Origin of the sequence: Parabacteroides sp. HGS0025 (genome assembly GCF_000969845.1) — a bacterium.
In the GTDB taxonomy this organism is placed as follows: Bacteria; Bacteroidota; Bacteroidia; order Bacteroidales; family Tannerellaceae; genus Parabacteroides; species Parabacteroides gordonii.
The window spans coordinates 352,700-583,385 of record NZ_KQ033902.1 but is presented as its reverse complement, the minus strand read 5'-3'; the positions used below and the strand labels follow the sequence as shown (position 1 = coordinate 583,385).

Sequence of the window (230,686 nt, the reverse complement as noted above, 5' to 3'; positions counted from 1 at the left end):
TCTATCGCCCGCTAACCTGTCTTTCTCCGTGAAACGTTCACTGTGCGAATCATTCCAGGGAGAGTTACGGTTGTTATAACCATAGTTGGCAGTAAGTCCCAGGTTTCCGACCTTCAGCGAGACATATCCGCCACCGCCAAAGCTACCCAATGTACTCGCATTGGCACGAACCGTACCTGTATATCCCTGCATCGCATTCTTACTTGTGATAATATTGATGATACCACCCACACCTTCTGCATCATACTTTGATCCCGGGTCAGTGATCACCTCGATATTCTTGATCGAACTTGCCGGCATACTTTTCAGTACATCGGAAGCATTCTCACCACTCAACAGATTAGAAGGTTTACCGTTCATATATATTTTATAGTTGGAAGAACCTTTCAACTGGATTTTATCTTCACCGTCGACAGTAACCATCGGGACTTTGCGGAACATCTCCAATGCATTATTGGTCTTTGCTTCAGGGTCGTCGTCCAGACTATAGGTTATTTTATCGACCTCCACAGTCACCAACGGCTTTTGGGCAACAACAGTTACTTCATTCAGTTGCTGGGAGTCATCATTCATGAATAACTTACCCAAGTCAAGGCTCTTCTTGCCTTCAGACAAAGTAAAGCGTTTCACTGCAGGGACTTTACCCAACGATTGCATAGACATAACATACTTTCCGGGCTGTTTCAGTGTAGCAGTAAACTTTCCGTCATCATCACAAGCCAGCAGTTTGATCGCAGTCTGCGGAGCACTTGCCAGAGCGATACTGAGTGTGGCATAGGGAACTGTTTCATTAGACAGGGAATCGACCACCTGTCCCTTGATCGTGTAATCAGCGGCATTCTGGCTCTGCGCACACAAAGGCACAGCCATCATCAACACCAACAATAAGTAGAGCAGTTTTTCTTTCATCAAATTTAAAGAATTTAGAAGTTATCGATTGATACATTTATTTAATTACTTTCTTTATTTAGTGTAAATTCGTTGCAAAAGTAAAAGAATCTACGAACCGTTCGTATTTAGCAGGATTAAAGAAATGTAAAAGATGTATTTTGCTGTTTGATTAGATGAATTTCTTTTAAATTTGTAAGACTTACTATTAATAAATATGGATATGAGAAAGATTTCATTGATTTTAACCGCTTTATTATTTATCACCGCAATGAATGCACAGGAACTAAAAGTTATTAAGCTCAATGCTCCCGACAAAGCTCGCGGAACAGCTGTTATGAAAGCATTTTCCGACCGTCATTCCGACCGCGAATATGCTGCAAAAGAGATCAGTATGCAGGATCTTTCAGACTTATTGTGGGCTGCCAACGGCATTAACCGCACAGACGGCAAACGCACGGCTCCTTCCGCGCTGAACAAGCAGGATATAGATGTTTATGTAATCCTGAAAGACGGCGCTTACCTGTATGACGCCCAAGCACATGCCTTAAACCCTATTGCCAAAGGCGACCATCGCGCAGCGGTAGGCGGCGGACAGGATTTTGTGAAAGATGCACCGGTTTGCCTTGTTCTGGTATCCGACCTGTCTCGCTTCGGAAAGGTTTCCGACCAGACCAAACTGATGGCTGCTATGGACGCAGGCATTGTATCACAGAATATTAACCTGTGTTGTGCAGGCATAGGTCTTTCCACAGTTCCCCGGGCATCTATGGATCAAAGCGCACTTAAGAAGATTCTTAAGCTCTCCGACAGCCAGGTGCTACTGATGAATAATCCGGTAGGATATCCAAAATAAAGGCATTTGCACAATCCCGGTACGTTCATTATCTTTGCCGAAAATTTGACATAATGCCTACAATTTTTATCGCCCTCTTCAGCTGTTATCTGGCTGGGAATATCTATATATTTATCAGAGGGGCGCAGGCTCTTGTAGCCCAACCCTTTGGTGTAAAGGTGCTTCTGACGGTGTTATTCTGGAGCGGAGCTCTTTCGTTTTTGGTTAGTATGCTGGCGCGAAACGTCAAGTATCCGGACGTACTGGCTCATACGATCCATGAGATCGGGACAGGTTGGCTGGTCTTTACATTGTATATGACGCTCTCGTTGTTGGCGTTTGATGTTTTCAAACTTTTCAACGGGGGCTTCAAGTATGGGTTCTATATCTCTTTTTGGCTGACTCTCTGCCTGTTAAGCTATGGTTATTATCATTATCAACATCCCAATACAGAAGTTATCAACATAGTTATCAACAAGTCTGTCAACAATAATCAACAGGCGATGAAAGTAGTTTCTATCAGTGATATTCATCTGGGATATGGTACCAACAAGGCACAACTGAAGAAATATGTAAATATGATCAATGCCCAGCAGCCGGACTTGATCCTTATCGGTGGAGACTTGATCGACAATAGTGTAACTCCTCTTTATGCCGAGAATATGCAGGAAGAGTTATCTCAGCTGAAGGCACCACTGGGAATCTATATGGTTCCCGGTAACCACGAATACATCAGCGGGATAAAGAAAAGTGTCGATTTCATACAATCCACTCCTATACAGCTTTTGCGTGATACAGTTATCACATTGCCAAACGGACTGCAAATAGCCGGCCGTGACGACCGCCATAACCCCTCCCGCCTATCGCTTCAGGCTCTGGCGCAGAACATTGACCCGAACAAACCTGTTATTCTTTTAGATCATCAACCGTATGACCTGCAGGAGACAGAAAAGGCGGGTATCGACCTTCAGTTCAGCGGACATACACACCGCGGACAAATCTGGCCGATGAGTCTGGTGACAGACCGCCTGTTCGAGCAAAGTTACGGATACAAACAATGGGGCAACAGCCACATCTATGTATCTTCCGGACTATCGCTATGGGGCCCTCCTTTCCGTATCGGGACAAACAGTGAGATGGTGGTATTCAACATCGCGTTCAAGTAAGACAAGAGGATATGAAAGTCTTTATTCAATCGATTGTAGCACAATTGCTGCTGAACCCTTATATTTTCTGGCGGGGATATCAAGCAATACCGGCTAAGAAAAGCTGGCGCATTCCTTATACGTTGTTCTTCATCCTTGAACTGGCTATCTATTTCTTTGGTTTTATTTTCCGGAATAAGTTGCCGGACAATGTTATGACAACCATACAATATATCTGTAATACCTGGTATATTGCATCCATATATATCACCCTGTCCCTTCTCACTTTGGAAGTGATCCGGTTATCAAACCGTTTTTTTCATTGGTTTCCCTCGTGGCTCACCACCCATTGGAAGCAAACAAAGCTGACCTTATTCTTTATCATCCTGGCAGGGGTTACCGGATTGATGATAAAAGCTTACCTGACTGTTGTCCACCCGATTGTCAAAGAGGTGTACGTTACATTGCCTAAAGGTTCAAACCAGCGCGACAGCCTGACCATCGTGATGATGAGCGACCTGCATATCGGAGAAGTGATCGGTAAAAAACTGGTTCAACGCTATGTGGCAATGAGTAATGCACAGCATCCGGATATGGTATTGATGGTAGGAGATATCATGGATTATGAATCCCGTTTTGCTGAAAATGCACATATAGAAGAAGACCTGCAACAGTTGAAAGCGCCTCTGGGTGTCTATGTTGTCAACGGTAATCACGAATATCGTGCCAACCGCTTCGCCAAATACCGCTGGTTGAAAAAAACCGGAGCAACATTATTGGTCGACTCCGTGGTACAGCCCGACTCTTCTTTCTACCTGATCGGAAGAGATGATAATATCAACAAGAAACGCAAAGCCTTACATACTCTGATGGCCGATATCGACACAACCAAACCGATTATCGTCATGGATCATCAGCCCTGGTCGTTTGCCGAAATGGCAATGAACGGTGTAGATCTCGGACTCCACGGACATACCCATAACGGGCAGCTATGGCCTTATCCCCTGTTAATGAAGCTGATCTACGAATGCCCTTACGGCTATCATAAAAAAGGGCCGACCCAGTTTTATGTATCGTCTGGAATCGGTATAGCCGGCCCTCCTTACCGGGTCGGGACAGTATCGGAACTGGTGGTTTTACATATCAGGTTCAAGTAACCCTCACGTTTTTCCATAATATCCCGGATGAAGACATGTCAACAATAAACATATCCTCATCCGATCTTAATAAGTTTATTCTACCTTTTGATTGTTTGAGGTTTTACATTCCACCCTTTCACAATGAACTTGCCATTGGCAGGCAGGTTCTTTAAAGCAGTTTCTATAGTTACTTTCTTAGCCTCTCCCGGAAGTAAAGAAAAGAAATTATCACTATAAAAACTGGGCCTCACAGGCCTTCCATTTTGATCCAGATATTGTAACTGAATAAAGAAAGCTAGTGAAGAAGAAGGATTATGAATGTTCAACTCCATTGCTTGCCAGTCTCCTTTCTTTTTAATCCCGGACTTTACCTTAAGTGTTACTTCTTTCAGCTCCGCCAAACTCTCAAAACCAGATGTAGCCGGCCCTGTCAATGTTTTAGCCCCTTCATAATTATCTTTTGAACGCCAATAAAAATTATCCGATATGATCTTTCCCTTATCATCGTACAAGTGGAGCTTTATGAAATGCACCTGAGAGATATCTCCGGGAAAATCGATCGTAAAAAGATCATTAACGACACCATCCTCCGGCACATCGATTAGTTGAGTCTTTTCCCATACCTTTTTACTCTTTATATCATATACTTCAGCAGTCACTTTATACCCTTTAAATGAACGATAATAATCATTGTACACCGATACAGTATTCTTTAAATAATCAAACTGGACATGTAGCGGTTCCAGGGCATTTTGTGTATGATAAAGCGAAGCAGTCGGTTCCAGGGAATAATCCCACATACGGGCACAAACCTGACGAACCGGACAATTATGATACCAAAACAACAATCCCGAAGCGTAACGATCGCCATAATCGAACTTGTTATAGTTCCAGACTTCCCAAATAGATTTGGAATTAATTGCTCCTACAAATTGTCCCTTCGTTGCAAACTCTTCAATTGAAGAGGAAAGGCCATAGTTGTTAGTCAGCTCAGTATACATCGAGGTCATCAAATGAAAACCACCTCCGTCATGATAATCCCAAACCTCCTTATTGATAGGCCATAGATCTGCTTCATCCATTATTTCACGCAAAGTTTCGACTGTAGGAATTGTCGGAGCACCGTATTCCGGGTTGAAACCATCCACACGACTACCTCGCTCGGACGCTGTATTTTCATAATGTTGCATCGGATTGACCTGTTTATAAGGACTTCCATCGTGTACCCCGTCACACTCCGATTGCATCTGGTATCCTCTGGTTCCATCCAGTTTCATGATCAGGTCTTTCGCTCCCGGCATCTCGGTACTTTCATTTGAAGATACATAATAAGCTAACGACGGATGGTTCCGCAAGCGTTTAACCGTAGCCTCAACATTACTGAGATAGACATCGGTATCATGCGGATGCTTTGTGTCTCCGGTCATCCAAAATTCTTGCCATACCAGTAGCCCCATCTCATCACACAACTGAAAGAAGTAATCAGACTCAGCAATGCCACCTCCCCACATACGGATCATGTTTATACCCGATTGCTTGGTATAGCGCAGTTCCGCATAAGTTCGTTCATCCGAAGAACGAAGCATTGCTTCCGGTATCCAGTTTGTCCCCCGGATAAAGATCTTTTTCCCGTTGACATAAAACTGGCGGGATCGATCCGGTGTATTCTGATCGGAAGTTATTTCACGGATACCGAAACGAGTCTTTGTTTCATCAGACACTTTTCCGTCTACCGTAACAGTCAGTTTGAGTTCATACAGTTCCGGATTCCCTTTGAAAAGCGGCCACCACAAACGCGGATTATCAATAATGAGTTGCGGAAAGTCTTCCGGTGTAAAACAAACTTCTTTTGTTTCCCCCCTGAACAAATCCAACTCTTTACTGAATGTAATGTTCTCACCACAGATCTCTCCTTTAACAGTACACTTCACTGCTCTTTGTGTCGGATTTATTACCTCAACGCTTACCGTTTCTTTTGTTTGATTATAACCAGGTTTAGATAACTCCGATTTGATAAATGGATGACGAAGGACAGCTTTGTCCGTTGCGTAAAGGCAAAGATTCTTCCATATCCCCGTATTACGGTCGCGGATACCATCATTGAAAGTAAAGTCCCACCCTACACTCATCAGCATAGTTGTATTCAATCCTATATTACCATCACCACCATTATGGAACTCACCAGCGGCTCCCCATTGTTTAGGTTTGATAGTACCCGGCATGTCTACAGGATAGACCTTAATTGCCAGTGCATTCTTTTGACCGACACGAGCAAAATCTGTCATATCGATATAATCAGGTTTAAACATTCCTGACATATTACCCAACAAATACCCGTTTACCCATATTTCAGCACGATAATTGATACCATCGACCTGAAGCCAAATGATTTTACCTTTATAACTTTCAGGTACATCAAACTCCGTTCGAAACCAGTAAGTATAGAAATCTCGTCCTGCCTTAGCCAGATCCGGAATAATATTCCGATCCAGTTTGTTGTTCATTCCATAATAAGGTTCCGGATAAACTTTGTTGTAAACAAGTGAGTTCAGGACTGTCCCCGGAACGATAGCTGGCATCCATTGCTCGCTCTGATAGCCAGGTTGAGAGATTTTCTCTGCCGGTTCTTCGATTTCATCAGCTTTATACATTTGCCAGACAAAATTACCGTTATGTCCGGATTCCGAGTCCAGATATATTTTATCCGAATTACGGTAATAGTTAGGAGTCTGTGCCTGGATCAGGCAAAATGATAGAAATAAAAATATTCCAGTAATAATGTTCTTCATAATTCATTGTTTAGTTCGGGATCTGATCTCCGGGAGTTTTCTTTGCCGGATCATAAACAGCTACACCGACCTGAGAATCCGCACATCCGTAATAGAGAAACCATTTATTCTTAAAAAAGACCAAACCTTCGATGAAAACAGTTCCGTCTACATATTGCCCGCTCTTTTCAAACGAAGCCATCGGACGAAAGAAAGGGACATCTAAGCGTTGCAGGACTTTCATCGGTTCTCTGGCATCCGTCAGAATCTGACCAGCACAGTAAGCACCTGCCGTAAAGCGTTTATCACGTTTACTGTCGTTTGTCTGGTTTTTACCATTATAAAGCAATACAATGCCTTTATCAGTCATCACCGCAGGCGGCCCACATTCAGTCAAAGCACTATCGAAATATCGGTCGCGTGGTTTGATTACGGCTGCCAGTTCATTTTTATCATCCAGCACAGGTGTCCAGTTTACCAGATCCTCGGATGTAGCAGCGGCTACCATATGTTCTCCCCAGTACATGAAATATTTTCCATCTATTTTTGCAAGAACCTGTTTTCCCTTTTCTATCTTAGTTACCATCGAGCCTGATTTGCACGCCATATCTTTAAAACGCCCGTTATAAGCTTTAGCGAAAGCAGGGCCATGTTTTTCCCATTTGATCAAATCACGGGAAGTCGCAATACAAAGGCGTGGAACTTTTCGGTTCCATGATGTATATGCCATTACATATAAACCATCTTCAGTCATAGTTACCCGGGGATCTTCACATCCTCCCGGCCACTCATATTCCTTCATATTATCCTTATCCGGATACATTACAGGAGAACTTCGACGTTGCACATGGATGCCATCTTCCGATTCTGCCAGTCCGATACGTGAAGTCCGTTTCCCAATCCCTGTAGCTGAATTGTCTTCTGCACGGTAAAGAATACAGATTTTATCCCCTTTGACAGTTGCTGCCGGGTTAAAAACATCGCTTTCTTCCCATCCTATTGTCTTTCCCTGCATAGGACAATCAAATTTACTTGAAGGATCGGGCGTGATAATCGGATTAGCTTTCTCCGGTCTGACAAATCCACCTAAAGCCCAGTCGGGCAAAACATTTTGGCTATATCCTATAAAAGGTAAAACAGCCAGACTGATAAGTAAGATACTTTTTTTCATGTTCTAAAGAATTAAAGACACAGATATCTGATTCACCAAACAGATATCTGTGTCAGGTTATTTATTGTACAATAGTTTCAATGATAGTACTATAATTGATCACTCCCTCGGTTTTAGCACCAATGCGGACATATATTTTATTACCATTTCCCTGTATTTTGTACAGATTGTCTTTATAGTTTTTATCATTTTCCAAATCAAAAACTATAGTTCCTTCTTTCTCGTTGACAGTCTGCTTACCTGCCTGGTTCGCACTTCCGTTGTCAACCCCAGGAGCAAAGTTCCAGTATCCGTAAACTTCAGATACATCATAATTGCTGCTCGTCGGTATTACCCTGTATGTAACAGTAACTTTTTTACCCGCAACCTGGGCTGACGCACTGATTCTTGCAAAAGGGGTTGCTTTCAAATCCAGAGTTGTCTGTCCTTTTACCGTAACAAACTCTTCACATGGGGAAACAAACGGGCCGTTAACGACTATTTTATAATCACAGTTGAACAACTTTGAGTTTTCGTATGATCCGTCCATTTGGGCATAGAAATCGACAGACTGCGTAGCATCTGTATTTTGCTCGAACATATTAATAATGATACCCGTAGAACCCTGGACAGGTAGTGGGATCGGTTCGTTTGTTTCTGCATCCAGAATTTGTCCTTTGATACCTCCGTTAGGAGACTCATAATTATCCAAATCACTCAGACAGCTTGTCAAACAGAATGAGCAAATGACCATTAATAATAAACTTATCTTTTTCATATCAAATTTCTAAATTAGGTGATTAATTAGTAAAGCCCGGATTCTGAATAAGATTCGGATTTGAATTCATATCTTCCTGATTAATCTTTGTATAATAATTCTTTTCCAGGAAAATACGCAATTGTTTAGGAGAGTTGTAGCCTCTTTCAAATACATATTTACCATCACGAATATCATACCAAGGGTACAAGGCTGTTCCTCTGAACCCATTCAAGCCCCCCTTTGCCACATCCAGATGAGCTATCCTCCAACGTTTCATATCCCAGAAACGATGACCTTCAAAGGCCAATTCAACTCTACGTTCGTGACGTACTTTCTCCATATTAATACTAGCCAACAAAGCAATACCGGCACGTTCACGAATCTTATTGACAGCATCTAACGCCTCCGATGGTTTATTCAGCTCCATTGCAGCTTCTGCCAAATTTAGATAAATTTCTCCTAAGCGGAAAACAGGCCAAGGTGTTTCTGACTTACCCATATTCATATCGGTTAATGTCTCATCCCAAAATTTCTTCTGATAAAAACCGGTCTTGGACGCATCCCCAGCATCAGCACCGCCATCTTTACCTGATGTGCTATATGTTACTCCATTGACTTCAACCGTGTTACCTCCATCCGGTTGACTTGTTGCCTGATGTTTTTCATTATCAGAAACGATAATACCTCTTTTCCATTCAATTCTGGAACCTTGACAAGGAGATCCCGGTAAATACACAGATGCAAAAAGACGAGGATCTTTATTTGCAAAAACATCATAAGGATCATCAAAACGAAGTTGTTTCCTATTTTCCTCTAGCGCCAACGTACCTTCGGATCCGTCCACATAATCATAGGCTTCGATCATTTCCAAAGTCGGAGCAATACCACAGCCCCAGCCTCCGGCACGGTAAGAGAACGGGGCATTCCGTTTGTCCCAGTCATGCCCTTTACCTCCCGCTACATTGTATTGTTTCTGGAAAATATATTCTCCGTTATCTCCATTCCCTTTCAAGAATATATCGCAATAGTTCTGTGCTTTATTATCCGGTTTCTTATTATACAGTTCATAAAGTCCTGAAGATATTATCGTTTTCGATACATCATAAGAAACCTGAAAAAAACGATCGGCATCCGAAGAAGATATTCCAACAAGACCATCTAATTGGACGTTGCCATAACGTGCTATTGAACCTGCATATAATGCAGCACGGGAGCATAACGCTAACGCCACATACTTATTTGCCCGGTATTTAGCATCCGAATTTCTCGTATCAGGAAGCTCCAATGCAGCCTCCTGACATTCTTTAATAATAAAGTCATAAATTTCGACTTCTTTATTACGAGGCACCATCAATGCTTCCAGATTATTTGGGTCGTATTCCTGAGGTTCATTGATAAGAGGAACGCCACCATAACGTTTCACTAATGTGAAATAGTGCATGGCACGTAAAAAGCGGGATTCTGCCAGAAGTAGTTTCTTTTCTGAATCAGATAAAGCTGTCGCCTCCTCCAGTTGACTGATAAAATCGTTACAGTTTCGTATATTTTTATAACGATCAGAAAATTTCTGCTCGAACAAGGCATCTTCATACGTATAGGTTGCATTTCCATTATCGAAAAGAGGGTCTTTCTGGAATGAACCCTGTGCCTCGTCAGACATAGAAGAAGCATTTTGTAAACGCCACGCATCACGATACCAATAATTAAAATCTTCTACATTCAGTCCATCGTATAGATTAACCATCACACCATTGATCAGTTTAGGATCCTGCCAAACCTGTTCAGGTGTTATGATATCGAAGGATTCTTTTTCAAGATAATCGGAACAAGCCGTTGTACTCAATAAAAGCAGTCCACATCCAATATTTCTTATAATTGTAGTCTTCATCGTTTCTTATTTTTAGAATGTTAGGTTAACACCGAAATTAAATGTTTTCATTTGCGGATAATAGCGGAACATACCGTCTTTATTCTCCGGATCCATATACTGCATTATACCGGTGCGACTGGTTATCGTTGCTGTATTAAAGCTATTCACGTATATACGCAAATTCTCAATGCCAGCTCGTTGCATCCATCTTTTTGGGAAAGTATAACCTATCTCGACTGTTTTCAGACGTAAATAATTGGCTTTCTGTTTTGTCCAGGTATTGTTACCTGCATTTGCAGAGAAACCTGTCGGACGAAGTGCCGGCATATAACCCGGAATCCATTCACTTGACATATCTGAAGGATCTTCTCTATGCCAGCGGTCTAACCAAAGAGTTATACCATTACCTAGCCCCTGCTGAATAAACGGAGACATAAAGTCACCGCTCGTAAACACTTCATGCCCTGCTGCTCCCTGAAAGAAAAGAGTTATATCAAATCCCTTATATTCTCCGTAAAGATTCAAACCATAATACATACGAGGTGTATTTCCATGTCCGATAGGCTGGTCGTCTTTCCCGTCAATGATACCGTCGTTATTCCAGTCTTCAAACTTCAGATCACCCGGCATTAACGATTTATTACCATTGCTATCCTGAACCGGAGAATTCATGATCTCCTCCCAACTCTGAAACTGTCCGACCACTTTCTTACCCCATTGTATGTCCTTATAACGGTTATTACTGTTATTCCTCCAATCGTCATACATATTGGCAGACGCTGCACGTTCTACATGCTCATTATAAATACGGGTTGTGGAAAAATTCGCTTTTATATCATAAGTAAAATCTCCGATTTGCTTACGATGCCCTACTACAATTTCAAATCCCTGATTCTTATCGGAGTTCAGGTTTTCTACGGGAAGTTCCTGACCGAATGTTGTTGGTAATGTGAGCTGACGCTTTGTCAAAAGCCCTGTTCGTTTACGAACGAAATAATCAAACTCCACGCTGACCAAGCCAGATAAGGCTGAAGCTTCAAACCCGACATTAGTTGTCTTGGATTCATACCAGGTCAAAGCCAGGTTAGGCATTCCCCTGTCTTTAGCACCGTTTGTCACTCCTCCCGAACCCAGCACATAATTTCCTGATGGATATAAGTAACCTGTCAAATATTGGTAAGCTCTATATTTGCCATCTTTCTCATCATCATCTGTATATCCGGTAACTCCTTCATCTCCTACCTTACCATATGAACCTCTTATTTTGAAATTGTCAACCATCGGTAATGTTTCTTTAAAGAATGCTTCTTCAGATACACGCCATCCTAAAGAAACAGCAGGGAAAAATCCCCAGCGGTTATCCGGTGCAAACTTATACGAACCATCATAGCGGAAACTTACTTCTGCCAGATATCTGCTATCGTATGCATAGTTGACACGACCTACCAAACCCGCGTGAGCAGAAACACGTGCAGTTCCGCCATTGTTCATGTTCGTTTTATCACCGGCATCCATCTGATCGATAGCTCCAACCGTGAACTGGCGATAAGCTTTCAAAATATCAGTACGGTCATTATTGAATTCCCATAATACTAATGCACCTATATCATGTTTGCCAAATGTGTTTTTATAGTTCAATGATATCTGACCATTGGGTCTGAAGTAATTATCGTTTTGAGTTGTTAACTCCGAAATAGTATGGCTTCTCGATTTATTATATATATCCGCTGTTGCATCATAAGTATATTCATAATATTCTTTATACCATTTACGGCTATACAGATTATTATAATCGTAAGAAAATAAAGCTTTAGCAGACAATCCTTTTACCCAGGGTAACTCCCAGTTCAATGCTATGGAACCATTAAATTCACGGCGATCACGACGATCATAGCCAACATTGTCAATGTCCGATAAATGAATAGGATTTCCATTATCTCCCGGATTATTCCAATAATCAGGATTATCATTGGAATAAATGGGGAATATCGGCTTTGCCATTTGAATCGTACGGCTTAGAGGATCCGCTTCATAAGGTTTCATACGTGTATCCAAGCGTCCGCTTAATTGCAGGTCTACCGTAAAACCTTTTACAATTTCGGCACTGATATTGGAACGGACATTATACTTTTTATAATTAAATGCTTTCGACTTATAAATTCCCTCCTGATCCGTTAATCCTAAAGAAAAGAAATACTTTACCTTTTCCGCACCGCCGGAGACACTCAGATTATGATAAGTGGTCGGGGCAGTTTTACGGATTACCTCATCATACCAATCTGTTGTACCAATCCCTTGTCTGAAACGTTCCAGGTCTTCCTCCGAGTAAGGAGCTGCGATCCCGATATTCTGTTGGGCCTCATTATACAAAGTCGCATATTCATATCCGTCGTAATATTCCGGATAACGGGTTATATTCTGTATGCCGACATATCCATTATAATTGATCTTAGGTTTACCAATCTCTCCTTTTTTGGTCGTGACAAGAATAACGCCATTCGCTCCCTTGAAACCATATACTGCAGCCGAAGCATCCTTCAAAATACTGATTGATTCGATATCGTTTGCATCGATCTGTTTAAAATCACGTTCTACCCCATCTACAATTACCAGTGCATTACCGTAACCACGGATATCAATACTGGCATCATCATCTCCCGGCGCACCACTTCTTTGTACGGCGCGCAAACCCGGTAATTTACCTGCCAATGCATTACTTACATTAGGTGTTTTAACCGTAGCAATATCTTTTGACTGGAGAGAAGCGACCGACCCTGTTACCGATGCCCGCTTCTGGACACCATAGCCAACTACTACCACTTCTTCCAATGCTTCTGAATCTTCAGATAAGTTAATATTTAATACTGATAAGTTACCAACAGGAATTTCTTTCGTTGTAAAACCAATATAAGAAACCACCAATACCGGGTTCTTTTGTTGAAGGTTCAGGGTAAATTGTCCGTTTACATCCGATATGGTGCCGTTCGTCGTTCCCTTTTCCACGATGTTAGCACCTATAACCGGATCTCCGTTTTGATCAACAATATTACCTTTAACCGATCTGGTCTGTTGTTTTGTTTCCGTGACAGAAGCAGGTGAAAGGACGATATAAGTTCCCTCTATCTTAAAGGTTACACTGTTTCCCAACAAGTTCTGCAGCACGTCCTCCAATGATATATCATTGGCTTTAACGGATACTTTACGGTTAACATTTACGTTTTTATTATAAATGAACAACAAATTTGTCTGGCTTTCAATATCGTTCAATATATTTTCTAACCGGACATTACTTTTATCAAGGGTGATCCGTTTGTTCTGTGATTTCACCATTTCCGCCTGTAAACAGATGGCACTGGAAAAGAAGAACAAAAAGGTCATCTTCAAAATACGAGATACACTGAATTTTCTTTTCTTCATGTTTGTGATAGTTTAAGAATGATATTAGATTAATTATTTACACAGGGCCATACTTTTCCCTTATTTCGATTTTTAAATCATCTCATAGGCTATATAAATTAAATGTTATTGAATATGGATTTCCTCTCTGTTCTCCCTTTCAAATATGAAATGGGCGTCTTGTTGTAATGCTCTCAACACCTCTTCAATCCCATCGGAGATACGGAATTTTCCACTACATGCATAGTTATCGAGCCCGGGATTGTCGATAACTATACGGATACCATAATTCTTTTCCAGTTTCTTCATCAAAACATCGAACTTGATATCCTTAAATGTAATAATCCCGTCTTTCCAACTATAAGGACTGAAATCGGTGATGGGAGTGACAGTCAGTTTTCCATTATCCAGCCTGACTGCATTATTGGGTTCTAACACAACTGATTCATCTGATTGTAATTTGTCGGAAACTCTTACGCTACCCCGTAACAAGGCGGTCGAGAAATCATTTTCATCATAAGCTTCGACATTAAACTCAGTACCTAAAACTTCTACTTCACAGCGCCCGGTATTAACTATAAACTTCTTGTTTTCATCTCTGGCCACATCAAAAAAGGCTTCTCCTTTCAAATGTACTTCACGTCTGTCTCCATTAAATGAAACGGGATAAGAAAATTCAGAACGTGCATTCAACCAGAGATGGGTTCCGTCCGACAATGTTACTTCCACCCTTTGCCCGGCAGGGACTTTAATAGTATTAAAGGCAATATCCGATAAAGGTTCGTTTTTGACAAATATCGATATATTTTGCATCAGAAATAAAGTAACAATAGCAGCAGCAACACTTCCCACCCATTTCCAAAGAAAAGTAGGGCGTTTGCGAACACGCGAATCTAACCGGAAGTCATTAAACAGCAGAGCATCATAAAGAGCACGTTCCTTATAGAACATTTCTTTGTTCTCTTCACTGTCATTCACCCATCGACGGATCTGCGTCAGTTCTTTATCTGTCGCCTCCCCACTAAACATTTTATATAATAACTTCTGCTCCATTTTTTCCTGTTTCTATAATAAGGGCGAATGAAGGAGCAGATACCCTAAAGAAAAAATGTTTTTTTTAATTATAGAAGAAATCGAAGACAGAAAGTAAGGCTGGCAAATAGTCCTTTAAATCCTTACGCAAAGCGGTTAAAGCTTTGCTGATATGAAACTCAACACTTTTTACAGAAAGGTTCGTTTCCCGGGCTATCGTTTGATAGCTTTTCCCTTCATAACGGCTCATCATAAAGATACGACTTGATTTTTCAGGTAATTTATCTAATGTTTTTTTGATTAATTCCTGTACCTCTGCGCTGAATAAAGCTTCCGGTTCGCAAGCTTCCAGGCTGGATATGCGCATTTGAAGCTCCCATTCTTTATTGGAGAGTAAGTTTTCCGCTATATTGTTCCATGTACGTTCTCTCTGCAAATGATCCAGGCATTTATTCTTGATAATAATCAATATATATAAAGGAATATCTTTAACATCTTCCAGCCTGTCACGGTTTTCCCAATAGTACATCAGACTTTCAGCAACCAGATCTTCAGCAGTTTCATGGTTATAGGTATATGAATACGCGAACCGAATATAGCGTTCACGATGATTCATGAAAATATAATTGAATAGTTTTATATATGCTTTCTCATCCATGATATGCTTCTATTAGGTAAGTATTACACAGCCGGTTAACTGAATTAATAATTGAATTGTACTCTTTATTTTCAAAGTAGAACCCGGGCAAAGATAAACATATTTGAAAAAAATCTAAAGATAGCGCATAAAAAAACTCATGCAGTCGGATTCAAAATCAACAGCATGAGTTCTTTTATATACTTGTAGTATGGAGTTACCCTACAGTTTGATCAAACACATAAGCAATATTTCCACTTCCGGTAGACGACTTGGTGTTGTCTTCAGCCGGTTTACTGTCTCCTTTTTCCGGAGTACTCAATGTCTTATTATATAATTCCTGATCACCGAGGACTTCCAACGCTTTTTCAAGCACTTCGTCATCCTTCAGGCTTTCCAGCAATTCTCCTTTCTGGAAATAGTAGCGCTTTACGATCTCTGAAGCCATCAACTTCTTGATTTGCTCTTTATAAAGCTCGAAATCTCTGTCCAGGTTCGGAGTCAGGCGGGCTTCCAGGTCGTTGAAGATCGTTGAATCGCTGTTCATGTAGCCTTCAAACTTGGCTATCTCTTTCAGATTCTTCAGGACTTTTTCGCTCTGACGGTCGTAAGTGAAGTTCTTTTCTTTTGCATAGTTCTTGAATGCTTCGAAGTCTTCGTCAGATACAGTAAACTCTTCTACCGAAGGAATTGTCTTATGCTTCTGCGCCCAATTGGTAACAAAGTCAACCAACACAAAATCCGTAGCTAGGTAATACATCATCGTCGGCATTTCTTCCTCTTCTATTTCGAACTCAGGACGAACGCCTCCGCCGTCACGGACTGGGCGGCCTTTAGAGGTATAGAATACCGATGTCAGGCTGTCGGGAATGGCATCCACACTGCCGTCCGCTTTCCGGTGACTGTAGTCCATTTGCTGGATACAACGGCCGCTGGGAATATAATATTTACTCATCGTGATCTTCACACTTCCGTTGTAAGGCAATTCACGGGTAGACTGAACCAGCCCTTTACCAAACGAACGTTGTCCGACCAGTACGGCACGATCCATATCTTGCAACGAACCCGAAACGATCTCGGCAGCAGAGGCAGAGTTGCCATTGATCAGGACAGCCATCGGCATAATCGTATCCAGCGGTTCATTGGCCGTACGATAAGTACGATCCCATTGGCTGATCTTTCCTTTAGTTGAAACAACTTCCTTTCCTTTCGGAACAAACATGCTGACAATCTGTGTGGCACTTTCCAGCAGACCACCGCCGTTATTGCGCAAGTCGAGGATCAGCGATTTGATATGATGATTTTTCTTCAGGTCTTCGAAAGCATTCTTCACTTCCTGGGCACTCTTGTCAGTAAAACCTTTCAGGTAGATATAACCAACGCTATCGCCACGTACACCATAGTAAGTAACCTGGTCTACAAGTATTTGCTTACGGATAAGTTCCACTTCACGCGGTTTCTTTTCGTTCGGACGCTGTATCTTCAGTACCATTTTCGTATTGGGCACACCTTTCAACAGGTTGCTGACTTCGTCGGAAGATTTATTCGTTACATCCACCGTATCGATAGCCAGGATACGGTCGCCAGCCTGAAGTCCGGCCAATGCGGCAGGCATTCCTTCAAACGGTTCGATAATATAGACACCACCTTCCTGGCGTCCGCGGATATAAGAACCGATACCGCCATATTCGCCGGTAGTCATTATCTTCAACTTATCCATCTCCTGCTCCGGATAGTACTCGGTGTAAGGGTCAAGGCTACCAAGCATACTGTTGATGCCCCGGCGAACAGTCTTTTCCACATCGACAGAGTCTACGTAGAACATTTCAACTTCTTTTATCAGCGCATTGAAAATATCGAGGTTCTTACTCACCTCAAAGCGGTTATCTTTCTGAGCCTGTCCCGGCATAATACTCCCGAAGAGGAGCAGTAAACAAAACAAACCTATCAATCTTTCTCGTCGTATCTGCTTATACATAGAATATTTAGTTAATTAACGATGTAAATGTATGCATAAAACACATTTCAGGATAATATCGTATCTACTTTTAACTTTATTTGTTCCCATTTATCATCCGGGATCTGGGCACCGATCACATCTATTATATACCCGGCCAGAAGTGATCCGATAAGGGCTGATTGTTCCAAACCGGCACCGATAGACTGGCCATAGAGGAAGCCGGCTGCGAAATGATCGCCAGCCCCCGTTGTGTCGATGGGTTTACCTCCTTCTGCCGGAACAGCGATCACCTGTCCGTTGCTACCTACCAACGCTCCTTCTTTGCCCAGCGTAACCAAAGAGACTTCCACCATTCCGGAAAGCACTTTAACAGCTTCGTGAGCGGTCAGCCCGGTAAAGGCTTCGGCTTCGCTCTCGTTAGAGAAAAGAATATCCACATATTTAGGGATAATATCATCCAACAAGCCTTTGAAAGCATTGACGATATTAAAATTAGATAAATCGAGCGCTACTTTCAGACCCAGCTTCTTGGCTTTCTGCATCGTCGTACGAACCAGTTCCTCGTTTACTAAAAGATATCCTTCTATATAAATACAATCATATTGGCTAAGGATTTCTTCTTTTATCTCATCCGGTGTGATAGTCGGAGCCGGGCCGAGGAATGTTCCCATAGAACGCTCGCCATCTTTCGAGATCAGCACCGTACAGCTTCCTGAAATACCCGGTGTCTTTATAAAGTAAGGAGCCACACTGGCATCTTTCAGCGCCTGTTCATAGAATTCGCCCACCGAGTCGGTTCCAATTTTACCTATAAAACCGGTATTTGCACCCAGGCACGCCATTGCACGCATGGTGTTACAAACCGAACCTCCCGGCGCCTGGCTTCTCTCCAGACGTTCCTGTGTTTTACGGATAGCGATCATCTGTTCCTGGTTGATCATATCCATTGCACCCTTCTTTATACCGACTTCAGCCAATACTTCATCACTATCCAGTCGCAATAAAACATCCACCAAAGCATTTCCTAAGCCTATTGTATTCATTTTTTCAATTTTTTTCTGCAAAGATATTGCATATTTCAAAAAGAACCTCTACTTTTGCAGTGCAATTTCAGAAAGGGGTATACGAAAGCATACGGAAAACTTCTGAAAGATTGAAAATTCTTCCTTAGCTCAGTTGGTTAGAGCATCTGACTGTTAATCAGAGGGTCCTTGGTTCAAGTCCAAGAGGAAGAGCAGAAAAAGAGATACTTCATAGAGGTGTCTCTTTTTTTTGTGCCCGGTTTCCTTTCAGTTTCCTCCTTAGGAAATTGCAGTTTCTTCGGTAGGAAACTCCAGTTCCCCGCCTAAGAAATTATAGTTTCCTGCGGTAGAAACTGTAGTTTCCACAATAGAAAACTACGAGGAAACTGTAATCAACTGACAACTACCACAGTAAGCATAAAACAGAAATACAGGTAAGAGCTTCCTATAATTCGATATAAAAAGAAAGAGGCCTGACTAAAAAAGCCGGCCTCCTCACTGCAAATATTTACTTTGAAAGGGTTAAAATGAGATCGTGTCTGCCTGCTTCCAGTTCGATCACTTTATCTCCTTTTATATTGTCCGGTAGATAAAGGGTTGCCGTACTATTGGCCGGGACGATCACCTCATAATTAATCTTTCTCCTATCCCACTTCCATTTGGAAACGATCCGACCATAAGGGGATTCATGTTGTGCTTCGAAATGCTTCAGTTCTTTTACGAAGTTTGGACGCAACAGGATATGTTTAAAACCGGGTTGCTCAGGATCGGGGAAGATACCTCCCAAGCCTTTATAGAACCATCCGCCTATTTCCCCGAACATCATGTGATTGTCTGAAATATCGCGTTCGGCTTTCAAGTCCCAGTTCTCCAGTAAAGTCGTTGCTCCGTTGGCAATCCACCAGCCCCACGAGGGATAAGTATCTTGTGCGGCTACCTTATAGGCCGTTTCCGCATATCCGTTTTCGCTTAATGCGTTCAGGATTGCTTTGGCTCCCAAAACTCCGACATCAAGGTGAAATCCGGCTTCTTCCACTTTCTTTGCCAGATTTTGTGCAACTTTAGCAATCATATTGTCGGGAACTATTTTCCATTGTAAAGGAACACTTAATTCCGTCTGACTGCCGTTGGCATAAATGCCTGTTTCCTTATTCAGGTATTTATCGTTCACCGCATCCTTTATCTTCTCCGCCAATGCCGTGTAATAAGCCAGATCTTCCTGTTTGTTAAACAGCTTGGCTGCATTAGCCAAGATCCGGGTATCTACATAGAAATAGATGGAAGATGTCAGCTCCTTATTTGATTGGGACTTGACAGGCACCCAATCGCCACGCCCCCAGGTAGTCAGATGGTTCGGGCTTGTGCGGTCTACGTAATCGACATAACGCTTAATGCTTTCATAGCAGTCGGCCAACGGTTTGCTGTCACCATAAAAAATATATAGCTCCCAGGGGATAATTGCAATCGTACTTGTCCAGTCTAATCCGTTATCCGTGCCGTATCCCCATCCTCCAGTCGGGATAATATCAGGGAGAACGCCGTTGGGTTGTTGTTCGTCGCGATGGTCTGCCAGCCATTTCTCATAGACTGTAATACCATCATAATTATACAAAGCTGTTTCTATGGCAAAATGCCCGTCGCCTGTCCAACCGTTCTTTTCACGCTGCGGACAGTCGGTCGGATAGCCCATCAGGTTTGACAGATAAGCGTTATTGGTTGCCCACCAGAGTTTATCGACAAGTTCACTCGATGTATTGATATTCCCAACAGAAGGGACATCGCTGTGCATGAAGTAAGCAGTCAGGCTGTTTTGATTGAGTTCGATCGGCTTATCACTGGTTACTTCCACATAACGGAAACCTTTATAATTGAATTTTGCCATAAACTCATCCTTACCACCACTCAGGATCAATATATCTGTCTGGAAAGGATCTTTCACCTTATCTCCCCGGTAATAAACATCGATATTGGACATATCGATACGTCCATTATCAAAGAGCCGCTCTCCGTGCATGATCCTGACCTCTGTTCCTTCCTCTCCCGAAACATTTATCCGGGTTACTCCCGACATATTCTGTCCGAAATCGAATACATACGTCTTTTCATTTATCTTGTTGACTGATTTTGCGGGAATAGTCAGAACATTACGGATCGGACGGGCTTGCTGCGCTACAATGTTTTGGGAAGGGGCGCCCCTGTATCCCACTCCATTCCACTTAGAGTCATCAAAGTTCGGCATATTCCAGCCGGCCTGTTCAAGACGGGTGTCGTAATGCTCTCCGGTATAGATACTGTTGAAGATCAGTCCACCTGAAGAAGTTTTCCAACTAAGATCGGTAGGAATGGTTTCGACACTTCCATCGCTGTAAGTGATACGGAGATCCATACAGAATGCAGGCCGGTTACGCCAGGGAGCCCGGTCGAAATCCCACACGGCCTTCGATTGGTGGTTGTACCATCCGTTACCCAAAAGCACTCCTATGGCATTATCTCCGTTCCGGAGCTGGCCGGTTACATCGTAGGCGATATACAGATTACGTCTGTCGAAACGGGTGTACAACGGATCGAGGCGGTGATCACCAATCTTCTCTCCGTTGATATACAATTCGTATAGTCCAGCCGCAGCGATATAGGCGCGTGCCGATTTTATCGTTTTACCTGCAGCAAACTTCTTGCGAAAATAAGGGGCAGGCTGACAGTCTTTGTCTTTTCCGTCACCAATCCAGGCTCCTTGCCAGTTCTTTATGCTCATCATGCCTGTCTCAAAAGAATGGACGGACGAAACGACTTCCTTATCCAGCAAATCATCACTTATTACTTTCCAGTAATATTTCGTACAAGGCTCCAGTGGCTTCCCGGCATAGGTAACCAATATATTTTCGGAGATTATCTTTCCGGTGTCCCACATATCGGCAGTTCCGTCGGCCACCTGTATCGAGTCTTTGCCGACCAACACCCGGTATGCACGTTGCCGCGCCCCCTGCCTGCTATCTTCCATCTTCCACGAAAGACGGGGAGCGGGGTTATCTATTCCTATCGGATTTTCAAGATGGTCACTTTGCAGGCCGGTCAACCGGACGGCTGATTGCCCGTTTGCATCAGAAAAACTAAAGAACGTTGAAACACAAAATGTTAGTATCAGTCTTTTCATTCGTATGTTATTTTGTAAAACAAATATCGTTATTTATCAATCAAACAATACCGGTTGTTGTCTGAACAATAATACCTCCGTCTTGTTTATTAATCCAAAGTTCGGCATTCTACCAAAGAGATCTGCTATAAAAAATGATATTAGATATACTAAAAATGATATTTATCTCCGGATGAACCGAAACATATCCTGTTTCGCCTTCCTTCATAACAGAAATCTGAATATCAATAATTCAACCAGAGTTTGAAAGCCCCGATCTTTTCCCGGCTAACGATAATCTTATCTTTAAAAGGCGGAGACACTTTTACTATGACCTTCCCTAAAAAATAAGATTCTATCTTTTGAATAGATTGTACACTTACGATTGTTTGGCGGTTTGTCCTGAAAAAATGGTCGGGATCGAGCTGTTCGCAAAGTTTATCCAAAGACAGATCTATTATAAATTCACGGTTCTGGTGGGTTACGGCAAAAGTTACTTTATTTTCAGAATAGAAATAGGCTATATCATCTACCTGCAATGTGAATAACTTATCATCACCAGAAATAAGAAAGCGGGTTCTGTATTTCTTTGAAGGGCTGGTTATATTCTGTAATATTTCCAGAATTTCCCCTTGTTGGTTGAACTTTTTGAAATACCTGGCGGTCAGTTTCTCGAACTTCTCAAGTGTTTCAGCAAGTTGTTCCTTACCTATCGGCTTCAACAAATAATCTATGCTGTTTACTTTAAAGGCACGGACAGCATATTCATCATAGGCTGTCGTAAAAACGATCATACTCTCCGGTTTTACTCTTTCGATAAACGAAAACGAGACACCATCAGTTAACTGGATATCCAGAAACAAAATATCCGGATGCGGGTTGTTCTGAAACCATTTAACAGCTCCATCCACATTTCCCGGTAATATAAGTATCTCCCAATCCGGCCGTAGCTCCGTTAGCATCTTATTCAGCAAACGGGCTGCCGGAATCTCATCTTCAATAATTGCAGCTCTTATTTTATTCATTTAGCAAAGGTATTCTAACGGTAAAACACTTTGAGTCATTTTCTATTATTATATCCCGACCATTAATCAGTTTATAGCGGGTAGACAAATTACGAAGTCCCGTACCCGATTTTACAACACTCTGTTTAAGTCTTATCTTATTCTTTACCACCAGCATCTCGCCATCTTCAGTGGAACTCAAATAAATAGTCATCGGATTATCCGAATTGATCGTATTATGTTTGATCACATTCTCCGTCAACAACTGTAAGGTAAAAGAGGGTATTTTCTTTTCCTGCAAAGAGGGATCGATCCGATTGTCTACATGGATGCAATCACCTAACCTGACCTGGTGAAGAAATATAAATGATTTCAAAAAGGCCAGTTCCGAGTGAAGAGTCATTAACCCTTCCTGCTGGCTTTGTAGAATATACCGGTAAACATCCGACAAGCGTTGGGTAAACAAGACCGCATTTTGGGGATTATATTCTATCTCAGAAATCAACGTATTCAGATTATTGAACAGGAAGTGAGGATTTATCTGGTTCTGCAAAGCCGTATATTGCGCTTTTATAGCACTCTCTTCCAGTTTATTCGCTTTGTCATGGAGCATAATCAACTGCCTGTAAAAATTCGTAGTCATACTAAGACTGACAATCACCATTTCCACCAGCCATATCATCAAAAGAAGCCTTGTACCCGGTTTCCCTAAAGCAAAAGGGTATGGTACTTCCAGCAACATTTTTACAATAGACAGCATCAGATAGTTCATCAGATATAGCAGACCGGCAATCAAAATACAATTTATCAATAGCTGAAATCTACGTCTCATCAAAAACAGATAACTCTTCTTTTGCCATCTGTTGATCAGGATAAGACTGAAACCGATTACATTAAACACAAAAACGACCAGCAGGAATGCCCAAAAAGAGATCAGTATGTGCTGATGCTGAGGGGAAAAGTCTGAATAAAGTACCAGAAACAGGTAAGAAAAACAGGCAAGTCCCGAAAATAAAAAAGCATTAAACAACTGATTGTATTTGTTCTGCATAAGCCGATCGATTATAATTGCAAATGTAGAGTTTTATCACGTCAAAGAGGGTATCTGATATCACTTTTCAGATACCCTCTAAAAAAATAAATATATGTATCACCATGAACTATCAGAAACACAGACCAAGCCGAAAGCCCAGATTATTCTGTCCATCCATCGAATAAGTCAATAAATCGGTTTGGTTGGTTGCATAGCTGTAATAAAGTGCCACATGAAAACCGAATCGCTTATCCGGCACCGGATAAATGTTTACACCTAGTTCCGGTGAGACATAAAAGCCCCAGGGATTGGAGTAATAGCGGATTGAATTCATATAACAGGAGTTCTCTGCATACATTGCCCCCAGTTTAACTCCGGCATAAGGCCTGAAATACTCGTTATTACCGATCCGGTAAGAAGTGGAAAGACCAAAAGGTAGCTGGAATGCCGATTGTTGCTGATCGGTAGTCAATGATTCCGTCGGAGAGAGTTGTAAAGTCTGGCGTCCCACATACCTGTGATTGGTATGGAAATTCAGAAAAGCCCCTAATGACCAACGGGGAGCTACATAATAGCCTGCTTCAAAGTTCATTCCCCAACCACTGATCTTATCTGCAAAGTTCGCTCCCACCGGGGCATTCATCTGCCAGTCAATATTAAAATGAAGATTATCTTCTATCTGTTGCGCACTAGCTTTCAAGCAAAATACAGACAATGTCATCAACAATATTACACCTTTTCCAAATATATATTTCATTGCTTTCATGATCTTTCGCTTTTACTGTTTCTTAATATAAGGAGATTGTTCAAATGCCTGGTCGACCGCATTTAGCGTCAATTGCATGTCGATATGGGAACTGCCATATAAAAGACCGGAAGCATATGTATGCCAAATGACAGGCAAGTCTACTTTCTTATCTGGATCGACAGGCTTTCCTGTTAAATCGACCATTTCAGTAATCAGTGTCCCTGTATCATAACTATATGAAACAGGATAAGGATAATACCAGCCACTCCAGCCAAAGCCCCAAAAACCTGCTCCCCACCAATTATATCCAGGATATCCGACAGAGCCGATGATTTGTGTCGTTTGTTGTGCATACCCCAGTTGCAAACCGATATCTGCTTTCGTTTTATCATCTACCCGGGTGTATCCACGCCCGGTCATTTCATCGGCGACCCGGTTGATGATCTTTTGAGCATTTTCATCCTTCCAGTACTGGGAGTTCAATCCGCTACCGGCAACCAATATACTGTCGGGCAGATAAAATGAATTGAATTTGCCGAACTGAACGCTGTTATCATAATTTGTATAAACAGCGAAGTCACTATCCAGCTTATTCATATCAGGATCTTTTTCACAAGATGAGAAAAATGCCGTCACGGCTAAAGCAAATAATAATAACTTCTTCATATTCCTTTATTATTAAATCACAGAATTAATCAAACCTCTCATAACGAACGTCCTTTAAAGACATTCGATTTATTCATCGGTATCAGTTTACCTATTAAGGTGAAACGATTGGAATTAAAATTCGGTGAAATATCCACCCTTGCACTATTTGAACCTTCAGTCAGCATGATATCTATCTGGGCCGAAATACCGGTACCCATTACATTCATCGAGACAATTACATTTCCTTTCTTATCCGCTTTCGTTTTAAAATCAGAAACCTTTCCGTCCACAGTAATTCCTCCCAGGCCGTTCGGTCCGCTGACCGGAATGTTAAAAGCTACCTGTACCACTGCATTGTCATTATCCACCCCCACAAAATTCGTGTTAGATGATACAAAAGCATTGGTGCCCTCCTTGAATACCACCTGATCGGCTTCGAGAACAAAAGTCTTACTTTCGATCGCCTGTTTAGCCTCTTCAAATAATAAATTATCCAAAGCTTCCTGCGCAACTTTCTCTTCTTCGCGTGTAGTTCCCTTACGGGTTGTTTGTGCGGTACTATAACCTGCGCACATAAACGATGCTGCCAGAGCTAATAATAATGTGTGTCTCATCTTCCTAAAATTTTAATAGTCTTTAATTGCCTTATTATTAATACAGTCGTAAACTTATTTGATTTATGTAAAACAGATTCGATTTATTTTGCCGAACCGTAACTGGTATTTACTGAACTGTCGTTTTCCATAACTGAAACGAATGGTCCTTGTCTACAATAAAAAGGATTCTATCTACAAGAGAACCCCTTCCGTCTACAAATAAAAAAGCCCCCTTCCTACACAAGTATCTTCGCTGCATAATCATAAAACAAGACAGTTATGAACAAAAGAGACTTTTTATTATTCTTACTTCTTTCTTTATTATCAACATCCATTTGTGCTCAACAAAAGGGAAACACCCAGCCGGTTCAAAACATACGCGGAACAGTTATCGACCGGGCCTCCAGTCATCCGATGCCTGATGTAACGATCATGCTTTCAGATATGCCGGGCACAGGCACTACAACCGACGAGCGCGGACAATTCGTTTTGCCGGAGATCCCGGTAGGGCGGCATAACGTACAGGCTTCTTTTCTTGGATACGAACCTGGTATCTTCAGCGAAATACTGGTAACATCCGCGAAGGAAGTATATCTGGACATCTCACTGAAAGAAAACGTCAACGAATTAAGCGAAGTCGTTGTCCGCCCACAGATTAACAAGGAACAGCCTCTCAACAAAATGGCGGCTACCGGTGCCCGGATGCTTAGTGTGGAAGAAGCCAGCCGCTATGCCGGAGGACTGGATGACCCTGCCCGCCTGGTGAGTTCGTTTGCCGGAGTAGCAGCCAACCTGTCCAGCAACGGAATATCCATCCACGGGAATGCCCCGCACCTGCTGCAATGGAAAATGGAAGATGTGGAAATACCGAATCCGAATCACTTTGCCGATATATCCATACTGGGCGGCGGTATCTTATCATCACTCAGCAGCCAGGTTCTGGGTAATTCCGACTTCTTCACGGGTGCCTTTCCCTCCGAATACGGGAATGCCGTTTCCGGCGTATTCGACATGAAGCTGCGTAACGGGAACAACCGGAAAATGGAGAATACCTTTCAGGTAGGTATATTGGGGATAGATGTCGCTTCGGAGGGTCCTTTAAGCAAGAATCACCAGGCTTCCTATATCTTCAACTACCGCTATTCTACCACCGGACTTCTCAACAGCATTTATCCCGGCCTCGACATGGGCGGTACGCTTAATTATCAGGACCTGAATTTCAAATTCAACATTCCGACACGCAAAGCCGGTACTTTTGCCGTGTGGGGAACCAGCCTAATCGACAAATACGAAAATGATTTCGAGGATGATCCGCTGGAATGGGAACATACCCGGGATAATTTTCAGTCGACAGCCAAACAATATATGGCTGCCGGAGGGATAAGCCACCGGTACTTCTTTCCGAACAATGCGATGTTGAAAACAACTTTAGCAGCCACCTATTCCGGTATGAATGCGACAGAAGATGCCCATGCAGCCGATCACACCGTCACCCCATTCACCTATCAGAAGAACAACACGACGAACCTGATCCTGACATCTTCCTACAACCGAAAATTCAGTGCACGCCATACCAACCAGACAGGTTTCACCTATACCCGTTTGTTCTATAATATGCGTCTAAACCTGGCTCCTTTTGAAACGGCCCCGCTAAACACCCTCTCAAAAGGAAAAGGACAGACCGACCTGATCTCAGCCTACACCAGTTCCTCTTTCGGTATCACAGACCGGCTTTCTGTAAATGCCGGCTTGAACAGCCAGGTTCTGACGCTTAATAATAGTTGGACTCTCGAACCCCGGTTGGGAATTAAATGGGCGCCGACCACTAAGTCTTCGTTTGCCTTGGCATATGGCTTGCACAGCCGGATGGAAAAGATGGATGTCTACTTCGTCAATTCCAAAAGTACCGGAAAGGAATCCGTAAACAAAGACCTCGACTTTACCAAGGCTCACCACCTGATGCTGACATTCGGCTATAAATTATCCGACAATCTGCTTCTTAAAGTCGAACCTTATGCACAATTCCTGTACGACGTTCCGGTTATTGCAGACAGCTCCTATTCCGTATTGAACCGGAGAGAGTTTTATGTGGAAGAGGCTCTCATAAACAAAGGGAAAGGACGTAATATCGGGGTAGACATCACGCTGGAACAATATCTGAGCCGCGGATTCTATTACCTGGTTACAGCCTCTGTTTTCGATTCGAAATACAAAGGAGGAGACGGCGTCTGGCACAACACACGGTTTAACCGTCGGTTTATCCTCAACACATTGATCGGCAAAGAGTGGATGGTAGGTTCCAAAAGACAGAACATATTAAGTGCCAACGCCAAATTCACCCTGCAAGGAGGAGAGCGTTATTCTCCCCTCGACCATGCAGCAAGCCTGGCACATCCCGACAAAGAAGCACAATATGACGAAACACGGGCTTATTCCGAACAGTATCCGGTCATGTTTATCGCAAACTTTACGGTCAGCTACAAAATAAACAGAAAGAAAGTAGCACACGAGTTCGCCATCAAGGCATTGAATGTGACAGGGACGGAAGAATATTACGGTTATCACTACAATCTGAAAAGCGGTGTGATGGAACGGAACGGGAACAGCATTCCTATCAGCAATATCAGTTACAAACTAGAATTCTAACCGGTATGCAAACAGATACCAAATAAAATAGTAATTTCGGACAGTCTAAAGAGTAAGCCGCTGTATGGTCGACAACAAAATAAACAAACAAACTTTCTTATACCAGTTCCTAATTGAACCCAGATACAGGATAGCCCGTCATATTTTATTGCTCGCGGCTGTAACAGTTGTATCGCTCAACCAGAACGTCTATACCTTTGGGGCCAGACTAGAGCAACTGGGAAATCAGGTCTACCTGGCCGGGATATGTACCCTAATCTCCTATTTCATTGTAGGCTATCTGCACCTTTATCTGTTGGTTCCCAGGTTGCTGCTAAAGAAAAAGTATCTGGTCTATATCCTTTGCTCTTCCGTGTCCGTCTTATTGCTCATTTTACTACGATATGTACAGGAATACTGGATATTCACCTCATCCGGTATTCCTCCCGTTAGAGGTTCTTACTTTAATATGGTAAGCATCCTGGATAGTTTATCGGATTATATGCTGAACATGATCTGTATTACCGGTATATCCATGACTGTCCTGTTAAAACACTGGATGACAGAAAACCAGCGTGTAAACCAACTGGAAAGGAAACAGATACAATCGGAAGTGGATAACCTGAAAGAGCAGGTGAATCCCTCCCTGTTGTTCAACACGCTGAACCGCACAGGGGTACTATCCAAAAGCGAACCGCAAAAGGCTGCCGATATGGTGCTCAGGCTAAGCCAACTACTCCGCTATCAACTGTATGACGGGGCACGTGATAAAGTTCTGCTTAATTCCGAGATCAACTTCCAGACTCATTACCTGGCTCTGGAAAAGTTTTATTCGGACACTTTCGACTATCAGATCGTTTCCGACAAAGCATTGACAGGCGTCCTGATTCCCCCCCTGCTGCTTGTTCCGATCATCCAGTATGCCTTGAAAAGGACGGTGAAACAGGAAAAACGTCCTTCCATCCTGTTGCAAGCCGACCGGGAAGGAGAAGAGATACATATCACCTGCCGATTCGACGATCCGACAGAACCGGACATGAAAGAACTGGACAGCTTAAAGACCCGCCTCGAACTTCTTTATCCGGATAATTATTCCTTATCCGTCACGCAGGAAAAGACGACAGGTACAAGTACCATTACATTAAAAATGAATACACATGGCAACTAAGACAGACCATATAGTACCCGATTTTCTGCTAAGTCCTCAGAAAAGGGTTTACAGGCATCTCCTGCTGCAACTGATCGTCTTCTTTATTACGATCAATGTGTTCTGGGATACACCGGATGAACTGATTATCACCCCGCCCAGAATCCGCTCCTGGATCGGTTATTTCCTGATGATCGACATGCTTATCTATGTCAATGCCTATGTACTGGTACCGCGATTCCTGCTCAAAGGCCGGTTTCTCCGTTACCTGCTCAGTTCAACAACCCTGATCCTGTTATGTATCATCATACTCGGTACACTTCAAACCCTTTTCGAAGATACCCGGTTCGAAAGCATTCCGCCCAGTCCATCGGTGATGTGGTTAAATATCATTTCTTCGACAGTCTCCTGCGGATTATTGGTTGCCGCCTCATCCGCCCTCGTCCTTTTTAAACACTGGATCAGCAACAACCAGCGCATAGACGAACTGGAAGCCGCCACCCTGCAATCGGAACTGAAATTCCTGAAAAGCCAGATCAATCCGCATTTCCTTTTCAATATGCTAAACAACGTCTACGTATTGATTAAAAAAGGACGCGACGAAGCGGCAGAAGTTTTGTTCAAGTTGGAAGACCTGCTGCGTTACCAGCTTAACGACAGTTCGCAAGAAAAGATACAGCTCAGTTCGGATATTCATTTTATGAATGATTTCCTGAATCTGGAAAAGATACGCCGGGATAATTTCAACTATATCATATCGAAAGAAGGTGATATAAATAAGGTATGGCTTCCTCCGCTCCTGTTTATCCCTTTCGTTGAAAATGCAGTAAAGCATAATACGGACAGCGAAAATGCTTCGTTCGTATATCTTTCTTTCATCGTACAAGATAACCGGTTGCTATTCCGGTGCGAAAACTCCATACCGCTCCCTGAAGAGGAGGTAAAAGAGCCACGTATCGGTGGCCTGGGACTGAAGAATATCAAAAGGCGCCTGGAGTTATTATATCCCGGCCGTCACTCGCTGGAAATCATCGAATTGAAACAAAGTTACACCATTAATTTACAATTGGAACTATGAATTGCATAATCGTAGACGACGAACCGCTGGCCCGTGAAGCAGTGGAGATGCTGATAAATGAGACCGGACAACTGACGCTGGCCGGCTCTTTCAACAATGCCGCCTCAGCAGCCAAATTTATCCATGAGCACCCTGTCGACCTGATCTTTCTGGATATCCGCATGCCAAAGGTTAGCGGACTGGAATTCGCCCGTACCATCCCGAAAAGCACTTTGGTCATATTTACAACGGCCTATGCCGAATATGCCATCGACAGTTATGAAGTGGATGCCGTCGACTATCTGGTCAAACCGATCATTCCCGAAAGATTTCAGAAAGCGGTTGAAAAGGCAATGGCTTACCACGCCCTTCTGCTGACCGGAGAAAAGGAAAACATTGAAAATGTAGAAAGCGAATTTATGTTCGTCAAGTCCGAACGCCGTTTCTTCAAAGTAAACTTCAAAGACGTCCTCTTTATCGAAGGCTTAAAGGATTATGTGATCATACAACTTCCCGACCAGCGTATCATCACCAAGACCAGTATGAAAGCAATCCATGAATTGCTCCCTAAAATATTCCTGCGGGTAAACCGCTCGTACATAGTAAACACCCAGCAAATCGCCTCCTTCGACAACAACGACATCTACATCGACAAATACGAAATAGCCATCGGTAACAACTACCGGGATATCTTCTTCGACGAATTTGTATTATCTTTGCAGCATGGGAAAAAATAAGTTAGCAAAGTTTGACGATATGGCGGGTTATCCGCATGTTTTCCAGTATCCGTTTGCCGTTCTCCAGGAGAAAGGATTTGAGCTGAAAGGACACTGGCACAAGGAGTTTTTCAAGAATGATAACCCGATCGTACTCGAATTGGGTTGCGGTAAAGGTGAATATACGGTGGGACTGGCACGGCTCTTTCCGGACAAGAACTTCATCGGTGTAGACATCAAAGGCGCCCGTATGTGGACAGGAGCCAAAGACTCTATGGAGTCGGGTATGACAAATGTAGCCTTCTTGCGCACCAGTATCGAACTGATCTCCCATTTCTTCGCCCCCGGAGAAGTTGCTGAAATATGGATCACATTCCCCGACCCGCAAATGAAAAAGGTCAACAAACGACTGACTTCCACCCGCTTCATGAAGATGTACCGCGAAATACTGGCCGGAGATGGCATCATCCATCTGAAGACGGACAGTAACTTTATGTACACCTACACCTGCGAAATGGTGAAAGCCAACCATTACCCTGTCCTGTTCAGCAACGATGATCTTTATCACTCCGACCTGGCAGACAATATCTTGTCTATCAAGACATATTACGAACAGCAGTGGCTCGACCGCGGACTGAACATCAAATACATCAAATTTGTTTGTGAGGAAAGGGAAGAACTCATCGAACCGGACGTAGAGATCGAGCTCGACCCCTACCGGAGTTTCAACCGGAGCAAACGCAGTGCACTGGCTTCCGGCAAATAAGACAACCAATTATACAATTATATTATGGCTATATATCCTAAACTGATCATGGACGCACTCGCTAAAGTGCGTTACCCCGGAACAGGTAAAGACCTGGTAGAGATGGGCATGGTGGAAGACAACATACGGATCGAAGGCAATAAAGTAAGCTTCTCTCTCCTATTTGAGAAACCGAACGATCCGTTTATCAAATCGGTAGTAAAAGCTGCCGAAACGGCAATCCTTACTTATGTAGGCGAAGAGGTCGATATCAAAGGGAATATCGAAGTAGTAGCCCGTCAGGTAGCGCGTCCCGAACCGGACAAACTGCTTCCGCAGGTAAAAAATATCATCGCCGTATCTTCCGGTAAAGGGGGAGTAGGTAAAAGTACGGTTGCCGCTAACCTGGCAGTCGCTTTAGCCGGACTGGGTTACAAGGTAGGTCTGCTGGATGCCGACATCTTCGGCCCTTCGCAACCTAAGATGTTCAATGTGGAAGATGCCCGTCCTTATATGGAGGAGGTAGATGGCCGCGACCTGATACAACCCGCTGAGAATTATGGAGTGAAACTATTATCGATCGGCTTCTTTGTCAATAAGGAGGATGCTGTCCTGTGGCGCGGCGCTATGGCCAGCAACGCCCTGAAGCAGCTTATCGGTGACGCTAACTGGGGCGATCTCGATTACTTCCTGATCGACCTGCCACCGGGAACAAGCGATATCCACCTGACTCTGGTACAGACATTGGCTATCACAGGCGCTATCGTTGTCAGCACCCCGCAAGAGGTTGCACTGGCCGATGCCCGTAAAGGTATCAGCATGTTCACCGGAGAAAAGATAAACGTACCGGTATTGGGACTGGTTGAAAACATGGCCTGGTTCACTCCCGCCGAACTTCCGGAGAACAAATATTACCTGTTCGGAAAAGAAGGAGCCAAACGTCTGGCAGAAGAACTGAATATCCCCTTACTGGGTCAGATCCCTATCGTACAGAGCATTTGTGAAGGGGGCGACAATGGAACGCCTGTTGCCTTAAACCCGGAAACAATCACTGGCGCCGCTTTCCGCGAACTGGCAGAAAACGTAGTCGAACAAATCAACTACCGCAACGAAAACCAGGCACCTACGCAGCGTGTCCACGTTTCAAAACATTAAAAAAGAAAGAGCAGGGCTTCCAAAGGAATAACCCTGCTCCTCTTTTTTCCTGTACAGGAAATCAACCTCACCTATTCATCAAAAAGCAAATCTAACTCCGAATTGCACCGATGCACAGAGTGGCTGCTCTTTCCGGATCGTCTCAACCACACTCTTATCATCAAAATAATAGGCGATACCGGGTTCGGCATAGATACTGACGGGTTTAGAAATATCATATTGTACACCCAACGAAGCCAAAGCGGACAACTGCACCTTGTTCACATCAAGATCAGTCTTGCTTTTACGTTCCCGGACGTTATTCAGGTAATAATTGGTATTCAGGCTACCGTCCACACACATTTCGGCCATTCCTCCGGCAGAAGCATAAACCGACAAACGGTCTTTCTTCCACAAGGTATAATTCACTTTCAAAGGAATACCCAGGTAATGCAAACGTTGTTCCTGCGAATAGAAGTCCACTTCACCGGCCGAAAGTTCCGACGAGAGGAAGGTATAAACCAACCCGCTCTCCACCGATAACCGGTCGTTGATCTTCTTCTTCACCGTAAGCCCCGCCGAAAGAGGGAACTTATGCTTTATCTTCGTTCCCGTGGGCTTCTGATAGTTAGCCGCTGCGATCTGTTCAAACATGGAATAGTCACCCGGATCCCGGAAGTTCGACGCATTCGAAGCCACACTCTTCATGTAATCTTCAAAAGTTCCCGAACCCGGGTTATTATTCACACTTACATCCGAACGCGTTGCCGAACCATTCAACATCTGTAATCCTCCCGTAGCAGAAGAATGACGATCAAACATATTTCCGGCGTATAAACCGAATGTCCACCCTTTGCCGGACGAAGACTTCTTCTTCGGCAACGGCTCATAATTCCTCTCCGGAACATAGTCGTACTGACCGCTATGTTCCACAACCGAACGGCTGTTAGAATTATTTGCCACGACATCCCCTTCTCCCACCTCTGCATGGAAATAAGCAGAGATAGACATATAAATTTCCGACACCGTTTCAGTCAGTCCCGGTAATTCCGGTTCTTTCTTTTGCACGGTAGCCACCAGTTGTTTTGCTGCCGGTTGCGGTTTCACATCCTCCGCCGGAACAAAAGCCGGAGTAGGCATACCACTTCCTTGTTCAGCAGGAAGAACGATATCCGACAAGACCGGTTCCATCTCCTTATCTATCCCCATAAAGTAAAGAGACGAACCTAAAACCGCCAAAAAAGACACTGCTGCCGCCAACCAACGATAAGGGAAGCGACGGACCTGCGGAGTAGCAGAGAACGCTGCTTCGAGCTTTTCCCAACCATCCTCCGGCAACGGTAGCTGATAATCAATCTCCCGCATCCGGTATTCCTGTATTAATTTATCTTCCATTTTCATCTTCCGGCTTCTTTCTGAATGTAATCATTTACTTTCTTTACCAGCATTGCTTTTGCCCGACACAGTTGCGACGATGATGATCGTTCGTTTATATGTAAGAGCTCGGCAATCTCTTTATGACTTCGTTCTTCAAATGTATATAAGTTAAACACTGTACGGTAACCCGTCGGTAACTCCTGGACGAATTGCATCAGAACCGATGTTGGGATCTGTTCGATCTCCTCCGGCGGATCCTCTTCTGTTTCAGCAATCATATCAAGGGGGACTATTTGTTTGAGTACATCCTTCTTCCGAAGATACTCGAGTGCCGTATTCACAAAAATACGGCTCATCCACGCTTTTAGGCTCCCTTCCCCACGATACGTAAAACCGGAGCAGGATGAAAAGACTTTCAGAAATCCGTCATGCAACAGATCGTAAGCCACGTCCATACCTCCTGTATACCGGTAACAAATGCTTAACATTTGTTTGGCATAAGTATCGTAGAGTTCTTTACGGGCTGCATTCGCACCCCGCATACACTGCCTTATCAGTTCTTCTTCACCCATCAACGCCGCGCGTGTTTATTATGTAAATGTATTGACTGCGGAAATACTGCATGCGATTTTTATTTTTTTCTGCAAAGAACCGAAATAAAGTGCAGATTTCCTCTAAATGTTTCACCGAAAGTGCCTTCATCGCCTTCATTATGTCTTTGGCTATTAATTAACAACCGATCACAGATGAAGCCATTATACCCTTTTGCCTTCATAGTATCCTTCAGAAGAAATAGAAAAACTATAGACACGGGAAAATACCGATGCCAAAAGCTAAGGACTTAATTCACTACAACTAAGTCCTTAGCATAAGACTATTAAACATTTAGGTCTGCTATTTGATAAGTGAAAGGCTTATCATACAGAAAAGTAAGGCAAGCCTTACTTTTTCGTAATCTATACCTTACTTATTTGTAAAACAGGCCTTACTCTTATGAAATTAAGGAACAAAGAGATTAATAGTAATGACGTGAAGGCTTAGCTATCATGAGGAAAGGGCTTAGTGTTCGTTAGCTAATTGTTTTATCAGAAGGTGAAAATAGGGAGATATGATATGGATAATGGAGATCGACAAAGAATAATGAAGGCGTATGAAGGCTACATGAAAGCCAAAAGAGCAAATGCCTTCATCAGTATCCGGTTGTTTATCAAGGGACAAAGGACACGATGAAGGCATGAAGGCTAGTTCTGGGATTATCTCTTTACAGCGGGTGCCTGCGCAGGAAGGCAACCGTGCGGTGGATTTCGGTGTACATCACGATGTCGTCCTCTATAAAAGGAACTTCTTTGCGGAAGTCTTTCAGGAACTTTTCGAGGACAGGGGATGTTTTGGCCGGACGACGGAATTCTATTCCCTGAGCGGCATTCATCAACTCGATGGCCAGGATAAGATCGAGGTTATCCATGATCTTGAAGAGTTTGATCGCGGCATTCGCACCCATGCTGACGTGGTCTTCCTGTCCGTTGCTGGATACGATCGAGTCGCTGCTGGCGGCATAGCAGTACATTTTGTTCTGGCTCACCATGCTCGCGGCTGCATATTGCGGGATCATAAAACCGGAGTTCAGGCCGGGATTGGCAACAAGGAATTCGGGCAAGCCGCGAAGTCCCATGATCAGTTGAGCCACACGCCGTTCGGAGATATTACCCAGTTCGGCCAGGGCAATAGCCAGGAAATCGTACGAGATCGCCAAAGGCTGGCCGTGGAAGTTTCCGCCGGAGATGATCTTGTCCTCGTCCGGGAAAATGGTCGGGTTGTCTGTCACCGAGTTTATTTCGGTCAGCAGTACGCCGGAGACATAGTTGATAGCATCCTTCGTCGCCCCGTGTACCTGCGGGATACAGCGGAAGGAATAAGGATCCTGCACATGTTCCTTCTTGCGGTTGATCAACTCGCTTCCTTCAAGATATTCACGGAAAGCGGCACCCGTTTCTATCTGTCCCGGATGAGGACGTATCTGCTGGATGCAATCCATAAACGGATCGATACGCCCGTCGAACGCTTCCAGGGATAAGGCAGCAATCATATCAGCCCTTTTCGAAAGGCGGAAAGCGCGCATCAGGGCAAAGACACCGTTGGCGCTCATAAACTGCGTACCGTTCAGCAAGGCCAATCCCTCTTTACTCTTCAGGCGAACCGGTTTCCAGGCAAACTCATCCAGCACGCTGATCGCTTCGCGTTTCTTTCCTTTATAATAGACATCCCCTACACCGATAAGCGGGAGAAAGAGGTTTGCCAACGGAGCCAGGTCGCCGGAAGCACCCAGCGAGCCACGGTCGTAAACGATCGGCAAGACATCATTGTTGAAGAAATCGAGGATGCGCTGTACGGTAATGACCTGCACCCCACTATGCCCAAGCGATAAGGCATGCGCCTTCAGCAACATCATCAACCGGACAATAACAGGACTTACCTCGTCGCCTACGCTGCAGGCATGGCTTTTCACCAGGTTCTCCTGCAAGGTGCTGAGTTCGTCGGACGAGATATTCTTGTTACACAACGAGCCGAAGCCGGTCGTGATACCGTAAAGCGGCCCATCCTGCTGCTCGATCTTCCGGTCGAGGTAGTCGCGGCAGTTCTGGATACGGGCACGCACTTCGGGTGTCAGTTCGAGCTTCATATTCTGGGTAAGTATCTGCTCTATACTTTCGAAAGTAAGAGGCTCGGAACCTACATAATAGACATTACCCATAATCATAATATTGTTTTAACCCAATCAAGCAGCTTCGTTTCGATACGGATCGCTTCGGCTTCCAGAAAGTCGGCTTTCTCCTGCATCCGTTTCACAAATGCTTCATCCTTGATCGAGCCCAGGTTGATACGGACATTCAGCAAAGCACCCAATACACAGGTACGGGCAGCCATCATGGCGACACAGGCATCGGTAACGGCATTGCGGTTCCCCTTATGTGCCACATAGATAATCGTTTCCATCACCGAGGCCACCTCTTCGGCGACCTGCATGGGAACCAGGGCAGCCTCTTTGGTCGCATCCTGGATAGCTTGGCTACGTTCGGCGATCTGCTCTTCCGTCTCTTTCGGGAGTTTGAAGGCGGCAAACACACGGTCGTAGGCTTCACTATCGCGGTCGATGTCGCGGACAAGCCGTTCGCGGATAAGGGCGGCTTCGGTGGCGATCGTTTTCATCTGTCCTTCCACGTCGGCATATTTCTTTTTCCCGATCGTCAGGTTCGCCACCATTTCCGTCAATGAAGTAGCAATGGCTCCGTTCAGGGCGGAGATGCTTCCTCCGCCGGGAACAGGCGCGTTACTGGCTGTTTCGGCCAAAAATCCTTTTATTGTCAAGTCTACCAGCATAGTATAATTTATTTAAGGTGTTAAACAATGAATAACCTATTTCTCAGATCATATAGATAATACCGTCCTTGATGACCGTATCCACAATATTCATTCCCACATTGTAAGGCAGGAACTTATAAGACGGATACTTCAGCAAAACCAGGTCGGCTTTCTTTCCTACATCGATACTACCGATCTTACCCGCACGCCCCAAAGCGGCTGCCCCGTTTATAGTGAGTGCGGTAACAGCTTCTTCCACTGTCAGTTTCATCTTGATGCAGGCCAGAGCGAACAGCATCGGGATGGAACAGGAGAAACTGCTGCCGGGATTATAGTCGGAAGCCAGCGCTACGGCACAGCCGGCATCTATCATTTCACGCCCGCGGGCAAACGGTTCGTCCAGTGAAAAGGCGGTAAGCGGAAGCAAGGTAGCGATCACTCCGCTACGTGCCATTCGTCTTATTCCTTCGTCGGAAGCATGCAGGAGATGGTCGGCACTAACTACTTTCAGTTTAGCGGCCAGTTCGGCACCTCCCAGCGAGACGATCTCGTCGGCATGCATTTTCAGTTTGAAACGTTGGCTTCTGGCTGCACGGAGCAGGCGTTCGCTTTGTTTCAGGGAGAATACGCCTTGTTCGCAAAAGACGTCACAGAAAGTAACGGTTCTCTCCAACCGGAGTTCGGGCAGTACCTGCTCGATCATATAAGTGATATAGTCGTCCGTCTGATGGGTATATTCGGGTGGGGTGGCGTGAGCGCCGAGATAGGTGGAGACAACATCCACCGGATGCTCCTCGTTCAGGTCGGCCATGACGCGCAACTGCCGCAACTCCGTTTCGAAATCGAGACCATAACCGCTTTTCCCTTCTACGGTGGTGACGCCCATATCAAGCATTTCGTCCAGCCGTTCGTAACCGATGCCCCACAGTGTCTCGAAGTCGCATTCGCGGGTAGCGTTGACCGTGTTGACTATACCGCCGCCACGTTCCATGATCGACATATAACTGTCTCCTTTCTGCCGCCAGGAGAACTCTTCTTCCCGGTAACCACCGAATACAAAATGGGTATGACTGTCCACAAAGCCGGGCAACAACGCTCTGCCGGAGGCATCTATCTCCAGATATTCATCCACATCCACCTGCCGCAATATATCTTTCGTCCGTCCGACATGTGTGATTATACCGCCGGAAACGACTACCGCCCCGTCTTCAATAACATGCAGGTCGGACATTTCCGCCCCTCTTTTCGCTTCAAAACCGGAACAGGTTACGACCTGCGACGCATTTCTTATAAGTAATTTATCTCCTTTCATGTTTTATTCCATTATTCTTGCTTCCAGTACCTGATTCATTGTAAAGTTCTCCAATCCCAGATAATAAGAAGCTGTATCTATCAATGCTTCCATCGGAACAAGCCCGATTATCTCACTACCGACTACCGGCACCCCGTAGCGGCGTGCTTCTACTTTTACCAGCTCGAAAGCACGGTAGAGGGCGGTACGGGTATAGTCCGTCATATTTATGGAGACTTGCGTGATACCCCGTTCTTTCAGTTCCACCCCCATTGCCTTGCAATAACGCAAGCCGCCGCCTATGAAGCGTATCTTTTTCGCAATATCGCTGGCAATCTCCAGATTGGCCGTACCGAGATTCACGTTATAAGCCACCAGCGGCATACGGGCACCTACGGCAACTGTTCCGGCTGTCGGGTGACGTTCGGCCGGGCCAAAATCGGGTTGCCACTCCGGTAGCTTGATCTTCTCCGCCATTCCTTCGAACTCGCCTTTCCTGACAGCTGCCAGGTTTTCCCGGTGAGGAGCCGAAGCCGACTTTTCATACAGGAACACAGGCACATTGTACAATGCGGCAATCTGTTCGCCTACTTCTTTCGACAAGGCTATTGCTTCCTCCATCGTACATCCTTTGATCGGGATGAACGGCACGACATCGACCGCTCCCATTCGCGGATGCTGCCCGCTATGGCGGGTCAGGTCGATCAGCGCAACTGCCTGCCCTATGGCTTCCAGCAACGCGGCTTTCAAGGCTTCCGGCTCACCGACAACAGTTACCACCAGACGATTGTGATCTTCGTCATTACTATAATCTAACAGTTTTACTCCTTGTTTGGCTCTGAATGGCTCTATTATTTTTTCTATCTTTCCCAAGTCCCTTCCTTCGCTAAAATTGGGGACACATTCCATAATTTTACTCCAATTGCTCATAACTTCAGGTATTTAAAGAGGTCTTTATTATTTGATGTATCAATTCTTCCTCTGGAATATAAGGAAGTGTAATATGATACTGATCTTCATTATTCTGATTGAACACTTCGCAAGTCTCGATCGCATGCGGGTTGCGTGCCCATGAACGGCGCGCAACACCACCCATAACATCCCACAGCATGGCGGAACGTAAGATGTCGTCTACCCGCTCGCTTCCGTCGAGCACCATACCGAAACCGCCGTTTATGGCTTTGCCGATCCCTACGCCTCCTCCGTTATGAAGGGCGACCAGGCTCATGCCACGGGCTGCATTCCCGGCAAAGCATTGCACGGCCATATCCGCCATCACATTGCTACCGTCGTAAATGTTGGATGTCTCCCGGAAGGGCGAGTCTGTTCCGCTTACATCGTGGTGGTCGCGTCCCAGCATGACAGGGCCGATCTCACCCTCGCGTACCATCCGGTTAAAGCGGAGAGCGATCTTCAGCCGTCCTTCGGCATCCTGATACAGAATACGGGCTTGTGTGCCGACTACCAAACGGTTCTTTTCGGCATCGCGTATCCAGTTATAGTTATCCCGGTCTTGCCCGCGACGATCCGGATCGATGCAGTCCATCGCTGCATGGTCTGTCTTTATCAGGTCTTCGTGCTTACCGCTCAGGCATACCCAGCGGAAAGGGCCGTAGCCGTAATCGAACAATTCGGGGCCCATAATATCTTCTACGTAAGAAGGCCAGATAAAACCGTCTTTCTCGTCAATGCCGTTCCGGGATATTTCTTTCACTCCGGCATCGTAAATCGCTTTCATAAAAGAGTTTCCGTAATCAAAGAAGTAAGTACCGGCGGCAACCAGTTTCTTTATTATTTCATAATGCCGGCATAGAGAACGGTTCACCAAGGTGCAGAATGCATCATGATCACCCGACAGCAGGCGGGTTCGTTCTTCAAAAGAGATACCTACCGGACAATAGCCACCTTCGTAAGCGGCATGGCAGGAAGTCTGATCGCTCAACAGGTCGATATGAATGGATGCTTCCCCGGCATACTCCAACAGGTCGACAATGTTTCCGTGATAAGCGATTGAAACAGGTTCCCTGGCCGCCTGTGCTTCTTTTGCCAGACGGAAAGCTTCCGCTTTATCATCCGTAACCAACTGAACCCACCCTTGCGAACGTCGTGTCTCTATTCGGGACTGGTCTACTTCGGCAACAATACAGGCGGCTCCGGCTATAACCGCAGCTTTGGGTTGTGCACCACTCATGCCGCCCAGACCGGATGAAACAAACAAATGTCCCCGAAGATCTTTATCCTGCGGTATGCCCAGTTTCAGGCGTCCTGCATTCAGCAATGTATTGAATGTTCCGTGAACGATGCCTTGCGGGCCGATATACATCCACCCTCCGGCTGTCATCTGGCCGTAATTGGCCACTCCCATCTGTGCGGCAATATGCCAGTCTTTCTGGTTGTCGAACATTCCCACCATCATCGAGTTGGTTATGATCACCCGGGGAGCTTCCGGCTTCGAACGGAATAGTCCCAGCGGATGGCCCGACTCGATAACCAGGGTTTGCTCCTGTGTCATCACCTCCAGGTATTTCCTGATGAGCCGGTATTGCATCCAGTTCTGGCAAACCTGTCCGGTTTCACCGTAGGTTACCAGCTCATACGGATACAAGGCGATGTCGAAACACAGGTTATTATCTATCATCACCTGAAAGGCTTTCCCTTCCAGGCAGTTCCCTTTATATTCTTCAATGGGACGTGCTTTCAGGTCTCCTTCCGGACGGTAGCGGTACCCGTATATCCTTCCACGGGTCAACAGTTCGTCCATAAATTCGGGAGCAAGCGTTGCATGAAGTTCTTTGGGTACGTACCTTAAAGCATTTTTCAATGCCGTTTCGGTCTGCGCGGGCGTAAGCGTATAACCGCGATCAGGAGCGCGGCGGATACCGGCAACAAAAGATGGATATTCCGGCAATTGGCGATCAAGATGTATTTGCATAACTGATGACTTTTTATCTGTTACTTACAATCTGTCAGAAAAACATCGTATAAGTGGCCTACAAGGTAACTATTTCCTTACGTCCGAACAATTTCACTTATATGTTTAGAAGCATAATAAAAGCAAGAAAAAAGGCCGCCTCGTGATGAGGCAGCCTTTTTTATATCTTATGATCAGCTATTTTTACTTAGCTAATTCAGCTGCAGCTTTCTTATTGATCTTTCTCTTCTGCAATTCGTATGCGATCGGAGTAGCAATAAACAATGTTGCATAAGTACCCACAACGATACCCAACAGGATAGCGAACGTAAAGCTACGGATCGTGCTACCACCCAGGATAAAGATACACAGTACAACAACCAATGTCGTTAATGATGTATTGAATGTACGAGACAATGTTGAGTTCAAAGCATCATTGATCACCTGGTAACGGTCGCGCTTCGGATACAGACCGATCGTTTCACGGATACGGTCGAATACAACCACGGTATCATTGATAGAGTAACCGATAATCGTCAGGATAGCCGCGATAAATGTCTGGTCGACTTCCATTGAGAACGGTAACAGTTTCCATAATAATGTATAGAAAGAAATGATACACAATGTTGTTACTGCCACTGACGCAAATGCTCCTACGGAGAATGACCAGTCGCGGAAACGAAGCAGGATATAAGCAGCCATACAGAACATCGCGAAGATAACGGCCATGATAGCACTATTCTTGATGTCGTCAGCCATACTCGGCCCTACCTTCTGTGAACTCTGGATATAAGTTGTTGTAAACTGTTCCAGTGTTGTTCCCTGCGGAAGCAACGGTTTAACGCCTTCAAACAATAATGATTCGATTTCCTGGTCTACTGCAGGATCTGCATCATCGATCTTATAGTTCGTTGAAACACGAACCTGATCCGGAGTACCGATAGTGATAACGCTTACAGCACCGTCCAGTTGGGCATCCAACATATCACGAACTTCGTCAGTCTTCACATCCTGATCGAAACGAACGATATAGTTACGTCCACCGGTGAAGTCGATACCGTTGTTCAAACCGATCGTCATCATAGATACAGCTCCCAACAGGATGATAACAGCAGGAATAATATAACCTACCTTACGTGCACCTAGGAAGTTAATCTTCGGATTGGTCAACAGGTCTTTTGTGATTGAAGTTACAAACGTTACATTCTTCAGTTTATCTTTAGCCAGTAATGCTTCGTAAACGATACGAGTCAGGAAGACTGCAGTAAGGAAAGAAGCGAACAGACCGATGATCATCGTAGTTGCGAAACCACGGATAGGCCCTGTACCGAAGTAGAACAATACAACACCGGTAATGATAGATGTCAAGTTCGAGTCGAAGATAGCAGAGAACGCATTGCTGTAACCGTCGGCAATAGCCTTACCTAACGATTTTCCGGCACGAAGCTCTTCTTTCGTACGTTCATAGATCAACACGTTAGCATCCACCGCCATACCCAGCGTCAACACCATACCGGCGATACCCGGCAAAGTAAGTACAGCCTGGAAAGAAGCAAGGATACCCATTGTAAAGAAGATGTTCAACACCAGTGCACCGTCTGCAATCAGACCCGGGATAATTCCGTAGAATGCACACATATAAATCATCAACAGGATCAAAGCCAGTGCAAATGAGATAACACCTGAGCTGATAGCTTCCTGACCCAGTGACGGACCGACAACGTCTTCCTGTACGATATGTACTGAAGCAGCCATCTTACCTGATTTCAAGACGTTTGCTAAGTCCTTCGCTTCTTCCGGAGTGAAGTGACCTGTGATAGAAGAACGTCCACCGGTAATTTCGTCGTTTACGTTCGGAGCGGAATAAACCATATCATCCAAAACGATAGCGATAGACTTACCGATATTTTCTTTTGTCAAACGAGCCCATGCTTTAGCACCTTCTGCGTTCATGCTCATGCTAACCTGTTGTTCTGAACGACCAACCTGCTGAACGAAGTCAGCGTTAGCATCCGTTACTACGTCACCACCTAAAGCAGGTGAACCGTCACGGTTAGTAACCTTGATTGCATATAATTCGAAGTACTGTTCTTTTTCATCCATTGCCTTAACACCCCATTTCAAAGAGAGGTTACGAGGCAATACGTCTTTTACCTGTTTCATAGCCAGGTATTCGTTGATCTTAGGAATGTCTCTTACATTAGCCACACCCACAGAAGCACCACGGCCTAACTGACCGTTATACTGGTTGATCTGCAGCAAGGCAAACAACGGATGCTGTTTAGCAAACTCTTCCATTGACTGGTTTGCCTGCGCTTCCGGTTTATCCTGAGCGATCTTAGCCAACAAAGAGTCAGCTTCGTTTGTATTTTCACCTTCGGCAACGGCTGTTTCTGTTACAGTCGTATCATTGCCATCAGCAGATACACTTTCTGTTTCAGTAGCAACAGCTTCGTCGTTGTGTTCTTTCAGTACAGTAGCCAAAATGTTATCGGCAGCAACCAACTGCTGATAAATTTCCGGCAACTGGTAAGTTTCCCAGAACTCCAGGTTTGCACTACCCTGCAACAATTTACGAACACGTTCCGGCTCTTTCACACCCGGAAGTTCCACCAGGATACGACCTGCTGTTTCCAGACGCTGAATGTTCGGAGATACCACACCGAAACGGTCGATACGGGTACGCAATACGTTGAATGAATTATCGATAGCACTTTTCAACTCTTCTTTCAATACAGAAACAACCTGAGCATCTGTGCTCTGCGGAGTAATTTTATCTTTCAACTCAAAAGTACTGAATATGGCAGACAAACGTGCGCCACTGTCCAGGTTCTTGTACTCTTCTGCAAACAGATCGATAAAGTCTTTCTGACTGGTTGCCTGGCGAGCATAAGCCGCTGTTAAGGCTTTGTTGAAGTTCTCATCCTGATTATTGTTTGAAAGCGAACGGATTACGTCGGCCACATTCAATTCCAGAACGACGTTCATACCGCCTTTCAGGTCAAGTCCTAAACTAATTTCCATTTCACGGCACTGCTTGAGCGTATAGCCCAACCACACCTTTTGAGTAGATAATGAGTCTAAATAAAGACTCTCTTTCGACGGATCCCCCCCTGCATACTCAGCGGCTTTGTTGTTGTAGTATCTTGTTACAAATGAGAACGATAGATAGAACAAACATACAAGCGTAAGTAACACCGCGAAGACCCTTACAAATCCCTTGTTTTGCATTTGAATCTTGAGTTTATGTTATTACATTATTATTTTTCGTTTTTTCACAGGGTGCAAATATAGGCTTTTTTTCTTTGTCTTATAGTAATTAGAATAATTATTTGTCACACTCATAGTTAATTTCGAGTACAATTATATATCTTTGCCAGTAAAAAAACACAGAATTCACCATGAAACATCTCTTATTATTCCTTTTATTTATTCCTTCTCTGCTCATGGCGCAGGAGGATCAGAAGTATTTAGCCGGTGCCGTAACTGAAGATGACGGCAAAGTAGTATTTACCAAAGAGATAAGTATACCATCCCTTTCAAAGGATCAGATTTACGACATCATGTACTCGTGGGCACAGAAATACTTTAGTGAAGACGGACGCCGCCTGGTTTATTCCGATAAAGAGAAAGGCGATATTGCCGCTATCGGCGAAGAATATCTGGTATTCCAGAGCACAGCCCTGTCGCTTGACCGTACATTGATGAACTATCGCGTAACGATCGAATGCGAGAACAATGCCGCCATAATCAAGATGTCGGGCATTCGTTACGAATACAATGTCTCTTACCAGCGCGATCCGGAAAAGTACACGGCAGAAGAATGGATCACAGACAAATTTGCATTGAACAAGAAGAAAGACAAGTTGAACCGTGGCAATGGCAAGTTCCGTCGTAAAACCATCGATTTCGCAGACGATATGTTCAAGAGTGCCGATGCAGCCTTCGGTATCCAGCCGGCAGGCGTTGTCGCTCCTGCTTATGCAGTGGCTCCTGTACAGCAGCAAGCAGCTCCCGCAACAGTTCCCGCACAGCAGATAGCTAAAGCTCCCGTCAGCAACAACACCGAAGTATGCCAGGGACTTACCGCCTTTGAACCGGATAAAGTACCGTCTACCTTGCTGAATATGTTACCGGAAAGTAAGATGCAGGTTACTCCGGGCGACAATGATAAATTAGTGGAACATTATGCCACCTGGAAAGAGATGGGCAAAATGTTCGGAAAGAACATCGCTTCGATCTCCATCAGTCCGGACAGCGAAGTATACAAAGCAGTTAAAGATAACGACTTCTATACAATCTCTTTCTCCAAGAAAGATGATCCTGAAACCTGGTTTATGATCCAGTGTATCAAACAAGGGGAATCAACCGAAGGAACACAAAAGATCATTATCGGCGAAATTCTTAACGTATGGATCAGATAAGTATGAAGATGACGAAGAATATATTATTCCTGTTGTTACTGATGTGTCCCTTGCTCTCGATGGCACAGGGACACAAAGGTTCTGTAGAATCATGCGCTCCCATGAAAAACGGGAAAGTATGCTACAGTGATGAAGTCGATGCAGAAGGCATGAAAAAGGGTGAGTTGTTCAATGCCATCGACAAGTGGGCCAGAAAAACTTACGGAAAGGATGTATTCCTGTCGAGCGTTACGTCCAGCAAATCGAAAGGGACGATCAATATAAACTCGAAAGTCGAATTACTTCTGAACGATACGGATAAAACGATCGTTAAGTACAAAATGAGAATATACTGCCACGACGAGAAATACAATATCGAACTGTCAGATATTTCTTACCAGTACGATCCTATGAATGAAAAGAAATATAAGACCTATCCGGCAGAGAATGTTATAGCGAACAATGGCAAGTCAAACACCATTGCTGTCATTAAAGATCCTCTGTTATTCTGCAATGCAACTTTCTTCTTTGCTGAGAATTTATTCGGGGAAGTATTCGACGCGACACAGGAAGATTAAACACCGCGTCCTATATAATATAATGTAAGGAGATGCCGTAAAAGGTATCTCCTTTTTAGTTTTCCATTGTCAGATAACACCACAAAGGATAATGGTCTGAATAACGTATCTTATCGATGGTACAATTTATTGACTTCATATTCGAAGAATGCAGGATATTGTCTATACGGAATAAAAACATATTCTGATTATAGGTTACTCCCATTCCCCGGCCGGATTCGGCAAACGAGTCAACCAATGGCCCCTGGATAGTCCGATGGGCGTAAGAGATCGGCGTATCGTTAAAGTCGCCACAAACCAATACATAATCACCTTTGGCCTTTGCTATTTCGGCAGCCACGGCTTCAGCCTGTTTGGCTCTTATCTTGAAAGCGGGCCCCAGCTTCTGCTCCAAAGCACCTTTTATTCCATCAAAAGTATCCGTACTGATATTCTTGATAAAAGCCGTATACCGGCTGCGGTCTTCCATCGTCAGCTTAAACGACTCAAGATGGTTATTGATCAATGTCAGCTTCTTACCTTTCACATTCAGTTCATGCACGGAAGAACAGTTATAATCGCTTTTATAATCTACTCTCCGGGAGTTTGAAATAGGATACTTAGAAAAAACAGCAATCCCTGAGCTCAAATAGCCAGACGAATTAACCGAAATGACCGAACGATACGGATACATATCCAATGCCCGAAACAATTTATTCGGGGTCAGAAACTTATCCGATTTGCTGACTGCATACTCCTGCAAGCAAACAATATCGGCTCCTGAAGATGCAATATACTGTATAATCTTATTAGGCGAATCTTTCGTATGATCTTTATAGCCAAAACCCATCACATTATACGTCAGCACCTTCAGCACATTCTCTTTTGGAATATCTTTTGTCTGACTATGATAAGGGAAATACTTTTTCACCGGCCCCCAACAAAGAAGAAAGGCACTCAACCCGATCAACAGGAAACGCCACTCCCACAGGAATAACCAATAAATAATAAAACAAAGGTTCAGGACACACAGAATAGGGAAAGCCAGTCCCAAATAAGAAAAGACAAGAGCTGTATCGGGAGATACACGATCCGACCAGGCCGAAGCGATAAACAGCACAACGATCAGGACATTGGTCAAAACGAACAATGACTTGAATAATAGTTTTAGTGTTTTCAGGCCCTCACTCATTTTTTACTGGCATCAAATAATTGTCTTTTTTCATCTGCTGAAAGGCTTTCATATCCCGAACGTTTCAGTTTGTCCAGAATAGCATCCAGATCGGCTGACTCACGGTTTTTACGGGCATTATACTCGTAATCAGTTTCCGCACGTTTGTATGTCACCTTCATTTTAGGTTTCCTTTTACCCAGGTTTACTACCCAATCCAACAGACGGTTCATCGGAGCAGTCAGATCCTTTCCTTCCTTGATACGCATCGCGAACCAGATACCGAACAGGGCTCCGCCAATATGAGCGATATGACCTCCGGCATTATCGGAAGTGATAGCCAGCAAATCGATCACAAAAGTGAACAACGCCAGATAGATCAACTTGACACGCCCAATCAGGAACAGATTTATCTCAAGGTCTTTCCGGTAAAACGAGACTGCAAAAACGATAGCCATCACCGATGCGGATGCCCCCATCAGATAGCTGGAAGAGGCCACAGTCTGGAAATAAGGGAAAATGTTATATGCCAGCATAAACAAGACTGCCCCTGCAATCCCTCCCAACAGATATAACCCGCCCAGTTGCCGCTCGCTGAAGAAATTCAGGAACAGTCCGCCAAACCAGTACAACCACAACATATTAAAAAGAATATGCAGGAAGTCGAAATGAGTGAACATATAAGTAATAACCGTCCAGGGCCGATACAATAACAGTTCGGGCGACGAAGGCATCTGCAAATATTGCAAAAAGGATATTCCGGGAATATTGAAGAGCAAAAAGATCACTCCCATCAACCGGATCAGGATAAAAAGCCCTACATTTATATATATAAGCTTTGCCAGTATATTTCCTGCCCGGAATGTATTCTTCAGATTAGTAAAAATACTTTCCATTGTCTGCATCTTTCTTTTTCCAGTAGCGAACCATAAAATAACCAAACAGCATACCGCCTAAATGGGCAAAGTGTGCCACCGTGTCTCCTCCAAAACTGGATACACCCATAAATAGTTCAGCCAAACCGTAAAACACAACAAAATATTTAGCTTTTATAGGTATCGGAATAAACATCAGGAACAAAGGTACATTCGGGAATAACATGGCAAATGCCAACAAGATACCGAACACCGCTCCCGAAGCTCCGATCGTAACCATCATATTCAGCGACGGATCCATCTTCACCAGTTCGAAAAGCGTCAAACCGTTAGCGCTGGCAAAAGACTGAACCGAATACGCCCAAACCAATTCCTGCACAATACCGGCACCAATACCTGTCACCAGATAAAATGTAAGGAAACGTTTCGGCCCCCAAACATTTTCGAGAACACGTCCGAACATATACACCCCGAACATATTAAAGAAAACATGTCCGAAAGAGCGCGTATCGTGCATAAACATATAGGAAACAAACTGAAACGGATAAAAATCCTTCACACCCGGAAAGTGCAAACCTAAAATCTGCACCAGGTCGATCCCCATCTTCGGTAAAACCAGGCTGGCTACCCAGAAAAGGAGATTTATAATGATAAGGTTTTTTGTAACCGGCGGTATACTATTCAAGAACCCCGAGCTATTTTGATTCATCATATACATATCAATTTGCGGCAAAGGTAAATATATTTTGATTGTTTTTCCGCCAAATAGTACTAAAACATAGTAAATCAATAAAAAAAACAACGTTTTCCTTTGCAGAATATTAAAATAAAACTACATTTGACCCGACCTTTAGGCTATCACAATCATTGTTTAATATATTAATTATCAAACCATCATGAACAAAACAGATTTTATCTCAGCTGTATCGGCAAAAGCCGGTTTAAGCAAAACTGATGCAAAGAAAGCTGTCGATGCTTTCGTTGAAACAGTATCTCAGGAATTGAAGGCCGGTGGCAAAGTCGCTCTCTTAGGTTTCGGTTCTTTCTCTGTATCCGAAAAAGCAGCCCGTAAAGGTGTTAACCCGAAGACAAAACAACCCATTGAAATCGCAGCACGTAAAGCGGTTAAATTCAAAGCCGGTGCAGAATTAAACGATATGATTAAATAAGTAACGTCATATTTTACAATCGAAGAGGCTTTTCACCGGAGAAGTCTCTTTTCTGTCATACAAAAAATAATTCCAGAGAACATCACTGCCCCCTGGAACCCACACTAGTATTAATATTAAACTTACCTGATTAAACAGGTGAGTATCTTCATTACAAACAAAATATGATTACGGGACTTCGGTCCCGTTTCATTTATCACATTACAAAGATCCTGCTTTTCAGCCAATTAACAGCCTAAATTTGGTTCTGATACCACATCTAAGGTGCCTCCGAATACTCTATTTCAACCATTATTCGGCGACCTCTTGTGCTATTCGAAACTTACCGACCGCCATCTTCGTGCAGCTGCCGCATATCCCATATCGACGCAATACACGTTTCGAATTCCGCAACAACAGGACAGAATCACAACAACATGCCTGAATAAAAAAAGTTTCTACCTTATGAAACAGTTGTTTCACTAGGGAGAAACTTTTGTTTCATGCCGTTGAAACTATTGTTTCATCCGGAAGAAACTTTTTGAACGTTATCGAGGAAATGAGGTTATAATCCTCCTTCTGTCTGGAAATACCAGGTCCAACCGTTGATATTAATCTGCAAAGCCAACCAGGGATCATTATCTGCAAAGAAAAAGACGATCTTATATTCACTTTCACGGTCGAGATATTCCTGCGAAGTCATATTATGACCTTCGATCTTTGTCATTACCAGGAAATCAGTCAGGTTGATATTAAGCATTTTCCTGCCTGTAGCTTTCTCTGTCACCACAAAACGAGCTGCGCGGTTATTCAGAAACCGCATTGTATTCAGCTCGATAATTCCTGCCGCCAGATTCTTTTGTTCAATATGATAAGGGCGATAACTCAAATTATCATCTTTCAGTAAAGAGTTATCATGTGCCAGATAGCCATTCGATTCGATTATTTCATACGTATAGGCATTCACATCCACTCCCCACGAATCCTCATTGCTTCCCTGAAAAACAAACCGTACTTTGTTAGTATCTTTTATCAGGTTAATCACCTCCGTCTGATCCGTCGTCCCTGTAAAATCGACTTTATTAATTTCCCCATACCAAAGCGGTTCCAGTTCTTTATCGATAATAAGTGTTTCTTCACGTTTCAATTGTAGTTTCAAATCTTCAATAGAAGATACGCCGGTTTGTAATGAAGCTATATCATAAGAATCGTGTGCACCAGCCCAGGCCATAAACTGATATTCGCCAACAGGAAGCATGACACTCATCAGATAACTACCCGTACCAAGCGCACTCCCTTCTTCCGCTTGTTTGAACAGGAACTTACCGTCTTTATCAAATACATAAAGCTCCACTTTATCCACCTGCGAATGGAATGCGTCTGTAAATTCCATATTGTAATCGTACTTAAACTTAACAAATAGACGGCACTCCGGCAGATCTTCGTTAAAGCTATCGCATGCGGTCATTATCAGGGAGCCGATAAGGAGAATCCACATGGCAATATGACGTAATAGGTTTTTTAGCCTCATATCTTTTAGTTTTCTAATTGTTCTATATATAAAGGAAAAGAGCAATCTCTTTTCTCGTTATTTCCAAATCGGTGGACAGAACTGCCTGTTCCGTCAAAACATTAATCCCAAAGTTTTATCAAGTCTCCGGAAACTTCTTTGTTAAAAGTAAAGGGGCTGTGTCAAAAAGTATCTTTTCCCCGTGCTTAACACAGAGCGGAACACTTTTGACACACCCTCTTTTATATTAAAATGATCTCGAATTTATCATTAGGAATTATAAATCCACTTCTTGTCTATACCAGGTCCAAGGATTGATATCAATCTGTACAGAAATATAACTTTCATCTACCTCATCCGGCTTTTCTGGATCAGGCTCAGGAATAATCGGATAACCCGGAGTCTTTATATCCTTAATAGCAATGTCATATACGGAATTACGTACCACACCAAATTCACCATACATATTGTTTGTGTTATCCGTATCATTATCATGCTTAATCATAATAACATGATAACCTTCTCCACCTTCGTAATAAGATACATTTCCATAAGCGGCTGCTCCATATGCTATAACTCCAGCTTGATAGAATTCTGCTGCAATTTTCTTCGCTCCATCTTCCACTGAAGAATAAGTTGCATCAGAAATTTTAGCATCAAACTCAACTTTGGTAGGAAGAGTAACAGCAGCTACATTTTCGACATTATATTTTACTAAAGAATCAATGTAAGCACCAAATGAATTGGTAACTGAAGTTTGAAGGTAATTATCTGGGTCTTTATCCTTATATTTTGAAGTTAATTCCGCCTCAATGTACTTCTGAACCAATTTGTAAGAATAATACCCATTAGTACCAATCTGAATCCAGTCACTTCCTGATTTAACATTTCCTGAAGCATCCACATCGGCATCGCTATTGGCGTCTCCGTCGTAAGCTCCACCAGTATAATTATCTTTATTATCTGGAAGTTTCAATCCTTTAGGCTGACTTTCCACCTTCAACAAAACATGTGTAGTGTAGGCCTGGTAGTTATCAGCTGCTACCTGGGTATTTTCCAAACAATACAAAGCCGGCGTCTTAGAGGCATTAGGACCAGTAGAATCAGCTGTAGCATTCTGCCATGTCGGAGCCGTTGCATGCGTATAGTAATGATAATCTGCAATATAAGAAGCATCAGTGATAGCCGTACCTTTCTGTCCTGTATAGTTCGGGTCTTTTCTATAAGAACCGAATTTCCAGATATCAAACGGAGTGATACAACCACGCACAGTACCTTCCAACCATGTTTTATCTCTTTCAGACATCGGGTAGTATTTTCTATTCGTTACATTCAATGTCCACCCTACGGTATTAATATTCAGACTATTTCCCGGATAGTTGGTATCTGCAAACAAACGAACTTTTGCCGCAACACGATCTACGGAAACAGAATAATAGTTTGTTTCCGCTTCAGCTGCAGTTGCATAAGTAACCAAATCATCATCAACTACCGTAGTTGAATTACCAGATGTTGTAATTGTTGTCGGCTCTAATTTTCCTTTGGCATTTGTCATCATAAAGCTATTTTGACTTGAACCTCCAATAACCGAACTCACATCAGTGCCAATAATTGCCTGATTTACAGCAGTAAAATCACTAGCTGAAGCTACGTTTGCTTCAAAAGCTGCAGATGGATTTAATACAATCAAAAATGCTTTCGAAGTCTTATCCACCTTAAATGCTTTTGTAGGTTTTCCGACAGGCTGTCCCGGATCACCTATTTCTGCATCTCCGGTATCCCATGACACAACACTTACCAGATTAGGATTATTTGAATTAGCTACCGTAAGATGATCATCAAAGAAAATAGCCATTATCTTATCGACTTTTGTTTCTTCAGCCGTACCATTTTCCTGATCAGGATCATGCAAAGCCTTGGTAGTTCCCGCTGTCTGAATATTCAGCGAAACCCAGGCGTCTCCACCTGTATTACCACCGCCACCATCATCTCCACCATCCGGTAGACTTTCACTACACGATGCAAACATAAAGCCTGCCAGTGCACACATTAAAAAATACTTCTTTTTCATTTCACTCAAATTTAATTACTAATTTTTACTCATTTATTTATCTCATTTTCTCCTTTATCTCAGCAATATTCGCCTTTTTCTTCGCCAACTCATTCAGATTATCTTTGGCTGTTTCCAACCCTGAATCGGCGGCTGCTTTCAAATATTTTTCAGCCTGGTTATAATCTCCTTTCAACAAAGCGACTACACCCAGCGAATTGTTATATTCCGGTTCTTTTGAATTTACCTTATTCAGATAACGTTCGGCTGCAACCAGATCATTACGCAGGATAGCTGCTGCTGCCGCATTCATATTGGCTATCTCATTTTCCGGATACATCCGTACAGCCACTTCGAACACATCGACAAACTCCTGCGAACCGGCCGGATAACTATTGGCCACCATAAACATTTCGTTCAGGCTCAGGTTCTGCGGACGCGTTTTGATTACCTCCTTCGCTTCTTCCACATCAAAATTCTTTACATTAAAGTTTACTTTACAAACAGCAACACGCAGACGCGGATATACATTTCTCAGCAAAGACTGATAAGGCACTCCTCCACGAAGCTGCTTTAACTTTGCTTTTCTTTCTGTATCGACCGGATTATTCTCGATGATCGCCAGTATTTCGTTTTTATATTCTATATCACCGGCATTAAGCGCTTTCACCAAACCTTCCCAGTTCTCACCACCGAAGACAGTATGATACTGGCTACGTGAGAAATCGTAGCGGGACAACAGATAATCGCGCAATGCCACGGCACGCCCTTCGGACAAACGTTTATTGTTTGCCAGTGAGCCTTCGGGTGATGCGTAACCGATAATATCCAGATCTTTCACTTCGATACTCGGATCAAACTTCAGTTCGTCGATCATCGAACGGATCTTTGCCAATTCCTGCGGGTTGTTCATATACTCGGGACGGATATCCGTCTTGTTCACTTCGAAATCGAGGAAACTTTCCACCTGTATGTCACGCCGCTTGATCTCTTCCACCACCGGTTTAATAAAAGCCATATGAGGAATAATGACGTAGGGTTCCGGTATGTATTCAAGCGTTACCCTATCTACTACCGGTTCCATCTTCATCAATAACGTCTCGCCACACCCGCATTCATCCCGCTGCATATCCAGATGAGCGTCAGCCATCCACGATTCATAAGGAAGGATATAACGATACCGGATGGTTTCGTTTGTCGGTTTATTTACTTTCTTAACGATATAAGGTTGTTCATAACCAGCCTTCTCTGCCGCATTCATCAGTGAAAGCGAACGTTCGTAAACGCGGTATTCATCCCTCCCTTTCATTGTTACTTTAGGCAGATTACAACCTTTCTCCGTAGAAACCAACTGCGGGATCAAGTCCACTCCACGGGTTGATTTGACTTTTACGCCATTCAGGACAATATCCATATCTATATAAAGAGAGTCACCTACCTGTTCCAACCTTACGGGATTCACTGTAATATTTCCCTCATAAGAACGTGACTGTGCTTTTACCTGAAGAATATTCAGACAGATAAAAGCCAACAGGCATATAATGAATTGTATATTTCTTTTCATCATTCTGCTTTTATTTAATCAGATAAATAATAGACAAAGCCGCTTTCGTCGGACCGAAATAGTTCCGTCCCGTATCTTTCAGTTTGGAACCACATTCCGCACAAGGATATTTTTCATATTCTATACGAGCATATCCCAGACCGATAGAAGCTTCGATGCTCCATCGTTTTTTTAATATCCAGGAATGACCAACCGAAAGACCTCCTCCATACAAATGTCCCTGATAACGGTTCTTTTGCATGTTCTCACTAAAAATACCGGGTAATTTACCGACATTGAAATCGGCATAATGGGCATGCAGCCCGACAAACGTACGGTTGAAACTTTCGCAGAACCAGTAGCGAACTTCCGGTTGTATTCCCCAATGACGCAAACGTCTGCCGTTATCAGGTTTCCACGGATTATAGTTGACAGGAATATCTAATGTCCATTTACGGGCCAATCCAAACTCCACACCCAGGTTCATAGTCGTAGTGGCATCGTACAAAAGATTGCTTTTAAGCGCTATTTTCTGCGCTTTACTCTCGATGGCCAGACACCCGAGTATGAAAAATAGGAGTATAAATGCTCTTTTCATCTATAAGACTTTATATTTAACGGAATATGTATCCCAAAACTGGTTTTATGAATACTATTACATTGCCTGCCCAAATTGAAGCAGTTAATGATTTTAGCACTCATTATTATCTAAAAGAAAAAGGATTTTGATACTCATAGAGTTTTAGCGCGTTCTATTCAACACTAACTTTTCACCTAATTTAGATATAACCGCAATATCCGATAATAAGCGACCTCCCAAATAACACTCTTTCTTTCAGTCACAAAGATCGTTTTTCTCAAACAAATTACTATTCTATTGTTGTTTCTGATATTATGCGTTAACACTCACTATTACAACCTATAACAAATGGACGAATACTGGCGTTTGCGTTTTTCGAAACACTTGCCAGCCATCACGACTTTATTTGCAATTTATGAAAAAACAACATCGCGAAACTGTATGATTTGTAAATATTATCAACAAATAGGTAAACAATATATTCCTCTTTCGGGAAGACGGATTAAGGGCAAACAAACAGTTAATTCAAAAACCCCATACGCAGGTTTTTAGAAAATAATCACGTACCTTTGCACACAAAATAAAATCAGAATATTATATAGTAAGAATATGGTTATTGAACAGCAGATTACCGGTGCAATCATTGCCGGCATAAAAGAACTGTATGGAGCTGAAGTTTCAGTGAGCCAGATACAGTTGCAGAAAACAAAGAAAGAGTTTAAAGGACATCTTACCCTGGTTGTATTCCCATTTCTTCGTGCATCGAAGAAATCACCGGAACAAACGGCCCAGGAAATCGGCGAATACCTGCATAAGAACGAACCGGCTATCGCTGAATTCAATGTAATAAAAGGCTTCCTTAACCTGACTGTTGCCGGTCCTTGCTGGATCGATCTGTTGAATACAGTTAATGCACAGCCTTCTTACGGTATCATTCCGGTGACGGAACAGTCCCCGCTCGTTATGATCGAATATTCTTCTCCTAATACAAATAAACCGTTGCATTTAGGCCATGTTCGCAACAACCTGCTTGGTTATAGTCTGGCAGAGATCATGAAAGCAAACGGCAACAAGGTAGTAAAGACCAATATCGTAAACGACCGTGGTATCCATATCTGTAAATCCATGCTTGCCTGGCAGAAATGGGGTGAAGGCATTACTCCCGAATCATCCGGCAAGAAAGGCGACCACCTGATCGGCGACTTTTACGTCTTATTCGACAAACATTACAAACAGGAACTAAAAGAGCTGGAAGCCAAAGGCCTAACCAAAGAAGAAGCCGAAGCACAATCAACCTTGATGGCAGAAGCCCGCGAAATGCTTCGCAAATGGGAAGCCGGCGATGCAGAAGTACGCGCCCTGTGGGAAAAGATGAACAGTTGGGTATACGCAGGTTTCGATGAAACCTACAAAATGATGGGCGTAGACTTCGATAAGATTTACTACGAATCACAAACCTATCTGGAAGGAAAAGGCAAAGTGATGGAAGGACTTGAAAAAGGCATCTTCTACCGCCGCGAAGACGGTTCTGTCTGGGCCGACCTGACCAAAGACGGACTGGACGAGAAACTGCTGCTCCGTGCCGACGGTACTTCCGTATATATGACACAAGACATAGGTACAGCCAAACTTCGTTTCGACGATTTCCCAATCAATAAAATGATCTATGTAGTCGGTAACGAACAGAACTATCATTTCCAGGTATTATCTATCCTGCTCGATAAACTGGGCTTCGAATTCGGAAAGGGCCTGGTACACTTCTCTTACGGTATGGTCGAACTGCCGGAAGGAAAGATGAAGAGCCGCGAAGGAACTGTAGTCGATGCAGACGACCTGATGGACGAAATGATCAATACAGCTCACGAAATATCCCAGGAACTCGGCAAACTGGATGAAATGACAGAGGAAGAGGCAGCCAATATTTCCCGTATTGTCGGTCTGGGTTCTCTCAAATATTTCATACTGAAAGTCGATCCGCGTAAGAACATGACCTTCAACCCGAAAGAATCAATCGATTTCAATGGAAATACAGGCCCGTTCATTCAGTACACTTACGCCCGAATCTGTTCCGTTTTACGCAAAGCTGCCGAACAAGGCATTGTATTACCGGAACAACTGCCTGCCAATACTCCTATTTCTGAGAAAGAAGAAGGACTGGTACAGATGATTGCCGACTATGCCACTACGGTAAAAGAAGCAGGTAAAGAATATAGCCCGGCTTTCATTGCCAATTATATCTACGACCTGGTAAAAGAATACAACCAGTTCTATCACGACTTCTCTATCCTTCGTGAAGAGAATGCCGAGATCAAACAATTCCGCCTGGTATTATCTGCCAACGTTGCTAAGATTGTAAAATCAGGTATGTCGTTGCTGGGTATCGAAGTTCCTGAAAGAATGTAAGAACGAAAATATCACCTATAAAAAAAGGTTCCTGCTGATTAATTCAACAGGAACCTTTTTTATATATTGCATTTTCTATTATGCTTTCTTCTTTGTTGTCCGCTTTTTCGGTGTTGCCGGCTTCTCTGCCGCTTCAGCGATGATCTTCATACAATCTTCCAAAGTGAGTTTTTCCGGTTCGGTAACAGTCTTCGGTATCCGGTAATTAGCCTTTTTATAGGTAATATAAGGGCCATAACGACCATTCAGTATTTCCAGATCAGGATCTTCCTCAAACTTCTTCAGGAAGCGCTGTTCATCTTTCTTACGTTTCTCATCGATCAACACTATCGCTTCTCCTACTGTGATAGAAAGAGGATTCAAGTCTTTCGGGATAGAGATGAATTTACCGTCATGACGGATAAATGGCCCGAAACGGCCGACAGCCGCCACCATTTCTTTTCCTTCATATTCACCGATCGTGCGGGGAAGATCGAATAACTTCAAGGCTTCTTCCAATGTGATAGTCTCGATCGACTGTCCTTTCATCAAAGTCGCAAACTGAGGCTTCGGAGCTTCTTTGTCTTCAGTATGTGCCTGGCCGATCTGTACAACCGGACCATAACGACCGATCTTTACAAATACAGGGTTACCACTTTTCGGATCGATACCCAACTCACGTTCACCGACCTTATGTGCAGTCTTTAAAGCGGCTGTTTCTTCCACGATCGGATGGAACATCTTATAAAACTTGTCTATCGCTTTTGTCCAGATCATATCGCCTTCAGCCACAGCATCGAATTCTTTTTCAACACTGGCTGTAAAGTTATAATCCATTACAGACGGGAAGTATTCCATCAGGAAGTCGTTGACAACTGTACCGATATCCGTAGGCATCAACTTATTGCGGTCTGCCCCTACTACCTCTTTCTTTTCAGCATCTTTGATCTTTCCTTTAGCCAGTGTTACGACACTATATGTACGTTCCGTACCTTCCTTGTCACCTTTTACCACATATTCGCGATTCTGGATCGTCTGAATAGTCGGAGCATAAGTAGAAGGACGACCGATACCAAGTTCTTCCAGGCGGCGTACAAGGCTGGCTTCCGTATAACGCGGCGGACGCTGTGTGAAACGTTCCGTAGCCACGATATCATTCAATGTCAGCACTTCGTGCAGTTCTACAGGAGGCAACAAACCGTTTTCCTTATCCTGTTCTTTGTCGTTATCATCGTCGTAGCTTTCGCGATATACCTGAAGGAAACCGTCGAAGGTGATAACTTCACCCACCGCCACGAATTTTTCTTTCTTATTATTGATACAAACGGAGATTGTTGTACGTTCCAGTTCGGCATCAGCCATCTGAGACGCAATTGTCCGTTTACGGATCAGCTCATACAATTTCTTTTCCTGTGCGGAACCGCTTATCTCTACATTACTTATATAGGTAGGACGGATTGCCTCGTGCGCTTCCTGTGCTCCCTTACTCTTAGTATGGTACTGGCGGAACTTATGATACTTTTCTCCGTAGGTTTCCAGGATCGCTTCTTTGGCCGTTCCCAGAGCCAGGTCACTCAGGTTCACCGAGTCGGTACGCATATAGGTAATCAACCCTGATTCATACAGACGTTGTGCGATCATCATAGTCTGCGATACGGAATACCCCAGTTTACGGGCCGCTTCCTGTTGCAAAGTAGATGTCGTAAAAGGAGGTGCCGGTGATTTCTTAACAGGTTTCTTAGTGATCTCGTCAATAGTGAAAGAAGCGGCCTTACAGGATTCAAGGAACTCCATAACCTCTTTCTTATCTTTCAAACGCTTATTCAGTTCCGCTTTCAATATTGTTGTTCCGTCCGGAAGGATGAAATTGGCAATTACACGGTAAGCTGCTTCCGAAACGAAATCGTTGATCTCACGTTCGCGTTCAACAATCAGGCGGACAGCCACCGACTGTACACGACCGGCGGATAAAGCCGGCTTCACCTTCCTCCATAGAATGGGGGACAGCTCGAAACCCACGATACGGTCTAATACACGACGTGCCTGCTGAGCATTTACCAGATCGATGTTTATATCGCGCGGCGTTTCAATAGCGTGCAAAATGGCATTCTTGGTAATTTCGTGGAAGACAATACGTTTTGTATTTTCCGGCTTCAATCCCAAAACTTCGTACAGATGCCAGGATATAGCTTCTCCTTCACGGTCCTCATCGGATGCGAGCCATACCTGCTCGGCTGCTTTTGCTTCGGATTTTAATTCGGAAACCAGCTTCTTCTTATCAGCCGGAACCACATATTGAGGAGCATAATTGTTCTCAATATCTATACTAAAATCTTTTGTCTTCAAATCGCGGATGTGCCCGTAACTCGACATAACCTTAAAATCTTTTCCGAGGAACTTTTCAATGGTTTTTGCCTTGGCGGGTGACTCCACTATTACCAGATTCTTTTGCATAATCACTTTTCACTTTTTAGAAATCGAGTGCAAACATACACAAATAATTAACGTAACCGTATATCAGTAACAAAAAAACAGTTTTTTAAACCGTGATTATTATGTATGTAACCTCTTCAGAATTATCTTTGTCCACAAAATATCACATTATTTCAACATGGAAACAATCAGACAACTTATCAACGATAATAAAACAGACGAAGCATTGCGTTTGTTGAATGAGTACATTAAAAAAAACGCTTCAGACGATGAAGCGTTTTATCTGCGTGGAAATGTCTACCGCAAAATGGGAGATATCCGTCAGGCCCTGAACAACTATCTGACAGCTATGGAACTAAATCCGGATAGCCCGGCTCAGACAGCCTATAATGCTCAGATCAAAATATTAGATTTTTATAACAAAGATATGTTTAATCATTGATAACCTTACGCAAATCCTTCAACAACCGGATATCCGCGTCACGGATCTTACCGTCGCGTGCCGGAGGGCAGTTCAGAATAAGGATATTATCATTCTTTGTGCACTGACGGTATAAGCGGGCTAATTCATCGACCGGCTTATACTTCTTATCCGTGGTGTTATAGAACCAGCGTTCGCTGATACAGATAGTAGACTCCCAGGGCATATAATACTCTTTACCGTCATGTGTAAAAACCTTCGGATCATCATCTACCGGCAGATACGGGTCACCTAAGCGGAAGTCGCTCGGAAAATAACGGATCGGATAACCTGCTTGTTGATTTTCCGGCAATACAGGATGTGCATCCGGGTTATCCGGTAAACCGATGCTCCAGTTTATACCGACCTGGCAGTCAGGTTCTCTCGATTTGATTGTCTGGTAGATTTCTTTCACCGGCCAGCGATCGTTTTCTTTTTCCCATCCTCCATCGAACCAGAACTCTACGATATTGGTATAAGGCTGCACGATGCCGATCAACTCATCCAGTTGGCGCAACAGATATTTATTATATTCCGCATCCAGACTCCTGTCTTTCACATCGGCATTTACTTTCCTATCCCACAAGGAATAATACAATCCCAGGCCAATATCATATTTCTTACATGCTTTGGCAATTGCTTCTATTACATTCGTTTTGTTTCCGGAATTTGCTACATCATATTCTGTATATTTGCTGTCCCACAGACAGAATCCTTCATGATGTTTTGCAGTGAGGATCACATATTTCATACCAGCCTCCTTAGCGATCCTGATCCATTGATCCGCATCGACGGCGGTTGGCTGATAAGAAGAAGCCGGTTTCGAACCATCCGTCCATTCCTGATCATGAAAAGTATTGATCCCGAAATGAATGAACATACCGTATTTGCGGGCAATCTGTTTTTGCTGTGCCGGACTTGGCTGCGTGGAAGGTACCGGCAAGATCTGTTCTTGTCCCCAAAGGATTTGCAGAGACAAAGTTAAAAGTAGAAAGGTTACAATCGTTTTTTTCATGGTAGTAAATATTTATACCACAAAAATAGAGATTCTTTAAGAGCCGGATTATCCAAATTTCGCTCTAAAGTTTGCATAATCCGGCTTTAAATTATTTTAGAAACGCCAGCCTACGTTTAGCTGAAGTACACCGTTACGGCATGTTTCATCGATTTTTGTACCCAAAAGAGAAGAGAGCTTATCTTTATCGATCGTATTTGTCAAACCAATATTATAATTCAGAGAAACAAGGAAACCCATAGGCGACTGATATCCGGCTCCCAATACAATGGAGAAGTCAACGGTTTTAAATAAATCACTACCTTCACTTGTAGAAACAGAAGTTCCCGACTGAGACGCTTTTATCTTAGAAGAAACTTTAAATCCCAGCTGCGGGCCGGCAAAGAGATTAAATCCCTCATATACATATCCCTTAAATAAAACAGGTATATTCAGATAATCATTTTTCATTTTTATGGTAGCACCACTCTCTTTGTCTTTTGTACCCTGCATCGAATAGAATACTCCTGGTTCAATGGCCAAACGTTCAGTCATCATCACTTCACCAGCAACCCCAATATTCAGCCCCGGCTTCATACTTCCATCAGAGTTTGTTATATTGGCCATATTCAGACCAATCTTCGGGATAAAATGAAATTCTTGTGCACTTACCTGAAATGCAACGAAAAGAAGTAATAATAATAAGCTCTTTTTCATACTACATAATTGTTTTAGATATTAAACACAAAATACTATCTCAATAAACTTAAACGATTTTATTTCCGCAATGTCTGCTTTTACTCATAAACACAGACCAAAGATAAATACTTAAATTAAAATACAAAGATTTTCACTTATTATATTATCGGATTGTCGATAACCCGCTCCGGAAATAGCTCTTTCCGGTTTATTTCCAGAATCTTATTTCTATCCTTATCCAGTGTATATACTTTATCTTTTACCAGATATAAATCAAATGGAAGATGTAAAGTAGCAAGTTTCTTTCCATTAAAATCAATCAGATATTTAATTCCGAACTGGCTGATTAGAGAATAACCGTCCATATTTAGGCTAGTAAAATACAACTCGGTATTTCGATAAGTACGGATCACATTCATCTGTTCATCAACTTCAAATACATCATACTGGTTATTATAAACAAAACATGAAGCGGAATCGGATGGTACAACTTTTCTAAAAGAAGTACTATCCGGATCTATCAGATAAAAAGAATTGGATAAAAAGCCTTGCAACTTGCCATTAGCCTTCTCATCCCAGGGAGACACCTCAACCTCTGTACTATCGGTTAACTGACAGAAAGACATTCCATCATCGAACAGTAAATATAATGTATTTCTCAACTCTTTCAGACAAGCACCTTCAATCCGGTCTTTCTTTTTCGTCAGCTGCGTCAGATATATATTTTTGCCGGTATTCTTATCGAAGCTGGCAATGAAAGGCCTTCCAATATTGACTTCCATCATATCTCTTTCGTATGCAGAAGAAAAATCCCTTAAGTTTCCACGATACCCACTACCATAATTGATCATGTAAAGCCTATCATCATAGACAAACAGTTCCGAATGTGAAGTAAGATCCTCTGGAAGCGGATACCCCCACTTCATATTCAGTTGATCATCCAAGCAAAGCAATTGCGTACGGCTGGCAAAATAAAGCAGAGAATCCTCTCTCAACATATTCGAAGTCAGTTCCGCTACCGCATTTCCTCCGGTCGGCATCACCGACACTCCGGCCACAACCCCGGTCAATATACCTAAAGTCCCCAATGCCACTGCCCCACTATAATTAGTGGTTCCGGTTACCATCGGATAACTCTTTCCTGTCCCATCCTTTATATTCACCAGATGTATCCCGTCAGAAACGATCAGCCGGGTCGAGTCATTCACCCACCCATCGTAATTCCAACCATATGCATGAGGAACTTCCCGAGTCCACAAATGTTCCCCGGAGTTCATTTCATAACATTCCAGATTTTTTGTAACGCCATTTTTATAACTCAGGATTTTACCATTCTGATGATCCATCACATAAGGGAATATTTTCTTATTCCATCTTTCTTGTCCGGTTTGTAAATCCAGATAGAAACTCTTAACCCCTTTCGAATTAAAAAGAACTCCCTCAGGAAGGAAAACAAACTGGTCGCTCATGTAATTCATTTTCCTTCTCCACAATTCTTTTCCTTCCTGATAATTAAAGACCACCAACTCGCCTTTATTCTTATAAGATTTTCCGTTCGGGGTCAGATGTCCCAGTTGTACCATAAAAAAGGTAGCTGTAGTATCCATCTTATATTTCCTAACCCTGCCATCAAATTCAACGCCACGAGCTGTTAGCTCTTTCCCTTCCACCGTTTGTCCTATCACAATACTTTTCTCTTCTTGCGCATTCATAAAAGGACAAAACATCAACAAACAGACGAACAAATACAGAAACTGTCGCATAGTATAGCCATAGATTAAATTAGTAAACACTTGCTACTCCCCAATAAAGGGACAATAGTATTAACGCATACTTCCTGTTACTATTGCAGACAAGATGAGAATTAACACATACAAAAAACAAAACCGGAAGGGACTGCCTTCCGGTTTCTTTATTCTTAATAAGTAAGAAGTAGAAATAATTCTTACTTCAGCAAGCTACAAGGACAAAGGTTATCTTTTTCGATATCTTTGAAATAGTTATAAGTTCCGACTTTGATGTCAGCACAAGCAGCTTCGTCAGCAACGATAATACCTTTCGGGTGCATTTGCAAAGCTGTGATTGTCCACATCTGGTTAACAGCTCCCTCAACAGCCTGCTGCAAAGCGCGTGCTTTGTTATGGCCATTTACCATGATCAATACTTCTTTTGCATCCAGTACGGTACCAACGCCTACAGTTACAGAAGTCTTCGGCACTTTGTTTACATCGTTATCGAAGAAACGAGAGTTTGCGATGATCGTGTCTGTAGTCAGCGATTTTACCCGTGTGCGTGAAGACAAGGAAGAACCCGGTTCGTTGAATGCGATATGGCCGTCAGGGCCGATACCACCCAGGAACAAGTCTACACCACCTACCGCTTTCATCTTAGCTTCGTAAGCAGCACATTCAGCTTCCAGGTCGGGGGCGTTACCGTTCAGGATATTAACATTCTCCGGCTTGATGTCTACATGGCTGAAGAAGTTGTTCCACATGAACGAATGATAGCTTTCAGGATGATCTTTCGGCAATCCTACATATTCATCCATATTGAAAGTGATGATATTCTGGAAAGAGATAACCCCTTGTTTGTTCAGTTCGATCAGGTTCTTGTACATACCCAGAGGAGACGATCCCGTAGGCAATCCCAGTACAAAAGGTTTTTCTGCAGTCGGATTAGCTTTCTTAATCTTTGCAGCTACATAATTGGCAGCCCACTTTGAGAGTTGCTCGTAATCAGGTTCAATAATTAGTCTCATAACGTTTGTATTTTAAACAGGTTATTATATGTTTTTTAGTTTAGTAGCCATCGCTTCGCCCAAGGCCCAGCACTCTTCGTATTTATCGGCTTTCATTCCTTGCTTTTGTTCAACGGGGGCACCAACGGTTTCCCATTTCATCTTTTCACCGAAAGCAGTCAGGCGTTTAACAGCCGCTCCCGCCCAGGTAAAGGAACCGAAATAGCCATACAAGCGGTTTTTCACCTCGCGCATTTCGATCTTGCTCAACACCGCTTCCACTTCAGGGAACAGGCTGTTTGAATAAGTCGGGCTACCGATAATAAGACCTTTATATTTGAATACATCCTTCAGGATATACGATGCAGGACTCTTGCTGACATTATGTAATACGATATTCTTCACACCATGAGCCGATAATGACGAAGCGATCGCTTCCGCCATCTGTTCCGTATTGCCATACATACTGCCATAGATAACGACTACACCGTCTTCCCCTTCATAACGGCTCATACGATCGTAGATATCGATCGCTTTCTTTGCATACTTACGCCACACAGGGCCATGAGTAGAACAGATCGTATTGATCTCGAGCGCAGAAAGCTTCTGCAAAGCACGCTGTACCGGATTTCCGTATTTACCTACAATATTAGAATAATAACGGATCATCTCTTCCCAGAAATGATCAACATTCATTTCTTCATCGATCACGCCACCATCCAAGGTTCCGTATGTACCGAACGCATCAGCAGAGAATAACAGTTTATCTGTCGAGTCGTAAGTGACCATCACTTCAGGCCAGTGTACCATCGGAGCCATGTAGAAAGTCAGGTGGTGATGTCCGATATTCAGCGTATCGCCCTCTTTTACCTCATGAAGTCCGGTCGTGATGCCATGATATCCGTCCAGCATGCCGAAGGTCTGTTTGTTACCGACAATCTGCACATCCGGATATTGCTGGCGCAGTAGGCGGATGCTACCGGCATGATCGGGTTCCATATGGTTGACGATCAGGTAGTCGAGCGTACGGCCATCGAGCGCATCAGCTATTTTTTTCAAAAATATATCGGAGTAGCAAACATCCACTGTATCTATCAATACAGTTTTCTCATCTACAATCAAATACGAATTATAGGAAACACCATACGGTAAAGGCCACATATTTTCGAAGAGGGCCTTCTGACGGTCGTTTACTCCTACATAATATACTTTATCTGCTATTTCTTTTAATTTGTACATTACTTTATTTTTAATTCTTCGTAGTTATTGGGCTTTCTTGTCAAAGCTCTCCAGACAAACCAACAGCCCGCCAAAACAAATGGTATACTGAGCCACTGCCCCATATTCAATACCATATTATCCTCAAAAGCTTCCTGGTTATTCTTTAAGAACTCGATGAAGATACGCGAGCCGAATATACAGATCATAAAGACCCCGAATATAAGACCTTCACGCTTCCATTCTTTCTTTATAAAGTAAAGCCACATACAGATCGCGAACGTGACTAAATAACACAGTGCTTCATACAACTGGGTCGGATGACTGGGAACCGTAAAAATCGGCTCCGCCCCCATTTTCCAGGCATGCAGGTTCTCGATAAAACGAAATCCCCAGGGAAGATCGGTCGGATGACCGTAAATCTCATGGTTCATCAAATTACCTAAACGGATCATAGCCGCAACCAAACCGGTTGGGACAACCAGTTTATCAAATGTCCAAAGCATACTTTTGTGGGTGATGCGCTTGGAATAGAAATAAATGGCAATAACGATACCTAATGTACCGCCGTGGCTGGCTAATCCACCTTCCCATACTTTCAGTATTTCGATCGGATTGGCCAGATAATATCCGGGGTCGTAGAACAGGCAATGTCCTAAACGGGCTCCGATCACAGTACCCAGCATGGTGTAGATCAACAAAGAGTCGATCCATGCGGGAGGAAGTTTTTCATTTTTCCACATCCGGCTCACGATGGAATAACCAATCCAGAAACCGATTGCGAAAGCAAGTCCGTACCAGCGTATTTCGCGTGAACCTATGGAAAATATGGCGGGGTCAGCCGTCCAGGTAATAAAATCGAGCATATTTATTGTATTAAACAAGTCGTCTGATCAGGTCTTCTCTTTCTCCGCAGATCATATCGATCACCGGCAGTTCAATCATTGTATAAGCACCCGGTTGCTGTTTGAAGCTTGCACGGGCTACAGCTACAAGGATCTGGGCTGTAAGAGCCGGATTGTTGATCTTCATATCGAATTCAACCAACTGGTTCTGCGTTTTACCGGAAACACCTTTGCGAACCAGGTTCACACCGTGTCCCATATCCAGCAGGTTGTCTACACATTCCACCTGCATTACATGTGTTTCGTCATGTGCAAAATAATCATCAGCTTTGATAGCAGCAGCTACCTGCTTGAAATCGTAACCGTCTTTCACTTCGATATATACCATACGGCGGTGAACACCTGTACCCATCGGGATAGTCATTGACAACGCGGCTTTCACGCCTTCGATCGCTTTCACAGCAACCGTATGTCCCATACTCATACCCGGGCCGAAGTTTGTATAAGTAATACCTTTCGGAACCATTGCTTCCAGCAGGGCACGTACAACAGAGTCGCTTCCCGGATCCCATCCGGCAGAAATTACAGCTACTGTATTATGTGCTTTGGCTACGGCATCCAACGAACGGCGCAGGTCTACGATACCGCCGTGAATATCGAAGCTATCCACTGTATTGATACCTAATGCAAGAATTTCCTTTGCGTACGTTTCAACGCTGCGTGTAGGAGTTGCAAGGATGGCAACGTCTACTTTATCTAACTTTGTAATGCTGTCTGTTACAACATAAGCTTTCAATTCGTCCGGTACGTCATTCGGATTACGACGTACAACACCTGCCACTTCAAAATCAGAAGCAGCTTCCAGGGCCTCTAACACATACTTTCCAATGTTGCCATATCCAACGATGGCGGCTCTAATTTTCTTCATACTTTAGTTTTTACTTTTCAACCAACCGCAAAGTTAATTATAATTGCTGAAAATCCAGCCGTAGCTTATAAAGAAAAGTTATGAGGTCATAAACGAAGTAAAGCCGCCCCAACCAATTAGTTGGAACGGCTTACCTTTTTGTCTGTTTTTGCTCTTCACAGAGGTTGAACAGAAGAACTTTATTTCATTACTTTAGTATTAATACGACTGCTTGTTCACCCTCACGGGGTAATTAGTTGATTCTTGTCCGATATCACCGCGCAGTCAAATTTAAATTTATTGATTATAAATAGTTTCTATTATTTTACGATTGCTTTTACAGCTGCTTCACCTTCGATAGCTACTACAACTACACCAGCAGGAGCAGAGATGGTAGCGTTGTCGGAAGAAAGAACTGTGTTGGCGATTGTCTGACCAAGAACATTAGCGATTACTACTGTCTTGCCTTCAGCACCCTTGATTGTTACGATACCGCTACCGGCAATAACAGATACTTCAGAAGTACTGATACCATCGTTAGCTGTAGGAGCTGATGACTCAGCAGCCAGATTGAATTCCTCACCACGAGCTACACCTTCAGTAACAACCACTACACCATTGATAGTCTTCAGGTAACCATTGTTGTTTTCACGACGGTCTTTCTGATCTTTCACATTGATTGCAGAATTGTAATCTACATAGCGAGTCTGGATCTTGAATGCTCCGTTTTCGTCGTTAGCTGCGGCATTTACATAGCGGAATGCAAACTTAGCGATATTGAAATCGCGGCTGTTCAGGTCGATAACCGATTTTACTTTATTGAACTTTTGTCCTTCAGTCAGGTAAAGTTTGTCACCTGTACGGTATCCCCAAACAAATCCTAACTTAACATAAGTCTCATCAGCTTCCTTATCGTTAATGAATTTGTTAGCATGAATTTCGCCATACTTATTTGTATAAACAGCAGAGTCAATCATATTAACCAGGAAGCGACCATAAGTTGTATCCGGGTGAATAGTCGGGTGACCAGGAATATCACAAGGTTCTGCCGGAACATATTTCGGATTAACAACCAGCAGATACTGGTAACGGTTGTTATGACCACGATTCACATAAGCTGTATCAACCTGCAGACCGGGAGCCATATCCGTCAACTGAGCAATATTACCCAGGTTCAGGAATTCACCTTTTTCATACATTACATCATGATCGTTTTCTTCACGGAAGATACGAATAACATCACCTTGAGATTTCTTTACATATTCAGGAGCTTCTACTTTCTGGATATCAAACAAATCGTTAGAATTAATCTGAGTATAAGCACCTTCTACTTGAACTGCACCATTGCCTTCAGTTGTTGCACCATACAATTTGTTATTCAAATTCACAAAGTAATTTGCATTACCTTCTTCAGAACCAACAACACCCAGCAAATTAACTTTACCATCAGCTTTTTCTTTGATAACGAAGCGGAATACGCTATTCAATACACCTTCGCTGGCAACCTTTTCTGTTGAATGTTTTACATAGTTTTCAGAATTAGGCCAGCAAACCATTGACAAGATATCTTCTTTCTGAGGATATTCATAAGTCATATATTCACCATTAGCTGTATTCTGCAAAGCGTAAGCAACCATTGCTACAGTATCGTTGGATGCATAATATTTGCCATTCTTGTAATATTGAGGATGATTTACAATATATACAGAATCAGTTGCATATTTAAAGTAACCATCTTTGTCCATCTGACGAGCACGATCCATACGAACCAGCTTCCAGTTAGTAGCATTTTCTACGTCTTTGCTTAAACCTAACAGGTGACGACCTGCATGATTTTCTGTTACATAGTAATTAACATCGCTTGTAGAAGCTACAGCCAAACGATATTCTGTATCCAGAATTTCTTCGTCGCTATAATCTCTGTAACCATCCATCTGACGGGCATTCATATCAATATCAACCGGAGTGATAGACAAAGTATCACGGCCTGCACCATATTTACTGAAAGAAGTACCGTAGTTGTATTCAACTGCATACTTATTGTTACCCAAAGCAAACATACGAGCAACACTATAAGTAACTGTCGGATTTTCACGGTTTACAAACGTAAAGGCTACATCCTGATTTTCATCCAATTCCTGACCATCTTTCAACTCTTGAGCTGTCTTGTTACCGATATTAGTCATACGAACGAACCACTGTCCTTCCGGTTTGCTAGCCAGGAATTTAGCAACATCCATTGGCATAGCATTAGCTCCTGGACGATCCATACCCAAAACTTTACCGTTCAGAACTGCACTTGAATTGTTTTCAGTAGTATATTTAATTGATTCGTGATTTACGAATGAGATATTTACATAACGATCATTCAACGGATTATTGTCTTTATCGCTACCATGAACTAACGTCTTTTTCTGCAGAGCAGCGTAAACACCATTCTTCAATGTATTATTAACAGTCAGATAAGTCTTTCCATTTGCATTGAAAGTCACCAGATAGTTAGACTTGTTATTTTTGTCGATAACAGAAATCGATTTGATATCATTCAGCAAAGTTGCGTGAGTTACCTGGAATGTGTAAGCCAGATTACGCTTCTGTAATTCAGTTGCAGCATTACCATTGATATACTTATACATGTTGTCGGCAGATAAGATATCGAATTTGTAACCACCCTGATTTACATGGTTGCTGATACCGGCTTTCGACCATGTTTTGTCCTGATCCAATACTATGTAGAAACCATCACTTCTCTTGAATAAGTAAGAAGTTTCATTGCTTGTAGCTACTTTTAGATCATAATACAAATGTACACCTGAAACAGGATCTTTTATGTCTACAATCATCATCGGCACCAGATTGTAGTCAGCAAACGGATTACCTTCCAAATCATCTGTTCCATTTTCTGTATCTTTCAGTAACAAATCGAAGTACGTATTGTAAGCAGTCGTCAGTTCTCCGGCAGAGAAAGCCAAATCTCCAAGTTTGTAAAGACCGAAAACATTATCAGCATCTGTAGAACCTGAAGCCAGAGACAATGTTCCACCAACAACTAAATCCAAATAGTTCTTAGTTGTACCATCAGAGCCTAAACCATAAACAATAAAACCATTGTTATATGCATTCTCTGATTTAAATGAAGAAACTCCATCCACCTTTAGTGTTACACCTGCTTGGTTTTTGAAAGTATAGCCATTAACATTGTTTCCTGATACTTTCCAATAGGCATACTTATCAGGAGCAGTAGCTATAGCTACAGTTTGTGGTACCGTATTATCATTTTTCTGAGAAATATAATAAGCACCAACAGCACTCTTACTTGTCAGCAAATAATACTCATTAGAAATACTTTCTGCCAGACCATAAGTAATACCATCTACAGTAATAGAAGCAGCAGCTTCTGCAGAAGGAGTAACTTCAGCACGCTCCAATGTCAATTTAACATCTGTGGTAGCAGGAGTTTCTTTTAATTGGATAGCACCGGTGTTTGTTTGGATTAATTGTTCAAATTCGCCAGTAGCAGCTGTTGCACCAAAGAGACCTTCAACTGCGTTTTCTTCAAAGACTGTAGCATTACTAGTTGATGCATCTAATGCAAAAGCACCTGCAGCTACTTTCAGATAATTACTAGTCTGTGAAACTGACTCATAGTAACCATTGCCACCAGTAACTTTCCACTGAGCAGCTGTCGGATTAGCCGTCTTATAAGCTTCCAGTGTAGCATCATCTACCAATTCTACTTCTGTAGCACTTTTAGCAATCAACCATTTTCCGTTAAACTTCAAATGGGTAAGAGCTACATCTGCAACCTTTTCGGTAACGGCATAGAAGTAAAGAGGTGTACCTGATGCATCAAAGCCTACTGTAGTGGTAGCAGGAGTTCCATCACGTTTAATCTGTTGTGTACCATCAGACTTCAGAGAAATAATACCCGTAGCTGCATTATACGACCACTCAGTATTAGCAGAAGTAACCGTATTATAACGTGCTACAACTGCGTTATACTCCAAATAGTTGTTTGGTGCAAATACTAAATTGAAATCAGATTCAGTTCCAAGGAAAGACCATAAGTAGTCAGTTGTCGTAGCACCTGCAGCATTACTTGAGTTGTTTGTAAAAGCAGGAGCAGAAGAACTATTCATCAATTGATCCTTAGTATTAGTAGACAAAGTTGTCAATCCATCTTCGGCTACTACATACGTCCGCCCATTTACAGGATTGGAAACCTTCACCACCCCAGCTTCTACCGTGTAAGAGAAACCAGCAACCAGGAATGCCGCCAGTAGTGTAGAAATCTTTTTGTTCATAATTTAAAATTTAATATTAATAATAGTGTTACTTAAAAGCCTACCCATATCGATCACAAGTGTTGCCATTTGTTAAATGGCGAGCTAAAAGGATCGTTTTTTCTAGTCATTTAATTTTGGTCATGATCTGTTCGTAACTCGAAACGGGATTTTTGTACAGACTTTCGTATTCTATTGATAAGAAAGAAGATAGGAAGGGAAAGAATTTTATCGGTTTCTTTGGTGGTTTGAAAACTATGAGTAACTTTGCTGACGAATTAAAACGATCGTTTTTTCTAGCCACTCATTTTTTCAGCTCTACCTTTTGTTTTATATACCTTAAATGCGTTATTACACATCTTGTACCGGTTTTTTCTCTAGTTTCTATACACATATAATGTACGCGCACGTACATCTGTTAAAATAGAGTTAAACCACGGCCTTTTTTACCATTGCCCTAAATGCTTCATTAATTATTATTTCTATTTTAACATCCTTTCCATGTTTCGGGGTCACCTAAGTGATCTCTCAGGATAGCCACCTGACGGGGTGTATACATACGCTGGCCTTTTTTGTAACCCGCTTTCTTCAACTCCGTCAATAGGTCTTCATCACGATTGATCCATGAAGACAACTGCGAAGATGCCGATTTTGCTAATATTCCGGAAAAATACAGTATGGCCAGTTCTGTATGGCCGTATACTCGGTTCATAATTATGCTCATATGCTTATTTTTTATTTATTTGTTATGATTGATAAAACTGTTATGATCTGCAACGCCGCCGGATAAGAAGTACATATCGCTGCTTACCGACGCATATATTCCGAATTTGATTATTCTATACTCCATGAGTCTTTCTTTTTTTAAGTTGTTTTACACTTGAAGCACCGAAGGTTAACAGCACAGTACACAAGCAATGAAGATGTATCGATGTAAGGTTTACTGATTGATGTAAACAAAAAGGCCCGCCCACCGGATATTGCTATCCGGCAGTCGAGCCACCTTTTTCTGTTCTTTCACAAAGTTACTATTTGTTTCTTATTTCGCCTTAACGCTTTTCTTTTAGTATGTTAAAAAATATCAACAACCATACTAGTGTCATTTTGTCAAATAGAAAAACAGCTTGACATTTGAGTTAAAATAATATTATATGCATAATAATCATATTACATATTATGTATATAATACATATATTTGTATCAAAACATTTTGAATATGGAAACAACAGAATTTTTAAAACAAAGGAAGGCAGTTGATCTTCCGGTCGAAGTTGTTCGTAGTCTGGCTATGGCTGCTGCTGCAAAAGGTATTAGTTTGAAAAAGTATATGGAAAATATAATCTTAAAACAAGCAAATGCTATTGATGCGGCTTTGAACAACCCTAGTCCATCTGGAGACAATTATTTTTCTGACGCTCGTAATATCAAACGTATCCAACACTCCCGAGAAGAAGCAATGCAAGGGAAAATAACTACAGTCAGTGGAAAGGATGAATTATTCAAACTCCTGGAAAAGCTATGAGCTATGATTTAAGTTACACAGATGATGCAACAGAAGATATTCGTTTGTTAAAAAGGAATGAACCGTCTGCGTATAAGAAGTTGGTAAAGTTCTTGTAGAACTTATGGAGCATCCGGAAACAGGAACAGGAAAACCGGAGCAATTACGAGGTAATCTTTCTGGAATGTGGTCTCGCAGGATAACAGACAAACACCGTCTGGTATATGAAATTACGTGAAGACAGAATAGATGTACTTGTTGTTAATGCCTATGGTCATTACAACGACAAATAATAATTCTTGCATCTGGCCTGCTACCTACGAAATCCACATCCGTTAAAAATCATCTACTATTTCTTATCAAAGAAAGCATCGAACGCATGTCCTGAAGGTTGAAAATCGACCTGTTTAACGAACTCGCAGGATTCGCGCGCACCATGTTCGCGATCCATCGCGCTATCTTCCCATTCTACTGACAACGGCCCCTGGTAGTTGATATCATTCAGGGCACGGATAATTTCTTCGAAACAAATCCTACCACGTCCCATACTGCGGAAATTCCAATAGCGGCGGGAGTCTCCAAAGGTTGAGTGACCGCCGAATACGCCGATCTGCTTCGGGATATCGCTCCAGTAAACATCTTTCATGTGAACATGGAAAATACGGTCGGGGAACTGGTTGATAAAATCTACATAATCTACCCCCTGATACCCCATGTGGCTCGGATCGTAATTGAAACCGAACGCAGGATGGTTATTCAACGCATTCAACGCCTTACGGGCTGAATAGGTGTCGAAAGCGATTTCCGTAGGGTGCACTTCCAGACCGTAGCGAATACCCAGCTTCTGATATTCATCCATGATCGGGGTAATACGACGGGCGAAGTCGGCATAACCATCTTCAATCATCTGATCCGTTACTGGGGGGAACGAATAAAGCCATTGCCAGATAGGACTACCGGTAAACCCGGCAACCACATCGATACCTAAAGCTTTTGCGGCCCGGGCTGTCTGCACCATATATTCGGCTGCACGCTGGCGTACGCCTTCCGGTTCGCCGTCTCCCCAGATACAATCGGGAAGTACCGCTTTATGCCGTTGGTCGATGTTATCGCAAACCGCCTGGCTGATCAAATGGATCGAGATACAGAAAAGCTTCAGGTCATATTTAGCCAACAGTTCTTTTATACCGTCATAGTAAGCCTGATCCGTGCGACGAACATCCAGATGATTGGGCAAACCCAATTCCAATCCGTCATATCCGAAAGCTTTCGCTTTTTCACAAACTGTTTCCAGAGGTAAGTCACCCCATTGCAGGGTGCATAATGTTACAGGACGTGCCATTTTCTTTTAATTTTAAGGTTATTACATTGAGTCTGTTTTCTACAAAACTAGGAAAGTTCCCTACAAATCCATAAGTTATCTACTTAATATTTTTTAATTTCCAAAATAAGTATTTTCTTTGTGTAGATTTTATCATTAACAATTCCTTCACTATGAAAAAGAAAGACTTGTATGCATTAGCCTGCATATTCTGGTTTGCAGGTTGTAGTAGTCCGGCTTCGGACGAAATTGAAATTGTACAGAATTTATTTCCGGTACAATTTAGTGTTCAACTACAAAAGGAGGTGCTTCCCTTCTCCCCTACACGCAGTATGCCGCCTAACACGGTTCCCGAACCGGTTGTTCCCGGTGAAGATAATCCCGAAAAGGAACTGAGTGATTTATGTTCACATATAGAATATGTAGTATTCAAACAGGAGAATCCTCAGGAACCGATCCGACACCGTACATATAATATAGATTCCGGGGAAGATTTTGGTATTGTTTACGATACCCTAACGGCAGGAAACTATCAGGTTTGTTTTTTAGCTCACAGTTCAGAATATATTACCTTTTCAGAGAATATCCTGTCTTTCGATGAAGTATCAGACTCTTTCTATCATTCTGAAAATTTTATCGTCGAGCAAAATGAGGTAACTAATGAGTACATATCCCTGAAACGGATCATTGGCAAGATAGAATTCCGTGCGTCCGATCCGGTTCCAGACGATATCAAAACGTTCGAAATAACCGTCGACAACTATCCGGGATGTTTTAATATACAAACCGGGAAAGGGTTTATCTCCTCCGCTCCGTATCACTTGATCCATTCATTCACGGAAGAAGATAAATTGCAATCCGGCACCTCCCATTCATTCCTCTCTTTTGTTCCTGATGGAGATACCAAAATATCGGTAGTTCTTACTTCTACAGATATAAGTAACACAGTTATGCGCATGCGAACAGTCTCTGATATCCTCCCCGCTCCTAATAAAACAATCCGCTACACCGGAATTCTATATACGAGACCACAAACGGATGAACCGGATAACACATTCCAGTTAACGATTGGAGATAGCGGGAAATGGGATGCTACGGAAGACAAGGAGTTGCCGATAGAATAACTTATTACTCCATCCTTTCTCTTCCTTAATTAAATGTTATTGAAGGGGAAGGATGGCATTATTTAGAAAACAAAGGTTATATTTGTGCTATTATTAAATATAACCGTCATGAAAAAGACAAATATACTCAGTTTGATATTCCTGTTAACTATACTTTGCGGATTTAATAGTTGTGTAGACAAACCATTCGATCATATAGACGATCCGAAATATATTCTTTGCAATGGCGCCGGATGGTATGACGACTATTATGATGTTGACGGATTTTATTGCGAACAAAGACTTATTTTCCATTCCAATGGCAGAGGGGAAGAAAGAATCATACGTTATTTCAGCGATTACCCTGGTGATTTCAAAGAATTTAAATATAAATTCTATTGGGAATGGCATGATGATTACTTTGATTCTATTTATATGGAATATGACAATGGGGATTATATTTACTTTGACGACCTACATATATATTATGATGAATTATCCGGCTATTTAGGGGACGACTATGTAAGTTTCGAACCCTTTTAACCTTAAATAGTATCATCGAAGTTTAATTTTACGTCAAAATATATTATTCTACACACTTTCCAAAACTTATCTGAATCACGCTTGTTTTAATTCAAAAGAGAGCAAGAATCTTAAAGGGTAAACATTAGATTTTTAGAAGGTTATCAAAAAAGGGAGATTCTTCAGAGAGTTTTAACAATTAGTGAGTAAAAAGTACGATGAGAAGAGGATTATTGATAATATGCATTATTTATGCATTTGTCAGTGGTATAGCAGCACAAGTAAAAGAGAATAAGAACCATTTACCAGTTTTCGCTATCAAGACAAACGCATTATATTGGGCGACTACAACCCCGAACCTGGGGATTGAAATAGGACTATCCGATAAATTTACACTCGACCTGTCGGGAAATTACAATCCGTGGACATTTTCCGATAGCAGAAAGCTCAAACACTGGCTAGTTCAACCCGAACTACGCTACTGGACTTGCGAGCGGTTTAACGGACACTTTTTCGGACTTCATGCACATTATGCCGAATACAACATTGGCGGCATCAAGATGCTGGGGTTGAAAGACCACCGTTATCAAGGCAACCTCTATGGTGCCGGAGTTTCATACGGTTACCACTGGATACTAAGTAAACGGCTAAGTGTGGAAGCAACGATCGGTGTTGGCTATGCTTATCTGGATTATGATAAATATCCATGCGGTAAATGTGGTTCTAAAATCAAAGACGGCCACAGGAACTACTTCGGGCCAACCAAAGCAGGTTTAAGCCTCATCTACATCCTTAAATAGAAAGGAGATATCAAGAAATATATTCATAAAAATATACATATACTTTTATATGTACGGCCATTCTTATGCTTTGCCGGAGCAATAGAGACCACTAATGACAGGCAGGGAGGAAAGACTTCCACACAGAGTATCAATCATTAATTTCAAAAAAGTTATGAAAATCAAGAATTTATTTATAGCATTATTTGCAGCTTCCGCATTATTCGCTTGTAACGACGACGAATCACTCGTTCCGGATAATAATCAAGGGACAAAATCAATATCTGTATCACTGGCAGGAATATCGGGAGTAAAAACCAGAGCTACAGAAGCCGGAAACTTTCTCACCAAAGATACGATGAACGTAAACAGTGTGCTTATCAACCTGACAGATGCCAGCGGAGCCGTTGTTAAATCAGAAACTATCACTAAAGATGCAACCACAGATTCCAACTGGGAAAAGCTGGTAAATCCGGATAAAGGATATAAATTTATCAACGTACCGCAGACCATATCTAAAGTATATGTTTACGGTAATCCGGGCACAGCCGTTACAGATAATCAAATAACGACTACGCTCGCGCAGCAGCAGGGTTCCGAAGTGTTGTATTTTGGTGTTGACGAAGATCTTACACCAATCGTAAGCGAACCGATAGACCCGGATCCCACTTCAGGTAAAACGTATACGGCGAATGTGACTATTAAGCCGATCGTAGCCCGTTTACAGATCACGAAAGTTATTGTTAAACCAAGCGGTTCCTTTGAATTTACGCGTGTAATTAGCGGTAGCCAGAAACAAGCAACCGTTAGCTGGACAGGATTCGATCCGAAACTGAAAGGTATTTATCTGAATAACTTTTATACCACCTATCATGATTCAACCAGCATTGCAGACTTGTATAACAATGCATCTTCCGTAAATAATATTCTGGAAGGCAAATGGCTCTTCAACCAACCTACAGCCGTAGATGCAGCCGCTTATGCCAGCTACAGTAAATACACAGGCGGTAGCTATGAAGATCTACCTCTTACACTTCCGGCAGATAAGAGTTATGCATTCAATATTTTCCCGAGTGATCAATTACCTAAAATCCATCTCGATCTGGCCGATTTAAATATAGCCAATCTGGCATCTACCGATTTAGCCGTATTCAACCCGGCACTGGCTAACACGGCTCGTTTCGCCAACATCGTGAAGTATTTAAGAAATGTGAACATCGAAATGACAGCAGCCGATTTCAAAGCAGGCACTATCTATAATATGGAAGTCGAGTTGATTCCGATGCTGGACAACGACCTGGAAAATATTCAATTCAACGTATTGGTTCATGTAACCATTGCTCCCTGGACAGAAGAAACTATCACTCCGGGATTCGACCTGGATCAATAATATCCGATTTCATCATAAATTCAACATACAGAACATATGAGACGAATTAAATATTTCAGCATCATGCTATTGGTTGTCCTGGCAACCGGTTGTATCAAAGAAGATTTGGACAGTTGCGACACAAACCTGATCTTCAGATACTTCGGAGACGGAACAAAGGATATTTTCCCTGAAAAAATAGAAAAAGTGGATCTGTATGTATATAGTGAAAACGGAGCACTTATAGAAACAATAGGATTGGATCAGGGCGATTTAAGACGTTACCAGGGAAATCCACTCAACCTCCCGGCCGGCAAATACCGGGTGGTTTGTTGGGGAAACACGAAGAACGATACCCGGATCGATCAGCCTATGGCACTGAACACAGCTTTGGTTGCTGCCCCTCACTATTTTACAAGAGAAATAATTACCACTAATGATAGCCTGTACATAGGTAGCAGGGATATTGAGATTTTTCAGGATGCATCGAACGCAGATACTGTTTATTTCAGCAGTTCACATATCAAAATGTATCTTGAACTGGACGGACTGGAAGATGCTGCCTGGACTGACGGTACATCCCCGATCGAAATCGAGGTCGGAAACCTGAGCCCTACAGTCGACTTTGCGAAAACATTCTCCGAAGAGAATGTTTCGTACAGGCCGATTACAAAGAAAGAGGAGGACACTCCTGTTTATAAATCGAGGTTCAACGTACTACGGTTCAACGACAACAACAGTATTTATATCAATTTAGTCAGCAAAAGGACGAGTAAAACAATCTACACATTGAATCTGAAGGATTTCATGAAATACAACCAGATCTCGGTAGACGGGATCAACGAAGTTACGATCGGAATCCGTTTCCGCTTCAATGGAACCTCGGTCACAGTTCAACCCTGGGACGAAGAGGTGATAAAACCGGGCCTCGGATAAGCCCACAAACAACATGAAAAGGTATAACAATTATATAGCGTCAATAGGGTTCCTCATTGTCGCCCTGCTGGTTACATCCTGTAACGATGAGGAAGAGATCGAAGAAACGAGCCTGGAGATGAATGCCCGGCTGAACCTGACAATCTCTACTCGCGCTACCACAGATGACCTGATAAAAGGAGGCGACGGCAAATTCTCGAGCGTGGCTCTTTACATATTCAATAAAGAGAACAAAATTTGCGAGTATGCCGAATTAATACCGGTTATCACCCCGCAATATGTGGACAAATTAACCCGGTCGATCCAGATCTCGCCCCAGGATAAAATTATTTATGCAATCGGAAATTACAACGATGAAGACAAGGAGTATTCCATCATACCCGACGTATCAAAATCTTTACATGAGTTGGATACGATGAGCATTACGAACAAGAACGGGTTTATGGATACCAACCTGTTAATGGTAGGAAGACAGGAAGTGGCGGTGAATGGCCTTGTGACAGAAACGACGATCCCGATGGAAAGACTTGTTTCACGACTGGATGTTTATATGTTCAAGAGTAGGAAACTGGAGAATAAAAATGTCGTTGTCAAGTCTATCGAACTGGTCAACCAGGTAGTCAACACACGGGGTGAATATCAAAATACAATTATGGTATCCCCTGTTAAGAAAAGAAATGACCTGAGAACGATCAGTAGTAACAACGTACTGGATATCATGCCGGAAGACATGTCCGGCATCACTCCCGGCAATGCGATGGAATCATTTTACAGTTACCAGAATATTGCCGCATCAGCAACACCTGATTCAAGTATCACTCCTTACCTGCTGATTTCAGCGGAAATAGACGGTGAACCCCATCGATACAAAGGATATATCACCGACGGCGGACAGACCACCGACAAATATACGCTGAAACGCAACACGGTATATCGTATCATGGCAATGCTCGACAATCCGGATAATATGCTGGTACTTAAAACAACCACTTTACCCTGGACAAAATCGTCATCACAGATCGGCCATGTGGTAAATGAGGGAGATTACAGCTTCAGTGCCAACAACACGGAAGCGGCGACAGGGATCGTACAATATCCTTATGTACTGAACGGCGAATCGCAAAACAAAACATCGTATGCCAGTTACAACTTCAGACTGACTGCTCCGGCAGGAGCCATCTGGACGGCAACACTGACAAACGGACTGGAATTCACATTCGGCACAGAGGGTTCTACTGATGGCAAACTGGCTATATCGAAAGGGATTGCCGGCGACAATACCTACGAAATAAAAGTGGGAGCCTCCCGCCCCTGGAACAGTACGGAAAGGAAAGTCTATCTGTACATCACTGCCGAAGGAAAAAAGTTAAAGATCAATCCGGTTCAGGGTAACGGACAACGGGCGCTTCCGGGCAATAACGACACGGATATTCTGATCACACAAACGGAATATAAATAAAAGGAGAAAAGGGTTATGAAACTAAATAATATCTACATCATTCAATTTATATCGGCACTGGTACTGCTGCTCTCTTCCTGTAGCCAGGAGGAACTGATAGACCAGCCGGATACCGGCACCGGTTCAGGCAAAATAGCGATACGGCTATCTTTGTCGCAACCGGGCATTACCCGGGCCGATACGGAAGTTGGAGAGGATGATCTGAATGAAAACCTGATCAAGACACTGGACGTTTTCATTTACAGGGAAGGCCAGGAGTCCTGTTCTTTCTACGAGCATATCACCCCTTCTCCGGAGCAGACAGGAAGCGGGGAATATACCGTTACACTGGGTGCTACGCAAGATCAGTTTGTCCAGAATGCAACTTATAATACGTATGTGGTAACCAACTATTCCGGAAGCATACCGGGCGGGGGGCTTACACGTTCCGATCTGCAGGCATTGAACGTTACGACATTGGATCCCGATAAAATACAGGACAGTTTTCTCATGGATGGCACTGCGGCAAATATCCTGAACGACGGACGTATCGTTAACAAGGAAATAGCCGTAGCATTAAAAAGGGCTGCGGCAAAAATCAGGGTATCGACAGCTTACACGAATGGTTTCTCGGCTTCTACCGGCGGAACTATGACCAAAAAATTGTTCCAGTATGTAACAAACGCATCCGTACTGGAAAACGGCAGTCCGGTTGTTCCTCAATTACAGAGTATGTCCGGTTTTACAGGTATCACCCCCGGCACGGGAACAGATAAGATTATTGTCTACTCCTATCCGAACGACTGGAGCCTGCGGAAACAGAATGAGACTTACCTGATAGTGAATATTCCGGCAACAGGCCCCAACGGTACGGAATATGCACAGAACTATTACAAAGTGCCGGTCAATTTCCGCCTTCCGGCCGACGATACGGCAAACCCATCGGAAGAACAGGAAGCTGAACGCAACGCGATATACAGGCTGGAACGCAACCACCTGTACGACATAACTGTCCTGGTTGACCAGCCCGGATCACCGACACCTGAAACGGCAAAGGAGATCAGTGCTAACTACACAATAGAGGATTGGACAACCAAAGAGATACTTGTTTCAGTGGAAGGTTTCAATTTTATCTATGTAGAGGATACCGATATCAAATTGCCTAACAGTACGAAGTTTACGACAACGTTCCAATCGTCTACCCCGGATGTTGAAATATCAGATATTACTGTCAACGGACAGGCGATCGAAAATGGAAATGCAGGAGTTTTTATCAACAATTCGCAAGGAGTGAAAACCGGTGATATAATCATCATCAGTGCGCTTCCGGAAAACTTCGTTGCAAAAGAGATCGCTTTTACCGTAAAGAACGGCGTAGGTCTGACACAAGAAGTAAAGGTTCTGCAATATCCGGCTTTATATATCGGCTCCGATATATCTGCCGATGCACCGGGCGGAAGCCAGGGACAGAACAATAACAAGATGTTTGTTATCGGTTCTTTCGTCGCCGACTTCTCTTCCTTGCCCGACCCTGATGAGTTTGACGAAGACTTCGGAGCAGGATATACCCACTATGCCGCCAATCCGGCACTTGGTAAGTCGTATGCCGAATATATCAGGAACAATGCCGTTTTAGGTAATCCCCTGACAGACAGTAATGGCCAGACGATAGATACGGAAGAAAATAACCGCCGTATCTCTCCCCGCCTTATGCTGGCTTCCCAGCACGGGGTAACGACAGCCGACAGCTATCTGAATTCCAGAGCTAAATGTGAATCATATGTGGAAAACGATGCGACCACTAACGAAACTTATTCGGATTGGCGTATGCCGACACTGGCTGAAGTTTACCTGATCGATGTTCTTCAAAACATCAAGGTGGCCGAGGTTAAGAAAATCCTGGAAGGTAGCTGGTATTGGAGTGCCCGGGCCAGCTCTACCGTACAGTTCATGGACCCCAGAGTGGGTAACACAGCATCATTCAATCCGAAACACTCGTCTGTACGCTGTGTGAGGGATGTTAAATTCTAAAATAGAAATGTTATGAAAAATATTATCATATATTTAATTGCTTCACTTGCATTATTCGCCTGTCAGGATGATCTTGAAGTGGAGAAGACGGTGAAGCCCGGCAAAACGGCCCTGCAGATAGCGGTTAATATACCGGAATACAGGATCGCCACACGTGCCGCTTCATTTGAAAACAACCTGTCGGATGTCTGGTTACTGGCTTTCGACCGGAGCGGGCTGTTCCTTGAACGTGTTCAGGCTACTGAACTCAACAGCGGGGAAACAGACGGTGTAGGGAGCGGTTCTTTCAAAGCGGAAGTACCTGAAGAAACAGGAATTGTCCATGTAGTGGCTAACTACGACAACTGGTCGTCTTTCGATGATAATGCATTCCTGCAGAAAGACGAAAAGGAAGTAATGCCTTCATTATACGGCAACAAGATGGTTTTCTGGGGAAGAAGCGAGGTCTCCTCTTCTTCCCTGTCGGTGACGCTGTTCCGCAATCAGGCAAAAGTGACGGTACAAAACGAAGCAGCCAACTTTACTGTTACCGGGTATGCGCTCGGCAATATGACGACTAAAGGCACTGTTGTTCCGTTTATACCGGATATGACTCCCAACCCGTTTATTATTCAGGACGATATCACCACATTACCTCCGGGCACTTTGTCTAAAACAAGCCAAAGCGACAGGGATTGTAATATGGAACCCAAATATATGTTTGAGAATCCTAACTACTTCAATGACCAGTCTTATATTATTATTAAAGGCCAGTTGGATAATGGGCCGGAACTGTATTACAAAATACAGTTCCTGGACATTGACAAAAAACCTTATACGATAGTCAGAAACTTCCAGTATAAGGTCACGATCAAATCGTTCAGTGATAAAGCAAACGGTAGCACGAGTTTTGCAGATGCCAAAAACTCGGAAGTATCCAACAATATCTATGCCGAGATCTTCAAGGATTCGCCTTCTATATCCGACAGTGATAACAACCGGCTGACCGTGAGCAGACTTAACTTTCTGTTCACACAGGGGGGAACATTGGATGTAACGGCACATTACACGGAAAACGAAGTTCCGAACGACGCGAAGATCAGTGTCTCGGTACAGGAAGACAGAGGTAGTATTATCAGTGGCTTGTTATACGACGGCAACGGGAATATTACAGCCCGTATAGCCAGGGTTTACGCCGGACAGAACGAAGCGACCATATCGGTGAAAGCCGGGGAACTATCCCGTGTGATCACAGTTACATCCAGTACATTATATAGTTTCGATCCGGCAACATTGTCTCCGGAATTATATACAGGCAAGGATCAGGATATGACTTTATCTTTCCGTATACCGGACGTTATACCCAACTATCTGTTTCCGCTGAAATGCGAGGTGACTACAAAGTATTTGTACCCGACCGATCCGAATAAGAATCTGGAAATCGCATTCGAGGACGGTGTATATAAATATGTATACTGGGTATATAGTCCCGGAATCAAACAACTGAACTTTAAAACAAGCCTGGACAACAGTAACGAGACGATTACGATAGAGAACGACTATTTCAAAACAGCCGCGATCAACCTGATCTCACGCCAGTTTGAAGGGGTATCTGTCAATAACAATAATATGGTAGCTTATGGAGCCGGGAATTCTGCGACACTGAAGTTCACTATCCCCGAATATCCGGATTATCCTCCGACGTATCCGTTGACGGTGTTTGTTGCAACAAAGAACCTGACTACATCGCAGGCCGGATGGAACGCCGTAAACGGCGGGTATAGCTATACTTACGATACAGCGCCATCGGGAGAACAAACTGTTGAATTCACATCCAGCCAGGACAATAGCAGCGAACAGCTGGTCATCAGTGCTCCGGGATTCAGTAACACAACTGTTACCATTGATAATTACCTGACAGAAAACACGTATACTTCGGGAGAGTTACGTGCGATATACAACGGGCTGACTTACACACTTCAGAACCGCTCTGCGACCTCTTCGAATACGAGTATAATCGCTAATTTCACAACGAACAGGAACAGTATGTACGGCTTTTACATAAAAGCCGGAAACAAGCTTTCGGATACGGTAACAATCACATGTTATGGTTATACCGGATCATTTACAGTCGGTGAATTACTTTCAGGAATACGCTTGAATTTGTATCAATAAAAGGGGAGAAAGTCCGTGACGGATTTTCATTAAGGTTGAGTATGAGAAGGGCTGCGTCCGAAGCATTAGCTTAAGACACAGCCCTTTGATATTTTTACTGGTAGTCTCGCCGGGACTACTTACTCCTAGCAAAGATTGGGTATAACATGCTCTAGGCTGTCTCAGAAAGGTCTTTTTTCCCTAGAGAAACATTAGGGAAACTCAATTTAACCCTTATTTTAACCCTTGCATCTTTTTAGGCTCGGTTATAATGAACTTCTTTTTTGAGATTTTCTTACAATTTAGAAACAACCATACTTTAAACAAAAAATTACTATCCTGCTCTTCAAAGGTCTTTCTTCACAATACCGAATAATTACGAATAATATAGTTCCAAAATAACAAAAATACAAGAAATCGAAAATCGGCAGATTTCCAAGATTTTATGCCAAAAACAAATAAACAATGTTAATTAATTATTATTAAAAACCAAAATTAATTCTGATATAATTTTGAATATCAGCACATTGACTCTAACTTAGTACTGGTAATACAAAATATACCCCAAAAAAACATATCCTTCAGTGATATAAGGTAGAAAAAGGCAATAATACGCCTTTTACAAAAAAGAAAAAAAATATGGCGAAGATTAAAGCAATCCTTAGAAAGGATTTAGGGAAAAAAGACAAAGAATACCGTATTGATTTACGTGTATATTACGAAGGTAAGCAATACAAATTATCTACAAATCAGTATTGCTTAGAAAAGTATTGGGACAAGAGCATGGGAGCTCCAGTAAAAAATATCCAAGATACCCTATATCAGAAAAAGGCGCTGCAACTTGAAAAGTTCATATCAAACAAAAAAAAGGATTTTGACGATTATTGCAGAGATAGGGAATATAACGAGAAGCCAATATTGATTGATGAAATAAAATCAATATTAAAAGGGGAAAAAGCAAGTTGTTTAAAATCAAATAAAGAAATAACGGTAGAAGAGCTTTTTGACTTGTACATAAAAGCATTAGAGGCAAATAATAAAAAAAAGAACTCAATAATCAATATTGAATCTTCGAAACGAGTGATACTAACTTTCATACGGAGTAAATACAAACGAAAAGTTCTAGCCAGTGAGATTGATAGAACATTCATTTTGGATTTCAAAATCTTCATGAGCAATAGACTAAAAAACAAAAAAGGAACCATCAATAAAAGGTTACGAAATCTACGATCAGCATTTATTGAAGCGATGAAACAAGGTTTTCCGCTTAGTAATCCCGTAAGCCAAAAAGGACTTATTACTAAAGACGAACCGGATATTACTGCATTAACAAAAGAAGAATATACAAGATTTAAAAAGGTCAAACTATCCTCAAATGCAAGAAAGGGCTTAGTTCTAGCAAAAGATCTTTTTATCTTCTGCTGTGAAACCGGATTACGCATCTCTGACGTACAAAAACTCAAATGGAATGAAATTATGATTACAAGCAGCAGACTTTCATTGATACAAACAAAGACTGGAAAACCTGTAGAAACTGGACTTAGCCATCTAGCAAAAGCTATTATTATCAAATACAAAAAAAGAAATGGAGAAAAAGAGTTTGTATTTGATTATTTGACTCCTAACACTATTAGACTTGAAGTAAAAAAAATAGCAGAAATGGCAAATATCAAGAAAAATGTCAAATTCCACACAAGCCGACATACTTTCGCAACCAACCTTGCGAAAGATAATATGTCAGAAAGCGATATAATCAATCTTTTAGGAGATAGTGATCATAGAATGGCTAAAGTTTACATTAATATAACACGGAAAGATTCAGTAATCAAGCATAAAGAACTGCTCAAGAAAAGAATATGAAAAAGAAAATAAGTCCTTAATCAAAATCGCTAAAAAAATCTTTAAGCGAGATTTTATGGACATCTAAAACTGAGAGAAGGGTTTTCAACGTTATGTTGGAACCCTTTTCTATCCTCCAATATTGAACCCGATTTAACCCATTATCCCAAGCAAAATTCTCATGACTTGAATATCCGGCATCAACCCTGAGTCTCTTCAACTTAGCCGCAATCTTCAATATTCTTTCATCCACTTCTTCTGATTTCTCTTGTAACCTTTTCATATCCTAAATATTTTATGCGAATGTACAGGACTACAACATTCCTAGTTACCTATTTATTTTTCCTTATTTTTATTTCCCTATTATATGCGGTTTATATACCTTTGCGACTATAACAAGAAAACAACAAACAATTATGGGAGAATCTATATTAACTTCATTAGTAATAATAGGCATGGCATACATTGCCAAACACTATGCTATTAGAAATAGTAAAAAAGAATATTCAAAGAAATCCCAATATATTAGAACTTGTACATAAACTTCGAAAGAACCCGGAAATGTTATATAAAGAAGGTATTACAAAATTTTAAAACTTATAGTCATGGATACAAATTCAATTTTCGGCATTGTTTTAATTGGCGCATTATTAGCGCATGTAGGCTGGTGTTTTGCAATTGGCAGAAGCGCAGAAAAGAAAGGGAGAAGCGGATGGACTTGGTTTTGGATTCCGTTCTTAGTGGGTATTGTTGCTTGTTTCGTATCTGCAATGTTTGTAAGTTGGATTCTTATGTTTATCCCTTGGACGAACTTAATCTTTAATATCGTTATAGCTTGCTTATCCGAAACGGATTATCACCGTCGCAAAAGGATTGAGGAAGAAGAGCAGATCAGACGCAAAGTTTGGGAAGATGGAGGAAGTAAGGAAAGTTTAATTGATAAATATCGTGAGGAATGAAAGCAAATACAATAATTTTAGCTGTTTTATTATTCATTTCGGTACTCGGTAACATCTTACTAGTGATCAATCCGGAAAACGCTTCCAAAATATATAATCTGACATTAGGTGCGAGCACATCTAGTTCTAAATCTTCTCCTGTCTTAAATATTCCTGCTAAACCGGTTGTCGTGGTTAAGGAATACGTTTTAGAAGTTGAAGTAGAAAGAAGTAATGATTTAATCATAAGCGATTCAGGGTATAACGGAAATTATTTGGCAGTATTCGTTTTGAAAACTAAAAATATTTCCAAAAAACCTCAAACTCTTTATACAAAGGATTTTTATTTGATAGATGAAGAAGGAAACGAATATCTTCCAGACCTTGAGCGTTTCAATCGTGCATACGGAAACTTTTACAATTTAGATTTGAACCCTGGAGTAACGAAGAGCATGGAAGCTGTAAACTTTATTATCCCTTCCGACTCAAAGAAAAAGTACACTTTGTGTACCAACAAGGACTATATAAAACTAACAACTTCTAAAAACGGAAAAAAATGAATACAATAAATTTCTACAAGTTAACAATGTTCATAGCTCTTCTCTTTATGAACACAAATAAGTGCGAAAGCCAAGAAACACCCAAAGCTTTAAAAGAGTATTCCATAGAATATCAAGAATATTCCGATTGGGACGATAGTATTGATGAAGAGACTATTGATAAAATTCTCCTTTCATGCTTAATCAACAGAATTTATATCATAACCCATTATTCATGGACATCAAACAATTTTCAAACACGCCAAACACTTGTAGATGAAGCCAATTCATTAAAAGACAAAATAAATCACTCCAAAGATTTTTACTCACAATTGGGACGTAAAGTCAATGAGTCCTCTTGGGAGGATTATACCGATATTCAGAAATCTCAAATTATTTCTATCGAATCTACCAATGGATTAAGGGATAATCAAACATACGATCCTAGCAAGGATACAAATTATAGAACAAAGATCGTTCAAAGTGTAAAGGAAGAGATAGATCGTATAATGAATTTTCCCCGCCAACATGACTGGATAAAGATTCAAGAACGAAATATCAAAAACCTATCAGACTATTGCAATACAAAACTTACTCCGGAAGAATGGGGGGATGTAAAAGTCTATATGGAAAAGGTTGATTACATAAATTGGACGATGAACAATGTCGTTTTACCGGGTTTGAAATAATATATAGTTCAGATTATAAACATATTAAGTTCGTTGTTACTAACAATATTTTAGTAGAACGAACTTATATATTAAATTCCTCTCTAAAGCTATTCCTTCCAAAAGGACAATGTTAAATAATACAAACACACAATACACTGATAAGCAAAACGATACACAATAAAAACATTATACACAGCACTTTTCAACGCTGTTTTTTAACACTTCTAAACACTTATTTTTTTCTTCCTTAAGTTATTATACAAATAATAAAAAAATATATAATATGGAAGACAAAATAGAAATAAAGTCATACAATGAAAGTATATTTAATGCCATTGCATTAAAAAAAGGTTCTCAATATTTCAGGGAAATAAAAAAAGATTGGAAGTATAAAGTATACAATCCCAAGATTAGAACTCATTGTAGCCATTTGACAATACAATTCAATACTTCCCTAAATGAAGAAACCGGGGAAATCACTAAATCTCTATTTATCATTGGTAGTTTAAGGAAATGGTATTTTGGACAACTGTCCTTCCAAGACTTCACAGAAATCACCTATCGGAAAGCTCTTAAACTATTTGCTCACACGATCGGCATTAGTTTGGAAGAGTTACGTTCATTTACTTTATCCTCCATAGAAATTGGCATAAATTGCCGTATGGATGTGGATATAAATTATATAAAAAAAGGAATATATCAATTTAGAGATAAAAGATACCAAAAAAAATATGATGTAACTTCTATTAAATTTAAAAGCAAAAAAGGTATAGTGACATTGAAGATTTATGATAAATACCAGGAAATATACGACAAGTGTATTAACAAAAGAATCAAAAGCTATGAAGAAGAAGAGTTCATTAAAATGCACCAACACGAAAATAACATCAGAATCGAATTGAGTTTAAGAGGAGGACAAGACCTTATTAATAAGACTTTGTTCCGTTTAAGAAAAGATACCAAAATCACTATCGGAACAACAATTGAGCATTTTGATACTTTATATACGTTCTTTTGGATGGAAGTCCAAAAAATTAAAGTTTCAGCACTTGGAGGTTTAAAAGAGCCACAACCCCGTAAATCCAAAGACATAAACACCTATACAACAGCTTATTACATAGAAAAGGAAGGGATAGAAGCATATAAAAGAATAACTAAAAAGCTTAGTAACAGAGGATATTACAAACAATCCCTACATAAAGCGTTACAACAATTCATTAACCTAAGACAAGCATACAACCAAAAGCGTTTTTTACAAAACATTCGATGTAGACTTTACTGCCTTATAGGAAAAGATAGAAAAATATCTAGGCATAAAGAACTCATCCCATATCCTTAATTAGTAACAAATAATAGTATTCTACTAAACGTATAAAAAAATATACTATTTATAAGGAATAAGAACCCTCTATTAATAAAAACCGGAAAGAGGAAAAATTATTAACCTCTTCCCGTTCTTATCAATAGAGGATTTTTAAAACCTGAATAGGAATATTGTTAACGCAGAATGAGAAACCGTCTAAAGAAGCTCCTACCCAGAATTATATTCGCACCGAAGCACGTTTCAGATGATGCTCGGTTATTTGCAGCCCCGTAGAGAGCCTATCAGCACATCTGATATAATCTTACTGCCGAAATAAAAGATATGATTGTAGAACAGCTCCTATAAAACGAAAACTACTACAATAATATTTATTTAGTATAACCAATGCTATACTGTTTTAGCAAGTCGTTACAAATAGCTTCAACATATCCCCACTTCTTGTTTAACTGCAAATGATTAGGATGATAAGTTCTATAAGCTAATATACAATTCTCTAACTGGTATTTAGATAGTTCTTTTTCCTTAATATTAGAAATTAGAGGTGCAGATGATATAATAGGAAATATCTTCTTAACTCTATTCTCATAATTTGGACCTGTAAAAAAAAGAATTACATTTGGTTTCAAGATATCAACTTCTGCTTGAATGACATTAAAATGTTCATTTTCAAAATCTCTAATAGATTTTGAGGGTCTATTCGCGCTTTTTCCTTTATTTCCGATCTTATATATATTATTCCAGACGATTTCAATCGTTTTATCAGGTAGAGAAGCTGATAATATCCCTTTGATTTTCTTCAGAGAGTACCAAAATGGACTATTAATGCCCCATTTTTCTAAAAATTCTTGATAATAGTTCATAAAACCACATGTGGTTGCTTCTACAATTTCTAAAGATTGATTTATTGGCGTTACCGTTGAACAAATCTTATGCTCCCAAGAATTAGTTTCTTGACCAAACACCATAATTTTTAAATCTGCCTTATCATATTGCTCTTCATTTACCTTTAGCAATAAAGGATATGCCGGAGGATTTTCTCCACGACGCATTTGGCGAAACTGCTGGAGGATGCAAGGAAAGCCAGTACTTAATTTACTAAAATATAACGTATGTAGCTGTTTGTTTATCATATAACCTGTATGTAATACATCATAAAATTCCTATCACAAATATAGAAATTATATAGATTTGAGAAAGGCTTATTTTACGATAAAAAATAATACACGGTAAACACTACTCCAAATGCATGTAACCCTTATTTTAACCCTTCTCCAAAATATACTAGGTAATAAAAGGATCATTCTCAATTAGATACTTATATATATAAGTAGTCTCGCCGGGAATCGAACCCGGATCTAAAGTTTAGGAAACTTCTATTCTATCCATTGAACTACAAGACCGACTTTTATACAAGGTGCGGCAAAAGTATAATCTTTTCCTCAAACTGGCAAGTATTCAGGCGGTAATCTGCCTAATCAAAAAGACTTTGCATGACGGACAGGGATTTTATCTCCGGAAACTCCGGTAAATGCAAGCGATAATATTCAACAATACGGTTAATAACTCCTACCCTGTCCTGGCGGGAAAAAGAATAGAGCGACATATTTTCGAAACTTATTTTCAACAGGCGGGCAAACACCATACTCTCTTCCTGGTTGAGATAATGCCGGTGCATAGGGATACGGTCGATAAAGACACCGTTCTGCATATCGAAATAACAACCCGAAGAAAAAGAATCGGCATTCGGATAAATTCCTAAATAATGAAGCAGACGAAGCAGGAATACCAGATGGAAGTTGGCAACTCCTTTATCAGCATATTCCAGCAAATGGATCGATTCATATAAATAATTGAACAGCCGTGAATCAGGTTCCGTATCCTTCACGACCCGGAACAATACCTCGGACAGGAACAAGGCCAGCACATTCTTCACCGGATTGCAGAACAGTTCGGTCAGAGGATAACATAACTTCGTTTCACGGATACGGTGCAGGTCGCGTTTATTCAAATGTTCCACTTCCATCTCCAGGACAGACAGCGGCATAAACAGAGCTTTCGACACGGTCGAGCGCTTCCCCCGGTTGCGTGCCACCAGATAAGAAGCACGCCCGAAAGCCTCCGTATACATATATATAATAGAATATTTATCGTTGTATGGAATAGCATGCAGGACAATCCCGCGCGTTTTACATAACATAATCTTCACCTCTTTATAAGAGACAAAGATACAAAACAACAAACTATTTACGATATTTGTAGGTTATAATAGTATAAATACAATATTAATTATGTTAGATCTTACTACCCCGTCGCTTTTATTTTCAGCCATATCATTAATATTGCTGGCCTATACCAACCGCTTCCTGTCGTATGCCAGTGTAGTCCGGGCTCTGAAAGAAAAGCACCAGCAATCACACGATCCGAAGGATTACGCACAGATCGCGAACCTCCGGAAACGACTTTATCTGACCCGCTCCATGCAGATACTCGGGATACTCAGCCTGCTGCTTTGCGTCATTTCCATGTTCTTTATCTATATTTCATGGCAAATTATAGCGGCATGGATATTCGGGGTCGCTTTACTGCTTTTAGCAGCTTCGCTATGCGTATGTATCTGGGAAATAAACATTTCTGTTAAAGCGCTGGAAATACACCTGCAGGATCTAGGTTCTAAATAGAAGTTAAAACAGTACGTACTGTCAAATTTTCCCTTGAAATGTTTTGGTAGTTCAGAGAGAACATCTATCTTTGCACTCGCAATCGGGAAATCAACTATCCCAGAGCACTGAAAGTGAGAACTTTGACATGATGGCCCATTCGTCTATCGGTTAGGACGCAAGATTTTCATTCTTGAAAGAGGGGTTCGATTCCCCTATGGGCTACAATAAATAAAATTAAAAATTCAATAAAGAATAGCTAAGAAATGGCAAATCACAAGTCATCAATCAAAAGGATCAGACAAACTAACGCAAGACGTTTGCAGAACAGATATCATGCTAAAACAGCTAGAAATGCAATGCGTGTTTTACGTGCTACTGAAGACAAGAACGAAGCTCAAGTTTTGTTACCTAAGGTGTGCTCTATGTTGGATAAGCTTGCAAAGAAAAACGTTATTCACAAGAATAAGGCTAGCAACTTGAAATCCAAATTAACAAAGCACGTTAACAAGCTTGCATAAGGAATAATTGCGGCCCATTCGTCTATCGGTTAGGACGCAAGATTTTCATTCTTGAAAGAGGGGTTCGATTCCCCTATGGGCTACTTTAGAAGCGGTCGGATTAATTATAATCCGACCGCTTTGTCATGTCTGTTTGACACCCCTGTTTTTTTGCTATTTTCACACTACATTTACCTGCTAAGTCAATTATTTTCACTACATTTGTTAGCATTTTTAGAGATATAGAAATTTAGTGATTTAAAAGGATAGAAACTCATGAGTGAAGAAATGAAGAATACTTCCGGGGAATACTCTGCGGACAGTATTCAGGTACTTGAAGGGTTAGAAGCAGTACGAAAAAGACCTGCCATGTATATTGGCGATATCAGTGAAAAAGGTCTACATCACCTGGTATATGAAGTTGTCGACAACTCTATTGACGAAGCACTAGCCGGATTTTGTTCCCAGATCGACGTAGTTATAAACGAAGACAATTCTATCACAGTAACAGACGACGGCCGTGGTATTCCGGTAGATATTCATGAGAAAGAAGGCAAATCTGCCCTGGAAGTAGTATTAACCGTTCTGCATGCCGGAGGTAAATTTGACAAAGGTACTTACAAAGTATCCGGAGGTTTGCATGGTGTAGGTGTTTCCTGCGTGAATGCTCTTTCTACTTATCTGAAAGCCGAAGTTCGCCGTGACGGGAAAATACACATGCAGGAATTCTCTTGCGGTAAGCCGTTGCACGACGTTGAAGTGATCGGTACAGCCGATACGACCGGTACAACGATCTCATTCAAGCCGGACGGTAGTATTTTCACAATCCTGGAATACAAATACGATATCCTGGCTACCCGCTTGCGCGAACTAGCTTTCCTGAATGCAGGAATCAGCCTGACGCTGACCGACAAGCGTGTAACAAAGGAAGATGGCAGCTACAAATCAGAACTTTTCCGTTCGGAAGAAGGTCTGAAGGAATTCGTTCGTTACGTAGACCGCTCCAAAGAGTCCCTGATCCCGGACGTGATCCACATTGTAACGGAAAAGCAGGGTATCCCTGTTGAAGTAGCAATGACATACAACACTTCTTTCAACGAAAGCGTGTTCTCGTATGTAAATGATATCAACACAATTGAAGGAGGTACGCACCTGGCTGGTTTCCGCCGTGGTCTGACACGTACCCTGAAGAAATATGCTGAAGACTCAAAATTGCTGGAAAAAGCAAAAGTAGAGATCCAGGGAGATGACTTCCGTGAAGGTCTGACCGCTGTTATCTCTATCAAGGTGGCCGAACCGCAGTTTGAAGGACAGACAAAGACAAAGCTGGGTAACAGCGAAGTGACCGGTGCCGTAGACCAGGCCATCGGTGAAGCACTTTCGTATTATCTGGAAGAGCATCCGAAAGAAGCCAAGATCATCGTAGAAAAGGTTGTGCTGGCAGCACAGGCTCGTCAGGCTGCCCGTAAGGCACGCGAACTGGTGCAGCGCAAATCGCCGATGACCGGTGGTGGCCTACCCGGTAAGTTGGCCGACTGTTCTTCGAAAGACGCTTCCATTTGCGAGTTGTTCCTTGTCGAAGGGGACTCTGCAGGCGGTACGGCTAAACAGGGCCGCGACCGTGTGTTCCAGGCTATCCTTCCGCTTCGCGGTAAAATCCTGAACGTAGAGAAAGCGATGGATCATAAAATCTTCGAAAGTGAAGAAATTCAGAACATCTTCCGTGCTATGGGTGTTACTATAGGTACAGAGGAAGATCCGAAAGAGTTGAACCTGAGCAAGCTTCGTTACCACAAGGTGATCATCATGACCGATGCCGACGTGGACGGAAGCCACATTGCCACTTTGATCCTGACTTTCTTCTTCCGCAGAATGCGTGCACTGATCGATAACGGATATGTTTACCTGGCTACGCCTCCTCTTTACCTCTGTAAGAAAGGAAAAGTAGAAGAATACTGCTGGACAGAACAGCAACGTCAGGCATTTATCGACAGATATGCCGCAGGTAATGAAAATCAGATCCATACTCAGCGATACAAAGGTTTGGGAGAAATGAACGATCACCAGTTATGGGATACGACAATGAACCCTGACAACCGTACACTGAAACAGATTACTATCGATAGCGCAGCCGAGGCAGACCAGATATTCGCGATGTTAATGGGCGAAGAAGTAGGCCCGCGCCGTGAGTTTATCGAAGAGAATGCCACTTATGCCAATATCGACGCATAAGTTTCCGGTAATTGACAAGTAACCGTTTGTCGTTGCTTGCCTGTTATTTATTATTAATTGATAATTATTCATTCCTATGAATATGCAAGTCCGTCGTCCGAGTTTAGAAGCCTTATACAGGGAAGTTGACAACTTTACACCAAAGAAAGAAAAACTTCAACCTCCCCGCATAGGAATATCTTCAAACCGGAAAGACGGACTTTCCTGTATAGCCGAGACATACGTACAATCCGTACTGCAGGCCGGAGGTGCTCCGGTACTGATCCCGGTAATCACAGATATAGAGGCGCTTACAGCCATCGTATCCGGACTGGATGGATTACTGATGAGCGGCGGCGGCGATATGAATCCGCTTTATGTATCGGAAGAGCCGGTTCCCCAACTACAGGACGTGGATACTTTCCGCGATGAGTTCGACCTGATACTTCTTCGTTTGGCTACCAACCGCCAGTTACCGGTCATGGGTATTTGCCGTGGCCACCAGATCATCAATGTGGCATTCCGCGGTTCCGTTTATCAGGATATTTATTCACAACATGAAGGCAAGCTGATCAAACATAGCCAGACATTATCACGTGAATACGCTTCCCACTCCGTCCGGATCACCGATCCGACCTCCCGCCTGTTTGAGATTTTAAAGAAGGAAACAAATGTACTTGTCAACTCTTTCCATCACCAGGCAGTAAAAGAGGTTGCCCCCGAATTCAGGGAGACGGCTGTAGCCCCCGATGGTATCAACGAAGCTATGGAACATCCTGAAAAGGAAATATTCAGCGTTCAATGGCATCCGGAAGCAATGGCTTCCAACGGAGACGAATTAATGCTGGAGTTGTTCAAACATCATGTGGAAGCTGCCCGCCTGTTCAAAGAAGCCAAACGCATTCATCAGCGGAACGTAATACTCGATTCACATACGGATACCCCGATGATCTTCCCCGGCCAGTTCAATATCGGGGAGAAAGAAGGTGGCAAAGTAAATCTTCCGCTCATGGAAGAAGGTTTGGTCGATGCAGCCATCATGGTTGCCTATATTCCGCAAGGGAAACGGGACGATGCTTCATTGCACCAGGCTACGGATTTCGCCATAAACCGGTTGAATGAGATTCACCGCCAGATGGAGATAAACCGGGGCCGGATGAATATTGCCCATAGCCCACAGGAAGTGTGGGTAACGAAAGATGCCGGAAAGAAAGCGATCATGCTGGGTGTAGAAAACGGGTATGCCATAGGCAAAGACCTTAGTAACATTGCCCGCTTCAAGAAGCTTGGAGTCAGTTACATCACGCTCTGCCACAACGGTAGCAACGATATATGCGACTCTGCCCGCGGAGAAGCGGAATGGGGCGGCCTGAGTCCTTTCGGCAAAGAAGTGGTAGCGGAAATGAATCGGTTGGGTATTATGGTAGACGTATCGCATGCTGCCGAAAGCACATTTTACGATGCGCTGGAACTCAGCCAACTGCCGATCATCGCCTCCCACTCTTCCGCCCGTGCCTTGTGCAACCATCCGCGCAACCTGACCGACGATCAGTTGAAAGCGCTGGCAGCTAAACAAGGCGTCGTGCAAATCTGCCTGTACAAGGGCTTTATCAACGAAGATGCAGAAAAGGCTTCTCTTACCGACGCTGTCCGCCACATCAATCATATTGTAAACCTGATCGGGATCAACCATGTAGGCATCGGTTCCGATTTCGACGGCGATGGCGAGCTGATCGGCTGCCGAGCAAGCAACGAACTGATAAATATCACTGTAAGGCTTCTGAAAGAGGGATATAGTGAGAATGATATAGCAAAGATATGGGGAGGAAATCTGCTGCGGGTCATGTCGCGCGTGCAAACTGCCTATAATGGATAAATAGATAATCTAAACAGTAATGATGCATATTTTGTATATAACACTACTAGCCTGTTCACTTTTGGCATGCAGCCAGGCAAAGAATCAGCAACAGGAGAAAACGACAGTCAGCCAGGCCGTACCTGTTACAAGCACACCTTCTTTTAACGCCGACAGTGCTTACACATACGTAGAAAATCAGGTAAAGTTCGGCCCACGTGTTCCGAATTCCCAAGCACACAAAGCTTGCGGCAACTACCTGGCCTCCGAACTGAAACGCTTCGGTGCCAAAGTCTACGAACAGGAAGCGACTCTTACCGCATACGACAATACCAGACTGGAAGCAAAGAACATTATAGGTTCCTTCAATCCGGACAATAGTAAACGTATCTTACTCTTCGCCCATTGGGATTCGCGTCCTTATTCAGACCACGATCCCGACCCTGCGAACTACCGTAAACCGATCGACGGTGCCGACGACGGTGGTAGCGGCGTAGGTGCATTGCTCGAGATCTCCCGCCAGATCGGACAAAAAGATCCGGGAATAGGCGTCGACATCATCTTCTTCGATGCCGAAGATTATGGTACTCCCGAATTTGTGAACGATTACAAACCCGATACCTGGTGTCTGGGTACGCAGTTCTGGGCTAAGAACCCGCACGTTCCGAACTACCGGGCCGACTTCGGTATCCTGCTCGACATGGTAGGCGCCAAAAACGCTACCTTTTTTAAAGAACAACTCTCACTGAGTAAAGCAGGTAATATTGTAGAAATGGTTTGGAGCACAGCCCGCAACCTGGGATACGGCAAGTACTTTATCAATGCAACAGGCGGTGCCATTACCGACGACCACGAGTATGTGATCAAAGGCCGTAACATCCCTTGCATCGACATTATCAATTACGATCCGGAGAGCGATCACGGCTTCGGTTGGTACTGGCATACCCAGAAAGACAATATGGAGAATATCGACCGCGAAACCCTCAAAGCCGTAGGGCAAACGGTTCTGGAAGTAGTATATAACAGACAAAAGAAATAATAATACAACGATGACTATCAACGAACTTCAGGACAATGTTATTGAAGAGTTCTCAGCCTTCGACGACTGGATGGACAAGTATGCGTTGCTGATCGATTTAGGCAACTCCCTTCCCGCGCTGGAAGACAAGTATAAAACAGAAAGCAACCTGATCGAGGGATGCCAGAGCCGCGTATGGCTTCAGGCAGACTATGAGGACGGTAAGATTATATTCAAAGGTGAAAGCGATGCCGTAATAGTAAAAGGGATCGTATCGCTGCTGATCAATGTCCTGTCAGGCCACACACCACAGGAGATCCTGGATACCGACCTCTATTTTATCGAACAGATCGGCCTGAAAGAACATCTTTCGCCTACCCGTTCGAACGGGCTGGTTGCCATGGTTAAACAGATGCGTATGTATGCGCTGGCTTACAAGACAAAAGAAGAAGCAGGCAAATAATAACCGGTAAACGAACAGTTTCCGGCAAGAGACAAAAAAGGTATGCCACACCCGTGACATACCTTTTTCTTTTCAATCAAATCCCTTTATTTTATTTCTGTACCATAATATGGTCTGAAATCGTCATTAGACTTATAGATATAATAAGTCGTCGGATTTGTATACGGATTATTGTAATGGAAGATAGCCGGATTGGCATTCAGTTCCGCCTGGTTCCATCCCGGAGTCCATCCCACAAATACGCCGTCCATATCCAGACAATGCTGGTAACGTTCGCAGTTCGTACCGAAGTATGCACGATGAATACCCACTTCCAGACGCTTGGCATCGAAATAGTTGACACCCTCCCCCCAGAATTCCACGCCTTTCTGGAAGATATATTCATCCAGGAATGCATCGGCAGTAGTTGCTGTACAGGTATATGAAGGATTACGCGTTTTTACTATTGTTTCCAGAGCTGCCGCTGCTGCAGGAACACCGGAAGTATGAAGTGCCGCTTCCGCTTTCAGGAAATACATTTCTTCGATACGCATGATGGGATAATCGATAGCACCACCAATCGAATGTGTACGGTAATCGCCATTATGCGGACGGAACTTAATGTTTACATATACCCACGGCCACGACTGGAAGCCATAAGACGAGTTGATACGTGAACGGATCCATGACGGACTGCTGTTCAACTGATACTGATACTTGTCAGGGCCATATCCAGAATAGCTGTCTGTCCAATCGCTCTGAACCGAACTCGTACTCTCATCATTTACCGCCCATTTATTATTGATAAACTTACCGTCGGCATTTCTTTCCACCAGATAAGGTTCCCCCTCTTTCTGATTGGTCGATTCATAGAGGAAGTTAGGAGCCAACCACGATTTCTTACGAAAATCGTTATCGGACAGACGTTCGTACCACTTACGATCGAGCGAACGCCCTACACGCCAACCGTAAGAACTGAAATTGGTTTCAGTCCCGAAGATCATAGCGAAAGAGAACGACTGGTCGTTTCCTGTAGCCGCAGTCGTGTTGCCTTCTGAAATAGAAGTCGCCCACATCCACGAATTCTGGGAGTTACGGTTATTGAAGCCGTTCGTAGGATCCGTCCATTGCGCCTCCGTCAACGGTGTACAACCGGCAACAGAAATAGCCTTATCCGCATACTCACCGGATTTCTGCCAGTAAGAAGCTTCATCTTTGTAAGAAGCGGAAGTATTTACACGCGAAGCCAGGTTGGCATAAGCACGGGCATACAAACCATACACAACAGCCAGGTTCGGTTGAGTTTTATCCGTACGTGCATAACCGTCCAGATAAGTTTCCGCCTGTTGCAAGTCACTAAGGATCAAATCATAGGCGGCATCCACCGTTGCACGCGGATTATTCGATGCCTCTTCGCCGGTCGTTTTCTCCGTTACAATGGGTACCCCCAGATTGGTCAGGTCGTTTTCAGGACTCACATAGCTGAAACGGCTATCGGTAGGTTTCTTATATTCCATGATCTGAACCAGATCCAGATAATAAAGTGCCCGGTAAGCGTAACTGATCCCCAGATACCCCCTTTTGGAATCATCCAGATCATCCACATCGATCAGACCGATAATATCATTCACATTCTTAAGATAAGCATAGTAGAGATAAGAAGGATAAAGTCCGCGATTAGATCCCGTGGCACTTATCGCTCCATAACAGTAAGCCCCCATCGTATTATAACCGTTCGCGCCGGAGCAAACCAGCTGGGTCGTACTATGTTCGAGCATGGCACGCATGCTGGCATAAGAAATCATTTCAATCCCCCCGTCATCATTTATATATCCGCCCATCGAGGTATAAATGGAATTGACCATCCCCTGCAAGGCTGTTTCCGAGGCTTGTATCTGACTGTCCAACACATATTCTGTTGGTATTTTTTCTTCGATGCAACTGCTCAATCCCAGAAGAGCGACAGCAGCAAGAAATATCTTATATTTTTTCATGATGTTTTCCTTTTAATGATTAGAATGTCAATGAAATACCTCCCGAGATTGTACGTATCGGAGAATAAAGTTCCGAGTTGCTATATCCTTTCAGTGTATAGCGTGGGTCAAATCCCTGCCGTGCAGAGAGGTACAACAGATTTTCGCCAGAGAAGTAAACACGTATATTCTGTATGTTATACTTTTGTGTCAGGCTCGAAGGCAATGTGTATCCGAAGTTGATATTCTGAAGATTCACATAGCTTGCATTCGTAATGAAACGATCTGAACGTGAAGCCTGCGAATAAGTTTCAGAGAACATCAGGCGCGGAACACTGGTATTCGTATTTTCAGGAGTCCATGCGTTGAAAATATCCTTATGCCAGTTGGTAGAAGATGTTCCTCCGGTATGCATCAGCAGCTGATAGACATAGTCGTATGCTTTACCACCGATCTGGTAGTTCAGGTTGATTGAGAAATCGAAGTTACGGTATCTGAGCGTCGTACCCAAACCACCGGAGAACTTAGGCAGCGCGTCACCAATCAGATAATCGGTTGCCTGATTCACATCCTTGGTTGTTTCCTGTCCTGTCACATTGCCTGCATCGTCCAGAATATCTTTATAGAACAACGATTCTCCTGTGTCCGGATCAAGGCCGGCAAACTTCGGCAAGTACCAGGTATAAAGAGAAAGACCTTCTGCCACGAAATATTTGTATTTGGACACAAACGATTTATCCAGGTTGACATATCCGTCATGACCTTCCACCTTCGTTGTCTTAATCTTATCAGGCAAAGTCAACACCTTATTCTTCACATGCGTGATATTGAAGTTTATATCCCACTGGAAATCTTTGTTACGTATCGGCGTAGCCTGTAAAACCAGTTCAAGACCCGAGTTACGCATATCTCCCAGGTTGATATAATAACTGGTGTAACCGATTGAAGGAGGCGTGTTAAGGGAGAACAGCATATCACTCGTTTTGCGGTAGAAATAATCTACGCTACCACCCAGGCGTCCCTGGAACAGATCGAATTCCAAACCCACATTCCAGTTCGTATTGGTTTCCCAGGTAATATCACTGGCACCTTTCTGCCGCCACTGATAAGCCGCTTCATTATCATTGTTGACAATAGTATAAGAGTCGGCATACAAAACATCACCGATATACGAACCGATATTATCGTTACCCTGCGAACCGACAGAAGCTTTCAGTTTCATGCTATTCGCCCAGGGGATATTATAGAACTGCTCCTTTGAGATAAGCCATGCACCGCCTACCGACCAGAAGTTACCCCAACGGTTATCTTTCGAGAAGTTGGAAGAAGCGTCACGACGGTAAGATACCGAACCGAAATACTTCGCATCATAATTATACATCGCACGGAAGAAATAACCTTCGTTGTTGTAAGACCGGGAGTAAGAAGTCGGATTATTGTCCAGGTTCAGAACAGTAGCCAACTCACGCGTACCGTCTATTCCGAAGTTATAACCGGAAGCTTTCAGGTACTCATATTTGTAATCATAATATTCATGCCCAAGCAGTGCACTTACGTCATGTTTACCAAACTGCTTATTGTAATTCAACAGCTGCTGGGTATTGTAAGTAAATGTACGCAGAGATCTTTTTTCGAGCGAACCGTTGTCGGACGAGTCTGTATAGTAATCAACAAAAGGACTTTTTGCATACGTATAACGCCGATCGTAATCATAAGCATTGGCATTGAAGGTGAATGTCAGGTCTTTCGTCAGGTTAATATCGGCATAACCACTGGCAATAAATGAGTTACCGGTTGTTTCATCCGTTCTGTATTTATTCGTAAAGATACCGTTACCACCTACACCTCCTCCGCGGTTCAAATCATAATTTTTGGCAAAGTCATACATTTTCTCTCCCCACTGGTCGACCATGATGTTTTTATTGGCATCACGGAAATAAACCGGATAGATAGGAGCCTGTGTCTTGATCATACTCCAGATAGTTCCGGTACCGATAGTTCCTTCATAAGTCTGGCTGTAATCGTACTTTGAATAGTTGAAGTTTGCACCGACTTTCAACCATGTCTTTGCCTGGTAATCGAGCTTTGCACGGGCAGTCAGACGCTTCACGGCCGATCCTTCCTGAATGCCATCCTGATCCAGGTAACCCACTGAGGTATAGTAGTTGATACGGTCGGATGCTCCGGATATAGACACATTGTATTCCTGACGGAAACCGTTCTGCAATCCTTCTTCTTCCCAATCGTCGGCCTGCAGCCAGAATTGTCTGTCATTATATTTATAGAGGGTTCCCATAGTTGCATTCGGATTCATCACACCTCCCTGCTGGATAAAATCCTGTCCGTCGGGAACTGAATAAACCATATAACCAGGGCCTACACCACTCGACGAACTAGTCAGATGACGATTAGCCTGTGCATGCGCATCGGTAGACGACAAACCTCCTCCGCTTTCCGTTGTATAATAGTTATACAGCATCTTATAATAAGTTTCATAGAACTCCTGTGCGTTGGTCGACTTATAGTTCTGCAAACCGTTACTGTTGACACCCCATTTAGCATCGACGCTTACTTTTGCGTCTCCGCTCTTACCTTTCTTCGTCGTAATCATAATCACCCCGTTAGCACCGCGGGCACCATACAAGGCATTGGATGCAGCATCTTTCAATACGGTCATCGACTCGATATCATTGGAGTTGATCAGGTTCAAGTCCCCATCGAAAGGCATCCCGTCGACAACGATCAGAGGTTCAGTATCCGAAGAAATAGAACCGAAACCACGGATGGTAATGGAAGGCGAACTACCCGGCTGTGAGGAAGTGTTGCTCAACTGCACACCGGCAACACGTCCGGCCAATGCACTGGCGGGGTTAACAACCTGTGCTTTAAGAAGATCATCCGCTTTTAAGATACCGGCTGAACCGGTAAACGCTTCTTTAGTTGTCTTACCGAAAGCCACTACTACCACTTCGTCGAGTGCCTGGCTGTCTTCCTGCAATACGATCTGGAGATTATTCCGGTTTCCCGGTTTGATTGTCTGGGTAACAAAACCCACATAAGAGATTTGTAGCGAAGCGTTAGATGGAACAGACAATTCAAACCGACCGTCGACATCCGTCATAATACCGTTAGTAGTCCCCGTTTCAACAACGCTGGCACCAATTACCGGATCACCATTCTCATCTTTTACAATACCTGTTACCCTACGGGCATTCTGAGTTGTGGATGCGGACTCTTGTACCGCTACTGCAGAATGTTCAATGCTTGCACTCAATTCTGTCGTTGCCTGCTTTGCAAAGATATTACTCTCAGCCATCGAAGGCAAACTAAGACAAAATAAAGCCATAGGCACAAAAATGACTTTCTTTGTGTAATTCATAACATAATTAATTAGTGATTAGAACTCATAAAAATCAAAAACGAAAGAAAATGGCGCATGTGCATAGTCTTGGCGCACATAGCCGATGGACATAATTTCCTCCTTTTAGTGTTTGTCGTCATAATTCAAAATTAACGGTTTTTACTTAATACAACTACAGCAGCCATTTTTCATGGCCTGTCAGAAAAGGCAATCTATCAAATCAGACTACCGAGATCTTCATCTCCTTTAAATATCTTCTACTCAATTCATTAGTGAGAATATTATTTTGCAACAGTTCACATAGAACTATAGCGAAATAATACGCTACAAATATAGTAATTTTCATAAAAACAGCATACATTACGGTGAAAAATAAATAAAAAAAACATATTGTAGCTAATTTATGTATTAAATCAACGCCTTTCAGCCATTAATAACCGGAGTTCTATGTGAACTAAGTCTATCCCCATATCCCCCTAGATATTTACCATGAATATATAGGTTTTTTTCATCGAAGTACTTACTTTTTGTTTCCGAGACGCCCATTTTTGCCAGTTTCACACCCCCATCCCGACGATGCTCACACCCGGGTGTCAGGGTGGTTGAGACCCGGGCATCAAGCGGTATTTATAACTATATCTTTGATAATTAGCAATATACTTTGCGAAAAAAGATAGGTATGTATTTGATTTCAGGACAAGACAGTTGACAGTTAGTGATAGATGAGTGATAGTTAAGTGATAGTTGAAAACAGCAACTATCACTACCACAAGCGTTGATTATAGGGACATTAAACAGGGGCGTGATAGTAGTGATAGTTATTTTTCAAATACTTAGTACAGCAAGATATGAATAAGTTTACGCATTCCTCTTTGCAATCATATGGATACGCCATGCCATATCCCTATCCGAGTCGGAGCTTAAGATTTTATAAAACAGTTTCATAGCTTCGGCTTCCTTATCGTTCAGCATACCGCTGTTTATCCAGTCACCCAGACAAATACACGCAGTTCTTTACTATCACAAACTCCTGAAAAAGAGAGATCATAACACTCATAATAACTGGTTGTTCCTTTCAACTCGATATATCCTTGTCCGGGTTCGACAACAGCCTCAAACTCTACCGGCTCGTCAGTGGGATAAACACCTGACAACCTGACTTGCATAAACTTCCCATCCGTACTGACCGACACGAGTTCTACCTGAGCACCCGGCATCTTATTCTGATTAAGCGTCAACGACAATTTATCTTCAGAATAACTTCCACAAAAATTCTGAGGATCGACAAACTCGTCTTCATCGTCTTTATCACTGCAAGACGAAAGAAGATTCAAAAACACTGTTCCCAGCAACAGAAGAAACAGCGGAAACAAAGCGATATTAATACTAGTCTTTTTCATACCTTGATCAGATTAAACGATAGACTACAAATATATCGAAATAAACAGGAAAAAGACAAAGGGAAGCCGTTTATTTCAGAAGTCCAACGTTAATTGTTCAGGGAGTAAAGTAAATGTTTTACGGTGATAGGGAGTGATGCCGACAGCGCGGATAGCTTCACGGTGGGCTTTAGTAGGATAGCCCTTGTTTTCAGTCCAATGGTAATCGGGGTATTCTTTGGCCAACTCGTCCATATAGTCGTCACGATAAGTTTTAGCCAGAATAGAGGCGGCTGCGATACTCAGATATTTACCATCACCTTTTACTACAGTTGTGTGGGCAATGTCGGGGTATGGAGTAAAACGGTTTCCGTCGATCAGCAGATGTTCGGGCTTTACTGCCAGTTGGTCGATAGCCCGGTGCATGGCCAGGAAAGAAGCTTTCAGTATATTTATCTTGTCTATTTCTTCGGGGGTGACAATACCGACTGCCCAGGCAATGGCTTCACGCTCGATGACCGGACGCAAAGCATAGCGCTTCTTCTCGCTCAGTTGCTTACTGTCGTTCAGATCATCATTCTTAAAATCGGGTGGAAGGATCACTGCCGCAGCAAAAACAGATCCGGCCAGACATCCGCGTCCCGCCTCATCACATCCGGCTTCTATCCGGTTGGGTTCTAAATAAGGTAACAGCATACAAGTTAGATTAATTTGTTACTTTCTTGTTTCTCAGCATCCAGGGCCGTAACACAAAATAGGCGAACAAGGTAGCCAGCACTACTCCGGTCGAGTTGGCCAGAAAGTCGAACCAGTCGCCTCCCCGGTAAGTGGTGCAATATTCCTGAAGTAATTCGATCGCTCCTCCCATCAAGATCGGACAAAGTACGGCTCCTATCCAGGCATGCCACATCACCTCGTCATACTTCCGGTGGTTGCGAAGAAACTCGATCCATAGCATTCCCGATACCCCGCCGTACATGCAGAGGTGTACCAGCTTGTCCATATTCGGGATCTGCGTTATCTCCATCGTCGGCGGTTTGAAAAACGACAGGTAAATGACTATTGCGATGACAGTTAAAGATATCGGATATTTCTTCAGGTAATATAACATAAACTACTTATTAAAACATTTTTCTTACACGCTCTATCCCGGCGGCAAAAGTATCAATTTCTTCTTTCGTGTTATAGAATGAGAAGGAAGCGCGAACCGTCCCTTCAATGCCTAACGCCTGCATCAGCGGCTGTGCACAATGATGTCCGGTGCGGACAGCTATTCCCAGACGATCCAGTAACATTCCCATATCATAATGATGGATATTTCCGACCAGGAAGGATAGAACCGCCCCTTTGTGAGCCGCCTGCCCGAAAATACGCATTCCTTCGATCGCATTCAGCTTCTCCGTTGCATAGCGCAATAATTCATCCTCGTAAGCGGCTATATTCTCCATCCCCAGATGATTGACGTACCGCAACGCTTCTGCCAGCGCCGTACTGCCGATATAATCGGGCGTACCTGCTTCAAACTTGAAAGGCAGTTCATTGAAGGTCGTCTTTTCAAAAGAAACGGTCGAAATCATTTCACCGCCTCCCTGGTAAGGGGGAAGCTTATCCAGCCATTCTTCCTTTCCATACAAAACACCGATACCGGTCGGCCCATATACCTTATGTCCGGAGAACACGTAGAACTCGGCATCCAGATCCTGTACATCCACAGCGAGGTGGGGAACAGCCTGCGCTCCGTCGATCAACACCGGCACATCGTGCTTATGCGCTTCTTCGATCATCTCTTTCACCGGGTTAATAGTTCCGAGCACATTGGATACGTGGGTTACGGAAACCAGACGGGTACGCTCGGAAAATAACTCGCGGAACTTATCCATCTCGAGTTCTCCCTTTTCATTCATCGGGATCACTTTCAAGGCAATCCCTTTCTTTGCCGCCTGTATCTGCCAGGGAACGATATTGGAATGATGCTCCATGACCGAGAGGATCACTTCATCGCCTGCCGACATACATTCGTCGGTAAAGCTGGAAGCTATCAGGTTGATCGCTTCGGTCGTGCCGCGTGTAAAAATAATCTCGTTAGAGGAGCAGGCATTCAGAAACGACTGTACGGTTTTGCGTGCCTCTTCGTGTGCTTCCGTAGCGGCCTGGCTCAGGAAATGAACACCACGATGGATATTGGCATTTACATTATAATAACCGCTTTCAATCTTTTCCACCACCTGGCGGGGCTTCTGCGTCGTAGCACCATTATCGAAATAGATGAGCGGCTTACCGTATATCTTATGTTCCAGAATAGGAAAATCTTTCCGGATAGATTGTATATCTAACATAGCTCGTGTATCTTTAGTCTTATAACAAACGCCAAAGATACGATGTTTATTTTAACAACGGCGAGATATTCATTTATACAGATATAAGAATATAAAAAAAGCCTTTCATTCTCACGAAAGGCTTTTCCATTCCCTCAATACTAGTTACTCTACATCTTCTGCTATCGGAGTTTCTTTGAACGCCAACAACGGGAAGAAAATAAACGGTAATAAAAGCAGACCTACAGCAAATTCGTTGCTACCCTTTCCGTACTTAGCCGCGATATCACGGTACAGCAGGAAACACAAATAAATGTTGTAAATCGGAATCAGGAAAAACCAGAACTTAACAGGTTCCCACTTAGCGATACGCAACATTACAATGATGTTGTAGAACGGAATGATACAAGCCCACCCTTTCTGGCCGAAAGTTTCAAAAACCTTCCACATACTAACGATCATCAGTATGGATAAAGCCAGTTGAATAATTGATCCAATCATTACAGTTAGATTTTAGATATTTAAATATTATTTACAAGACAAAGGTAAACTTTTTATACCGATATCTTGTTACAATTTTAAAGAAAAAACGACTAACAATTTCACGCAGAGACCAATTATCATAATTATCAACAGAAAATACTCCGAAATTATTTCTTCTGATAAAAACGTACCCAGTCAATTTCCATTTCCACGGGCAGATCAGCAGGTTCTACGGCTCCTACCCAACTACCTCCCAACTGCATATCCAACAGAAGATAGAACTGCCCTTCGCTGAAGGGGTATTGTCCTTCCTTGTCTGTTTCAATACGCGGATAGGTAAACGTATGGTTGTCGTTTATGAAGAAAACAAGGCTGTCGGGATACATTTCAACGGTATAGGTGTTGAAATCATCACGGTTTATCAGGCCTATACCGCCTTGCTTCGGGTTGTCTTTGATGCCCAGATTGAAGGTATAGTTTGAATGGACGGTCTGATAGGCGATGCTATCGTTATTCAGGCGTTCCATAATATCGATCTCCCCTCCGTTCGGCCATTTACCATCCTGAGGCAGCAGCCAGAAAGCAGGCCATGCACCGGTTGCCCCGTTCAGTTTGGCATGGATTTCCAGACGGCCGTTATTAAAGCCGACTTTATCTTTTGTATAGACTCCCCCGGTAATGAAAGGAGCCGTATCAGTCCGCAGGCTGTAATTGACCAGTCCGCGCAGGATCAGTTTTCCGTCCCGCATGGCATAACAGGAATCGAAGTCGGACATGTAGTTATTCCAGTCGGAACCTCCGCGGGGTATCTTACTCCAGGAAGCCGGATCGAAACTATCCGCCTGATTAAAATTATCTTCCCAAACCAGTGTCCATTCTTTGGGTTGCTGTGCACAAGAGAATACACACATTACACTGAAGCATACTAAAAACCAAGATAAACCTTTCTTCATAATCCATTAAATTTATTGTTCGGGATAAAGGTATTCATTTTAACGGTTTTCGCCAAACTCAGTTTGCTGACGTTCCACCTCTTTTAGCTTCAGGGCATTCAACTCTTTCTTTAAACGCTCCACTTCACGTTCTGCTGATGATTTGACCGTTGCAGCCTGGCCGTTTCCAACAGAAGAAGCTGGGATCAGAGCGGCCTCCGAAGGATTATAGATCAACGGGAAAGCTGTTGCCTGGCTGTCAAACTCCAGTTCTGCACTTAACGGCATCTGCGAGCCTTCAAACAGGACACTAGCGGTTACTTTGATCTTACCCGGTTTCAAGGTAGACTGCACCAGGACAGGGGCGGTTCCCCACTTCACCGGAGCCGGATTTGCCATTACATCCGAACCTCCCAACAGACGACCTTCACCTTCTACGTTGAATTTGATGAAATAGTTATTCAGACGTTTGATGTTGCCCTGCTTATCGGCTACGGCGGCAACTACGGTAACGAAATCGGAACCGTTGGCTTCGAGGTTCGTTCCCTCGTTATCCACCCATAACAAAAGTTTTTCGGGACGGCGAGCCGGGGTGACCTTATGCGTGGCTACCACTTTTCCGTCTATCAGGCCTTCGGCCAGCAAGTAAACATCATCCTGCTTTCTATCTCTTGAAAGTGCTTTATCCACCATAAAATCATACATACCCGGGAAAGTGATTATCGGTGAAGGCATTCCTTTCCGGTTCTTATCCTTTTTATAAGTGGCAGTCTTTCCGTCTTTATTGAAGGTCAGGCGCACTTCATCGCAATTGGAATAAACCACTACATCCTTGCCGGAGAAAGGAGTCATTTCATTGGCGATAAATACCATCGGCCCTGTCTCGGCTATCCCATCACTTTTAACCGGCGGACGCTGTGCCATGAACATATAATAAGAGAACTTAGGCTGACGGAACACATCCATGATTCCTCCATAGAATGGGTCGGGATGGTAACCGCGCTGATGATCGAACGAATGCCACAGGCAGCCGCCTACATGCTGGCGGGAAGTCTGGAACAAAGCGTCATAACTGGTATACGGATAAGATGGGGAAGCGTAATGCTGCGCCTGTATCAACATGGCCTGTTCACCCCAGTTACGGGCTACGCGGCTGGGTGAGTTATGCGAATTCCAGTCGTCTACGTTGTCTCCCCATTCGCGGGTGAAGTATGTCTTGGTATCGTCCGCATGCTTCAGCGCCCATTCCGGGTCTGCATTCTGCGGATGGGCGAAAAGAACCGGGAAGACTTCATGTCCACGGGCTTCGCTGTCGCTGCCGCAATAGCAGGAAGGATACGGATATTCGGCATGTACGATATCGTTGGTGTTCTTGGCAAAGTCGGCCGGATACCAGGTCTCGTTCAGGATTGGCTCCCAAAGCCATACCGAAGGATGGTTACGGTCGCGACGTACCAGGTGACGGATATCGCTGTATACCCGCTGGGCGAATTCGGGAGCGTCGTTCCAGAACTGCCAGCCCGGTGTATTGACGATCACGAACAAACCCAGTTCGTCGCAAGCATCCATAAAAGCCGGATCTTGCGGACAGTGGGCGTTGCGGATCACTTCCATACCGACGTCTTTCAACTTTTTGGCATCGCGCCAGTGGACGCTGTTCGCTACGGCATTACCTACCACGGCAAAGTCCTGATGGCGGTTAGCGCCGATCAACGGCTTGTCATAGGGCTTACCGTTCAGCCAAAAACCTTCTTTTCCTTTGAACTCGATGCTCCGGATACCGATACGGCGGCGGTAACCGTCGATCACATTGCCCTGTTCGTCACGGATGCGTACAAGCAGATTATATAATGTAGGGGAAGACGGGCTCCACAGCAAGGGATCTTTCACCAGCAGTTTATCCGAACTGCTTACAGACTTGCCCGGTTTCACCCGTATCTTGGTGTTCAGAAAAGCCACTTGTTTCCCGTCGGGTTGCTGCAACTCATACTCCACTATTCCGGTAAACGATTTCTTTGTTTCATTGCGCACCTGTATCTTCAGAAGCACGTCTGCCGAAGCATCCGACACGTTGTCGTAAGCAACAAAGAGTCCGCCTCCGGCCACTTCATCCGCATAATTCGGATCGGTGATAAAAATATTGTTATGGGCGATCAGCCAGCAGTCGCGATAGATACCTCCGAAATAGGTATAATCGAGTACGTCCTGCGCTTTGCCCGGGGGATAGGAAGGATCGTCGCTATTATCGGCCCATACTGCGATTACATTGTCGCCGTTCCAGTCCAACACATCCGTTACATCCACTACGACAGGCAGGTAGCCTCCGAAATGTTCCGTCAACTGCTTGCCGTTGACAAACACTTTGCTCTTTCCCATGATCGCTTCGAAATGCAGGAAGAGTTTCTTTCCTTTCAAGGCTGCATCGGGAGTGAAATGCTTGCGGTACCACGCTTCCCCCTGGTAATTGATACAACCACTGGCTTCGGTGGGCAGGTATTCGATGCCGTTCGGCAAGGAAACGACCGTCCAGTCTTTGTCGTTAAAGTCTTTTGCATCGGCTCCCGGTGCGGCTCCTTTATAGAGACGCCAGGCCGGGTTCATGGAAAACACTTCACGCCCGGAATGATCCATTCGGAAGAAACCGGCTGTTGAAAACTCCGGCTGATGTGCCGCCCACAAAGGGAAGCAGAGCAGACAGATAAAAAGAGTTACTATTATTTTCTTCATGGTTTATTAATTTATGATGTTGTTTATTCAATTATTACGACAACCGTAACTGTATTGTTACGATGACCGTAACTTACCGTTTACGAAGACCGTAACAGCTCGTTTACGATGGCCGTAACCGTGTTGTTATGACGATCGTAAATCCTTTCTTATTCTTTTATCCATTGAAGCACCTTCTTCACCATCGGGATCTCGTACAGATAGAGCCAGTCGCTATTGTCTGTTTTTGAGGCCAGATGATTATGATGGTTCATATCAGCGATAAATCCTTCCGGTTGCTGCATGAAACGGGTTTCCGAATAAACAGACTCCAGGTTCTTGCGCATCACCTTAAAATAATCGCATACTTCCCGTACCTTCACCTGTGCCGCCCGGCGACCGGCTTCATCCTTTGCCGTATCGTATTCGTTCAATGCCAGGATAAGACGTACCGGATAGTTCTGCAGGTTGTTCGTCTGCTCGTAGACCTTCAGGGTATAACGGTTGCGCAAGGCATTCCGTTCAGCCGCCAAGACGCCTTCACGGATCGTCTGATAACGTTTCGCCTCTTCTTTCGCCTTGTCGATCTTCTCCTTATAGGTTTCGCTCCAGGCACCCGGATGTTCTTTATCCGGCAGACCGATCAAGGTAAAAGCGGTTGCTCCCCAGGCGGGATTACGACGTCCTGACGATACCAGCGCATCATCGAAGAAAAAGATTGCCTTTTCCAGTTCATCCAGGAAAACCATCCGGTTCTCTTCGGGGCGGAATCCGTACTCACGCTGGGCATGTACTTTCTTAAAGGTCGCGACATCACGTGCCGTCGGGTTCCAGCCGAACTCCCCTTGTGCGATATATCCGCGCCAGACTGTTTCCAGATGGGGTGAACCGTCGTCCCAGGCTGTTGCCAGAATCCCTTCCAGATGATTTTCGGCCACCAACCGGCTGAAGCCCCTCACATATTCCGACCGGGTATCCTTGCGGGGAAGGAAAGGGGAATCGCCGGCCGATGCAGCTGTCGCCCCCATCACTTTCAGCCCTTTGTCGCTATACCATTTCAAGAGCCGCTGATGGGCGGGAGACGTGGCATCCTCATATTTCCAACGCATATACACACATTCTTTCGGGAAAAGGTCGATGGCTTTATCCAGCTTATCGGTATTCCAAACCTTTGCCACTTCTTCTTCCGGCTTGTCGCTCAATGCGAGTTCCCAGATACCGGCATATTTAAGCGGCATATCATCCCAGAAGATAGGGGTACGGCCATGATCGACTGCGAACTGACAAACTTTCTTCAACCAGATCATCTGAAGTTCAAAAGCAGACTTGCCGGTTGCCTTACAACGGTCGTCGATACCGATCGCGGTAATCTCGTCTCCCCCTACATGCAGATATTTGCCATAAGGCATGGCTTCCAGGGCATCCAGGTATAAGTCGAACTGTACCTCATAGGTGCGGGGATCGGAAGGGCAGAACTCCCAGTCGCTGGCAGGGTTCTCCCTCAACTCCCAATGGTGTTTCAGGATAAATCCGGCATGTCCCAGACCTTGCACTAGCGGGCTGATCTCCACATTCCGCTCTTTCGCATACCGGCATAATGCCTGCATCTCCTGTTTGCTGATCGCATTCGGAGCCCCGGCTTCGGGACGGCGGGTGAAACGCAGTTTGTCTTCCAGTTCCCAGATGATGGCATTTATTTTATAACGGGCCAGTTTATCCACCATCCGGTAATAGTAATCCATCCGGTCGAGATGATGCTTGGTATCCAGATGGACGGCACGGTAGGCGATCGCCGGATAATCCGTTATTTTCATCGGCGGTATCTCCTTCTTAAAGTCGCGGCTGTCTTCGAGTAATTGCTCCAGCGTCTGGCAACCATAGAAAAGGCCTGCCTCATCACGGGAAGTGATAGTAACTCCTTTGCCTGTTATTTCAAGCAGGTACCCTTCCGGAGAGTCCGGCACACCGGTTTGCGACAACCGGAAATGAATACCTTTACCAGCCCGTTCACTCTGAGGTAATCCGTTTGTGATAGCTCCCAGCACAGGGATCGGAGCTTCTCCGTCGGCTACCACATACGACAGTTCCCCGTAATCCAACCCTTTGCCAGCCTGAATCTCGACCGACTGGGGCTGGGGTAAAAGTTGAAACGTCTTATCCAGGTTACGGGCCAGCAAGCTGCCCGTAACCAATAACATCGATAGGAATAAGGCAGTTTTCATTGTCTTCCGAAATTAAATAATGGGGACTCCGTACGCGCTCCATCCAACAATACTTCCAGTTCCTTCACTTTCTCCGGATTTTGCTGAGCCAGATTATGGTCTTCATGGATATCGTTACTCAGATCGTATAATTCCAGAATCGTCTCGCCTACGATCGGCTGACGGATCAATTTCCAGTTACCGCTGCGTAAAGCTTCACGGCCATTCAGTTCATGAAATTCCCAATACAAGTAATCGTGTTGCTTCTGCCCTTCTTTAGAATACAAAGTGGGTAAGAAAGAGATTCCATCCCCTTGCTCAGGTAAAGTAACACCGGTCAATTCAGCCAACGTAGGCATCACATCCCAGAAAGCACTGATATGATCCGTCTTAACACCGGCCTTGATCTTATCCGGGCACCAGGCAACCATCGGAACACGGATACCGCCTTCGTAAACATCCCGCTTGATACCTTTCAGCGGCCCGTAGCTCTTGAAATAATCAGGGTTAGCTCCACCTTCCCGGTGAGGGCCGTTGTCGCTGGTAAAAATAACGATCGTATTCTTATCCAATCCCAGTTCTTTCAATTCTGCCATTACATCGCCGACATATTTATCCAGTCTCGATACCATAGCGGCAAAAGAGGCATAAGGCTTTTCAGACGGATGATATCCCATCTTGCCGTCGTAAGGGACTTCCTCAAAAGCATTTTCATACTGCTGATAGATAGAGTCGTGCGGCAGATTCAACTCAGCATGGGGCAACGTATAAGTCAGCATGGCATAGAAAGGTTTATCTTTATTGTCGCGGATAAACTTCAAGGCCTGTTCATGGATCAGATCCTGCGAATAGACCTTACGCCCTTCCTTATCGTTTTCATGTAAAAAGACAGTATCGTTATTATGCCACAAATGATCGGGATAATAACTATGTGCCTGACGCTGGCAATTATATCCGAAAAACTCATCGAAGCCCATCGTAGAAGGAACAGAGGAAGACCCCGGATACCCCAATCCCCATTTACCGAAGATACCGGTGGTATATCCGGCCGATTTCATCAGTTTACCCAGGGTATAGGTATCGGCACTCATCGGTTGCTGCCCTTCCGGTTTGATCTCTTTGTTTCCGCGTATCTGGGAATGTCCGGTATGCAGTCCGGTCATCAACGAACAGCGTGACGGGGCACTGACCGTACATCCCGCATAATGCTGGGTGAACAACATACCTTCCTGCGCCATCTTATCGATATTGGGCGTATGGATTTTCGTCTGTCCGTAACAGCCGATATCGCCATATCCCAGGTCGTCGGCTAGAATGTAGATCACATTCATCGGAACTTCTTTCTTCGGAGCTTCACTTTTGCAGGCGGACATTCCGGCTAACAGAGTTCCGCCCAAGCATAATACAAGTTGTGTTTTCATATCTATTTTATATCTAATGTTATTTTCTTTTCTTTCAATTTATCCGACCGGACGGTTATCACAGCCGTACCCGGTGTATCGGTTGCCAGAAGCAGCAAGACACATTTTCCTCTGAAAGCACGGCAACGGGGCTGCTTGTAAGGAAACATATCCACCGGATCGCCATTGTCCACACCTAACAGACAGATAGAACCTTCCAACTCAAAAGAGAGTTCTTCGGATGCATACGGACATAAAACGCCATCCTTGTCGACAACACCTAATTCCAGCCGGGCAACATCGCCGGTGCCAGCCCTTAACACGGATTTATTTGCCGAAAAAGCGACAGTATAAGGAGAAGAAGCCGTCTGCTGCAAATCCGTTGCAACAATCTTATCTCCAACTTTTGCCCTAGCTTCTATCCTACCGGCTTTATACGGGACTTTCCACACTAACTGTTCCCCCTCATAAGGTTGCGTTCCCAAAGATACACCATTTAATAGTAATTCGACGGAATCGCAGTTAGTATATACAACAACCGGTACTATTTGTCCTTCCTTTCCGGTATGAGTCCAATGCGGCAGCAAGTGCACCATCGGCTTGTCGCTCCATAAACTCTGATACAGGAAGTAAGCATCTTTCGGCATGGCCGCTACATCTATGATCCCAAAGTTGCCGCACCGTTGCGGCCATTCCGCCTCTCCCAGATAATCGAAGCTGCCCCAACGGAATTCTCCCATCAGCCAGGGGAATGAACAAGTTCTTTGCCAGGACTTCCGGATACTGATACGAACCGAAGCATTATCATACGAAGACTGGTAATAAGGATTCGCTGCTTCCTCCGGGAAAAATTCCTCGTCGGTCAGATCAGGGATCGGATAAACCCGTTTCTCAAACTGATCCCATTTCACCGGATCACCCTGTTCCCAGGGAGCAGGAAAGTCTCTCCTTCGCCATTGTGTCTTTGTCCGGTAAACGCCACGGGTCTGATAGGTATGAGGTACCTCTGTCGCCACGGCACATACGGACGGAAAGTTTTTCCGGAACTTTTCAAATTCCCCCACTTCTTCCCCGTTCCCGTTAAACCCGACAATATCGAGACTTCCGAAATTCTTCTTGTAATCGACAGACATGCCACGGGTAGGATCGGCACCGCCCTGCGTTACCGGACGAGTATCCAGAGAATGGAACAAGTCGACCAGGCCACGCTGAATTTCCGGAGAAGCATGATTCACTTCATTGCCGATGCTCCACATAATCACAGAAGGATGATTCCGATCGCGTTTAATGAAAGCAGTCATATCCTTTTCCCACCATTCCTCAAAGTAATTGCCATAATCGTCGGCTGCTTTCGGCGTGTTCCATCCGTCCAGTCCTTCATTCAGCACCATCAACCCCATCGTATCGCACATGGTATAAAATTCCGGAGAGAAAGGGTTATGAGCCGTACGGATTGCATTGCATCCCATCTCTTTTAAGAGCTTCAGACGGTAATACAAAACATCTTCAGGTACAGCCGCTCCAACAGCACCAGCGGTATGATGATCGCAAACGCCCTTCAGCTTGACTACCTTTCCATTCAGCTTAAAGCCAAACTCCGGACTGAACGCCAACGAACGGAAACCAACCGGTTGCCGAACCTCATCCACCACCGTTTCCCCTTTCTTCAACTGGCAAACCAATGTATAAACGAACGGATTATCCGGCGACCAACGTTCGGGATCGACCACTTCCATCTCTACTTTATCTCCGGAAACAACATTTCCAGTCCCGGAACTCCGGGCCACGGTTTGTCCGCTCTTATCCAGTAAACAGGATACTACCTGCACCATTTCTTCTGCCGGATTTACAATCGATACGTCGACCGAACAAACAGCCTTATCCGGCAAAAAGGTATCTACATTAAAATAAACACCGGAATAACCGATATGCACCGGAGAGGATACATGCAGATATACATGCCTGTAAATACCAGAACCGGTGTACCAGCGTCCGGTAAGAGGTTTGGACTGGTCGACTTTAACGGCAATACAATTATCGCCGGTTTTCAGATAAGGAGTCAGATCATATTCAAAACCGATATACCCGTTAGGACGTTTCCCCAGCGAATGCCCGTTTATCCAAACCTCGCTGTTCAAATAAATACCGTCGAACTGAATACGGACTTTCTTGCCGTTCCAATCCGGATCATAAGAAAATGTTTTCCGATACCATCCTATTCCTGCCGGAAGAAAACCGCTTTGCCAGTCTGTACCGTTGGCTGTTTGCTCATAAGCACCTTCTATGCTCCAGTCGTGAGGTAAATCGAGCGCACGCCAGTCAGAGTCATTATAACCGGGCTGTATGGCTTCCTGCCCCTTGTCACCCAGATAGAATTTCCATCTACTGTCAAAACGCAACACCTCCGCTGCTTCTGCATTAGAGATATAACAAAACAGAAAAAGCAGTAGCCATTTATAGTTTAACTTTCGTGTATATTTCATTGATCTACCTTTTAAAAACGGAATTTAGGATTCTCCGGAGTCTCATGCGAAATATCCATATAATGTTGCAGTTTCTCTACGATATCCGGATGTTCGGATGCCATGTCATGCAGTTCCTGCAAATCACTGTCCAGATCATATAGTTCCATGACCGTATTCCCTTTTCTGATATCGGAAATGATCCCTTTCCACTTACCCCAGCGGACAGCCTTCAAACCTATTTGAGCATCGGGATATTCCCAATACAGGTATTCATGTTCTTTCTGTTTTGCCTTTTCTCCTTTCAAGGTAGGAAGGAAGCTGATACCGTCTGTCGGCGGACAAGCTATACCTGCGATATCTGCCAGTGTGGGCATCACATCCTGAAAAGAGCAAATATGATCTGTCCCACTGCCGGCCTTAATCTGTTTCGGCCAGGAAACGATTGCGGGAACCCGTATTCCTCCTTCATGCACAAAACATTTGCCCCAACCATATTCCGATTTAAAGGGGCCTCCGCTGTTGAACCAGGGAGAATCGCTTCCGCCGTTGAATGTAGGGCCATTGTCGGAAGTAAAAATAATAACTGTATTATCATATAAACCAGCCTGTTTCAGCTGATCGACAAGCTTTCCGACCTGTTCGTCGAAATAACTTATCATGGCGGCATAAGTCGCATGCGGATAACGGCAAGGCATATAGCCTTTTGTACCGGTATAAGGTTCTTCATCCCCGAACTTATCGACATAATATTTCACCCAACGTTCCGGAGCCTGTAAAGAGACATGCGGAAGAGGAGTTGTCCACATCAGGAAAAACGGATGCTCCCTGTTTTGATCGACAAATTGCTGTAACTCGCTAAAGATCGTATCGTTCGCATATACCTGTTGAGTATATTTGGCATAACTGGCTTCATCCCGGGGATCGGCCCCTTCATCCAGTTTTACCAGGTGAGGATCCAACACCTTATTATTCAGACAGACCCGTTTCTCATTCTTCCATAAGAAAGGCGGATAATAAGTATGTGCCTGCCGCTGGCAGTTATAACCGAAAAACTCGTCGAAGCCTTGTTTGTTCGGAACGCCATCCGAACCCGGATTTCCCAGTCCCCATTTACCGAAACACCCAGTCTTATAGCCGGCCTGCTGCATCATACGTCCGATCGTCATCGTCCCGGCCTTTAAAGGGAACTGTCCTTCCAATTCCGGATGAACGAACATCGAGTCGTGGCTATTGACCGCACCTCTTTCCGGCATCTCGTCATTCGCCCTGATCTGCGTATGTCCGGAATGAAGCCCGGTAAGCAATACACATCTTGCCGGAGCTGACACCGGAGATCCGGTATAGTGTTGGGTAAATTGCATACCGGTATCTCTCAACCGGTCGATATTCGGTGTCTCAATCTTTTGTTGTCCGTAACATTGCAGATCTCCATAGCCCATGTCGTCCATTAGTATATAGATCACATTGGGTTGGCTATTCTCTTTTTTCGTGCAAGAGAAACCGGTAAGGATACAGGCGGATGTTATTATGATATTAAATTTTCTCATACTACTATTTATAGAATAAGTATAATAAAAAAGCCGGCTATAATGCGTAATACACTAATCACAGCCGGCTTGATAAAAAAGACTACCTATTAAAAACTAGTCATTACCACCCTTCATTCGGTGTACATAATTCGTTTGTTTCCAGTTCTTTTGCCGGTATCGGGAAATAATAGAACTTATTGGTATTTCCTGATTTACCACCAGCAAAGTTTTGATAACGAACATCATCACAAGATTTTAATGTCTGTTCAAATATTCCCCAACGACGCAGGTCGTAGAAACGTTCGCCTTCTACAAAGAGCTCTACCGCACGCTGCTGTACCAAATCTTCAAATACGGCTTCTTTGGTTCTGGCTCCACTGTAATCATTCAGGTTTGCACGCTGGCGGATCTGGTTGATATAGCCAATCGCCCCGTCCAGTTTTCCCAGATTCATATTTGCCTCAGCCAATAATAAAAGTACATCTGCATAACGGATTGCACGTTCGTTGATAAATGATTTCGGGGGAGCAATCTCTTCCGTCAGTGTTTTCCAGTTCTGATACTTCAATATCCAATAGGTATTCCATTTATCCTGTGCAAACACTTCACGGAAAGGTCTCTGATAATACATACAACCTTCATAGTCCCAGGCAACGGAACAGCGGGTACGATAATCGTAATTACCATCCTTATCCTTTTCTTTCAGAAGTATGTCCATCATCTGCTGAGTCGGGTTTGCTTCATACCAACCACCCACTTCTGCTGCCGCATATTCTTTCGGTCGGGTATTAGACTGGGTAGAGTTGATATTTTCACCATTACCCCACAAATCCGTACCACCTACGTCCTCGATCAGCAGTTCAAAAATACTTTCCGAGTTGTTCTCGTGTTCGTCATCAAAATTCCAGTAGAAGTCATCGACCAACCTGTATGTATACGGGCTTTTGGTAAGCGGTTCCATTACATCGATTGCTTTCTGCCATTCTTCTTCATAGATATACAATTTACCTAAAGCGGCATTAGCAGCTCCTTTGGTCGGTTTTCCCACTTTATTTGTAACGGGTAATAGTTCTGCCGCCTTCTTCAGATCGATTTCAGCCTGAGCCCATACCTCTGATTGGGAAGACTTTGCCAACGGGAAAGTGGAAGGCGATTGTGAAGCCGTTAGCCTTAAAGGAACATCCTGAAACTCTTTTGCCAACTGGAACAGATAGAATCCACGGATGAATAAACATTCACCGGTTACAGCATTCTGAAATTCCTGTGTAAACTGGTCACCCTTTTCTTCCAGTTTCTGCATAATCGAATTGGTACGATAGAGTGCATTATAGAACTGATAGAACATACCCTGGGTCAAGGAGTTTGTATTACTGTTTGTAAAACGGTTTACTGTGTATACGTCCGATATATCATTACGGAAATCCACCTCATCGGCACGTGCAATACGGAGCATCACACCACGGGTTCCATAATATCCGCCGTTCAGGGCATTTTTCAATGGAGTATAACAAGAGGTCAACGCCAGATTAAAGTCGGCTTCATCTTTCCAGAAAGTATCTTCGGTTGCTTTATTGGGATTCGTCTGATCCAATTGACTATCGCACGAGGAAAAGAGGAACATTCCCGAAAATAACACAGCAAGTGTTGTCTTTATATATGTCTTCATAATATTTTCTCTCAATTAAAATGTTACATTCACGCCTAACATAAATACACGGTTGGTCGGATAAATGAAATTATCAAAACCACGATATCTAGCATTATTAGTATTCACGTCCGGAGTAAAACCAGTGTATCCGGTAATCGTAAACAGATTCTCTGCATTTGCATATACACGGGCTTTTTGAATATAGCCTCTGAACCACTGTTGCGGGAAAGTATAACCGACCTGCAGGTTACGCAGACGCAGATAAGAGCCATTTTCCAGATAGCGGTCTGATTCTGCACGGGTATTACGGTTCGGATCATCCCAGGTCAGGCGCGGATGTGCAGCATTCAAATTATCCGGAGTCCAATAATCCAAACAGGAAGCCAGGAAATTAGTTCCCTTTGTAACATCTTCCAAAGTCTGGCGGGTTGCATTATAAATCTTATTACCTAAAACACCCTGGAAGGAAACAGATGCATCGAAGTTCTTCCATCTAACATTTCCACTTACAGAGAATGTGAAGTCAGGGAACGGACTGCCGCAATAAACACGGTCTTTGTCGTCGATCGTTCCATCGTTGTTGGTATCTTTGAAACGGATATCACCAGCCTGTGCATTCGGCTGTATCTTGACACCGTCTTTTGAATACGCTTCCACTTCCGCTTCACTGTTGAAATAACCGTCGGTAGGGATCAACCAGTATGAGCCGATCGGATAACCGGCCATTGTTTTACAGGTATTGATATTCTGGTTGGTAGCACCGCCCCAGATGGCCTGCGAACCTGTACCCATAGCTGTCACCTCATTCTTATTGAAGCTGCCCAATACGCTTACGCCATAAGAAAGATCTTGATTTACGTTCGTATTCCAGGCAACATTAAACTCAAAACCTTTGTTGCGGATCTTACCGGCATTACGGATCGGATCGTTCGCACCACCGGAAGAAATGGGGATAGGCACTGTCAGCAAAATATCTTTCGTATTCTTTACATACCAGTCGGCAGTAATATTCAAACGATTATTAAAAGCGACAAAGTCTATACCCACATTCGTCATCGCAGTAGATTCCCATTTAATATCCGGGTTAGCGAAATCTTTCGGGAAAGCACCTTGTATAAGGCCACCGTTACCGTCCGGATAGTTAATACCGGTTGTAATCGTCGATGAATACTGATAGTTGTCAATTTCCTGATTACCCAGTACACCATAACCGCCACGAATCTTTAATTGATCCAGCCAACTCAGGTTGTTCATAAACTCTTCTTCTGCGATATTCCAACCAACGGATGCAGAAGGGAAATTACCATACCGGTTGTTCTTTCCGAATTTAGAAGAACCGTCACGACGGATCGTTGCTGTGATCAGGTACTTATTTTTATATGAATAAAATACACGTCCCAGGATAGAAGTCAGCACACTACGGTTGGAATAACCTTCATTACTGCGAGAAGTGGTTGAAGCATCTATCTCTTCCAATCCTTGTGGAAGATTTTCGCCATAAGCCTGCAGGTAACGATAGCGGTTGTCCTGATAGGTATAACCAACCAAAGCTGAAACCTTGTGATCTCCAAATGTTTGATCGTAAGTCAGCAAGTTTTCCACCAACACATTACGCCTGCGTGTTTGCCGTTCTGTCAATTGAGTAACAGAGTTGGTTGTAATACCGAAATCATATTCATTCAGATATTTCTTATACCGGTAGAATTCGAAGTCGGGAGTCATATTCAGTTTATATTTCAAACCTTTAAACAATTCCAACTGAACATAAACATTCGCATAAATCTTCATATTTTCGCTATAGCGATTCATCAGATTATCATCGATCATACCCAGCGGGTTAGGTAAGTTAGCTACGTCACCGTACAAGCCGCCATAACCACCTTTCCGGCTATCATCATATTTTTCTAAAGTAGGAAGTGCCTGCAAAATAGTTCCGACCATACCACCACGAAGTTCTTCATGCAACGGTTTATCATGGTTGAAAGTCAACAACACATTCGTTCCGGCAGAGAAAATACCTTTCTTATAATCATTTTTCGTCTGCAAAGTATAACGTTCATAATTCGTACCCTTCACAACACCATCCTGATTGAAATATCCAAGACCAGTATAATAAGTCTGATATTTACCGCCTCCCTTAACTGAGACATTATAGTTCTGCATCAAAGCCGGTCTGAACATAATATCCTGCCAGTCGTTGTCCGGTTTTGTGGACAGATCGGTAGCCATATCCAATACAGGTTTGCCTACAGCCTGACGGGCAACGGAAGTTACTTCCGACCATCCCTGTGCATCCAGCATATCCAATTTCTTGCTTACCATCGAAACACCCGCATTGACCGATAAATCTACGATAGGCTTTCCTTCTGTATTCGAGCCTTCTTTCGTTGTTACGATTATCACACCATTGGCTGCACGAGAACCATAGATAGCAGCTGAAGAAGCATCCTTCAATACGTCTATACTGGCAATATCGTTCGGGTTGATATGATCGATCCCCGTCATATACATACCATCCACAATGAACAGAGGAGATGCATTATTCAATGTACCGATACCACGTACCATGATACGGCTTCCGGCTCCGGGATTACCACCCTGTGAAACGATATCCACACCGGCAATCTTACCTTGCAGTGCCTGGCCGATATTTGCATTACTTTGCGTATTCAGTTTTTCTGCACTTACATTTGCCACAGAACCTGTCAAGTCCGCTTTCTTCTGTGTACCGTAACCGATTACGACCACTTCATCCAGCGTTTTCGTATCTTCCAACAGTACGACACGGACATTCTGTTGATTGCCTACTGCCACTTCCTTTGTCAAATATCCTATGTAAGATATATTCAGAACAGACTTTGAATCCGCTTCAATGGTGAAATTCCCGTCTATATCTGTGATTGTACCATTGCTTGTCCCTTTAACTACAATGTTTGCGCCAATAACCGGGTCACCGTTCACATCTACAATTGTACCAGTTATATTTTTAGCTTGTTGTTGTACGGGAAGAGTGTTTTCTGTATTTTTTGTCAGTACGATATGTGTTCCTTCCATAGCATAACTGACTCCCATGTTTTTCAGCAGGTTATCTAAAACCTGGGAAACCGGCTTGTTTTTTACTTTAATAGAAAGTTTCTTATTTATATCTACCTGGTTATTATAGATAAACAGATAGTCTGTCTGGCTTTCTATTTCACTTAAAATATCTTCCAGTTGAGTATTACTTCTGGTAATACTCACTCTGGCATTCTGAGAATGCGTATTTTCTGCAAAAGTGCAGAAAACACAGACTAATAACAGAAATGTGGTGATCCGCATAATTCTAAAGATTTGTTTAAGTTGCGGGGATTTAGGATAATACCTACCCGACAAAGAGTTTTTTTTCATACCTTTGTGTTGATTTGAAGTTAATACAGTTTAATTAATTGAATTGTGTTGATTGAATGCCGGTAATTGCCCCCCAGCGCTTGCCGGCATTTTACTTAATGATCATATACTTTCATACGCTATTTTTTTAAGGTTAATAAATATCATAAACTCAAACTTATTACTCTACATATATTATTTGATTCTCATCATCCCGGTGATAAGTGAATTTTATATCCTTCTGCAAAACTCTTAATGCATAATCCACCCCATCCGTCTGACGGAATTTGCCGGTATAGACATATTTCATTACTTCCTTATTCTTTACATGAATAGCCAGACCATAATATTTTTCAAAATCTTTCATGATAGACATAAACGATTCATTCCTGAAACAGATCAGTCCTTCTTTCCAGCGATAAGGATTGTAGTCCTCCACCGGAGTAACATGCAATTTTCCATCACGCAAAGACACCTTATTGTCTGGTTTTAGTACTAAATTCTGCTCCGGATCATCTACAGAAGCTACTCTCACGCTACCCTTCATCAGCGTTGTCTCAAATTCCCCTGTTTCCGAATAAGCATCTACATCGAACTTTGTACCCAAAACTTCCACGTTGTATTTGTCGGTTTGCACCGTAAACGGTTTCTTTTCGTCTTTGGCTACATCAAAATAAGCCTCTCCATCCAATACTACCTGACGATTCTTCCTGCTGAATTTCGTAGGATATGTCAGTGAAGTTCTGGCATTTAGCCAGACAGTTGTTCCATCGGGCAAGGTGATATTGATTCGTTGACCGGCCGGAACAGAAATTGTTTGCATCGCCATTTGTTCCTTTTCCTGCAAAGACTGAAAATAAAGAAAATTCCCCCCCAATGTGATCGCTACAACCGCTGCTATTTTAATTAACTCAGTTCTAAGAGAACTAAGGTTAATTGAGAACCTCTTTTTTCCTGACCTGATCCTGTTTTCATCTCCTAAAAGTAACATCGAGTCAAAAAGTTTTCTCTCTTTAAAAAAAGCACGTTGATTTTCGGCTGACGCTTCCATCCACCGTTTCACATCCTTTTCTTCTTCTAAAGATGCCGTTCCTTCAAAAAACTTATATAATATGTCTTTATTCATGTTTAATACGCTCAATATAGCCATCTATAATAATAACAGTTCATAAATTAATATCCCTAGTAAAGAAATAAAAAAAATTATTCAATACCATATTTCACCCATTTTATTGTTTCCGATTCGATTATCAGATTGTAATGAAACGGGGACTAATCGCATCCTTCTGATACATTAAAAAATATTAATCGTGATACTAATTCAAATTACCCTGGGTAGAAATTTGAATTACTCGCTATAGTAATGACAATTTGATATTTTATAATTCATTTCATTTTTTATTCCATTCGGATGCATTTTGGGTTTCATCCGAAGGAAATTTAAAACACTACCGGGAGAAAAAAGACGGACAGAGTTCTCTTAGAACTGAGTTAATTAAAATAGCATCCATCATAGCCCTTACGCTTGGAGGGAGTTTCATGTATCAGCAAATACAGACGGAACAGGCCCCCATAGCATTACAAACAATCACTGTTCCGGCCGGTCAACGAATCAATATCACACTGCCCGACGGAACCGATGTCTGGCTGAATGCACGAACAACAATTCAGTATCCGGTCTCCTTTAATACGGATCAACGCCTGGTTAAACTGGATGGCGAGGCCTACTTTGAAGTGGCCAGAGACGAAAAGAAACCGTTTACGGTGCAGACCGACAAATACAATGTAGAGGTTTTGGGAACAAAATTCGACGTTGAATCCTATTCTGATACCGAAAGTTTTGAAACGGCCCTGATGGAAGGAAGCGTAAAGATTTCATCGCTGACAGATGCCAACGAAAGTCTGATGCTCACCCCTAACAACAAAGCCTATCTGCATGGAGGAAAATTACGGGTGATGCCGGTAGACGATTACAATCCGTACCGCTGGCGGGAAGGGTTGATCTGTTTCAAAAGCGAAACGTTCGCTTCGATCATGAAAGAATTTGAGAAATATTATGGAATAAACATACATATAACAAACCTGCAAGTACAAAAATATCTATACACCGGAAAATTCAGGCAAACAGATGGTGTGGATTATGCTTTGAGAGTTCTGCAGAAAGATATAAAGTTTACCTATGAACGGGATGAGGACAATCATATAATTTATATCAAATGATTTTAACAATATGTTTCACCTAAATTAAAATGCTTATGGAGTAAAAACTTGTTAACCGTAATGCCGGCGAAGGCTGGGGGGCAATAGCCGGCAGACATCCAATTAACACAAACTAAATTATCAAATTTATTAATTTCAAATCACAACAAAGTATGAAAGAAAACACTTTGTCGAGGTGTAATTATCGGGCACCGCGACCCTTAAAAATTTTCAGAATTATGAGAATCACGACATTCCTGCTCTTAATATGTGTGTTCTGCTCTTTTGCAGAAAATACACATTCGCAAAATGCGAGGGTCAGTATCAACAAGAAAAATGTTCAACTGGAAACAGTGCTGAATGAAATAGAACACCAGACCGATTATCTGTTTATCTATAATAATCAGGTAAATGTCAACAAGAAGGTGTCTTTAAAGGCTAAAAACCAGCCTGTTTCAAAAGTACTGGAAGAGTTGTTAGCTGATTCGGGTATCACATATTCTGTAGAAGGAAACCATATCGTTCTTGGTAAACAGACTATGGCTGCTGCTCCGCAACAAAACAGTATGATCAGGGGGAAAGTTATCGATACGAATGGCGACCCTGTCATCGGAGCCAACATTGTTGAAAAAGGAACAACTAACGGGACAACAACTGATGTGGAAGGGAACTTCTCTATTAATGCAAAGTCCGGTTCGACGCTGGTGATCACTTTTATCGGTTATGTCAGGGAAGAGGTGAAAGCTAACGCCGGAAGAAGAATGGAAATCATCTTACAGGAAGACTCCGAGACATTGGAAGAGGTCGTTGTCGTAGGATACGGTACAATGAAAAAAGCAGACTTGACAGGTTCTGTGGCCACCGTCGGTTCGGAAGTGATCGAAGACCGTCCGCTGACCAACCTGGGAGCCGGTTTGCAAGGCGCAATCGCCAACCTGAATATCACCTCTTCCAGCGGTGCTCCGGGAACAGGCTCGACATTCAATATCCGTGGTACGACAAATATATCAGGCGGTTCGCCATTGATCCTGGTCGATGGTATTGAAATGGATCCGAACCTGATCAACCCGCAGGATGTGAAAGACGTTACTGTTTTGAAAGACGCAGCCTCTGCTTCTATCTACGGTGCACGTGCTGCTTTCGGTGTGATCCTGATCACAACCAAAACAGGTTTCGTTTCACAAAAACCGGTCGTTTCATTAAGTGCCAACTATTCCATCAACGTTCCGACAGTTCATGCGGAATATATGAACTCTTTGGAATATACTCAATGGATGAATGACGCCAATACTACATCTAACGGTAGTAACTATTTTGATGACATTACTATGGAGCATGTCAGAAATTACTACAACGATCCGGTCAACAATCTTCCGGTATTCCATCATCCGGACGATGCGGCCAGTAAATATCGTTATTGCGGCAATACGGATTGGTATGATGCACTGAATAAGAAAAGTTATCCGATGCAGCAATACAATATCAGCGTACAAGGAGGTAGTGAAACGGCCAAATATATGACATCGGCTGGTATGTTCCAACAAGACGGTATCTCTCGCTGGACGGACGAAGACTACAAGCGTTTCAATGTATTGCAGCATGTTAACTATAAAGTAAACAATTGGTTGCAGGTCGGATTAAGAGCAACCTTGTCGATGGTAAAAATGAATACCGGCCCACAAAATAAATATGGGAACAACTCTTTGGGAGCAACGATTCCGGGTGACAGCCGTCCTCTGATGCCGGTTTATCATCCCGACGGACATTTTGCAGGTTATTGCGGTGACGGTTATTTCACAAATCAGGCAGCATGGTTGTCTCAGGGAGGATCGGCCGAAATGAGAAATAATAATATGTACGCGACAGCCTTTGCAAAACTGAATCCATTTGAAGGACTCGAAATCAATTTCGATTATACTTATAATTATTATAACTATTCTTTCAAGAATCATGTGCGCGAATATATCGATTATGATGCTGATGGAAATCCGGGTTCAATCTTCCCGCATACTTCCCCTAACCAGGTATCTTATTCAAAAACAGAGTCACAGTACGATGTATTCAATGCCTATGCCACTTATAAGAAGAAATTCAATAAAGTACATGCTTTTGAAGGTATGATCGGTTTCAACCAGGAAAATACAACTTATAAAGGTGTCGGCTTGAGCAGGAATAACCTGATTGCAAACGATATTCCATTCCTTAACCTGGCAACGGGTGACCGCACAACAAGCGATTATATGAATCAATGGGCTATCCGTGGTGCTTTCTTCCGTTTGTTCTATGCGTATGACGATAAATACCTGTTCCAGGTGAACGGACGTTATGACGGATCTTCCCGCTTCCCGAAAGATGATCGTTTTGCATTCTTCCCGACATTCTCATTGGGTTGGAGACTTTCACAGGAAAAATTCTGGAAACCGATCGCCCACATTGTTAATGATTTCAAGCTGAGAGGTTCTTACGGTGCATTAGGAAACCAGATGGTTAGTTCTTATTATCCTTATGTATCTTCTTACAGCACGGGCGAAGTCGGTTATCTCTTCAGTGGAGAAAAACAGATGGGTGTATATACTCCGGCGTTGGTAAGCGATCAGCTGACTTGGGAAACTGTTAAACAATGGGACTTAGGTTTCAACTTCTCGATGTTAGACAGCCGCCTGACCGGTGAGTTCGACTATTATGTGCGTACAACCGAAGACATGTTGACGAAATCAAAGACATTACCTTCTATTTTAGGTGTTTCAGAACCGCAGATGAACTCCGCCGACTTAAGAACCAGCGGATGGGAAGTTGCTTTGACCTGGAAATCTACTTTGCAGAGCGGATTAGCCTATAGTGCAACGCTATCGCTATCTGACTACCAGGCTGAAATCACGAAATATGACAACCCGACGAAGAATCTGTCCGATGATTATTATAAAGGAAAGAAATTAGGAGAGATCTGGGGATTTGTTACCGAAGGTTTATTCCAGTCGGATGCAGAGGCTGCTGCATGGGATCAGTCGAAAGTTGTCGGTTTCACCCAATATGCCGGAGATATAAAATTTGCAGACCTGGATGGTGACGGTAAAATAACCAGAGGTGAAAATACTGTTAATAATTCGGGGGATATGAAAATTATTGGAAATACAACGCCGCGTTATAATTTCGGTATTCGTGGAACTGCAGAATATAAAGGTTTCGACTTTACCTTATTCTTCCAGGGAACTATAAAACGTGATATCATACCGTCGAAGACATTCTATCTGTCTCATTACGGATCTCAATGGTCTGTTCCTCAGAAAATGAATTATGATTACTGGAGAGAAGATAATACAAATGCATTCTTCCCGCGTGCCCGTTTCAATGCGGATGCGATCAATCAAAATCAGACGCGTTTTATGTTGAATGGTGCTTATATTCGTTGTAAACAATTGGCTCTGGGTTATACTATCCCGAAATATATCACGGAAAAAGCGAAGATATCCAAGCTAAGAGTTTATTTCAATGCGGACAACTTGTTTGAATTCTCCGGAATGCCCGACACTTTCGATCCTGAATTGGCTACAGTAAATGCTTATCCATTTATCAGATCATTCTCTTTTGGTGCTAACCTGACATTCTAAGATGGAACATTGTAGAATAATTAAAATTGAAAACAGAATGAAAAAAGTATATTATATAGCAAGCTTGTCTTTGTTACTCGGATTTTCTGCATGTAATAACGACTTTATGGACTTGTACCCGGAAGATAAGATCAATGACGAGACTTATTGGAAGACGGAAAACGATTTGAAAAACTTTGCAAACCAATTCTATACTACACTGGACAATACCGGTGCTTACGGAAGCGATAATGCGTCCGACAACCAGGCGCACCAGTCGAAAGATGCTTTTATCTGGAGCGATTACACCATCCCGACTGCCGGAGGAGGCTGGGCTAAAGGTGACTGGGCGAATATCAGAAGTTGTAATTATTTCCTGACCCGTTACCATACGGTAGAAGGTATTCAGGAAAACATCAACCGGTATGTTGGTGAAATATATTTCTTCAAAGCCAAGTTTTATTATGAAAAAGTACTCCGCTTCGGCGATGTGCCCTGGTTGACTACGGATCTGACCACTTCTTCTGAAGAGTTGTATTTCCCACGTAATGATCGTGGGACGGTCATCGATTCTATCTGTGTTTGCCTGGATAAAGCCAGTGCATGGTTGCCTGAAACAATGACCGACACACGGCTAAGCAAATATGCAGCGCTACTATTGAAATCAAGAGTTTGTCTGTTTGAAGGAACCTGGAGAAAATACAGGAATCTTGAAAACGCGGACAAATACCTTCGTATGAGTGCAGAAGCAGCGGAAAAGATCATTAACAGTGGTAATTTTGATATTTACTCTACCGGTAATATTGAAGATGATTATCACGCGTTATTCAACCAACAGGATTATACCAATAATAAGGAAGCGATCTTTTTTGCAGCCTACATAACAGACAAACGGATGAATAACAGACCGCGTACGGTTCGTGAAGCACAGACTGGTATGACCAAGGATTTTGTAGAATCATTCTTATGCAATGATGGTATGCCTATTGCATTAAGCAGTCTTTATAAAGGAGATGCCAAGTTTATGGATGAATTTGAAAATCGCGATCCCCGGTTAAAACAATGTGTTTACACACCCGACCGCCCTATCGCCATATTGGCCGACGGTTCGGAAGAATACGAAAACTCTCCGGTATTCAACAATCTGACATTCACCGGTTATCGCCTATATAAAATGTATTCGCCTTTAGCTGAAGATAATGAATATATCAAATGTACACTGGATGACCTGATCTATCGATATGGTGAAGTTCTACTGAACTATGCAGAAGCGAAAGCAGAATTAGGAGAGTGTGATCAGGCTGTTCTGGATAAAACGATCAATAAACTGCGTGACCGTGTAGGTATGAAACATCTAACAGTAAATGTTGGGTTCACCGACCCGAACTGGCCGAAGTGGGAAGTTGCCATCTCTCCGTTACTCAACGAAATACGTCGTGAGCGCCGTGTAGAATTAGCATGCGAAGGCCTTCGCTGGAACGACTTATGCAGATGGAAAGCCGGTAAACTATTGGAGAACCTGAAAACTTATTTAGGCCCCCGTGATCCGGCAACAGGTGAATACCGTGTTCTTTATCCGGGTATGACACGCACATGGTACGATCGTTTATACCTCTATCCGATCCCGACCGATGAGTTTACTTACAATCCAAATCTGTTACCACAGAATCCGGGTTGGGCAAACTAATAATGTGTCAATGAGCTGATATGCCAATGTGCCAATAAAAACACCTTAGATCTAAAATTCTTAAAATAGGTATATTGGCACATTGGCTTATTGACATATTATTTTATAACTCATTATTTTTCACTATACTTGTCTCTGAAATATAATCTGACTCAATCATGAAAAAAACATTTGTAGGATTACTGGCTGCATTGTCAGTTCTTATATCCTGTTCATCCAACGAACCGACGAATATTGTCACACCCAATGCACGACAACTGGCCTGGGCCGATGCCGAAATAGGTGTATTGATCCATTTCGATATGCCCGTTTACCAACCGGACTATAATTTCAGGCAATGGGGAACACATCCGGATGCATCTATTTTTAATCCGACAGAACTGAACACCGACCAATGGCTGGAAACAGCCCAAAAGATGGGTGCAAAATATGCAGTCCTTGTTGCCAAACATTGCAGCGGCTTCAGCCTGTGGCCGACAGAAGCACATGATTACAGCATCAAACAATCGCCTTGGAAAAACGGCGAAGGTGATATTGTTGCCGACTTCATCGCTTCCTGCAAAAAATATAACATCAAACCGGGTATTTATGCCAGTACGACTGCAAATGGTTACTTATACGTGGATAATCCGGGCGTAGTTCAGGAAGGGAGCCCTGTAACACAAGAAGAATATAACCAAATCGTTACGCAACAGTTAACGGAATTATGGAGCAATTACGGTGAACTGTTTGAGATATGGTTCGACGGCGGTGTACTTTCCAGAGATCAAGGAGGTGCGGATGTATTATCCCTGGTTCAGAAGCTACAACCGAATGCAATCGCTTTCCAGGGGCCATACGGACATCCGAACCTGATCAGATGGGTTGGGAATGAAGAAGGCGTTGCCCCTTATCCTTGCTGGGCGACAGCCGACTCTACGACGAATGCTGATGGTACCCGTGTTATCAATGGACTGAATGGTGATCCTTTTGCCCCCTTCTGGTGTCCGGGAGAATCTGATTTCACTTTACGATGGAACCGCTCTTTTCAGGGTGGCTGGTTCTGGACAGCCGGACAGGACAGCATGATGTTTACCATCCCTGAACTACTCACTAAATATGAAACCAGTGTAGGAAGAAACACAAATATGCTTTTAGGTTTGGTTGTCGATAATAAAGGTCTTATCCCTGAAGCCGATGTCCGTCAGGTCGAAGCGCTTGGCCATGAGATTGCACGCCAATATGGAACACCGCTACAACAAATAGCTGGTGCCGGATCAGAATACACCATTTCTTTCGATAAACCGACCAGCATAAACCGTGTCGTCATACAGGAAGATATATCCAAAGGTGAACGGATACTGAAATATTTACTGAAAGGTAAAAAAGGAAATGAATGGATCGAGTTATCTTCGGGTAGCAGCATCGGACATAAACACATAAACAGATTTGACTCCCGAACAGTTGAAGCAATAAAATTAGTTGTGACCGAATCGAAAGCAGATCCTCAGATAATAAATTTCTCCGTATTCGAAACACTCTAAATAAATTTGAAAATAAAGGCCTTTGAGAAAACATTCTATCAGAGGCCTTTATTTATCCCCAAAGCATTTTTATTTCTCATAAACGATAGGCCGAGCCTTTGATTTTAGTATAATTGTCTTATATTTGCTACACAAAACACAAGTATGCAAGTAGATGAGAGTAAAATAAAATGGCGTCAATTTGTTTCCGGTGATAACGAATCGTACAGCTGGATATACACTACTTATGTACAAATTTTATACCGGTACGGTCTCCGTTTTACTTCCGACCCTGAAATCATAAAGGATTGTATACAAGAAGTTTTCACTTCGCTGTATAAAAACAGGAATAACCTTATCACCCCTGATAATATCAAAGTATACTTATTCGTCTCACTGAAAAACTGCCTTATACGCACTCTATATAAGGAATCATTTTATGACCGTGAATTGCCGGAAAACATTCAATTTTCATTAGAATCCACCGTCGAAGAAGAATTCATCAACAATGAACAATATGCCAATCAGCAGAAAATGATCAATGAGATCCTAGCCCTTTTAACGCCCCGTCAAAAAGAAATTATTTATTACCGTTTTATCCAGGAATTAAGTATGGATGAGATATGCATACTGATGAACCTGAATTATCAATCTGCACAGAACCTGATCCAGCGTTCACTTAAAAAAGTAAGACAAAATTACGATTCCATTGAAGTATTCCTATTAATACTCGCTATTTCGTTAAAATGATATATTTTCTAACAATGCCGAAAGCCTCGGCGGAATGAACGAGGGCACTGAAAAACCTTTTAGATTTTCAGACAAATCTCTTCCGTTGCGCTAAAAAATTAAAGTTGTCAAGTCCTAACTTTGGATTTGGCAACTTTCTTTTATTGAACGAGACTCTTTGAAATGCTTATAGAATCGCTCACATGAGCCATTAAGCCCATTTCTCGATCAATTATTGTAAAACAGCCCTCACTTTAGATTAATTTGAGTATTCTCTTGATGTTTGCAGCAAATATGACCATAGCACCTTGCAGTTGCATGCAAGAGATCCCGTATGATAAGGCTCTGTCATATCCGAATACTTGCTTTAGTTCCGCATTTTTAGCTTCAATTTTGTATCTTGTTCGAGACTTGGCCTTAAATTCATCAGTACCTTGAAAAGTCAACTGTCGTTGGTGTTCGTCTGATTTAATGACTACCGAGTAGGTCTTTGTTTTTGATCCCTCTTTGTAACACCCTTCTCTTCGTGAGCATACACGACACTTATTAACATCGAAATAGTATACTATAGTTTGGTTTTTCGGCTGATTCTTTTTCCCTTGTCTAGCACGTCGTATTGCCATGTGCCCTGCCGGACATACAAACATGCCTACATCCTTGTTAAAATCAAATAGTTGTTCTTCCTTACGATGCCCCTGACTTATACCCGGATTAAGTCGGGCTACCAGTTCAAATCCGTTTTCACTCTCATCAGAGAGTTGAATATTATCTTTTCCTGAATAGGCGGCATCGCCAATAACGGTTTCTACCACCATACCATTATTGCGGCTTTGTTCTATGAGCTCAGGTAGTTGGGGACCATCGCCTTTTTCTCCCGAAGTAACTGTAGCTGCAGTTATTATGCGTTCATCACTCATGGCGATGTGAGTCTTGTATCCGAAAAACGAATCGTCTTCACTTTTGTGTCCAATGCGTGCGTCTTCGTCTTTGGATGTAACATAGTGATCTGCTATGTCTGTCAGAGTCTCTCGGAGCATATTAAGGCGCTCTTTAACTTTGGGGACATTTATCAGTGTTTCATCTGTTGATACCACATCAAGTAAAGCTTTGGCATAATCAAGTTCATTCTCTAAATTGTCATCTTCGTTTTTATTAGGTAAATGCTCCTTTATGGACTCATCGGTATCATAAAGGCTCTTTCTAAGTTGCTTTGAGCGGAGTCTTAAAACCTCAATCGGAGAGTAAGGGTTACTGCGAGAACCTGTGTGAGTGGCGTCAACAATGATCGTTTTCGATTTAATAATGCCTTTTTCGATGGCGATGGATACGGTCTTGCCAATAAGGAGGTTCAGCATATCTTTGTCTTTGAGGCGAAGTTTGCGGAATTTGCACAAAGAACTCGGATTGATGAGTTTTGTCTCTTCAGGTGACATACCAAGAAAATACTTGAAAGACATATCATAACGCGAACGCTCAACTACATCTACATCCGATATATCAAAGATGGTTTTCAGCAGAAGGTATTTGAACATCCGTACAGGGCTTTCTGCTGTTCGTCCATTGTCAATACAGTATTTATTCAAAAGCTCTTTGTGGATAAAGGAGAAGTCGATAAGGTCGTTTATACGGCGTAATAAATTGTCTGCCGGAACTATCAAGTCATATAAACTTGAGTATTGACTGAATTGGAAGGTCTGTTGAGATGGTACCATATCTGCTTGATTTATACCTATAAAGATAAGAAAAAGTCAGCACATATCCCAATATATTGGTGGATATGTGCTGACTAATTAGAAGCCGATTGCTATAAAAAGGACTTTTTCAGTGCCCTCGGAATGAACCGTCGGGGCTTTTTTGCCTGTTTTCGCTCTTCACAAAGGTAGAACAGAAAGAACTTTATTTCACTATTTTAATATTAATACTAACCGCTTGTTCGCCCTCGCGGGGTAATTGGTTGGGGGCGGTTCGCGAACCGCCCTTTGCCGCGCAGTCTAATTTAAATTTATTGATTATAAAACGTTTCTATTATTTTACGATTGCTTTTACAGCAGCTTCACCTTCAACGGCTACTACTACGATACCTGCAGGTGCAGAGATTGTAGCGTTGTCGGAAGAAAGAATTGTGCTGGCAATTGTCTGACCAAGAAGGTTAGTGATAACTACTTTCTTACCCTGTGCGCCGTTGATAACAACTGCACCTTCTTTAGTAATTACCGATACTTCAGATGTAGATACACCTTCGTTGGCTGTCGGAGCACTGTGATCTGCTTCCAGATTGAATGTATCGCCGTTTTCGATTGCGTTTACAACAACTACGAAACCGTTCATCCATTTCAGGTAACCTAACTTATCTGCATTTCCATCAGGGCCGTCAGAGAACTTCTTGTAGAGTGTTTCAATCTTGAATGCATTCGTTTCGTGGTCGACGATACGGAAAGCAAACTTAGCCACATTGAAATCTTTGCTACCCATATAGATAGAGTCAGCCTTAGCAGGGATCAATACACCTTCACGCTGGATAACCAATGTATCGTTTGTATGGAAACCTTTCACGAAGCCTAATTTGGCGAAACCTTCTGTATTTACATACTTATTGTCGTGCAGGTGAGTCTTTTTGTATAATTCAGCTGAGTCAACCAGGTTCACCAGGAAGCGTCCGTAAGTTGTGTCGGCATGGAATTTTGCGTGTGAAGGAACTCCACAGTCGTCGTTAACTACCTTGCGGTCGATTTCTACGCCCAGCAGATACTGCCAGCGATTGTTAGTTCCACGGTTGTAGTAAGCTGTGTCTACATACATAGCCGGAGCCATCTTAGTAAATTCATGGATGTTTTCAAGACCCAGGAATTCGCCCTTTTCAAACAGGATAGAAGCGTCTGCACCTTCGCGGAAGATACGGATCGTGTCACCCATGCTACGTTTTACATATTCAGGAGCAGCAGTCTTTTCGATAACAGCCAGGTCGTTTTCAGACTTGTCGTACATGCCTGTTGCGTTTACATTACCCTGAGCTACAGAGAAACCACCATACAATTTGTTACTAGCCAAAGTATAATACTTATCAGCATCTTTTTCTGCATCATTTGTTGCAACAGCTACCAGGTTGTATTTGCCGTCAGCCATTTTCTTGATAGCGAAACGGTCGCCCTTAACATCAGCTGTAGGATCGCAGATATAAGCATCTTCAGTCGCGTTATATTTAACAGGTTCGCCGTTAGAAGCATTCGTAAATGTATAAGATACAGTCTTCAATGTATCGGATACGATATCCCAGTCAGCTCCGCCTTTCTTATCCTTGTTCCAGAAATACAGGTTGCTGATTACATAAACAGAGTCAGTTTGAGCATCGTCTGTCCGCTTGGCATCGAATGCTTTTACGTCCCAGGCAGTAGCGTTCTTGATATCTTTTTCGAGACCGATCAGGTGCTTGTTTTCATGATTTTCAGACATATAAGCGGCAGCGCCTAATACGTTAGAATAGAATCCTAATGTATATTGTTCGTCGCGCAGCTGTTCGTTTGTCCATGCTTCGTAACCATCGGTAGCAGCGTGTTTTTCAACAACTTTGATCTGATACAGTTTGTCACCGTTTTTATAAACATTGTCTTTGTCAGTTCCGTAAAGAACGCCTAAGTCTGTATATTTAGCAAGGCTTTCGCGGTTAGTCAGAACCAGTTTACCGTTAGCATCTACAGAAGCAGCCCATTGTCCTTCCGGCTGATCCATCTGAACAGCGCCTTTATCCAACAAAGCAGCAGCACCGTTAGAAGCAGTACCTAATACTTTTTCAATCTGATATTCTGCGTCTACGCGAGCTACGGTGTAGAACTTGCCTTTCTGAAGGAATGTTTTCAGGTTTACCAGGTCGGAACCACCCAAAGAAACATACGGCCAAATTTCTTTTGTAGCATCGATATCCTTAGATACTGTCAAATAGTTTTTACCTGCAATTGAACCTACATACATACGTCCTACTAAATTTCCGGCAGTAGCAGCATCGTACACTTCAATTACCAATTCTTCATTAGAAGCCTTGTCGTTTACCTGCGGATATTTGATTTCAAAGTAAGAATATTGTTTAGAAGCATCAACAGTCGTTACTTTTGAGAACTTCAAACCACGATTATTCAGGTTGTTACCATTCATATCAGTGTTAGTACCCCAAGCTTCTGTTTTACTCAATACGATATACTTACCGTCTGCGTCTGTCAATTGGAAACGATTTACATTTGCATTAACCGCTTTCAAGATACCTGCAAATGTATTGGCTCCTTCAATAGAAGTTGAACCATTCTCTTTTGCTGTTGAAACAGCCATAGAGAAACCGTTTGACATCATTGCGTTCAATTCTGCTGCAGTGTAATTTACGTTACCGGGAAGGTGAAGACCAAATTTCAAGGCAGCATCAACATCAGCGCCAGCAGAAGTTCCTACAGCATCAATATATCCTGCTGCTTTTGTTTTCAATACCATACCAGCGGTATAAGCAGGAACAGTTTCTGCAGTAAAACTAGAGACACCAGTTACTGTATAATAGTTATTAGTTGCTTTATTCAATAAAGTTACTATATCTGAACCGGCAATATTCTTTACTTCCACTTTCCACAAGTAGCTATTCGCCAATACAGTTGTAGGATCAACATTACCAGCAGCAAAAGTAGGAGAACCTGCAGTTCCATTATCAGACAAGCATTCGGTAGCACTAGTAGAAACATAATACCAACCGCCATTTACGAACTGACGTGCATCAATAGCTCCTGTATGAGTGGCAGTAATAACAGTCGGTGCTTTATAAAGCAATGCTTCAGGATAGCTCTTTGCTCCATCATAATCCGTCAATTCCAAACCAGCTGTTAATGCTTTAGTTCCATCAGCCATTGTCAAAGCAGCACCTTTTATTGCAGCATAATCTGTCCCATCAAATGCTAGTACTTTTGTAGTAGTTGATCCCATTTCCAAAGCACCATCGCCACTAGCAACATTCAAACATTTATATGTACCACTGCTTCTCAAAACAGAAGTAAACCCACCGTTACTTACCGTCCAACTGGCTCTTTGAATCAAGTTATAATCAGGCTTATCGAAATCAATAGATACCAATTCCAAAGTCTTTGTACCATCTACTGCTGATGTCGGTGCCAAATATTTATCTCCAATCTTAATAAATAAAGGCTGAGTAGCAACAGGAGCTGTAATCAATAAATCACCAGATTGATCGTAAGTTTCTGCATAAAAAGCAGCATTACCACCACTAACATTTGAAACAGTAGTTGTAATAGCTGCTGGTGCAAAGTCTCCAAATTTAATAGGATTTGATTCTGCTCCAATTGTAATTGAAGGAGTTCCTTCTGCATAAGTAATCTTTTGATTGTCTTCAGAGGCAGCTTTCGCAGTTAACGTAATAGTTCCACTCTCGCTATTCAAATACTTACCATCTGCAATTTTAATTACTATTTCGCTGTTTGTTTTATCAACAGTCCACATTGGTAGCGTTGAAAATTTAGTTGCATCTCCAACTATACCAATAACTCCAGTAGCATCATCATTCGATGTTAAAACGGCTTTCTGTGTTCCAACAGCCCAGCCACCATCCGCAATCACATACTGTTTACCGACCACCGGCTTGGTAACCTTCACCACCCCAGCCTCTGCAGTAAACGTAGCACCGGCTGCCAGGAAGACAGCCATAAGTGTAGAAAACTTTTTGTTCATAATCATTTAAAATTAATTGTTTATAAATTATAGTAAGAAAAACCAACAATTAATTTACGAAGGGGGAAACAACCCCCACGAATGATTATGAACGGGCACAAAAAAACGCGGGTGTTGTCTATTATCAACCTTTAGGTATCGGCAAACACCCGCACAATAATAATAGAACAACAGCCCGCGCCTTTACGATATAATATAATCTATCCATATAAAATGGTAGATACACTTATTCGTAATAAGCGCAAGCATTTACTGTCCATTATCCCCATTGTGCTTAAAATTTTGCCGATTTTAAAGGTAAGAATAATCTTCGTAAAATACTTACAATATGTAATTGAAACCGTTTATCGCGAGCCGCTGCCCGCTACGGAATCGTTGCAAAGGTAAAGAGGTTTTCCGAATCAGCAAGAAAAAACGCTCCTTATTTTCCGAAATAGGTGGATTATAGAACGAAACAACTCGATTTACGCAACATATCCCCCGGTTTGGGGGATAAAGAGAAATTACAAAACTGGTATCCAGTGCAGCACAGAGATCGCGTACAACCTCGACAATACTGTAATGAATCTGTTCCTTTAATGAAATATGAATGTTTCACATATTGACAACTTTGAATCAAAAATACGCTTTTCGATAACCGGAATAATAAAATAATACTTACATTTGTCGCGTTACCCGCTATTGGGTAATAGACCATTTAAACCATTAACATATGGAAAGATACGTGAATGTCATGCTCGATGCCGGCTTCAAGGCTGTCTTCGGGGTAAAGCAAGTAGCCATTGATTTTATCAATGCCGCCCTTCAGGGTGAACGCCAGGTGAAAGGCCTGACCTATCTCGATAAAGAAATCCAACCGGAAGTAGTAGAACAACGCACGGTGATCTTCGATCTCCTTTGCGAAGATGTGGACGGGACGAAATTTGTCTTGGAAATGCAGAATTGCCCGCAACGTTATTTCTTTAACCGCGGATTATATTACCTTTGCCGAATGATTTCCCGTCAGGGAAAGAGCGGACGGGACTGGCAATACAGCCTTCTTCCCGTCTACGGTATCTACCTGTTGAACTTCAGCCTGCCTGAATTTCGTAGTTGGCGTACGGACGTAGTCCTGGCCGACGAGGCAACGGGTAAAACTTTTGGTGAGGTCAAACTGAAACAGATCTATCTGTCGTTCGACCTGTTCAATCTGACAAAAGAGGAATGCACGACACCTCTCGAAAACACGGTTTATATCTTGAAGAATATGAATTTATTTGATATGTCTCCGTTCAAGGAGAAAGAGGATGCTTTCAGGCGCTTGCTTGACGTGGCGAATCTTAATGCGATGACCGATCATGAGCGTGCCGTCTACGAGGAGAACCTGAAGGTTTACCGCGACTGGCATGCTACGATGGAATATGCGGTTGAAGAAGCTGAGGAGAAAGGTTTGAAAAAAGGAATGGAGAAAGGTAAAACTGAAGAGCAAAGACTGATTGCTACTAAATTTAAAAAGCAGGGAGTCAATATCGAAACGATTGCCCAATGTACCGGTCTGTCGGTGAAAGAGATTGACGAATTGTAATTAATGATTGCATAATATATTGAATCAGCCGGGTTGTATTAATACATAATACCCCGGCTGATTTTGTTTCACTTCCTGCCAGATTTAAATGTTTCAGTTCTTCCTATAATGGAACTAAACAATAAATTCAAAACAGTTTCATAATCCTTGGTTTTCTTATTTTATAATATTATCTACAATATCTACCACTATATCCTATATGCTTTATAAATAAGGGTGTTTGATATATGTTGTAGATGGTATTGTATCTACAATTATTGCCCGACATCTACCACTCAATATACTATTGTTGCTTTTTAGCAGATGGGTAGGCAGGGATGGGGAAAAAGTTTCTACCGGAGGAAACTAAAGTTTTATCCGATAGAAACTAAAGTTTTGTACTGAGAAAACTTTAGCTTAGACGGCAGAAAACTAAATGAATCATGCCGGGCACCGGATAACGGATAGGGAAGTAATTGTGATAACTGACAAATGAAAGAAGATTATATTAGGTGATTGCAAAGTCTAAAATAGTGGTAGATACATGCTTGATATTGTAGATACAATATTATCTACAACCACGATTTAATATATTGATATACAAATTCATACATCATTAGTTGCAGATATTGTAGATAATTCACAATTGATCCCTTCGAGTCTACAATATCGCTAAATGACTCACCTTTTGCCAGTTTTGAATGTTTCAGTGTCGTCGCTTGTCCTGAAAGGACTAACTGTGAATAGCCCCCGGTGAAGCCGGGGTTGGTAATGTTATCCATCCGGTGATCCCCGAAGGGGGTCAACATGTTCGTGTTATTCGCCCCTTTCAGGGACGTACCATCCGGCGGATATCGGATCCCCCCGGCTTCACCGGGGGCTATTCACAATTGAACCCTTCGGGTCCACACCGTCGCTTAATGACTCACATTCCTAGCTTCAAGACTCAAAACTTTCTATAATGCAGCCAAATAATAAATTCAAAACAATTTCTAAAAATTTCTTTTTTTAAGTGAGTATAAAAAAAGAACTACTGTATCCTTATTGTAAAAGCACCCCTGAAATGAATAAGGATTATACAAAATATAAAGCCCATCAGTTGTTGAATGATGATTATTTCCTGAAATCGGTATTGCATCCGACTGCTCAGGACCATCAATTCTGGCAACAACTTCAGGACGAAAACGAATCCTTTAGACAGGAGATGCAGATTGCACACTCTTTCCTGAAAAATATAAGAACATCTACAGAAACTCCTTTTTTACCGGAAGGAGAGCAAAAAGAGCTCTGGAAACGTATTCAGACAGCGAATAATCAGTATGACTTAAAGAAACGCCGGAGCAGTTTCCTGAAAATAACAGCAGTGGCAGCCGTGTCTTTACTGGCTATACTTACTTATGGATGGTATAGCATATATTCCAATAAATCCGAAATTAATTATGAAGCGATTATCGAATCGATACCCTCAACGGATGATCCTTCGGAAAATGTTCAATTAATCCTTTCGGAAAATAAAAAGCTCTCGATTGAAGGAAAAGAGACTCAACTCGAATATAATGAAGAAGGAAGTATTAGCGTTAACTCACAAGATATAGAGGTTGGGAAAGAAAAAGAAAAACAAAAAGAGAAAGAAGTTCAATCTTTCAATCAATTGATTGTCCCCATCGGTAAACGTTCCTTTGTCACTTTCGCAGATGGTAGTAAATTATGGGTAAATTCCGGTTCGAAAGTTATTTATCCGAATAAATTCTCAGATCATAGCCGGGAGATCTTCGTTGAAGGTGAAATTTATCTGGATGTGGTTCATGACGAAAAACGACCGTTTATCGTAAAGACAAAAAAGATGGAAATCAGAGACCTCGGGACGCAGTTCAATGTCTCTGCCTATGAAAACGAATCCAACAGTAATGTCGTACTGGTAGAAGGGAAAGTGGAAGTACAGGTAAAAGGCCGCAAGAAAAACACTATCAGTCCGAACCAGTTGTTCACGTACAACAATTCTAATGACAAGATTTATACTTCAACTGTTAATACCCAGGACTATGTTGCCTGGAAAGATGGCTATTACCAGTTCAGGCACCAAAAGATGAATATTGTACTCGAAAAACTTTGTAAGTACTATGGGGTTAAAATCCACTGGGACGATAAAGTTAGTGAACTAACTTGTAGCGGTAAGCTGGATCTGAAAGATGATTTGGACAAGGTATTCAATGCACTCCGGAATGCTGCTCCGATTGAAATAGAGCAAACAAATGAATCTATAAACATCATTGTTAAACCTTAAAATTCAGATTAATATGGGACCTTAAATTAAACTGGGTAAAAGTCTAGGACTTACCCATTATCAAATCACTAGTATTAAACCGTATTATAAACTTAAATCGTTACAGAATATGAATAAGAAAACCAGGTTTAGTCAAGGGAAAACCAAACAAAAAAGACTAATACGCGCCATGAAGATTTTTTTACTTTTCGCGTTTTTAACCGTTGGATCATGCTTTGCCTCAGAAACATATTCTCAGGAAGCATCATTCTCTATCAACTACAATAATAAGACAGTTAAAGAAGTTATTAATGAAATAGAAAATAGCAGTGAGTTTATTTTCTTTTATCTCGACAAATCGATCGACTTGAACCGCAAAGTATCTATCAATGTTGAAAACAAAAAGATAGATACGATACTCGACCAATTATTTTCCGGCACGGAAAATAATTATTCTATATCTGACCGTCAGATAATCATTTCAAAGAAAGAAGCACCTGTAAACACTGAAACAAATCAGAAAGACACTCGTACAATTTCAGGTACCATAAGGGATAACATGGGACCGGTAACCGGAGCGAATATCCTTGTCAAAGGAACCACAAACGGAACAATTACTGATTTAGATGGAAAATTCACGTTGGAAAATGTTCCGGCAAATGCTATTCTGCAAGTGTCGTACATCGGTTATCTGCCACAAGAAATCGAAATAAACAACCGGACATTGTTCAACATTGTATTAGAAGAAGACAATCAAGCTCTCGACGAGGTTGTAGTCGTTGGCTACGGTACAGTTCGTAAAGCAGACTTGGCCGGATCTGTATCCGTTTTGGATAGCAAATCATTTAAAGACCAACCGATCAAACAGGTCTCTGATGCATTGCAAGGACGAGTATCAGGTGTTCAGGTGCAGAACAGTGGTGTACCGGGCGGTACGGTTAAGATCCGTGTCCGCGGTTCCGGTTCTATCAACCGTAGCAATGATCCGTTGTATGTAATCGATGGCATTGTTCGTGAAAGTGGCCTGACAGGATTGAACCCGGAGGACATTCAGTCTATGCAGATTTTAAAAGATGCATCTTCTACGGCTATCTACGGTTCGCGTGGAGCCAACGGGGTTGTTTTGATTACGACAAAAACAGGTAAAGCCAACACACGACAGGTGATGTTCGATGCACAAATCGGTGTCGGCACAGTCGCTAAACGTTATGACACGCTGAATCCATATGAATTTGCTACATTATATAATACTTATAGAGCCAATACATTCTCTTCCGATCAATTGTCTGCTTTTCAAAATGGAACGGCAGGTACAGATTGGCAGGATGAGATTTATAAGACAGGTATTACGCAAGATTACAAACTGACATTCTCCGGAGGTAGCGATAAAATTCAATATTTAGTTTCCGGTAACTATGTAGGACAAGAAGGCGTCGTTATTGAGAATTCAAACAAACGTTATCAAGCTCGTGCCAATATCACCTCTCAAGTTCTGGATTGGTTGCATGTTACCGCTGATGTGAATGCATCTCATAATGTGAGAAAAAGTGGAGACTTCAATGCAGGAAAAGGTAATATCATTAATGTAGCAATGAACTATTCTCCAGTACTCGGTATTTTAAATGAAAATGGTACATATACCCGAGATCCATACAGTGCTTTGACCCAAAATAATCCGGTGGGAATATTGAGAGAACAAGTTGGAGAAACTCTTAACGATATTGTCAATGCCCGTATCGATTTAAAATTTGACATTCTTCCTGGATTAACATTTACAACTAGTAATGGTGTAGATTATAATGATCAGAAAGGATATTCATTCTCAACCAAAAAGGTTACTAACAGCAATAACGGTATGGGAAATAGCGATGCTTACCGGATGACGTTACAAACGACTAACAATTTGACTTATCAAAACAAATGGGGTGACCATGCTCTGACTGCAACAGCTGTTTACGAAGCGACTCAGTCTGAATATCGTTATATGGCATTAAACGGTACAGGTCTATTGACCGAAAGTGTTGGTTGGTGGAATGTTAATATGGCATCCAGCCGTACTTCAGACAACAGTTATTCTAAATGGGCATTGATGTCTGGTGTAGGCCGCGTGATGTATAACTATAAAGACCGCTACATGTTGACAGGGACAATCCGTGCCGACGGTTCTTCCAAATTCTTTGATGATAAGTGGGGTTGGTTCCCATCTATCGCTGCTGCCTGGTCTTTGAACAATGAAGATTTTATGGAAAATCAGAACATATTCCAGGATTTGAAAATTCGTGCCAGTTACGGTTTGATCGGTAGCCAGGCTATTAATCCATATGCGACGTTAGGATTGATGTCTAAAGCGATGTATGCATTCGGAGGTTCTTCTCAATACACTGGCTATTGGGTAGGAACAACAGTGGCTACTCCGAATCTGTCATGGGAAACAACACATCAATTCGACTTAGGCGTAGACTTTTCCGTGTTGAATCACCGTCTGAATATCTCATTTGATTATTTTGATAAGAGAACAAAAGACGGTTTGTTGCAACGCTCTATTCCGAATTATGATGGCGGTGGTTCTTATTGGGTAAATGCGGCTGAAGTAAGCAACCGAGGCATTGACTTTTCTATCAATGCAACAATCTTCGACACTCCTGATTTTAGCTGGAGTTCAACATTCAACGGCACTTATCTGAAAAATGAAGTAAAGGACTTAGGTGGATTGGACTTCGTTTCCGGAATTTCTCCAGCAGCAGGTATGATCCCGACAGATGGTGTGACTCGCGTAGAAGTGGGACAACCTATCGGTGCTTTCTACGGTTACAAATGGACTGGTCTGGATGCTGAAGGCAAAGATTCGTTTGAAGATATAAATAATGATAACATAATAGATAGCAGCGACCGTTCCTTCATAGGAAAATCCACTCCTGATTTTACATTAGGATGGAATAATACACTCCGTTGGAAAAATTGGGATTTAAATATGTTTTTTACAGGTTCGTTTGGAGCCGACCGCCTGAATTTGGTTCGCTTTACAGGAACTGCTATGACTGGAGATTTCGCATTCATCACGTTACGTGAATACTTAAATAACAACTATGATGTGAAGGGAGCTTCAGCCCGTTATCCCTCAGTTTCTGTTACAGGCAACGATTATCAGTCAGCCTCCGCTTCTACGAAGTTTCTGGAATCTGCAAACTATTTCCGTTTGGACAACCTAAGTTTATCTTATAACTTACCGAAAAAAGTTGCAAAATTCGCCGATCTTCGCTTTACATTCAGTTGCCAGAACTTGTTTACAATTACCAGCTATAAAGGAATGGATCCGGCAGGTATCTCTTTTGTAGATCCCAATAATGGTAGCGTCGATGTAAATGACGGTATTGATTTAGGAGCTTATCCGTTGACTCGTTCTTATACATTTGGTGTTCGCTTGAATTTCTAACCATTAAATAAAGATACAGTATTATGAAAACTAAATATATAGTATATGCTTTAGGTCTGGCTTTACTGTCAACCTCTTGTAGTGATTTCCTGGATGAAGATCCGAAGGGACAATTAACTCCCTCAACGTTCTTCTCTACTCAGGAAGAATTGGATATGGCTACTTATGCTTTATATAATAAGATATGTATGATCCAAACCAATACCAATCCTACTATTCCCAGTTGGCAAGGTGACGATTTAACTACTAATCCAGGCAGTAATAAACAAGCCTATGCAGAGGTTGATGCATTCCATCCGACCGATGCGAATAAAGGAATAGAAGCCGCCTGGCAAACCTCTTATACAGCTATCAAGGCTGCAAACTACATTATTTTAAATGCAGAAAAAACTCCAACAACAAAGGAAGAAGTCAACATTGCAATCGGTCAGGCAAAATACTGGCGTGCAGTCAATTACTTCTGGTTAGTACGTCGTTGGGGACCTATACCTTTGGTATTGGATAACGAAGTAAATTATGAACGCCCGCTGGCATCAGTTGAAGAGGTGTATACTCAAATCGTAAAAGATTTGCAAGATTGTATTGCAATACTTCCTACCGGTTACTCTGCAGCCCCACGCAAATACGAAGGTGCCAATGTGTACATTACAAAACAAGCATCTCAAGCCACTTTGGCCGCTGTTTATATGGCAATGGCAGGTTGGCCTCTGAAACAAACGCAATATTATGCTTCTGCTGCAGAACAGGCTAAGGCTGTTATCGATGGTGTAAACGCAGGTACGTATGAATATATTCTGGAACCGGAATATAAATATGTATACGCTCCGAGTCATAATTATACAAACGAAACGGTTGTAGGTATCAACTACTCCCGTGCATTTACATGGGTTGAAGACTCTCAGATGACAGATAGTAACCTGTTCGAATCACTCGGTGGTTGGGGTGATGGTTGGGGTGAAATTAAGTTCTGGAAAGAATTCCCGGCAGGCCCTCGTAAAGATGCGACCTATAATCCTAAAATCTTGAAAAAAAATACAGCAGGAAATGAATTACTGGATTGGTGGGATAAAGATATACCTGAACAACACCCGATGTTCTGTATCTTTACGATCGGTGAAGACGGAGGAGATTATGATTACACGAAACCTGCCAATACAGGTTGGATGACCAATGACCATCGTCACCGTTTGATCCGTTATTCAGAAGTGTTGCTATGGTATGCTGAAGCACAGGCTCGTGCAGATGGTACTCCTAATGCAATGGCTTATGAATGTTTGAATAAGGTACGGGAACGTGCCGGTTTGAAACCTGTATCCGGATTAAGCGGTTCTGCTTTTGCCGATACTGCATTTAAAGAACACGGTTGGGAAGTTGCAGGCTACTGGGTTGGTATGGTAACTCGCCGTGACGACCAGATGCGTATGGAATTGTTGGAGCAGACCTTCAACGAACGTAAAACCAATACTCCGGTTGAAGTTGCCCCCGGCGTTTCTATCGCAGAAACCGTATTGATCCCTTCTGCTACAACATGGCAAGGTGAAAAATCAATTTATTTACCTTATCCATCAACGGATAAACAGCAGAATTCAAACCTAACACGTTGAATTGCATTACAAATAAGGTATTAGTCAAATTTTTCTAAGGCTTAAGCCTTATTAAGAACTGTCCCGGGAGTGATCTCGGGGCAGTTTTACTCCTCACTCATGTTTTTAATTTCTTTTTTATGTGTACATTCTTAAACAATTAATTATAGCTACCATGAAATCTAAATTCTTACCACTTCTTTTATTGTGTACAAGTCCTCTTCTAGGACAGCAGGTTAACATGAAATCCATAACAGAAAAGATCCCAACCTACCAGATCGGTAGTCCGGAAATTGATCCGATCTTTTTTACCGGCCGTGTTTATCAGGGAGCTGAAGGATATATCTATCCCTATCCATTGTACGATGTATTGACAGAAAAAAAGACGGAACAGGAATATAACGTGCTCCGACTGGACAATCAATATGTCGACATCTCCATCCTTCCCGAAATCGGGGGACGCATCTTTGCGGCAGCCGATAAAACAAACAACTATCCTTTCTTTTACACACAAACCGGAGTAAAACCCGCCTTGATCGGTATGCTGGGAGCCTGGCTGTCAGGCGGTGTGGAATGGAATATACCCGACCATCACCGGGCCAGTAGCTATATGCCTATCAACTGGACAATGAAAGAAAACGAAGATGGAAGTAAGACGATCTGGGTAGGAGAAACAGAGTTACGTCACCGGTTGAAATGGTCGGTAGGCGTATCGGTATATCCCAATCGTTCATGGGTGGAAGCCAAGATCAAAGTGATCAATCCGACACCGATGATCCAGTCGATGTTATACTGGGCAAACGTATCCGTACATTGCAACGACCAGTATCAGGTTATATTCCCACCCGATGTACAATTCGGAGCTGATCATCATAAAGTATACTTCACCAACTGGCCGGAAGGAGAAACAACTGTTGGTGACGGAAAAACAGAAGACCTGTCCTGGTGGAAAAACTTCACGGGAAGCTCCCGTTCTATTTTTGCCTGGGGAAGTGAAATGTCTTTTCTTGCCGGTTATGATTATGGAAAAGATGCCGGCACCGTACATGTTGCCAACCGTCACGTTGTGCCCGGTAAGAAATTCTTCTTATGGGGTAATAACGCAAACGGCGAAATGTGGAATAAGATATTATCAGACAACGACGGGCATTACCTGGAGTTGATGGTGGGCGGCTATTCCGACAATCAACCCGATTATAGCTGGATAAATCCGGGCGAAATCCGTGAATTCAGCCAGATATGGTATCCCGTAAAAGGCATCAAAGGCGTTAAGAATGCCACCGATGATGCTGCAGTAAACTTTGAACCGACCGAAGGTAATAACTATCGTGTAGGTTATTGTGCAACTACCTTATACGAAAATGCCCGTGTCATCGTAAAATATAAAGACCGGTTATTAATGGATAAGCGGATCGATATCGATCCGGACAAGTATTTCCTTGATCAGGTATCCGTTCCGGATCTGTCGGATGCTTCGGCTCTCTATACAGCACTTTACGATGCGGAAGGAAACCTGTTGGTCGATTACCGTCCGGTCGTATTGGATGAGAAACCATTGCCGAAAGTCATCGATGGAACCCAGCCGGTCAAAGAATATAAAACGAACGAGGAACTTTACCTTGCCGGTCTGCGTGTCGATCAGTTCAATAACGCACGTTTGGATTACATGGACTTCTATAATGAAGCATTGTCACGCGATTCAATGGATGCACGTGTAAATATCGAAGTGGGAAAACATTATATCCGTCAGGGAAAATGGGAAAAAGCCGCGTTGCATCTAAACCGTGCACAAGCTCGCCTGTCGCATGACTATACCACTGTGAAAAATACAGAAGCTTTATACTATCTGGGATACCTCTATCAAATGACGGGAAATACAGCCAAGGCGATAGATGCTTATTGGGCTGCTACCTGGACTCCTGATTTCAAGCACCGGTCTTTCTACGAGTTAGCGGTATTGGCGGTAAAAGACAAGGATTATAAGCAGGCAATGGACATGATCACCCAATCTCTCTATGTAGGTGGCCGTGATCTCCAGGCGCTTACACTGAAAGCTTATATTCTCCGGATGCAGGGCAAAAAAGAGGAAGCGCAGGAAACAATCCGTTATATCCAGGGAATCGATCCGCTGGACTACTGGAGTGCAGCCGAAGCCAGCCTGGCAACTTCGCAAGGCGCGTCTTTCCTGAACACCGGAACAAATCATAATAGTAAAGGTATTATCGCTGTACAAGAATTATTGGAAGTTGTGTCCAACTACATGACGATAGGAGCTACCGAAGATGCTTTAACCTTGCTGAATGGAGCAATCGCTTTAGGTGAACCGTATGCTTCCTACCCATTGCTCTATTACTATAAAGCATACAATCTGTTGAAACAGAATAATCAGACTGAGGCCGTTGCCTGTCTGGATAAAGCCGGATCATTATCTCCGCTGAATAATTATCCCTTCCGTATAGAAGAGATCAACCTGTTCGAAACATTATTGAAAGAAAGTCCGGATAATTCATATCTCCATTATCATCTGGGCAATTTGCTTTACTATCTCGGACAAAAAGATACTGGCCTCAGCCATTGGATACGTTCAACGGAACTCGATCCGTCATTTGCGATTGCTTGCCGTAATGTCGGATTCGGCTATGGTTGTCTGAACGAGCTGGATAAATCCATGAAGTATTATGACATGGCTATCAAAGCAAATCCCAATGATCCTCTCCTGCTGACGGAATCGGATAAGATATACGAACAAGCCAACCAACCGGCCAATGTACGATTAAAACGATTGGAATCTTATCTTAAAACCGTGATGAAACATGATGATGCCGTTATGCGTCTGCTGGCATTGTACAATGCTTCCGGCCAATACGACAAAGCAATAAAAATACTCGACAACCGGCATTTCCATCTTTGGGAAGGCGGTGGACAGGTACACGATATCTACGTTGACTCTCACATGCTGAAAGGCATGAAACTTTTGAAAGGGAAACGCTACAAAGATGCGATCCGTGAGTTTGAACTGGCGAACCAATATCCTGTCAATCTTGAAGTCGCTCCTTCACCAAGAGGCGGATATGAAGCGAAAGTATATTATCTGTCAGGAGTTGCTTACGAAGCAATGAGTCAAGCGGATAAGGCCAAAGAATGTTTTGAAAAGTCAGCAAATACAGACTTTAGAAACCGATTGACCGATTTGAACTATTACAAAGTCAAATCCTTAAGAAAGCTGAGCAAAAACGAAGAGGCCAATGCCACACTTGCCGATATGCAAAAGAGCCTGGAACATATGCAGAAAAACCTGATGGACTCGTATGCCAAATTCGGAGAGGCCAACCAGAATGTACAACAAAGTAATATCTTGTATTATTCCGGTCTGGTACATCTGTTGCAAAACAATTCTTCCACTGCAAATGAAGAGTTTAAGCAAGCTGTCCAATTGTATCCGGGAAACATTTGGGCCAAGCTGATGATAGAAAAATAAATATTCTTTGATAAATAAAGGATCTTCCTAAATAAAAAGAACGATTTTCTAAAACAATAGAGGATCGTTCTTTTTTTATCTATATGTATTATGAAAACAAAGGGGGATTTATAACATTATTTTCATTATATTTACGAGCTATTACAAACCTTGGGATGGAGAATACAACAGACTTAAAAGCTTTTAATCAATTATTCACTGACTATCAAGGCAGATTTATCCGCTTTGCTAATACGTATGTCAGGGATATTGCCGTTGCCGAAGATTTTACGATCGAAGCATTGATGTATTATTGGGAAAACCGCCATTCGCTGGAAGAAAACTCAAATGTACCGGCCTATATTCTAACGATCATAAAAAATAAATGCCTCAACTACCTTCAGCACCTTCAGGTAAGAGAAGATGTAAACCAGCAATTATTAAATCATGCGGAATGGGAGTTAAACACCCGTATATCTACTCTTGAAGCATGTAATCCGGATGAATTATTTACGGCAGAAGCACAGGAGATTGTAAATAAAACCCTGGCCGGCTTACCGGAACAGACCAGGGTTGTTTTTGTTATGAGCCGTTATGAAAACAAATCTCATAAAGAAATTGCAGAGGCACTGGGCATAACCACTAAAGGGGTAGAGTATCATATCTCTAAAGCACTAAAAAAACTTCATACCAACCTAAAGGATTATTACCCGGTCTTCCTCTTCTTATTTCTTAATTAAATACTTAATTCTTTTTCCAGTATCAACCGATGGCGGCATTGTACGCCGTTCTCCCAAATCGGTTCCGGATAGTTCCGGACGAAGTAATCACGATCCAGTACTTTCAGGTCAAACCCTTCCTGCTGGTAAAGCATAAGGGGGCCCGGGGCGGAAGTGCCGGTACATACTTTCAGAGAAGAAAGGTGGTTTGCCACAGCCCACTCGTCGGATATATAGCGAAGCAGGCGACGTGCAATTCCTCTACGCTGAAAAGATTCATCTACCGCCAGGTTCATCAACTCGGCCATATCCTCGCTCTGCTTTTGTACGACGGCTACTCCGACAGGCTGTTGTTCAAAAACAGCGACGAAGCAATCCGATGTTTTCAGGTACTTATCGACAAATTCACGGCTGGGATCGGCCAATAAAAGCAGATCGTAAGGATAATCTGTCGTTTGTTTGATTTGTATTTCCATATCAGGCAATTATTTCTACAATATTTCCGTCGGGATCGGATATGGAACCTTCATAGAAACCGTCGCCCGTAGTACGCGGTTCCCCAAGGATGGTATATCCTTCTTTACGGAATAATTCTATCATACCATCGACATTCTCTTTCGAGCCGACCGAAAAGGCAAAATGCGCAAGGCCGATAAACAGCCCTTCCTTTTCCCCGGTTACATCCGTCCGCTGCATAATTTCCAGGGCGGCACCACCCTCAAAAGTCACAAAATAAGAGGCAAACCCTTTCTTCGGATTTACATACTTTTCGTTACTCTTACCGTTAAAATACTTCACATAGAACTCACGGGCACGTTCAAGTTCATTTGTCCAGATAGCAATATGAGTCAACTGCATAATATAATAATGATTTGGTGAACAGCAAAGATAAACAAAAAGCCCGGACAGACATAACATCCATCCGGGCCTTTATATAGATCAGAATAATATCTTATTTACAGATACGACAATCGGCACAACGTGCCAACTCGCCACGAAAACGTTTTTCCACCAGTTTATGCAAACGGTCTTTCAGTGCATCCAGGCGGACATAGTCAATTACATCGGAAGTAAAAGCAACGCTCAGCATCATCCGGGCCTCACTCAGAGGAATACCACGGCTTTGCATGTAGAACAGGGCATTCTCATCCAACTGTCCGGTAGTCATACCGTGCGAACATTTTACATCATCGGCGTAGATTTCCAACTGGGGCTTGCTGTACATACGGGCTTCGCGGGTGGCACACAGGTTACGGTTCGTCTGATAAGCCGCCGTTTTCTGTGCATCTTCCTTCACGAGGATACGGCCGCTGAAAACGCCCACTGCCTGGTCGTTCAGTACATTCTTGAACAGTTCGGTGCTGGTACAGTTAGGTACCGCATGTGTGATATGGCTATAGGTATCGACCTGTTGTTCACGGTCGGCTACCGACATACCGCAGAGGGTAGTTTCGGCATACTCACCGTTCAGCTCGATATAATAGTTGTTGCGGGTCAGTCCGTTATTCAGCGTAATACCGTTCACCAGGACGTTGCTGGATGCTTCCTGCTTCACATGAACAGATGTGAAACGGGTGGTAGATATGCTGCTCTCTTCCAGGTCGTAATAATCGAAATAGGAACCTTCACCGGCAAATATCTCTACTACTTGCGTGGCCAGGAACTTCACATCATCGATACTATGGTCGCAGATCAGCAAGCGGGCTTCCGAGCGCGGCTCCATGATGACAAGGATACGGCGGTTAGCCATTGCATCCACGTCACTGCGGAATATATTGATCAACTGGATGGGACGTTCCACGGCAACGCCTTCCGGCACATACAACACGAAACCATCCTGTGCCAGCATGGTATTCAAAGCGATGATACCGTCGTGGCTGCTTTTAGCCGCTTTTCCGTAATAACGGGCGGCCACTTCAGGATACTTTTCGGCAAATGCTTTCAGGCCGCCTGCATATACACCTTCCGGCAGATGAGCTTTCGGCATCATCTTATCGTAGAAAGTGTCGTTAATCACGAAATAGAGCGAAGTGCTGAGGTTCGGGACATCACAACGGAACACGTCGTACGGGTTCACCGGGATGGCCAGGCGGTTTATATTCACTCCGTAATCGGGAGCAAAAGCCTGCGCTACATCCGTATATTTATAATCTTCACTTTTCACCGAAGGAAAGCCCAGGCGATCAAAATCGGCCAGCGCCTCTGCACGCGGAGCATTCATCACCGCTGCACTATGCCGGCACACCAGGTCTTCATAGCGGGTAAAAAGATCGATATATTGTTGTTCGGCTCTCATCTCACTCATCCCCCATCTCTTTCTTAATCCAGTCGTACCCTTTTTCTTCCAGCTCAAGAGCCAGTTCCGGGCCGGCGGTCTTTACGATACGGCCTTTGTAAAGTACGTGTACCACATCCGGTTTGATATAATCGAGCAAACGCTGGTAGTGGGTGATCACGATCGCTGCATTCTCCGGCGTACGCAGTTGATTTACACCGTTTGCCACGATACGGAGTGCGTCGATGTCCAGGCCGCTGTCCGTTTCATCGAGGATAGCCAGTTTCGGTTCGAGCATGGCCATCTGGAATATTTCGTTCCGCTTCTTTTCACCACCGGAGAAACCTTCGTTCACACTACGGCTGGCCAGTTTGTTGTCCAGTTCGACGATGGCACGCTTTTCACGCATCAGTTTCAGGAAATCGGTGGCAGAAACAGGTTCAAGCCCATTATATTTGCGATGCTCGTTCAGGGCGGCACGCATAAAGTTCACCATGCTTACCCCCGGTATTTCAACCGGATACTGGAAGCTGAGGAAGATACCTTCGCGGCTGCGGTCTTCCGGTTCGAGTTCCAACAGGTTCTTTCCGTTGAAAGTAACTTCACCCTGAGTAACTTCAAAAGCCGGATTACCTACCAATACACTGCTAAGGGTACTCTTTCCCGAACCGTTCGGCCCCATGATAGCATGTATCTCACCTGCTTTCACAGAAAGGTCGATGCCTTTCAATATCTCTTTGCCATTCACGTTGGCATGTAAGTTCTTTATCTCTAACATACTCATTATCAATTATCTATTAATCATCTCTCATAAACAGAAAAACAATCTTCCGAAAGGTGCGGCAGGTACCCTCGGAGGGATGCCGCAACTCTTCTCAACAAGGTGCAACAGGTCTCTTCCGAAGGGTGCAGCACCTTGTTGCTGAAGGGTGCCGCAGCCTTTACTCAAGGGGTGCCGCACCTCTCGGAAGAAGGGTGCCGCACCTCTCGGAAACCGGGTGCTGCACCCTTCGGAAGCCTATCCTACACTACCTTCCAAAGAGATAGTCAGCAGCTTCTGTGCTTCGACGGCAAACTCCATCGGGAGCTTGTTCATTACCTCACGGGCATACCCGTTTACAATCAGGCCGACGGCCTCTTCTACAGAGATACCGCGTTGCTGGCAATAGAACAACTGTTCTTCACTAATCTTACTGGTGGTCGCTTCATGTTCCACCACAGCCGTCTCATTCTGGATATCGGCATAAGGGAACGTATGCGCGCCACAAGTGGAACTCAGCAACAAACTGTCGCACTGGCTATGGTTGCGGGCTCCTTCCGCACGGGGAGAAACCTTTACCAATCCACGATAGCTATTCTGGCTATGACCGGCAGAAATACCTTTCGATACGATCGTGCTACGGGTATTCTTTCCCAGATGGATCATCTTCGTTCCGGTATCGGCCTGCTGGTAGTGGTTCGTTACAGCCACGGAATAGAACTCGCCTACGGAATTATCTCCCGCCAGGATACAGCTCGGATATTTCCAGGTGATAGCCGAACCGGTTTCGACCTGCGTCCAGGAGATCTTACTGCCTTCGCCCTTACACAATCCGCGTTTGGTTACGAAGTTGTAAATACCGCCTTTTCCTTCTTTATCGCCCGGATACCAGTTCTGCACGGTAGAGTATTTCACCTCGGCACGTTCTTTGGCCACGATCTCCACGATGGCGGCATGAAGCTGATTCTCGTCGCGCATCGGGGCGGTACATCCTTCCAGGTAACTTACATACGCCTCATCGTCGGCAACGATCAGCGTCCGTTCGAACTGTCCGGTATTTGCCGCATTGATACGGAAATAGGTGGAAAGCTCCATCGGGCAGCGCACGCCTTTCGGTATATACACGAACGATCCGTCCGAGAATACAGCCGAGTTCAATGCTGCAAAGAAATTGTCGCGATAGCTTACCACACTCCCCAGATACTGTTGTACCAAATCCGGATGATGTTGTACCGCTTCGCTGAATGAACAGAAAATGATCCCTTTCTCGGCCAGCGTCTCTTTAAAGGTTGTCTTTACGGACACGCTATCCATCACGGCGTCTACAGCCATACCGGCCAGTTGTGCGCGTTCATGCAAAGGGATACCCAGTTTGTCGAATGTCTTCAGCAATTCCGGATCTACTTCATCGAGGCTTTTCGGGCCCTCTTTTTTCTTTGGAGCTGCGTAATAGATTATATCCTGATAATCGATCGGAGGAATGTTCAGGTGAGGCCATGTCGGCATCTCCAGTGTCTGCCAGTGGCGGAAAGCCTTCAGGCGGAACTGGAGCATCCAGTCCGGCTCATTCTTCTTGGCAGAAATAATACGGACGGTTTCTTCATCCAATCCTTTATGAATAACCTCCGTATCGATATCTGTAACGAAGCCGTACTTGTAATCGCTGCTCGTTACCTCATTAATTATGTCGTTTGACTCCTGCATATCTATATATTAATATTTAAAACAAACCATTTACTCCTTCCATGAAAACAGATTTCCGGGGTAAATGGTTGGAACTATTTCTTTAACTGAATGATAGAACCGGGATTCTACCTTGGCTTCCCGCGGGATCAGCACCGAACCACGGTCGATACCTTCGAGTATATTCAGCAACAGACTGACAAAAACGATCATCAGCCCCAGACCCAGAAAACCGCCGGCCAGATGGTTTAATACACTGAGCGGTGTAACCCCGACCACCCTGTGTACGATCTCCCCCGCCAGCAATACGACTCCCAGGATCAGGATAAATCCGGCCACATAACTGAGTACCGTTACTCCCTCGGCCGGAAACCAACCCAGGGCGACAATATATCCCCTCAACCAGGCAGCCGCCTTGGCACAGAAAAAAATGGCAACAAGGAGGGCTATAAGCGAAACAACCTGTTTGATCATTCCATCAAACAGGCCTTTCGCAAATCCAATTCCTGCCAGACATAGCAATGTAATGTCTAACCAGTTCATGGTTATAGAGTTTTCTTAACTTCTGTTTCTTCGTAAGATTCGATCACGTCGCCCACCTGAATATCATTAAAGTTATTGATGTTCAAACCGCAATCCAAACCGGCTACCACTTCCTTCACGTCATCCTTGAAACGTTTCAGTGAACCGAGCTCTCCGGCATATATTACGATACCGTCACGGATCAGGCGGATCTTGTTCGTACGTTTGATCTTACCTTCCTTAACCACACAACCGGCAACCGTACCGACCTTTGTGATCTTGAATACCTGGGTAACATCCACGTAAGCGGTAATCTCCTCCCGGATTTCCGGCGACAACATACCTTCCATTGCACTCTTCACCTCTTCGATCGCATCGTAGATGATTGAGTACAGACGGATTTCAACACCATCTTTTTCCGCATTACGGCGAGCCTGTACAGACGGGCGAACCTGGAAACCGATGATGATGGCATTCGAAGCAGCCGCCAATACAACATCCGATTCGGAGATCTGACCGACAGCCTTATGAATAACGTTCACCTGGATCTCTTCGGTAGACAAACGGATCAGCGAGTCGGACAGGGCTTCTACGGAACCGTCCACGTCACCCTTCACGATCACGTTCAGTTCCTGGAAGTTACCAACCGCAATACGACGGCCTATATCATCCAGTGTCAGCATCTTCTGGGTACGGATACCCAATTCACGCTGTAACTGTTCACGACGGGTAGCGATTTCACGTGCTTCCTGCTCGGTTTCCAATACATTAAATGTATCACCGGCCTGAGGAGCACCGTTCAGACCCAGGATCAATACCGGTTCTGACGGACCGGCCTGTTCCACACGCAAGTTACGTTCGTTGAACATAGCCTTGATACGTCCGTGGTGTGTTCCGGCCAATACGATATCGCCCATCTTCAGCGTACCGTTCTCAACCAATACGGTCGATACATAACCACGTCCTTTATCCAACGACGATTCGATGATCGAACCGACGGCACGTTTCTTCGGATTAGCTTTCAGATCCAGCAGGTCTGCTTCCAGCAATACTTTTTCAAGCAGCTCTTCCACACCCATGCCTTTCTTGGCAGAGATTTCCTGGCTCTGATACTTACCACCCCAGTCTTCAACCAGATAGTTCATATTTGCCAGTTCCTCTTTGATCTTCTCCGGATTAGCGTGAGGCTTATCCACTTTATTGATAGCAAACACGATAGGAACACCGGCAGCAGAAGCATGGTTGATCGCTTCGATGGTCTGCGGCATCACGGCATCGTCGGCTGCTACAATGATGATAGCAATATCGGTCACCTTCGCACCACGGGCACGCATGGCGGTAAACGCTTCGTGACCTGGAGTATCCAGGAAGGTGATACGGCGTCCGCTGGACAGTTTCACATTGTAAGCACCGATGTGCTGTGTGATACCTCCGGCTTCACCGGCAATAACGTTTGCTTTACGGATATTATCCAGCAAAGAAGTTTTACCGTGGTCGACGTGTCCCATCACTGTTACGATAGGCGGACGTGCTACCCAGTCTTCTTCGTTATCGTCTTCTTCGTCGGCATTGATGGCTTCCACCACTTCCGCACTGACATATTCTGTTTTGAAACCGAACTCGTCGGCTACGATATTAATTGTTTCAGCATCCAGGCGCTGGTTGATGGAAACCATGATACCGATACTCATACAAGTAGCGATGACCTTCGTTACAGGAACGTCCATCATGTTGGCGAGGTCGTTTGCCGTAACAAACTCGGTCAGCTTCAAGATCTTGCTTTCCATTTCCTCCTGTTCCATCATTTCGTGTTCGCGCTTAACGGCGGCATCACGTTTATCACGACGGTACTTGGCACCCTTGTTATTCTTGTTACCCTTGTTCGTCAAACGAGCCAGGGTTTCTTTGATCTGCTTCTGTACATCTTCCTCGCTTACTTCAGCTTTTACAGGCTTTTTCAGACGTGGCTTGCGGTCGCCCTGATTAGCCGGACGGCTATAGTTCGTACCCGGCGTATTGTTTACATCGACACGATCCTTCTTGATACGGTTACGTTTCTTTTTAGCATCCGCGCTGGCTTCACCCGGTTTAACAGGTGCACCCGGCTTAACAGGAGCTCCGGGCTTCACCGGTGCACCCGGTTTGGCATTCGGATCTTTCGGACCTTTATGGAATCCCGGTTGTCCGGGTCTGTTGTTGTTACTGAACTTGTCGCGCTTGTCGTCACGTTCCTTCCGTCTCTCTTCCTTTGTTTTCTTCTTAGGACGAGTAGACTGGTTCAAGGCGTTCAGGTCAATCTTACCGGTCACCTTGATATTCGACTCGAACTTCGGAGTATTCAACCGGAACAGGCTATCCTCTTCCGATTCAGCCGAAGACTGATTTTCAGCAGTCGTATTACTCACTTCTTCAGAAGAGTTTGTCGTCGTTTCCGGCTTCTTGATAATCTCCGGTTTTTTCTCTTCGATTCTTTCTTTTTCCACAACTATCTCTTTTACTTCTTTTTTCTCCACAGGTTTTTCCACATGAACCGGTTCCTGCTTTTCCTGTTTGGCAGGGGCTTCCACAGGTTTTTCTTCAGGAGCAGGAGAAGGAGCAGAAGCTTTTTCTACAACAGGCTGCGGTTCTACAACAGGCGGCTGCTGTACAACTTTAGGTTGCTGTATGACGGTAGGTTGCGGAGCTGCAACCGGTTCTTCTTTCACTTCAGGAGCTTCCTGATGTTTTTTATGCTGTCCATCCAGGTCGATGTGGCCCTTCGTTACGATTTTGGGCTTGAACTCTTCCGGGATCACTGTTTTAATTTCCGAGGTCTTCTCTTCTTTCACAGAAGTAGCTTCTCTTTCTTTATCTCTTTCTCTGTGAGGACGTTCTACCACACGGGGACGTTCAAAGCCACCATCAGGCAGATCCTTTCCAAACTCTTTTACGAGCAAAGCATACTGTTCATCACTGATCCTCGTGTTGGGGTTCGCATTCTCCTCAACAGGCTGACCTTTCTTGTGTAGAAACTCAACAACCGTGTTGATCCCTACGTTTAATTTTCTTTGTACTTGTATTAATTTTATGGGCATATCTAACTTTGTCGTAATACTTTTTATTCCTGACTTTCATCTTCAAATTCGGCAGATAAGATAGCGAGTACCTCGTCGACTGTTGTCTCTTCAAGGTCGGCACGTTCAATCAATTCCTCACGGTTCATAGCCAGAACGCTCTTCGCCGTGTAGCAACCGATATTTTTGAATGCTTCGATTACCCAGCTGTCTATTTCATCTGTAAATTCATCCAGATAAATGTCTTCCTCATCAGCTCCTTCCACATCACGGAATACATCTATCGTGTATTCAGTCAACATACAGGCCAGTTTAATATTCAAACCGCCTTTACCGATCGCCAATGAAACTTCTTCAGGACGAAGATAAACCTCTGCCTTATGTTCTTCTTCGTTCACTCGTATGGAGGAAATTTTCGCCGGGCTTAATGCACGCTGGATAAACAGCGATACATTGGATGTATAGTTAATTACATCGATATTCTCGTTTCTCAACTCACGGACAATTCCGTGGATACGAGAACCTTTCATTCCTACGCAGGCACCTACCGGGTCGATACGGTCGTCGTACGACTCAACAGCCACTTTTGCCCTTTCTCCCGGGATACGTGCGATAGCCTTGATCGTGATCAGGCCGTCGTTAATTTCAGGAACCTCAAGTTCAAATAAGCGCTGCAGGAACATTTTATCTGTGCGCGACAGAATGATCTTCGGATTATTATTGTAGTTATCCACCTTTTGTACAATCGCACGAACGGTTTCCCCTTTACGGTAGAAATCGGAAGGGATCTGTTCTGTTTTCGGGAGCAGCAACTCATTACCCTCGTCATCCAGCAACAGGATCTCTTTCTTCCACACCTGATACACATCAGCTGCTACAATATTTCCTATTTTGTCTTTATATTTAGCATATAAACTATCCTTCTGCAATTCAAGAATTTTTGAAGCCAGCGTCTGACGCAGGTTCAGGATGGCACGACGTCCGAAACCGGCGAAAAAGACTTCGTCAGTCACTTCTTCACCCACTTCACAGTCGGCATCGATCTTACGGGCCTCGGTCAACGTTAGTTGCAGATTCGGATCTTCCAGTTCGTCATCAGCCACGACAATGCGGTTTCTCCAGATCTCGAAGTCACCTTTTTCAGGGTTGATAATTACGTCATAATTCTCATCCGTACCAAACATTTTAGCGATTACGTTACGGAAGGAATCTTCCAATACGCTGATCATCGTATCCTTATCTATATTTTTCAACTCCTTGAACTCCGCAAGGGTGTCAATCATACTGATTGTTTCCACTTTCTTGGCCATAATCTTTCTTTACTTGAATCTTATTAGGTATTTTGTATATTTTATTTCATCGAATGTATAGGATTGATCTTCCTGAACGGTAACTTTTCGTTTTGATCCTTCGGGTTTTACCTGTTTTTCAACGGTAACTACCACCCCGTTATCATCAGCCGATTTCAATACTCCGGTCAGCTTCACGCCGCTTTTCAGCAACATTTCCACTTCGTTTCCTATATTCTTCACATATTGACGAAGCACTTTGAACGGAGAAGTAACGCCTGCCGATCCGACTTCCAGTTCGAAATCTTCCACCTCACGGTCCAGATGTTCTTCCACATACCGGCTCAATGCTGCACAATCGTCGATGCAAACACCCTCATCATTATCTATCTCAATAATAATAAGGTTTCCCGGTTTAATTACCACGTCAACTAAATAGTTGTCGGAAGAAGCCAATTTCTCTTCAACCAACTGAGTTATTACTCCCTTTTCAATCATAAACATACTGTTAAGAACAAAAGAAGGGGACTACCCGCCCCCTCCTCATCTTCGCTTAATCGCCCGCAAATATACAAATAATCAGCGAGTTTTCAAATAAAATCTATCTTTTTATAAGAAAATGAAGAAAATCATCATCCCGGCCGGTCATTTGGTATCTTCCGGTTTTTTCCGTTCCTTTGTATTCCGAATACAAGGGGGTGCTTGCAGCGTTCTAGATATGGAACGTACCGCAGGCTGAGATGATACCCATATTACCTGATACGGATAATGCCGGCGAAGGGAATTGTAAAACATGGTATACTTCTTCACACAACACACCTCACCTATTCACTTATCAGGTTTTAAACTTTAAGGACAAAAGGATGAAAAGTGTATTGATTATTTGTGCCGGATCTCTGGCCTCATTCGCAGCAGCGGGAAACCGTCCCGAGCCTGTCGATTCTCTCAAAATTTCCCGTGATGTATCTTTAAACGAAGTGGTGGTCACAGCCACCAGGGTAGCCAAAGGTACGCCAGTAGCTTACAGTGAATTATCAAAAAAAGAACTCACCCGGAAGAATGACGGACAGGGTATTCCCTACCTCATTTCCCAGTCACCTTCCGTGATCATGACATCCGATGCCGGAACAGGGATCGGATACTCCGGCTTCCGTATCCGTGGTACGGATGCCAACCGTATCAATATCACCGTCAACGGCGTTCCGGTCAACGACTCCGAATCACATACCGTCTTTTGGGCGAACATGGCCGATTTCGCTTCTTCCGTCGACAACATACAGATACAGCGCGGAGCGGGAACATCCACCAACGGAGCCGCCTCTTTCGGTGCCACCGTCGCCATGCAAACACAGAAACCCGACCTGAAGCCTTATGCAGAATACGCTATTTCTGCGGGTTCGTTCGGAACCGTAAAAAACTCCGTCAAAGCAGGCACAGGACTACTCCATGAACATTTCGTATTCGACGCCCGCTATTCCAATATCCAAAGTGACGGGTATATCGACCGGGCAACGGCCAACATGCACTCCTACTTTGGCTCCGCAGCTTATTACGGAGATAACACGTTGATCCGTTTCCAGACTTTCGGCAACGTGGAAAAAACATACCAGGCATGGACAGGCGTCCCCTCCTATCTGTTGGAAAGCGACCGCACCTATAATCCATGCGGTGAATACACCGAGAACGGCATCACTAAATTCTACAATAACCAAACAGATAATTACTGGCAGCAAAATTATCATCTGATGGCCAGCCAGCGTCTGGGTGATTTATGGAATATGAGCCTGACCCTTCACTATACGCACGGTGAGGGGTATTACGAAGATTATAAGGCCGATGCCAAATTCAAATCCTACAAACTCAACTCTTATATCAACGGAAAGGGAGATACAATAACACGTTCCGATCTCGTTCGCCGTAAATGGCTGGACAACGATTTCTACGGAGCCGTTTACAGTGCCAATTACCGTGCCGAACGCCTCCAGATGAGCTTCGGTTCGGCCGTTAACAAATATACGGGCGATCACTTCGGCCGTGTCATGTGGGTAAAGAACAGCGAAGCACTTCCGGAGCCAGATTTCGAGTACTACTGTAATACCGGTAACAAACTGGATTATAATGCCTATGTAAAGGCAAACTACCGGATACTCCCCTGGCTGAACGGATACCTCGACTTACAATACCGTGGCATCCATTATTCCATTAAGGGTAGCGACGACAAAGCCGGTGATAACATCCACGTCAATAAATACTGGAATTTTTTCAACCCGAAAGCCGGCATCAATATCCAGCAGGGAGGACATAACGCATTCGTCTCTTTCTCGGTAGCCAACCGCGAACCGAACCGCGACAACTTCACGGAAGCCGCCCCCGACGAACGTCCCGTCCATGAAACTTTATATGACTACGAAGCCGGCTACAGTTTCGGCAACCAGCGCTTCCGCGTAGGAGCCAACCTCTATTATATGGATTACAACAATCAACTGATCCTGACCGGAAAGATCAGCGAAATCGGCGAAGCTTTGACCACCAACATCAAAGACAGTTACCGCATGGGTATCGAACTGACAGGTGGCGTAAGCATCACCCACTGGCTCGACTGGAACGGGAATGTTACGCTAAGCCGCAACAAAATAAAAAACTTCATCCAATATATAGACAACTGGGATACCGGAGGACAAAACAGCAAATATCTGGGAACCACCGATATCGCTTTTTCACCCGGTATCATTGCCAACAGCATGTTCGACTTCAACCTGAAAAGATTCTCCGCCAGCTTTAATTCGCAGTTTGTCGGCCGTCAATACATCGACAATTCCTCCGACAAAGGACGTTCGATCGATCCTTATTTCGTGAACAGCCTGCGTGTTGGATATGTTTTCAAACCGAAATTCATCAAGGAAATCGGTGTGGATGTAACAATCAACAATCTTTTCAACGAACAATATGAAACGAATGCCTGGGTATATTCCTATATCGAGAACGGAACCTTGAAAAAGGACGACGGTTATTTCACCCAGGCAGGCACCAGTGCGATGGCGCGCATCACCTTCAAATTTTAAAAACAATGGAACAAATACTGGAATATTTCGGAGTCATAACCGGGTTACTTTACCTGCTGTTGGAAATCAGGCAGCATAAAGCCATGTGGGTGGTAGGGTTCCTCACCTCCCTGGTATATGTCTTTGTCTTTTTCTTCTCGAAAATATATGCCGACATGGGGTTGAACATATATTATGTTGCGATCAGCATCTATGGTTTCTGGAAATGGGCACAGACAGATAAAACGGCGGATAAGGAAAAACCTGCCTCCGAAACGATCCTGTATTGCCATATCACCTGGCCATTATTCGGAGGGATAGCCCTGGCTATCCTTTCCATCTACGGACTGCTCTATTACGTGCTGCACAACTTCACCGACTCTCCCATCCCGATGGGCGACGCCTTCACCACTTCAGTCGGCATCGTCGCCACCTGGATGCTGGCCCGCCGTATCATCGAGCACTGGATATTCTGGGTTGTTGTAAACTTCGTCTCGGTATATCTTTATTACCTGCGGGGCCTTTACCCTACAATGTTTTTGTATATTTGCTACGCAGTTTTAGCAATAGTCGGTTACATTACATGGATAAAAAAAGGAATAAATACAAAACAAATATGAAATATTGAAAATAACCTCTACATTTGTGAAATCAAACAAATTTACTAATAACAAAACCTTATGAACACAATTCTTAAATCCGATCTCGAATACAAACAATGGCTTATTGACCTTAAATATCGTATTCGAAACAGTCAAATCAAGGCTGCACTGAAAGTTAATACCGAATTAATCATTTTATATTGGGATTTAGGAAAGGAAATTGTTTCCAAGCAAGAACAATCACAGTGGGGCGATGGGTTGATCAAACAATTAAGCTCTGATCTGCAACAAGAGTTTCCTGATATGAAAGGTTTCTCTATCAGCAATATCAAATATATAAAACAGTGGTATTTATTTTATTATAAGCATATTACAATTGGCCAACAAGTTGTTGGCCAATTAGAGAACACACTAAATATTCAAGATTTAGTATCCCAAATTCCTTGGGGGCATAATCTCCGCATCATTGCTCAATGCCAATCAATAGAAGAAGCTCTGTTCTATATTCATAAAACCATCGAATACGGTTGGAGTCGCAGTATGCTAGATACACATATCAAACAACAAGAATTTCAACGGACGAGACATTCCATCTCAAATTTTTCCCGTTTATTACCAACGATTCAAAGCGATTTGGCTCAACAACTACTAAAAGATCCTTATAATTTCGATTTCCTGACGCTTACAAACAACTATAAAGAGCGAGAGTTAGAGAATGCGCTAACCGATAATATAACAAAGTTTCTAATAGAACTAGGGGCTGGCTTTGCCTACGTAGGGCGACAAGTACCATTAAAAGTTGGAGACAAAGAATTTTATCTTGATTTACTTTTTTATCATTTAAAATTACGTTGTTATATCGTTGTTGAGTTAAAAGCCACTGATTTCATGCCAGAGTACACCGGAAAACTAAGTTTCTATCTGACAGCAGTGAATGATTTATTAAAATATCCAACCGATAATCCAACGATAGGCCTTTTAATATGCAAAAATAAAGATAGTTTTATAGCCGAATATTCATTAAAAGGAATCAATCAACCTATAGGAGTATCGGAGTATGAACTCACCAGACTATTCCCTGATAATTTCAAAGGAAGTCTCCCGTCTATTGAAGAAATAGAAGCTGAATTAAAAGAATAAACAATAATAAAGAAAGGAATAAAAACGAATGATAACACCTTATGATTGTGTAGTGGTTGCTAACGGAAGTTTTCCGCAGACAACCTGGCCGCTGGAACTTTTGGAGAATACCCCCGTTATCATTGCCTGCGACGGGGCTGTACAAAATCTGCATGAACGGGGACTGATACCGACAGCCATCGTTGGCGACCTCGACAGCATCCCTTCGGAAATGCTCGAACGATACGCCGACCGTATCCATGTGGTGGAAGACCAGGAAATAAACGACCTGACAAAAGCCGTCCGGTTCGCCCATTCTTCTGGCTATCAAAAATTACTGATCCTGGGAGCAACCGGCCTGCGGGAAGACCATACACTGGGAAACATATCTCTCCTGACGGATTTCTCCCCTCTGTTCGAAACAGTAGAAATGATCTCCGATTACGGACGCTTCATCCCCGTACTGCAAACAGCCACATTGCCAAGCATACCCGGCCAGCAAATATCGATCTTTTCCATGTATCCCTGCGGAGAAATAACCACCGAAGGTTTGCGCTGGCCTATTACCCGCCGGCGCCTGACAGCCTGGTGGCAAGGATCCCTCAACGAAGCCCTGGGAACAAGCTTCACGCTCACCCTCTCCTCCGATGCCCGGTTGATCGTCTATTTCCAAACCCCTCTTCCGGCATAACCGTCAATAAAAAAAATGCCCCGGAAGGAAACCACTCACTTCCGGGGACTTAATACACCCTCAATTTTACAACTTAGTATATTAAAACCTCACGGTCTTACGTTATGCTGGTAATTTATTCAGCTGCCAAGCCTTCCATTCAGGAAAACCATCGATGTTATCATTTATCTGAAATAATAACTTATCGTCAGCAACTTGTTTCAAGACTGTTTTAGGAGCAAGAGGCAAACACATGTCGTCTACTTCAAAAAAAGCCTTCAACAGGATCACATCATAGCCTTCGCGAACAATTTCCTTTTTTATTACCACCGGTACTTTTAATTGTGCCAAGTAATAAGCGGAACGTTCATAGGCACACCATTTATTTCCCTCCAGATAGAGATGTACTCCGTTCTGGTTGTCAATCTCGTTTACTAAAACGTTCTCAACTAATGATGTAAATTCCATATTATTATTCGTTTGTTTTTTCATGATTCAATCTGATACAAAAGTATGCCTAATTCTTTCAAATCATACATGGTAAACCAATCAATTATGTATGTTGAAACTATCAAAAAGGGCATTATCCTCTCTTTTTTTCTGCAATTCATTCAAATTGTCTGCAGCACCTGTCACACCTGCGGCTTTTGCCTGCTTCAGAAGAGTTTCAGCACCATCCAGATCACCCTCAATTAATTTCAGAACACCACGGGCATGAATTGCTTCAGCCGAATCACCTGCTTTCAACAAATAATTCTTTGCAGCTGCGTAATCGCCTTTTCCTATAGATATATTTGCGGCATTCAGGTTCGCCACAGGATCCGAACTGTACATGCGTACAGCCACATCAAACACATCATTATACTCTTTACTACCCGTTTCATAGCTGTTGGCTATAGCGAACATTTCGCTCAGGCTCAACTGCTGCGGGCGCGTCTTGATAATTTCACGTCCTTCTTCTACGGTGAATTCACGTACAGTATAATCAATACGGTATTCAGAGCGACGTAACGACGGGAAAATATTATTCAATACATAACGATAGGCCGCTCCACCTTGCAAAGCACGTAGTTTAGCTTCTTTCCGGTCGGGTTCATCATTACTGCCGATAATAGCCAGTACCCCGTCACGTGCCGGAACATCCATATCGGCTTTCGTTTTCTCTTCAAAACCTTTCCAGTCTTCCGGCTCGGAAGCCAGTGTAAAGAAATCGAGACTGAAGTTATTCTGTGTACGGATATAATCACGCAAAGCCTTCACACGTCCGTCCGCCAACCGCTGGTTGCTTGCATAACTACCTTCCGGAGAAGCATATCCCTTCAGGAAGATTCCTTTCGGAGTGATATTCTTATCGGAGGTGACTGTCCGGATCGTCCGGTCGATCTTCGCCAATTCTGCTGCATTATTACGGAAGTCCGGTAATATCTGCGATTTACCCACCTGGAAATCCAAATAAGCCGTACCCACCTCGGCACGATGTTTTTCCGTTTCCGCTTCCGGTGATATATACACCAAGGTTGGTTGAACTTCGTAGCGTTTTGTCGGTGCCATACGGATCTTGTCGGCAATAACCAACGGGCTAACAGGCTCTTCTTTTCCGCAACCGCATAAATTCTGAGCCAGTACGAAACGGGCATCCTTCATCCACGGCTCCCAGGCCACAGTCATCTTATAAGGAATGACATGCTCGGCCGCATCCCTGGCACGAAGCACTTTATAACGTGGTTCATCCTGCAGGTTCTTCAACGCAATCTCACGCTGATAAACTTTCTGACGATTTTTACCGTTCAGCAAGATAGAAGGAAGTCCTTCTTTTTGAGTTGAACTTTCCAGCAGCGGAGTCAGTGTCAACGATTTACGCGATTCGATCAGATCTCCCTGCACACGGATCGTTGCATCGATATAAAGAGAATCACCTTTCTGCATCAGATCGTTGCATGATACGCTGATCGGGCTCTTTGCTGTTTGTGCAAACGTATTTACCGATCCGGCAGCCAACACAGCAGCTACCATATAGATATTTATTCTGTTCTTCATTGTCCCGATCATTTAATAAAGTAGATAAAAGAAAGAGCGGCTTTCGTCACACCGAAATAGTCTTTCGATTTGCTTGTATGGTTTCCGCAAACAGCACAAGGATATTTGTCATGATCCAGATGCGCCCAACCCACACCGATAACTGCCTCCATACTCCAACGGTTGCTCAGCAGCCACTGATAGCCATAAGAAAGACCGGCGCCGTACAAAGTTCCCTGATAACGGTTGTTTTCCATATTCTCTCCGAGGAACTTAATTCCGCCGACGTTGTAATCGGCATAATGTCCGTGTACTCCGAAGAAATGTCCGTTAAACTTCTCACACAGCCAGTAGCGCACTTCCGGTTGTACCAACCAGTGTTTAAAACGGGTATCGTCTCCCAACATCCAACCGTTATAGTTACCGGACAGATCCAGTGACCACTTTTTGCTTAATCCCACTTCCACTCCCAGGTTAATGGTAGCGGTGGCATCATACAGCAAGTTAGACTTCACCGCAAACTTCTGTCCATAGACATTCGTCATACCTGCCAGAAGCAAAAAGAGGAAAAGTACTTTTTTCATATACATTGTAATTTTATATTATTCTTCAATCATGCAAATCTACACAAAAAGAAAGATTATCAACGACTGCAAAGATAAATATTTGATTTTCTATCAATAATAGGCAAGTCTTTCAACTTAATAGGGTAAATCTACCATATTTCCACTGATTGATAAGAATACCGCTTCTATCGAGGATTCAAGAGAGAAACACCACAGGTCTAAGCCAACAAAAAAGGCACGGTACCGATATACAGTCCGTGCCTGATACTAATCCGAGGTTATTCAATCACCGGGCGATCGTCCTCACCGCCGCCTTCTCCGGAGCCGGTTTCGTCGGTTTTGGGGATTTCGAATTTCTGGATGCTTACGTCACTCAACATATCTTTGAAATAAGCACCCGGGGTGAAAATGATTTTGCGGTGGCGCAAAGATTCAGCATTCACATCCTTCTCATTTTCCTGGCTTTTGCAGCCGAAAGCGGGACGAAAGGTCCCGAAATCACCTAGCTTCACCGACAAATGGTTTTCCAGATTCCAACGGATCGCATCGATCAGACCGTCGGTCACCATTTTCACTATACCGCGCGGTGCCATTCCTACCTTAGTTACCTGATCGCAAAGAGCAGGATAATTCACTGTACCTGCCAGCAAAGGGCGAGCTACATACTTCGGTGTCTTTGTTTTATCAAAACCGAAAACTGTTTTCTTTACTACATACTTTAGTCCCATGATAATTTGTTATTAAATGATTATTAAAAAAGATATTACACTCTTATCGTTGTTCGGATTTCCTGACACTGACATTACCCAGTACTCTCTTGAAATCTGAGCTTGGAGTAAAAACTATTTTGCGGTGACACAACACATCTGCATTCACCTCATTTTCTTCATTCTGACACTTACTGCTGAAACTTGGACGCAACGTGCCGAAATCTCCCAGTTTCACCGACAAATGATTAGTCAGATTCTCCTCCAACACATCGAACAGACTCTCGAGAACTAATTTTACCATACTGCGTGATGCCAGCACTCCCACTTTGGCTACCTGATCGCAAAGAGCAGGATAACCAACCGTACCTGCCGGCAGAGGGCGGGCTACATACTTCGGTGTCTTGGTTTGATCAAACCCGAAAACCGTTTTCTTTACTACATACTTTAATGCCATACTGATTTTGTTTTAATGATTACGAAACAAAGGTATGACAGGCTGTTCTGATGAAAACGCTATAATGCGGTATATGAGGGTAAAGTAGGGTAAAGTAGGGCCAAAGAGGTTAAACTACGCTCAATACCGATAAAACCCTATCAAAGCAGCAACGCCATACTACCTTTGTTTCTCGATTATGAGACAAAGATAGGATGGCGGTACCAGCCCTGAAGAACGTATGGAAGGATACGCGAACATTGGGGATGATTCGGGAAGATAAAAAACGGGAAATACCCTGTAACAGATACTTCCCGGACTTATTTTATGTTATTTGAGGTAGCATTCCTTAGCATCACCATTAGAGCTATCTCAAAAACCATTAAGTAACATTATTTCATATCACGAACACAACGTAGAATAGCTGCCCCCTTCACTTCAGCAAGAGAATGACCGCTGTGCCAAATATAAGTATGTGTCCTATCACGATACTTTGATCCATCATTTATTCCTTTAGTTTTTATATCCGAGTCTCCCCAATTAGGAGGAGTTAAAGAGTGCAGAGTACGGCTTACTGCGTTTCCACCGTTACTGTTCCCGCTTGACATATACATCAAAGCTAGCTCCCGTTGATTAGGCATGCGCCATCCTTCGCCATAACCTTTATTTTTCATGTATTGGGCACAAAAAGAATTTGCCGGATTATCATTTGCATTTTTATAAAAAGTTATCCAATTGACATTTGGTAGAGACATTATATTTCCGTCTTTATCATAATATTCTGTAACTTTACTATCATTTATATCTAAAAAATATTCAAAACCTTTTTCATAAGGACGATTAGACATATCAGTATCCAAAAGATAATCAAATCCAATCTCTGTATTAAACCTTTCTGTTCGTAATGATTGGGCGACTAAATTAGCAGGCTTAACAACCATAACCTTATTATTTTGAAGATCTTTAGTATATATGCTACCAACTTCAGACGGGTTACCTAGATTACGAACGCATCTATACTGACGTTTACTTGTATTTTCTCCTGCTCCTCCTAAATCACCACCCATTCCTCCTGCTGTAATACCTTCTTCTGCCCAATATAAATTTTTACCAGATGTACTTGTAAAATAATGATTGTCACTAGAGCGTCTTCTAGTACTTTCGGCATACAAAGTTGCATCTTGAAGAGCATCCGCTCCCATCCACAAAGAAATATACTGATTTGAGGCCGGTAAATACCACTTTATTTCATCATTACTAATTTTACCATCGCCATTTTCATCTCTGTTCCGTTGCATGCAGGCAAACATCGCTCCCGTTAATTTATCTCCGTACGGTTGTAAATTATATTCAGGAACTTCACGCTCATTAATAGTTGTAGTAATAAATGAATAGTTCACTGCATTACTCCAAATGTTGCTCAAATTATTATTAACAAACTTAACTTGATTTTCATATCCGTTATTAGGACTCACGCCTGATCCTCCTGCAGTCTCTTTTCCTTGTGAATTTAGACCAAATATCAATTTGCCTGTTTCATTCCAAGTTTCTATTCCCCAAGGATTAGTTGCTTTATTATCCAAATTATAAATACTCTTAATGGAACGTTGTTTAAAAACATATTTCCCTTCAAAAACAGAACTATTACCCAAATTGCTATTCTGATATTCTGCGTTTGCTCCAATTAACAGAATACGATCCTCCGCATTGACAAATTGATCTAAATCTAAATCGTTATAATAGTACTCATCTATAAAACAAGTATAGTAGCGTACTTCTTCGCCATCCTCATTTGTACCACCCTCATTATTAACATCTTTCCAGTCTTTCAAGTCTTGAATAAGAGCAGTTACATTCTTCAATTGATTGCTTGATTTCGCTGTTGTATAATCGACTGCATAGGACTGACCAGCATCATTTTTCACAAATTTAATCCAATCAAGATCCTTCTCACCTTTAGGTGTTTTCGCATTAAAGAATAAGCCCTCAGGATCAATCTCACTCTTTTTAAAAGAAATTACACGTGTCTCATAGTGGGCATCACAATATAAAACCTGTCCTTCTGTTTTCAAGATAACATCCCCTTCACTACGTTGATCATTATGGTCATCAACTTTAACCTCAGCAATAATAGACTTTACGCCTGTTACTTGAATACTATAAGTATATTTCTTATTTCTATAGGTAGAATAATCAGAATAATCAACCCCATATCCACTACCTGCCCCTTTCCCTAAATGAATAAAATAAGAGACGTTTGCATCGGCTTCTGCACTACCGCCACCAGGTAAATCGGTCTTTCCTTTATAAGTTCCCTTCAAAACGACATAAGTCGAATTAGGATTATAATATGCTTTACCTTCTCTTTGTTTACTGTCTGCAGGAGTCTTTTGTGGACTTAGCAAGTTTTCTAACATATAGAAAGAGAAAGATTTGGCATTATTTTTAATATCCTCCTTTACAGAAAAGCCCTTGCCTACTGAAACCGGATTAGATTGTGCTATCAAAGGACTTGTTCTTGGCACCTCTTTAATCTCATAACTTGTTAATGTAAAATCAGGACTATTAGTTATTTCAAAAACAATCTCTGAACGCATTCTCTGCAAATAAATGGCACCATTAGTTATAGATACTCCATCCGGATTTGGTTCTATTGTACAAGGAGTAATATTCAATATTGCACCAGCCCTATCCTCTTCTTTTTCACAAAACCCTCCAACCATTAGACCGGCTCCTGTTAAATTTGTTACATTATCTGTACTTAAAGAGACTGTTTTCGCAAGAAAGTCTGTTTTGGAAGGCTTTGTTTTAATCCATTCTGTGAGATCATCAAAAGCCCCATTAGTAGTATTAGCTATCGCATAAATATATTTTTCACCGGATTCGACCTGAAACTCTACTTTGTTATTCACTGTAATCTCTACTTGTTCACCAAATTCTAATGTTTCACCATCAAAAACAAACAAATACAAATTATCAATTCGATCATCACCAGTAGAAGCCCCTTTTGTTGTTATCACCTCCGCATCAGGCAAATTAAGAGAGAACCGAACAGTCGTCGGAATACCTGAAATGACATTTTTTTTCTTACCACCCATTTCTTCATCAGAGCAAGCACTTAACAGAATAAAGCTTGCCAATATGGATATAATATATAAACTATATTGTTTCATTGTTGTATTTATTTATGACTGTTATTACCCTATTTATTCGAAAGGAGGAACTATTATATCTTCAGAGCCTAAAGGGACTATAATACATGAAAGAGAGACAGGCAATTTCAAACTCTTTATTGTTGCCGTAACCTTATAATAATTACCATATGAAATAGCATTTCCACTATCTGTTACTATATCAAATCCGCCAGTATATTTACCAACATAAGCCTTTTCAGTCAGAACTTCATCTGAACCGGCAATCTCCTTTAATCCAACTGTTGCATCTTCAACTAAAATACACCATCCTTGTCCTTGTCCCTGCGAATCAACAACTAGACTTGAAGTCACTCCATTTTTTGCATCTTCAATTATTTGATTATATTTGTCTTCATTATTTTTTAGATTAAACGCATAAAAATTCCCCGTTACTTGCATTATTTCTTTTACCTTTGCTGAATAAATATCTCCAACAATTTCTACACGTAAGTTCGTTGAATTATTATCCGGATCTTCAATTGTACGTTGATAGGTATAGAAAGTCACATACTGAAGACTAACAGTTTTATCCAATTCATGCTCACCAAGAGCCTCTAACAAGTCCTCTTCCGGAAGAGATGCGATCACCTCATTCCTTATATTTTTCACTATTACTGAAGTTGGTTTTAAAATCCAGGAGTTATATGTTCGTGTTCTGTTAATAGTTCGATCTTCCATAATACCGACCTTTGTACTGGGACTAGTTGGATCAGTAAGAGTTACAGGTCTTCCATAAAAAAGAAATTTATGACCTTTACAATCATCAGGCAAACCGTTACTTACAGAAATATCATCTTTTAAAGAAATATTACCAATTAAAGGAGATCCATCCGTTTCTTCATAAGACACATCAACTAATTCCTTTTCACCTTTCAAATTAACATTTATCTTTAAATCAATCCTGGCAGCCAGCTGTGTTAAGTCAATATGAAACTGAGTATCTACAGTCAATTCCGTATCAGTACCGACACCAATTTCTTTTTCACCCCACTTTAATAGTTCTTCGGATTTAAATGTATATTTGTTATCGCTTCCTTCTCTTATATTTTTCAAATCGTCATAAGTGTTACATTGTTCATACAAGTCCAATTGACCATTTGCAATAATAACGATTTTATATGTTTCAGAAAAAAGCAACTCGATATTTGACAGTACATTATAAGTTCCTTTTATATCTGTCTCTTCCAAAGTAGGCTTAATAATAGCTTTTTTAGTATATGTATTGCCTTCTTTCTTAAAAATAGCAAGTACACAAGATTTTATTGTCTTCTCCTGATCCGTTGCCGGAAAAAGTTCCTGGTCACCCGCCTTTGTTATGGCAGATGCAGTAGAAAGTGTAATATTTAGTTTCGACGTGTAATTTCCATCGGGGTGCTTTTCAATAAGTTCTTCATTTGAACAGGCAGTAAAAGCCAAAAGCACAGAAACTAATAGATATATGAAGTTAATCCGATTCATGATGTATCTTTTTTCGTTTAATACTTTACTAGTGTTTTATAATGAGGGAGATTACAAATCTACATTTATTTCGTTATAGATCCAATCCTTTGTTGTACAAGTAAAAGCGCAATCGATAAAATCTTTTTTAACGTGGACTGTTACACCTAAATTATACCAATATCCTGGATGAACGTATGTTTTACCCTCTGATACATTATTCTTAAAATCATCTCCCGTTGGTCGATTAATAACATATTCACGATAAAAATATTGAATTTCTTTATTGTCTCTTTTTACAGAGAACTTCAGATGAGCAGTTACAGGTTTAGATGAGTCTGTATTAGGAAAAATAAATTTAAAAGTAGCATTGTCATGATTCAGTCTAAAAAATTCTTTTATATATCCATTCTCTTCAGAATAAGAATACATATCAGTAAGCTTTCTTAAACTTTCAAATTTATTTTTTTCAGAAATGCGACCATCTTTTTCTTCTGTATTATTAAAATCTAGACCTTCATCATATAAACCTACATTACTTTTCATGTCAGTCAACCAAACATTTTCTAATTGTACTACTGCAGTCTTAGGATCACAATCATAATATTTCACACTAAAATCAGACAAAGCAAATGCTGCAACACGATAATTAGCCACAATACCATCAACCGAAACTGTTGGTACATTATTTATAGTAGAAGATGAACCAGTAACATCTTTCCAATCTATTTTACCTTCTCCTATAGCTAAATTATAAGCAGCATCCGTTTCTCTTGCTTTATTTAATTGATTTAAAGAGATGCAGTCATCTAGTTCTTTTTGAAAGTCAGAACTTGCATTTATTACAGCAATCACTTTAGAAACAGAGTTCACCTTCACCAGAATTCTAAAATCCTCCAGAGAGACATTAGCAACTTGGTTTTGATATTGTTTTGATGCACGATACAATATGTCTCCGCCTTCATTAAGTAATAATAAATAACAGTTGGAGATAGAACTTTGAAGAGTTGAATAATCATTTGAAGAGCCAGTCGTATTTGCCTTCGTTGAAGATACGGCCGATTTTACATTTACAGAGACATAAGCCGATTCATTCACGGCATTTTCTATCTCGTTTGTTACATCGTTCATCATTGTATCTTCCCCAGAACATGAAGCTAACCCCAATAATAAACAAATAATCGATAATATATTTTTCAGTTTCATAACCCTATACTTAAAATCGTTTATTAAACCTAAATTCATTTTCATTTATCTTACGATGCAAAAGTAGAGTGATTCAGAAGGAATCGCGATAGGCGTAAGTTTCAAGTTTAAGGGGTAAAAATCGCAACCTGACAGATTGATAGAAGTGCCATTAAAAAGCGATAGAAACACCGTTAATCGACCATTACAGTCCTTATAACAAAGACGATAATATCAAGAAACAAGGTATTCCTATACATTTGAGAGATTCACATTGCTTCATGATAAGATCAAACTATTAGAACATATAAAAACAAAAAAGGTGTTATCATTTTCGACAACACCTTCTTCAATTCTTATAATAATAATCAATTAATTAGTATCTTCTTCTTCCTGATAAACCACGTTCCAGGGATTAACTGTAATCTCAGCCGATACATGTGCATTCAATTCGATCTTATCTTCATTGGAGGAACCTTCACCAGTGATAGTTACATTCAACTTATAGATATGGTTCCGTTTTACCATAAGTCCTTCACTATCCTTCGGATCATTCAGGAACACACGGAAATTTCTTGTTTCCTTTACATCCGGTGCATTCAAATTCCTTATGAATTGTCCGGATATCAACAAGGCTGTTCCATGGGCTACTTTTTCAGGGTTTGAAAAAGCATAACTAATAAACTGAGGGTATTTTGATTTTATCGCTTCAACCGACCAATCAATACTTTCAGAAGCATTTCCACTTTTACCCAAAATGCATCCTTCATAAGCTTGTGCTAAGTTCTCTTTTATGGGAGAGTTTACTGAAATCCATTCATCTGCAGGTGAATATTTATCTGATTTGTACCCTCTCACATACTCACCATTACCTTCTTCAAAGGTTGATGTAGAATGGACATTTACAATTGATAAATTCTCCAGTTCGAATTGAGCCAGTTCGTCCGGATAATTAAAAGTAATGTTATCCACTTGTACACGAGCAACCAAACGAGTCAATTCAATAGGAGTAACATTATCCGGCTTACTAGAAGGATCAGTAGTTTGATCTTTAACTGGAACAATTTTACCGTCTTTAGTTACCCAGTTCTCTGCATAGATTGTAGAAGTTCCATCTTCCCCTGCGCCTTTTACTATTGGTATTAACCCCTCACATGGAATAGACTCACTAACCATAGGTAACCTTTTGTTATCAATACATGTTGAAATATCATCTGTCAAAGTTAATTTCTTAAATTCGTCCAGATTTTTAGGTGTTAATAATTTCCCATTTGCTACCAAAATAACTATAAACTTACTACTTGATGGCTTTGTTGGATCAGTCTGATCAGGTGTTACTTTGATAGGTATATGTGTAATTTCAGTTACCGACTGATCATTCTCTGATTTTGCAGTACCTATGGCAGACAAAGACTGATCCCCCTCCTCATTCTTAAACACATAAGCCGTCAATGTAGAAATAAATTTTTCATCATCCGAACCTATGTCTGTCTTTGGGGTCTCACCCGTACTTTCTTCCCGTAAAGTAGGAAGTGCAGCTTTCGTTTGTGTCAATGATGTAGCAGCAATCGAAATATAGGCATCTACCGGTTCTACCGGCCCTTTAATACTATCATCGTCTTTGGAGCAGGATGCACACACACATACAACCAACGTGCTTAAAAATAAATTTCTTAATTTCATAAGTCTTATATTTTAAATTATTTACCCTATTTATTCTATCTCTACATCCTGGTTAACCGGCCCCCAGCCAACTACTTCTACTTTGACGTCGAGTACTCCATCAAGTATTTCAAAACTGTTTGGGCCGAATGTTATATTCATACGATAGATGTAATTACGTTTCACGAAATTATGATCGTATTTATTAGCCAGTCCGTTTGCATTGACCGTTGCATAAAATGTTTTTGTCTGTGCTGTATAGCCGGGAGCTTCCAGTAATGTAGCCCGGACAACCAACTGAGTAGCCTCTTCATCCGCATCATTTTCCATTACATAATGCCTGTATGATGTTTCCAGAATCGGACTTGCGTCGTTCAGTATTCTATTTATTGTTACTTTAGAGCTGTTGGAGAAATGTCCGTTTACAACAACTGCCCCCCAATAACCGGCACTAAAATAGCGGGATGCCGTTTTTTGATTCTGAATATAAACATCCTCTACCCTAACTGTACGTCCCGCCAGTTTTGAACCGGCAAAATTTGTATGGAAGGCAACGACTTCTACACGTGCAGCCAAACGAGTTACTTCCAGAGGTGATGATATGCCGTTTATATTTTCACTTCCCATACTTTCATATCCCAGATAGTTATTATCATCAGCAACAAGTGCATTATTCGTTACGATTACCTGGCTACTCATGGTCAGATCCGCCTGTGACTGTGCAGAAAGTTCTGCCAGCATAGATTGGAAACCATCATAAGTTGTCACATTATCAAGAACACCACCCGGAAGATTGGCTAACAGAATTATTCTGGCTTTAGTCGCTTTAGCCGGCACATCTATCAGATAAGCTGTACCATCTTGAGTGTTTACATTCTCCTGAGCTTTTCCCAATAAAACAGTTCCGGTTTCATCGAAAACGACAGCGGCCAGATTATTTATATACATTTCGCCCTCCAAGGCATTCGGGTCACCTGCTTTTGTTACCGCTCCGGATGCCTTCACTCCAATGGTCAGTTTAGCATTTGGCAGATCGTCGATAGACACAGAACCCTTATCTTTTGAACAGGCAGTACCCAGTAGTATAGCGACTCCGACTATCAATATATTTTTTATATTCATTTTTTTTGTTTTTATCGTTTAAAACTCAATGTCATCATCAACTACCCCCCAAGGAGTCACTCTAATTTTAGCACCTAAAAAAGCCCCAGTTTCATCCCACTCAAACACCACCAACGTTTTTTGGAAAGGATAGATTTCAATTGGACCAACAGTGCCATCTTCAAATTCACCTTTTGAGACATCATAACGTTTATTACCAGCTTCAATAGAGCCTGTCATTTTCTGTCCTTCATAAAGTGTTTGAGGAGTTGGTGTAATCCATTCTGTTGTTTTCCAGTCTCCTTCGGGATTATAATAAACACTATCCCCTGTCAACTCTCCTTTTGAATTATAGGTACTTAATGTCCGGTTCATATAGAAATTACACTCAGTAGATGTAGCGCGTAAACCTTGTTTTTGATACACATATTGTAATCCGATCGTACGCATCTCAACCGTACCTGTTTTTGGTCTTATCACAATCTGCTTATCACCTCCGGCAACTCCATTTCCCATAACTTCAACATCAATATCTCCAAAGAAAAGGCTGTCGGGAGATTGGGCCAATTCGTTATTGCTTTTAAGCGAGACTAACAGATCTTCTGCTTTTGTGGGTTCCGTTACATTTTGTTTTCCCTTCAGATTTCCCCAAGCAACAATATGAAGTTTCGTATTATCCGGATAGGGCAATTCTATTGTTTTACGACCGGTGATAAAATCCAAATCCAACTCCCGTGTTTCAAGTAGTTTTGAATTTGCATCAAATACAAATAATTTTGCTTCCGAAGTAATACCTAACGCCGTCACGTCTTCATCATTATGGTTCACTACCATCAAAGTTAGCTTTGCACAAGCGTCAAGATCTTCTTTGATGCAGCTACTGAATAAGGAAGCTAATCCAAATACTACTACTAATAAATGCAGTTTTGTAAACAATATATCTTTCATAATACAATATTTTTCTTTTCCCCTATATTACTCTGTTAATCGACTTCTTCTTCTTGGTTTACAACATCCCAGTCCTTAACCCTAACCAAAGCACTCATATGAGCCGTATTTTGTATATCATAAGGAGTATCAGATCCGGGACCCATTATTGTCAAAATAACATTATAAACATTATTACGTTTTACATAAATATGTCCAGGAGTTTCCTCTGATAAATCAACAGACTCCCCTTCCTTATTGATTGTTACAGCATAATACCGATCTTTTAACACAACCTTTTTTCCTTTTTCCACAGGTTCATACGTGTAGTCGCCCTTAACAATCAATAATGTTCTATTATCATCTTGTTTTAACATATTTTCATACACATAAAAATATGTACCTAATGGGATCAAAGGACCATAAGACGTTCCAATTTTTGGATATTCTTTGTAATCTACACCATTTTGGTATTCGGCTTTAATTTCAATTATATCATCATTTGATTCATCCAGTCCGAAAATATTACCGACACAAACCCAAGGATCATTATTTAGAAAAGGAAAACGATCATTCATTTCCTTAAAGTTTCGTGGAGGTTTAATTACATTATAGAATAAATAAGAAGCTTCGGTTGCCTGACCATTTTTTAAAGCTCCCTCAATACTTGCATACGCACCACTTAACCAAAAGTTTGAGTTTGAATTGAAAACTTCGGTAGAACCATTGTCTGAAATAAGTTTTGATTGGCTTTTTACATTTGCCACAAAAAATTCTTTTAATTTAAAAGTTACATCGCCTTTTCCTAGATAGTTCTCACTTGGCCGAAGAAAAATAGTTTCAAGTTGAACCATTGAAACATTTCTAATTAATTTTACAGGATTCTTTGTAACAACATATCCATCTTCCTTATCAAATCCCACATAATTACGTCCTGGTTTTAAATCATATTCCAGAATTTCACTACTCATCGTCAAGCCATTTCTAGAATTATCCTGATCATTTACATTCTTTTCATTCTTCAACAAAACTTCTAGCTTTTTATATTCTGAAATGTCTGTCCCTGCTACTTCTATTTTACTCAAATTGTCATCATCGAAATAGTTGGCAAATAAAATAAGTTTCACAGCTCCAGCAACAACCGGTACACCCATTATACTGGTTACTTTCTCTTCTCCTTCTGCAGAAACTTCAGTCAAACTCAACAATTTATCTTTCACAAAGATTGCTAATGATAACTTTTTTATTCTATTATAGTCAGCATGAGGGATAGCTGCCTTTGTTTTAGCATCGTTTTTAATTGCCAAAGACAAGGTAGCATTACAAACTAAAGGCTCTTCCTTTTTTATCACATCATCCACATCATCTGTAGAACACGATAATAAAGCTACTGCTAGAATAGAGAATATGTAACTTTTCAGTTTCATAGATATATTGATTTTCTTTTGTTTATACTCTAATTTCACATTACAAATGTAACCTGTTTATCATAAAACATAGATAGGTACAACTCTCTATATTAATAGATAAATGAATCAACTTTATTTCAATGATAGATTTACCACGGAAATATTATAAATGCACCATTATATACTGAATTCCAGAAATAAAAAATGCCTCCGATTGGAAGCATTTTTTATTTCTGGAAAAACCGCTTGGATTATTCAATTTCAGTGCTTTGATTGATATGACCAAAATCAACGACTTCAACCTTTACATCCAAGTAAGTATCATCTTCAGCTTTCGGACCAAACGGAGTTGTATAACCAGGACCGGCAACTTTCAAATCAACATTATATTGTAAGTTACGAACTGTACCTGATAATGAAGAGCGAGAACCGTCAAAACCTTCAGGTGCATTATAAGTACCGTCTTCTTTATTTATTCCCGTAATTCCATCCTTACCAATTGCTACAGAATAATATCTGCTTTCCGGATTTTGGACTTCTCCATATTTGAATTTGCCTTGTACTACCAGTAATGTGTAAATATCAGTTGATGTATTTTCATATACATAAGAAGAGTTACCAGTAGTTGGTTCCCACAGGGTTTGTCCATTTATGTCCTCAGCAGACAGGTCTAAGCTAAAAACTGAAGCATAATCATACACTTTAGTATCTGTCAAATATTTCTGTATAATTTTATTAGCGCCGAAATCTTTCATATAGTCTGCCCATCCAACATAGACTTTATTTTCAGCACCATTTAGATAATTAAGAGAAGTCGGCATAGTTGTTCCCCATGAAGCACCTTCAGCACCAACAAGATTTGTTGTTTTATTTGCATGCAAAATAAAAACATCTTCAACATCCAATGTTGCATCTTTATATTTTGTTTCATCAGCTGTAACTTGTACTTTGCTAAGAACGATCTTTGCTACGTTACGATACAATTTAACAGTTTTACCTCCTGCTTGATCTAGATAATGACCTTTATAGCTATTAGCCTCATCTACTGTATAACCTAAGTAATTTGTTACACCAGCCTGAATATCTACATTATAAACACCGCTATTCATAGAAAGTTTTCCATCTACTTCTTCTGCAAAATCCTTAGTATCACCTAACACTGTAGAATATTCAGTACCATTTGTCAAACCAGCAGTATAGCCACTAACTTTACTTTCAACATTAGCTAACACCAAAACACGCTTAGCACCGGCAGTAATCTTCTCTGCTATCACAGAAGAAGCTCCCGCTTTGCCTTCATTATTAACACCTTTAGATTCCAAACGTCCAGTTTTTACATCAAAGACCAATACTGCTAATGAAGAAATTGTTTTATCTGTTACACCTTCTACTTTTGTTAATGCCGGTGTTGCAATCTTTACTTCCAGAGCAGCTTCTGCATTTGGAGTTTCATTTCCACCTCCATTATCAATAGGATCGTCATCATTCGAGCAAGAAGCGAATGCACATGCAATCATTGTTGCATACAATAAATTTCTAAGTTTCATATTCTTAAATTTTGAAGTTATATAATACGTTTAATAAATACTAGTTTTAGCCTCGGGAGAATTATCACTTTTACCCTATACGATAATTTGTTTCCTGATGACAATGCAAAGGTATAGCCGCCCTGAAAAACCGCGGATAGGTATCAGTCTCAATTATAATAGGTAAAACTCTAAATCTTTTTTTAAGGCAAAAAATAGATTTTTAAGAACATGTGCGTTGCTCTCAAAAGATGGGTGAAAATATCTTATAGCATTGATTTTACAATTAGCAAAATGTTATTTTTGCCCCTTGCTGCGGAAGCTATATGGATCGGTAGTCGAGTCTGTTTGTTTTTATGAGGCTGTAATAAAGTTAGATGTTATCATATTGCCAAACAAAATCTTACGTTGTTTTCATTTTCATGTTTTTTCTTTGGGAAATTCTATGTCTATGCCTGCCAATAAAGCTATTTCTTTCCCCTATGACATTTCAAACACACCACCCTAGAAAAGCATTCCAGAAAAGAAAGATGCTATTCAGCATATAATAATGGCTCAAAAAAGCACTATTTCGATCTTCAACAAACCCGATTTAACATATTTTCAGTCTTAAATAAATCACATCTTCATTTAAAAGGAATTTATTTTCGTTTTAAGCGAAGTTGAAATTCGTTTAAAACGAGATTGTGAAGTACCGGATGAGACTTAAATTGTTAATAATTGTATCAAGAGAATTCACAGAACCCGATTAAAACAAATAAGCCCGTCACAAGGACAGGCTTATTTACAACATAGTGTTATTATTTTATCGATTTACAGATCGTTTTGTCACATTCTTTAGGGTTGTCCGTATTGGGAAGGCGTTGTTCCATACTGCTCCGTAAAACGTTTACGAAACGTGGCCGTATCATTAAATCCAACCATTTCTGATACTTCCTGCACTGAATATTGTTGCGTCTGGATCAACTCGGCAGCCTTTTTCAGACGGATCGTACGGGTCAATTCCAGGATACTACAGTCAGAGAATTGCTTGATTTTACGATACAATGTCGGCAGACTCATGTTCAATGAGTCTGCGAGCACCTTTGCCTCAAAGGTGGAATCGTCGAGGTGCATCTCGATATTTTTAACGACCAGATCCATAAACGGGTTGCTCGGCACAGACGGTTCATTCGTATCCGGATCAGCGTTTGAGGTTCCCGCCAGGGTATTGGTGAAATATTGCTTCAGCTGTTCGCGACGTTTCACCAGGCTGTTCAATTTGCTGCGAAGTATTTCTACGTCGAAAGGCTTTGTGATATAATCGTCAGCCCCGGCTTCAATTCCGGTAATGACATCTTCACTCTCTACCTTAGCCGTCAGCATAACTACCGGGGTCTGGGAGGTACGCGGATCACCCTTCAACTTCTTACAAGTTTCAAAACCATCCATTACCGGCATCATCACATCACAAAGTATCAGATCCGGCAACGTTGCAAAGGCTATCTGTACTCCCTCTTCGCCATTACGCGCCTCCAGTATTTCATATTCTTTGGTAAAGACATGCTTCAGGAACCAACGGATCTGATCGCTATCATCGATAACCAGGATCTTTTTACCCATTGCTTTCTTCTGGGGAATGATCTGGATAAACTCGGCAATTTCTTCTTTCTGGCGATCATTCAGTTTCACCAGGTCGGCTTCCGGTTCTACGAATTCCACACGACGATCCAGCAGGTGCTGTTTACCCAACGGTATTAATAAGGTATAGATGGTTCTCGTATTGTCGGCATCGCTACTGAAAAATCCGCCGATATCGTCTATCATGTCGGAAACTTGTTTCAGTCCGCGGCGTGTACTTTCATTTTCATCCAACCCTTCATCCTCCACAGACAAAGAGCAATAGGCTTTACCGTCTTTCTGCACCACAGAAAGATTCAAAGACACTTTACCGTACGAGAATGTATTTTTAAATGCATTAGATAATAACGTACGCAAAGCATACTCCATTTTACGACGGTCGAGCCAGATCCACAAAACAGATGTCTGGGTATTGATCTGGAAGTCGACATTGTTCATTGCCACCCAGTCTACAAACAAATCGCATATCTGGCGGGATATATCCACCAGATCGTAACGGGCGATACGCAGATAATTGGCCACATCATTTGCCCGTCTGGTTCCGATCAGCTGGTCGGCAAGGTCTTGCAGGGCAAGTGTATTACGATAGGCTGAAAGCAACTGGGTAGACATTTCCTGGCTCTCATCCTTATTTTGCACCACCAGGGCCAGCGATCCCAGCACTAACGAAAGAGGGGTACGCATCTCGTGGATCGTTTCTATAAAGAAATTATCATGAATGCTTTCAGCATCTTTTAACCGTTGTTCCGCCTCGGAAAGCCTGTCGGCCACTTCCCGTTGAAGGGAATCACTCTCCTTTATCTTGGCGACAAGCATTTGTTCCAGGTCTTTTTTATTACTGTTCAGGGTGGAGATCATTGTTTCCTGCGCGATAAGTTTTTGGGAAAGTTCTTCATTTACGGTAGCCAGTTCACTCTCCCGGGACTCCAATTCCGTGGCTTTTTCTTCGATGAAATGTTTCTTTTCTTCCAGATCCGCATTTTCTGTTTCTAACTCCTTACACTTTTTCACAGCTTCATCCCGCTGTTGAAGCAACAATTCCTTTTCTTTTTTGATCTCTTTCGATTGTCCTGTAAAGCCCGTGTACATCTTCCGCAAGTAAAAACATGCCGAGATAAAGAATATGGCTAAAAGAACAACTACCGCAAGTACAACAATATCCAAAGTTCCCACAGCCCCTTCTGCGGCAAACGCCTGCTGACCGCAAAAAGCAAAGCAAACAAGAAACACGGATAATTTCCTGGACAAAGCTTTATTATTCATAACTGATAAATATATTTTAGTTCTTAGATTACCTCTATCTACCGATCCGGATCTCCTCAACAACTCCACTTTCTATTAATTGCTATATATAATGTACAAATATCACAATAAAATTTCGTTTTCCGAGTACAGCGCCCTTTATTTTTCTGAAAAAAGATATGATAATCATATTTCCTTCAGACAAATTTCGATATAAAGGTTTTAAATTTATGATTTATCGTTTATTGTCACCTGTTATTTTTCCAAGCAAAAATTACAGGCCAACTTCTTCTTTTTGACAGAAACGCCACCTATCGACAGGTGTATTTCTATCAAAAATGGGTAATTTTATATCACACCTCCTATCTGACAGCAAAAAACAGCATCCATATACCTCAGGATAAAATAATAGTTTTACCCATGTTTGAGAGGTTTACGCCCGTTGTATTGATATTTTCAGCAACTATTTTGATCGTTTTAACTTTTATTATACTCATATTCGATACACATATCATTTTAGCATCTATATTTGCAATGTCAACGAGAGACAAAAGGTTTTGATGAGGGTCTTAACCGGTTAGCGAATCTCTCGGACAGTATAGGGTAATTTCAAAGCATATAAAAAGTTAAGGTCATGAAAAAGGGTAGAATTTTCACAAATTGTTTGTATTTTGTCTGCACACTCGTTGCAGCAATTTCTTTCGCAAGCTGTTCAGCTGATAGCGATTCCTCATATTCAGGTATAGACGAAAAAGTGATTGAAAATGCTGCCGAAAAGACAGATGCTTCTTTTTCTGTTGTTTTGAAAGCCTATTCAGACAATAAAGATATCACAGTTAAGGGTGATGTAGACCAGACTACGCTGTTCGTTTTCGATCAGAATAATGACTTCTACAAACAAGTTACTCTTGACAGAACTTATTTACTGCAAGCGAAACCGGTTGAAATCAGCTGTCCGGGATCAAAACAGATCACAGTTGTTGCATGGGCAGGTCTTTCTTCCGAAAACGAAGAGATCAGCACAATGAGTCAGGCAAACATTATCTCTGACTTACAGGTTAGCTTGAAACAAAACAATGGCGTTGCCGCTACTTTACCCGGAGATTTATTCTACGGACAGGTTACATTAAAAAGCGCTTCGACAAAATCAGGTGCTGAAACATTAAAAATAGAACGTAAAGTTTCCTCTATTTCTTTAATTACCAAAAGTGTTATTAAAGTATTGGATTCAAAAGAAGGAAATTTTTATTACAAAGTAAAAAATACAAAAGGCTCTTTCAATCATAATGGAGAATTAACAGGTGAGAATATTGAATATATTATCCCTGCTACTTTAAACGCAAAAGGAAATGTTGTTGCTGAAAACACAACCATTTTACCGGCCTCCAACATTACTGTAGAGCTTTACAAAGACGATAAAATGATCCTTTCTTCCGAAAATGTCAAAAATTTGGAGAAAGTGTCTGTAAACGAAGGAGAATTGTCAGAATTGACTTTCGATCTTTCAAGAAACAGTGGTAATATTGTTGTAACAGACTGGGGTACAGTTATTCAGCACGTTACTATTGATTAAATTTGACCCTCAATTTTTTATATGCATAAAGGCGTACATCCGGATAGTTCCGCGTGTGCGCCGTTTTTTTTCATATATCCGATTCTCCGTGATAGGAATACCACCCTATTTGATAGCCATACATATGTTAATATATTCAACACAATGATTATCAAGGATAAAGAGATACAATGATGGGTAAATATATCACATGTGATAGGATTACCTACCACAATATAAAAACACACCCTAATAATCAATTTATAATGCAGGGAATATAATGAAAGGATATAAGCGATTCAGTATTTGACAGATTTGAATGTTACTTTTCTCTTGAAAGAAAAGTAGGTTCAATATTTTCTAAACCAAAATATCAGACATGCCTTAGCTTGTATTCGTATCACAAACATATGTATTTATATCACATCAACCCATATACCGCAGGTTGTATTTGTATCATTTCAGGAGCCTCAAAAGATACTTTTACCCTCATTCAAGAGACTCGCACCTCTTGTTTTGACATTTTCAGCAACTATTTTGATCGTTTTAACTTTTATTTCACATACATTTGATACTTATATCATTTTAGTATCTATATTTGTAATGTCAACGAGAGACAAAAGGTTTTGATGAGGGTCTTAACCGGTTAGCGAATCTCTCGGACAGTATAGGGTAATTTCAAAGCATATAAAAAATTAAGGTCATGAAAAAGGGTAGAATTTTCACAAATTGTTTGTATTTTGTTTGCACACTCGTTGCAGCAATCTCTTTCGCAAGCTGTTCAGCAGATAGCGATTCCTCCTATTCAGGTATAGATGAAAAAGTAATTGATAATGCGTCTTCTCAGGTTGATGCTTCTTTTTCTGTTGTCCTGAAAGCTTATTCCGATAACAAAGACATTACTGTTAAGGGCGATGTAGACCAGACTACGCTGTTCGTTTTCGACCAGAATAACGACTTCTACAAACAAGTGACTCTCGACAGAACTTATTTACTGCAGGCAAAACCGGTTGAAATCAGTTGCCCGGGTTCAAAACAGATCACAGTTGTTGCATGGGCAGGTCTTTCTTCCGACAGCGAAGAGATCAGCGCAATGAGCCAGGCCAATATTATCTCTGATTTACAGGTTAGCTTGAAACAAAACAACGGTGTTGCCGCTGCATTACCCGGAGATTTATTCTACGGACAGGCTACATTGAAAAGCGCTTCAACAAAATCAGGTGCTGAAACATTAAAAATCGAACGTAAAGTTTCTTCTATTTCTTTAATTACTAAAAGCGTTATTAAAGTGTTGGATTCAAAAGAAGGAAATTTTTACTACAAAGTAAAAAACACAAAAGGCTCTTTCAATCATAACGGAGAATTGACTGGTGAGAATATTGAATATATTATTCCTGCTACTTTAAACGAAAAAGGAAATGTTGTTGCTGAAAACTCAGCTATTTTACCGGCCTCTGACGTTACTATAGAGCTTTACAAAGACGATATCATGATCCTTTCTTCAAAAAATGTCAAAAATTCGGAGAAAGTATCTGTAAACGAAGGAGAACTGTCAGAAATCACTTTTAACCTTTCAAAAAATAATTGCAATATTGTTGTAACAGACTGGGGTACAGTTATTCAACACGTTACAATTGGTTAATCGACCCTCAATTTTTTATATGCATATTGGCGGACATTCGGATAATTCTGAATGTCCGCTATTTTTTTTCATATACCCGATTCTAAGTGATAGGATTACCACCCATTATGATATCAATACATACGTCAACAAACCTTTCATTATTCACGCAACCCTTATTCAACAAGGGTTGACACAAATACCACTTATGAGTGACACGAATACCACCTAACAGAATATAACTATACCAGTACATTTGTGGACACAATACAATTTGTGAAATTTTACCCTATACTCTGCTTGTGTGAACCCTTAATTCCGCAAGCAAACCTTAATTAATATAACCGTGAGGTTACATAATTAATATAGCCCGCACTCCCTGATTGTTTGTTTATTACAAGCGGAGAGTGCGGGTTTTCTTTTTGAGTATAATATTGTGGACAGATTTGTCCGTATTCGGACACCCCTCATACAAGCGCACTCCTCATATTCAACACAATAGGACTTTGGCACATACGTTGTTTATATATTGCCAGATAAACGGAGGATAATATGGAAATAATTAAACTGGAAGGTATAACAAAAGTATACCGCACTACAGAAGTAGAAACCACTGCGCTTGAAAATGTGAATCTCACCGTCAGAAAAGGTGAATTTCTTTCTATCATGGGGCCATCCGGATGCGGAAAGAGTACCCTGCTTAATTTAATGGGATTATTGGATTTACCCGAAAAAGGAAAGATCCTGATCAATGAAGCGGAAACCACACGGATGAAAGACAGTGAAATGGCTGAATTCAGGAATAAGATGCTGGGGTTCGTTTTCCAGAGCTTTCACCTAATCAATTCACTGAGTGTGCTGGATAATGTGGTACTCCCGTTGCTCTACCGGAATTCGACGGGCAAAAGTCGCCGGGAAGCGGCCGAAAAAGTACTGGAGAAGGTAGGACTATCACATCGCATGAGACATTTCCCTACACAGCTATCGGGTGGACAATGTCAGCGCGTGGCATTGGCGCGGGCTATCGTCGGGAATCCGCAGATTATTCTGGCGGATGAGCCGACCGGAAACCTGGACAGTAAAATGGGGGCGGAAATCATGGAACTTCTGTTCCAGTTGAACAACGAAGGAACAACCATTGTAATGGTCACCCATGATGAGCATATAGCCGAGACGACACAACGCATTGTCCGTTTCTTCGACGGAAGACGAGTTGAATAATTCATAAAGAAACCACTATGTACAAGATATATTTCAAACAGGCACTGCTGATGCTGAAACAAAATAAGTTTATCAGCATGATAGCTATTATGGGAACAGCACTGGCAATCATGATGATCATGACAATCATCGTTGCCGATGAGATAAAAGGTATCAGTGCACCACCGGAAATAAACAGGGAAAGAACTTTGCATACCAATTATCAGGTGAAAAAAGATACGACAAAAAACAGCTGGCAATCGGGTACCCTGTCGTATGATATCGTGAAAGATTATCTTTATCCGCTGAAGACTCCCTTATATATTTCAGCCTTCACTTCTTTAGCTTCCCGCCCGTCTACGCTGACCGGCCGGGAAGGTTCAAGCGAGATTATAAATGCACATCAGAGACTGACAGACGCGACTTACTGGAAAATATTTTCATTTTCCTTTATAGAAGGCAGGCCGTTCAGCGAAGAAGAATTTACTTCCGGAATATCGGTAGCAGTCATAAGTGAATCGCTGGGAAAAAAAGTGTTCAAGGGAGAGACAGTGCTCGGACAAACAATCCTGATCAACTTCAAACCTTACCGGATCATAGGGGTTGTAGAAGATGTTTCGCCTGTATTCAGACTGGCTCATGGTGAATTATGGGCTCCCTATTCATCCCTGAAAAAAGAGGATTTGTATTTTAACGTGGCCATGCTGGCTGAAAAAACGAGCGACTTCGCTGCTATAACGGCAGAGGTGAGGAATATGGAGAAAAAATATAATTCGGAAAATCTCCCCTGGACTCTTTTTATCAAAGGCCCGCTGAACAACCAACTCTACCAGAAGAGTATCTGGGGAAACAATGTCGAAGAAATTGCCCAGTCCATCGTCATACAAAACAGGAAAATGATTTTCATCCTACTGATACTGTTAATGATACCGGCTATCAACCTCTCCGGGCTAAGTCTTTCACGCATAAAAAAGCGGACGGAAGAAATCGGGATCCGGAAAGCTTTCGGTGCGAAAAGATATACCATCCTGATACAGGTTCTCTTTGAAAACCTGATTACCTCGCTAATCGGCGGAGTGATCGGTCTGATCCTGTCGTACATCGTAATTTTCCGGATGCGGGATTGGTTGCTCGGAATTCCGTCCGGCAGCGTGATACCGGCCGATACGCTGATCTCCATTCCGATCTTACTGGCTGTATTTGCCGTATGCCTGGTCATCAACCTGCTTTCTGCGGGAATACCGGCTTACAGGGCTTCACGGATGAAGATTATTAATTCACTCAATCAAAATGACAAATAATTATGATACGTCACATATTCAAAATAATCTGGAACGAACGTAAAACGAATGCGTGGATCACCCTGGAATATATTCTTGTATTCTGCGTGCTATGGTTTTGCGTCGATTACCTTTTCTATATGGGGAAATGCTATTTCGAACGAAGCGGTTTCGATATAGAGAATACCTATGAGATCAATATGCAGGAGAAACCGGCCAATAGTGCGGTATACCCGGCAGAGGACGGACAAACGGAAGAAATAGACAAACAGGCATTGGCTATGACTTTTCTGAGCCGGGTAAAAAATTATCCGGGAGTGGAAAGCGTAAGTTTCTCAAAATGGGGAGCACCTTTCGGCTGGTCGAATTATATGAGTAGTTTTCATATTAATGAAGATACGACCGATATGGTAAACTTACGCATGAGGTGGGTGACAGACGGTTTCTTCGATGTATTTAAAGTTAAAAGTACGGTAAGCGATTTCAGCCGGTGGGGAATACCGGGAACAAACCCGATCATAATCAGCCCCAGCCGAGACGGGAAATTCGGATCGCATGATTATTCCCGGGAACTATCGGAAATAAAAAAACTGACCTCCACCGATATCGACAAAACCGTTTATACGGTGATCGGGACTACCGACAAGATGAAGGACAGTTATTTCGAATCTTTTTTCAGTAATATGATACAACCTCTGAAAAAAGAAGAGTACAACCTGTCGGATATACAGATATATATACGTATAAGTCCGGAAGCGGACAAAGATTTCGCCGAACGGTTTACCCGGGAAATGAGGGAACAACTGATGCTAGGCCCTTATTTTATGGCTTCCATTTTCTCGACTCCCGAAAGTGCCAAAACAATAAACTGGCCCACAAACGAGTTGAACGGAATATATGCTATTACAACATTCCTGATCCTGAATATATTCCTGGGGATTATCGGGACATTCTGGTATCGTACGCAGGCACGCCGGAGCGAGGTAGGTCTCAGGCTAGCCCTGGGAGCAACCAGACAAGGAGTGAAACGGATGATTTTCGGTGAGACGTTGCTGATATTATTCATTGCCAGCGTGGTGGGCGTAAATATATGCCTTAATATCGGACAAACGGAACTACTGGAGTTGCTGGATATCCCAATCTCCAACAGGATGGACGCAGGAATCGGGGTAGAACAGGAGTTTATCAATTACCTGTTGACTTTCGGTCTTCTGGCCACCGTATCACTGATAGCCGTATGGTATCCTGCGCGGCAGGCTGCGAAGATTCCACCGGCAGAGGCTTTACGGGACGAATAAATTTAGTAACTTTGGTAAATAATACTAATAGCTATGATACTTATCTGTGATGATGACGTAACGGTACGGACTTCGCTTACACTGGTATTGAAACGTGCCGGGTATGAGGTAGCAACGGCTGCGAACCAGCAGGAGGCCATCGACTTCGTGCGCCACACCTGTCCGCAGCTGATCCTGATGGATATGAATTATAGCAATACGACTACCGGGGAAGAAGGTTTGGAATTGCTTGCCAAGGTACGGATATTCTGTCCTGCCATCCCGGTTATCCTGATCACGGCATGGGGTTCCATCAATCTTGCCGTTCAGGGTATACGAGCCGGGGCTTTCGACTTTATCACCAAGCCCTGGAACAACCTGGCTTTGCTGAAAACAATACAAACAGCCATACAACTGCAGGAGAGCGAAGAAAAAGGGCTGGAACAAAGACCTGAAAAGACGGAAAGGGCGGATAATTTTGATAAGATCATCGGAAAATCCGTCCTTCTGCAACAGGTTCTTAACACGATCACACGCATCAGCCGTACAAATGCCCCTGTCCTGATCACGGGAGAAAGCGGCACAGGCAAGGAACTGATTGCCGAAGCGATCCACGAAAGCAGTAACCGGCAGGGCAAACCGTTTGTCAAGGTCAATCTGGGAGGTATTTCGCAATCATTGTTCGAAAGTGAAATGTTCGGACATAAGCAGGGGGCTTTCACTGATGCCCGCCACGACCGGATCGGGCGTTTTGAACTGGCGGACAAAGGTACGATCTTCCTGGATGAGATCGGGGAGCTGGATCTGGTTTGCCAGGTAAAGTTACTCAGGGTTTTGCAGGATCAGACATTCGAGCCGCTGGGAGAAAGCAAACCCAGGCAGGTGGATACGCGCATCATCTGTGCGACAAACAAGAACCTTCCGGAAATGGTAGCGCAAGGTGTATTCCGGGAAGACTTATTCTATCGCATCAACTTGATCACCATACAGATGCCGGCCTTGCGCGAACGGACAGAGGATATACCCTTACTGGTCGACTATTTTGCCCGTAAGCAGGCGGAGCAAAACAATCTGCCTCCGGCTAAAATTTCACAGGAGGCATTCGGTTTTCTGAAGAAACTGCCGTTTCACGGTAATATCCGCGAACTGAAGAACCTGGTGGAGCGTACAATCCTGATCTCCGGTAAAGAAATCATTACGGATGTCGATTTCAAAAAGCAATATATCGAGGTTCCTGCCGGTCAACCGACAGGCGGGAATGCGATCCTCTCCCTGGATATGGTGGAAAAGAACATGATACAAAAAGCGGTCGAGTTATATGGTTGCAATCATTCCAAAATCGCTACGGCATTAGGACTGAGCAGGCAGACTTTATACCGTCGCCTTGAAAAATACGACATTAAACTCCCCGAATGAAGTCGAAGTGGATATTCTGGACGATTGCTGCACTTATCGCCTGCATATCGAGCGGCATAGGGCTCTTGTTCTTCCGGGATGAGCCGATACCTTTCTGGGTTGTACAATGTATCGCCATCCTATCCCTTCTGTTGGCTGCATTTATATATCATATGTTGGTCAAGCCTTACCATATCCTGCTGAGCGGGATGCAACTTCTGAAAGACCAGGATTTTTCCACTCATTTACGTGCGGTCAGGAATAAAGACGCCAACGAGTTGATCGGGATTTTCAACCGGATGATCTCGCAGTTGCGGAGCGAACGGCTGGCCGTACGGGAAAAGAATCAGTTCCTTGACCTGCTGATTCACGCATCACCGCAGGGTATCGTTATCCTGAATTTTGATAAACAGATCGTAGAAGTAAATCCTTCGGGCTTGAATGTGTTGAATATTTCCGATATTTCAGAGATCAAAGGAAAGACTTTTAAAGAATCCACATTCGACCTGGCTCCTGCGTTGGCTCAATTAAAACTGGGCAGTGATATGATGGTACGTAATTCGGTAAACAAAGTGTATCGTTGCAGCCATTCGTCATTTATCGACCAGGGATTCAATCATCCTTTTATACTGATAGAAGAGATCACGCACGAATTGCAGAAAGTAGAAAAGGACTCGTATGAACGTATCATCCGGATGATGTCTCACGAAGTAAATAATTCGGTCGGGGCGATCGGCTCTACTTTGAATGTCGTTACCGATATTTTCAGGCAGGAAGAAAACAGCAAATGGGATTATGTGCTGCCTGCTGTCGAGGCTTCTTTCGACCGTTGCGGACATCTGGCCAGTTTTATCAGCAATCTGGCGCAGGTTATCCGTATTCCGGAACCTACCCTCTCTCCTATTTCCCTCAATGAACAGGTTCGTTCGGTATATGCACTGACCAGCGCCGAATGCCGCCAGAGAGATATAGAACTGACTCTATCGCTGACGGAAGAAGATCAATATATCCATGTAGACGGCATCCAGTTTGAGCAAGTCCTGGTCAATATCATCAAAAATGCCTACGAAGCGATCGGGAAAAACGGGAAGATACATATCTATACATATCAATCCCCGTTATCCATTATAATAGAGGACAATGGCCCCGGAATGAGCGAAGAGACCAGACAAAAACTCTTCACCCCCTTCTTTACCACCAAATCGTCCGGCCAGGGGATCGGCCTGATGTTTGTCCGGGAAGTCCTAACCAACCATCATTGCAAGTTCAGCCTGACAACAGAGGATGGTTGTACCCGGTTTAAAATTCTCTTCGAAGAAATATAAATTATTCGTGCATAAATGCCTCATTGCTTTTTGCCAACGAAACCAATCCACCCATAGCACCCAAGTTCATGGAGTCAAGTGCCGAACTAGGGACGATCACCATAGAGCCTTTTTCTTTCAAGCCCTCGAATAGCATATTCATACCTCTGAGATGTAGGGCCACCGGATTATCGGTGTACTTTCGACTGGCCAGTTCGAATTTCTCGGCAATTTCTGTCTCGGCCGTTCCCAGAATAACACGTGCTCTTCTTTCACGCTCGGCCTGTGCTTCCTTACTCATGGCATCGGCCAGATCCTGAGGTATGGCAATATCATTGATACCTACGGTTTGGCATGTGATACCCCAGGGATTCGTATTCCGGTCTAAAACATGTTGCAAATCTTCGGCTATTTTATCACGTTCCTGCAAGAGAGTAGATAGTTCGTGCTTACCGATCGTATCTCTCAAACCGGTCTGAGCAATATGCTCGATCGCTTTTTGATACTCCTGTACCTCTAATGCGGCTTTTTCGACATCCCATACCGTCCAATACACAACAGCATCCACATTTACCGGCACCGTATCTTTGGTAAGGGTCTGCTCTGCTTTAAAAGCACTCACCCGCACACGCTGGTCGATATAAGCAGACACACTGTCGATAACAGGAATTATCATAAACGGGCCGGGGCCTCTTAATCCTTTGAATTTACCCATGCGCAACACTACCGCCCGCTCCCACTGATCGGCAATACGGATTGAAGAAGCCAACAATCCGGCAAAAATGATCAAAAGCAGAAAGATCTGCGTATTGACTATTTCCATAGCATACAGAACAACCGATACGAAAATCAATACCAGCAATACGGAAAAAGAAATAGGATTAAACCATCCCTTGTTGATTACATTTGTTGTCATATCTATTATTTTTTAGAGGTTTCTATGTTCTTCAATTCCTTAATCACTTCATCGAGACTAAAACCGTAACTGAAAGCAACAGAAGAAAATTGTATACAAATTTCTTTCAGTTTATCTTCTCTTTCCCTTTCCGGCATCACATTCTCTGTTTTGTTGATAAAGGTCCCGGTTCCCTGCTGGGTCTCCAGAATATTTTTGATCTCCAATTCTTTATAAGCTTTAGACACCGTATTCAGATTCACCTTTAACTCTACAGCAAGTGCCCTGACCGTAGGAAGCTGTTCCCCCAATTTGAGCTGTCCGGATGCTATGCCAAATATAATCTGGTCGATAATCTGACGGTATACCGGTACGCCGCTGGAATAATCTAATAAGAACTTGATCATATAATTATATATTGTGTTATACAAACATTGTACTATTATTATATGACAAAGATACAAGAAAAATTATTTCTACAAACTTTTTACAGGATTTTTTCTAAAAAACTTATTTGTGGTAAAGGGCAAACATACAGGTAAGTAAAAACAATAAAGGCTTACAATTTCTTGTAAGCCTTTATTTTGTAGCGAGACCCGGGATTGAACCGGGGACCTCATGATTATGAATCATGCGCTCTAACCAGCTGAGCTATCTCGCCATCATGTTGTCATTTTTCCTTATTGACGCTGCAAAAGTAGAGGTTATTTTTATATTATGCAACAGTTTGGCGAAAAAAAATCGTTTATTTTTCGGGGCTTTCAGCTAAGCCGTTAAAAATTAGAAGTTTTTTTATCCTGAGAATATTGGCAAATAGCAATCTTTTGCCTATCTTGCTCCGCAATTAATAGCATGAAAGATGAAAAAAGAGAAGTTTCATATCGAATACGTTTTCGATAAAGTTTCGCGGCGAAGTTTATGGAATCACCTCACTACCCCTCCCGGACTTTCGGCGTGGTTCGCTGATGATGTCACTATCAACAACAACACCTATATTTTTAAGTGGGACAGAGATGAGCAGGAAGCCGAAGTTTTGGCTGTAAAACCGGAAATAAGTATCCGTTACCGATGGGCAGACGAGGATGACGACACTGTTTACTTCGAATTTTTAATTCACACTGTTGAACTTACCGGAGCAACCGCTCTTGAAATTACCGACTTTGCCGAGCCGGACGAAAAGAAAGACTCAATCAATTTATGGGACTCGCAAGTCTATGAATTGAAACGTACACTCGGTATTTAGGTTGTTTTAGAGATTTATGTCATGTACTTATCGTTTTTTACACTACTTTTGCCCCGTCAACCCGGATAGGTAATGTTGAAGATAAAACGATTATATACATTTATGCTGCAGACTTTCCTGCCGTTGTTCATTATGACCTTCGGTATCTGTCTGTTTATTGTACTAATGCAGTTCCTCTGGAGGTACATAGACGACATGGTGGGAAAGGGACTGGGAATCCCTGTGCTCGGCGAAATGTTTTTTTATGCTGCTTTATTCCTCCTCCCGATGGCCTTACCATTGGCTATTCTGCTTGCGTCTCTAATGACTTTCGGAAACCTGGGTGAACGCCTGGAACTACTGGCGATGAAATCGGCCGGAGTATCTCTTATACATATAATGAGACCGCTTATGATTACGATCGGTATCATAAGTATCGGTGCTTTCTTTTTCCAGAACAATGCGATGCCGGTTGTCCAAGTCAAATTATATTCCCTACTCTACTCCATGCGCCAGAAGTCGCCTGAACTGGATATTCCGGAAGGCGTATTCTATGGAGAGATCACAGGATATAATGTATATGTAAAACAAAAAGATAATAAGACGGGGTTGCTGAAAGACGTCATGATCTATGATTACTCGGACGGCTTCAACAATGCACGTGTTATCAAAGCGGATTCCGGACGGTTAAAAACATCGGCGGATAAATTATTCCTTGTCTTATCGCTTTTTAACGGTGAATCGTTTGAGAACCTGAAAAACCAAACCGGTAGTGCGGGAGCCAAAGTTGCCGTGCCATACCGAAGGGAAACTTTCGGTACGAAAGAAATTCTTATTGAATTCGATGCCAACTTCACCCGTACGGATGAATCATTCATGCAAAACCAGTATATGGGGAAAAAGCTGAATGACTTGCAGACTTCCATCGACTCAATGACTGTCAGGCTCGACAGCATAAAAGCCCTGAATGCGAAAAGCGTTTACGAAATGTCTTATCGCCGTACATTCTCCAAACCTAAAAGAGAAGAGGGCAACCAGGCGGGAAGCAGCCAGGTCAACAACACCGATTCACTGAAAAAGAAGCAGGATGAGCCGGCTATAATAATCGATTTCGACAGTCTGTATCAAGCGCAGCCAGCGAGTGGCAAGGCCGCATTGCTGGTTCGTGCTAAATCGAATATAGAAAGCGTAAAGGCTGATTATTATTTTAAAGCGGCCACAATGGGGGATGAAGCCTATAAAGTACGCCGCCACCTGACCGAGTGGCATAAAAAATTCACTTTGTCATTTGCCTGTATGGTATTCTTCTTTATCGGCGCTCCGCTGGGAGCTATTATCCGTAAAGGAGGACTCGGTATGCCTGTGGTGATTTCCGTGATCCTGTTTATCTTCTATTATATTGTAGATAATATCGGGTTCAAGATGGCCCGCGACGGAGTATGGGAAGCATGGGAAGGAATGTGGTTGAGTTCGGCCGTATTAGCTCCATTGGGTATATTCCTGACTTACAAGGCGGTGAACGACAGTGTGATATTGAATGCCGACACTTATCTGAACGCATTGAAGAACCTTATAGGAAAACGTTCAGGACGTAAGGTGGAGAAAAAAGAAGTGATCATTTTCACTCCCGATTACGGGGCAATTCTTCCGCGCCTGGATAAACTGGCTAATGATTGCGCCAGCTATTTAAAAGGTCACAAACGCTGGCTTAATTATATCACTTTCTGGAGACAGGGAGGAAAAGATCATACTGCCGAACAACTGGCAGCAGAAATGGACGGCATCATCGAAGAGCTGGCCAATTCCGACCAGAATCTGTTGCTGAATAAACTAATGGACTACCCGGTTATAGGTGGATACAACCAACTGAACGCCAACCTGAACGGCAAGATCGGGCTGGCACTCGGCATTTTCATTCCGATAGGACTTCCGATCTATCTGCTTGCCACTTATCAGCGTAAATTACTGCGCCATGACATACAGGTGGTACAAAAGACAAGCCGTGAACTGGAAGATATGATCAAGAGCTTAGAAACTAAAAATTAAAAACGATATGAGTGATTTCAGATTAAACACCATCGAAGAAGCAATTGAAGATTTCCGCGAAGGAAAATTCCTGATCGTAGTCGACGACGAAGATCGCGAGAACGAGGGAGACTTTATTGTTGCTGCAGAAAAGATAACTCCCGAAAAAGTAAATTTCATGATGACATACGGTCGCGGCGTCTTATGCGCTCCGATCACAGAAGAACGTTGCCAGGAACTGGATCTGGACATGCAGGTTGCCAGAAACACCTCTATGCTGGAAACTCCTTTCACTGTGACTGTCGATAAGCTGGGCGGCGGTTGTACAACCGGTGTTTCCATGTTCGACCGTGCAGAAACGATCCGCGCTTTGGCTGATCCCCAGACGAAACCCTCTGATCTGGGACGTCCGGGACATATCAACCCACTTCGCGCCCGTTCACGCGGGGTACTTCGCCGTGCCGGACATACGGAAGCGGCAGTCGACCTGGCTCGCCTGGCCGGACTCTTTCCCGCCGGAGCTCTGATCGAGATCATCAATGAAGACGGAACAATGGCCCGTCTGCCCCAACTGATAGAAGTTGCGAAGAAATTCGATATCAAAATTATCTGTATCAAAGACCTGATCGCTTACCGGCTGAAGACTGAATCGATCGTCGACAAAGGCGTGGAAGTGGATATGCCGACACAATACGGCCATTTCCATCTGATCCCGTTCCGCCAGAAAAGCAACGGACTGGAGCATATCGCTTTGATAAAAGGAGATATCTCCGGTGAAGAACCTGTATTGGTACGGGTTCATTCATCCTGCGCCACCGGCGACATCTTCGGTTCGATGCGTTGCGAATGCGGCGAACAGCTTCACAGAGCCATGAAAATGATCGAGAAAGAAGGACGCGGCGCCATTGTCTACCTGAACCAGGAAGGACGAGGTATCGGCCTGATGGATAAAATGAAAGCCTATAAACTCCAGGAAGAAGGATTGGATACGGTAGATGCCAACCTGCATCTGGGACACCAGGCTGACGAGCGCGATTATGGTGTCGGAGCACAGATACTGAAACACATCGGTATCACCAAAATGCGCCTGATGACCAACAATCCGATAAAACGTGTCGGCCTCGAAGCCTACGGTTTGACGATTGCGGAAAATGTTCCTATCGAAGTAACTCCTAACAAATATAACGAGTTTTATATGAAGACAAAGAAGGAGCGTATGGGACATGTACTTCACAACATCAAATAATTAGCAATTTGTTGCAAGGATTCCGATTATTAATTACTTTTGTCGCAACAATTTAAAATAACCTATACAAACAGCAGTGTCATGACACAAGTTTCAGATCGTTTAGCAAGTTTATCGCCTTCAGCAACATTGGCGATGTCTCAAAAGAGCAATGAGCTCAAAGCACAAGGTATCGATGTTATCAACCTGAGTGTGGGAGAACCTGATTTCAACACACCCGATCACATCAAGGAAGCAGCTAAGAAAGCGGTAGATGACAACTTCTCACGTTATTCACCGGTTCCGGGCTATCCCGCATTACGCAATGCGATCGTTGCCAAGCTGAAGAATGAAAATGGATTGGAATATACAGCCAATCAAATCTCTTGTGCGAACGGAGCTAAACAATCCGTTTGTAATACGATCCTGGTATTGGTGAATCCGGGCGACGAAGTAATTATCCCGGCACCGTTCTGGGTTAGTTACCCTGAAATGGTTAAGCTGGCTGAAGGTACGCCGGTAATTGTTCCGGCCGGTATCGAGCAGGACTTCAAAATCACTCCGGCTCAGTTGGAAGCAGCTATCACACCGAAGACAAAAGCATTGATCCTCTGCTCTCCTTCCAATCCTACAGGCTCTGTTTACAGTGCAGAAGAGTTGGCCGGTCTGGCAGAAGTATTGAAGAAATATCCGGAAATTATCGTTATTGCCGACGAGATCTACGAACATATCAATTATATCGGCAAACACCACAGTATCGCTTCTGTTGAAGGCATGAAGGATCGTACCGTTATTGTAAACGGTGTTTCCAAAGCATATGCCATGACAGGTTGGCGTATCGGTTTCATTGCCGGCCCGGAATGGATTGTTAAAGCCGTAAACAAACTACAGGGACAATATACATCAGGCCCTTGCTCCGTATCGCAGGTGGCTGCTGAAGTTGCTTATACAGGTACACAGGCTCCGGTTGAAGAAATGCGTAAAGCATTCGAACGCCGCCGCGACCTGATCGTATCTTTGGCTAAAGATGTGCCGGGATTCGAAATCAACAAGCCGGAAGGAGCTTTCTACCTGTTCCCGAAATGTAGTTACTACTTCGGTAAAACAGACGGTCAGACTACCATCAAAAATGCTGACGACCTGGCATTATACCTGCTGGATGCAGCGCACGTAGCTTGTGTAGGCGGAACTTCTTTCGGTGCTCCCGAATGTATCCGTATGAGTTATGCTACCAGCGACGAAAAGATCGTGGAAGCAATCAAACGTATCAAAGCTGCGTTGGCAAAATTGAAATAACAATCAACGAAACCTCATAAAAAAAGGCTGTCCGCAATGGACAGCCTTTTTTATTATCTTATTTACCGCTGTAAATTATTCAGCACGCAAAGTGAAGCGTTTGAAAGCAACGATCTTCAATTCAGGATCTGCTTCCTTCATTGTTTCCGCTACAGTCTTTTTGCCATCCATGATATCTTCCTGGTTCAGCAAGCAAACTTCTTTCAAGAATTTGCTAAGACGACCTTTAGCGATGTTCTGGATCATTTGTTCCGGCAGATTAGCAGCCTTTTCAGCAGAAACAGTAGCAATAATTTCTTTAGCTTTTGCTACGTCTTCAGCAGTAATCCAGCCTTTAGACATATTACTTTCCATATGGTCTTCGCTATCCACATGTGAAGGATTGATACCAGCTTTCTTCAAAGCAGCTTCTACAGCTTTCTGAACCTGTTCAGCTTTAGTCTTTTCGATAGCCACCTGGATTTCCTGTTCCTTTACAGATTCAGGAACACCGGCTTCGTCAATAGCGATAGGATTCATAGCAGCGATCTGCATAGCGATGTTGTGAGCAACACTTTCTGATTCCTTATTGAAAGCAACGATTGTACAAAGTTGGTTCTTACCCATGTGGTTGTACACAGTTGTATAAGCACCTTCTACTACGTTGTAACCGTCCAGTTCCATTTTCTCGCCAGTGATACCGCTACGGTCAGTAACAGCGTCCTGGATAGTACCATTACCCATAGGCAATGCTTTTATTTCATCCAATGTCTGACACTTGTTAGCCACAGCAGCATCCAGAATAGCCTGAGTCAAAGCGATGAAATCTTCGTTCTTAGCTACGAAGTCAGTTTCACACTTCAAAGCGATAGTAGCAGCGAAACCGCCATCTTTTTTAGCTAATACGCAACCTTCGGCAGCGTCACGGTCAGAACGCTTAGCAGCGATAGCCTGTCCTTTTTTACGGATAATTTCCATTGCTTTTTCGATGTCACCGTCAGATTCGGTCAACGCCTTCTTGCAGTCCATCATACCAGCTCCACTCATTTTGCGCAGCTTGGTAATATCAGCCATAGTTACAGCCATAATCTTATTTCCTTATTTAATTGTTTATACTATTCTAAAAACCAACAATGGACAATGGACAATTGACAAGTCCTAAGAACTTAACTGTCAAAAGCCTATTGCCCATTGTATTTTATATTCTAATTGTCAATTGTCAACTGTCAATTGTCAATTAAATTATTCTTCGATATCTTTAGCGTACTTTCCAGCAACATTTGCGTTCAACGCTTCTTCGTCTTCTTTCTTAGTACGTTCTTTCTTTACAGTAGCTTTTGCCTTACGATCTCTTCTGGGAGCTTCGCCTTCGCCGACAGCTTCCGTATCGATCTTTTCAGCTTTGCGTTCCTGCAGACCTTCGTTCATTGCTTCGCAGATAGCGCCTAAGATAACTTCTACTGATTTAGTAGCGTCGTCGTTAGCCGGGATCACGTAGTCAATGTTGTTAGGGTCAGAGTTCGTATCAACCATACCGAATACAGGGATACCCAGGCGGTTAGCTTCGCGAACTGCGATATGTTCTTTCATTACGTCAACAACGAACAAAGCAGACGGAAGACGAGTCAGGTCTACGATAGAACCTAAAGTCTTTTCCAGCTTAGCACGCTGACGAGTGATCTGAAGTTTTTCTCTTTTTGACAGATTATCAAATGTACCGTCTTTTGTCATCTTATCGATAGTAGTCATCTTTTTGATGGCTTTACGGATAGTCGGGAAGTTAGTCAACATACCACCCGGCCAGCGTTCGATAACGTAAGGCATACCTACAGAAGCAGCCTTATCAGCGACAACTTGTTTTGCTTGTTTTTTAGTAGCAACGAAAAGTACTTTCTTTCCCTGTTTAGCCAGGTTCTTCATTACTTCTGCTGCTTCATCTACTTTAGCAACTGTTTTATATAAATCAATGATATGAATACCATTGCGCTCCATAAAGATATAAGGAGCCATAGCGGGATTCCACTTTCTCTTCAAGTGTCCGAAGTGTACACCAGCTTCTAATAACTGATCAAAATTAACTCTTGACATTTTTTTCTTTTTAAATCGTTTACTTTCTGTTTAATTTTCAACTATCAGGTAGTTCTCCGGCATGTCTGCATGCAAAAGAAATCCCGACAATTTAGATACTAAACGCTTTGTCCTTGTAAGAAACTCACAAATAACATTAACGTTTGCTGAACTGGAATCTCTTACGAGCTTTTGGCTGACCCGGTTTCTTACGTTCAACAGCACGAGGATCGCGAGTTACGAAACCTTCTGCTCTCAACGCAGGTTTATCTTCCGGATTAATCTTGATCAAAGCACGAGCGATAGCCAAACGAGCAGCTTCTGACTGACCTTTGAAACCACCACCGTCAAGGTTGATCTTGATGTCATATTGTTCTTCAACATTCAGCTTTGCAAGCGGTTGCTTAACAATGAACTGAAGGATTGTAGAAGGAAAGTAATTTGCAAGATCACGTTTGTTGATAGTTATCTTTCCCGTTCCTTCGCTTACGAATACGCGAGCAACTGCTGCTTTACGTCTTCCTATTGCATTTACTACTTCCATAGTTATTATTTAAGTGAGTTTATATCGATTGACTTAGGTTGTTGAGCTTCGTGTTTGTGCTCTGTTCCTGCATATACATATAAGTTACCCAGTAACTTTGCACCCAGACGATTTTTAGGCAACATACCCTTTACTACTTTTCTGAACAGACGATCTTCGCCCTTCTGCATCAAATCTGCAGGAGAATATGCGATCTGTCCACCGGGATATCCGGTATATCTCAAATAAACACGGTCGTTCCACTTGTTACCAGTCAGAACGATTTTATCTGCATTGATAATGATTACATTATCACCACAATCAACATGAGGAGTGAAATTGGGTTTATACTTACCGCGCAAAAGTTTTGCTACTTTTGCACAAAGACGTCCCAAAGTCTGTCCATCAGCGTCAACGATGACCCACTCTTTGTTTACAGTTGCTTTGTTTGCAGAAATGGTCTTAAAACTTAAAGTATCCACTGCTTAAAAAATTAATTAATTAATAACTCTAAAAAACAAGCGCTTAGTTTCTCACTACCATTATCACTACGGACACTTGACGTAATAATGTGCTAAAAACTAAACCCTTAGTACAATTTGATAATATTCGGCTTGCAAAGGTACGGCTTTTCTTCGAAATACAAAACTTTTGTACATCTTTTTCATTATGAACCGTTAAGAGAGAAAGGATACTAAATATGAACACACATTTTTAAGGTAAAAAGATTCCGCGTCTTTTATTAATTCGTATATTTGTAATATGGGAACGTGAGAGAAATGCTTATTCTTCAAAAGGATATAAGTGATTCCAGTGGTTGGCTGATGATTGTATTTGGTGGTTCGTTTACATATTTATTAGCGTGGATTGGCAATAAAATATTAAAATAGATTATATATGAATGGATTAGTTTTATTTTTCATGGTAGGTTGTGTGGTTGCCGGAGCTTTCCTTGCTTGGCTCTACACTAAACCGGGCAAAAAATGGCTGGACGATTTATAAAAAGAATTTCTTTTTCAGAATATAAGCCAAAGCTCTGTGTTAAGCACAGGGCTTTTTTTTATTATAATGTATTTGCTACTTACGGAAATAATACCCCAACGAGAAAGTTACATTATTTTGATAGAGTGATGATTCGCCGTCATGTTTAGAGGTACGGCGGTCGAGCGTTCCGCAAAGGGCGGATACGGAAAAGAAGAAATTAGAGTATTCCACCTGCAATCCGAGGTTAACTCCCAGATCGAACGTCTGAAGATCAGCTTCGCCGGATTTGCCGAAAACGATATCGGTATCCACATTCTCCTTTGTCCGCATTTTTCCAAACAGGGAGAAATCGACAGCAGGGCCAGCCATCACACTGAAATAAACATCGGTAAACTGGAAGGTATATACCAGATTGACAGGCACAAGAATAGAATAGTAGTTACATTTAGTTTTCGGATAAAGACGTCCGGTACCTTCTTCATCCGGTATATTGGAAAGGTAATTTCCACCCTGATGCACAAAAGCGACTTCCGGCTGCAACGACAACCTTTTATATAAAGGGATGTTTGTAAGTCCGGCTACACTGAATCCGAAACGTGCTCCCGACCGATAATTATTATCTATTTTCTGCACCAAAGAAGAATAGGCCAATCCCCCACGCACACCAAACGTAACCTGTGCAGTGGCCGGCACGATCATCAACATCACCAAAATAATTACCAATCCGATCTTTTTCATACTAAATACACTTTTCTACGAGCAAAGATAGTTTTTTTTTCTAATGATGATACTTCTTCTATCATTTTAACGTATCATTGATCAAATTCTTTTTTGGGTTGATTCTTGTCCGATATCACTGCGCAGTCAAATTTAAATTTAATGTACGAATGCGTACATTAATATATGAGACGAAAAAAGTTTATACACAATCCGCCTTCATGCCTTCATATGGCCTTATGTCTTTTGATTAACAATCTATACAATATGAACCCGTTTGTTCTTTCGCCTTCATATCGCTTTCATTCGGCCTTCATGGGTCTTCGTATAGTTTATCTTTTCCACCTTCTATATCGGCATTATTCCGAGGACAGGAAATAGCTTTCTATATCCAAATAAAATGCCTCACGAAAACCAAGCCCTTTGCACGGGAAAACTAACCTTTTTCTTCCCTACAATTATTCCCTTTTCTCCCTACTTTTATATCTGTAATATTAACTTTGCAAAAAAGAAAGGCATGCCTTACATATTAGCAATACTAGCCTTACATATAAGTAAAGCATACCTTACTTATTCAAAATAGAGGACAAAAGTAACTAATAGTCATATGCCAGCACCTTAATATTCCTATGCAAAGCCCTTAATTCTCAGCCATAGATTATAAAGACAAGAAACTCATCATTGCGATCAATTTAAACTCAAACGAGACATGAAGGCTGAATGAAAGCAGTATGAAGGCAAAAGCGCGAGCGGGTTCATATTGTATGCATTGTTAATCAAAAGACGTAAGGCCATATGAAGGCAATGAAGGCGTATTAATAAAACATAGATCATGCAGATCAGATAGATAATCACCATCCATCACCAGTTGTAGAAAATAACTAAAATCAAGCAAATAATATGTATATTAATAGCTAAGGTAACCTATTAACTAACAGATGTTAGACGAATCCGTTATCTCTTATTTTTATCTAAAAGAAAGCCCCCGAAATGACAACATCCGGAATAATCCCGTTTATTTGAAACACAAAAAGATTGTTTCGATTATTATTTATTCATTTTAATAGGTTGACGATGATTTATGAAGGGTTGATCCTGATTGAACAGGATTTGAAAGAAATGATAGAGTCGAATTTAGGCCGCACAGGCCTTTTATACCGCATCTACTCAAGAATTAAAAGCAATGATTCTATCAACGAGAAGATTAACAGGAAAAATTATCAGGAAAGCGGTAAACTGATTCAGGATGTGATCGGGATACGGGTAATGACGTACTTCAGCGAAGACATCGATGTGCTGATAGACTATTTCTCCTCTATTTTCGATGTGATAGATCTGGAGCATGACAAGATGGACATCGCTAATTTCAATCCGGTACGTATCAATATGGTCTGTCGGCTGCAAAACGAACAACTGAAAGAGTTCAACACCTGGAAGAATCGTTATAGCGAAAGCTTTAAGCGGATCGATTCCACCTTCGAGATACAGGTACGTACTACGCTTTCGGAAGGATGGCACGAAATAGAACACAACATGCGATATAAATGCAAAAAGGAATGGCAATCGCTGGAAGACGAGTCCATCATGCTGAACGGCATTCACGCCACACTCGAGACCAGCGACCGTACGCTCTTCAAACTGTTTGAGGAAATTTCCTATCAGCATTATAAGAGCCGGAACTGGACGGGAATGCTGCGGAATAAGTTTCGCCTGCGGTTCACCCTCGAACCGCTTTCGCCGGATATCATCACTCTTTTCAATTTCGATAAAGAGCTGGCTAAAGCCTTCTATAAGATAGAACGTTCTCTTATCCTGCATGAACTGATCAAGCATGATCTCCGGATGGATATATCATTTAATAACATTATTTATCTATGCAACTATCTGTTTGTGAAAAACGAACTGATACACCAGATCACACCACCCGCATTAATGCTACGGTTTGAGGAAACTTTCAAACAGGATAGTTAAAGACAGGCCTGTTTTGGAAATCTACATTTATTTTACCAAACAAATGTAGTATCTTTGTTTGGTAAAATAAAAAGTCTTTCAAACATAGATATGGAACCATTTATACATTTACATGTCCATACCCAGTATTCGCTGCTGGATGGACAAGCCTCTATTGACGCCTTGATCGACAAGGCACAAAAGGATGGGATGAACGCCATTGCCGTTACCGACCACGGTAACATGTTCGGTATAAAAGAGTTCTTCAACAAAGTTTCGAAAAGGAACAGCAAACCGCTCGGAGCTATCAAAGGTTTTGAAAAAGAACTCAAAGCACTCAAAGCAAAAGAAGAACTTACCGCCGAAGAACAGGCACACCTTCAGGAGCTGCCGGGACTGATAGAAGCGGAAAAGAAAAAGATATTCAAGCCTATTATCGGCTGCGAATGTTATTGTGCACGCAACGGAAGGCATAATAAAACGACGAAGGAAGACCGAAGCGGTTACCACCTGATCGTGCTGGCTAAGAATATGAACGGCTACAAGAACCTGATCAAGATGGTATCCATCTCGTGGACGGAAGGTTTCTACGGACGTCCGCGTATCGACCATGAACTGATCGAAAAGTATCATGAAGACCTGATCGTCTGTTCGGCCTGTCTGGGGGGAGAGATCCCGCAGCACATCATGCACGACCGGATAGATAAGGCGGAAGAGTCGATCCTATGGTTCAAAAATCTGTTTGGTGAAGATTATTACCTGGAAATGCAACGGCACGAGACACACGACCCGAACGCCGACTGCACCACCTATCCCAAACAACAGGAAGTAAACAAAGTGCTGATCGAACTGGCACGTAAACATAATGTCAAGCTGATCGCTACCAACGACGTCCATTTCGTGAATGCGGAAGACGCCGAGGCACACGACCGTCTGATCTGCCTGAGTACGGGGAAAGACCTCGACGACCCGACCCGCATGCGCTACTCCAAACAGGAATGGATGAAGACGACGGCCGAAATGAATACCATCTTCGCAGACCTACCGGAAGCACTCAGCAATACGCTCGAGATTGCCGACAAGGTAGAGTTCTACTCGATCGACAGCGGCCCTATCATGCCTACCTTCGCTATTCCCGAAGAATTCGGCAGCGAAGAGTCATACCGCGAAAAATACTCCGAACAAGACCTGTTTGAAGAGTTTACCCGCGATGAGAACGGAAATGTGGTATTGAGCGAAGACGATGCAAAAGACAAGATAAAGAAACTGGGCGGATACGACAAACTATACCGTATCAAGCTGGAAGCCGACTATCTGAAGAAGCTGACTTACGACGGTGCCAGGATTTGTTATGGCGAAGACTTGTCGGACGAAGTTAGAGAACGTCTGGATTTCGAGTTGCACATCATGAAGACGATGGGTTTCCCCGGCTACTTCCTTATCGTGCAAGACTTTATTGCCGCCGCCCGCGAACAACTGGGCGTATCGGTAGGCCCGGGACGTGGTTCGGCTGCCGGTTCGGCTGTAGCCTACTGTCTGGGGATCACCAAGATCGACCCGATCAAATACGACCTGCTGTTTGAGCGTTTCCTGAATCCCGACCGTATCTCCCTTCCCGATATCGATACCGACTTCGATGATGACGGCCGCGGCGAAGTGCTGCGCTGGGTAACGGAAAAATACGGTGCCGACCGGGTAGCGCATATCATTACCTACGGTACGATGGCAACCAAATCGGCTATCAAGGACGTAGCCCGTGTCCAGAAACTACCGCTTTCCGAATCGAACCGCCTGGCCAAGCTGGTGCCGGATAAGATACCGGACATGAAGAAGTTTAAGCTGAAAGACGCGATCAACTACGTGCCCGAACTGCGCGAAGCGGCAACCGGAAGCGATCCGCTGGCACGCGATACATTAAAATATGCACAGATGCTGGAAGGTAACGTGCGTAATACGGGTGTACATGCCTGTGGAGTCATCATCGGACGATATGATATATCGGATGTGGTTCCGGTAAGTACCGCCAAAGATAAGGAAACCGGCGAAGAGATGCTGGTTACCCAATATGAAGGTTCGGTAATCGAAGAAACCGGACTGATCAAGATGGACTTTTTGGGACTGAAAACCTTGTCCATCATCAAAGAAGCGATTGAAAACATCCGGCTGACGACCGGAGATACCCTGGATATCGACCATATCAGCCTGGAAGACCCGGCAACGTATAAACTATATTGCGACGGTAAGACCACCGGAACATTCCAGTTTGAGTCCGCAGGTATGCAAAAATACCTGAAGGAGTTGCAACCTTCCAAGTTTGAAGACCTGATCGCCATGAATGCCCTGTATCGTCCGGGGCCTATGGATTATATTCCCGACTTTATCGACCGTAAGCACGGACGTAAACCGATCGAGTATGATATCCCCATCATGGAGAAATATCTGAAAGATACCTATGGTATTACGGTCTATCAGGAACAGGTCATGCTTCTGTCGCGTTTGCTGGCCAACTTCACCCGTGGTGAGAGTGACGCCCTGCGTAAGGCGATGGGTAAAAAGCTGATCGACAAGATGAATCACCTGAAGTCGAAGTTCATGGATGGCGGTCAGAAGAACGGTCATGCGGCCAAGACACTCGAAAAGATCTGGTCCGACTGGGAGAAGTTTGCATCCTATGCCTTCAACAAGAGCCATGCTACCTGCTATTCGTGGGTGGCCTACCAGACTGCTTTCCTGAAGGCGAACTATCCGTCTGAATATATGGCTGCCGTACTGAGCCGAAGTTTATCCAATATCGTCGATATCACAAAGTTCATGGACGAATGCAAGGCGATGGGTATGCAGGTATTAGGGCCGGACGTAAACGAATCGATCCTGAAGTTCAGTGTAGATAAGAATAAGAACATCCGTTTCGGACTGGGAGCCGTAAAAGGAGTTGGCGAGTCGGCCGTACTCAATATCATTGAAGAACGGAAGAAGAACGGCCCGTATAAGAATATTTTCGATTTTGTGGAACGTGTCAACCTCTCCTCCTGCAATAAGAAGAACATCGAATCGCTTGCCCTGGCAGGGGCTTTCGACAATTTCGGTATTCAACGCGAACAGTTCTTTGCAGAAACGGGTAAAGGCGAAGTCTTTCTCGACACATTGGTGCGTTATGGCAATAAATTCCAGATGGATAAGAGTTCTGCCGCCAACTCCTTATTTGGTGGCGACGACCTGCTTGTTGCCATCTCCAAACCGGAGATTCCGGTCTGCCAGCGTTGGAGTGATCTGGAACGCCTGAACAAGGAAAAGGAACTGATAGGCATCTATCTGTCCGCCCACCCGCTGGACGAATACCGTATCGTATTAACCTATGTATGTAATACGGGTATGGCCGAGATCAGCGACCGTGAAAGCCTGAAAGGACGCGAAATGTTGCTGGGTGGTATCGTGACCGACTTCCGGGAAGGTATGACCAAGACGGGGAAACCTTATGGAGTGGTTAAGATAGAGGACTTTACCGGTAGTGGCGAAATTGCCCTGTTCGGTAATAACTACATCGAATACAGCAAGTATTGCAAGATCGGTATGTACCTGCTCATTACCGCCCGTGTAGAGCCCCGCCGCTGGAACGAGAATGAGCTCGACTTCAATATCGGTTCCATCCGCCTGTTGCAGGACGAAAAAGACAAGCTGATCGAAAAGATAAGCATCACCTTGCCGATCCACGACCTCGACGAGCCCACAGTCAATGAATTATCGGTGCTGATCAAAAACAATCCGGGACAGAGCTTGTTATATTTTAGAGTGGTTGACGGAGAACATAATATTTCACAAAGTTTCTTCTCGCAGAATATCCGGCTGAATGTAACGCATAAGCTGGTGGAGTTCCTTCAGGAGAACGAAAATATTGATTTTAAAATTAATGGCTAAAGTTGTGCGGTGTAGAAAGAATTAGTACTTTTGGCACCTCTATTGGGAACAATTTAAATTAGATATACAATTATGGCACTAGAAGTTACAGATGCAAATTTTGAAGAGTTGGTAAACTCTGGCAAGCCCATGGTCATTGATTTTTGGGCAGAATGGTGTGGTCCTTGCCGCATGGTAGGTCCGATCATCGATGAATTGGCTACCGAATATGAAGGTAAAGTTACCATCGGAAAGATGGACGTAGACAACAACAATGACGTAGTTGCCCAGTTCGGAATCCGTAATATCCCGACAGTACTGTTCTTTAAGGACGGAAAACTGGTTGACAAACAAGTTGGTGCAGCACAGAAGCCTGCTTATGTAGCTAAGATCGACGCACTTTTATAATTACTTCATAGCACGAAGCATTTCGCGCTTTCCCGGGGGGCCGGGTATTCTTTCAACGGAATACCCGGCCTCTTGCATCATACGCCGTACTACTCCTTTGGCACAATAGGTGGTCAGGATACCTCCTTCCGCCATGTGTGCATATAGATTATTGAATATTTCCTGGTTCCACATTTCGGGTTGCTTGTCGGGGGCGAAGGCATCGAAATAGACAAGGTCTATTCCTCCGGGCAGTTCGCAGCTGTTATTGTCGCCTTGTATCTTATGTAAAGTAAAATGACCGGTGATGTTTGCGGGTTCGTTCCACGGGGCTGCATGCAAGGCACTGAACAGTTCTTTCTTTCCGGGGCAGATCACTTCGCCATAGTTCAGAGCCTGTACAAGCTGCGGTTCGAGCGGATAGAGTTCGATGGAATAATAGTTTACCGTACGGTTATTCTCTTCTGCATCGAGTAGCGTAAGAAAAGCATTCAGTCCCGTTCCGAAACCGATCTCGAAAACAGTAATATCTTTTTTAGCCTGATGATGCAATCCGGCTTCAATAAACACATGGCGCGACTCCTGTACCGCCCCGTTCACAGAATGATAATGCTCGTCCATTTCGGGAATAAATAAGGTATGGCTACCGTCTGCCGTCTGTTGTAGTTCTCGTCTCATCTGATTTTCTTACACTTTCATTATTTTTTTGATTCTGCAAAGATATAAAAATATAGAATTGATTACTTTTGCGGGCAAAATCATTACTAGTAACATATATACATGCTGCAATATTTCATCCTCTCTACTCCTTCTTTTGTCAGTCTGTTCTGGGCGTTCGCCTTGCTGATAAAGAAAGGTAAAAGCTGTCGGACCGAGAGGGTCTTAGCAATCGATCTGTTGTTTTGTTCTGTAGTATTTTATATATATGGAAGTTTCTTCGTATCTGATACCGATTATGAAAACCGTTATCAGCAGGACATCATTTATACATTTTTCCTTCCGATGCTTTATCCGCTCCACATGGTCTATGCCAAGCAGCTGACGGATACAAAGAGCTTCCGGTGGTGGCTCATACCGGCATTTGCACCTCCCTTCATACTAACAGCGTTGACGGCTACCGGTTATTTGTTGATGGGAAAAGAAAACTCCATCATCTATGCTCGTGATTACCTGTTTAACTATGGAGAAAAGCATTTCCCGGCCGACTATCCTTTGTTTAAACTGCAATATTTCTGGAATGAAGTGCTTTTTATTATAGTTATAAGCATTCAAACGCTGGTTGCATTTATTTACTTTTCATACCGTATCATCAAATATCGCCGCCAGCTAAAGGAGTTCTATTCCAATCCAGACGAACATTTCCAACGGAACTTTTACTTTATTTTTGCAGCTACCGGGATCTATTCGCTGCTTACATTCATAGCCGTACTGGCCGACCTGAACAGTTATAACTCGCGTCCGTTGTATGTAAATACGATATTTATCTTTTTCGCCATCTCCAGCTATATACTGGCCTATGCCGGCTATCATATCCAATATACGGCGGAAGACTTTGCCCGGCAGCTTGCACAAGCCGATCTTGCCGAAGAACAAAACAGCAATCCCCTTACCGACGATTGTGAAGAAAGAAAAAGCTATAACCCCAGGCTTGTTTCTCTTTTTACCAACCTGATCGAAGAAGATAAAATATACCTGAAAAGCGATCTCCGGCTGGACGAAGTAGCGGCGATGATACAAACCAACCGTTGCTATATATCCCGCTTGATAAATGAGAAATACCAATGTACCTTTTCGGAGTATATCAATAGCTGCCGTATCGGCTATGCACAAAAACTAATGCAGCAAAATCCGTTAATGAAGCAGGAGGTGGTAGCTTCCGAATCCGGCTTCTCGCATGTCGCCAGTTTCAGTAGAACTTTTAAACGAGTAACAGGAATGACACCCAAAGAGTGGCTCAAATTACAGTAAAACAGTTTCGAATATACGAATTGCAAAAAGATTTATACCTTTTGTCAAAACCAAACACCTAAGATAAACAAAGCTTTCCAAACTTTCCTCCTATTTTTGCGGCTCATCACGAATGATCCCGGTATAAACACAGACTATTATCTCAATAAGAAAATGGAGAAAGAAATTATCATTGAAAACGATCTATCAGAAATAATCAGAATTACCCGACTCTTAGAATCGATAGGGGTAACTCTTTTCCTGCCTTCCACCACTACAAGACAAATTTGCCTTGCGGTAGAAGAGGCAGTCAGTTGCATCATCCACCATGCTTATCCGAATGGAGAGAAGAGTAAAATTAAACTTAGAATAAGCCAGGTAAACGGAGATATTAACTGTATGATAATAAACAACGGGCTTTTTTTCGACCCGACACTGCCGCTTGAAGGTTCCGACAAGTCATCCTTAGAAGATATGCTTACCGGAGGACTCGGTTTTTTCCTGATCTTCAGAACAATGGATGAAGTGGCATATCATACCGACGGTTCACAACATTACCTGATGCTGACAAAGGGACTAGGCACGATCGATGAACCCGAAAGCACATTGAATACCAATATCTGTAAAGTTGCCGGCGGAGTCATTATTACCGCCGAAGGACGCCTGGATACAATGAATGCACGTAAATTCGAATCTGTGATCCGTCCTGTGCTGGATAACTGCACAACAAAAATTATCCTCAATTGCGAAGAACTGACCTATATCAGCAGTTCCGGCCTGCGTTGTTTTATCCTGATGCAAAAGAAAGTAGACAGCTTGCACGGAAAGCTCATACTTAAAGGCGTATTACCGGAAATCCGCAATATTTTCGATATGACAGGTTGTTCATCGCTGTTCACCATACATTAATGATTCTATGATGAGGCAATACATTTTCTTCCTGTTGCTCATTCTTCTGTATGTGCCCACAATACAGGGACAGCGTATCACTATCACACCAAAGTGGACAGCACAGGCTCAGTTTACAGGTTATTATGTGGCAGATAAAATGGGGTTCTACAAAGAAGAAGGGCTCGATGTACGTATTATACATCCGGCCATTTCCGAAAGTTCCTTTTCTGTCTTGCAGAACGGGAAAAGCCAGGTAGCCGTTATGAACTTGTCTTTCGCCCTGACGGCTCGTGCCTCCGGTGCTAAGATCATCAATATAATGCAGACCTCGCAGGAGAACAGCCTGATGCTGGTAAGCCGTCATCCGTTAAATGACATTGCATCTCTGAAACAGAAGGATATAGCCGTGTGGAACCATCTGAGCCAGAATTTGCTGGATCGTATTTCCGCACGTTACCAACTCAACTGCAAATGGATACGTTTCAACAGCGGTGTTAATCTTTTTCTGGCCGGTGCCGTCGATATATGCCTTGTAGGCAGTTACAATGAATATTTGCAACTGGCTGAATACGGGCTACGGCCGGACGATACTTATCTGCTGCACTTCTCCGACTATGGGTATGATCTGCCGGAAGACGGACTATATGTCACCGATGAATTCTACCAGGCTCACCCGGACATCATTCCCAAACTCGTACGCGCCAGTATCCGGGGATGGGAATGGGCCAACGAACACAAAGAGAAAGCACTGGATATCGTGATGGACATTGTGCACGAAAATAATATCGGAACCAACCGTTACCATCAGCGTAAAATGATGGAAGAAATTCTCCGGTTGCAAGTTGATAAAAGTTGTAACAAACGAACTTACCTCCTGAGTCCGGAAGATTTCGAATCAGCTTCAGATATCCTGTTGAATGGGCAGGAAAGAGAGAATATACATTATACTGATTTCGTTAAATAACTATCTTATGCATCCTTTCAGACAATACTTTCAACTTAAGTCTTTTGCCAGCCGGATGAGCATTTGTGTACTATCGTTCACACTGGTGGTATTTATCGTTATCATCACACTATTTTACACATACAGCCGTGAAAAGGTAACAGACTTTGCCATAAAAGATACACACGGACAATTACAGAATATGGCTACCAAGATCGGTGACTTACTGCAAACAGTTGAGACAACCGTGGCCCAGTCCTGCTGGATGGTAGAAGAGAATCTGTCCGAGCCGGACTCATTGTTCCGTATCATTACGGCGGTAGCCGAAAACAATGACCTTATCGTAAGTAGCGGCATTGCGTTCGAACCCGACTATTACAAAGAAAAAGGGAAATATTTCATGCCGTATGTCTCACTAATGAACGGAAAGACCGAATGCACGGTACTGGGTAGCTCAAGCTATGATTACCCTTGTATGGATTGGTACCTGATCCCTAAGTTGCTCAAACAGAAATACTGGAGCGAACCTTATTATGACCAGGGAGGGGGGAATTTCATTATGACTACATTTTCTATGCCTCTATACGATAAGGCTGGGGAAGTTTATGCCATCTTTACAGCTAACATTTCGCTGTCCCAATTCACAGACATGGTGTCGCAGTTAAAACCATATGATTCCAGTTTCACTTTTCTATTGAGTCGCAACGGTAGTTACTTAACAAACCCCGATCGTGACAAAATAATGAATGAAACGATCTTAACCGATGCCCTGGCCAGTAGAAATCCGGAAAAAGAACAGATCGGCAGGGAGATGTTGGCCGGCTATACCGGAACTGCCTTAATAAAACTGGACGGGAAGCCTGTCTATACTTTTTATACATCTATTCCTCATATCGGCTGGTCGGTCGGCAATGTCTGTCCACCCAATATTATCTTAAAAGAACTGGATACCATATCCAAAAATATAATCATTGTTTCATTAGCCAGCATGCTGATCCTGTTTTTTATTGTTTATATCATCATCCGCCGGTTAGTCAATCCTCTGGCTCAGTTCTCACAATCGGCACGGGTCATTGCTACCGGCCGGTTCAATGTAGAGTTACCACAGGTATATTCGCATGATGAAATAAAGACTTTACGCGATTCGCTAGCCTACATGCAACAGTCATTATTCGATTACGTGATCAAGCTACGTGAAACGACAGCCAGCAAAGAACGGATTGAAAGCGAGCTGTTTATCGCCAAAGAGATACAAATGGGAATGGTTCCCAAAACGTTTCCACCTTTTCCGGGGCGTCATGATGTGGACTTGTATGCCATATTACAATCGGCTAAGGAAGTGGGAGGCGACTTATATGATTTCTTCATTGAAGGCGATCGGCTTTACTTTATCATCGGGGATGTATCGGGGAAAGGGGTTCCGGCATCTTTGTTCATGGCCATTGCACGGAGCTTGTTCCGCACGATCTCCCGTAAGATAGAGTCACCCGCTGAGATCGTAACCGCCATGAACAATTCCATTTCAGAAAACAATGAGTCGAATATGTTTATCACACTGATTGTCGGCATATTAGACTTACAGACCGGGACACTGAAACTTTGCAACGCAGGACATAATCCTCCTGCATTGATCCTCCCCGACGGAAGTGTGTCGTTACTGGATATGAAAAAGCATTTAATAGCAGGTATTATGCCGGATTATGTATATTCAGACGAGATAATCAATCTTGAAAAAGGGACTAAAATATTCCTTTACACCGACGGTATAACCGAGGCGGAAAACACGGCAAAGGATTTATACGGAGAAAAGAATCTCGTAAAGACACTGGCTGCCAATACCCATCAGGATATACATGCAATGGTAAACACGATCATTTGCTCGGTCGCTTTCCATGTACAAATGGCCGATCAAAGCGATGACATAACAATATTAGCAATACATTACGAACCGGAAACTAGTAAATAAGAAAGGATCCATTATGAAAATGAACAAAGAAATCAGGATAGCCAATGATTTGGCAGAGATATCCCATTTATATGAATTCATTGAAGAATTGGGTGAGGAACTTAATCTGTCTTCAGAGACCACGATGAATATAAACCTGGCGCTGGAAGAAGCTGTAGCCAATATCATCATGTATGCCTACCCGGAAGGAGAACAACATGAAATATTGTTGAAGGTAACTTCCTGCCCACAACAACTAATATTTTTACTAACAGATAGAGGGCAGTTATTCGATCCGACCCAGGTTCCTGACGCCGAAATCAATTTGCCGATCGAAGAACGAGCGATCGGCGGACTTGGTATTTTTCTTATCCGCAGCATCATGAACGAAGTTTCTTATCAACGTCTGGATGATGAAAACCTGCTTATCATGAAAAAGAACCTGTAAAGTAAGGCAAACAGGATCGCACATGATCCGTAATTGTAGTTTTTATATACCTTTGTCTTTTCTAATAAGAATACAAAGATGAATAAGAAGCTCTTCGCCTTTTTACTATTTCTTGCCTGCATCCCAATCGTACAGGCTCAAAAGAGTTATTCTATAAAAGGGATCGTAAAAGAAACGGCCAGCGGCGAACCGATCCCTTATGCTACCGTACTGATCTGGAACACATCACAGGGGACGGCAACCGATTCTGTCGGAAACTTCGAGATTACAGGCGTTGCTCCCGGAAGCTACCGGCTTCAGGCCTCTTTCATCGGCTATAAACCGACCGTTACGGCAGAGTTCCGGGTGGCCAACAAGGATATCTATTTCCCGGTCGAACTTGAAACTTCCAGCGAAAGCCTGCAGGAAGTGAATATTGTAGCTTCCCCTTTCCGTAAAACGGCAGAAAGCCCGCTCGGCCTGCGTGTTATCGGTTTTAAGGAGATAGAAAAGAGTGCGGGGGGAAACCGGGATATTTCGCGTGTCGTACAATCGTTTCCCGGAGTGGCATCCACTGCTGCCTTCCGCAATGACCTGATGGTAAGAGGGGGCGGGCCGTCCGAAAACCGTTTCTTTCTGGATGGGGTCGAGATACCTAATATCAATCACTTCTCCACGCAAGGAGCTTCCGGGGGGCCGGTCGGTATCATCAATCCGGACTTTGTGCGCGAAGTAAACTTCTATTCCGCGGCTTTTCCTGCTGCCAGGGGCAATGCACTCAGTTCTGTCCTCGACTTTAAGTTGCAGGACGGGAATAAAGAAAAGTTCTCCCTGCGGGGTACACTCGGAGCTTCCGATGTGGGCGTATCGGCTAATGGCCCGTTGGGGGATAAAACGACCTATCAGGTTTCCGTGCGCCGTTCGTATCTTCAGTTCCTGTTCGATATGATCGGTTTGCCTTTCCTCCCGACCTTTACGGATGCCCAGTTCAAGATCAAGCATGCCTTCGACAAGAAGAACGAACTGACCTTTCTCGGACTCGGCGCGATAGACGACATGAAGCTGAATACCGGAATGAAGGATATGAGCGAAAAGAACCAGTATATCCTGGCTTATCTGCCGGTTGTCAAACAGAAAACCTATACGCTGGGGGCTGTGTATAAGCATTATACCGGTCGTAATATCTACTCGCTTATCGTCAGCCGCAGCCAGATGAACAATAAAAACATCAAGTACCGTGATAATGACGAGAGCTCACCGACAAACCTCACGCTGAATTACCGTTCGGATGAAATAGAAAACAAGTTCCGCAGTGAGAATATCTTCCGCCTGCCTTATATCCAACTGCATGTGGGGGGAAATATCGATTATTCGGAATATACGAATAATACTTTCCAGAAACAATTCACCACGATACCGAAAGAGATCAACTACCAGACAGACCTGGGGATCTGGAAATGGGGATTATATGCTACCGCGATCTACGAAAGCGTGAACGAACGTTTCACCGCCTCACTGGGCCTGCGTACGGATGCCAACAATTATTCATCCCGAATGAATAATATGCTCGATCAGCTGTCGCCACGCCTTTCGCTGTCTTACCGCCTGGTTGGAGACATGTATCTGAATGCCAATCTGGGACGTTACTACGAATTACCTCCTTATACCGTCATGGGGTTCAAGGACGAGAAAGGCAATTATGTGAACAAAGCCAATGAATTGCGATACATCCGTAGCGACCAGGCCGGACTGGGACTGGAATACCGTCCGTCCTCTTACCTGAAATTCACTGCGGAAGGATTCTACAAGCACTATGATCATTACCCGATGTCGGTTATCGACAGTATTCCTCTGGCATCCAAAGGTACAGATTACGGCGTATTGGGAAATGAAGCCGTAACCGCCACTGCTACCGGACGTGCCTATGGGGTCGAATTGATGGGACGCTGGTATAATTACAAAGGTCTTACCTTCATCGCCTCCTATACCTATGTCCGCAGCGAATATAAAGATGGACGGAACACAGGGAAATACCTGCCCTCCGCATGGGATAACAAACACCTGCTAACCTTCAGCGGCACCTATTCACTTCCTAAAAACTGGGATGTAGGAGCTAAGTTCAGGGTTGTAGGAGGTGCACCTTATACTCCCTATGACGTAGAAAAGAGTAGTTATGTAGAGGCATGGGATGCCAGCGGTAGTCTTTATTACGATTACAACCGTTTCAATAGCGAACGTTTGAAAGCGTTTACCCAGCTGGACTTGCGTATTGACAAAACGTTTTATCTGAAAAAGGTAATGCTCGGACTATATATCGACATACAGAACGTACTCAATTCGAAGTATAAAGAGCAGGATGTCTATATCAAAACAGGGAAAATACTGAACCCCGAAGCCCCTCGGGAGAAGCAACGGTATGAATTAAAACCGATAGAGCGCATGACCGGAACGCTATTACCCAGTATCGGCATCCTGATTGAAATATAATAGCCTTGATTTTCTTATGTTTTTATTAACCATAGTTCTGCAATAGATAGTAAATTATTCCTATTTTTGTAGCCGGGAAAAACAAATAATAATTTGCCTGGGGAAAATCAATGCACAAAGCAGTTCTAAATAATATTATATGCCACATACAAATCCTGCTCACACTTGTGTGTCTTGTATGTGCTACCCCGACACAAGCCGAAGAGGTTCATCCGATCCTCATTATCAGTTCGTATAATCCGGATACCCGAAATACAACCCAGAATATCTCCGAATTCATGGAAGAATATAAACGGTTGGGCGGAACCGCTCCCGTTATTATCGAGAACATGAACTGTAAGAGCTTGCCGGAAGCCCCCCTGTGGAAAAGTAAAATGAATGCTTTGCTCAATAAATACAAGAATGAAAATACTCCGGAGGTTGCCATCATTCTCGGACAGGAAGCTTGGTCTTCTTATTTATCGCAGGATGAGCCGGTTTTAAAAGGAATACCTATCTTATGCGGAATGGTGAGCAGCAATGCGGTTATCCTGCCTGATTCAAGTGAAGTGCTCTCCGAATGGGATCCTGAAAGCATCGATATAGAAAGGTATATCAGCCAGGGGCATTTCCTGTCGGGATTCTTATATACCTATGATGTTCACAAGAATATCCAACTGATTAAAGGCCTTTATCCCACCACCAAAAACATAGCCCTGGTGACAGACAACAGCTACGGAGGCATCGCTTTACAGGCTTTGGTGAAGAAAGATATGAAAACATTCCCCGACCTGAATTTGATCTTGCTGGATGGCCGGAAAAATAATATCTACACCATCATCGAACAAATTAAGAAACTGCCTAAAGAAACTGCTATCCTACTGGGTACCTGGCGTGTCGACGTGAATGACGGTTATTATGTAGGCAATGCCACCTATACCATGATGTCGAGTAACCCCACTCTACCGGCTTTTACCTTAACATCCACCGGACTAAGCCACTGGGCTATCGGCGGTTATATCCCTGAATACAGGCCGATCGGAAAAGACCTGGCTAAACAGGCTATCGATATACAGGCCGGTAAGATACAACAAAAGGATTTGCATGCAATCAATATTCCGAATGTCTATACTTTCGATGCCCAAAAACTGAAAGATTTTAACATCGATAAGAACATTCTGCCGACCAATTCCATCCTGATTAATACCGAAGGCAATCTGTTTATAAAATACAGATTCGAGATTCTGCTGATTGTTGCCTGTATCTTGCTGATCTTCCTTTTAATGATCCTGTTGTTCCTATTTAGAACCAACAGGCTGAAAGACATGCTAATGAACTCATTGGAACAGCAAAAAATCGTTGAGAGCGAGCTGCGCGTGGCTAAAGAGAAAGCGGAAGAGTCCGATCACCTGAAATCGGCCTTCCTGGCTAATATGAGCCATGAAATCCGTACCCCGCTCAATGCGATCGTCGGTTTCTCCGGATTACTGGCAATGGCAGAGAATTATGAAGAACGTGACGAATACATCAATATCATCAACAATAACAATGAGTTGCTGTTACAGCTGATCAACGATATTCTGGACTTATCGAAGATCGAGGCCAATACGCTTGAGTTTGTCTATTCCGATATCGATATCAACCAGTTGTTATGCGACATCGAACAAACCTCACGGCTGAAAGCGGCTGACGGCGTACAGGTTTCATTTGTTGAAAAACTTCCTCACTGTATTATCAGGACGGATAAGAACCGCCTGTCGCAGGTAGTAACCAACTTTATTAATAACGCAATTAAGTTTACGAAAGAAGGCAGCATATACTTCGGTTACAAACACAAAGAGAACAATCTATATTTTTACGTATCAGACACCGGATGCGGCATAGATAAAGACGTAAAAGACAGTGTATTCCAACGCTTCGTCAAACTGGATAGCTTTGCACAGGGAACCGGTTTAGGCTTGTCTATCTGCCAGATGATCGTACATAAATTAGGCGGGGAGATCGGAGTGGATTCCGAACTGGGACAAGGATCTACTTTCTGGTTCACACTGCCTGACACCGTTATTGAAGAGTCTCATGTATCTGTTGCCGAAACGAATAAAACAGAGGTAAGCACAGAAAGTCCGACCGATAATAAAACCGCTACTTTGCTGATTGCCGAAGACAATGAAAGCAACTATACTTTAATCAAAGCGATCCTGAAAGATTATAACCTGCTACATGCATGGAATGGGCAGGAAGCTATTGATTTATATCGAAAATATCATCCGGATATGATCCTGATGGACTTGAAGATGCCGATCATGGACGGCTATCAGGCAACAGAGGAAATACGTAAGGACAATACGATAATCCCGATCATAGCCGTTACCGCTTTCGCTTTTGCCGAAGATGAACAGCGGGTCAGCCAAAGCGGATTCAACGGATATGTAGCGAAGCCTATCAAACCGAACAATCTGAAAAAGAAGATTGTAGATCTTTTGTAACAGCAGTTTACAAAGCACGTGTTCCGGGAAACAGCATCGTGAATACGGTACCTTTTTCCATTTCGGAAGTAACCGTGATATTACCACCGTGACGATTCATAATCTGGCGGCATACACTGAGCCCGATCCCCGACCCTCCCGGCTTGGTGGTAAAGAACGGGACAAACACTTTATCCAGCGCTTCCGGCACGATCCCGCTCCCGTTGTCCGATATGGTTATGACCGGTATTCCGTCCTTTCTGAAAGCCTCTACACGTACTTTGGGAGAAGGGCTGTCGCCACAGGCTTCTACCGCATTCTTCAACAGGTTGATAAGCACCTGCTCTATCATACCCCGGTCTGCATATAATCTCAATTCGGACGGTTTAATAGAATAAATGAAATGGATGCCATTCACCGGAACCAGCTTTTGCAGGTCGTCAAACAAGGCCGACACAGGGAATATTTGCATGGTCGGTGCCGGGATACGGGTTAGTTTCCGGTAGTTCTCAACAAAGTCGAGCAAGCCCTTGCTACGACGGTGGATCGTTTGTATGGCTTGCAGCATGATTCCATAATCGCGCTCGTTCATTCCGTTCGATTCGGCCCGTTCCGTAACCGTCTCCGACAAAGAAATGATGGGAGCGATAGAATTCATTATCTCATGGGTTAGTACCCGGATCAGTTTCTGCCAGGCTTCCGTTTCCGCTTCGGCCACAACAGAATTATAAAGCCGTGAGCGGAAAGCGTTTAAAGCCTCATTCATAGAACGGGTGAGCTGTGCCTCCGCTCCACCCGATGAAGGTACCGGAAAAGACAAATTCAGGTCGCCATAATGGATATTAGCGATCAGATGCTCCATCCGGCGGATTGTTTTCTGCTGATCCCAATACAAAGAACAAGCCAGTACGATCAGGATCGCCGCCACCATAACCGTTGTGAAATACAGGCCTTTCAGCAGCAGGAAAGCTATTGCCAGCGACAACAGCACGATCAGAATAATCTTTATCAGGATCACATACCGTTTCATAGGCCCAGCTTATCGAGTTTCCGGTACAAGGCAAAACGGGTAATCCCCAATAGTTCAGCGGCACGGGTCACATTCCCGTCGGCACGGCGCAAAGCTCGTTCAATGGCTTCTTTCTCCAGGATACTCAGGTTGAGTTCTTCCGTCTCGATCTTCTTCCTGGCGGCAGACGGTTGAAGCATGAAATTCTCCGGTTTCAGCATTTGCCCGTCAGACAGGATGACGGCACGTTCTATGGCATGCTGCAACTCGCGCACATTACCGGGCCAGTCGTAATTCTGCAATTTAGTACGGGCGTCACGGCTCAGGCCTTTGATCTCCTTCTTATACTTACGGGCATAACGGGTCAGAAAATAATCGGCCAGCAACTGGATATCGTTCCCCCTTTCACGCAGAGGCGGGATATGCAGTTCGATCGTATTGATACGGTAAAGCAAGTCCTGACGGAAAGTCCCTTCCTCTACCATACTCCGTATATTCATATTTGTTGCACATATCAGGCGCACATCGATAGAGATGGGACGGGTAGCTCCCAGACGGGTAATCTGTTGTTTTTCTATCGCGGTAAGCAATTTGGCCTGCATAGGCATACTCAGGTTTCCGATCTCATCCAGAAAGAGGGTTCCGCCCGTTGCCACTTCCATCCGCCCGGGCTTATCCCGGCGTGCATCCGTGAAAGCTCCTTTCTCATAACCGAAAAGCTCACTTTCGAAAAGTTGTTCGGGAATACTTCCCAGATCGATCCCCACAAAAACCTGTCCGGCACGTGGCGAATGATGGTATAGAGCACGGGCAACCAGATCCTTTCCTGTTCCGTTCTCTCCCAAAATCAGGATATTGGCATCCGTATGGCGCAGCTTTTCTACAGTAGAGAAGATTTCCTGCATAGCATTACTTTCACCTATAATTTCAAAACCGCCTTCTTCTGCCGTTTCCAAAGCAGCGACCTGCCGTTTCAGGGTACGGACTTCCGTACGGCTTTCCCGAAGTTTCAGTGCGGCAGACAAAGTGGCCAGCAACTTCTCCTTCTCCCAGGGCTTTGGAATAAAATCGGTAGCACCGGCTTTAATGGCACGGACTGCCTTTTCGGTATCGGCATACGCAGTGATGAAAAGGACAACGGCATCAGGGTCTGCCTTTTTTATCTTTTCAAGCCAGAAAAAACCTTCCTGCCCGCTGATAGCATCCCGGCGAAAGTTCATATCGAGCAAGATCACATCCGGTGAGTAGCTTTCCATAAAATGCTCGATCCGTTCGGGTTGTGTGGTTACACGGATCTGTTCTACATACGGCTCCAACAGTAAGTTCAGGGCAAAGAGGACATCCTCATTGTCATCGATGATCAGTATTTTTCCCTGTTTCATATTTCGTTCTTTATTCATTCGCCATCCAGCAAAGTGTTTTATATCGGGGTTAAAGATAAGCATTAATACGACAAGAAGGATGTGCGGATGCGAACGTTTTTCGTGCGATATTGCACACGCTTCAGAGTATAAATTAATCAGAATAAATCGGTTATAAAATAATCACAAACCGAATTTATCATTATATTTGTACAACTAACAATTAATCACTTAAACTCTCATTATGAAAAGAAATCATTTTATCATTCCCTGCCTGCTGACACTCATTACAGTGTTCGGCTTCCTGCAACCGGCACAGGCCACCGGAACAGGCTCAGACAAAGAGACACCTTCGATCACGGCACCACCCACCGCATTGAAGCTCGACCCCTTCTACAAGAAATACATGAATGTAAACGGCATCCATGTCGTCAGTTCGTGGCGCGTACCGGATTCCTGCTTCTATGCCGCCTATGTGAGTATCAAAGCGTTAACCGATGTATTGCCTAAGGAAGTGCTCGAGTCGCTAACCAACCGGAATACCCGTATTGGTATCATGGCACGCTACGAAGGGACTACCGATATTCCCGAACATGCCTTTCTGGTGAATGATACGACCCTCAACTGGGATGTAAGAGCCAGGGGATTGGGCGGTACGATCGAAATGCCTTTCTCCACCTGTGCAGAAGAGAATATTCTCGCCTATCAGATCGATAAATATCATGCCGAGGATATTCTGATCCATGAATTTGCACACACAATCCATAACGTAGGCATAAGCCCTGTCTATCCTACCTTCAATAAAGAATTACAGGCTGCCCTCGACGAGGCTGTAGCCAAAGGACGTTGGAAAAATGTGTATGCTTCGACAAATATAGAAGAATACTGGGCGGAAGGTGTGCAGAACTGGTTTAATGTAAATGCTGAAGTCGATAACGACGAGGGAGACGGAAAGCATAATAAGATCAACACCCGCGAAGAACTTAAACGGTATGATCCGGGATTATACAATATCCTGGCACGCTTCTTTCCGGAAGTAAAGGAGCAGGTTAGCCGTCATAAGAAAGTAAACTTATATAACTGGCAGGAGAAACCCTGACCGCATCAGCTGTGCGTCTACGCACATTCTTTGTGCGCTGACGCACTGGGCTATTCTACCGTACGCGTCCTTAACCACTAGCTATCAGATGTTTAAAAATGTGGCATGTTATTTGTTTTTAAGAAAGCATGACACATACAAGAACATACATAATATCCGTTATCCTTGCCCTGCTGACCATCGGTTCGGCTTATCCGCAGGATACATTACGTCTCACGTTGTCCGAAACCATTCACATGGCTCAGGAGCAATCGCCCCAGGCAATCGCTGCCCGCCATTCATTCAGGGCGGCTTACTGGAACTGGCGTACTTTCCGGGCACAACAGTTACCCAGTCTGACATTCACCTCCACTCCTTCGCTGAACCGGTCGATCAGTTCGGTCACCCTGCCGGACGGAGGAGAAAGTTTCGTACACCGTAATCAGTTGATGGTGGATGCAGGATTTACGATCGACCAGAACGTCTCTTTAACGGGTGGTACCCTTTTCGTAAAAACGGCCTTGCAGCGACTGGATCTTTTTTCAGAGAAGACAAGCTCCTATAACAGCACCCCCATCGTGATCGGTTACGAACAGAACCTGTTCGGATACAACCAATTCAAATGGGATCGTAAAATCGAACCGATCCGTTACACCGAGTCGAAAAAGAACCTGACGGAAACGCTTGAACTGGTTGCCGCACAAGCTACTTACCAGTTCTTCCAGCTAGCCACGGCACAGACAAACTGGGAGATCGCACAATATAATTATTCCAATGCCGATACACTCTATCAATACGCGCAAGGCCGCTACAATATAGGTACCATCACCGAAAACGAAATGCTGCAACTGGAGTTGAACCTGCTGACGGAACAGACCAACAAGATGAATGCCCGTATCGAAATGGACAACTGCATCCAGGCACTACGAAGCTATCTGGGTATCAATAATTCATCCGAGCTACAGGTGATCATCTGCGAGAATATACCTCATTTTGAAGTGAAAGTCGACCAAGCTCTCCAACTGGCTTACGAAAACAATCCCGAGCCGGAATCACTTCAGCGTCAACGTCTCGAAAGCGAATACAAAGTGGCCGTAGCCA

General features: G+C 42.8%; 169 protein-coding genes, 5 tRNA genes and 1 riboswitch (2 of these 175 cut by a window edge). Of the genes, 76 read left to right on the top strand and 98 right to left on the bottom strand.

Translation table 11 applies throughout. The annotated features are described in order from the left end of the window. Positions 1-909, bottom strand: partial view of a TonB-dependent receptor gene (locus HMPREF1212_RS02015; RefSeq protein ID WP_046150198.1) — the 5' end (the start) only. 1,635 nt of this gene lie to the left of the window's left edge; the window shows 909 of its 2,544 coding nt (coding positions 1-909); the start codon lies at positions 907-909; its stop codon lies off the left edge, out of view. A gap of 202 nt (positions 910-1,111) precedes the next feature. On the opposite strand from HMPREF1212_RS02015, the gene HMPREF1212_RS02010 reads away from it, so the two are divergent. Genes HMPREF1212_RS02010 through HMPREF1212_RS02000 form a run of 3 tightly spaced genes read left to right on the top strand, consistent with a single transcriptional unit; the run spans position 1,112 to position 4,025 of the window. Further along, positions 1,112-1,744, top strand: coding sequence for a SagB/ThcOx family dehydrogenase (locus HMPREF1212_RS02010; RefSeq protein ID WP_046150197.1), 633 nt, complete (start codon positions 1,112-1,114; stop codon positions 1,742-1,744). Positions 1,745-1,797: 53 nt separating this feature from the next. Further along, positions 1,798-2,889: a metallophosphoesterase gene (locus tag HMPREF1212_RS02005; protein ID WP_046148251.1), complete on the top strand. Its 1,092-nt coding sequence runs from the start codon at positions 1,798-1,800 to the stop codon at positions 2,887-2,889. A gap of 11 nt (positions 2,890-2,900) precedes the next feature. After that, positions 2,901-4,025: a metallophosphoesterase gene (locus tag HMPREF1212_RS02000; protein ID WP_046148250.1), complete on the top strand. Its 1,125-nt coding sequence runs from the start codon at positions 2,901-2,903 to the stop codon at positions 4,023-4,025. An 80-nt stretch (positions 4,026-4,105) separates the two neighbouring features. Here the strand turns inward: HMPREF1212_RS02000 and HMPREF1212_RS01995 are convergent, their stop codons facing one another. From HMPREF1212_RS01995 to HMPREF1212_RS01955, 9 genes are all read right to left on the bottom strand, one after another. Beyond that, entirely contained in the window at positions 4,106-6,796 is a 2,691-nt protein-coding gene (locus HMPREF1212_RS01995) for a glycoside hydrolase family 2 (RefSeq protein ID WP_046148249.1), read from the bottom strand. A gap of 10 nt (positions 6,797-6,806) precedes the next feature. Further along, positions 6,807-7,946 carry a glycoside hydrolase family 130 protein gene (locus HMPREF1212_RS01990; protein WP_046148248.1) on the bottom strand — a complete coding sequence of 380 codons (1,140 nt, stop codon included), beginning with the start codon at positions 7,944-7,946 and terminating at the stop codon, positions 6,807-6,809. A 61-nt stretch (positions 7,947-8,007) separates the two neighbouring features. Beyond that, positions 8,008-8,703, bottom strand: coding sequence for a DUF3823 domain-containing protein (locus HMPREF1212_RS01985; RefSeq protein ID WP_028729744.1), 696 nt, complete (start codon positions 8,701-8,703; stop codon positions 8,008-8,010). 22 nt (positions 8,704-8,725) lie between these two features. Further along, positions 8,726-10,573 (bottom strand): RagB/SusD family nutrient uptake outer membrane protein, encoded by a 1,848-nt coding sequence (locus HMPREF1212_RS01980; protein WP_046148247.1) that lies wholly within the window; start codon positions 10,571-10,573, stop codon positions 8,726-8,728. Between the two features lie 12 nt (positions 10,574-10,585). After that, positions 10,586-13,972 (bottom strand): TonB-dependent receptor, encoded by a 3,387-nt coding sequence (locus tag HMPREF1212_RS01975; protein WP_046148246.1) that lies wholly within the window; start codon positions 13,970-13,972, stop codon positions 10,586-10,588. 105 nt (positions 13,973-14,077) lie between these two features. After that, on the bottom strand, positions 14,078-15,004 hold the full coding sequence (locus HMPREF1212_RS01970; protein WP_046148245.1) for a FecR family protein: 927 nt from the start codon (positions 15,002-15,004) through the stop codon (positions 14,078-14,080). 64 nt (positions 15,005-15,068) lie between these two features. Further along, complete coding sequence (locus HMPREF1212_RS01965) at positions 15,069-15,641, bottom strand: RNA polymerase sigma-70 factor (RefSeq protein WP_046148244.1); 573 nt, start codon at positions 15,639-15,641, stop codon at positions 15,069-15,071. A 196-nt stretch (positions 15,642-15,837) separates the two neighbouring features. After that, positions 15,838-17,598 carry a S41 family peptidase gene (locus tag HMPREF1212_RS01960; RefSeq protein WP_046148243.1) on the bottom strand — a complete coding sequence of 587 codons (1,761 nt, stop codon included), beginning with the start codon at positions 17,596-17,598 and terminating at the stop codon, positions 15,838-15,840. A 47-nt stretch (positions 17,599-17,645) separates the two neighbouring features. Continuing rightward, positions 17,646-18,623, bottom strand: a complete 978-nt coding sequence (locus HMPREF1212_RS01955) for an adenosine kinase (protein WP_046148242.1) — start codon at positions 18,621-18,623, stop codon at positions 17,646-17,648. A gap of 118 nt (positions 18,624-18,741) precedes the next feature. Between HMPREF1212_RS01955 and HMPREF1212_RS01950 the strand changes: the two genes are divergently transcribed. Continuing rightward, a tRNA-Asn gene (locus HMPREF1212_RS01950) sits at positions 18,742-18,815 on the top strand. Positions 18,816-19,110: 295 nt separating this feature from the next. Here HMPREF1212_RS01950 and HMPREF1212_RS01945 read toward each other — a convergent pair. From HMPREF1212_RS01945 to HMPREF1212_RS01920, 6 genes are all read right to left on the bottom strand, one after another. Next, a complete protein-coding gene (locus HMPREF1212_RS01945) occupies positions 19,111-21,753 on the bottom strand; it encodes a glycoside hydrolase family 78 protein (protein WP_046148241.1) in 2,643 nt (880 codons plus the stop codon). Between the two features lie 224 nt (positions 21,754-21,977). Further along, a complete protein-coding gene (locus HMPREF1212_RS01940; protein ID WP_046148240.1) occupies positions 21,978-22,757 on the bottom strand; it encodes a LytR/AlgR family response regulator transcription factor in 780 nt (259 codons plus the stop codon). Then, entirely contained in the window at positions 22,750-23,787 is a 1,038-nt protein-coding gene (locus HMPREF1212_RS01935; RefSeq protein WP_046148239.1) for a sensor histidine kinase, read from the bottom strand. Before HMPREF1212_RS01935 ends, HMPREF1212_RS01940 begins: the two co-directional genes overlap by 8 nt. A 112-nt stretch (positions 23,788-23,899) precedes the next feature. Beyond that, the gene (locus HMPREF1212_RS01930; RefSeq protein ID WP_046148238.1) at positions 23,900-24,535 is read right to left on the bottom strand and encodes an outer membrane beta-barrel protein; all 636 of its coding nucleotides are present in this window, start codon (positions 24,533-24,535) and stop codon (positions 23,900-23,902) included. A gap of 12 nt (positions 24,536-24,547) precedes the next feature. Continuing rightward, positions 24,548-25,183 (bottom strand): DUF4136 domain-containing protein, encoded by a 636-nt coding sequence (locus tag HMPREF1212_RS01925; protein WP_046148237.1) that lies wholly within the window; start codon positions 25,181-25,183, stop codon positions 24,548-24,550. A 38-nt stretch (positions 25,184-25,221) separates the two neighbouring features. Beyond that, positions 25,222-25,779, bottom strand: a complete 558-nt coding sequence (locus HMPREF1212_RS01920; protein WP_046148236.1) for a DUF4251 domain-containing protein — start codon at positions 25,777-25,779, stop codon at positions 25,222-25,224. Between the two features lie 261 nt (positions 25,780-26,040). Between HMPREF1212_RS01920 and HMPREF1212_RS01915 the strand changes: the two genes are divergently transcribed. The 6 genes from HMPREF1212_RS01915 (at position 26,041) to HMPREF1212_RS01890 (ending at position 33,206) form a co-directional block, all read left to right on the top strand. Beyond that, positions 26,041-28,407 carry a TonB-dependent receptor gene (locus HMPREF1212_RS01915; protein ID WP_046148235.1) on the top strand — a complete coding sequence of 789 codons (2,367 nt, stop codon included), beginning with the start codon at positions 26,041-26,043 and terminating at the stop codon, positions 28,405-28,407. Between the two features lie 64 nt (positions 28,408-28,471). After that, complete coding sequence (locus HMPREF1212_RS01910) at positions 28,472-29,554, top strand: sensor histidine kinase (RefSeq protein ID WP_028729753.1); 1,083 nt, start codon at positions 28,472-28,474, stop codon at positions 29,552-29,554. Continuing rightward, complete coding sequence (locus tag HMPREF1212_RS01905; RefSeq protein ID WP_046148234.1) at positions 29,544-30,611, top strand: sensor histidine kinase; 1,068 nt, start codon at positions 29,544-29,546, stop codon at positions 30,609-30,611. The genes HMPREF1212_RS01910 and HMPREF1212_RS01905 overlap by 11 nt, the downstream gene beginning before the upstream one ends. Further along, on the top strand, positions 30,608-31,327 hold the full coding sequence (locus HMPREF1212_RS01900) for a LytR/AlgR family response regulator transcription factor (protein ID WP_046148233.1): 720 nt from the start codon (positions 30,608-30,610) through the stop codon (positions 31,325-31,327). The genes HMPREF1212_RS01905 and HMPREF1212_RS01900 overlap by 4 nt, the downstream gene beginning before the upstream one ends. Continuing rightward, on the top strand, positions 31,314-32,072 hold the full coding sequence (gene trmB, locus HMPREF1212_RS01895; RefSeq protein ID WP_028729756.1) for a tRNA (guanosine(46)-N7)-methyltransferase TrmB: 759 nt from the start codon (positions 31,314-31,316) through the stop codon (positions 32,070-32,072). The genes HMPREF1212_RS01900 and trmB overlap by 14 nt, the downstream gene beginning before the upstream one ends. Positions 32,073-32,096: 24 nt before the next feature. After that, positions 32,097-33,206, top strand: a complete 1,110-nt coding sequence (locus HMPREF1212_RS01890; RefSeq protein WP_046148232.1) for an Mrp/NBP35 family ATP-binding protein — start codon at positions 32,097-32,099, stop codon at positions 33,204-33,206. Between the two features lie 78 nt (positions 33,207-33,284). Here the strand turns inward: HMPREF1212_RS01890 and HMPREF1212_RS01885 are convergent, their stop codons facing one another. The 8 genes from HMPREF1212_RS01885 to secDF all read right to left on the bottom strand — a co-directional run bounded on the left by HMPREF1212_RS01885 (position 33,285) and on the right by secDF (position 45,355). Further along, positions 33,285-34,586 (bottom strand): porin family protein, encoded by a 1,302-nt coding sequence (locus HMPREF1212_RS01885; protein WP_046148231.1) that lies wholly within the window; start codon positions 34,584-34,586, stop codon positions 33,285-33,287. Continuing rightward, entirely contained in the window at positions 34,583-35,134 is a 552-nt protein-coding gene (locus HMPREF1212_RS01880) for an RNA polymerase sigma factor (protein WP_028729759.1), read from the bottom strand. Before HMPREF1212_RS01880 ends, HMPREF1212_RS01885 begins: the two co-directional genes overlap by 4 nt. A 689-nt stretch (positions 35,135-35,823) precedes the next feature. Beyond that, the gene (hutH, locus tag HMPREF1212_RS01875) at positions 35,824-37,314 is read right to left on the bottom strand and encodes a histidine ammonia-lyase (protein ID WP_028729761.1); all 1,491 of its coding nucleotides are present in this window, start codon (positions 37,312-37,314) and stop codon (positions 35,824-35,826) included. Between the two features lie 2 nt (positions 37,315-37,316). Further along, positions 37,317-37,940, bottom strand: a complete 624-nt coding sequence (locus tag HMPREF1212_RS01870) for a cyclodeaminase/cyclohydrolase family protein (RefSeq protein WP_028729762.1) — start codon at positions 37,938-37,940, stop codon at positions 37,317-37,319. Between the two features lie 43 nt (positions 37,941-37,983). Beyond that, the gene (hutI, locus tag HMPREF1212_RS01865; protein ID WP_028729763.1) at positions 37,984-39,234 is read right to left on the bottom strand and encodes an imidazolonepropionase; all 1,251 of its coding nucleotides are present in this window, start codon (positions 39,232-39,234) and stop codon (positions 37,984-37,986) included. A 3-nt stretch (positions 39,235-39,237) separates the two neighbouring features. Then, a complete protein-coding gene (gene ftcD / locus HMPREF1212_RS01860) occupies positions 39,238-40,143 on the bottom strand; it encodes a glutamate formimidoyltransferase (protein WP_046148230.1) in 906 nt (301 codons plus the stop codon). 4 nt (positions 40,144-40,147) lie between these two features. Beyond that, a complete protein-coding gene (locus HMPREF1212_RS01855) occupies positions 40,148-42,145 on the bottom strand; it encodes a urocanate hydratase (RefSeq protein WP_046148229.1) in 1,998 nt (665 codons plus the stop codon). Between the two features lie 183 nt (positions 42,146-42,328). Next, complete coding sequence (secDF, locus tag HMPREF1212_RS01850; protein ID WP_046148228.1) at positions 42,329-45,355, bottom strand: protein translocase subunit SecDF; 3,027 nt, start codon at positions 45,353-45,355, stop codon at positions 42,329-42,331. 170 nt (positions 45,356-45,525) lie between these two features. Here secDF and HMPREF1212_RS01845 point away from each other — a divergent pair, with 170 nt between their 5' ends. Then, entirely contained in the window at positions 45,526-46,548 is a 1,023-nt protein-coding gene (locus tag HMPREF1212_RS01845) for a DUF4468 domain-containing protein (RefSeq protein ID WP_046148227.1), read from the top strand. Further along, positions 46,536-47,105: a DUF4468 domain-containing protein gene (locus HMPREF1212_RS01840; RefSeq protein WP_028729768.1), complete on the top strand. Its 570-nt coding sequence runs from the start codon at positions 46,536-46,538 to the stop codon at positions 47,103-47,105. The genes HMPREF1212_RS01845 and HMPREF1212_RS01840 overlap by 13 nt, the downstream gene beginning before the upstream one ends. Positions 47,106-47,160: 55 nt before the next feature. Here HMPREF1212_RS01840 and HMPREF1212_RS01835 read toward each other — a convergent pair whose 3' ends face one another. Genes HMPREF1212_RS01835 through HMPREF1212_RS01825 form a run of 3 tightly spaced genes read right to left on the bottom strand, consistent with a single transcriptional unit; the run spans position 47,161 to position 49,842 of the window. Then, positions 47,161-48,276 carry an endonuclease/exonuclease/phosphatase family protein gene (locus HMPREF1212_RS01835; RefSeq protein ID WP_046148226.1) on the bottom strand — a complete coding sequence of 372 codons (1,116 nt, stop codon included), beginning with the start codon at positions 48,274-48,276 and terminating at the stop codon, positions 47,161-47,163. After that, on the bottom strand, positions 48,273-49,151 hold the full coding sequence (locus HMPREF1212_RS01830) for a rhomboid family intramembrane serine protease (RefSeq protein ID WP_046148225.1): 879 nt from the start codon (positions 49,149-49,151) through the stop codon (positions 48,273-48,275). The genes HMPREF1212_RS01835 and HMPREF1212_RS01830 overlap by 4 nt, the downstream gene beginning before the upstream one ends. Continuing rightward, positions 49,132-49,842: a rhomboid family intramembrane serine protease gene (locus HMPREF1212_RS01825; protein WP_028729771.1), complete on the bottom strand. Its 711-nt coding sequence runs from the start codon at positions 49,840-49,842 to the stop codon at positions 49,132-49,134. Before HMPREF1212_RS01825 ends, HMPREF1212_RS01830 begins: the two co-directional genes overlap by 20 nt. Before the next feature lie 184 nt (positions 49,843-50,026). Here HMPREF1212_RS01825 and HMPREF1212_RS01820 point away from each other — a divergent pair, with 184 nt between their 5' ends. Next, complete coding sequence (locus HMPREF1212_RS01820) at positions 50,027-50,299, top strand: HU family DNA-binding protein (RefSeq protein WP_028729772.1); 273 nt, start codon at positions 50,027-50,029, stop codon at positions 50,297-50,299. 544 nt (positions 50,300-50,843) lie between these two features. Here HMPREF1212_RS01820 and HMPREF1212_RS01815 read toward each other — a convergent pair. From HMPREF1212_RS01815 to HMPREF1212_RS01800, 4 genes are all read right to left on the bottom strand, one after another. Continuing rightward, positions 50,844-51,809 carry a FimB/Mfa2 family fimbrial subunit gene (locus tag HMPREF1212_RS01815; protein ID WP_046148224.1) on the bottom strand — a complete coding sequence of 322 codons (966 nt, stop codon included), beginning with the start codon at positions 51,807-51,809 and terminating at the stop codon, positions 50,844-50,846. 256 nt (positions 51,810-52,065) lie between these two features. Continuing rightward, a complete protein-coding gene (locus tag HMPREF1212_RS01810; RefSeq protein ID WP_046148223.1) occupies positions 52,066-53,859 on the bottom strand; it encodes an Mfa1 family fimbria major subunit in 1,794 nt (597 codons plus the stop codon). A gap of 37 nt (positions 53,860-53,896) precedes the next feature. Beyond that, complete coding sequence (locus tag HMPREF1212_RS01805) at positions 53,897-55,405, bottom strand: DUF3868 domain-containing protein (protein WP_198293249.1); 1,509 nt, start codon at positions 55,403-55,405, stop codon at positions 53,897-53,899. A gap of 7 nt (positions 55,406-55,412) precedes the next feature. Then, positions 55,413-55,979, bottom strand: a complete 567-nt coding sequence (locus tag HMPREF1212_RS01800) for a DUF3575 domain-containing protein (RefSeq protein ID WP_028729776.1) — start codon at positions 55,977-55,979, stop codon at positions 55,413-55,415. Positions 55,980-56,570: 591 nt separating this feature from the next. On the opposite strand from HMPREF1212_RS01800, the gene argS reads away from it, so the two are divergent. After that, positions 56,571-58,364: an arginine--tRNA ligase gene (argS, locus tag HMPREF1212_RS01795; RefSeq protein ID WP_028729777.1), complete on the top strand. Its 1,794-nt coding sequence runs from the start codon at positions 56,571-56,573 to the stop codon at positions 58,362-58,364. Positions 58,365-58,442: 78 nt separating this feature from the next. Here the strand turns inward: argS and topA are convergent, their stop codons facing one another. Then, entirely contained in the window at positions 58,443-60,797 is a 2,355-nt protein-coding gene (gene topA / locus HMPREF1212_RS01790; RefSeq protein WP_046148222.1) for a type I DNA topoisomerase, read from the bottom strand. A 157-nt stretch (positions 60,798-60,954) separates the two neighbouring features. Here topA and HMPREF1212_RS01785 point away from each other — a divergent pair, with 157 nt between their 5' ends. Further along, on the top strand, positions 60,955-61,218 hold the full coding sequence (locus tag HMPREF1212_RS01785; protein ID WP_028729779.1) for a tetratricopeptide repeat protein: 264 nt from the start codon (positions 60,955-60,957) through the stop codon (positions 61,216-61,218). Here HMPREF1212_RS01785 and HMPREF1212_RS01780 read toward each other — a convergent pair. The 9 genes from HMPREF1212_RS01780 to HMPREF1212_RS01740 form a co-directional block, all read right to left on the bottom strand. Next, complete coding sequence (locus HMPREF1212_RS01780) at positions 61,208-62,251, bottom strand: alpha-L-fucosidase (protein ID WP_046148221.1); 1,044 nt, start codon at positions 62,249-62,251, stop codon at positions 61,208-61,210. The genes HMPREF1212_RS01785 and HMPREF1212_RS01780 overlap by 11 nt on opposite strands. Before the next feature lie 96 nt (positions 62,252-62,347). After that, complete coding sequence (locus HMPREF1212_RS01775) at positions 62,348-62,947, bottom strand: porin family protein (RefSeq protein WP_046148220.1); 600 nt, start codon at positions 62,945-62,947, stop codon at positions 62,348-62,350. 140 nt (positions 62,948-63,087) lie between these two features. Then, positions 63,088-64,641, bottom strand: a complete 1,554-nt coding sequence (locus HMPREF1212_RS01770) for a hypothetical protein (protein ID WP_232430035.1) — start codon at positions 64,639-64,641, stop codon at positions 63,088-63,090. Positions 64,642-64,874: 233 nt separating this feature from the next. Next, positions 64,875-65,687: a glucosamine-6-phosphate deaminase gene (nagB, locus tag HMPREF1212_RS01765; protein ID WP_046148218.1), complete on the bottom strand. Its 813-nt coding sequence runs from the start codon at positions 65,685-65,687 to the stop codon at positions 64,875-64,877. Between the two features lie 24 nt (positions 65,688-65,711). Beyond that, the gene (locus tag HMPREF1212_RS01760) at positions 65,712-66,905 is read right to left on the bottom strand and encodes an FprA family A-type flavoprotein (RefSeq protein WP_028729784.1); all 1,194 of its coding nucleotides are present in this window, start codon (positions 66,903-66,905) and stop codon (positions 65,712-65,714) included. After that, on the bottom strand, positions 66,905-67,750 hold the full coding sequence (gene lgt, locus HMPREF1212_RS01755) for a prolipoprotein diacylglyceryl transferase (RefSeq protein WP_028729785.1): 846 nt from the start codon (positions 67,748-67,750) through the stop codon (positions 66,905-66,907). Before lgt ends, HMPREF1212_RS01760 begins: the two co-directional genes overlap by 1 nt. Before the next feature lie 10 nt (positions 67,751-67,760). Beyond that, the gene (locus tag HMPREF1212_RS01750) at positions 67,761-68,657 is read right to left on the bottom strand and encodes a diaminopimelate dehydrogenase (RefSeq protein WP_028729786.1); all 897 of its coding nucleotides are present in this window, start codon (positions 68,655-68,657) and stop codon (positions 67,761-67,763) included. Positions 68,658-68,956: 299 nt separating this feature from the next. After that, complete coding sequence (locus HMPREF1212_RS01745; protein ID WP_046148217.1) at positions 68,957-72,940, bottom strand: DUF6383 domain-containing protein; 3,984 nt, start codon at positions 72,938-72,940, stop codon at positions 68,957-68,959. 466 nt (positions 72,941-73,406) lie between these two features. Beyond that, the gene (locus tag HMPREF1212_RS01740) at positions 73,407-73,643 is read right to left on the bottom strand and encodes a DUF4248 domain-containing protein (protein WP_046148216.1); all 237 of its coding nucleotides are present in this window, start codon (positions 73,641-73,643) and stop codon (positions 73,407-73,409) included. Between the two features lie 492 nt (positions 73,644-74,135). Between HMPREF1212_RS01740 and HMPREF1212_RS01735 the strand changes: the two genes are divergently transcribed. Continuing rightward, positions 74,136-74,441, top strand: coding sequence for a hypothetical protein (locus tag HMPREF1212_RS01735; RefSeq protein WP_046148215.1), 306 nt, complete (start codon positions 74,136-74,138; stop codon positions 74,439-74,441). 103 nt (positions 74,442-74,544) lie between these two features. Then, entirely contained in the window at positions 74,545-74,658 is a 114-nt protein-coding gene (locus tag HMPREF1212_RS27080; RefSeq protein ID WP_198293248.1) for a type II toxin-antitoxin system YoeB family toxin, read from the top strand. A gap of 111 nt (positions 74,659-74,769) precedes the next feature. Here HMPREF1212_RS27080 and HMPREF1212_RS01730 read toward each other — a convergent pair whose 3' ends face one another. Next, complete coding sequence (locus HMPREF1212_RS01730) at positions 74,770-75,762, bottom strand: sugar phosphate isomerase/epimerase family protein (RefSeq protein WP_046148214.1); 993 nt, start codon at positions 75,760-75,762, stop codon at positions 74,770-74,772. Between the two features lie 152 nt (positions 75,763-75,914). Here HMPREF1212_RS01730 and HMPREF1212_RS01725 point away from each other — a divergent pair, with 152 nt between their 5' ends. From HMPREF1212_RS01725 to HMPREF1212_RS01685, 9 genes are all read left to right on the top strand, one after another. Beyond that, complete coding sequence (locus HMPREF1212_RS01725; RefSeq protein WP_046148213.1) at positions 75,915-76,865, top strand: hypothetical protein; 951 nt, start codon at positions 75,915-75,917, stop codon at positions 76,863-76,865. 108 nt (positions 76,866-76,973) lie between these two features. Continuing rightward, positions 76,974-77,387 carry a hypothetical protein gene (locus HMPREF1212_RS01720; protein WP_046148212.1) on the top strand — a complete coding sequence of 138 codons (414 nt, stop codon included), beginning with the start codon at positions 76,974-76,976 and terminating at the stop codon, positions 77,385-77,387. A gap of 197 nt (positions 77,388-77,584) precedes the next feature. Continuing rightward, positions 77,585-78,166, top strand: coding sequence for a DUF3575 domain-containing protein (locus HMPREF1212_RS01715; RefSeq protein ID WP_046148211.1), 582 nt, complete (start codon positions 77,585-77,587; stop codon positions 78,164-78,166). Between the two features lie 154 nt (positions 78,167-78,320). Then, the gene (locus tag HMPREF1212_RS01710) at positions 78,321-79,535 is read left to right on the top strand and encodes a hypothetical protein (protein ID WP_046148210.1); all 1,215 of its coding nucleotides are present in this window, start codon (positions 78,321-78,323) and stop codon (positions 79,533-79,535) included. A 36-nt stretch (positions 79,536-79,571) separates the two neighbouring features. Beyond that, entirely contained in the window at positions 79,572-80,450 is an 879-nt protein-coding gene (locus HMPREF1212_RS01705) for a FimB/Mfa2 family fimbrial subunit (protein WP_046148209.1), read from the top strand. Between the two features lie 13 nt (positions 80,451-80,463). Next, on the top strand, positions 80,464-81,909 hold the full coding sequence (locus HMPREF1212_RS01700; RefSeq protein ID WP_046148208.1) for a DUF4906 domain-containing protein: 1,446 nt from the start codon (positions 80,464-80,466) through the stop codon (positions 81,907-81,909). A gap of 15 nt (positions 81,910-81,924) precedes the next feature. Continuing rightward, positions 81,925-83,919, top strand: coding sequence for a fimbrial tip adhesin FimD (locus HMPREF1212_RS01695; protein ID WP_046148207.1), 1,995 nt, complete (start codon positions 81,925-81,927; stop codon positions 83,917-83,919). Between the two features lie 12 nt (positions 83,920-83,931). Next, positions 83,932-86,073, top strand: coding sequence for a hypothetical protein (locus HMPREF1212_RS01690; protein WP_046148206.1), 2,142 nt, complete (start codon positions 83,932-83,934; stop codon positions 86,071-86,073). Between the two features lie 618 nt (positions 86,074-86,691). Beyond that, entirely contained in the window at positions 86,692-87,912 is a 1,221-nt protein-coding gene (locus HMPREF1212_RS01685; RefSeq protein ID WP_046148205.1) for a site-specific integrase, read from the top strand. 16 nt (positions 87,913-87,928) lie between these two features. Here HMPREF1212_RS01685 and HMPREF1212_RS01680 read toward each other — a convergent pair whose 3' ends face one another. Then, positions 87,929-88,174 carry a hypothetical protein gene (locus HMPREF1212_RS01680; RefSeq protein WP_046148204.1) on the bottom strand — a complete coding sequence of 82 codons (246 nt, stop codon included), beginning with the start codon at positions 88,172-88,174 and terminating at the stop codon, positions 87,929-87,931. Between the two features lie 322 nt (positions 88,175-88,496). Here HMPREF1212_RS01680 and HMPREF1212_RS01675 point away from each other — a divergent pair, with 322 nt between their 5' ends. The 4 genes from HMPREF1212_RS01675 (at position 88,497) to HMPREF1212_RS01660 (ending at position 91,378) form a co-directional block, all read left to right on the top strand. After that, a complete protein-coding gene (locus tag HMPREF1212_RS01675) occupies positions 88,497-88,850 on the top strand; it encodes a hypothetical protein (RefSeq protein WP_046148203.1) in 354 nt (117 codons plus the stop codon). Continuing rightward, a complete protein-coding gene (locus tag HMPREF1212_RS01670) occupies positions 88,847-89,389 on the top strand; it encodes a DUF4352 domain-containing protein (RefSeq protein ID WP_046148202.1) in 543 nt (180 codons plus the stop codon). Before HMPREF1212_RS01675 ends, HMPREF1212_RS01670 begins: the two co-directional genes overlap by 4 nt. Continuing rightward, positions 89,386-90,057 (top strand): hypothetical protein, encoded by a 672-nt coding sequence (locus HMPREF1212_RS01665; RefSeq protein WP_046148201.1) that lies wholly within the window; start codon positions 89,386-89,388, stop codon positions 90,055-90,057. The genes HMPREF1212_RS01670 and HMPREF1212_RS01665 overlap by 4 nt, the downstream gene beginning before the upstream one ends. A 265-nt stretch (positions 90,058-90,322) precedes the next feature. Continuing rightward, on the top strand, positions 90,323-91,378 hold the full coding sequence (locus tag HMPREF1212_RS01660; protein WP_046148200.1) for a hypothetical protein: 1,056 nt from the start codon (positions 90,323-90,325) through the stop codon (positions 91,376-91,378). 353 nt (positions 91,379-91,731) lie between these two features. Here the strand turns inward: HMPREF1212_RS01660 and HMPREF1212_RS01655 are convergent, their stop codons facing one another. The 3 genes from HMPREF1212_RS01655 to recO all read right to left on the bottom strand — a co-directional run bounded on the left by HMPREF1212_RS01655 (position 91,732) and on the right by recO (position 93,560). Beyond that, positions 91,732-92,493, bottom strand: coding sequence for a hypothetical protein (locus HMPREF1212_RS01655; RefSeq protein WP_046148199.1), 762 nt, complete (start codon positions 92,491-92,493; stop codon positions 91,732-91,734). A 198-nt stretch (positions 92,494-92,691) separates the two neighbouring features. After that, a tRNA-Arg gene (locus HMPREF1212_RS01650) sits at positions 92,692-92,763 on the bottom strand. Positions 92,764-92,834: 71 nt separating this feature from the next. Further along, a complete protein-coding gene (recO, locus tag HMPREF1212_RS01645) occupies positions 92,835-93,560 on the bottom strand; it encodes a DNA repair protein RecO (RefSeq protein WP_028729805.1) in 726 nt (241 codons plus the stop codon). A gap of 91 nt (positions 93,561-93,651) precedes the next feature. Here recO and HMPREF1212_RS01640 point away from each other — a divergent pair, with 91 nt between their 5' ends. The 8 genes from HMPREF1212_RS01640 to HMPREF1212_RS01605 all read left to right on the top strand — a co-directional run bounded on the left by HMPREF1212_RS01640 (position 93,652) and on the right by HMPREF1212_RS01605 (position 100,067). Beyond that, the gene (locus tag HMPREF1212_RS01640) at positions 93,652-94,041 is read left to right on the top strand and encodes a DUF2721 domain-containing protein (protein WP_044193362.1); all 390 of its coding nucleotides are present in this window, start codon (positions 93,652-93,654) and stop codon (positions 94,039-94,041) included. A 132-nt stretch (positions 94,042-94,173) separates the two neighbouring features. After that, positions 94,174-94,245 (top strand) — tRNA-Glu (locus HMPREF1212_RS01635). Positions 94,246-94,286: 41 nt separating this feature from the next. After that, positions 94,287-94,541: a 30S ribosomal protein S20 gene (gene rpsT, locus HMPREF1212_RS01630; RefSeq protein WP_028729807.1), complete on the top strand. Its 255-nt coding sequence runs from the start codon at positions 94,287-94,289 to the stop codon at positions 94,539-94,541. Positions 94,542-94,552: 11 nt separating this feature from the next. Then, positions 94,553-94,624 (top strand) — tRNA-Glu (locus tag HMPREF1212_RS01625). A 172-nt stretch (positions 94,625-94,796) separates the two neighbouring features. Further along, positions 94,797-96,752, top strand: coding sequence for a DNA topoisomerase (ATP-hydrolyzing) subunit B (gyrB, locus tag HMPREF1212_RS01620; RefSeq protein WP_046148198.1), 1,956 nt, complete (start codon positions 94,797-94,799; stop codon positions 96,750-96,752). Positions 96,753-96,834: 82 nt separating this feature from the next. Continuing rightward, positions 96,835-98,607, top strand: coding sequence for a gamma-glutamyl-gamma-aminobutyrate hydrolase family protein (locus HMPREF1212_RS01615; protein ID WP_046150195.1), 1,773 nt, complete (start codon positions 96,835-96,837; stop codon positions 98,605-98,607). Between the two features lie 19 nt (positions 98,608-98,626). Further along, positions 98,627-99,625, top strand: coding sequence for a M20 family metallopeptidase (locus HMPREF1212_RS01610; RefSeq protein WP_369800798.1), 999 nt, complete (start codon positions 98,627-98,629; stop codon positions 99,623-99,625). Positions 99,626-99,635: 10 nt separating this feature from the next. Further along, complete coding sequence (locus HMPREF1212_RS01605; RefSeq protein ID WP_028729811.1) at positions 99,636-100,067, top strand: SufE family protein; 432 nt, start codon at positions 99,636-99,638, stop codon at positions 100,065-100,067. Positions 100,068-100,153: 86 nt separating this feature from the next. Here the strand turns inward: HMPREF1212_RS01605 and HMPREF1212_RS01600 are convergent, their stop codons facing one another. The 16 genes from HMPREF1212_RS01600 to HMPREF1212_RS01525 all read right to left on the bottom strand — a co-directional run bounded on the left by HMPREF1212_RS01600 (position 100,154) and on the right by HMPREF1212_RS01525 (position 126,930). After that, complete coding sequence (locus HMPREF1212_RS01600; RefSeq protein ID WP_028729812.1) at positions 100,154-102,040, bottom strand: RagB/SusD family nutrient uptake outer membrane protein; 1,887 nt, start codon at positions 102,038-102,040, stop codon at positions 100,154-100,156. Positions 102,041-102,059: 19 nt separating this feature from the next. After that, the gene (locus HMPREF1212_RS01595; RefSeq protein WP_052724900.1) at positions 102,060-105,398 is read right to left on the bottom strand and encodes a SusC/RagA family TonB-linked outer membrane protein; all 3,339 of its coding nucleotides are present in this window, start codon (positions 105,396-105,398) and stop codon (positions 102,060-102,062) included. Positions 105,399-106,360: 962 nt separating this feature from the next. Beyond that, positions 106,361-106,780 (bottom strand): hypothetical protein, encoded by a 420-nt coding sequence (locus tag HMPREF1212_RS01590; RefSeq protein ID WP_046148197.1) that lies wholly within the window; start codon positions 106,778-106,780, stop codon positions 106,361-106,363. A 75-nt stretch (positions 106,781-106,855) separates the two neighbouring features. Next, positions 106,856-107,455: a ribonuclease HII gene (locus tag HMPREF1212_RS01585; RefSeq protein WP_046148196.1), complete on the bottom strand. Its 600-nt coding sequence runs from the start codon at positions 107,453-107,455 to the stop codon at positions 106,856-106,858. A gap of 10 nt (positions 107,456-107,465) precedes the next feature. After that, positions 107,466-107,870: a VanZ family protein gene (locus HMPREF1212_RS01580; protein ID WP_046148195.1), complete on the bottom strand. Its 405-nt coding sequence runs from the start codon at positions 107,868-107,870 to the stop codon at positions 107,466-107,468. A gap of 10 nt (positions 107,871-107,880) precedes the next feature. Then, positions 107,881-109,095, bottom strand: coding sequence for an aminotransferase class V-fold PLP-dependent enzyme (locus HMPREF1212_RS01575; protein WP_046148194.1), 1,215 nt, complete (start codon positions 109,093-109,095; stop codon positions 107,881-107,883). A gap of 144 nt (positions 109,096-109,239) precedes the next feature. Continuing rightward, complete coding sequence (locus HMPREF1212_RS01570) at positions 109,240-109,575, bottom strand: DUF5684 domain-containing protein (protein ID WP_028729818.1); 336 nt, start codon at positions 109,573-109,575, stop codon at positions 109,240-109,242. 149 nt (positions 109,576-109,724) lie between these two features. After that, a complete protein-coding gene (locus HMPREF1212_RS01565) occupies positions 109,725-110,510 on the bottom strand; it encodes a glycoside hydrolase family 16 protein (protein WP_046148193.1) in 786 nt (261 codons plus the stop codon). A 39-nt stretch (positions 110,511-110,549) separates the two neighbouring features. Next, positions 110,550-113,216: a glycoside hydrolase family 2 protein gene (locus tag HMPREF1212_RS01560; protein WP_046148192.1), complete on the bottom strand. Its 2,667-nt coding sequence runs from the start codon at positions 113,214-113,216 to the stop codon at positions 110,550-110,552. A 149-nt stretch (positions 113,217-113,365) separates the two neighbouring features. Continuing rightward, on the bottom strand, positions 113,366-115,417 hold the full coding sequence (locus HMPREF1212_RS01555; RefSeq protein ID WP_046148191.1) for a beta-N-acetylhexosaminidase: 2,052 nt from the start codon (positions 115,415-115,417) through the stop codon (positions 113,366-113,368). Then, a complete protein-coding gene (locus HMPREF1212_RS01550; RefSeq protein ID WP_046148190.1) occupies positions 115,414-116,817 on the bottom strand; it encodes an arylsulfatase in 1,404 nt (467 codons plus the stop codon). Before HMPREF1212_RS01550 ends, HMPREF1212_RS01555 begins: the two co-directional genes overlap by 4 nt. A 2-nt stretch (positions 116,818-116,819) precedes the next feature. Continuing rightward, positions 116,820-119,279, bottom strand: coding sequence for a sugar-binding domain-containing protein (locus HMPREF1212_RS01545; protein ID WP_046148189.1), 2,460 nt, complete (start codon positions 119,277-119,279; stop codon positions 116,820-116,822). Positions 119,280-119,290: 11 nt separating this feature from the next. Next, complete coding sequence (locus HMPREF1212_RS01540) at positions 119,291-120,808, bottom strand: arylsulfatase (protein ID WP_046148188.1); 1,518 nt, start codon at positions 120,806-120,808, stop codon at positions 119,291-119,293. Positions 120,809-120,911: 103 nt separating this feature from the next. Beyond that, positions 120,912-122,456 (bottom strand): RagB/SusD family nutrient uptake outer membrane protein, encoded by a 1,545-nt coding sequence (locus tag HMPREF1212_RS01535; RefSeq protein WP_046148187.1) that lies wholly within the window; start codon positions 122,454-122,456, stop codon positions 120,912-120,914. Positions 122,457-122,471: 15 nt separating this feature from the next. Then, positions 122,472-125,825 (bottom strand): TonB-dependent receptor, encoded by a 3,354-nt coding sequence (locus HMPREF1212_RS01530; protein WP_198293247.1) that lies wholly within the window; start codon positions 125,823-125,825, stop codon positions 122,472-122,474. Positions 125,826-125,985: 160 nt separating this feature from the next. Then, complete coding sequence (locus HMPREF1212_RS01525; RefSeq protein ID WP_046150192.1) at positions 125,986-126,930, bottom strand: FecR family protein; 945 nt, start codon at positions 126,928-126,930, stop codon at positions 125,986-125,988. A gap of 413 nt (positions 126,931-127,343) precedes the next feature. Between HMPREF1212_RS01525 and HMPREF1212_RS01520 the strand changes: the two genes are divergently transcribed. From HMPREF1212_RS01520 to HMPREF1212_RS01500, 5 genes are all read left to right on the top strand, one after another. Next, positions 127,344-128,024, top strand: a complete 681-nt coding sequence (locus HMPREF1212_RS01520; RefSeq protein WP_052724899.1) for a FecR family protein — start codon at positions 127,344-127,346, stop codon at positions 128,022-128,024. A 218-nt stretch (positions 128,025-128,242) separates the two neighbouring features. Further along, a complete protein-coding gene (locus tag HMPREF1212_RS01515) occupies positions 128,243-131,611 on the top strand; it encodes a TonB-dependent receptor (RefSeq protein WP_046148185.1) in 3,369 nt (1,122 codons plus the stop codon). Between the two features lie 37 nt (positions 131,612-131,648). Further along, positions 131,649-133,277, top strand: a complete 1,629-nt coding sequence (locus HMPREF1212_RS01510; RefSeq protein WP_028729829.1) for a RagB/SusD family nutrient uptake outer membrane protein — start codon at positions 131,649-131,651, stop codon at positions 133,275-133,277. Between the two features lie 158 nt (positions 133,278-133,435). Further along, complete coding sequence (locus tag HMPREF1212_RS01505) at positions 133,436-134,800, top strand: alpha-L-fucosidase (protein WP_046148184.1); 1,365 nt, start codon at positions 133,436-133,438, stop codon at positions 134,798-134,800. Between the two features lie 144 nt (positions 134,801-134,944). Next, positions 134,945-135,529 carry an RNA polymerase sigma factor gene (locus tag HMPREF1212_RS01500; RefSeq protein WP_046148183.1) on the top strand — a complete coding sequence of 195 codons (585 nt, stop codon included), beginning with the start codon at positions 134,945-134,947 and terminating at the stop codon, positions 135,527-135,529. Positions 135,530-135,762: 233 nt separating this feature from the next. On the opposite strand, the gene HMPREF1212_RS01495 is transcribed toward HMPREF1212_RS01500, so the two are convergent. Next, a complete protein-coding gene (locus HMPREF1212_RS01495; protein ID WP_046148182.1) occupies positions 135,763-137,220 on the bottom strand; it encodes an IS1182 family transposase in 1,458 nt (485 codons plus the stop codon). Between the two features lie 313 nt (positions 137,221-137,533). Beyond that, entirely contained in the window at positions 137,534-141,220 is a 3,687-nt protein-coding gene (locus HMPREF1212_RS26900; protein ID WP_157316940.1) for a DUF6383 domain-containing protein, read from the bottom strand. Positions 141,221-141,932: 712 nt separating this feature from the next. Between HMPREF1212_RS26900 and HMPREF1212_RS01485 the strand changes: the two genes are divergently transcribed. The 6 genes from HMPREF1212_RS01485 (at position 141,933) to HMPREF1212_RS01455 (ending at position 154,239) form a co-directional block, all read left to right on the top strand. Continuing rightward, positions 141,933-142,784 carry an Rpn family recombination-promoting nuclease/putative transposase gene (locus tag HMPREF1212_RS01485; protein WP_046148180.1) on the top strand — a complete coding sequence of 284 codons (852 nt, stop codon included), beginning with the start codon at positions 141,933-141,935 and terminating at the stop codon, positions 142,782-142,784. 1,042 nt (positions 142,785-143,826) lie between these two features. Then, on the top strand, positions 143,827-145,047 hold the full coding sequence (locus HMPREF1212_RS01475; RefSeq protein ID WP_046148178.1) for a FecR family protein: 1,221 nt from the start codon (positions 143,827-143,829) through the stop codon (positions 145,045-145,047). Between the two features lie 109 nt (positions 145,048-145,156). After that, positions 145,157-148,459, top strand: coding sequence for a TonB-dependent receptor (locus HMPREF1212_RS01470; RefSeq protein ID WP_046148177.1), 3,303 nt, complete (start codon positions 145,157-145,159; stop codon positions 148,457-148,459). 23 nt (positions 148,460-148,482) lie between these two features. Then, positions 148,483-150,063 (top strand): RagB/SusD family nutrient uptake outer membrane protein, encoded by a 1,581-nt coding sequence (locus tag HMPREF1212_RS01465; protein ID WP_046148176.1) that lies wholly within the window; start codon positions 148,483-148,485, stop codon positions 150,061-150,063. Positions 150,064-150,283: 220 nt separating this feature from the next. Continuing rightward, positions 150,284-153,520, top strand: coding sequence for a DUF5107 domain-containing protein (locus HMPREF1212_RS01460; protein ID WP_232430034.1), 3,237 nt, complete (start codon positions 150,284-150,286; stop codon positions 153,518-153,520). 155 nt (positions 153,521-153,675) lie between these two features. Next, complete coding sequence (locus HMPREF1212_RS01455) at positions 153,676-154,239, top strand: RNA polymerase sigma-70 factor (protein WP_046150190.1); 564 nt, start codon at positions 153,676-153,678, stop codon at positions 154,237-154,239. Here the strand turns inward: HMPREF1212_RS01455 and HMPREF1212_RS01450 are convergent. The 9 genes from HMPREF1212_RS01450 to rimP form a co-directional block, all read right to left on the bottom strand. After that, positions 154,236-154,694, bottom strand: coding sequence for a GNAT family N-acetyltransferase (locus HMPREF1212_RS01450; RefSeq protein ID WP_046148174.1), 459 nt, complete (start codon positions 154,692-154,694; stop codon positions 154,236-154,238). The genes HMPREF1212_RS01455 and HMPREF1212_RS01450 overlap by 4 nt on opposite strands. 1 nt (position 154,695) lies before the next feature. Beyond that, positions 154,696-155,076, bottom strand: coding sequence for a VOC family protein (locus HMPREF1212_RS01445; protein ID WP_028729840.1), 381 nt, complete (start codon positions 155,074-155,076; stop codon positions 154,696-154,698). A 94-nt stretch (positions 155,077-155,170) separates the two neighbouring features. After that, positions 155,171-156,523 (bottom strand): Fe-S cluster assembly protein SufD, encoded by a 1,353-nt coding sequence (sufD, locus tag HMPREF1212_RS01440; protein ID WP_082099805.1) that lies wholly within the window; start codon positions 156,521-156,523, stop codon positions 155,171-155,173. After that, a complete protein-coding gene (sufC, locus tag HMPREF1212_RS01435) occupies positions 156,516-157,271 on the bottom strand; it encodes a Fe-S cluster assembly ATPase SufC (RefSeq protein WP_028729842.1) in 756 nt (251 codons plus the stop codon). The genes sufD and sufC overlap by 8 nt, the downstream gene beginning before the upstream one ends. 240 nt (positions 157,272-157,511) lie before the next feature. After that, entirely contained in the window at positions 157,512-158,957 is a 1,446-nt protein-coding gene (gene sufB / locus HMPREF1212_RS01430; RefSeq protein ID WP_046148173.1) for a Fe-S cluster assembly protein SufB, read from the bottom strand. 30 nt (positions 158,958-158,987) lie between these two features. Further along, positions 158,988-159,479, bottom strand: coding sequence for a CvpA family protein (locus HMPREF1212_RS01425; RefSeq protein ID WP_046148172.1), 492 nt, complete (start codon positions 159,477-159,479; stop codon positions 158,988-158,990). Positions 159,480-159,481: 2 nt separating this feature from the next. Next, positions 159,482-162,532: a translation initiation factor IF-2 gene (gene infB / locus HMPREF1212_RS01420; protein WP_046148171.1), complete on the bottom strand. Its 3,051-nt coding sequence runs from the start codon at positions 162,530-162,532 to the stop codon at positions 159,482-159,484. Positions 162,533-162,555: 23 nt separating this feature from the next. Beyond that, the gene (nusA, locus tag HMPREF1212_RS01415; RefSeq protein WP_046148170.1) at positions 162,556-163,821 is read right to left on the bottom strand and encodes a transcription termination factor NusA; all 1,266 of its coding nucleotides are present in this window, start codon (positions 163,819-163,821) and stop codon (positions 162,556-162,558) included. A gap of 9 nt (positions 163,822-163,830) precedes the next feature. Next, positions 163,831-164,298 (bottom strand): ribosome assembly cofactor RimP, encoded by a 468-nt coding sequence (rimP, locus tag HMPREF1212_RS01410; RefSeq protein ID WP_028729847.1) that lies wholly within the window; start codon positions 164,296-164,298, stop codon positions 163,831-163,833. A 186-nt stretch (positions 164,299-164,484) separates the two neighbouring features. Continuing rightward, a riboswitch (TPP riboswitch) is annotated at positions 164,485-164,601 on the top strand. A gap of 62 nt (positions 164,602-164,663) precedes the next feature. Here rimP and HMPREF1212_RS01405 point away from each other — a divergent pair. From HMPREF1212_RS01405 to HMPREF1212_RS01390, 4 genes are read left to right on the top strand one after another with little or no spacing between them, the layout of a single operon-like run. Then, positions 164,664-166,862: a TonB-dependent receptor gene (locus HMPREF1212_RS01405; protein ID WP_046150188.1), complete on the top strand. Its 2,199-nt coding sequence runs from the start codon at positions 164,664-164,666 to the stop codon at positions 166,860-166,862. 5 nt (positions 166,863-166,867) lie between these two features. Then, positions 166,868-167,461, top strand: coding sequence for a nicotinamide riboside transporter PnuC (gene pnuC, locus HMPREF1212_RS01400; protein WP_028729849.1), 594 nt, complete (start codon positions 166,868-166,870; stop codon positions 167,459-167,461). Positions 167,462-167,521: 60 nt separating this feature from the next. Continuing rightward, complete coding sequence (locus tag HMPREF1212_RS01395; RefSeq protein ID WP_028729850.1) at positions 167,522-168,583, top strand: PDDEXK nuclease domain-containing protein; 1,062 nt, start codon at positions 167,522-167,524, stop codon at positions 168,581-168,583. A 28-nt stretch (positions 168,584-168,611) separates the two neighbouring features. Continuing rightward, entirely contained in the window at positions 168,612-169,253 is a 642-nt protein-coding gene (locus tag HMPREF1212_RS01390; protein WP_046148169.1) for a thiamine diphosphokinase, read from the top strand. Positions 169,254-169,355: 102 nt separating this feature from the next. Here HMPREF1212_RS01390 and HMPREF1212_RS01385 read toward each other — a convergent pair whose 3' ends face one another. From HMPREF1212_RS01385 to HMPREF1212_RS01320, 14 genes are all read right to left on the bottom strand, one after another. Further along, positions 169,356-169,724: a hypothetical protein gene (locus HMPREF1212_RS01385; protein ID WP_369800797.1), complete on the bottom strand. Its 369-nt coding sequence runs from the start codon at positions 169,722-169,724 to the stop codon at positions 169,356-169,358. 57 nt (positions 169,725-169,781) lie between these two features. Beyond that, positions 169,782-171,269 carry a DUF3868 domain-containing protein gene (locus HMPREF1212_RS01380; RefSeq protein ID WP_046148168.1) on the bottom strand — a complete coding sequence of 496 codons (1,488 nt, stop codon included), beginning with the start codon at positions 171,267-171,269 and terminating at the stop codon, positions 169,782-169,784. 8 nt (positions 171,270-171,277) lie between these two features. Then, positions 171,278-171,832 carry a DUF3575 domain-containing protein gene (locus HMPREF1212_RS01375; RefSeq protein ID WP_028729854.1) on the bottom strand — a complete coding sequence of 185 codons (555 nt, stop codon included), beginning with the start codon at positions 171,830-171,832 and terminating at the stop codon, positions 171,278-171,280. A gap of 260 nt (positions 171,833-172,092) precedes the next feature. Continuing rightward, positions 172,093-172,542, bottom strand: coding sequence for an HU family DNA-binding protein (locus HMPREF1212_RS01370; RefSeq protein ID WP_046148167.1), 450 nt, complete (start codon positions 172,540-172,542; stop codon positions 172,093-172,095). Between the two features lie 43 nt (positions 172,543-172,585). Next, a complete protein-coding gene (locus HMPREF1212_RS01365) occupies positions 172,586-172,978 on the bottom strand; it encodes an HU family DNA-binding protein (protein WP_046148166.1) in 393 nt (130 codons plus the stop codon). Between the two features lie 371 nt (positions 172,979-173,349). Further along, the gene (locus HMPREF1212_RS01360; RefSeq protein ID WP_046148165.1) at positions 173,350-176,130 is read right to left on the bottom strand and encodes a fimbrial protein; all 2,781 of its coding nucleotides are present in this window, start codon (positions 176,128-176,130) and stop codon (positions 173,350-173,352) included. Between the two features lie 33 nt (positions 176,131-176,163). After that, positions 176,164-177,609: a hypothetical protein gene (locus HMPREF1212_RS01355; RefSeq protein ID WP_046148164.1), complete on the bottom strand. Its 1,446-nt coding sequence runs from the start codon at positions 177,607-177,609 to the stop codon at positions 176,164-176,166. Positions 177,610-177,660: 51 nt separating this feature from the next. Next, positions 177,661-178,794, bottom strand: a complete 1,134-nt coding sequence (locus tag HMPREF1212_RS01350) for a hypothetical protein (protein ID WP_157316939.1) — start codon at positions 178,792-178,794, stop codon at positions 177,661-177,663. Positions 178,795-179,145: 351 nt separating this feature from the next. Next, positions 179,146-180,456: a fimbrial protein gene (locus tag HMPREF1212_RS01345; protein ID WP_046148162.1), complete on the bottom strand. Its 1,311-nt coding sequence runs from the start codon at positions 180,454-180,456 to the stop codon at positions 179,146-179,148. Between the two features lie 30 nt (positions 180,457-180,486). Beyond that, on the bottom strand, positions 180,487-181,557 hold the full coding sequence (locus HMPREF1212_RS01340) for a fimbrial protein (RefSeq protein ID WP_046148161.1): 1,071 nt from the start codon (positions 181,555-181,557) through the stop codon (positions 180,487-180,489). Between the two features lie 18 nt (positions 181,558-181,575). After that, positions 181,576-182,484: a FimB/Mfa2 family fimbrial subunit gene (locus HMPREF1212_RS01335; protein WP_046148160.1), complete on the bottom strand. Its 909-nt coding sequence runs from the start codon at positions 182,482-182,484 to the stop codon at positions 181,576-181,578. A gap of 35 nt (positions 182,485-182,519) precedes the next feature. Further along, a complete protein-coding gene (locus tag HMPREF1212_RS01330) occupies positions 182,520-183,890 on the bottom strand; it encodes a fimbrial protein (RefSeq protein ID WP_046148159.1) in 1,371 nt (456 codons plus the stop codon). A 233-nt stretch (positions 183,891-184,123) separates the two neighbouring features. Continuing rightward, positions 184,124-185,419, bottom strand: a complete 1,296-nt coding sequence (locus HMPREF1212_RS01325) for a fimbrial protein (protein WP_082099804.1) — start codon at positions 185,417-185,419, stop codon at positions 184,124-184,126. A gap of 816 nt (positions 185,420-186,235) precedes the next feature. After that, entirely contained in the window at positions 186,236-188,281 is a 2,046-nt protein-coding gene (locus HMPREF1212_RS01320) for a response regulator (RefSeq protein ID WP_046148157.1), read from the bottom strand. A 613-nt stretch (positions 188,282-188,894) separates the two neighbouring features. Between HMPREF1212_RS01320 and HMPREF1212_RS01315 the strand changes: the two genes are divergently transcribed. From HMPREF1212_RS01315 to HMPREF1212_RS01285, 7 genes are all read left to right on the top strand, one after another. Next, complete coding sequence (locus tag HMPREF1212_RS01315; RefSeq protein WP_046148156.1) at positions 188,895-189,833, top strand: FimB/Mfa2 family fimbrial subunit; 939 nt, start codon at positions 188,895-188,897, stop codon at positions 189,831-189,833. A gap of 682 nt (positions 189,834-190,515) precedes the next feature. Continuing rightward, complete coding sequence (locus HMPREF1212_RS01310) at positions 190,516-191,454, top strand: FimB/Mfa2 family fimbrial subunit (RefSeq protein ID WP_046148155.1); 939 nt, start codon at positions 190,516-190,518, stop codon at positions 191,452-191,454. Positions 191,455-191,985: 531 nt separating this feature from the next. Then, positions 191,986-192,654: an ABC transporter ATP-binding protein gene (locus HMPREF1212_RS01305; protein WP_046148154.1), complete on the top strand. Its 669-nt coding sequence runs from the start codon at positions 191,986-191,988 to the stop codon at positions 192,652-192,654. A gap of 17 nt (positions 192,655-192,671) precedes the next feature. Then, entirely contained in the window at positions 192,672-193,934 is a 1,263-nt protein-coding gene (locus HMPREF1212_RS01300) for an ABC transporter permease (protein ID WP_046148153.1), read from the top strand. A 2-nt stretch (positions 193,935-193,936) separates the two neighbouring features. Beyond that, the gene (locus HMPREF1212_RS01295; RefSeq protein ID WP_046148152.1) at positions 193,937-195,211 is read left to right on the top strand and encodes an ABC transporter permease; all 1,275 of its coding nucleotides are present in this window, start codon (positions 193,937-193,939) and stop codon (positions 195,209-195,211) included. Positions 195,212-195,244: 33 nt separating this feature from the next. Continuing rightward, on the top strand, positions 195,245-196,606 hold the full coding sequence (locus HMPREF1212_RS01290; RefSeq protein WP_046148151.1) for a sigma-54-dependent transcriptional regulator: 1,362 nt from the start codon (positions 195,245-195,247) through the stop codon (positions 196,604-196,606). After that, on the top strand, positions 196,603-197,910 hold the full coding sequence (locus HMPREF1212_RS01285) for a sensor histidine kinase (RefSeq protein ID WP_046148150.1): 1,308 nt from the start codon (positions 196,603-196,605) through the stop codon (positions 197,908-197,910). The genes HMPREF1212_RS01290 and HMPREF1212_RS01285 overlap by 4 nt, the downstream gene beginning before the upstream one ends. A gap of 1 nt (position 197,911) precedes the next feature. Here the strand turns inward: HMPREF1212_RS01285 and HMPREF1212_RS01280 are convergent, their stop codons facing one another. From HMPREF1212_RS01280 to HMPREF1212_RS01270, 3 genes are all read right to left on the bottom strand, one after another. Continuing rightward, positions 197,912-198,805, bottom strand: coding sequence for a slipin family protein (locus HMPREF1212_RS01280; RefSeq protein WP_046148149.1), 894 nt, complete (start codon positions 198,803-198,805; stop codon positions 197,912-197,914). Between the two features lie 5 nt (positions 198,806-198,810). Next, positions 198,811-199,191 carry a GntR family transcriptional regulator gene (locus HMPREF1212_RS01275; RefSeq protein WP_028729874.1) on the bottom strand — a complete coding sequence of 127 codons (381 nt, stop codon included), beginning with the start codon at positions 199,189-199,191 and terminating at the stop codon, positions 198,811-198,813. A gap of 180 nt (positions 199,192-199,371) precedes the next feature. Beyond that, positions 199,372-199,445 (bottom strand) — tRNA-Met (locus tag HMPREF1212_RS01270). 198 nt (positions 199,446-199,643) lie between these two features. On the opposite strand from HMPREF1212_RS01270, the gene HMPREF1212_RS01265 reads away from it, so the two are divergent. From HMPREF1212_RS01265 to HMPREF1212_RS01250, 4 genes are all read left to right on the top strand, one after another. After that, positions 199,644-200,027 (top strand): START-like domain-containing protein, encoded by a 384-nt coding sequence (locus HMPREF1212_RS01265; protein ID WP_046148148.1) that lies wholly within the window; start codon positions 199,644-199,646, stop codon positions 200,025-200,027. Positions 200,028-200,129: 102 nt separating this feature from the next. Continuing rightward, positions 200,130-202,052, top strand: coding sequence for an LptF/LptG family permease (locus HMPREF1212_RS01260; RefSeq protein WP_046148147.1), 1,923 nt, complete (start codon positions 200,130-200,132; stop codon positions 202,050-202,052). 7 nt (positions 202,053-202,059) lie between these two features. Further along, on the top strand, positions 202,060-203,277 hold the full coding sequence (locus HMPREF1212_RS01255; protein ID WP_028729877.1) for a bifunctional 3,4-dihydroxy-2-butanone-4-phosphate synthase/GTP cyclohydrolase II: 1,218 nt from the start codon (positions 202,060-202,062) through the stop codon (positions 203,275-203,277). Positions 203,278-203,358: 81 nt separating this feature from the next. Further along, entirely contained in the window at positions 203,359-204,552 is a 1,194-nt protein-coding gene (locus tag HMPREF1212_RS01250; protein ID WP_046148146.1) for a pyridoxal phosphate-dependent aminotransferase, read from the top strand. A gap of 75 nt (positions 204,553-204,627) precedes the next feature. Here the strand turns inward: HMPREF1212_RS01250 and tsf are convergent, their stop codons facing one another. From tsf to HMPREF1212_RS01225, 5 genes are all read right to left on the bottom strand, one after another. Next, positions 204,628-205,617: a translation elongation factor Ts gene (tsf, locus tag HMPREF1212_RS01245; protein WP_046148145.1), complete on the bottom strand. Its 990-nt coding sequence runs from the start codon at positions 205,615-205,617 to the stop codon at positions 204,628-204,630. Positions 205,618-205,773: 156 nt separating this feature from the next. Then, positions 205,774-206,619 carry a 30S ribosomal protein S2 gene (gene rpsB / locus HMPREF1212_RS01240; RefSeq protein WP_046148144.1) on the bottom strand — a complete coding sequence of 282 codons (846 nt, stop codon included), beginning with the start codon at positions 206,617-206,619 and terminating at the stop codon, positions 205,774-205,776. Positions 206,620-206,755: 136 nt separating this feature from the next. Further along, positions 206,756-207,142, bottom strand: a complete 387-nt coding sequence (rpsI, locus tag HMPREF1212_RS01235; protein ID WP_028729881.1) for a 30S ribosomal protein S9 — start codon at positions 207,140-207,142, stop codon at positions 206,756-206,758. A gap of 5 nt (positions 207,143-207,147) precedes the next feature. After that, positions 207,148-207,603, bottom strand: a complete 456-nt coding sequence (gene rplM / locus HMPREF1212_RS01230; protein ID WP_028729882.1) for a 50S ribosomal protein L13 — start codon at positions 207,601-207,603, stop codon at positions 207,148-207,150. 595 nt (positions 207,604-208,198) lie between these two features. Continuing rightward, positions 208,199-208,843, bottom strand: a complete 645-nt coding sequence (locus HMPREF1212_RS01225; protein WP_028729884.1) for a porin family protein — start codon at positions 208,841-208,843, stop codon at positions 208,199-208,201. A gap of 1,053 nt (positions 208,844-209,896) precedes the next feature. Between HMPREF1212_RS01225 and HMPREF1212_RS01220 the strand changes: the two genes are divergently transcribed. The 3 genes from HMPREF1212_RS01220 (at position 209,897) to trxA (ending at position 215,074) form a co-directional block, all read left to right on the top strand. Then, on the top strand, positions 209,897-210,793 hold the full coding sequence (locus HMPREF1212_RS01220; protein WP_052349923.1) for a hypothetical protein: 897 nt from the start codon (positions 209,897-209,899) through the stop codon (positions 210,791-210,793). 90 nt (positions 210,794-210,883) lie between these two features. Then, on the top strand, positions 210,884-214,687 hold the full coding sequence (gene dnaE / locus HMPREF1212_RS01215) for a DNA polymerase III subunit alpha (protein WP_046148143.1): 3,804 nt from the start codon (positions 210,884-210,886) through the stop codon (positions 214,685-214,687). Between the two features lie 72 nt (positions 214,688-214,759). Next, positions 214,760-215,074, top strand: a complete 315-nt coding sequence (gene trxA / locus HMPREF1212_RS01210; RefSeq protein WP_028729887.1) for a thioredoxin — start codon at positions 214,760-214,762, stop codon at positions 215,072-215,074. Here the strand turns inward: trxA and mnmD are convergent, their stop codons facing one another. Further along, positions 215,075-215,731 (bottom strand): tRNA (5-methylaminomethyl-2-thiouridine)(34)-methyltransferase MnmC2, encoded by a 657-nt coding sequence (gene mnmD, locus HMPREF1212_RS01205; protein ID WP_046148142.1) that lies wholly within the window; start codon positions 215,729-215,731, stop codon positions 215,075-215,077. A 102-nt stretch (positions 215,732-215,833) separates the two neighbouring features. Here mnmD and HMPREF1212_RS01200 point away from each other — a divergent pair, with 102 nt between their 5' ends. The 7 genes from HMPREF1212_RS01200 (at position 215,834) to HMPREF1212_RS01170 (ending at position 226,158) form a co-directional block, all read left to right on the top strand. Next, positions 215,834-217,021: a helix-turn-helix domain-containing protein gene (locus tag HMPREF1212_RS01200; RefSeq protein WP_046148141.1), complete on the top strand. Its 1,188-nt coding sequence runs from the start codon at positions 215,834-215,836 to the stop codon at positions 217,019-217,021. A 153-nt stretch (positions 217,022-217,174) separates the two neighbouring features. Further along, positions 217,175-217,909: an anti-sigma factor antagonist gene (locus HMPREF1212_RS01195; RefSeq protein ID WP_028729890.1), complete on the top strand. Its 735-nt coding sequence runs from the start codon at positions 217,175-217,177 to the stop codon at positions 217,907-217,909. A 7-nt stretch (positions 217,910-217,916) separates the two neighbouring features. Then, on the top strand, positions 217,917-218,855 hold the full coding sequence (locus tag HMPREF1212_RS01190; RefSeq protein ID WP_046148140.1) for an ABC transporter substrate-binding protein: 939 nt from the start codon (positions 217,917-217,919) through the stop codon (positions 218,853-218,855). A 7-nt stretch (positions 218,856-218,862) separates the two neighbouring features. Further along, entirely contained in the window at positions 218,863-220,800 is a 1,938-nt protein-coding gene (locus HMPREF1212_RS01185; RefSeq protein WP_028729892.1) for a SpoIIE family protein phosphatase, read from the top strand. Positions 220,801-220,819: 19 nt separating this feature from the next. Beyond that, positions 220,820-221,227, top strand: a complete 408-nt coding sequence (locus tag HMPREF1212_RS01180) for an ATP-binding protein (RefSeq protein ID WP_046150187.1) — start codon at positions 220,820-220,822, stop codon at positions 221,225-221,227. Positions 221,228-221,305: 78 nt separating this feature from the next. After that, positions 221,306-223,693 carry a TonB-dependent receptor gene (locus HMPREF1212_RS01175; protein ID WP_046148139.1) on the top strand — a complete coding sequence of 796 codons (2,388 nt, stop codon included), beginning with the start codon at positions 221,306-221,308 and terminating at the stop codon, positions 223,691-223,693. Between the two features lie 110 nt (positions 223,694-223,803). Further along, the gene (locus HMPREF1212_RS01170) at positions 223,804-226,158 is read left to right on the top strand and encodes an ATP-binding protein (protein WP_046148138.1); all 2,355 of its coding nucleotides are present in this window, start codon (positions 223,804-223,806) and stop codon (positions 226,156-226,158) included. 7 nt (positions 226,159-226,165) lie between these two features. Here HMPREF1212_RS01170 and HMPREF1212_RS01165 read toward each other — a convergent pair whose 3' ends face one another. Continuing rightward, positions 226,166-227,167: a sensor histidine kinase gene (locus HMPREF1212_RS01165; RefSeq protein ID WP_046148137.1), complete on the bottom strand. Its 1,002-nt coding sequence runs from the start codon at positions 227,165-227,167 to the stop codon at positions 226,166-226,168. Continuing rightward, positions 227,164-228,528 carry a sigma-54-dependent transcriptional regulator gene (locus tag HMPREF1212_RS01160; RefSeq protein WP_046148136.1) on the bottom strand — a complete coding sequence of 455 codons (1,365 nt, stop codon included), beginning with the start codon at positions 228,526-228,528 and terminating at the stop codon, positions 227,164-227,166. Before HMPREF1212_RS01160 ends, HMPREF1212_RS01165 begins: the two co-directional genes overlap by 4 nt. Positions 228,529-228,751: 223 nt before the next feature. On the opposite strand from HMPREF1212_RS01160, the gene HMPREF1212_RS01155 reads away from it, so the two are divergent. Next, positions 228,752-229,606 (top strand): hypothetical protein, encoded by an 855-nt coding sequence (locus tag HMPREF1212_RS01155; RefSeq protein ID WP_046148135.1) that lies wholly within the window; start codon positions 228,752-228,754, stop codon positions 229,604-229,606. A 128-nt stretch (positions 229,607-229,734) separates the two neighbouring features. Further along, positions 229,735-230,686, top strand: partial view of a TolC family protein gene (locus tag HMPREF1212_RS01150; protein WP_046148134.1) — the 5' portion only. The gene runs 527 nt beyond the window's last position; 952 of the gene's 1,479 nt are visible here — the first part of the coding sequence; the start codon lies at positions 229,735-229,737; the stop codon falls past the right edge of the window.

Excerpts from the sequence above, each read along its gene's own strand:
- HMPREF1212_RS02010 (WP_046150197.1), top strand. The coding sequence starts at position 1,112 with ATGAGAAAGATTTCATTGATTTTAACCGCTTTATTATTTATCACCGCA.
- HMPREF1212_RS02005 (WP_046148251.1), top strand. The coding sequence starts at position 1,798 with ATGCCTACAATTTTTATCGCCCTCTTCAGCTGTTATCTGGCTGGGAAT.
- HMPREF1212_RS02000 (WP_046148250.1), top strand. The coding sequence starts at position 2,901 with ATGAAAGTCTTTATTCAATCGATTGTAGCACAATTGCTGCTGAACCCT.
- HMPREF1212_RS01995 (WP_046148249.1), bottom strand. The coding sequence starts at position 6,796 with ATGAAGAACATTATTACTGGAATATTTTTATTTCTATCATTTTGCCTG.
- HMPREF1212_RS01990 (WP_046148248.1), bottom strand. The coding sequence starts at position 7,946 with ATGAAAAAAAGTATCTTACTTATCAGTCTGGCTGTTTTACCTTTTATA.
- HMPREF1212_RS01985 (WP_028729744.1), bottom strand. The coding sequence starts at position 8,703 with ATGAAAAAGATAAGTTTATTATTAATGGTCATTTGCTCATTCTGTTTG.
- HMPREF1212_RS01980 (WP_046148247.1), bottom strand. The coding sequence starts at position 10,573 with ATGAAGACTACAATTATAAGAAATATTGGATGTGGACTGCTTTTATTG.
- HMPREF1212_RS01975 (WP_046148246.1), bottom strand. The coding sequence starts at position 13,972 with ATGAAGAAAAGAAAATTCAGTGTATCTCGTATTTTGAAGATGACCTTT.
- HMPREF1212_RS01970 (WP_046148245.1), bottom strand. The coding sequence starts at position 15,004 with ATGGAGCAGAAGTTATTATATAAAATGTTTAGTGGGGAGGCGACAGAT.
- HMPREF1212_RS01965 (WP_046148244.1), bottom strand. The coding sequence starts at position 15,641 with ATGGATGAGAAAGCATATATAAAACTATTCAATTATATTTTCATGAAT.
- HMPREF1212_RS01960 (WP_046148243.1), bottom strand. The coding sequence starts at position 17,598 with ATGTATAAGCAGATACGACGAGAAAGATTGATAGGTTTGTTTTGTTTA.
- HMPREF1212_RS01955 (WP_046148242.1), bottom strand. The coding sequence starts at position 18,623 with ATGAATACAATAGGCTTAGGAAATGCTTTGGTGGATGTTTTATTGCGA.
- HMPREF1212_RS01945 (WP_046148241.1), bottom strand. The coding sequence starts at position 21,753 with ATGAAAAGACTGATACTAACATTTTGTGTTTCAACGTTCTTTAGTTTT.
- HMPREF1212_RS01940 (WP_046148240.1), bottom strand. The coding sequence starts at position 22,757 with ATGAATAAAATAAGAGCTGCAATTATTGAAGATGAGATTCCGGCAGCC.
- HMPREF1212_RS01935 (WP_046148239.1), bottom strand. The coding sequence starts at position 23,787 with ATGCAGAACAAATACAATCAGTTGTTTAATGCTTTTTTATTTTCGGGA.
- HMPREF1212_RS01930 (WP_046148238.1), bottom strand. The coding sequence starts at position 24,535 with ATGAAAGCAATGAAATATATATTTGGAAAAGGTGTAATATTGTTGATG.
- HMPREF1212_RS01925 (WP_046148237.1), bottom strand. The coding sequence starts at position 25,183 with ATGAAGAAGTTATTATTATTTGCTTTAGCCGTGACGGCATTTTTCTCA.
- HMPREF1212_RS01920 (WP_046148236.1), bottom strand. The coding sequence starts at position 25,779 with ATGAGACACACATTATTATTAGCTCTGGCAGCATCGTTTATGTGCGCA.
- HMPREF1212_RS01915 (WP_046148235.1), top strand. The coding sequence starts at position 26,041 with ATGAACAAAAGAGACTTTTTATTATTCTTACTTCTTTCTTTATTATCA.
- HMPREF1212_RS01910 (WP_028729753.1), top strand. The coding sequence starts at position 28,472 with ATGGTCGACAACAAAATAAACAAACAAACTTTCTTATACCAGTTCCTA.
- HMPREF1212_RS01905 (WP_046148234.1), top strand. The coding sequence starts at position 29,544 with ATGGCAACTAAGACAGACCATATAGTACCCGATTTTCTGCTAAGTCCT.
- HMPREF1212_RS01900 (WP_046148233.1), top strand. The coding sequence starts at position 30,608 with ATGAATTGCATAATCGTAGACGACGAACCGCTGGCCCGTGAAGCAGTG.
- trmB (WP_028729756.1), top strand. The coding sequence starts at position 31,314 with ATGGGAAAAAATAAGTTAGCAAAGTTTGACGATATGGCGGGTTATCCG.
- HMPREF1212_RS01890 (WP_046148232.1), top strand. The coding sequence starts at position 32,097 with ATGGCTATATATCCTAAACTGATCATGGACGCACTCGCTAAAGTGCGT.
- HMPREF1212_RS01885 (WP_046148231.1), bottom strand. The coding sequence starts at position 34,586 with ATGAAAATGGAAGATAAATTAATACAGGAATACCGGATGCGGGAGATT.
- HMPREF1212_RS01880 (WP_028729759.1), bottom strand. The coding sequence starts at position 35,134 with ATGGGTGAAGAAGAACTGATAAGGCAGTGTATGCGGGGTGCGAATGCA.
- hutH (WP_028729761.1), bottom strand. The coding sequence starts at position 37,314 with ATGGGTAATGTCTATTATGTAGGTTCCGAGCCTCTTACTTTCGAAAGT.
- HMPREF1212_RS01870 (WP_028729762.1), bottom strand. The coding sequence starts at position 37,940 with ATGCTGGTAGACTTGACAATAAAAGGATTTTTGGCCGAAACAGCCAGT.
- hutI (WP_028729763.1), bottom strand. The coding sequence starts at position 39,234 with ATGAAAGGAGATAAATTACTTATAAGAAATGCGTCGCAGGTCGTAACC.
- ftcD (WP_046148230.1), bottom strand. The coding sequence starts at position 40,143 with ATGAGCAATTGGAGTAAAATTATGGAATGTGTCCCCAATTTTAGCGAA.
- HMPREF1212_RS01855 (WP_046148229.1), bottom strand. The coding sequence starts at position 42,145 with ATGCAAATACATCTTGATCGCCAATTGCCGGAATATCCATCTTTTGTT.
- secDF (WP_046148228.1), bottom strand. The coding sequence starts at position 45,355 with ATGCAAAACAAGGGATTTGTAAGGGTCTTCGCGGTGTTACTTACGCTT.
- HMPREF1212_RS01845 (WP_046148227.1), top strand. The coding sequence starts at position 45,526 with ATGAAACATCTCTTATTATTCCTTTTATTTATTCCTTCTCTGCTCATG.
- HMPREF1212_RS01840 (WP_028729768.1), top strand. The coding sequence starts at position 46,536 with ATGGATCAGATAAGTATGAAGATGACGAAGAATATATTATTCCTGTTG.
- HMPREF1212_RS01835 (WP_046148226.1), bottom strand. The coding sequence starts at position 48,276 with ATGAGTGAGGGCCTGAAAACACTAAAACTATTATTCAAGTCATTGTTC.
- HMPREF1212_RS01830 (WP_046148225.1), bottom strand. The coding sequence starts at position 49,151 with ATGGAAAGTATTTTTACTAATCTGAAGAATACATTCCGGGCAGGAAAT.
- HMPREF1212_RS01825 (WP_028729771.1), bottom strand. The coding sequence starts at position 49,842 with ATGATGAATCAAAATAGCTCGGGGTTCTTGAATAGTATACCGCCGGTT.
- HMPREF1212_RS01820 (WP_028729772.1), top strand. The coding sequence starts at position 50,027 with ATGAACAAAACAGATTTTATCTCAGCTGTATCGGCAAAAGCCGGTTTA.
- HMPREF1212_RS01815 (WP_046148224.1), bottom strand. The coding sequence starts at position 51,809 with ATGAGGCTAAAAAACCTATTACGTCATATTGCCATGTGGATTCTCCTT.
- HMPREF1212_RS01810 (WP_046148223.1), bottom strand. The coding sequence starts at position 53,859 with ATGAAAAAGAAGTATTTTTTAATGTGTGCACTGGCAGGCTTTATGTTT.
- HMPREF1212_RS01805 (WP_198293249.1), bottom strand. The coding sequence starts at position 55,405 with ATGATGAAAAGAAATATACAATTCATTATATGCCTGTTGGCTTTTATC.
- HMPREF1212_RS01800 (WP_028729776.1), bottom strand. The coding sequence starts at position 55,979 with ATGAAAAGAGCATTTATACTCCTATTTTTCATACTCGGGTGTCTGGCC.
- argS (WP_028729777.1), top strand. The coding sequence starts at position 56,571 with ATGGTTATTGAACAGCAGATTACCGGTGCAATCATTGCCGGCATAAAA.
- topA (WP_046148222.1), bottom strand. The coding sequence starts at position 60,797 with ATGCAAAAGAATCTGGTAATAGTGGAGTCACCCGCCAAGGCAAAAACC.
- HMPREF1212_RS01785 (WP_028729779.1), top strand. The coding sequence starts at position 60,955 with ATGGAAACAATCAGACAACTTATCAACGATAATAAAACAGACGAAGCA.
- HMPREF1212_RS01780 (WP_046148221.1), bottom strand. The coding sequence starts at position 62,251 with ATGAAAAAAACGATTGTAACCTTTCTACTTTTAACTTTGTCTCTGCAA.
- HMPREF1212_RS01775 (WP_046148220.1), bottom strand. The coding sequence starts at position 62,947 with ATGAAAAAGAGCTTATTATTATTACTTCTTTTCGTTGCATTTCAGGTA.
- HMPREF1212_RS01770 (WP_232430035.1), bottom strand. The coding sequence starts at position 64,641 with ATGAATGCGCAAGAAGAGAAAAGTATTGTGATAGGACAAACGGTGGAA.
- nagB (WP_046148218.1), bottom strand. The coding sequence starts at position 65,687 with ATGAGACTAATTATTGAACCTGATTACGAGCAACTCTCAAAGTGGGCT.
- HMPREF1212_RS01760 (WP_028729784.1), bottom strand. The coding sequence starts at position 66,905 with ATGTACAAATTAAAAGAAATAGCAGATAAAGTATATTATGTAGGAGTA.
- lgt (WP_028729785.1), bottom strand. The coding sequence starts at position 67,750 with ATGCTCGATTTTATTACCTGGACGGCTGACCCCGCCATATTTTCCATA.
- HMPREF1212_RS01750 (WP_028729786.1), bottom strand. The coding sequence starts at position 68,657 with ATGAAGAAAATTAGAGCCGCCATCGTTGGATATGGCAACATTGGAAAG.
- HMPREF1212_RS01745 (WP_046148217.1), bottom strand. The coding sequence starts at position 72,940 with ATGAACAAAAAGATTTCTACACTACTGGCGGCATTCCTGGTTGCTGGT.
- HMPREF1212_RS01740 (WP_046148216.1), bottom strand. The coding sequence starts at position 73,643 with ATGAGCATAATTATGAACCGAGTATACGGCCATACAGAACTGGCCATA.
- HMPREF1212_RS01735 (WP_046148215.1), top strand. The coding sequence starts at position 74,136 with ATGGAAACAACAGAATTTTTAAAACAAAGGAAGGCAGTTGATCTTCCG.
- HMPREF1212_RS27080 (WP_198293248.1), top strand. The coding sequence starts at position 74,545 with ATGGAGCATCCGGAAACAGGAACAGGAAAACCGGAGCAATTACGAGGT.
- HMPREF1212_RS01730 (WP_046148214.1), bottom strand. The coding sequence starts at position 75,762 with ATGGCACGTCCTGTAACATTATGCACCCTGCAATGGGGTGACTTACCT.
- HMPREF1212_RS01725 (WP_046148213.1), top strand. The coding sequence starts at position 75,915 with ATGAAAAAGAAAGACTTGTATGCATTAGCCTGCATATTCTGGTTTGCA.
- HMPREF1212_RS01720 (WP_046148212.1), top strand. The coding sequence starts at position 76,974 with ATGAAAAAGACAAATATACTCAGTTTGATATTCCTGTTAACTATACTT.
- HMPREF1212_RS01715 (WP_046148211.1), top strand. The coding sequence starts at position 77,585 with ATGAGAAGAGGATTATTGATAATATGCATTATTTATGCATTTGTCAGT.
- HMPREF1212_RS01710 (WP_046148210.1), top strand. The coding sequence starts at position 78,321 with ATGAAAATCAAGAATTTATTTATAGCATTATTTGCAGCTTCCGCATTA.
- HMPREF1212_RS01705 (WP_046148209.1), top strand. The coding sequence starts at position 79,572 with ATGAGACGAATTAAATATTTCAGCATCATGCTATTGGTTGTCCTGGCA.
- HMPREF1212_RS01700 (WP_046148208.1), top strand. The coding sequence starts at position 80,464 with ATGAAAAGGTATAACAATTATATAGCGTCAATAGGGTTCCTCATTGTC.
- HMPREF1212_RS01695 (WP_046148207.1), top strand. The coding sequence starts at position 81,925 with ATGAAACTAAATAATATCTACATCATTCAATTTATATCGGCACTGGTA.
- HMPREF1212_RS01690 (WP_046148206.1), top strand. The coding sequence starts at position 83,932 with ATGAAAAATATTATCATATATTTAATTGCTTCACTTGCATTATTCGCC.
- HMPREF1212_RS01685 (WP_046148205.1), top strand. The coding sequence starts at position 86,692 with ATGGCGAAGATTAAAGCAATCCTTAGAAAGGATTTAGGGAAAAAAGAC.
- HMPREF1212_RS01680 (WP_046148204.1), bottom strand. The coding sequence starts at position 88,174 with ATGAAAAGGTTACAAGAGAAATCAGAAGAAGTGGATGAAAGAATATTG.
- HMPREF1212_RS01675 (WP_046148203.1), top strand. The coding sequence starts at position 88,497 with ATGGATACAAATTCAATTTTCGGCATTGTTTTAATTGGCGCATTATTA.
- HMPREF1212_RS01670 (WP_046148202.1), top strand. The coding sequence starts at position 88,847 with ATGAAAGCAAATACAATAATTTTAGCTGTTTTATTATTCATTTCGGTA.
- HMPREF1212_RS01665 (WP_046148201.1), top strand. The coding sequence starts at position 89,386 with ATGAATACAATAAATTTCTACAAGTTAACAATGTTCATAGCTCTTCTC.
- HMPREF1212_RS01660 (WP_046148200.1), top strand. The coding sequence starts at position 90,323 with ATGGAAGACAAAATAGAAATAAAGTCATACAATGAAAGTATATTTAAT.
- HMPREF1212_RS01655 (WP_046148199.1), bottom strand. The coding sequence starts at position 92,493 with ATGATAAACAAACAGCTACATACGTTATATTTTAGTAAATTAAGTACT.
- recO (WP_028729805.1), bottom strand. The coding sequence starts at position 93,560 with ATGTTATGTAAAACGCGCGGGATTGTCCTGCATGCTATTCCATACAAC.
- HMPREF1212_RS01640 (WP_044193362.1), top strand. The coding sequence starts at position 93,652 with ATGTTAGATCTTACTACCCCGTCGCTTTTATTTTCAGCCATATCATTA.
- rpsT (WP_028729807.1), top strand. The coding sequence starts at position 94,287 with ATGGCAAATCACAAGTCATCAATCAAAAGGATCAGACAAACTAACGCA.
- gyrB (WP_046148198.1), top strand. The coding sequence starts at position 94,797 with ATGAGTGAAGAAATGAAGAATACTTCCGGGGAATACTCTGCGGACAGT.
- HMPREF1212_RS01615 (WP_046150195.1), top strand. The coding sequence starts at position 96,835 with ATGCAAGTCCGTCGTCCGAGTTTAGAAGCCTTATACAGGGAAGTTGAC.
- HMPREF1212_RS01610 (WP_369800798.1), top strand. The coding sequence starts at position 98,627 with ATGATGCATATTTTGTATATAACACTACTAGCCTGTTCACTTTTGGCA.
- HMPREF1212_RS01605 (WP_028729811.1), top strand. The coding sequence starts at position 99,636 with ATGACTATCAACGAACTTCAGGACAATGTTATTGAAGAGTTCTCAGCC.
- HMPREF1212_RS01600 (WP_028729812.1), bottom strand. The coding sequence starts at position 102,040 with ATGAAAAAATATAAGATATTTCTTGCTGCTGTCGCTCTTCTGGGATTG.
- HMPREF1212_RS01595 (WP_052724900.1), bottom strand. The coding sequence starts at position 105,398 with ATGAATTACACAAAGAAAGTCATTTTTGTGCCTATGGCTTTATTTTGT.
- HMPREF1212_RS01590 (WP_046148197.1), bottom strand. The coding sequence starts at position 106,780 with ATGAAAAAGACTAGTATTAATATCGCTTTGTTTCCGCTGTTTCTTCTG.
- HMPREF1212_RS01585 (WP_046148196.1), bottom strand. The coding sequence starts at position 107,455 with ATGCTGTTACCTTATTTAGAACCCAACCGGATAGAAGCCGGATGTGAT.
- HMPREF1212_RS01580 (WP_046148195.1), bottom strand. The coding sequence starts at position 107,870 with ATGTTATATTACCTGAAGAAATATCCGATATCTTTAACTGTCATCGCA.
- HMPREF1212_RS01575 (WP_046148194.1), bottom strand. The coding sequence starts at position 109,095 with ATGTTAGATATACAATCTATCCGGAAAGATTTTCCTATTCTGGAACAT.
- HMPREF1212_RS01570 (WP_028729818.1), bottom strand. The coding sequence starts at position 109,575 with ATGATTGGATCAATTATTCAACTGGCTTTATCCATACTGATGATCGTT.
- HMPREF1212_RS01565 (WP_046148193.1), bottom strand. The coding sequence starts at position 110,510 with ATGAAGAAAGGTTTATCTTGGTTTTTAGTATGCTTCAGTGTAATGTGT.
- HMPREF1212_RS01560 (WP_046148192.1), bottom strand. The coding sequence starts at position 113,216 with ATGAAGAAAATAATAGTAACTCTTTTTATCTGTCTGCTCTGCTTCCCT.
- HMPREF1212_RS01555 (WP_046148191.1), bottom strand. The coding sequence starts at position 115,417 with ATGAAAACTGCCTTATTCCTATCGATGTTATTGGTTACGGGCAGCTTG.
- HMPREF1212_RS01550 (WP_046148190.1), bottom strand. The coding sequence starts at position 116,817 with ATGAAAACACAACTTGTATTATGCTTGGGCGGAACTCTGTTAGCCGGA.
- HMPREF1212_RS01545 (WP_046148189.1), bottom strand. The coding sequence starts at position 119,279 with ATGAAATATACACGAAAGTTAAACTATAAATGGCTACTGCTTTTTCTG.
- HMPREF1212_RS01540 (WP_046148188.1), bottom strand. The coding sequence starts at position 120,808 with ATGAGAAAATTTAATATCATAATAACATCCGCCTGTATCCTTACCGGT.
- HMPREF1212_RS01535 (WP_046148187.1), bottom strand. The coding sequence starts at position 122,456 with ATGAAGACATATATAAAGACAACACTTGCTGTGTTATTTTCGGGAATG.
- HMPREF1212_RS01530 (WP_198293247.1), bottom strand. The coding sequence starts at position 125,825 with ATGAAAAAAAACTCTTTGTCGGGTAGGTATTATCCTAAATCCCCGCAA.
- HMPREF1212_RS01525 (WP_046150192.1), bottom strand. The coding sequence starts at position 126,930 with ATGAATAAAGACATATTATATAAGTTTTTTGAAGGAACGGCATCTTTA.
- HMPREF1212_RS01520 (WP_052724899.1), top strand. The coding sequence starts at position 127,344 with ATGTATCAGCAAATACAGACGGAACAGGCCCCCATAGCATTACAAACA.
- HMPREF1212_RS01515 (WP_046148185.1), top strand. The coding sequence starts at position 128,243 with ATGAGAATCACGACATTCCTGCTCTTAATATGTGTGTTCTGCTCTTTT.
- HMPREF1212_RS01510 (WP_028729829.1), top strand. The coding sequence starts at position 131,649 with ATGAAAAAAGTATATTATATAGCAAGCTTGTCTTTGTTACTCGGATTT.
- HMPREF1212_RS01505 (WP_046148184.1), top strand. The coding sequence starts at position 133,436 with ATGAAAAAAACATTTGTAGGATTACTGGCTGCATTGTCAGTTCTTATA.
- HMPREF1212_RS01500 (WP_046148183.1), top strand. The coding sequence starts at position 134,945 with ATGCAAGTAGATGAGAGTAAAATAAAATGGCGTCAATTTGTTTCCGGT.
- HMPREF1212_RS01495 (WP_046148182.1), bottom strand. The coding sequence starts at position 137,220 with ATGGTACCATCTCAACAGACCTTCCAATTCAGTCAATACTCAAGTTTA.
- HMPREF1212_RS26900 (WP_157316940.1), bottom strand. The coding sequence starts at position 141,220 with ATGAACAAAAAGTTTTCTACACTTATGGCTGTCTTCCTGGCAGCCGGT.
- HMPREF1212_RS01485 (WP_046148180.1), top strand. The coding sequence starts at position 141,933 with ATGGAAAGATACGTGAATGTCATGCTCGATGCCGGCTTCAAGGCTGTC.
- HMPREF1212_RS01475 (WP_046148178.1), top strand. The coding sequence starts at position 143,827 with ATGAATAAGGATTATACAAAATATAAAGCCCATCAGTTGTTGAATGAT.
- HMPREF1212_RS01470 (WP_046148177.1), top strand. The coding sequence starts at position 145,157 with ATGAATAAGAAAACCAGGTTTAGTCAAGGGAAAACCAAACAAAAAAGA.
- HMPREF1212_RS01465 (WP_046148176.1), top strand. The coding sequence starts at position 148,483 with ATGAAAACTAAATATATAGTATATGCTTTAGGTCTGGCTTTACTGTCA.
- HMPREF1212_RS01460 (WP_232430034.1), top strand. The coding sequence starts at position 150,284 with ATGAAATCCATAACAGAAAAGATCCCAACCTACCAGATCGGTAGTCCG.
- HMPREF1212_RS01455 (WP_046150190.1), top strand. The coding sequence starts at position 153,676 with ATGGAGAATACAACAGACTTAAAAGCTTTTAATCAATTATTCACTGAC.
- HMPREF1212_RS01450 (WP_046148174.1), bottom strand. The coding sequence starts at position 154,694 with ATGGAAATACAAATCAAACAAACGACAGATTATCCTTACGATCTGCTT.
- HMPREF1212_RS01445 (WP_028729840.1), bottom strand. The coding sequence starts at position 155,076 with ATGCAGTTGACTCATATTGCTATCTGGACAAATGAACTTGAACGTGCC.
- sufD (WP_082099805.1), bottom strand. The coding sequence starts at position 156,523 with ATGAGTGAGATGAGAGCCGAACAACAATATATCGATCTTTTTACCCGC.
- sufC (WP_028729842.1), bottom strand. The coding sequence starts at position 157,271 with ATGTTAGAGATAAAGAACTTACATGCCAACGTGAATGGCAAAGAGATA.
- sufB (WP_046148173.1), bottom strand. The coding sequence starts at position 158,957 with ATGCAGGAGTCAAACGACATAATTAATGAGGTAACGAGCAGCGATTAC.
- HMPREF1212_RS01425 (WP_046148172.1), bottom strand. The coding sequence starts at position 159,479 with ATGAACTGGTTAGACATTACATTGCTATGTCTGGCAGGAATTGGATTT.
- infB (WP_046148171.1), bottom strand. The coding sequence starts at position 162,532 with ATGCCCATAAAATTAATACAAGTACAAAGAAAATTAAACGTAGGGATC.
- nusA (WP_046148170.1), bottom strand. The coding sequence starts at position 163,821 with ATGGCCAAGAAAGTGGAAACAATCAGTATGATTGACACCCTTGCGGAG.
- rimP (WP_028729847.1), bottom strand. The coding sequence starts at position 164,298 with ATGATTGAAAAGGGAGTAATAACTCAGTTGGTTGAAGAGAAATTGGCT.
- HMPREF1212_RS01405 (WP_046150188.1), top strand. The coding sequence starts at position 164,664 with ATGAAAAGTGTATTGATTATTTGTGCCGGATCTCTGGCCTCATTCGCA.
- pnuC (WP_028729849.1), top strand. The coding sequence starts at position 166,868 with ATGGAACAAATACTGGAATATTTCGGAGTCATAACCGGGTTACTTTAC.
- HMPREF1212_RS01395 (WP_028729850.1), top strand. The coding sequence starts at position 167,522 with ATGAACACAATTCTTAAATCCGATCTCGAATACAAACAATGGCTTATT.
- HMPREF1212_RS01390 (WP_046148169.1), top strand. The coding sequence starts at position 168,612 with ATGATAACACCTTATGATTGTGTAGTGGTTGCTAACGGAAGTTTTCCG.
- HMPREF1212_RS01385 (WP_369800797.1), bottom strand. The coding sequence starts at position 169,724 with ATGAAAAAACAAACGAATAATAATATGGAATTTACATCATTAGTTGAG.
- HMPREF1212_RS01380 (WP_046148168.1), bottom strand. The coding sequence starts at position 171,269 with ATGAAGAACAGAATAAATATCTATATGGTAGCTGCTGTGTTGGCTGCC.
- HMPREF1212_RS01375 (WP_028729854.1), bottom strand. The coding sequence starts at position 171,832 with ATGAAAAAAGTACTTTTCCTCTTTTTGCTTCTGGCAGGTATGACGAAT.
- HMPREF1212_RS01370 (WP_046148167.1), bottom strand. The coding sequence starts at position 172,542 with ATGGGACTAAAGTATGTAGTAAAGAAAACAGTTTTCGGTTTTGATAAA.
- HMPREF1212_RS01365 (WP_046148166.1), bottom strand. The coding sequence starts at position 172,978 with ATGGCATTAAAGTATGTAGTAAAGAAAACGGTTTTCGGGTTTGATCAA.
- HMPREF1212_RS01360 (WP_046148165.1), bottom strand. The coding sequence starts at position 176,130 with ATGAAACAATATAGTTTATATATTATATCCATATTGGCAAGCTTTATT.
- HMPREF1212_RS01355 (WP_046148164.1), bottom strand. The coding sequence starts at position 177,609 with ATGAATCGGATTAACTTCATATATCTATTAGTTTCTGTGCTTTTGGCT.
- HMPREF1212_RS01350 (WP_157316939.1), bottom strand. The coding sequence starts at position 178,794 with ATGAAACTGAAAAATATATTATCGATTATTTGTTTATTATTGGGGTTA.
- HMPREF1212_RS01345 (WP_046148162.1), bottom strand. The coding sequence starts at position 180,456 with ATGAAATTAAGAAATTTATTTTTAAGCACGTTGGTTGTATGTGTGTGT.
- HMPREF1212_RS01340 (WP_046148161.1), bottom strand. The coding sequence starts at position 181,557 with ATGAATATAAAAAATATATTGATAGTCGGAGTCGCTATACTACTGGGT.
- HMPREF1212_RS01335 (WP_046148160.1), bottom strand. The coding sequence starts at position 182,484 with ATGAAAGATATATTGTTTACAAAACTGCATTTATTAGTAGTAGTATTT.
- HMPREF1212_RS01330 (WP_046148159.1), bottom strand. The coding sequence starts at position 183,890 with ATGAAACTGAAAAGTTACATATTCTCTATTCTAGCAGTAGCTTTATTA.
- HMPREF1212_RS01325 (WP_082099804.1), bottom strand. The coding sequence starts at position 185,419 with ATGAAACTTAGAAATTTATTGTATGCAACAATGATTGCATGTGCATTC.
- HMPREF1212_RS01320 (WP_046148157.1), bottom strand. The coding sequence starts at position 188,281 with ATGAATAATAAAGCTTTGTCCAGGAAATTATCCGTGTTTCTTGTTTGC.
- HMPREF1212_RS01315 (WP_046148156.1), top strand. The coding sequence starts at position 188,895 with ATGAAAAAGGGTAGAATTTTCACAAATTGTTTGTATTTTGTCTGCACA.
- HMPREF1212_RS01310 (WP_046148155.1), top strand. The coding sequence starts at position 190,516 with ATGAAAAAGGGTAGAATTTTCACAAATTGTTTGTATTTTGTTTGCACA.
- HMPREF1212_RS01305 (WP_046148154.1), top strand. The coding sequence starts at position 191,986 with ATGGAAATAATTAAACTGGAAGGTATAACAAAAGTATACCGCACTACA.
- HMPREF1212_RS01300 (WP_046148153.1), top strand. The coding sequence starts at position 192,672 with ATGTACAAGATATATTTCAAACAGGCACTGCTGATGCTGAAACAAAAT.
- HMPREF1212_RS01295 (WP_046148152.1), top strand. The coding sequence starts at position 193,937 with ATGATACGTCACATATTCAAAATAATCTGGAACGAACGTAAAACGAAT.
- HMPREF1212_RS01290 (WP_046148151.1), top strand. The coding sequence starts at position 195,245 with ATGATACTTATCTGTGATGATGACGTAACGGTACGGACTTCGCTTACA.
- HMPREF1212_RS01285 (WP_046148150.1), top strand. The coding sequence starts at position 196,603 with ATGAAGTCGAAGTGGATATTCTGGACGATTGCTGCACTTATCGCCTGC.
- HMPREF1212_RS01280 (WP_046148149.1), bottom strand. The coding sequence starts at position 198,805 with ATGACAACAAATGTAATCAACAAGGGATGGTTTAATCCTATTTCTTTT.
- HMPREF1212_RS01275 (WP_028729874.1), bottom strand. The coding sequence starts at position 199,191 with ATGATCAAGTTCTTATTAGATTATTCCAGCGGCGTACCGGTATACCGT.
- HMPREF1212_RS01265 (WP_046148148.1), top strand. The coding sequence starts at position 199,644 with ATGAAAAAAGAGAAGTTTCATATCGAATACGTTTTCGATAAAGTTTCG.
- HMPREF1212_RS01260 (WP_046148147.1), top strand. The coding sequence starts at position 200,130 with ATGCTGCAGACTTTCCTGCCGTTGTTCATTATGACCTTCGGTATCTGT.
- HMPREF1212_RS01255 (WP_028729877.1), top strand. The coding sequence starts at position 202,060 with ATGAGTGATTTCAGATTAAACACCATCGAAGAAGCAATTGAAGATTTC.
- HMPREF1212_RS01250 (WP_046148146.1), top strand. The coding sequence starts at position 203,359 with ATGACACAAGTTTCAGATCGTTTAGCAAGTTTATCGCCTTCAGCAACA.
- tsf (WP_046148145.1), bottom strand. The coding sequence starts at position 205,617 with ATGGCTGTAACTATGGCTGATATTACCAAGCTGCGCAAAATGAGTGGA.
- rpsB (WP_046148144.1), bottom strand. The coding sequence starts at position 206,619 with ATGTCAAGAGTTAATTTTGATCAGTTATTAGAAGCTGGTGTACACTTC.
- rpsI (WP_028729881.1), bottom strand. The coding sequence starts at position 207,142 with ATGGAAGTAGTAAATGCAATAGGAAGACGTAAAGCAGCAGTTGCTCGC.
- HMPREF1212_RS01225 (WP_028729884.1), bottom strand. The coding sequence starts at position 208,843 with ATGAAAAAGATCGGATTGGTAATTATTTTGGTGATGTTGATGATCGTG.
- HMPREF1212_RS01220 (WP_052349923.1), top strand. The coding sequence starts at position 209,897 with ATGATTTATGAAGGGTTGATCCTGATTGAACAGGATTTGAAAGAAATG.
- dnaE (WP_046148143.1), top strand. The coding sequence starts at position 210,884 with ATGGAACCATTTATACATTTACATGTCCATACCCAGTATTCGCTGCTG.
- trxA (WP_028729887.1), top strand. The coding sequence starts at position 214,760 with ATGGCACTAGAAGTTACAGATGCAAATTTTGAAGAGTTGGTAAACTCT.
- mnmD (WP_046148142.1), bottom strand. The coding sequence starts at position 215,731 with ATGAGACGAGAACTACAACAGACGGCAGACGGTAGCCATACCTTATTT.
- HMPREF1212_RS01200 (WP_046148141.1), top strand. The coding sequence starts at position 215,834 with ATGCTGCAATATTTCATCCTCTCTACTCCTTCTTTTGTCAGTCTGTTC.
- HMPREF1212_RS01195 (WP_028729890.1), top strand. The coding sequence starts at position 217,175 with ATGGAGAAAGAAATTATCATTGAAAACGATCTATCAGAAATAATCAGA.
- HMPREF1212_RS01190 (WP_046148140.1), top strand. The coding sequence starts at position 217,917 with ATGATGAGGCAATACATTTTCTTCCTGTTGCTCATTCTTCTGTATGTG.
- HMPREF1212_RS01185 (WP_028729892.1), top strand. The coding sequence starts at position 218,863 with ATGCATCCTTTCAGACAATACTTTCAACTTAAGTCTTTTGCCAGCCGG.
- HMPREF1212_RS01180 (WP_046150187.1), top strand. The coding sequence starts at position 220,820 with ATGAACAAAGAAATCAGGATAGCCAATGATTTGGCAGAGATATCCCAT.
- HMPREF1212_RS01175 (WP_046148139.1), top strand. The coding sequence starts at position 221,306 with ATGAATAAGAAGCTCTTCGCCTTTTTACTATTTCTTGCCTGCATCCCA.
- HMPREF1212_RS01170 (WP_046148138.1), top strand. The coding sequence starts at position 223,804 with ATGCACAAAGCAGTTCTAAATAATATTATATGCCACATACAAATCCTG.
- HMPREF1212_RS01165 (WP_046148137.1), bottom strand. The coding sequence starts at position 227,167 with ATGAAACGGTATGTGATCCTGATAAAGATTATTCTGATCGTGCTGTTG.
- HMPREF1212_RS01160 (WP_046148136.1), bottom strand. The coding sequence starts at position 228,528 with ATGAAACAGGGAAAAATACTGATCATCGATGACAATGAGGATGTCCTC.
- HMPREF1212_RS01155 (WP_046148135.1), top strand. The coding sequence starts at position 228,752 with ATGAAAAGAAATCATTTTATCATTCCCTGCCTGCTGACACTCATTACA.